The 226,125-nt window shown below is 61.7% G+C and carries 214 protein-coding genes, 1 tRNA gene and 4 pseudogenes (2 of these 219 running past the window's edge); 117 read left to right on the forward strand and 102 right to left on the reverse strand.

Annotated elements, in window-relative coordinates; translation table 11 throughout:
* Positions 1-2,128, reverse strand: the 5' portion of a protein-coding gene (locus tag ACZK2R_RS10450; protein WP_180837720.1) for an AsmA family protein. 68 nt of this gene lie to the left of the window's left edge; only the first 2,128 of its 2,196 coding nucleotides appear in the window; the start codon lies at positions 2,126-2,128; the stop codon falls past the left edge of the window.
* Positions 2,129-2,260: 132 nt separating this feature from the next.
* Between ACZK2R_RS10450 and ACZK2R_RS10455 the strand changes: the two genes are divergently transcribed.
* Positions 2,261-2,515, forward strand: a complete 255-nt coding sequence (locus ACZK2R_RS10455; RefSeq protein ID WP_258015775.1) for a GNAT family N-acetyltransferase — start codon at positions 2,261-2,263, stop codon at positions 2,513-2,515.
* On the opposite strand, the gene ACZK2R_RS10460 is transcribed toward ACZK2R_RS10455, so the two are convergent.
* From ACZK2R_RS10460 to ACZK2R_RS10505, 10 genes and pseudogenes are all read right to left on the reverse strand, one after another.
* Positions 2,509-3,333 (reverse strand): hypothetical protein, encoded by an 825-nt coding sequence (locus ACZK2R_RS10460; protein ID WP_180837719.1) that lies wholly within the window; start codon positions 3,331-3,333, stop codon positions 2,509-2,511. The genes ACZK2R_RS10455 and ACZK2R_RS10460 overlap by 7 nt on opposite strands.
* Before the next feature lie 660 nt (positions 3,334-3,993).
* A complete protein-coding gene (locus ACZK2R_RS10465) occupies positions 3,994-4,719 on the reverse strand; it encodes a DUF6602 domain-containing protein (protein ID WP_026070607.1) in 726 nt (241 codons plus the stop codon).
* A 135-nt stretch (positions 4,720-4,854) separates the two neighbouring features.
* Positions 4,855-5,787 carry an AAA family ATPase gene (locus ACZK2R_RS10470; RefSeq protein ID WP_017355006.1) on the reverse strand — a complete coding sequence of 311 codons (933 nt, stop codon included), beginning with the start codon at positions 5,785-5,787 and terminating at the stop codon, positions 4,855-4,857.
* Entirely contained in the window at positions 5,787-6,302 is a 516-nt protein-coding gene (locus ACZK2R_RS10475) for an HORMA-1 domain-containing protein (RefSeq protein WP_026070608.1), read from the reverse strand. The genes ACZK2R_RS10470 and ACZK2R_RS10475 overlap by 1 nt, the downstream gene beginning before the upstream one ends.
* Positions 6,303-6,309: 7 nt before the next feature.
* A complete protein-coding gene (locus tag ACZK2R_RS10480; RefSeq protein ID WP_026070609.1) occupies positions 6,310-7,275 on the reverse strand; it encodes a CBASS oligonucleotide cyclase in 966 nt (321 codons plus the stop codon).
* 215 nt (positions 7,276-7,490) lie between these two features.
* A pseudogene (locus tag ACZK2R_RS10485) lies at positions 7,491-7,699 on the reverse strand (integrase); the annotation flags it as partial.
* A gap of 1,717 nt (positions 7,700-9,416) precedes the next feature.
* Positions 9,417-10,421 (reverse strand): ATP-binding protein, encoded by a 1,005-nt coding sequence (locus ACZK2R_RS10490; RefSeq protein WP_332840906.1) that lies wholly within the window; start codon positions 10,419-10,421, stop codon positions 9,417-9,419.
* A 414-nt stretch (positions 10,422-10,835) separates the two neighbouring features.
* Complete coding sequence (locus ACZK2R_RS10495; protein ID WP_478487987.1) at positions 10,836-12,272, reverse strand: hypothetical protein; 1,437 nt, start codon at positions 12,270-12,272, stop codon at positions 10,836-10,838.
* Positions 12,269-13,012, reverse strand: a complete 744-nt coding sequence (locus ACZK2R_RS10500) for a hypothetical protein (protein WP_017354507.1) — start codon at positions 13,010-13,012, stop codon at positions 12,269-12,271. The genes ACZK2R_RS10495 and ACZK2R_RS10500 overlap by 4 nt, the downstream gene beginning before the upstream one ends.
* 532 nt (positions 13,013-13,544) lie before the next feature.
* Positions 13,545-13,784, reverse strand: a complete 240-nt coding sequence (locus ACZK2R_RS10505) for a hypothetical protein (protein WP_049399270.1) — start codon at positions 13,782-13,784, stop codon at positions 13,545-13,547.
* Positions 13,785-14,113: 329 nt separating this feature from the next.
* Here ACZK2R_RS10505 and ACZK2R_RS10510 point away from each other — a divergent pair, with 329 nt between their 5' ends.
* Complete coding sequence (locus ACZK2R_RS10510; protein WP_146027644.1) at positions 14,114-15,091, forward strand: hypothetical protein; 978 nt, start codon at positions 14,114-14,116, stop codon at positions 15,089-15,091.
* Positions 15,092-15,523: 432 nt separating this feature from the next.
* Here ACZK2R_RS10510 and ACZK2R_RS10515 read toward each other — a convergent pair whose 3' ends face one another.
* On the reverse strand, positions 15,524-15,769 hold the full coding sequence (locus ACZK2R_RS10515) for a helix-turn-helix domain-containing protein (RefSeq protein ID WP_017354505.1): 246 nt from the start codon (positions 15,767-15,769) through the stop codon (positions 15,524-15,526).
* A gap of 95 nt (positions 15,770-15,864) precedes the next feature.
* Here ACZK2R_RS10515 and ACZK2R_RS10520 point away from each other — a divergent pair, with 95 nt between their 5' ends.
* From ACZK2R_RS10520 to ACZK2R_RS10530, 3 genes are all read left to right on the forward strand, one after another.
* Positions 15,865-16,665 carry a hypothetical protein gene (locus ACZK2R_RS10520; protein ID WP_017354504.1) on the forward strand — a complete coding sequence of 267 codons (801 nt, stop codon included), beginning with the start codon at positions 15,865-15,867 and terminating at the stop codon, positions 16,663-16,665.
* 95 nt (positions 16,666-16,760) lie between these two features.
* On the forward strand, positions 16,761-17,195 hold the full coding sequence (locus ACZK2R_RS10525) for an NIF family HAD-type phosphatase (RefSeq protein WP_017354503.1): 435 nt from the start codon (positions 16,761-16,763) through the stop codon (positions 17,193-17,195).
* A gap of 206 nt (positions 17,196-17,401) precedes the next feature.
* A complete protein-coding gene (locus ACZK2R_RS10530) occupies positions 17,402-17,851 on the forward strand; it encodes a phosphatase domain-containing protein (protein ID WP_017354502.1) in 450 nt (149 codons plus the stop codon).
* 2,286 nt (positions 17,852-20,137) lie between these two features.
* On the opposite strand, the gene cydB is transcribed toward ACZK2R_RS10530, so the two are convergent.
* The 3 genes from cydB to fdhD all read right to left on the reverse strand — a co-directional run bounded on the left by cydB (position 20,138) and on the right by fdhD (position 23,521).
* The gene (cydB, locus tag ACZK2R_RS10535) at positions 20,138-21,151 is read right to left on the reverse strand and encodes a cytochrome d ubiquinol oxidase subunit II (RefSeq protein ID WP_017354501.1); all 1,014 of its coding nucleotides are present in this window, start codon (positions 21,149-21,151) and stop codon (positions 20,138-20,140) included.
* 11 nt (positions 21,152-21,162) lie between these two features.
* Positions 21,163-22,551 (reverse strand): cytochrome ubiquinol oxidase subunit I, encoded by a 1,389-nt coding sequence (locus tag ACZK2R_RS10540; protein WP_017354500.1) that lies wholly within the window; start codon positions 22,549-22,551, stop codon positions 21,163-21,165.
* A gap of 109 nt (positions 22,552-22,660) precedes the next feature.
* A complete protein-coding gene (gene fdhD, locus ACZK2R_RS10545; RefSeq protein ID WP_026070516.1) occupies positions 22,661-23,521 on the reverse strand; it encodes a formate dehydrogenase accessory sulfurtransferase FdhD in 861 nt (286 codons plus the stop codon).
* A 477-nt stretch (positions 23,522-23,998) separates the two neighbouring features.
* Between fdhD and ACZK2R_RS10550 the strand changes: the two genes are divergently transcribed.
* The 21 genes and pseudogenes from ACZK2R_RS10550 to ACZK2R_RS10650 all read left to right on the forward strand — a co-directional run bounded on the left by ACZK2R_RS10550 (position 23,999) and on the right by ACZK2R_RS10650 (position 49,424).
* Positions 23,999-26,272: an FdhF/YdeP family oxidoreductase gene (locus ACZK2R_RS10550; protein WP_049399264.1), complete on the forward strand. Its 2,274-nt coding sequence runs from the start codon at positions 23,999-24,001 to the stop codon at positions 26,270-26,272.
* Between the two features lie 31 nt (positions 26,273-26,303).
* Entirely contained in the window at positions 26,304-27,344 is a 1,041-nt protein-coding gene (moaA, locus tag ACZK2R_RS10555; RefSeq protein ID WP_017354497.1) for a GTP 3',8-cyclase MoaA, read from the forward strand.
* Positions 27,345-27,352: 8 nt separating this feature from the next.
* Positions 27,353-28,351 (forward strand): bifunctional molybdenum cofactor biosynthesis protein MoaC/MoaB, encoded by a 999-nt coding sequence (moaCB, locus tag ACZK2R_RS10560; RefSeq protein ID WP_026070513.1) that lies wholly within the window; start codon positions 27,353-27,355, stop codon positions 28,349-28,351.
* Complete coding sequence (locus ACZK2R_RS10565; RefSeq protein ID WP_017354495.1) at positions 28,348-29,601, forward strand: molybdopterin molybdotransferase MoeA; 1,254 nt, start codon at positions 28,348-28,350, stop codon at positions 29,599-29,601. The genes moaCB and ACZK2R_RS10565 overlap by 4 nt, the downstream gene beginning before the upstream one ends.
* Complete coding sequence (locus tag ACZK2R_RS10570) at positions 29,601-29,861, forward strand: MoaD/ThiS family protein (protein ID WP_017354494.1); 261 nt, start codon at positions 29,601-29,603, stop codon at positions 29,859-29,861. The genes ACZK2R_RS10565 and ACZK2R_RS10570 overlap by 1 nt, the downstream gene beginning before the upstream one ends.
* A 3-nt stretch (positions 29,862-29,864) precedes the next feature.
* Positions 29,865-30,383: a molybdenum cofactor biosynthesis protein MoaE gene (locus tag ACZK2R_RS10575; protein WP_017354493.1), complete on the forward strand. Its 519-nt coding sequence runs from the start codon at positions 29,865-29,867 to the stop codon at positions 30,381-30,383.
* Positions 30,349-30,915 carry a molybdenum cofactor guanylyltransferase gene (gene mobA / locus ACZK2R_RS10580; RefSeq protein WP_026070512.1) on the forward strand — a complete coding sequence of 189 codons (567 nt, stop codon included), beginning with the start codon at positions 30,349-30,351 and terminating at the stop codon, positions 30,913-30,915. The genes ACZK2R_RS10575 and mobA overlap by 35 nt, the downstream gene beginning before the upstream one ends.
* Positions 30,912-31,271, forward strand: coding sequence for a hypothetical protein (locus ACZK2R_RS10585; protein WP_017354491.1), 360 nt, complete (start codon positions 30,912-30,914; stop codon positions 31,269-31,271). The genes mobA and ACZK2R_RS10585 overlap by 4 nt, the downstream gene beginning before the upstream one ends.
* A gap of 87 nt (positions 31,272-31,358) precedes the next feature.
* Entirely contained in the window at positions 31,359-32,102 is a 744-nt protein-coding gene (gene modA / locus ACZK2R_RS10590; RefSeq protein WP_026070511.1) for a molybdate ABC transporter substrate-binding protein, read from the forward strand.
* 3 nt (positions 32,103-32,105) lie between these two features.
* The gene (gene modB, locus ACZK2R_RS10595) at positions 32,106-32,789 is read left to right on the forward strand and encodes a molybdate ABC transporter permease subunit (RefSeq protein WP_005413347.1); all 684 of its coding nucleotides are present in this window, start codon (positions 32,106-32,108) and stop codon (positions 32,787-32,789) included.
* Positions 32,779-33,438: pseudogene (locus tag ACZK2R_RS10600) on the forward strand (ATP-binding cassette domain-containing protein); the annotation flags it as partial. The gene modB and the pseudogene ACZK2R_RS10600, both read left to right, overlap by 11 nt.
* A 685-nt stretch (positions 33,439-34,123) precedes the next feature.
* A complete protein-coding gene (locus ACZK2R_RS10605; protein ID WP_026070510.1) occupies positions 34,124-35,521 on the forward strand; it encodes a sigma-54-dependent transcriptional regulator in 1,398 nt (465 codons plus the stop codon).
* A gap of 9 nt (positions 35,522-35,530) precedes the next feature.
* Positions 35,531-37,552, forward strand: coding sequence for a cache domain-containing protein (locus ACZK2R_RS10610; protein ID WP_017354487.1), 2,022 nt, complete (start codon positions 35,531-35,533; stop codon positions 37,550-37,552).
* Between the two features lie 120 nt (positions 37,553-37,672).
* Positions 37,673-38,596, forward strand: a complete 924-nt coding sequence (locus tag ACZK2R_RS10615) for a bestrophin family protein (protein WP_227832955.1) — start codon at positions 37,673-37,675, stop codon at positions 38,594-38,596.
* A 233-nt stretch (positions 38,597-38,829) separates the two neighbouring features.
* A complete protein-coding gene (gene uvrB / locus ACZK2R_RS10620; protein WP_017354485.1) occupies positions 38,830-40,809 on the forward strand; it encodes an excinuclease ABC subunit UvrB in 1,980 nt (659 codons plus the stop codon).
* 212 nt (positions 40,810-41,021) lie between these two features.
* Entirely contained in the window at positions 41,022-41,297 is a 276-nt protein-coding gene (frmR, locus tag ACZK2R_RS10625) for a formaldehyde-responsive transcriptional repressor FrmR (RefSeq protein WP_017354484.1), read from the forward strand.
* A gap of 503 nt (positions 41,298-41,800) precedes the next feature.
* Positions 41,801-43,129: a DUF3422 family protein gene (locus ACZK2R_RS10630; protein WP_026070509.1), complete on the forward strand. Its 1,329-nt coding sequence runs from the start codon at positions 41,801-41,803 to the stop codon at positions 43,127-43,129.
* A gap of 68 nt (positions 43,130-43,197) precedes the next feature.
* The gene (gene fghA / locus ACZK2R_RS10635) at positions 43,198-44,028 is read left to right on the forward strand and encodes an S-formylglutathione hydrolase (RefSeq protein WP_017354482.1); all 831 of its coding nucleotides are present in this window, start codon (positions 43,198-43,200) and stop codon (positions 44,026-44,028) included.
* 15 nt (positions 44,029-44,043) lie between these two features.
* Positions 44,044-45,348 (forward strand): NAD(P)/FAD-dependent oxidoreductase, encoded by a 1,305-nt coding sequence (locus ACZK2R_RS10640; protein WP_026070508.1) that lies wholly within the window; start codon positions 44,044-44,046, stop codon positions 45,346-45,348.
* A 54-nt stretch (positions 45,349-45,402) separates the two neighbouring features.
* On the forward strand, positions 45,403-46,731 hold the full coding sequence (locus tag ACZK2R_RS10645; protein ID WP_005413341.1) for a replication-associated recombination protein A: 1,329 nt from the start codon (positions 45,403-45,405) through the stop codon (positions 46,729-46,731).
* A gap of 41 nt (positions 46,732-46,772) precedes the next feature.
* Positions 46,773-49,424 (forward strand): excinuclease ABC subunit UvrA, encoded by a 2,652-nt coding sequence (locus ACZK2R_RS10650; RefSeq protein WP_026070507.1) that lies wholly within the window; start codon positions 46,773-46,775, stop codon positions 49,422-49,424.
* 85 nt (positions 49,425-49,509) lie between these two features.
* Here the strand turns inward: ACZK2R_RS10650 and ACZK2R_RS10655 are convergent, their stop codons facing one another.
* Positions 49,510-50,469, reverse strand: a complete 960-nt coding sequence (locus ACZK2R_RS10655) for a LysR family transcriptional regulator (RefSeq protein WP_017354479.1) — start codon at positions 50,467-50,469, stop codon at positions 49,510-49,512.
* Between the two features lie 131 nt (positions 50,470-50,600).
* Between ACZK2R_RS10655 and ACZK2R_RS10660 the strand changes: the two genes are divergently transcribed.
* From ACZK2R_RS10660 to ACZK2R_RS10705, 10 genes are all read left to right on the forward strand, one after another.
* Complete coding sequence (locus ACZK2R_RS10660; protein ID WP_017354478.1) at positions 50,601-51,008, forward strand: ketosteroid isomerase-related protein; 408 nt, start codon at positions 50,601-50,603, stop codon at positions 51,006-51,008.
* 1 nt (position 51,009) lies between these two features.
* Positions 51,010-51,615 carry a GNAT family N-acetyltransferase gene (locus tag ACZK2R_RS10665; protein WP_017354477.1) on the forward strand — a complete coding sequence of 202 codons (606 nt, stop codon included), beginning with the start codon at positions 51,010-51,012 and terminating at the stop codon, positions 51,613-51,615.
* A complete protein-coding gene (locus ACZK2R_RS10670; RefSeq protein WP_017354476.1) occupies positions 51,612-52,484 on the forward strand; it encodes a carbon-nitrogen hydrolase family protein in 873 nt (290 codons plus the stop codon). The genes ACZK2R_RS10665 and ACZK2R_RS10670 overlap by 4 nt, the downstream gene beginning before the upstream one ends.
* A gap of 72 nt (positions 52,485-52,556) precedes the next feature.
* Entirely contained in the window at positions 52,557-52,901 is a 345-nt protein-coding gene (locus ACZK2R_RS10675; RefSeq protein ID WP_478487988.1) for an FAD-dependent oxidoreductase, read from the forward strand.
* A complete protein-coding gene (locus ACZK2R_RS10680) occupies positions 52,898-53,845 on the forward strand; it encodes an NAD(P)/FAD-dependent oxidoreductase (RefSeq protein WP_478487990.1) in 948 nt (315 codons plus the stop codon). Before ACZK2R_RS10675 ends, ACZK2R_RS10680 begins: the two co-directional genes overlap by 4 nt.
* Positions 53,846-54,110: 265 nt before the next feature.
* Positions 54,111-55,220, forward strand: a complete 1,110-nt coding sequence (locus ACZK2R_RS10685) for an S-(hydroxymethyl)glutathione dehydrogenase/class III alcohol dehydrogenase (RefSeq protein ID WP_005413335.1) — start codon at positions 54,111-54,113, stop codon at positions 55,218-55,220.
* Positions 55,221-55,276: 56 nt separating this feature from the next.
* The gene (gene gfa, locus ACZK2R_RS10690) at positions 55,277-55,852 is read left to right on the forward strand and encodes an S-(hydroxymethyl)glutathione synthase (protein WP_005413334.1); all 576 of its coding nucleotides are present in this window, start codon (positions 55,277-55,279) and stop codon (positions 55,850-55,852) included.
* A gap of 97 nt (positions 55,853-55,949) precedes the next feature.
* Complete coding sequence (locus ACZK2R_RS10695; protein WP_049400906.1) at positions 55,950-56,693, forward strand: cation diffusion facilitator family transporter; 744 nt, start codon at positions 55,950-55,952, stop codon at positions 56,691-56,693.
* Between the two features lie 543 nt (positions 56,694-57,236).
* Complete coding sequence (locus tag ACZK2R_RS10700; protein ID WP_017354473.1) at positions 57,237-58,277, forward strand: lipid A deacylase LpxR family protein; 1,041 nt, start codon at positions 57,237-57,239, stop codon at positions 58,275-58,277.
* Positions 58,278-58,385: 108 nt separating this feature from the next.
* On the forward strand, positions 58,386-59,000 hold the full coding sequence (locus ACZK2R_RS10705) for a flavodoxin family protein (RefSeq protein WP_157804745.1): 615 nt from the start codon (positions 58,386-58,388) through the stop codon (positions 58,998-59,000).
* 144 nt (positions 59,001-59,144) lie between these two features.
* Here the strand turns inward: ACZK2R_RS10705 and ACZK2R_RS10710 are convergent, their stop codons facing one another.
* From ACZK2R_RS10710 to ACZK2R_RS10725, 4 genes are all read right to left on the reverse strand, one after another.
* Positions 59,145-59,630, reverse strand: coding sequence for a hypothetical protein (locus tag ACZK2R_RS10710; protein ID WP_017354472.1), 486 nt, complete (start codon positions 59,628-59,630; stop codon positions 59,145-59,147).
* 273 nt (positions 59,631-59,903) lie between these two features.
* Positions 59,904-62,660, reverse strand: coding sequence for a caspase family protein (locus tag ACZK2R_RS10715; RefSeq protein WP_478487992.1), 2,757 nt, complete (start codon positions 62,658-62,660; stop codon positions 59,904-59,906).
* A 57-nt stretch (positions 62,661-62,717) separates the two neighbouring features.
* Positions 62,718-64,283: a hypothetical protein gene (locus ACZK2R_RS10720; protein WP_017354470.1), complete on the reverse strand. Its 1,566-nt coding sequence runs from the start codon at positions 64,281-64,283 to the stop codon at positions 62,718-62,720.
* 353 nt (positions 64,284-64,636) lie between these two features.
* A complete protein-coding gene (locus tag ACZK2R_RS10725; protein WP_146027645.1) occupies positions 64,637-65,494 on the reverse strand; it encodes a BrxR family helix-turn-helix transcriptional regulator in 858 nt (285 codons plus the stop codon).
* Between the two features lie 118 nt (positions 65,495-65,612).
* On the opposite strand from ACZK2R_RS10725, the gene ACZK2R_RS10730 reads away from it, so the two are divergent.
* The 5 genes from ACZK2R_RS10730 (at position 65,613) to ACZK2R_RS10750 (ending at position 74,898) form a co-directional block, all read left to right on the forward strand.
* Positions 65,613-67,034, forward strand: coding sequence for a Wadjet anti-phage system protein JetA family protein (locus ACZK2R_RS10730; protein WP_049400904.1), 1,422 nt, complete (start codon positions 65,613-65,615; stop codon positions 67,032-67,034).
* A 1-nt stretch (position 67,035) separates the two neighbouring features.
* Positions 67,036-67,692, forward strand: a complete 657-nt coding sequence (locus ACZK2R_RS10735) for a DUF4194 domain-containing protein (RefSeq protein ID WP_017354467.1) — start codon at positions 67,036-67,038, stop codon at positions 67,690-67,692.
* Positions 67,679-71,098, forward strand: a complete 3,420-nt coding sequence (locus ACZK2R_RS10740; RefSeq protein WP_158704768.1) for an SbcC/MukB-like Walker B domain-containing protein — start codon at positions 67,679-67,681, stop codon at positions 71,096-71,098. The genes ACZK2R_RS10735 and ACZK2R_RS10740 overlap by 14 nt, the downstream gene beginning before the upstream one ends.
* Positions 71,095-72,063: a hypothetical protein gene (locus tag ACZK2R_RS10745; protein ID WP_478433961.1), complete on the forward strand. Its 969-nt coding sequence runs from the start codon at positions 71,095-71,097 to the stop codon at positions 72,061-72,063. The genes ACZK2R_RS10740 and ACZK2R_RS10745 overlap by 4 nt, the downstream gene beginning before the upstream one ends.
* 333 nt (positions 72,064-72,396) lie before the next feature.
* Positions 72,397-74,898, forward strand: coding sequence for a hypothetical protein (locus ACZK2R_RS10750; protein ID WP_197577760.1), 2,502 nt, complete (start codon positions 72,397-72,399; stop codon positions 74,896-74,898).
* Between the two features lie 187 nt (positions 74,899-75,085).
* Here ACZK2R_RS10750 and ACZK2R_RS10755 read toward each other — a convergent pair whose 3' ends face one another.
* Entirely contained in the window at positions 75,086-78,079 is a 2,994-nt protein-coding gene (locus tag ACZK2R_RS10755) for a Tn3 family transposase (RefSeq protein WP_478487994.1), read from the reverse strand.
* Positions 78,080-78,103: 24 nt separating this feature from the next.
* Entirely contained in the window at positions 78,104-79,375 is a 1,272-nt protein-coding gene (locus ACZK2R_RS10760; RefSeq protein ID WP_032967196.1) for a site-specific integrase, read from the reverse strand.
* 257 nt (positions 79,376-79,632) lie between these two features.
* On the opposite strand from ACZK2R_RS10760, the gene ACZK2R_RS10765 reads away from it, so the two are divergent.
* The 7 genes from ACZK2R_RS10765 to nudE all read left to right on the forward strand — a co-directional run bounded on the left by ACZK2R_RS10765 (position 79,633) and on the right by nudE (position 88,309).
* Positions 79,633-81,117 carry a SulP family inorganic anion transporter gene (locus ACZK2R_RS10765; protein WP_086016262.1) on the forward strand — a complete coding sequence of 495 codons (1,485 nt, stop codon included), beginning with the start codon at positions 79,633-79,635 and terminating at the stop codon, positions 81,115-81,117.
* 10 nt (positions 81,118-81,127) lie between these two features.
* Positions 81,128-82,018, forward strand: a complete 891-nt coding sequence (locus ACZK2R_RS10770; protein WP_046272807.1) for a universal stress protein — start codon at positions 81,128-81,130, stop codon at positions 82,016-82,018.
* A 24-nt stretch (positions 82,019-82,042) separates the two neighbouring features.
* Positions 82,043-83,209: a cyclopropane fatty acyl phospholipid synthase gene (gene cfa, locus ACZK2R_RS10775; RefSeq protein WP_005413430.1), complete on the forward strand. Its 1,167-nt coding sequence runs from the start codon at positions 82,043-82,045 to the stop codon at positions 83,207-83,209.
* Between the two features lie 266 nt (positions 83,210-83,475).
* Positions 83,476-83,865, forward strand: coding sequence for a TraR/DksA family transcriptional regulator (locus tag ACZK2R_RS10780; protein WP_046272806.1), 390 nt, complete (start codon positions 83,476-83,478; stop codon positions 83,863-83,865).
* 69 nt (positions 83,866-83,934) lie between these two features.
* Entirely contained in the window at positions 83,935-86,139 is a 2,205-nt protein-coding gene (pnp, locus tag ACZK2R_RS10785) for a polyribonucleotide nucleotidyltransferase (RefSeq protein ID WP_005413428.1), read from the forward strand.
* Complete coding sequence (gene groL / locus ACZK2R_RS10790; RefSeq protein ID WP_005413427.1) at positions 86,136-87,743, forward strand: chaperonin GroEL; 1,608 nt, start codon at positions 86,136-86,138, stop codon at positions 87,741-87,743. The genes pnp and groL overlap by 4 nt, the downstream gene beginning before the upstream one ends.
* Positions 87,743-88,309 (forward strand): ADP compounds hydrolase NudE, encoded by a 567-nt coding sequence (gene nudE / locus ACZK2R_RS10795; protein WP_032966771.1) that lies wholly within the window; start codon positions 87,743-87,745, stop codon positions 88,307-88,309. Before groL ends, nudE begins: the two co-directional genes overlap by 1 nt.
* Before the next feature lie 134 nt (positions 88,310-88,443).
* Here the strand turns inward: nudE and ACZK2R_RS10800 are convergent.
* Both ACZK2R_RS10800 and ACZK2R_RS10805 read right to left on the reverse strand, forming a co-directional pair.
* Positions 88,444-88,584: pseudogene (locus ACZK2R_RS10800) on the reverse strand (ISL3 family transposase); the annotation flags it as partial.
* A 100-nt stretch (positions 88,585-88,684) separates the two neighbouring features.
* The gene (locus tag ACZK2R_RS10805) at positions 88,685-90,292 is read right to left on the reverse strand and encodes a peptide chain release factor 3 (RefSeq protein WP_005413425.1); all 1,608 of its coding nucleotides are present in this window, start codon (positions 90,290-90,292) and stop codon (positions 88,685-88,687) included.
* Between the two features lie 362 nt (positions 90,293-90,654).
* Between ACZK2R_RS10805 and ACZK2R_RS10810 the strand changes: the two genes are divergently transcribed.
* Positions 90,655-91,707 (forward strand): DNA-binding protein, encoded by a 1,053-nt coding sequence (locus ACZK2R_RS10810; protein WP_049432850.1) that lies wholly within the window; start codon positions 90,655-90,657, stop codon positions 91,705-91,707.
* Positions 91,708-91,727: 20 nt separating this feature from the next.
* On the opposite strand, the gene ACZK2R_RS10815 is transcribed toward ACZK2R_RS10810, so the two are convergent.
* Positions 91,728-92,486 (reverse strand): hypothetical protein, encoded by a 759-nt coding sequence (locus ACZK2R_RS10815; protein WP_234026164.1) that lies wholly within the window; start codon positions 92,484-92,486, stop codon positions 91,728-91,730.
* 125 nt (positions 92,487-92,611) lie between these two features.
* Between ACZK2R_RS10815 and ACZK2R_RS10820 the strand changes: the two genes are divergently transcribed.
* The 13 genes from ACZK2R_RS10820 (at position 92,612) to ACZK2R_RS10880 (ending at position 103,890) form a co-directional block, all read left to right on the forward strand.
* On the forward strand, positions 92,612-92,962 hold the full coding sequence (locus tag ACZK2R_RS10820) for a helix-turn-helix domain-containing protein (RefSeq protein ID WP_049432857.1): 351 nt from the start codon (positions 92,612-92,614) through the stop codon (positions 92,960-92,962).
* Between the two features lie 174 nt (positions 92,963-93,136).
* A complete protein-coding gene (gene copL, locus ACZK2R_RS10825; RefSeq protein ID WP_012480218.1) occupies positions 93,137-93,556 on the forward strand; it encodes a transcriptional regulator CopL in 420 nt (139 codons plus the stop codon).
* A 113-nt stretch (positions 93,557-93,669) separates the two neighbouring features.
* Entirely contained in the window at positions 93,670-95,538 is a 1,869-nt protein-coding gene (locus ACZK2R_RS10830; protein ID WP_012480217.1) for a copper resistance system multicopper oxidase, read from the forward strand.
* Positions 95,535-96,803, forward strand: a complete 1,269-nt coding sequence (locus tag ACZK2R_RS10835; RefSeq protein ID WP_005413421.1) for a copper-binding protein CopB — start codon at positions 95,535-95,537, stop codon at positions 96,801-96,803. Before ACZK2R_RS10830 ends, ACZK2R_RS10835 begins: the two co-directional genes overlap by 4 nt.
* A 12-nt stretch (positions 96,804-96,815) precedes the next feature.
* Positions 96,816-97,586, forward strand: a complete 771-nt coding sequence (locus ACZK2R_RS10840; protein WP_005413420.1) for a c-type cytochrome — start codon at positions 96,816-96,818, stop codon at positions 97,584-97,586.
* A complete protein-coding gene (locus ACZK2R_RS10845) occupies positions 97,570-98,115 on the forward strand; it encodes a nuclear transport factor 2 family protein (RefSeq protein WP_223224792.1) in 546 nt (181 codons plus the stop codon). The genes ACZK2R_RS10840 and ACZK2R_RS10845 overlap by 17 nt, the downstream gene beginning before the upstream one ends.
* Before the next feature lie 14 nt (positions 98,116-98,129).
* The gene (locus tag ACZK2R_RS10850; RefSeq protein ID WP_012480214.1) at positions 98,130-98,654 is read left to right on the forward strand and encodes a DUF411 domain-containing protein; all 525 of its coding nucleotides are present in this window, start codon (positions 98,130-98,132) and stop codon (positions 98,652-98,654) included.
* 70 nt (positions 98,655-98,724) lie between these two features.
* A complete protein-coding gene (locus ACZK2R_RS10855; RefSeq protein ID WP_012480213.1) occupies positions 98,725-99,075 on the forward strand; it encodes a four-helix bundle copper-binding protein in 351 nt (116 codons plus the stop codon).
* Between the two features lie 178 nt (positions 99,076-99,253).
* Positions 99,254-99,637, forward strand: a complete 384-nt coding sequence (gene copC / locus ACZK2R_RS10860; protein ID WP_005413416.1) for a copper homeostasis periplasmic binding protein CopC — start codon at positions 99,254-99,256, stop codon at positions 99,635-99,637.
* Positions 99,638-99,647: 10 nt separating this feature from the next.
* A complete protein-coding gene (copD, locus tag ACZK2R_RS10865) occupies positions 99,648-100,577 on the forward strand; it encodes a copper homeostasis membrane protein CopD (protein WP_017354978.1) in 930 nt (309 codons plus the stop codon).
* Positions 100,578-100,824: 247 nt separating this feature from the next.
* Complete coding sequence (locus ACZK2R_RS10870) at positions 100,825-102,960, forward strand: copper-transporting P-type ATPase (protein ID WP_024957401.1); 2,136 nt, start codon at positions 100,825-100,827, stop codon at positions 102,958-102,960.
* 28 nt (positions 102,961-102,988) lie between these two features.
* On the forward strand, positions 102,989-103,264 hold the full coding sequence (locus ACZK2R_RS10875; RefSeq protein ID WP_005413412.1) for a hypothetical protein: 276 nt from the start codon (positions 102,989-102,991) through the stop codon (positions 103,262-103,264).
* Positions 103,265-103,338: 74 nt separating this feature from the next.
* Positions 103,339-103,890: a DUF305 domain-containing protein gene (locus ACZK2R_RS10880; RefSeq protein ID WP_031269107.1), complete on the forward strand. Its 552-nt coding sequence runs from the start codon at positions 103,339-103,341 to the stop codon at positions 103,888-103,890.
* A 29-nt stretch (positions 103,891-103,919) separates the two neighbouring features.
* Here the strand turns inward: ACZK2R_RS10880 and ACZK2R_RS10885 are convergent, their stop codons facing one another.
* Positions 103,920-104,108 (reverse strand): arginase family protein, encoded by a 189-nt coding sequence (locus ACZK2R_RS10885; RefSeq protein ID WP_187756563.1) that lies wholly within the window; start codon positions 104,106-104,108, stop codon positions 103,920-103,922.
* Positions 104,109-104,154: 46 nt separating this feature from the next.
* Between ACZK2R_RS10885 and ACZK2R_RS10890 the strand changes: the two genes are divergently transcribed.
* A complete protein-coding gene (locus ACZK2R_RS10890; RefSeq protein WP_223025135.1) occupies positions 104,155-104,484 on the forward strand; it encodes a TonB-dependent receptor in 330 nt (109 codons plus the stop codon).
* 26 nt (positions 104,485-104,510) lie between these two features.
* Entirely contained in the window at positions 104,511-105,341 is an 831-nt protein-coding gene (locus ACZK2R_RS10895) for a DUF4198 domain-containing protein (protein WP_005413408.1), read from the forward strand.
* A 104-nt stretch (positions 105,342-105,445) separates the two neighbouring features.
* Here the strand turns inward: ACZK2R_RS10895 and ACZK2R_RS10900 are convergent, their stop codons facing one another.
* The 5 genes from ACZK2R_RS10900 to ACZK2R_RS10920 all read right to left on the reverse strand — a co-directional run bounded on the left by ACZK2R_RS10900 (position 105,446) and on the right by ACZK2R_RS10920 (position 112,268).
* On the reverse strand, positions 105,446-108,586 hold the full coding sequence (locus ACZK2R_RS10900; protein WP_005413407.1) for an efflux RND transporter permease subunit: 3,141 nt from the start codon (positions 108,584-108,586) through the stop codon (positions 105,446-105,448).
* Positions 108,583-110,097 carry an efflux RND transporter periplasmic adaptor subunit gene (locus tag ACZK2R_RS10905; RefSeq protein WP_005413406.1) on the reverse strand — a complete coding sequence of 505 codons (1,515 nt, stop codon included), beginning with the start codon at positions 110,095-110,097 and terminating at the stop codon, positions 108,583-108,585. Before ACZK2R_RS10905 ends, ACZK2R_RS10900 begins: the two co-directional genes overlap by 4 nt.
* Entirely contained in the window at positions 110,094-111,398 is a 1,305-nt protein-coding gene (locus tag ACZK2R_RS10910; protein ID WP_170935783.1) for a TolC family protein, read from the reverse strand. The genes ACZK2R_RS10905 and ACZK2R_RS10910 overlap by 4 nt, the downstream gene beginning before the upstream one ends.
* Before the next feature lie 73 nt (positions 111,399-111,471).
* A complete protein-coding gene (locus ACZK2R_RS10915) occupies positions 111,472-111,867 on the reverse strand; it encodes a hypothetical protein (protein ID WP_005413404.1) in 396 nt (131 codons plus the stop codon).
* A 137-nt stretch (positions 111,868-112,004) separates the two neighbouring features.
* On the reverse strand, positions 112,005-112,268 hold the full coding sequence (locus ACZK2R_RS10920; protein ID WP_021201833.1) for a heavy-metal-associated domain-containing protein: 264 nt from the start codon (positions 112,266-112,268) through the stop codon (positions 112,005-112,007).
* Between the two features lie 294 nt (positions 112,269-112,562).
* Here ACZK2R_RS10920 and ACZK2R_RS10925 point away from each other — a divergent pair, with 294 nt between their 5' ends.
* From ACZK2R_RS10925 to ACZK2R_RS10945, 5 genes are all read left to right on the forward strand, one after another.
* Entirely contained in the window at positions 112,563-112,856 is a 294-nt protein-coding gene (locus tag ACZK2R_RS10925) for a BPSL0761 family protein (RefSeq protein WP_223224794.1), read from the forward strand.
* A gap of 2 nt (positions 112,857-112,858) precedes the next feature.
* Entirely contained in the window at positions 112,859-113,800 is a 942-nt protein-coding gene (locus ACZK2R_RS10930) for an SseB family protein (RefSeq protein WP_049401588.1), read from the forward strand.
* Positions 113,801-113,975: 175 nt separating this feature from the next.
* Positions 113,976-114,605, forward strand: coding sequence for a hypothetical protein (locus ACZK2R_RS10935; protein WP_136191796.1), 630 nt, complete (start codon positions 113,976-113,978; stop codon positions 114,603-114,605).
* Entirely contained in the window at positions 114,598-115,125 is a 528-nt protein-coding gene (locus ACZK2R_RS10940) for an NIF family HAD-type phosphatase (protein ID WP_021201831.1), read from the forward strand. Before ACZK2R_RS10935 ends, ACZK2R_RS10940 begins: the two co-directional genes overlap by 8 nt.
* 1,269 nt (positions 115,126-116,394) lie before the next feature.
* Positions 116,395-116,853 carry a cyclin-dependent kinase inhibitor 3 family protein gene (locus ACZK2R_RS10945; RefSeq protein ID WP_021201830.1) on the forward strand — a complete coding sequence of 153 codons (459 nt, stop codon included), beginning with the start codon at positions 116,395-116,397 and terminating at the stop codon, positions 116,851-116,853.
* A gap of 314 nt (positions 116,854-117,167) precedes the next feature.
* Here ACZK2R_RS10945 and ACZK2R_RS10950 read toward each other — a convergent pair whose 3' ends face one another.
* From ACZK2R_RS10950 to ACZK2R_RS10960, 3 genes are all read right to left on the reverse strand, one after another.
* The gene (locus tag ACZK2R_RS10950) at positions 117,168-117,842 is read right to left on the reverse strand and encodes a helix-turn-helix domain-containing protein (protein ID WP_005413401.1); all 675 of its coding nucleotides are present in this window, start codon (positions 117,840-117,842) and stop codon (positions 117,168-117,170) included.
* Between the two features lie 242 nt (positions 117,843-118,084).
* Positions 118,085-118,669 carry a DUF6988 family protein gene (locus ACZK2R_RS10955; RefSeq protein ID WP_401750236.1) on the reverse strand — a complete coding sequence of 195 codons (585 nt, stop codon included), beginning with the start codon at positions 118,667-118,669 and terminating at the stop codon, positions 118,085-118,087.
* A gap of 379 nt (positions 118,670-119,048) precedes the next feature.
* A complete protein-coding gene (locus ACZK2R_RS10960) occupies positions 119,049-119,309 on the reverse strand; it encodes a hypothetical protein (RefSeq protein WP_049401600.1) in 261 nt (86 codons plus the stop codon).
* A gap of 61 nt (positions 119,310-119,370) precedes the next feature.
* Here ACZK2R_RS10960 and ACZK2R_RS10965 point away from each other — a divergent pair, with 61 nt between their 5' ends.
* Positions 119,371-119,571 (forward strand): hypothetical protein, encoded by a 201-nt coding sequence (locus ACZK2R_RS10965; protein ID WP_032966765.1) that lies wholly within the window; start codon positions 119,371-119,373, stop codon positions 119,569-119,571.
* On the opposite strand, the gene ACZK2R_RS10970 is transcribed toward ACZK2R_RS10965, so the two are convergent.
* The 3 genes from ACZK2R_RS10970 to merR (ACZK2R_RS10980) form a co-directional block, all read right to left on the reverse strand.
* Positions 119,568-122,534, reverse strand: coding sequence for a Tn3-like element TnAs1 family transposase (locus tag ACZK2R_RS10970; protein WP_005413400.1), 2,967 nt, complete (start codon positions 122,532-122,534; stop codon positions 119,568-119,570). The two genes, ACZK2R_RS10965 and ACZK2R_RS10970, sit on opposite strands and share 4 nt — an antisense overlap.
* Positions 122,535-122,537: 3 nt before the next feature.
* Positions 122,538-123,098, reverse strand: coding sequence for a recombinase family protein (locus ACZK2R_RS10975; protein ID WP_010921730.1), 561 nt, complete (start codon positions 123,096-123,098; stop codon positions 122,538-122,540).
* A gap of 237 nt (positions 123,099-123,335) precedes the next feature.
* Positions 123,336-123,770, reverse strand: coding sequence for an Hg(II)-responsive transcriptional regulator (merR, locus tag ACZK2R_RS10980; RefSeq protein WP_005413398.1), 435 nt, complete (start codon positions 123,768-123,770; stop codon positions 123,336-123,338).
* 71 nt (positions 123,771-123,841) lie between these two features.
* Here merR (ACZK2R_RS10980) and merT (ACZK2R_RS10985) point away from each other — a divergent pair, with 71 nt between their 5' ends.
* The 9 genes from merT (ACZK2R_RS10985) to ACZK2R_RS11025 all read left to right on the forward strand — a co-directional run bounded on the left by merT (ACZK2R_RS10985) (position 123,842) and on the right by ACZK2R_RS11025 (position 128,992).
* Positions 123,842-124,192, forward strand: a complete 351-nt coding sequence (merT, locus tag ACZK2R_RS10985) for a mercuric ion transporter MerT (protein WP_031623830.1) — start codon at positions 123,842-123,844, stop codon at positions 124,190-124,192.
* A gap of 15 nt (positions 124,193-124,207) precedes the next feature.
* Complete coding sequence (merP, locus tag ACZK2R_RS10990; RefSeq protein ID WP_005413396.1) at positions 124,208-124,483, forward strand: mercury resistance system periplasmic binding protein MerP; 276 nt, start codon at positions 124,208-124,210, stop codon at positions 124,481-124,483.
* A gap of 19 nt (positions 124,484-124,502) precedes the next feature.
* Positions 124,503-125,138 carry a tetratricopeptide repeat protein gene (locus ACZK2R_RS10995; RefSeq protein ID WP_020833620.1) on the forward strand — a complete coding sequence of 212 codons (636 nt, stop codon included), beginning with the start codon at positions 124,503-124,505 and terminating at the stop codon, positions 125,136-125,138.
* Positions 125,135-125,569 (forward strand): organomercurial transporter MerC, encoded by a 435-nt coding sequence (gene merC / locus ACZK2R_RS11000; RefSeq protein WP_425513007.1) that lies wholly within the window; start codon positions 125,135-125,137, stop codon positions 125,567-125,569. Before ACZK2R_RS10995 ends, merC begins: the two co-directional genes overlap by 4 nt.
* A 38-nt stretch (positions 125,570-125,607) precedes the next feature.
* Complete coding sequence (gene merA, locus ACZK2R_RS11005) at positions 125,608-127,293, forward strand: mercury(II) reductase (protein ID WP_005413393.1); 1,686 nt, start codon at positions 125,608-125,610, stop codon at positions 127,291-127,293.
* A gap of 14 nt (positions 127,294-127,307) precedes the next feature.
* The gene (gene merB, locus ACZK2R_RS11010) at positions 127,308-127,946 is read left to right on the forward strand and encodes an organomercurial lyase MerB (RefSeq protein ID WP_000761850.1); all 639 of its coding nucleotides are present in this window, start codon (positions 127,308-127,310) and stop codon (positions 127,944-127,946) included.
* A gap of 15 nt (positions 127,947-127,961) precedes the next feature.
* Positions 127,962-128,423, forward strand: a complete 462-nt coding sequence (gene merD / locus ACZK2R_RS11015; RefSeq protein WP_001326384.1) for a mercury resistance co-regulator MerD — start codon at positions 127,962-127,964, stop codon at positions 128,421-128,423.
* On the forward strand, positions 128,420-128,656 hold the full coding sequence (merE, locus tag ACZK2R_RS11020; RefSeq protein ID WP_005413392.1) for a broad-spectrum mercury transporter MerE: 237 nt from the start codon (positions 128,420-128,422) through the stop codon (positions 128,654-128,656). Before merD (ACZK2R_RS11015) ends, merE (ACZK2R_RS11020) begins: the two co-directional genes overlap by 4 nt.
* A 132-nt stretch (positions 128,657-128,788) precedes the next feature.
* Positions 128,789-128,992, forward strand: a complete 204-nt coding sequence (locus tag ACZK2R_RS11025) for a DUF3330 domain-containing protein (RefSeq protein ID WP_005413391.1) — start codon at positions 128,789-128,791, stop codon at positions 128,990-128,992.
* Positions 128,993-129,030: 38 nt separating this feature from the next.
* Here the strand turns inward: ACZK2R_RS11025 and ACZK2R_RS11030 are convergent, their stop codons facing one another.
* The 10 genes from ACZK2R_RS11030 to merT (ACZK2R_RS11075) form a co-directional block, all read right to left on the reverse strand.
* Positions 129,031-129,645: a recombinase family protein gene (locus tag ACZK2R_RS11030; RefSeq protein ID WP_010981357.1), complete on the reverse strand. Its 615-nt coding sequence runs from the start codon at positions 129,643-129,645 to the stop codon at positions 129,031-129,033.
* A 60-nt stretch (positions 129,646-129,705) separates the two neighbouring features.
* Entirely contained in the window at positions 129,706-130,869 is a 1,164-nt protein-coding gene (locus ACZK2R_RS11035) for a TniQ family protein (protein WP_242015004.1), read from the reverse strand.
* Positions 130,870-130,919: 50 nt separating this feature from the next.
* Entirely contained in the window at positions 130,920-131,828 is a 909-nt protein-coding gene (locus ACZK2R_RS11040; protein WP_003830789.1) for a TniB family NTP-binding protein, read from the reverse strand.
* A 2-nt stretch (positions 131,829-131,830) separates the two neighbouring features.
* Entirely contained in the window at positions 131,831-133,474 is a 1,644-nt protein-coding gene (locus ACZK2R_RS11045) for a transposase (protein WP_425513009.1), read from the reverse strand.
* A gap of 218 nt (positions 133,475-133,692) precedes the next feature.
* Positions 133,693-134,682 (reverse strand): DUF3330 domain-containing protein, encoded by a 990-nt coding sequence (locus ACZK2R_RS11050; RefSeq protein WP_003132006.1) that lies wholly within the window; start codon positions 134,680-134,682, stop codon positions 133,693-133,695.
* A complete protein-coding gene (gene merE / locus ACZK2R_RS11055) occupies positions 134,679-134,915 on the reverse strand; it encodes a broad-spectrum mercury transporter MerE (protein WP_003132004.1) in 237 nt (78 codons plus the stop codon). The genes ACZK2R_RS11050 and merE (ACZK2R_RS11055) overlap by 4 nt, the downstream gene beginning before the upstream one ends.
* The gene (gene merD / locus ACZK2R_RS11060; protein WP_000995360.1) at positions 134,912-135,277 is read right to left on the reverse strand and encodes a mercury resistance co-regulator MerD; all 366 of its coding nucleotides are present in this window, start codon (positions 135,275-135,277) and stop codon (positions 134,912-134,914) included. Before merD (ACZK2R_RS11060) ends, merE (ACZK2R_RS11055) begins: the two co-directional genes overlap by 4 nt.
* Positions 135,278-135,294: 17 nt before the next feature.
* Positions 135,295-136,980: a mercury(II) reductase gene (gene merA / locus ACZK2R_RS11065; protein WP_003156770.1), complete on the reverse strand. Its 1,686-nt coding sequence runs from the start codon at positions 136,978-136,980 to the stop codon at positions 135,295-135,297.
* Between the two features lie 71 nt (positions 136,981-137,051).
* Positions 137,052-137,327 carry a mercury resistance system periplasmic binding protein MerP gene (merP, locus tag ACZK2R_RS11070; protein ID WP_003131987.1) on the reverse strand — a complete coding sequence of 92 codons (276 nt, stop codon included), beginning with the start codon at positions 137,325-137,327 and terminating at the stop codon, positions 137,052-137,054.
* A 12-nt stretch (positions 137,328-137,339) separates the two neighbouring features.
* Positions 137,340-137,690, reverse strand: coding sequence for a mercuric ion transporter MerT (merT, locus tag ACZK2R_RS11075; protein WP_003131974.1), 351 nt, complete (start codon positions 137,688-137,690; stop codon positions 137,340-137,342).
* Positions 137,691-137,761: 71 nt separating this feature from the next.
* Between merT (ACZK2R_RS11075) and merR (ACZK2R_RS11080) the strand changes: the two genes are divergently transcribed.
* Together merR (ACZK2R_RS11080) and ACZK2R_RS11085 are read left to right on the forward strand one after the other, a co-directional pair.
* On the forward strand, positions 137,762-138,196 hold the full coding sequence (gene merR, locus ACZK2R_RS11080; protein WP_005413387.1) for an Hg(II)-responsive transcriptional regulator: 435 nt from the start codon (positions 137,762-137,764) through the stop codon (positions 138,194-138,196).
* 2,453 nt (positions 138,197-140,649) lie between these two features.
* The gene (locus tag ACZK2R_RS11085) at positions 140,650-141,426 is read left to right on the forward strand and encodes a hypothetical protein (protein WP_032966761.1); all 777 of its coding nucleotides are present in this window, start codon (positions 140,650-140,652) and stop codon (positions 141,424-141,426) included.
* On the opposite strand, the gene ACZK2R_RS11090 is transcribed toward ACZK2R_RS11085, so the two are convergent.
* Together ACZK2R_RS11090 and ACZK2R_RS11095 are read right to left on the reverse strand one after the other, a co-directional pair.
* Positions 141,423-141,830, reverse strand: a complete 408-nt coding sequence (locus ACZK2R_RS11090; RefSeq protein ID WP_349675278.1) for an HNH endonuclease — start codon at positions 141,828-141,830, stop codon at positions 141,423-141,425. The genes ACZK2R_RS11085 and ACZK2R_RS11090 overlap by 4 nt on opposite strands.
* A 172-nt stretch (positions 141,831-142,002) precedes the next feature.
* Entirely contained in the window at positions 142,003-142,152 is a 150-nt protein-coding gene (locus tag ACZK2R_RS11095) for a hypothetical protein (protein ID WP_324615445.1), read from the reverse strand.
* Positions 142,153-142,229: 77 nt separating this feature from the next.
* On the opposite strand from ACZK2R_RS11095, the gene ACZK2R_RS11100 reads away from it, so the two are divergent.
* Positions 142,230-143,054: a chromate transporter gene (locus ACZK2R_RS11100; RefSeq protein WP_234026165.1), complete on the forward strand. Its 825-nt coding sequence runs from the start codon at positions 142,230-142,232 to the stop codon at positions 143,052-143,054.
* Here the strand turns inward: ACZK2R_RS11100 and ACZK2R_RS11105 are convergent, their stop codons facing one another.
* From ACZK2R_RS11105 to ACZK2R_RS11125, 5 genes are read right to left on the reverse strand one after another with little or no spacing between them, the layout of a single operon-like run.
* Complete coding sequence (locus ACZK2R_RS11105; RefSeq protein ID WP_080341470.1) at positions 143,055-143,816, reverse strand: sulfite exporter TauE/SafE family protein; 762 nt, start codon at positions 143,814-143,816, stop codon at positions 143,055-143,057.
* A gap of 27 nt (positions 143,817-143,843) precedes the next feature.
* Positions 143,844-144,281, reverse strand: a complete 438-nt coding sequence (locus tag ACZK2R_RS11110; protein ID WP_049430400.1) for a protein tyrosine phosphatase family protein — start codon at positions 144,279-144,281, stop codon at positions 143,844-143,846.
* Complete coding sequence (locus ACZK2R_RS11115; RefSeq protein WP_046272483.1) at positions 144,278-144,709, reverse strand: YeeE/YedE family protein; 432 nt, start codon at positions 144,707-144,709, stop codon at positions 144,278-144,280. The genes ACZK2R_RS11110 and ACZK2R_RS11115 overlap by 4 nt, the downstream gene beginning before the upstream one ends.
* Positions 144,706-145,146 (reverse strand): YeeE/YedE family protein, encoded by a 441-nt coding sequence (locus ACZK2R_RS11120; RefSeq protein ID WP_005413386.1) that lies wholly within the window; start codon positions 145,144-145,146, stop codon positions 144,706-144,708. The genes ACZK2R_RS11115 and ACZK2R_RS11120 overlap by 4 nt, the downstream gene beginning before the upstream one ends.
* Positions 145,143-145,994, reverse strand: a complete 852-nt coding sequence (locus ACZK2R_RS11125; protein WP_005413385.1) for an MBL fold metallo-hydrolase — start codon at positions 145,992-145,994, stop codon at positions 145,143-145,145. The genes ACZK2R_RS11120 and ACZK2R_RS11125 overlap by 4 nt, the downstream gene beginning before the upstream one ends.
* Positions 145,995-146,260: 266 nt before the next feature.
* Between ACZK2R_RS11125 and ACZK2R_RS11130 the strand changes: the two genes are divergently transcribed.
* A complete protein-coding gene (locus ACZK2R_RS11130; protein ID WP_032967187.1) occupies positions 146,261-146,560 on the forward strand; it encodes an ArsR/SmtB family transcription factor in 300 nt (99 codons plus the stop codon).
* Here the strand turns inward: ACZK2R_RS11130 and ACZK2R_RS11135 are convergent.
* The 4 genes from ACZK2R_RS11135 to ACZK2R_RS11150 all read right to left on the reverse strand — a co-directional run bounded on the left by ACZK2R_RS11135 (position 146,539) and on the right by ACZK2R_RS11150 (position 150,337).
* On the reverse strand, positions 146,539-147,249 hold the full coding sequence (locus ACZK2R_RS11135; protein WP_049430396.1) for a DUF2238 domain-containing protein: 711 nt from the start codon (positions 147,247-147,249) through the stop codon (positions 146,539-146,541). The two genes, ACZK2R_RS11130 and ACZK2R_RS11135, sit on opposite strands and share 22 nt — an antisense overlap.
* Positions 147,239-148,078, reverse strand: a complete 840-nt coding sequence (locus tag ACZK2R_RS11140; RefSeq protein ID WP_049430394.1) for a universal stress protein — start codon at positions 148,076-148,078, stop codon at positions 147,239-147,241. Before ACZK2R_RS11140 ends, ACZK2R_RS11135 begins: the two co-directional genes overlap by 11 nt.
* A 20-nt stretch (positions 148,079-148,098) precedes the next feature.
* Positions 148,099-148,869: a universal stress protein gene (locus tag ACZK2R_RS11145; RefSeq protein WP_049447182.1), complete on the reverse strand. Its 771-nt coding sequence runs from the start codon at positions 148,867-148,869 to the stop codon at positions 148,099-148,101.
* An 88-nt stretch (positions 148,870-148,957) separates the two neighbouring features.
* Positions 148,958-150,337 carry an MgtC/SapB family protein gene (locus ACZK2R_RS11150; protein ID WP_080101814.1) on the reverse strand — a complete coding sequence of 460 codons (1,380 nt, stop codon included), beginning with the start codon at positions 150,335-150,337 and terminating at the stop codon, positions 148,958-148,960.
* A gap of 51 nt (positions 150,338-150,388) precedes the next feature.
* Here ACZK2R_RS11150 and ACZK2R_RS11155 point away from each other — a divergent pair, with 51 nt between their 5' ends.
* Both ACZK2R_RS11155 and ACZK2R_RS11160 read left to right on the forward strand, forming a co-directional pair.
* On the forward strand, positions 150,389-151,216 hold the full coding sequence (locus tag ACZK2R_RS11155; RefSeq protein WP_049430389.1) for a universal stress protein: 828 nt from the start codon (positions 150,389-150,391) through the stop codon (positions 151,214-151,216).
* 111 nt (positions 151,217-151,327) lie between these two features.
* A complete protein-coding gene (locus ACZK2R_RS11160; RefSeq protein ID WP_100443864.1) occupies positions 151,328-152,728 on the forward strand; it encodes an MBL fold metallo-hydrolase RNA specificity domain-containing protein in 1,401 nt (466 codons plus the stop codon).
* Between the two features lie 375 nt (positions 152,729-153,103).
* On the opposite strand, the gene ACZK2R_RS11165 is transcribed toward ACZK2R_RS11160, so the two are convergent.
* Genes ACZK2R_RS11165 through ACZK2R_RS11195 form a run of 7 tightly spaced genes read right to left on the reverse strand, consistent with a single transcriptional unit; the run spans position 153,104 to position 161,809 of the window.
* The gene (locus ACZK2R_RS11165) at positions 153,104-153,379 is read right to left on the reverse strand and encodes a hypothetical protein (protein ID WP_005413380.1); all 276 of its coding nucleotides are present in this window, start codon (positions 153,377-153,379) and stop codon (positions 153,104-153,106) included.
* Complete coding sequence (locus tag ACZK2R_RS11170) at positions 153,376-156,567, reverse strand: efflux RND transporter permease subunit (protein ID WP_005413379.1); 3,192 nt, start codon at positions 156,565-156,567, stop codon at positions 153,376-153,378. Before ACZK2R_RS11170 ends, ACZK2R_RS11165 begins: the two co-directional genes overlap by 4 nt.
* Before the next feature lie 8 nt (positions 156,568-156,575).
* Positions 156,576-157,526, reverse strand: coding sequence for an efflux RND transporter periplasmic adaptor subunit (locus tag ACZK2R_RS11175; protein ID WP_021201906.1), 951 nt, complete (start codon positions 157,524-157,526; stop codon positions 156,576-156,578).
* Positions 157,523-158,800: a TolC family protein gene (locus tag ACZK2R_RS11180; RefSeq protein WP_012480227.1), complete on the reverse strand. Its 1,278-nt coding sequence runs from the start codon at positions 158,798-158,800 to the stop codon at positions 157,523-157,525. The genes ACZK2R_RS11175 and ACZK2R_RS11180 overlap by 4 nt, the downstream gene beginning before the upstream one ends.
* 55 nt (positions 158,801-158,855) lie before the next feature.
* Positions 158,856-159,212 carry a hypothetical protein gene (locus tag ACZK2R_RS11185; RefSeq protein ID WP_012480228.1) on the reverse strand — a complete coding sequence of 119 codons (357 nt, stop codon included), beginning with the start codon at positions 159,210-159,212 and terminating at the stop codon, positions 158,856-158,858.
* Positions 159,209-159,826 (reverse strand): cation efflux transmembrane domain-containing protein, encoded by a 618-nt coding sequence (locus ACZK2R_RS11190; RefSeq protein ID WP_005413376.1) that lies wholly within the window; start codon positions 159,824-159,826, stop codon positions 159,209-159,211. Before ACZK2R_RS11190 ends, ACZK2R_RS11185 begins: the two co-directional genes overlap by 4 nt.
* Positions 159,827-159,850: 24 nt before the next feature.
* Positions 159,851-161,809: an FTR1 family protein gene (locus tag ACZK2R_RS11195; protein ID WP_049430610.1), complete on the reverse strand. Its 1,959-nt coding sequence runs from the start codon at positions 161,807-161,809 to the stop codon at positions 159,851-159,853.
* 90 nt (positions 161,810-161,899) lie between these two features.
* Between ACZK2R_RS11195 and ACZK2R_RS11200 the strand changes: the two genes are divergently transcribed.
* The 5 genes from ACZK2R_RS11200 to ACZK2R_RS11220 all read left to right on the forward strand — a co-directional run bounded on the left by ACZK2R_RS11200 (position 161,900) and on the right by ACZK2R_RS11220 (position 168,050).
* Complete coding sequence (locus ACZK2R_RS11200) at positions 161,900-162,313, forward strand: MerR family transcriptional regulator (RefSeq protein ID WP_012480230.1); 414 nt, start codon at positions 161,900-161,902, stop codon at positions 162,311-162,313.
* A complete protein-coding gene (locus ACZK2R_RS11205) occupies positions 162,310-163,581 on the forward strand; it encodes a site-specific integrase (protein WP_100451120.1) in 1,272 nt (423 codons plus the stop codon). The genes ACZK2R_RS11200 and ACZK2R_RS11205 overlap by 4 nt, the downstream gene beginning before the upstream one ends.
* 24 nt (positions 163,582-163,605) lie before the next feature.
* Positions 163,606-166,599 carry a Tn3 family transposase gene (locus ACZK2R_RS11210; RefSeq protein WP_431780150.1) on the forward strand — a complete coding sequence of 998 codons (2,994 nt, stop codon included), beginning with the start codon at positions 163,606-163,608 and terminating at the stop codon, positions 166,597-166,599.
* Between the two features lie 849 nt (positions 166,600-167,448).
* Positions 167,449-167,551: transfer RNA gene (locus tag ACZK2R_RS11215), tRNA-Ile, on the forward strand.
* 43 nt (positions 167,552-167,594) lie between these two features.
* On the forward strand, positions 167,595-168,050 hold the full coding sequence (locus ACZK2R_RS11220; protein WP_343205444.1) for a hypothetical protein: 456 nt from the start codon (positions 167,595-167,597) through the stop codon (positions 168,048-168,050).
* Between the two features lie 228 nt (positions 168,051-168,278).
* On the opposite strand, the gene ACZK2R_RS11225 is transcribed toward ACZK2R_RS11220, so the two are convergent.
* Positions 168,279-169,184: a DNA-binding protein gene (locus tag ACZK2R_RS11225; RefSeq protein ID WP_180837031.1), complete on the reverse strand. Its 906-nt coding sequence runs from the start codon at positions 169,182-169,184 to the stop codon at positions 168,279-168,281.
* A 103-nt stretch (positions 169,185-169,287) separates the two neighbouring features.
* Here ACZK2R_RS11225 and ACZK2R_RS11230 point away from each other — a divergent pair, with 103 nt between their 5' ends.
* The 5 genes from ACZK2R_RS11230 to dsr1 are packed head-to-tail and all read left to right on the forward strand — an operon-like array spanning position 169,288 to position 179,538.
* Positions 169,288-170,370 (forward strand): site-specific integrase, encoded by a 1,083-nt coding sequence (locus tag ACZK2R_RS11230; protein ID WP_180837033.1) that lies wholly within the window; start codon positions 169,288-169,290, stop codon positions 170,368-170,370.
* Positions 170,371-170,399: 29 nt separating this feature from the next.
* Complete coding sequence (hsdR, locus tag ACZK2R_RS11235) at positions 170,400-172,799, forward strand: EcoAI/FtnUII family type I restriction enzme subunit R (protein WP_180837035.1); 2,400 nt, start codon at positions 170,400-170,402, stop codon at positions 172,797-172,799.
* A 14-nt stretch (positions 172,800-172,813) separates the two neighbouring features.
* The gene (locus tag ACZK2R_RS11240; protein ID WP_180837037.1) at positions 172,814-174,610 is read left to right on the forward strand and encodes a class I SAM-dependent DNA methyltransferase; all 1,797 of its coding nucleotides are present in this window, start codon (positions 172,814-172,816) and stop codon (positions 174,608-174,610) included.
* Positions 174,607-175,755, forward strand: coding sequence for a restriction endonuclease subunit S (locus ACZK2R_RS11245; protein ID WP_180837039.1), 1,149 nt, complete (start codon positions 174,607-174,609; stop codon positions 175,753-175,755). The genes ACZK2R_RS11240 and ACZK2R_RS11245 overlap by 4 nt, the downstream gene beginning before the upstream one ends.
* Positions 175,756-179,538 (forward strand): anti-phage defense-associated sirtuin Dsr1, encoded by a 3,783-nt coding sequence (gene dsr1, locus ACZK2R_RS11250; RefSeq protein WP_180837041.1) that lies wholly within the window; start codon positions 175,756-175,758, stop codon positions 179,536-179,538.
* 432 nt (positions 179,539-179,970) lie between these two features.
* Here the strand turns inward: dsr1 and ACZK2R_RS11255 are convergent, their stop codons facing one another.
* The 5 genes from ACZK2R_RS11255 to ACZK2R_RS11275 form a co-directional block, all read right to left on the reverse strand.
* Positions 179,971-180,543 carry a hypothetical protein gene (locus tag ACZK2R_RS11255; RefSeq protein ID WP_180837043.1) on the reverse strand — a complete coding sequence of 191 codons (573 nt, stop codon included), beginning with the start codon at positions 180,541-180,543 and terminating at the stop codon, positions 179,971-179,973.
* A gap of 71 nt (positions 180,544-180,614) precedes the next feature.
* Positions 180,615-181,103 carry a hypothetical protein gene (locus ACZK2R_RS11260; protein WP_180837045.1) on the reverse strand — a complete coding sequence of 163 codons (489 nt, stop codon included), beginning with the start codon at positions 181,101-181,103 and terminating at the stop codon, positions 180,615-180,617.
* Positions 181,104-181,167: 64 nt separating this feature from the next.
* Entirely contained in the window at positions 181,168-181,569 is a 402-nt protein-coding gene (locus ACZK2R_RS11265; protein ID WP_478488000.1) for a hypothetical protein, read from the reverse strand.
* A gap of 186 nt (positions 181,570-181,755) precedes the next feature.
* Positions 181,756-182,028 carry a hypothetical protein gene (locus tag ACZK2R_RS11270; protein ID WP_180837049.1) on the reverse strand — a complete coding sequence of 91 codons (273 nt, stop codon included), beginning with the start codon at positions 182,026-182,028 and terminating at the stop codon, positions 181,756-181,758.
* 231 nt (positions 182,029-182,259) lie between these two features.
* Complete coding sequence (locus ACZK2R_RS11275; protein ID WP_180837051.1) at positions 182,260-182,979, reverse strand: hypothetical protein; 720 nt, start codon at positions 182,977-182,979, stop codon at positions 182,260-182,262.
* Between the two features lie 167 nt (positions 182,980-183,146).
* Between ACZK2R_RS11275 and ACZK2R_RS11280 the strand changes: the two genes are divergently transcribed.
* The 3 genes from ACZK2R_RS11280 (at position 183,147) to ACZK2R_RS11290 (ending at position 185,183) form a co-directional block, all read left to right on the forward strand.
* Positions 183,147-183,902, forward strand: a complete 756-nt coding sequence (locus ACZK2R_RS11280) for a tetratricopeptide repeat protein (protein ID WP_180837052.1) — start codon at positions 183,147-183,149, stop codon at positions 183,900-183,902.
* A gap of 454 nt (positions 183,903-184,356) precedes the next feature.
* Positions 184,357-184,713, forward strand: a complete 357-nt coding sequence (locus tag ACZK2R_RS11285) for a hypothetical protein (protein WP_049401575.1) — start codon at positions 184,357-184,359, stop codon at positions 184,711-184,713.
* Positions 184,710-185,183 (forward strand): hypothetical protein, encoded by a 474-nt coding sequence (locus ACZK2R_RS11290; protein ID WP_478488003.1) that lies wholly within the window; start codon positions 184,710-184,712, stop codon positions 185,181-185,183. The genes ACZK2R_RS11285 and ACZK2R_RS11290 overlap by 4 nt, the downstream gene beginning before the upstream one ends.
* A 17-nt stretch (positions 185,184-185,200) precedes the next feature.
* Here the strand turns inward: ACZK2R_RS11290 and ACZK2R_RS11295 are convergent, their stop codons facing one another.
* From ACZK2R_RS11295 to ACZK2R_RS11325, 7 genes are all read right to left on the reverse strand, one after another.
* Positions 185,201-185,932 carry a hypothetical protein gene (locus ACZK2R_RS11295; protein WP_180837056.1) on the reverse strand — a complete coding sequence of 244 codons (732 nt, stop codon included), beginning with the start codon at positions 185,930-185,932 and terminating at the stop codon, positions 185,201-185,203.
* Between the two features lie 321 nt (positions 185,933-186,253).
* Positions 186,254-186,877, reverse strand: a complete 624-nt coding sequence (locus ACZK2R_RS11300) for a nucleotidyltransferase family protein (RefSeq protein WP_180837058.1) — start codon at positions 186,875-186,877, stop codon at positions 186,254-186,256.
* Positions 186,853-187,914 (reverse strand): XdhC family protein, encoded by a 1,062-nt coding sequence (locus ACZK2R_RS11305; RefSeq protein WP_180837060.1) that lies wholly within the window; start codon positions 187,912-187,914, stop codon positions 186,853-186,855. The genes ACZK2R_RS11300 and ACZK2R_RS11305 overlap by 25 nt, the downstream gene beginning before the upstream one ends.
* A gap of 9 nt (positions 187,915-187,923) precedes the next feature.
* On the reverse strand, positions 187,924-190,128 hold the full coding sequence (gene paoC / locus ACZK2R_RS11310) for an aldehyde oxidoreductase molybdenum-binding subunit PaoC (RefSeq protein ID WP_478488006.1): 2,205 nt from the start codon (positions 190,126-190,128) through the stop codon (positions 187,924-187,926).
* Positions 190,128-191,078, reverse strand: coding sequence for an FAD binding domain-containing protein (locus ACZK2R_RS11315; protein WP_180837064.1), 951 nt, complete (start codon positions 191,076-191,078; stop codon positions 190,128-190,130). Before ACZK2R_RS11315 ends, paoC begins: the two co-directional genes overlap by 1 nt.
* Complete coding sequence (gene paoA, locus ACZK2R_RS11320; RefSeq protein ID WP_125893236.1) at positions 191,075-191,722, reverse strand: aldehyde dehydrogenase iron-sulfur subunit PaoA; 648 nt, start codon at positions 191,720-191,722, stop codon at positions 191,075-191,077. Before paoA ends, ACZK2R_RS11315 begins: the two co-directional genes overlap by 4 nt.
* 171 nt (positions 191,723-191,893) lie before the next feature.
* On the reverse strand, positions 191,894-192,370 hold the full coding sequence (locus ACZK2R_RS11325) for a hypothetical protein (protein ID WP_219630813.1): 477 nt from the start codon (positions 192,368-192,370) through the stop codon (positions 191,894-191,896).
* 149 nt (positions 192,371-192,519) lie between these two features.
* On the opposite strand from ACZK2R_RS11325, the gene ACZK2R_RS11330 reads away from it, so the two are divergent.
* Positions 192,520-193,653: a two-component system sensor histidine kinase NtrB gene (locus ACZK2R_RS11330; RefSeq protein ID WP_125893233.1), complete on the forward strand. Its 1,134-nt coding sequence runs from the start codon at positions 192,520-192,522 to the stop codon at positions 193,651-193,653.
* A 3-nt stretch (positions 193,654-193,656) separates the two neighbouring features.
* Positions 193,657-194,010, forward strand: coding sequence for a response regulator (locus ACZK2R_RS11335; RefSeq protein ID WP_087922597.1), 354 nt, complete (start codon positions 193,657-193,659; stop codon positions 194,008-194,010).
* A gap of 43 nt (positions 194,011-194,053) precedes the next feature.
* Here the strand turns inward: ACZK2R_RS11335 and ACZK2R_RS11340 are convergent, their stop codons facing one another.
* From ACZK2R_RS11340 to ACZK2R_RS11365, 6 genes are all read right to left on the reverse strand, one after another.
* Positions 194,054-194,503: a BLUF domain-containing protein gene (locus ACZK2R_RS11340; protein WP_125893231.1), complete on the reverse strand. Its 450-nt coding sequence runs from the start codon at positions 194,501-194,503 to the stop codon at positions 194,054-194,056.
* A 113-nt stretch (positions 194,504-194,616) separates the two neighbouring features.
* Positions 194,617-194,913, reverse strand: a complete 297-nt coding sequence (locus tag ACZK2R_RS11345) for a hypothetical protein (RefSeq protein WP_180837066.1) — start codon at positions 194,911-194,913, stop codon at positions 194,617-194,619.
* Positions 194,898-195,452 (reverse strand): Ohr family peroxiredoxin, encoded by a 555-nt coding sequence (locus tag ACZK2R_RS11350; protein WP_125893229.1) that lies wholly within the window; start codon positions 195,450-195,452, stop codon positions 194,898-194,900. Before ACZK2R_RS11350 ends, ACZK2R_RS11345 begins: the two co-directional genes overlap by 16 nt.
* A 21-nt stretch (positions 195,453-195,473) precedes the next feature.
* Positions 195,474-196,241 carry an SDR family oxidoreductase gene (locus ACZK2R_RS11355; protein WP_125893227.1) on the reverse strand — a complete coding sequence of 256 codons (768 nt, stop codon included), beginning with the start codon at positions 196,239-196,241 and terminating at the stop codon, positions 195,474-195,476.
* 128 nt (positions 196,242-196,369) lie between these two features.
* Complete coding sequence (locus tag ACZK2R_RS11360) at positions 196,370-197,401, reverse strand: LysR family transcriptional regulator (RefSeq protein WP_125893225.1); 1,032 nt, start codon at positions 197,399-197,401, stop codon at positions 196,370-196,372.
* Entirely contained in the window at positions 197,398-197,706 is a 309-nt protein-coding gene (locus ACZK2R_RS11365) for a sigma factor-like helix-turn-helix DNA-binding protein (RefSeq protein WP_071228235.1), read from the reverse strand. Before ACZK2R_RS11365 ends, ACZK2R_RS11360 begins: the two co-directional genes overlap by 4 nt.
* 89 nt (positions 197,707-197,795) lie before the next feature.
* On the opposite strand from ACZK2R_RS11365, the gene ACZK2R_RS11370 reads away from it, so the two are divergent.
* From ACZK2R_RS11370 to ACZK2R_RS11380, 3 genes are all read left to right on the forward strand, one after another.
* Positions 197,796-198,275 carry a carboxymuconolactone decarboxylase family protein gene (locus ACZK2R_RS11370; RefSeq protein ID WP_125893223.1) on the forward strand — a complete coding sequence of 160 codons (480 nt, stop codon included), beginning with the start codon at positions 197,796-197,798 and terminating at the stop codon, positions 198,273-198,275.
* Between the two features lie 55 nt (positions 198,276-198,330).
* On the forward strand, positions 198,331-198,735 hold the full coding sequence (locus ACZK2R_RS11375; protein ID WP_125893221.1) for a cupin domain-containing protein: 405 nt from the start codon (positions 198,331-198,333) through the stop codon (positions 198,733-198,735).
* A 75-nt stretch (positions 198,736-198,810) separates the two neighbouring features.
* Entirely contained in the window at positions 198,811-199,692 is an 882-nt protein-coding gene (locus tag ACZK2R_RS11380) for an RNA polymerase sigma-70 factor (protein WP_125893219.1), read from the forward strand.
* A gap of 116 nt (positions 199,693-199,808) precedes the next feature.
* On the opposite strand, the gene ACZK2R_RS11385 is transcribed toward ACZK2R_RS11380, so the two are convergent.
* The 3 genes from ACZK2R_RS11385 to ACZK2R_RS11395 all read right to left on the reverse strand — a co-directional run bounded on the left by ACZK2R_RS11385 (position 199,809) and on the right by ACZK2R_RS11395 (position 202,109).
* Positions 199,809-200,729, reverse strand: a complete 921-nt coding sequence (locus ACZK2R_RS11385) for an MBL fold metallo-hydrolase (protein WP_125893217.1) — start codon at positions 200,727-200,729, stop codon at positions 199,809-199,811.
* 272 nt (positions 200,730-201,001) lie between these two features.
* On the reverse strand, positions 201,002-201,478 hold the full coding sequence (locus ACZK2R_RS11390) for a nuclear transport factor 2 family protein (RefSeq protein ID WP_125893215.1): 477 nt from the start codon (positions 201,476-201,478) through the stop codon (positions 201,002-201,004).
* 61 nt (positions 201,479-201,539) lie between these two features.
* Complete coding sequence (locus ACZK2R_RS11395) at positions 201,540-202,109, reverse strand: TetR/AcrR family transcriptional regulator (RefSeq protein WP_125893213.1); 570 nt, start codon at positions 202,107-202,109, stop codon at positions 201,540-201,542.
* A gap of 169 nt (positions 202,110-202,278) precedes the next feature.
* Here ACZK2R_RS11395 and ACZK2R_RS11400 point away from each other — a divergent pair, with 169 nt between their 5' ends.
* Together ACZK2R_RS11400 and ACZK2R_RS11405 are read left to right on the forward strand one after the other, a co-directional pair.
* The gene (locus tag ACZK2R_RS11400) at positions 202,279-203,232 is read left to right on the forward strand and encodes an alpha/beta fold hydrolase (protein WP_125893211.1); all 954 of its coding nucleotides are present in this window, start codon (positions 202,279-202,281) and stop codon (positions 203,230-203,232) included.
* A gap of 826 nt (positions 203,233-204,058) precedes the next feature.
* A complete protein-coding gene (locus tag ACZK2R_RS11405; protein WP_125893209.1) occupies positions 204,059-205,567 on the forward strand; it encodes a S1 family peptidase in 1,509 nt (502 codons plus the stop codon).
* A gap of 72 nt (positions 205,568-205,639) precedes the next feature.
* Here the strand turns inward: ACZK2R_RS11405 and ACZK2R_RS11410 are convergent, their stop codons facing one another.
* Entirely contained in the window at positions 205,640-208,288 is a 2,649-nt protein-coding gene (locus tag ACZK2R_RS11410) for an excinuclease ABC subunit UvrA (RefSeq protein WP_180837068.1), read from the reverse strand.
* A gap of 180 nt (positions 208,289-208,468) precedes the next feature.
* Here ACZK2R_RS11410 and ACZK2R_RS11415 point away from each other — a divergent pair, with 180 nt between their 5' ends.
* The 4 genes from ACZK2R_RS11415 (at position 208,469) to ACZK2R_RS11430 (ending at position 210,355) form a co-directional block, all read left to right on the forward strand.
* Positions 208,469-208,747 carry a hypothetical protein gene (locus tag ACZK2R_RS11415; RefSeq protein ID WP_219630815.1) on the forward strand — a complete coding sequence of 93 codons (279 nt, stop codon included), beginning with the start codon at positions 208,469-208,471 and terminating at the stop codon, positions 208,745-208,747.
* Between the two features lie 123 nt (positions 208,748-208,870).
* Positions 208,871-209,125, forward strand: coding sequence for a hypothetical protein (locus ACZK2R_RS11420; RefSeq protein ID WP_180837070.1), 255 nt, complete (start codon positions 208,871-208,873; stop codon positions 209,123-209,125).
* Positions 209,122-209,544 (forward strand): low affinity iron permease family protein, encoded by a 423-nt coding sequence (locus tag ACZK2R_RS11425; RefSeq protein WP_071228246.1) that lies wholly within the window; start codon positions 209,122-209,124, stop codon positions 209,542-209,544. Before ACZK2R_RS11420 ends, ACZK2R_RS11425 begins: the two co-directional genes overlap by 4 nt.
* Positions 209,545-209,857: 313 nt before the next feature.
* A complete protein-coding gene (locus ACZK2R_RS11430) occupies positions 209,858-210,355 on the forward strand; it encodes a YciE/YciF ferroxidase family protein (RefSeq protein WP_180837072.1) in 498 nt (165 codons plus the stop codon).
* 39 nt (positions 210,356-210,394) lie between these two features.
* Here the strand turns inward: ACZK2R_RS11430 and ACZK2R_RS11435 are convergent, their stop codons facing one another.
* From ACZK2R_RS11435 to ACZK2R_RS11450, 4 genes are all read right to left on the reverse strand, one after another.
* Positions 210,395-211,129, reverse strand: coding sequence for a DNA-formamidopyrimidine glycosylase family protein (locus tag ACZK2R_RS11435; RefSeq protein WP_180837074.1), 735 nt, complete (start codon positions 211,127-211,129; stop codon positions 210,395-210,397).
* The gene (locus ACZK2R_RS11440; protein WP_180837076.1) at positions 211,122-211,883 is read right to left on the reverse strand and encodes a DUF72 domain-containing protein; all 762 of its coding nucleotides are present in this window, start codon (positions 211,881-211,883) and stop codon (positions 211,122-211,124) included. The genes ACZK2R_RS11435 and ACZK2R_RS11440 overlap by 8 nt, the downstream gene beginning before the upstream one ends.
* The gene (locus ACZK2R_RS11445) at positions 211,880-212,347 is read right to left on the reverse strand and encodes a BLUF domain-containing protein (RefSeq protein ID WP_180837253.1); all 468 of its coding nucleotides are present in this window, start codon (positions 212,345-212,347) and stop codon (positions 211,880-211,882) included. Before ACZK2R_RS11445 ends, ACZK2R_RS11440 begins: the two co-directional genes overlap by 4 nt.
* 237 nt (positions 212,348-212,584) lie before the next feature.
* Entirely contained in the window at positions 212,585-212,923 is a 339-nt protein-coding gene (locus tag ACZK2R_RS11450; protein WP_258015725.1) for a hypothetical protein, read from the reverse strand.
* A 205-nt stretch (positions 212,924-213,128) separates the two neighbouring features.
* Here ACZK2R_RS11450 and ACZK2R_RS11455 point away from each other — a divergent pair, with 205 nt between their 5' ends.
* Positions 213,129-213,521, forward strand: coding sequence for a response regulator (locus ACZK2R_RS11455; RefSeq protein ID WP_180837258.1), 393 nt, complete (start codon positions 213,129-213,131; stop codon positions 213,519-213,521).
* Between the two features lie 112 nt (positions 213,522-213,633).
* Here the strand turns inward: ACZK2R_RS11455 and ACZK2R_RS11460 are convergent, their stop codons facing one another.
* The 7 genes from ACZK2R_RS11460 to ACZK2R_RS11490 all read right to left on the reverse strand — a co-directional run bounded on the left by ACZK2R_RS11460 (position 213,634) and on the right by ACZK2R_RS11490 (position 218,963).
* Positions 213,634-214,062: a BLUF domain-containing protein gene (locus ACZK2R_RS11460; RefSeq protein ID WP_049463400.1), complete on the reverse strand. Its 429-nt coding sequence runs from the start codon at positions 214,060-214,062 to the stop codon at positions 213,634-213,636.
* A gap of 157 nt (positions 214,063-214,219) precedes the next feature.
* Positions 214,220-214,912, reverse strand: a complete 693-nt coding sequence (locus tag ACZK2R_RS11465) for a glycosyltransferase family 2 protein (RefSeq protein WP_125893190.1) — start codon at positions 214,910-214,912, stop codon at positions 214,220-214,222.
* Positions 214,909-215,496: a class I SAM-dependent DNA methyltransferase gene (locus ACZK2R_RS11470; protein ID WP_180837078.1), complete on the reverse strand. Its 588-nt coding sequence runs from the start codon at positions 215,494-215,496 to the stop codon at positions 214,909-214,911. Before ACZK2R_RS11470 ends, ACZK2R_RS11465 begins: the two co-directional genes overlap by 4 nt.
* Positions 215,493-216,251 (reverse strand): PIG-L deacetylase family protein, encoded by a 759-nt coding sequence (locus ACZK2R_RS11475; RefSeq protein WP_180837079.1) that lies wholly within the window; start codon positions 216,249-216,251, stop codon positions 215,493-215,495. The genes ACZK2R_RS11470 and ACZK2R_RS11475 overlap by 4 nt, the downstream gene beginning before the upstream one ends.
* Entirely contained in the window at positions 216,239-217,180 is a 942-nt protein-coding gene (locus tag ACZK2R_RS11480) for an acyl-CoA dehydrogenase middle domain-containing protein (RefSeq protein ID WP_180837081.1), read from the reverse strand. Before ACZK2R_RS11480 ends, ACZK2R_RS11475 begins: the two co-directional genes overlap by 13 nt.
* 102 nt (positions 217,181-217,282) lie before the next feature.
* Complete coding sequence (locus ACZK2R_RS11485; protein ID WP_125893182.1) at positions 217,283-217,789, reverse strand: hypothetical protein; 507 nt, start codon at positions 217,787-217,789, stop codon at positions 217,283-217,285.
* 10 nt (positions 217,790-217,799) lie between these two features.
* Complete coding sequence (locus ACZK2R_RS11490; RefSeq protein WP_180837082.1) at positions 217,800-218,963, reverse strand: zinc-dependent alcohol dehydrogenase; 1,164 nt, start codon at positions 218,961-218,963, stop codon at positions 217,800-217,802.
* 148 nt (positions 218,964-219,111) lie between these two features.
* Between ACZK2R_RS11490 and ACZK2R_RS11495 the strand changes: the two genes are divergently transcribed.
* The 3 genes from ACZK2R_RS11495 to ACZK2R_RS11505 all read left to right on the forward strand — a co-directional run bounded on the left by ACZK2R_RS11495 (position 219,112) and on the right by ACZK2R_RS11505 (position 220,594).
* Entirely contained in the window at positions 219,112-219,300 is a 189-nt protein-coding gene (locus ACZK2R_RS11495) for a hypothetical protein (protein WP_080355380.1), read from the forward strand.
* A 100-nt stretch (positions 219,301-219,400) separates the two neighbouring features.
* Positions 219,401-220,039, forward strand: coding sequence for a DUF6766 family protein (locus ACZK2R_RS11500; protein ID WP_180837084.1), 639 nt, complete (start codon positions 219,401-219,403; stop codon positions 220,037-220,039).
* A 3-nt stretch (positions 220,040-220,042) separates the two neighbouring features.
* Positions 220,043-220,594 (forward strand): cysteine hydrolase family protein, encoded by a 552-nt coding sequence (locus ACZK2R_RS11505; protein ID WP_180837086.1) that lies wholly within the window; start codon positions 220,043-220,045, stop codon positions 220,592-220,594.
* A 24-nt stretch (positions 220,595-220,618) separates the two neighbouring features.
* On the opposite strand, the gene ACZK2R_RS11510 is transcribed toward ACZK2R_RS11505, so the two are convergent.
* Together ACZK2R_RS11510 and ACZK2R_RS11515 are read right to left on the reverse strand one after the other, a co-directional pair.
* Entirely contained in the window at positions 220,619-220,852 is a 234-nt protein-coding gene (locus ACZK2R_RS11510; protein WP_049422290.1) for a hypothetical protein, read from the reverse strand.
* Positions 220,853-221,172: 320 nt separating this feature from the next.
* Positions 221,173-222,060, reverse strand: a complete 888-nt coding sequence (locus ACZK2R_RS11515; RefSeq protein WP_006367409.1) for a LysR family transcriptional regulator — start codon at positions 222,058-222,060, stop codon at positions 221,173-221,175.
* Positions 222,061-222,228: 168 nt separating this feature from the next.
* Between ACZK2R_RS11515 and ACZK2R_RS11520 the strand changes: the two are divergent.
* The 4 genes and pseudogenes from ACZK2R_RS11520 to ACZK2R_RS11535 all read left to right on the forward strand — a co-directional run bounded on the left by ACZK2R_RS11520 (position 222,229) and on the right by ACZK2R_RS11535 (position 225,993).
* Positions 222,229-223,459: pseudogene (locus ACZK2R_RS11520) on the forward strand (MFS transporter).
* Between the two features lie 11 nt (positions 223,460-223,470).
* Complete coding sequence (locus ACZK2R_RS11525) at positions 223,471-224,457, forward strand: aldo/keto reductase (RefSeq protein ID WP_180837090.1); 987 nt, start codon at positions 223,471-223,473, stop codon at positions 224,455-224,457.
* Between the two features lie 25 nt (positions 224,458-224,482).
* Entirely contained in the window at positions 224,483-224,959 is a 477-nt protein-coding gene (locus ACZK2R_RS11530) for a (R)-mandelonitrile lyase (protein WP_065723301.1), read from the forward strand.
* A complete protein-coding gene (locus ACZK2R_RS11535; RefSeq protein ID WP_180837092.1) occupies positions 224,956-225,993 on the forward strand; it encodes an alpha/beta hydrolase in 1,038 nt (345 codons plus the stop codon). Before ACZK2R_RS11530 ends, ACZK2R_RS11535 begins: the two co-directional genes overlap by 4 nt.
* Before the next feature lie 21 nt (positions 225,994-226,014).
* Here the strand turns inward: ACZK2R_RS11535 and ACZK2R_RS11540 are convergent, their stop codons facing one another.
* A protein-coding gene (locus tag ACZK2R_RS11540) for a PepSY-associated TM helix domain-containing protein (RefSeq protein WP_180837094.1) crosses the window boundary here: on the reverse strand, positions 226,015-226,125 show its 3' portion. The gene runs 1,773 nt beyond the window's last position; 111 of the gene's 1,884 nt are visible here — the last part of the coding sequence; its start codon lies off the right edge, out of view; the stop codon is at positions 226,015-226,017.

Here is a 226,125-nt window from a genome sequence, read left to right on the forward strand (position 1 = left end):
ATTCACGCGCCTTGGCCAGATGCCACTGGCGCTGTTCGCCATCAAGCTCGATGCCCGCGCCCAGCAGCCCCCAGCGGAGGTAGAGATCGCCACGCTTGCGCCGCTCCAGCAGATCCAGCCGCGCACGAACCGACAGGCGATCATTCTCGGCCTGCAGTCCGTCGATCAGCAGATGACCCGGGCGCCAGCGCAACGTGGCCTGTGCATCGACCTGGCCGGAATCCAGCAGGGACAGCGTCCAGCGCGGGTAGTCGGTGCGCTTGGCGAACACGGCCAGCAAGGGGCGTGCATCGCTCAGGGTCAGATCGGTGGTAGCGTCCACCTGGAACGGGGACTGCGCGTCGATGCGGCCCCGCTTGAACACAGCACGGCCTTTCCACGCGCTGTTGGAATCGGTGCCGGCCACCTGCACATTGCGCAGCTCCACGGTGGTGCCGGACAGATCGAAATGGCGCTGGCTGAAGTCCCCGCGGCGAAGCGTCGCGTTCACGTCGACATCGCCGCCCATGTCCAGGCCCGCCACCTTGGCGCTGGCATTGCGACCTAGCAGCCGCGCGGTGCCATGGCCGACGCGGCCATCGGTGTCGAGCGTGGCGTCGCCGCTGAGGCTGCCGGAGCCACGCAGCAGGCGCACCTGTTGAGAGCCAAGGTAGCGGTTGTAGGCGGCCAGGTCCGGGATGGTCGCTTGGCTGAAGCGCAACCGCGCACGAACGCCCTTGCGCAGTTCCTGCAGGCGGCCATCGCCGGTGAGGTCCACGGCCAGGTCGCGACCGTCGAACAGGCGTACATCCTTCGCATCGCTTGGGCGAGCGGTGAAGCGGGGCAGCCGGATCGCCAACTGTGCCTGAGTGGGGCTGCCGGCCTTCAGCTCGCCATGCGCACTGGCCGTGCCGGCCAGCCGCACGCCAGCGACCTCGGCCACGGCGGCAGCCGAAGGGATGTCCACGGTACTGCCTTCGATCAGTTCGCCATTGCGCAGGCGCAGATCTGCTTTCAGGGTGCCGCCGCCATCCAGCTGCAGCCACGGTTTGCGTACGAACAGGGCAGGGATCCAGTTGAGCGAGGTGAAGGTCCATTCGCCGCGCACAGTGCCGGAGCTGCGTTCCAGCAGCTGGGCAGGGTGCTGGAAGGGAATCTCGCGCCCGGTGATGTGCAGGTCGGCATCGATGCCAGCGGCCGAATCCGGGCGTGGCGGCAGGCGGGCCTGCAGGCGCAGGTCGTTGGCCACGTTGAGCTGCAGGGCCAGCACGCCGCGATCGGGTGCGCCGTCGCCGAGGTAGAGCGGAACCTGCCAGAGCGCGTGGTCACCAGGTTGCAACTGGCCGTCCAACAGGTGGACCGCCAGTTGCAGGCGACCGGGAACCGGCGAACTGGAGATGCGGGGCGTCTGCGCGTCCGTATCCATGCGCAGGCCCTGGCTGCGCGCATCCACTTCAAGTTGCGCATGCAGCAGCTTCAACTTGGCCAGGCCGGGCGCCTGGTCGCGATAGTGGCGCGGATAGCTGAAGCGCGCGGTCAGATCCATGTCGCCCAGCAGCTGCACGCCGTCATAGCTGGTGTCTCCCTTGCTGAACGAGACTTCGGAATCGAACAGTTCGGACGGGCCGCCGCGCAGCTGCTTGAGGAACCCGACCGTACCCTGGCCCTTGCCGATGATCAGCAGCTTGCCGAGCCGGGCACTGCGGATGCTGTCGCTGTGGATGGCGTCGAAACGCAGGGTCCAGCCTTGGTCGCTACGCGGCGGTGACGGAATGGCGTCCTCGACGCGACTGATCTCGGCCGACACGCCAGTGGCCTGCAATCGCGGAACCCGCACTTCGCGGCGGAACAGGGGCAGCACGGCCAGCCTGGCGCTGGCGCGCTCCGCATGCAGCACGTAGACGGTGTGATTCACGTGACCGCGCATGTGCACGTTCCAGGCAATAACGTGGCCAGGCAGCAGCGTGATGGCCGGGCCGGTGGTCATCACGAACTTCTGCGGCTTGCGGTTGGTGACCTGGTCGAACAGCGGGGTGTTGAGGAAGATGTTGCCGGCCAGCAGGTAGAGAACGTACGCGCCCAGCAGGAAGTAGCCAGCGACGCGCCATCGGCGGAACCGGTGTGGAGTGCGCGCGGGAGTAGGGGGCATGTACTGTTCTAAGGGCCGGAATTCCCTCAACTATTGCCGAAACGATGGCGGTGGCGCGTGAAGCAGGCACGGGCCGCAGCGCGGCTCTGCTAGTGTCCGACTTGATTCTCACGCCGGATCTGGAGGAATCGCATGGAGATTCGAGCCGCCACCGCGGATGACTTGGACGCCATGTGGGCGATCTTCAGAGCCGCTATTGCGACCGGAGACGCGCTGCCTTTTGCCGGCAGCTTCGAGGCCGTGACCTTTCGAAGCCATTGGTTCGGAGTGCATACAGCCTTCGCTGCCTATGTGGTGGATGCGCGGGCACAAGGGCAAGGCGTGGACCGGGCTCTGGTAGAGCACAACCTGGAGCGGGCGAGGGACGTTACTGCGGGACGCTACTGAAGGCGTGCCGCCTTGGGGAGCTGGGGTTGGTTGATGTGTAATTGATGCATAGATTCTTGCAGGACCCCGGCGTTACGTAACGCGGATGGCTTATCAGGGTGCTCAGCAGCAATTTGTGGAGCTGGAGCTGGGGTGACCAACTCCCAATTCTTGATCAAAAACGAAAGCAGCTCGACGACCTGTCTTGGCCTTTCGCGGGATGCAAGCAGCACAGTGGCCACAATGTAGAAGCAGCAAGCCATGGCTATTGGCGCCCATAGCAGCACGACTCCTTCTTGCTTAACTAGATTGGCCGCGGCCACGGCACTGGCCGCCAGTGCGGGGGCCAGGCCTAGCCGACGGAGATCACCCGAAAAAAGGCCAAGTCGTTGCTCTAGGATCTCCCAATGCCACCTGTACTGTGTCAGTGCGTATTCCGCGAGATGCCTTGGATAGGCCCGAAGCACCTGCACTTCTTTCCAATCCTGAATCATGTCGCGGCGCATTCTCCGAAGTACTGGAGGTATGGAGTCTTTGCGCTCTCTACGATGGGCGATCACCGCATTGAAAAGCGAGGATAGGACGTAGCCGATGACAAGCACGAAGCCTGTATAAAAGCCGCGCTTGATGAAGGGTTCCGCCGGCTCCTGCAAAGAATTGGCTGCAGTCACAACTGCACAAACGGAAGTGATCACGAGGACGCCCACATATGCGATCAAGAGGCCGCGCTCAACAACGTATGGCCAAGTAGCTGAAGCGCCGGGTGAAGCAAGCGGCTTCTCGACCGTCATTTCGTTGAGAAGCCCTACAATTTCTGCAAGCTGCTGCTCATCTGTCATGGCGAGTCTCATGCTGTTGCACGCGCAAAACTATGATTCTGTATCTCATTGATTAATCAATGGATCGATGCGGTGTTGCACCACAATCGCGCGCGCGCCAATGCTGTGTAGTTGGACATTGCACAACGCTAGTGCATGAATTTGGTGCGGCGCCAATGCACGGCTTCTAATTTGAGGCAAAGCCAATGGAGCGGCTGTGCCCGGCGGCGTAGTTCAAACGAGCGTAATCAATGCTGTGGGGACTGGAATGCTCTTGTCCGGCAGGCTATCGATGATTGTGGCCGAGCCGCTCTCGCAGCAGTCGAGGTGGCCATTGGAGGTTGCGAACCTCTTCCTTTAGGTCGGCCCCGCCACGTGGTCGAGGTGGGGCTCGGACTCGGACTCGGAGGAAGGGATAGTCGCGGCATCGCTAGAGATTCAGCCAGCCTCGCGCTGGCCCGCTGACGCTGATTGTGCACAAGCTAATCGCGCGACGCCCCAAGTTGAAACATCCGTGCTCCGGGCCGGAAGGCAGCGACCTCACTCGGTGCACCTCGAGCTGGGCACGAAGCGCGTGAAGCCTAGAGGCGTCTCCCTCAGGCAAGCTTCCTCGCTAAACAGCGCGGAGTACCCGGGCAGGCATGCCTCATGTCGCGCCCAACAGCTGCCATGACCAAGCCATCACTTCGTCAGCCACTGGCCGTAAGCCTCAACATCAATCATCGGTACGGTCCCACTGAACTGAAGTTGGGCGATGAGTTTGAAGAGGAACGCCGTCGCGGGCTTGTTCTCATTCACAAAGAGATAGCGATCCTTGGAATGGTCAAAGAAGAAGTGACCATGCGCAGCAACGCAGCCAAGGTCCAAGCGCCCGTCGCCGGGATTGGCGGTCAGTGCCCTTTCCAGGGAGGGCCCAAGCGCTGGACTCCAGTCACTTTCAAAGGTCAGCAGCCCGCCAAGAATTGGCATCAAGGCCTTTGGCGGATAGACCCCACCCGCGTGCGGGATTGGCAGGCTAGTGCGCTGCAACTGTCGAACGCTTGCCACCTTCTGCTGGGCGTACGCCACCAGCTCTGCATTCGCTGTCTGCTTGGCTTCGAACACCGCATAGACGCTCTCGGCAGGAACAATGATTTCACCCTCGTAGGTGAAAATAAACGGTGAATACTGCCGATCGAAAATCACCACATCAATCTGCTGGCTGAAATTTCCTTGACTATCCACCACGTGTGCCTTCGCAGCTTGATAGCGCTTTGGTAGGTAGGTATCCAGCAAGCTGATCCACACGTTCTCACTGGCATCCCCCTTGGACCCTGGGTGATTGAACGTCTTCCGGACAGTGGCAAGGCGCAGCTGAACATCCTCATGCAATGAAGAAAGCAGCTGTGAAAGTGACCATTGGGACATCTTGGGACCTCCATACACTCAGCAGCAGGCGCTTGCCTGGTCAACAATGTGAAATAGCAGCGACTGGGGTGGGGCAGCCAGCTGTGCCACACGAAACAGTGTCAGCGGCGCCCCGGCGCGTGCTGGGAAGGCATCTCAGCCATGATCCTGAAACGCCGGCGTTGGCTGCATTGGGCGAGCAATCTCAAGCGCGCGTTTGCTCTCAATCGATCGGTCTGGATAAGCATCTAGTACGATCGAGGGGATCAACCGCTGTGTGATGTCAGAGTAGGTGAAGCCGACCTCTTGTCCATCCTTCGCTCCAGTGGCCTCTACCAGCCCTTCGATCTGCACGGAGGATAGACCCAGCGGTCGCAACTGGTGTTCCAGGACGTAGCGTCGCTGAGCTGAATCAGGACGGTTGAAGGTCAAAATGTCAGCGGCGCGACGGCGTACGGCCGGATCCAGCGCGTTGAGGCGATTGGTGCACATGATCACGGCGGCGGGCACCTTCGTCTGCGCCAGACGATCGATACCCCTGATGAAGGCATTGACCCCTGCTCGATCCTCATGGTGCATCTGCGCCGATTCCCGAGACTGGGTCAGCGCATCGGCCTCATCCACCAGCAAGATGACCCCTCCGGTGCTTTTTCCGCGACCTTGCAATTTGGTCGCTTCTGCCAGCGCGTAGTCGAACGCTGTGGTGAGTAGCTGGGTCATCTCGCCAACCTGTCCCTTGCCTCGGGTGGCCAGGCTGAGCGGGAACAAGGTGATATCAATCTTCTCCTGTCGCGCCACGGCATCACCGATAGTCTCTGCCAATTCGGTTTTGCCAGAGCCGACGTCACCGGAAAGAATGACCAAAGGAGGTCGGCGCAGTACGGAATCAAGCAGCGTTGCGGCACCTGGGTGATGGCGCTTGGCCCACAATTCCAGGCCAGCTGGGTGGACTAGCAGGCCGAGAATCTTCGACAAGCGAGCCTTCTGATCGTCCACGCCAATCAGCCGATCCAATCGGGTGCGGGCGTCGATGTCCGGATAGATGCGACGTTGATCAAACAACTCGTCAAGGGTTGGCTTTGAGTGCATTAGTAGCTCCTGACACTGAGGCGGTCGAGTGCCTTGCCACCCGCAGAGTAGCTGCGGTCAGACACCAGGCTTCCGCTGATACCAGGCTCGGCTGCCCCGGTACGCTGAAATGGAAGCGACTTTTCAAATGACTCCCGCTGAGGAGCCGACAGCGTGAACCAGGCAGAGGAATACGTCAGGTAGTTGTAGAAGCTCGCCCCGGATACATCTGCGCCTGGGCGGAGCTTGCCGGGATCGTCATCGATTCCGGACATGCCTGCAAGATCTTTTGCGGTGTAGCGCAGTGTGGGCTCGATCCAGTTATCACCCCGCTTGAAACCGTAGGTGACTGTGTCCAGATAGCCGGCCTTCAACAATTCAACCACTTCGGTCTCATAAGCGGCGATTCTGTCATCGCTGGGCGCCCCATAGAAGCGCTGCATACGCTTGAGGTCGGCGGCCAATTTCGCTGCCATGTGGCGGGCATGAGTGATCGTAAAGGTGCTGGTGCTTGATTGTGTGTAGCTGCCAGTCATAGGGCCCTCACGCTTGGAAGGAAGAGCCGAAGACCTTTTGCCAGTAGCGCACGGTCTCCTGCTTGGTCGGTGCAGCCAGTGCCGCATCAATCGCGTCGCCGGCATCCAATGCCGCCTCGACAATGGCATCGACCTGCGCGTGACCGTACAATTTGGCCACGTTGTTCTTCTCGTTCACCGGATCAATGATCTGCATAGGCTCGGAGAAGGCGGCGATAATGGCGGTAGGGTAGTAATCCTGGAATGCGATTTGTTCGCGAAGGCCGCTCTGCGCCACGTAGGTGAAGAAGTGCTGGAGCGCTTCGGGGTAGTTGGAGAAATCACGCCCCTCATCGCACAGCTTTGCCAGGATCATCTCGATCATGAAGGACTTGAAACGAAAGCCGGGAACTTCCGTCTTCATGCGCCTTGCCCAGAACTTGACCAAGCGCACCACCTGCACAAAATCCGAAGGCTGCAATTGTTTACGCCGCTTGGCAAACTCTAGGTGCCGGGGAATGCTGGTTCTCAAGAACGAGCCATCATCCTGACTGACTAGGTTGCCATACCAGTCAGGATCGCCGTCATAGAGGATCGGCACCACGTCCACATCCAGCCCAGAACCTTGGAACGAGACTGTTACGGAGTAAGTCTGGGGCTTGACTTGTTCGGGCTTGAAATTTGGATAAGCCTTTCGAAGCCGCTCTGCCAAGTACTCCAGCAGCCTCCCAATGTCCTTGGGGGCGTCTGCCCCACTGATGTAACAGGCCACGTCAATGTCGTTGAGCGACCGCAATGCGGTGCCTTTTGCCAGACTTCCCGAAAGGATCATCTTTCGAAGGGTGAAATCCGGGTGCTGCCCTAGGTAGGTCTCCAGACGCTCTCTCAGTCCACGCGCCTGCGCGCGTAGCTCATTGGCTTTATCGCGTGGCAGATTGACCCGATCGTCGGCAAAATTGACAAGCTCCCTATGGCCTACGTGCTGCGTTCCCATGCATCGATCTCCAAGCCGGGCGCGTGCCGACCGGCGGATAGGTGAGGTGGTACTGCGACTTCCCCGCTGCCAACTTGCCGGCTCGTTGTCGCAGGAACTGCGACTCTTCCCCGATCACGGGCCGGAAAGCTGATAGCTCCCGATCAACATTGGGATGGCTTTCACAGTTTCAAGGGCGTGGGTGGGTGCCGGGACGCGGCGCGCCTGGGACGGGCTCAATCCGCGTCGAGCAGCCGTGCGGCCGGGTTGTGCTGGGCGCCGCCCTGCTGGAAGTAGCCAGCCGCGCTGGCCACCGAGCGGTGATCGGTATTCGCCATCAGGGCGGGCAGCGCCAAGCCTTGGTGCGCCCCTTCGGTGATGAAGCCCGAGCGCAGGTTGTGTCCGCCGAAGTCCCCTCCAGGCCGGCGAGTGCGGCGCGGTGCTGGATGACCACGGCGGTGGTGTGGGGCGCCTATCGCCAAGTCAACCCGGGTGCCCGCACGCGGCAGGACAGCGCGTCATCGGTGATCCTAGCGGTGGGCAGTATCCGCAACTGACTGGCGCACAACGGCAGATGGTGCGCGAGGAGTACATGCGGGGCACCTAAGGTCTTCGGTTTGGGGTGGAAGTCCCGCTGGTCCAGTACGTCATTCAGGCCTATCGCGCGGCGCCGAACCCTCAGCGTCATCTTGCTCCTGACTATCTACTGATGGTAGACCAGCCAGAGTCTCTGCCCGATGGCGCCATCTGGCATTGACTGGTGCATCAGCATCACGGATTGAAGGCGCCTGGCCCTGGCGTGGATTCGATTGCTGTTGTTGGCAAATGCTACGAATAAATGGGTGCCGCCCATTTCCAGGTGCAAACAGGCGGCTTCTCTATCTCGGCAGCTGAGTTGTGCGTCAGAAGTTTAGGGTGGGGCGATCGATGCCTTTGCTTAGGGTTGCGTTATCCGAACGCCACGCGCAATTCGTGTGGATGGCTCGTATCCAAAAGCGCAATGGGACTGGGCGATCTATAACGCTCCGGAAGCGCGCTCAAGTTGCCCTCATGCTCCGAGAGGAGGATGCCGTCCGCGTAGCCCTGGGCGAGCACCGCTAGTCTCACTCGTAGTCCCAATCCCGAGTTGCTCACCCGCTGCGGGCTGGAATGGCTGAATTTGCCCAGGAGCTCATCTACGAAGTTCAAATAGTTGGGGTGAATCACTCGATAGCGCCCGCCTGGCCTGGTCGCGGCGTAGCTGCTCCATCCATCCGGAGCCGGTTGATCCCGAGCTCCGGCGACTCGCTCGCCTTGAGGGCTAAAGGCCTGATCTGATCGACCTCGTCGGGAACCTCTGGCTGCATTCTGGTCAATGTAACGGAGGATTGGGCCTGAGTCGTCCTCAGAGCCCGTATGGTTTGCACGTAGTGCTGTATCTGCGCCTGCTGGTGGTGATTGTTGATCTGGGTGTGTCGTGAGCCTGTACCTTTTAGCGTTGCAGACCCTCCTGGCCTGGCGTAGCGCCAGGCCAGGAGGAAGGTCCACAAGGCTGGAAATCCTGCTGGGATCAACGTGTACCCCTGGAGTTACGATCAGCCGACTTGTACGCCTTTGCTCCGCACACCAGTTGAGGTAGGCCTGTAGATACGCCGTGGCATTGGGGTGGGGGTGTCTCTGCAAGGCGGAAGCCGACTCATTCATAAGGTCAAAGCCGCACGCACAGGTGAGCAACTTCGTGGGCGTGCCAGCGACTGTCACCGGAAATCCATTGCATCGTGGGCAACTCTGGCGCAGGCGAACGCCATGCCAGGGACACGTGGAAATCCAGGGCAGCTGATGCAGTGTGGTGTGATACCCGAGTCTGATGCAAGGAAGGCAGTACCTCAACCTGAGATGGGAGGGCAGTCTCGGGTCGTCCGTCATGAACGGATACCACGCCGCCAAGTCCCACTCGGGCGGAGTCTCGATCCCAAGGGTTGTAGAGAGTGCCTCTTGTTGTACTTGCGAGGTCGTCAGGCTCAAGAGCAGGTTGATGTTTCTGTTTGGCTTGATTCCGAGGAGTTGTGAGTACTCCGTGACCCGCCTGGCCTGGTTCAGTCGCGATAGCCTCGCGACGCAGCCAAAAGCCGATTGGTATGGAACAAGTCGGAGGTTGCCGCCGACCAGCTGAGCGCCGCTCCTCATTTGCCTACGGCCCTATTTCTTGAGCTTTCGAAGCCGGCGTATGCGCTGCGCAGGAGAGCTTCATCAATGTGCTGGGTAGTAAGCCCTTCGAAATCGTTGCGCCCAGCAGCGATCTTGGTGAGTAGGTGGTAGACAAACTGGTTGAAGGAGGCCATGAGCCAATCCTTGGGAACGGGATAGTTGCCTTGATTGGCAAGGTTCTCAATTCGTTCGCGTATCGCTTCGGTCTCCTTCTCAAGGCGCCAGCCAACGCTGTAAGCATAGGGTGCGAATGCTTCGGTGTAGGTCTTTCCTCCCTCGTCCGGCCACCTCATAACTTGGTCAAGCTGGCGAAATGCCAAGGCGACATCACATGCGTCCTGCACGTCAGCGTCCTCCGTCGGGATGTCCCAGAGAAGCCCGGTAAAAGGATGGCTGTCGACAAAGAATCGGCCATACAGATGTGGCGGCGCCAGCTGACTAAGATCGTCTGCGCCTCCAATCACGCTGTTGCTCTGGTGGATGAAGAGAAAGAACGGTTGCACTGATGATCCGAGGAAGTGGTTCTGAAGCTTTGCAAGGTGGGCGTAGTCCTTGAGCGTGAGCTGCTCAGCCGTATCGATCGCAATCACGACCACGTCGGCCGATGCTCTAGCGGCTTCCTGCTCAATTGCCCGGATGATCCTGAGGAGGAGATCCTGTGGGCTGGCTACGGTTGTTGCCCTCATGCCCAGTCCAAGGATGACCTCGCGGAAGAAGTTGCCTTCGCTAGGGGTAGTCGGTTTTCCGACGACCATCCGGAGGAATCCAATAGGAAATGGTCGCCAAGAAGTGGTGGTTTCAAGTATTCGCGTGGCAGTTGACTTCCCACACCGGCCATCGCCAATGATCCTCAGGCTCGGCCGCCCATACTCCAGGCACGTGGCGAATCCAGATGCCATTCGCAGTAAGGGGAGAGTCTGGATATTGGGGCGATGTCGCGCGTGCATTGGGTGGTTCTCAAGGCTCGCCGGGGCCTTCATCAGCGGAGCCTCGTGTTGAACGTGGCCCTGCGGATTCCCATCAGTGGAGAGCCTTGCCCCTGACTGTTGGTCGTGGAAGGTGGCTTGGGCACATCGCCAGCTGCCATGAGCGAGGCGCTGTCCCTGACGCCAGCGGCCGCCGATCGGACGGCTGCGTGATAGGCCTCAATGTTGTCGGCTAAACAGTAGTTACCGGGCTCCCGTGACGCGTCGCTCTTCGCCCAGCGTGCCGCGCGCTTCCTGATCGACAGCGTGTGGGCCACGCTCGCATATGGGGCGAGAGCGTGAAGTGTGAGTACACGCTTACCGCCTCTCCAGAGGGTCAGCTTGCGAATGTCTCGCCAGTCTTCGTAGGTTGCGTCAAATGACTGCCCAATCAGGTGCCACTGTCCAGACAGTGTTGGTGACCTGTACCTAGCGTGGTCGAGATAGACGAGGGGGAGGTACACCACTCCTTCTGGAGCCTCTGATGGTCACCTTCATCCGCCTAACGGTCATGTTTCTCACGTCATCTTCGGTGCCAGGTGCATGCCACACCCACTCCCCAGATGCCAGATGCTCATCAATGATTCGCTTGGGCGACCTGGGTTCGCGAGTGGACCGGCTCGTCACATTGTGCGAGGTAACATAGGTGTCAATGAGGTCTTTCAAGACCTCCAGGAGAATGGGGTGGTCTTTCCCGTCAAGCTTTGTAGTGACTTGACGCTCATTCACTTGCGTTGCGGGAGCAAAGCCGCCGGCGATGTGGCGCAGCAGGCCATTCTCAATCTTCTTGAATAGAGCCTCGATGTAGGGGCGACCTTCGCCCATCCCGGATCGTCCAAAGTGCAGGATTCCCTTGTGATGATCAATGAGATTTCGGACTGTCATCTTGGCGTGATGGGATGAGTCGTTGTCCATTGCGATCATTGCGCTTCTCATCACTACCTCATCCACTAGGTAGATCGACGGCATCCATGCACTAGTCGAGTAGCTCAAGTTCGACGTGCTCAGATCCCTTGGTTGCCAGGGGCTCATGATCTTCGCGAACAGGCTGACTACATCGTGTTGCTCGTACTTCCGGCCAAGCACCATTTCCCAACCAAGGATGGCGCCACTCCCGACATCAACAACTGCCAGTAGCCAGATCCGACTAATCTTCTCTAGCCGGAATGAGCCGTCCGCCATCGGCATGGCCAGCCATGCGTCGATGTCGACGGAATGCTCGTCGTACTCAACTCGATCAAATGGCCGAATGCTGAGTAGGTTCTCGATTCGGGTGGAAGTAGGCTCATCCGCAGCCAAGAGCATCTCATTTTCGCTCTTTGTGCCTCGGATGCGCTTTATGAGGGAGGTCAGTGCTCGTCTTCCCTTGTCACGGATGTTGAGCGGATACATGGCCTGAAAGCCCTTCCCAGTCAGCACCTTCACGAACTGGGAATGCAGCCTGTCGAACGCGGGGCTCCTTTTGGACTGTGTTGGCAAGGCGCCCTTGAATCTTGCGACTGCATCGCCGAGTTCGGGGATCGCTTGCAGGACAGCATCTATGGCGAACGGATGTGAACTATCGGGGACGACCGAGTTGTTGCGATCTGACACGCTGAATCGCGCATAGGGAATGCAGGCTCGGTATCCGACTCGATGACCGCTCTCGTCGAAGAGCAGTGCGGTCCGGATCATTCGAGAGAGGGTATTTCGCGGCACGCCCCATCGAAGGGCTGCGTCGACCAAGGTTGCCCCATCAAGGACGCTGGTGAGTGCTGACAGGCGGGCTTGAAATTCCGACTGTTGATCAGCTGGAAGTACGATCCCATTTGGCCTTGGAGTTGCCCGGATCGACTCGAGGTCGACGGCATTGAACTTGGAACTCATGGGTCGGCCCTCCAGATCCTTGATCGCCCCGTCATTCGAGGAAATGCATCGGTCGCCAGAAATCCGACGTGAAGCAACTCAGCCACGACCCCCTGAATGTGAGTTCGAGGGTGGTGCCTGAGCTCATGGATGAGTTCATCTGCACTGATGCTGCCGCTTCGCTCGATGGTCGCGGCGATTTCCTGTCGCAACGCCAGGCTGCTCCCCAGATCCTTGGCTGACTGGCAGAACCCGAGCAGTTGGTAGCAGAGCTCATTCCTGCCGCCGGGCGCCTTGAGTTCGTCCTCCGTGATTAGCCACAAAGAGATGCCTGCATCCTTGGCTGCTGAACGAAGCCGGTCCAGCTCGCGAGGACGACGCTTGCCATCCACGCCGGGTACTGTCTGCGAATTCGGAATGACGTTTGCATAGATCTCCTGGCCTCCGCGCCTCTGAAACCAGAAATGGAGTTCCATGCTGTCAAGTCCTACCGGGATGGACCGAGGCCTCTCGGTCACGGCCGCCACTGATGGATCAAACTCCAATTGCAGTCGAAGCGCGAGTTGCAGGGGGCCGTGTACGGTAACCGTCCGGTTCTCTTTCGGGCTAAAGAAGGTGAAGATGTCCCCCCTCTTGATCTGGCCAGCGGTTAGTTCACGGGGGGCCAGCGGTCGATCCTTCCCATTGTGGAGCGGGTCGGAGGCGCGTGCAGACGCTACGCCTTGGAACGGGCTCACGGGATTGGTCGCGTGGTTGCTCATGCTGCCTCCTTGTGGATGACTGCAGTTCGCATGGTCGAGGAGTGGCGCTGCGCAATCGCGATTGAGGGATGACTCAATGCATGGTCAGCTGAGTGTTGGATCTTCATCGATCGACTTCCCGGTTGGCCTCGGAGAATGAGGCTCGGTACTGGCGGCAATGGCCAGCAGGGTCATTGGGGATTTCGGGCATGGGGTGCCGTGCCGATTGCCATACGATGGCAGTCGGAGCGCGCAGATGCCCGCTCAAGCAGCTTTGCCGCTTGACACGAAGTCGGAATTGCGGGAGCCTACATACGTTATCGTAGAGCTTCACCCCCTCTCGCTCCGGCGAGAGGCTATCGCCCCCGTTGCTGCGGGGGCGATTTCATTTCCGGGGTCGGAGATTTGATGAACTGGGGGGCTAAATGCCTCCTTTGAAGCTGGAGTTTTGGCGTCAAGCCGTTCAGGGGCGCACTGTGCGCCTAGGTGAGTTTCAGCAGATCAGAAGTGGTGCGGGCCTTTTGGCTTCGGCCTCAGCTCGCGTGCTCAGGAATTACAGCGAGTTCAGCCACTCAGCGACATCTCGCGTTTTGGCGAACAACCCCCGCCGACCTGGCAGCGGAAAGGTGCGAACCGGCAAAAGTTCACGCTGGACGGCTCGGCCGAAGGTGCGGCCGTTTGGAAAGCCAAGGTTCCGCTGGAGGTCGCTGCCGCCCATGAGCTCCCCATGCCGCTCTAGCAGCTCGCGACTGAGTTCGGTGGAGACTGCTGCTTCTGGATTCTGGATAGGCATGACGCAACTCCTAGCTACCGTTGGACCCCATCATGCACAATTGCAGCCAGTTCTAGGGGATTCTTTAGTCCCGCTTCAGAAGATCCATAAGTATGCCTCGTGGCAAGATTCCAACAGACGTGGCGCTGGTCGTCCGCAATAGCGTGTGGGCCTGCGTTGTGCGAAGGCTGCATGGCGATCGACTGACCTGGGATGATCTTGATCAGTTGCTCTTGCCTAGAGTTGGGCTCGATATACACGCGCAAGCGGCCAACGGTCGTCCCCGATCCTTCTACCGGTTCTTCAGCAAGGGGCATCATCCAGGGAAGCTACGCGGTCCTGGTGGATACTTGATTGACTCGGTGCATGGGGATCCAGCGTTCGCGGCTGCAAAGGAGGCCTTCGAGCATCCGATCTGGATGATCTGCAGCACAGAGGCTCCCACTGCGGAGCAATTGCGGGGCGTACGTCGATCACTAATGGAGCGTCTTGGGCTACTGATGCCGTCCATCACCGAACGCCTGGTGGCTTCTCATCACAATCTCCCTGGCCTCAGCAGCTATGCGCCAAGTCGGGTAGATGCCTTGGAGTCCATGTTCAACGTGGCCGAAGGTGGCTCCTTGGACGCGATAGGCCTGTGTGCGTGTAACTATCTGTTAGCTATAGACAGCGGTAGGCTCGAGACTGCAGTAGATGTCCGGGATGCACTACGCTGGGCAATTATTCGTTTTTGTGCTGTTTGGGGATTGCGCCCCGACGCATGCACGGCAATCCAGCTGTTGATGGAGCAGCGGGTGGTCAGGCTTCGTAGGGGATCGCTGTTGCCAAAGGATGTTGGGTTTCCACTTGGCAATACGGATTCCAGCGCGTTTAGTAGCAATTCGGCGAAGGGGGTATTCTTCGCAGATGACTATCCGTGCATGCTTCCGGTGACTCCTCGCACAGGTGGGGTGGATACATTCTTCGCCCGGTTTCACTCGCACTATCTTGCTTTCGTGAATGATCTGACAAGGCAAGGAGCATTCGCGCAGCTGGCTGGGACTGAGCTCGGCGGATCTTTGCCGACTCAAGATGCAATTGACGACCTGTTTCTTGGGCTGCTGGACGTGCCGGAGGATGTTTGTCACGGCGAGGTTGCAACTCTCAAGCAGTTTGCGCCAATCAGTCCGGTAGCGGCATGCGTGGCGGAAGTCCTGCCCACTTCTAGCATCGGAAGCTCGCCTTACACCCGCATCAAGCCTCTGGGCGCAGTGCTTCTGAAGTTCATGCGTTCTGTCGACATGCTGGTTGACGTTGAGCATCCGCATCCCATGGTTGATGAGCCGTGAGATGCGCCTCCAGGATCTTTCGTTACCTTGAAGTGGCGTCAACAAGGGAGAGGTATCAACGCTAGCCGCGCGGTGGAGGTCACTGTTCTTGCGGGGAGATGCGCATGCTGGTTCTGCAATGCATGCCGAGCCTTTTAAGCTATGGTCAGTACGAAGAGGTCGCCCCAAAGGGATTTCCTTGAAGCGCTGAACCTCTTATTGCGAAGGAATCGTCAGTCAAGCGCGCCGACAGGGCTTATGAATGCTTTCCCTTCTAGCTCGGATGGTGCGCTGGAGGCCACCACTTGACCAGCCAGTCCTGTGTAGCCAGAACTGGCAAGAAGCCATTTGCTCAAAGTGGTCGCATGCTCGTTGAGCGGGATAGTGGGGTGGGCACTAGGCGTGAGCCTAGTGGTACGCATCTGAAGAAGACTGAGCCTTAGCTCAGTAAAGTCAGTCTTTGAGTCGCTTCTCAAAGTCGGCAATGAGCTTGCCCAGGGATAGGCCTGTCAGGCGCGCTATGTCCCTAAGCTCCACGACGTCAACCCTGCGCTTCCCTGTCTCAACATCGCTAATGAACGACTGGCTGCGCCCCAGCTTGCTGGACACTTGTACTTGGGTAAGGCCAGCAGCCAAGCGCGCGTCTCTGACGGTCTCAATCAGGGCGGCGTATTCCTTGCGATGGATTGTCTTGGCCACGGCCGCACCCTGGTTGAGCGGCTTCAGAAGCTATATCCAGTTCTCCGATATCTAAAAACCAGATATCCTGTGCTTCTCATTGACAGGGGAAGGGCATGATCAAAGAACAACGTCGACGCGACGCAGCTGGCTGGGGCAGGCAGGGCTTGCTGCTTGCTCTGACGGTCCTAGTTGCCGCCTGCAGCGGTCCAGTAGACAGGAAGTTGGTCACTGACGGCACGCAGGAGCAATACAGAGCGTCGATTGACGCAATTGACGCCGAGCTGAGTGCCCATGAGCGGGATGCCTTCAACTGGGCCGTTGCCGGCCTTGATCTGGCTGAGCTGAACAAGGCCTACCCGAATGCATCTATAAGACAGGTGGTTAGGGGGCACATCAAGCAGATTAGGGATGCCCATCCAAAAGAAATTCTTGCTCTGCAGGAGCAGGCCAACGCGCAGCGGCCGACGATCACCGAACTAGAAAGAGTGCGTGCGAGTGGCGCAACGTTACGGATCGAGGACAGCTTCTTTGGCCCGAAGCCGGTCATTGAGGCGCGAATTGCGAATAGCTCAACTTTGGCGCTCAGCCAGGCCAGCTGGGCGGCGACGCTCTACATCAATGGCGAAGCTCAGCCCACGGCAAAGTCGCGGGTGCACAGCGACTTCCGATCGATTGATGGCCTCAAGCCGAGCCGCGGCGTCACGGCGCGCTTCAATGTTGGCTTCGTAAAAGGTGATGATGCGTGGTCGACACTGGCAATTCGACAAGCGTCTTCAACGCGAGTCGAGCTCGAACTAATTCCTCAGACGGCTTTGGACTTCAATGACAAGCCCTACATAGCTGCCAACTATAGGGAAAAGATCCAGTCTCTGGAGAATCAGCTTAAGCAAGCCGAGAAGTTCTCAGATATCTGACTCATTGGCGTTCCGCAACTGCGTCCGATGACCAAGCGCAGCGCGGAACGCTCCAGATCCAAGTGTCCAACTGCTGATGAGGATCCTAGCGCTCAATGCGACCGACCATCCTTGCTCTCGATCTCGAGGGGACGCTGATCTCAAATGCTGTCAGCCAGATTCCACGCCCAGGGCTTTATCAGTTCCTTGAGGTCGCTCATGAACTCTTCGAGCATCTGGTCATCTACACCACGGTCCCTGAGGCAGCTTTCCGCAGGATTTCGCGGCTGCTGGTCGAGGAAGGGAGCGCGCCAGGCTGGTTCGCTGAGTTGCCATATACATTCTGGGGAGGGGCAACGAAGGACCTCCGGTATGTGTCTCCGATCCTGGGTGCAGCGCTGTTGCTGGACGATCACGCGGACTACATCCATCCGGGGCAGGAGCGCTATTGGATTGAGGTCTCTTTGTTCGGCGCTCCATATGACGCGGATGACGCCGGCCTGGAAGTGGCCCTTGAGATGCTGAAGGAACGATTGGTTGTTCCGTTGTAGTTGGTGTGCTTAGTGAGTGGGTTGGCGGGTGCAGCTCTTCCAGCCAGCAGCGCCGGTTGCTGCATAGGAATGGGCTGTCGTTCAGGAGATCCGACATGATTCGAACAAGTTTGACCCACCCTTTAGCTATCGCGGAACTCCCGGTTGGCGAAAGGGGAGGGGCAATTGGTGTGACCTTCGCGCCAGGTAAGTACCAAGAAGTTGCGATGACGGGGGCATGGGCGAGAGACATCGATGTGGATGTCTCTGTGATTCAGTGTTGGGGAGCCAGCCACCTGATCACGCTACTCGAGCCGTGGGAGTTCAGTGAGTTGCGGATCGAGTGCTTGCCTCAAGTGGTTGAAGGGCAGGGCATCTCATGGCATGGCCTTCCAATCACGGATGGCGCAGCACCTGACCAGAGGTTGCTCGAACGATGGCCAGTACTGGGGTCAATGCTCGTTCGGAGTTTGCATTCGGGCCTGCGCATTGTGGTCCACTGCAAGGGTGGGCTGGGGCGAGCCGGCACTGTCGCAGCGATGCTTCTACTGCAGTCAGGGGCTGAGCGAACAGCGCAGGCTGCCATTGGCTCGGTGCGACGTGTCAGGCCGGGTGCCATCGAGACCGCTGTCCAGGAGGATTTCCTGCAGCAATGGGCACAGGGACTGCGCTCGTAGTTGCCCTTCCAGATCAAACGCGTGGCGAGCTCATCAGTCGTTCAAGGCCAGCCCTGGCTATTGGCGCCACCGATACCTACGCGATCTAGTCGACCGCTGACACCGGATTCGCTGGGTCGCGCGCCCACTAGTGGACGCGGCGCGGAGAGTATCCGCTAAAGCCTCCAGTCGCTACTTGGCTGCAGCCAGTACTGTCTGCCCAGAGGGATAAACGTCTCCATTGCCACGTCCAAGATCAACGGCTGACGCCAGCCATGGCCTGGCACGAAGCAAAAGTCAGTCGGGCCAAGTGCTCCCGATTGAACTCGGCTAACGAGCCAAGTGCATCTCCTGCTGATCTCTCGATCAAGTACCCGACGGGCGGCCTCCTCGTCCAGATCAGCTTTCAGGAACTCCGACGCAACGTTGCGCATGCCGGCCCACAGTACATACCTCTTGCGTCCCAAGCTCAGTGCATTCCACTCCGGGAGCTGGGTCGATCTCAGGCCATTGCCCAGCGTGGGAGATAGCCGATACTTGCGTAGCAGGTTGGCCAGGTATGCACGGGCTTCGCTCTCTGCGAGCGAGGTTCCCAAGGTCCGTTTGGCAGTGGACGGGCATTCGGCAGCCCATCGGGTAAGCGTACTGGTCAACCTGGCCTCCAGACTCACGTCCTGACGTGACCAAGCGGCCTGATAGGTCCATGCCAGAGGCTCATACAAGGACCTCGCCCCGGAATTGGGGGCTGCGATGGGAATGCGCTGCAGTACGCGAAGTGAGGCAAGCGTATCGAGTGCGGCTGAGGCCAAGCCCTCGGCGGCAACAGGCCCGCTTACGGTCCTTGAGCGCTCCAGTGCGCACCAGGCGCAGGCTAAGAACGGGCCGATTGAACGAACGAAATCGTCCAACTCTGGCCAATGCGAAATGAGGGTCGGTTGGGTGACAACATAGGCCACTTGTCTCTCAGATCGCTCGCCTAGCTCACCAGCATAGCAGCGAGGCGAGTCCGCGTCTATCTGATCTTCAGATATCGCCACACTGCTGTCCGTGGCTGCGCTGGAGTTGTGAGTGAAAGTCCCGTCGCTTCCTCCAGCGGTGTTCTAGGTTCTTTGGGGAGCCGTGCTATGCCGAGGAGCGCGAGTAGGCCATTGAGCATGGACGAATCAGTGGTTCAAGTTCCATGTCGCGCGGCCGATACAGCCCTGTCCAGACTCCTGGCGGGTCGTCCCGGCCACGAATCCAGTCGATGGCATCCCGTTTGCCCAGGAGCTCCGGAGCGACGTTCTAAGTACCCTGCCATGTACTCAATTCAGAAGATCATCGACCTGCTGCTGCTATTGGGCGTTCCTTCGCTGCTCTTCATTGGCGCTTACGTTCTGCGCCGCCCCAAAAGAGAGCTCAGTTGGGAGCCGGTGCTGGATCAGCGAGTTCATTGCTGGAAATGGTGCGCCTATGGCTTCATTTTTCTCTTGTATGTTCCCGGGACGACGTTGTATCGAACGTTGATTCCTACGGGTTGTGATGGACTTGTTTGCGTCCAGTTCTTCACCGCGAGTGGATACCGTATCGCCCCGAGCGAACTTCATGTTGTTCTCGTCGCAACTGCCGTTTTCGCGGGGTACTTCTTTGCGCGTGTTCGAGCTTCGTACTCACCGATTCCTACCAGGGCCCGGGGCTACGTCCTGAAGGTTGCCTATCATGGCAAGGGGGAGTACTCGCCACACTTGGAGATAGCCCGCCAAGTTCGCCGGCGTCAGCTCAGAGCGGAGCTTGCTGAAAGGCGTAGGCTTGAGCGGGAGGGCTTCCACCTATGGTTAAGATCCGTACGGCCGTGGGTTTGCACGTTGGCCAGAGGCTCTACTGTTGAGCTACTTAGCCCCATGCTGTCGGGAAGGGACCCACTCACTCTTGTCAGGTGGCTATCTCGTAGCGGCCCCATACATGATGTAGTCCTTCTTTCTAGGCGACTTCGTTGGTGTGAGGCGTTCTTCTACCACCTCACCGTGAATCATCGACTTTCCTTCAAGTCAGTTCGATCCGAAGGCATACGATTCAGGGTCGGCTGAAGGCCCCACTCATCACATCCTGTGTGTCTTAGGGCGATACACGATTCTGGGAGGCCGGGCGTATTGGCTAACTGATTGAGTCAAGTCGAGGGCCAGAGGCGGTGGCATTTGACCTTCGGCTTAGCTGAAGATAGTCCAGTGACATTCAGTTCATGAGTCGGCCGCCACCGAACCCACTCGCCCTTTCCGGGCTTTAGTTGAGCCCATTCTCCACTTCAGGCGAATGGGCGGCATATCACGCTCAATGATAGCTCGTGCTCGCACTCACCTTGCCGCGGAAAACGCGGTATGACCAGGCGGTGTAGCCCAGGATGACAGGAAGCATGACCGCCAAGCCGACCAGGCTGAAGCCAAGCGACGACACTGGCGCTGCTGCATCCCAGATCGTCAATGCCGGGGGGAGCAGGTACGGCCACATGCCGAGTACGAGGCCTAGGTAACCCAGGACAAACAACGACAGGCTCAGTAGGAAAGGGGCAAGATCATGAGTGGGGCGTTTCTCCGCGCGCCACAGCGCCACTGCCACGGCGAGCGTAAGAAGGGGGACGGGGGACAGCCACCAGAAATTCCCGTCACTGAACCAGCGAGTCATTAGTCGCAGATCAAGGAACGGCAGCCAGCTGCTCACGAGCCCCATGGCCACGATCACGGCGACCACCAGGGGGCGGGTCAGGCGCCTGGCAAGTGCGTGGGTTCGCCCCTCGGTCTTCAAGATTAGCCAGGTGCCTCCAAGCAAGGCGTAGCCGGCAACCAAGGCTGCTCCGGTAAGCATGGCAAAGGGGCTGAACCATAGGAATGGCCCGCCAGCGTAGGTGTCACCAGTCATTGGCACGCCTTGCACCACCGTGCCAAGAATCACTCCTTGAGAGAACGCGGCCAGAAGCGAGCCAAGGCCGAAAGCCACGCTCCAAAGCCTCTTGGAGCGATGGGCTTTGAACCTGAACTCAAAGGCGACCCCCCGGAAAACCAATGATACAAGCAGCAGAAGTACTGGAAGGTACAGGGCCGAAAGAAGCGCTGCATAGGCTGTTGGAAACGCTGCTAGCAATCCGGCTCCGCCGAGCACCAGCCAGGTTTCGTTGCCATCCCATATTGGGGCAGCGGTGTTCATCATCACATCGAGCTGCTCTTCATCCTCGGCAAAGGGCGCGAGAATGCCAATACCGAGTACGAAGCCGTCGAGGACGACGTACATCAGGACGCCGAAGCTGATGACGGCGAACCAGGCGATGGGCAACCAGGTCATCGAGTCCATGTCAGCGTTCCTCAGAGAGATTGATCAGCGGCCGAGATAGGCCGTGCAGGTGTGCGATCACCACCCTCTAGCGACGGACTTCCGTCTTGGGCATGTGGGCCATGTCGGAGGATCTTGACCAGATACCAGATGCCCCAACCAAATACGAACGCATATCCAGCGACATAGACCGCGAGTGAGATCGCTGTCATCCAGGCCGTTTGCGGTCCCACGGCATCAGCCGTTCGCAAAACGCCATAGACAATCCAAGGCTGGCGCCCCATCTCGGTGACAAACCAGCCGGCCACCAAAGCAACGAACCCACTTGGAAGCATCCAGTTCCAAGCGCGCAGCAGGGCCCCGGAATCGAACAGCTTACGGCGGGCCAGGGTGAAAGCAGAAAGCCAGGCGAGCAGTAGCATGAGGGTGCCTATCCCAACCATGATCCGGAATGCGAAGAACACAGGCGTGACCGGAGGTCGTTCGCTCGCCGGTACGGATGTCAGCGGTGCGAAGGTTCCATCCATGGAGTGAGTCAGGATGAGGCTGCCAACACGCGGAATCGCGATCTCAAGATCGTTCCGCTCTTCCTTCTCATTTGGTACAGCGAAGACGACCAGCGGAACTCCTTCACCTTCTTGGCCCTGATGCCAGTGAGCCTCTACCGCTGCGATCTTCATCGGCTGGTGCTTGAGGGTGTTCAGACCATGCATGTCACCCACGAAAATCTGAACAGGAACGGTAATGGCCGCAAATATCACAGCCGCCCCAAGCATCTTGCGGCCGGCTTCGACGTGCTCCTTACGCCGCAGGTACCAGGCGCCAACACCACCCACCACGAAGCAGGTTGTTATGAATGACCCTATTGCCATATGGGCCAGTCGATAGGGGAACGATGGATTGAACACAACCTCGAACCAGTCAACCGGATGGACCACTCCGTTGATCATTTCGTAGCCCGCAGGCGTATGCAACCAGCTGTTGGAGGCAAGAATCCAGAACGTTGAAAAGAGCGTTCCAAGTGCGACCATGCATGTGGAAAAGAAGTGCAGGCGTGGTGATACTCGCCCCCAGCCGAACATCATCACTCCGAGGAAACTTGCCTCCAGGAAGAAGGCTGTCAGGACCTCGTAAGTCAGTAGGGGGCCGATTACGGTTCCGGCGATCTGGCTCAAACGAGGCCAGTTTGTGCCGAACTGGAACGCCATGACGATACCGCTTACCACGCCCATGCCGAAGGACACGGCAAAGATCTTCTGCCAGAAGAAGAACAGATCCCGCCACACCGGGTTGCGGGTTCGAAGCCAGCGCCATTCCACGAAACCAAGCCAACTGGCCAAGCCAATGGTGAAGGCAGGGAAGAGCACATGGAAGCTGATGAGAAAGCCGAACTGAATTCGGGAAAGGAGGAGGGCGTCCATAACGATCCCAATAGGGGGTGGGTGGTGGCTAGCGGCTCAAGTTCCGATGGTGCCTAGCAATTTCATCGGCGGAGATCCTTGCTCATTGCACGGCAGGCGTCATCTGGCGTCATACGGCTGCTAGGTGTGCAGCTTCCAAATCGAGTAGGCGCTGGGGGTGTGAATAGATGTTGAAGCCATCCGAGCGCGCGAAACCGACAAGACAGATCCCTGCGGCCTTTGCGAGATCTATGGCTAAGGCTGTGGGTGCCGATACCGCTGCAACGATCGCCATGCCTGCATAGGCGGCCTTACTCACCATTTCGTAGCTAGCACGGCTAGATAGAAGCACGAGACCTTCGTTGGTTGAAGTCGATGAGCGCCTCATTGCACCAATGAGCTTATCTAGTGCGTTGTGCCTGCCCACGTCTTCGCGTACCACTTCGATAGCTCCGTCCGGGAGAACCCATGCTGCTGCGTGGGTTGAGCCGGCAGCCTCGTTCATTGGCTGTAGCCCTTTTAGCGAGGACAGTGCTACGCGTAGCGCCAAGGCGGAGTAGGTGGTGGGTCGGTCGATTGGCAAAGGCATTCTGAGCACTTGCTCCAGTCGACTAGCTCCACATAGCCCGCAACCGCTACGCCCGGGTAGGTTGCGGGTGGCGTCGTTGGGCATTGACACGATGGGCGCACTATCTGTGACTTCCATCGCCAGCTCAATGCCTTCCAGCGATGGCCTCACTTCAATCCGGAGAAGTTGGGAGGGATCAGAAATTGTTCCCTCCGTCATGGAAAAGCCCAGCGCAAAGTCTTCCAGATCCGTTGGGCTGGCCATCATCACCGAGAAAGGACTGTCGTTGTAGAGCATCGCGACAGGCACTTCTTCGGCAACGCTGTCCATGATTGAGCCGCGCTCGCCACCACGCCACCGAAGGGTTCTTCGATATGCGATGCCGCAGGGCTCGTTGGCAGGTACTGGGCTGGGCGCTTGCATGGAGATGAGGCCTGGCGGGGAGGGAAGCCGGTAACGATGATCTGGGCGTGCAGGGTCCCTCGGGTCGGGGACTTCTTAGTGGTTTGACAGTGCGGAGAGTATCCCAAGGCGTACACCCCGCTGCGGTCAAAATTTACAAATGTTCGCAGATGGACAGTTTGGCTGAGTTGATCCGACATTCTGTTCGAGGGGCTGTGGCCCGCCTGTCCGCTACATGTGCCTGTAGCTAGAAAACGCCCGATAAATTAGATAGTTACAATCGATGGCGGGTGGCGTGAAGACCTGTTCGTGGTGAGGGCCAGGATGAGCGCTTCGGGTCCGTTGAGGCACTCGTATCGGACACCAGTGCCTCGATTCGATCCCCGGCGTGTACGCCGGACGTCTTGTCTGGGCAGGGTGGACATACTGTCCGTGGAAGGGGAGGCCGTCGCGTGCTTAACTTTTCCCACTCCCAATTGCATGCTGCGAGTGCCTGTCATGTCAGAGCAGAAGATCCCCCGTTACAAAGCCTACGACCATCCTGCCGGTGGTTGGGGTGCCACCGGTGCAACCGCCAAGGTTCTGATGCAGCAGAGCGTCATTGCCAAGGGATCTAAAGCGCTTTTGTCGATGAATCAGCCTGGGGGATTCAAGTGCCCCAGTTGCGCTTTCCCGGATGCAGATCACACCAAGAAGCTGGAGTTCTGCGAAAACGGTGCGAAGGCCTTGGCATGGGAGGCAACCAAGCATCGCGCCACGCGTGAGTTCTTCGCGGAGCACACTGTCCAGGAGCTGATGGCGCAGTCCGACTATTGGCTGGAGATGCAGGGTCGATTGACCGAGCCGATGCGATATGACCCGGTATCCGACCATTACGTTCCTTGTAGCTGGGATGAGGCCTTCGCGCTGATCGGGCGACACCTGCAGGCCCTGTCCAGCCCGCATGAGGCTGAGTTCTACACCTCGGGGAGGACGCCGAACGAAGCCGCGTTCCTGTACTCGATCTTCGTGCGCGAGTTCGGAACCAACAACTTCCCGGACTGCTCGAACATGTGCCACGAGCCGACCAGCCGGGGGTTGCCGCCGGCAATTGGTGTCGGCAAGGGCACTATCGTGCTCGATGACTTTGAGCATGCTGAGGCCATCTTCGTCATCGGCCAGAACACAGGCACCAACTCACCACGAATGATGTCCAACTTGGTGGAGGCGCGGAAGCGTAATGCTCCAATTGTCGCGGTCAATCCTATGCCGGAACGTGCGCTGATTCGCTTTGCCGAGCCCCAGGACGTCGTGCAGATGGCCACGTTTGGCTCCACCGAGATTTCCAGTGAATTTGTACACATTCGCATCGGCGGTGACCTGGCCCTGATCAAGGGCATCATGAAGGCTATGTTCGAGCGGGAAGCGGCCGGCGAGTCTGTTCTCGATCACGAATTCCTGACCGAGCACACCGTCGGGCTGGAGGCATTGCGTGAAGAAGTGATGTCCCTGGAGTGGAGCCAGATCGTCCAAGTGTCCGGGATCAAGAAGGAGCAGATTCTGCGTTGTGCAGAGATCTACATCCGTTCCCGTGCGACCATTATCTGCTATGGCATGGGCCTGACCCAGCACCAGCAAGGATCTCGCCTTTTGCAGCAGGTTGCCAATCTGCTGATGCTGCGCGGCAACTTCGGAAAGCCCGGGGCGGGCATTGCTCCTATTCGCGGCCATTCCAACGTGCAAGGCGACCGTACCGTCGGCATTGATGAGAAGCCGACGCAACGCTACCTGGACCAAGTTCGCGACGTGTTCGGGTTCGAACCGCCGCGCGAACATGGGCACCATGTGGTTGAGTCTATTGAGGCGATGCTGGCTGGAACCGCCAAGGTCTTCATCGGCATGGGCGGGAACTTCATCCATGCTGTTCCTGATACCGAAATTGCCTACAGGGCAATGCGTGGTCTTGAGCTTACGGTTGGCATCGCCACCAAACTCAACCGTGGCCACCTAGTGCATGGCAAGGAGGCGCTGATCCTACCGGTGGTGGCGCGCTCGGAGTGGATCCATACCCCGCTGGGTGAGCAGTTTGTCACCATTGAGGATGCCATGTCGAATGTCACCGCATCCCGTGGAGTACTGGAGCCTGTGAGTGAACATGTTCTTCCGGAAGTTGAGATCGTGTGCCGCATGGCAATGGCAACACTGCCGGACAGCAAGGTCGACTGGGCAGCTTGCATGCACGATTACAACCATGTTCGTGAGCTGATCGCGGCGGTCTATCCCAGCATCTACGCAGACTTCAATGAACGGATCCAGGCGCCGCGTGGCTTCCACTTGGACATTCCGCCGCGCCGCCGTGAGTGGCCGACACCTAACGGGAAGGCCAATATTCTGGTGTTGCCGGGTCTTGAAGTGAACGACCTGGTCGAGGATCCCACTATGCTTCGGCTGGCCACGGTTCGCTCCCATGACCAGTACAACACGACAATCTACAGCTACAACGATCGCTATCGCGGTGTGTATAACGATCGAATGATCCTCTTCATGAACCTGGAAGATCGAGTAGCACGAGGGATTGGGAAGGAGGAACAGGTGAGCCTCGAGACGATCTCCAGTGATGGCGTCTGCCGGCGGGTCGATGGGTTGACTGTGCTTGACTATCCGATGCCGCGTGGCGCGATTGCGGGCTACTACCCTGAACTCAATCCACTGCTACCTCTGGATTACTTCGATCGCATCAGTGGTACCCCCGCGGCGAAGTCGATCCCGGTCAGGGTGGTCATTTCACAGTGATTGCGCCGGCATGTCGTAGGGAGGACTAAGAATGTCAGCCGAGCTCATTCGGGCGCCAGAGCCGGTAGGTGAGGGCGCACTGGCAGATCATCCCCGCCAACTCACCGACGGTTTCGGACGCAGCTTTCCGTACCTGCGCCTTTCGTTGACCGAAGCCTGCAACTTCCGTTGCAGCTACTGCCTGCCCGACGGCTACCAGGCCGATGGCCGCCCGCGCTTCCTGCAGGTGGAAGAAATCGCGCGCCTGGTGCGTGCGTTTGCCGCGCTGGGCATGAGCAAGATCCGCCTGACCGGCGGCGAGCCCAGCCTGCGCAAGGACCTGGATGAGATCATCGCCACCGTGGCGGCGGTGCCGGGCATCCGCAAGGTGGCCATCACCACCAATGGCACGTTGCTACCGCGGCGCCTGCCGGGCTGGCACCGCGCCGGCCTGACCGCGCTGAACGTGAGCATGGACAGCCTGCAGCGCGAACGTTTCAAGACCATCACCGGGCATGACCGCCTGCCGGAGATCGAACAGGGCCTGGCCCTGGCGCAGGCGCTGGGCCTGCCGGCGATCAAGCTCAATGCGGTGCTGCTGCGTGGCCTGAACGACGACGAGCTGCCGCAGTGGATGGACTACCTGCGTGACCGCCCCTTCAGCGTGCGCTTCATCGAACTGATGCGCACCGGCGACAACGAAGCCTATTTCCAGCGCCACCACCTGCGCGCCGACGTGGTGATCGAGCAGCTGCTGGCGGCTGGCTGGCACGAACGGCCGCGCGCCGCCGATGCCGGCCCGGCGCGTGAGTACAGCCACCCGGACCATCGCGGCACGGTGGGCATCATCGCCCCGTATTCGCGTGACTTCTGCAAGGGCTGCAACCGCCTGCGGGTGACCGCCAAGGGTGACCTGCGGCTGTGCCTGTTCGGCGAGTTCGGCGTGCCGCTGCGCCCGCTGCTGCAGAGCGACGATGACCATGACGCGCTGCTGGCACGCATTACCACGCAGCTTGGCCTGAAAGCGGCCGGGCATGGACTGCACCAGGGCCAGACCGGGCTGACCCCGCACCTGGCCTCCATCGGAGGATGAGCAACACGATGAGTGGGGAATTGAATGCGGCCTTCCATATGGCCGATGTCCGCGACAAGCGCATCACCCGCCGACGTGCGGTGGCGGTGGGCGAGCTGCATGCCGGTCCAGTGGCCTATCCGCTGATCGTCGAGCGCCGCCTGCCCAAGGGCGATGCGCTGGTGATGGCCGAGATTGCCGGCCTGCAGGGCGCCAAGATGGCCTCGATGCTGATGCCACTGTGCCACCCGCTGCCGCTGGAACTGGTGCAGGTGTTCTGCGCGCCGGTACCGGAACGGCAGGCGATCCGCGTGTGGTGCGAGTGCGCCAGCGAGGCGCGCACCGGCGTGGAGATGGAGGCACTGGCCGGCGTCAACGCGGCGCTGCTTACCCTGTACGACCTGAGCAAGCCGGTGGAACCGGCCCTGCGCATCGAAGGTATCCGCCTGCTGTTCAAGGAAGGCGGCAAGCGCGGTGTCTGGCTGCACCCCGACGGCATGGACGATGCCGAGCGCACGCGTTTCAAGCCGCGTGCGCCGAAGGGCCTGGAGGGCGCGGCCTGCGCGGTGATCACGCTGAGCGATCGCGCCAGCGACGGCACCTATGAGGATATCTCTGGCCCGACCCTGGTGACCGGCCTGAAAAAGCTGGGCGGCGAGGTGGTGGCCGCTGAGGTGTTGCCCGATGGCATCGAGCCATTGGCGGGTCGCCTGCAGGCCTTGGCCGCCGAGGGCGTGCGCCTGTGCCTGTGTACCGGTGGTACCGGACTGGGCCCGCGTGACCTGACCCCGGAGGCGCTCCGTTCCCTGAACGCGCGGCCGGTACATGGCCTGGCGCAGATGGTGCGCGCGCTGAGTGCACAGCACACGCCGATGGCCTGGCTGAGCCGCGCCGAGGTGGTGCAGCTGGGCAACATGCTGGTGTTCGCGCTGCCCGGCAGCCCGAAGGCGGCGGCGCAGTGCCTGGATATCCTGGCGCCGGTACTGGGCCACGCCCTGGCGATGGTCGAGGGGGATGGCCACTCATGATTCCCTATTGCGAAGCCTTGCAGCACCTGCTGGACGCGGCCACGCCGCTGCCGGCCGAGCGCGTGCCGCTGCATGAAGCCGGCGGCCGTACCCTGGCCAGTGACATCCACAGCGGGCAGTCGTTGCCGCCGTTCGACAATTCGGCGATGGACGGCTTTGCGCTGCGCGCCAACGGCGCGACGTTCGAGGCCGGTACCGAATTCGCGGTGCAGGGCTGGCAGGCAGCCGGCGATGCCGGCGCCGAAGGCGGCGAGGGTGCCTGGGAAATCATGACCGGAGCGCGCATGCCGGTTGGCCTGGATACGGTGGTGCCGGTCGAGAACGTGGAGATCCTCGCCAGCGAGGACGGCCGCCCGACCCGCATCGCGCTGACCGCGACGGTGAAGCCGGGCCAGAACGTGCGCCTGCGCGGCCAGGACGTGCGCGAGGGTGAGCGCGTGCTGTGCGCCGGCCAGGTGCTGGATATCAATGCCCGCACCCTGCTGCACGCCCTGGGCGTGGGTGAGGTGGCGGTGGTGGCGCGGCCGAGGGCGGCGGTGATCGCCACCGGCAAGGAACTGGTGACCGAGGCGGCGCAGGCGCTGGAATCGGGCCAGATCCGTGACAGCAATCGCCCCTACCTGGTGGGCCGCCTGCAGGCGGCCGGTGCCGAGGTGGTCTGGCAGGGCACGGTGGGCGACGACGTGGCCGCGTTCAATGCGGTGCTGGATGAAGCGCTGGCCGCTGGCGCGCAGCTGCTGATCAGTACCGGCGCGGTGTCGGCCGGCCGCTACGACTTCGTTCCCGATGCGCTGCGTGGCCGTGGTGCGCGCATCGTCTTCCATAAGGTGGCGATCCGCCCCGGCAAGCCGTTGTTGTTCGCGGTGTTGCCCAATGGCGCGCTGTACTTCGGCCTGCCCGGCAACCCGGTTTCGGCTGCCGTGGGCCAGCGCTTCTTCGTCGAGCCGGTACTGCGCCGCCTGCTGGGGCTTGCACCGGAACCGGTGTTGCGGCTGCCGCTGCAGGCCGACGTGCGCAAGCCGCCCGGTCTGCGCTTCCACGCGCGGGCGCGGGTGGAAATGGACGGGCAGGGGCGCCTGAGTGCGCGCGTACTGTCCGGGCAGGAGTCGTTCCGTTTGATGTCCATGCTGCAGGCCAACGCCTGGGTGGTGCTGGAGGCCGAGGGAGACCTGGCCAGCGCTGGCACCTTCGTGCGCGTGCAGGGCTGGGGTCACCACGAACCGGTGCAGCTGGTGAGCCAGGAGTCATGATGAAACAGGTGAATCTGCAGTTGTTCGGTGCGTTTTCCGATCTGGATGCCAGCCGCGAAATCGCCGTCGATGTGGCCGGTGGCACCGTGGCCGATCTGCGCCAGGCGCTGCGCGAGCTGCTGCCGGTGCGTTGGCCGGGTTTCCGCGCGGGCCTGCTGGACTACTCGGCGTTTGCCGACCAGCAACGCGTGCTGCGCGACCACGAGGCGCTGCCCGACGATGGCCGCGTGGCGATCCTGCCACCAGTGAGCGGGGGCTGAGCGATGAGCGAGAAGATCATCGCGACGGTGGTGGACCGCGCGCAGGCGGCGATCGATCCGGCCGAAGGCATCGCGGCGGTATCTGATCCGGGCTTCGGCGGCATCGACGTGTTCATCGGCAAGGTGCGCGACGTCAACATCGGCCGGCCGGTGACCGGGATCACGTACGACCTGTTCGAACCTTTGGTGCTGAACGAGTTCAAGCGCCTGGCGGCAGAGGTCGAGGCGACGTTCGGTCCGAAGCTGAAGCTGTATGTGGCCCACGCCAAGGGCCGGTTGGGCATTGGCGATGTGGCGGTGGTGGTGGCCGCCGGCAGCCCGCATCGAGACGAGGCATTCCGGGCCTGCCGGCAGTTGATCGAGGTGGTCAAGCACCAGTGCCCGATCTGGAAGCAGGAGCATTACGAGGACGGCGACAGCGAGTGGACCGAAGGCTGCAGTCTCTGCCATGCGGATAACGAACCCACGCAAGCTCATGACAATGCCCATGAATGTGCACACGATCACGAACATTCCCACTGACGGCATCGTGCTGGCCGGTGGTCTTTCCAGCCGGATGGGCCGTGACAAGGCGCTGCTACCGTGGCACGGGCGAACCCTGCTAGAGCACATGCGTGGCCTGCTGCGACAGGCAGGTGCGGAAAGGGTATGGGTGAGTGGCAACTACCCGGCCTTCGGTGGCATTCCTGATCGCGTGGCACGCTGCGGCCCGTTGGGCGGGCTCTACAGTGTGGCCATGTGCATGCCGGACGCTGCCGCTCTGGTGCTTCCGGTGGATACGCCCAATGTGACCCCGGCGTTACTACAACGGTTACGTGATGCGCCTTCGGCTGCCTGTGTGCTGTTTGCGGAAGAACCCCTGCCGATGCGGTTGCAGATTGATGACCATTGCCGGCATGTGTTGCGGGAATTGATCGAGAATCCGGCGGCGCACCGCTCGCTACACGCCCTGCGAGAACGCTTGGGCGCAATCGAGCTGCCACTGGCGGATAGCGAATACGACCAGCTACTCAACTGCAACACCTCAACCGAGCTCGAGTTCATTGCATCATGAAAGTCCAGCTACAGCGGCAGGCAGTTCGTCTGCGCGTTGATGAAGAGGAGCTAGCGCAGTTGCTGGCCGGCGAATCGGTGGAGAACCTGACGCGGTTCGGCGGCGATCGCGGCTGGGGCATGGTGCTATCACTGCATGCAGGGCAACAGGCGGTGCTTCTGGAGGGGAGCGAGTACTGCCGGTTGATGCTTCCTCGCGAAGCGGTTCAGTCCTTGGCATTACGTTTGCCCTGTCGTGATGGTCTGGGTTTTGGCATTGCGCTGGATGATGACATCTCGCTGCAGCTTCAATTCGATGTGGATGTACGAGACAGCCTGCGCCAACGAGGTCCGCACCGTCGTGCACCCTCTACCTAGCTCTGGGCGGGCCAGCTATGTAGCGCCTGCGATGCCAAGGATAGGCGGTGAAACCGATCTAAACCCAACCAAACGGGGAAACCAATGATGAAACGAGTTGGACTGTTGTTGCTGGGACTGCTGGCCACGGTGCCGGCCTTGGCGGCCGACCTGACGGTGTCGGCGGCATCGAGCTTGACCGAGAGCTTCCGCGAACTGGGCACCGCCTATGAGAAGGCACACCCGGGAACCAAGGTCGATTTCAACTTCGCCGCGTCCGGCGTGCTGCTGCAGCAGATCAGCCGCGGCGCGCCGGTGGATGTGTTCGCGTCGGCCGATGAAACCACGATGGACCAGGCCCAGCAGCAGGACCTGCTGGCGGCCGGCACCCGCGAGGTGTTCGCGGTGAACGCGCTGTGGGTGGTGGTGCCGCCGCAGGCCAAGGCTGCGCCGCGTACCTTGAAGGACCTGGCCGGTGCCGGTGTGCAGCGCATCGCACTGGGCAACCCGGACAGCGTGCCGGTCGGCCGCTATGCCAAGGGCGCGCTGGAAGCGGCGGGCCTGTGGCCGTCGGTGCAGGGCAAGACCATCACCACGCAGAACGTTCGCCAGTCGCTGGACTACGTGGCGCGCGGTGAAGTGGATGCCGGCTTCGTCTATGCCACCGATGCGCAGGCGATGCCTGATCGGGTGCGCCGTGCCTTCGCGGTGCCGGTGGCGGGGCGCATTGCCTATCCGTTGGCGGTGACCAAGGCCAGTGCGCAACCGGTTGAAGCCAAGCGCTTCACCACCTTCGTGCGTTCGGCACAGGGCCAGGCGATCCTGGCCAAGCATGGGTTCGGCAAGCCCTGAGGCATGGATCTCGACTGGAGCGCACTGTGGTTGTCGCTGAAGGTGGCCGGCTGGGCCACCGCGATCAATCTGGTGCTGGGCGTGGCACTGGGCGCGCTGCTGGCACGTCGGCGATTTCCTGGCCGTGAGCTGCTGGATTCGCTGCTGACCCTGCCGATGGTGCTGCCGCCGACCGTGCTGGGGTATTACCTGCTGGTGCTGATCGGCCGCAACGGCCCGATCGGCGCGTGGCTGCAGTCGTGGTTCGGCATCAACCTGGTGTTCACCTGGCAGGCGGCGGTGATCGCTGCGGCGGTGGCCTCGCTGCCGCTGGTGTTCAAGCCGGCACGCGCGGCGTTCGAGGAAGTGGATGGACAGTTGGAGCAGGCCGCACGCACGCTCGGTGTGTCCGAAGCAGCGGTGTTCTTCCGCATCACGCTGCCGCTGGCGTGGCGCGGCATCCTCGCCGGCCTGCTGCTGGCGTTTGCACGCGCGATGGGCGAGTTCGGCGCGACGCTGATGGTGGCGGGCAGCATTCCCGGCCGCACGCAGACGCTGTCGATCGCCATCTACGAAGCGGTGCAGGCCGGCCAGGACGGCAAGGCCAATGCGCTGGTGATCCTGACCTCGGTGGTGTGCATCGTGATCCTGCTGCTGGCCGCGCGGCTGGTGGGCGGACGTCGCCGGGAGCTGCGTGATGTGGCTTGACCTGCAGGTGCAGCGTCGCCTGCAGGCGGCCGGCCAGGATTTCGTATTGGACGTGTCGCTGCAGTGCACGCAGCGGCAGGTGGTGCTGTTCGGGCCCTCGGGCGCGGGCAAGAGCCTGACCCTGAAGGCGGTGGCCGGGCTGCTGAGGCCGGGCCAGGGTCATGTGCGCCTACAGGGGCAGACCCTGTTCGATGCGGCCACCGGTGTGGATCTGCCGCCGCAGCACCGCCGGCTGGGCTACGTGTTCCAGGATTACGCGCTGTTCCCACACCTGAGCGTGCGCCAGAACGTGGCGTTCGGTCTGCAGAAGGGCTGGTTGAATCCGCGGGTCGGCCAGCGCTTCGATGCGGTGGAGCAGTGGTTGCACGCATTCCGCATCGATACGGTGGGTGATCTGCTGCCCTCGCAGGTGTCCGGCGGCCAGCGCCAGCGTACCGCCTTGGCACGCGCCTTGGTGACGCAGCCGCAGGCGCTGCTGCTGGATGAACCGTTCTCCGCGCTGGACCAGGATCTTCGCCAGCACTTGCGGCAGGAGCTGGAGGCCGTGCTGGACGGGGCCGGTATTCCACTGCTGCTGATCAGCCATGATCCCAACGACATTGAGATATTTGGGGGCCAGATCGCCTGCATCGAAAATGGGCGACTGATCTCTCCTCCCGGCTCGCGTCAGAGGCCGACCCGTCAGCCCCGCCTTCTACCATCCTTAGTCGGCTCCCCAACAAGCCCGGGTCTTGAGGGGAAGAGCAACCATCAGTCAGTCGGAGACTCAGAGAGTCCAAAGCCACGATACATCTGCCCGCGAGCCGCGCAAATGGGAGACGACCCTGGTGCATAGGCATCTCTATGCCGGTAGGCGAGCGGTAGGGCCTGGACCTTCTTGCAAGGCGGATCGACTCGCCCGCGCTTGGCCGCGCTGCGTGGCTCCGGCCGAGGCGGGGACAACGCGCACCCAGCGCTTCCCATATGGCCGAATTGGCGTAATGATCCGCTCGAAGGGAGCGAGACTTCTCCAGCCTCCCGTGGCGACCGACCGCCGAGGGGCTTGGAGGGGCACGGAGGCCATTGGCGCTCTGGGCAATATGGCGAGGAGCCCCCGGTCCGTTTGGCCACCAAGAGGTCGATACTAGGCTCGTAGGGCAAGAGTTCCGGATTGGCATATGACTGAGGTCGACAGCATTGAACGTCTCAGACTGGCCTTTGGTGCACAACGTCCTACGTCGTGAGAGGGGGTGTTTTGTTCGATATGTCACCCGTCATCTAGCGGTCGAAAGATCGAAATGAACTCGAACACGAATCGACGGAACTAGCCACGCTTCAATTGTACTGAGGGAAACATGACGCCAAAGAGCGCCAACCAATCTTCCGAAGAGCGCGCAAACGGCGATCTTGCATGGCCGGACCTTGCGCGCTCATCGATACTGATCGTTGACGACGAACCTGGCATGCGTAGCTTCTTGGTTCGTGCCTTGCGACCGCGATGCAAAGTTGTGGAAGCTGCAGCTGACACCATTGAAGCGGAGCAGCATCTGACGGAGCGCCACTTTGACATCGTGATTGTGGACAACGTGTTGCCAGGGAAGAGTGGCATCGCGTGGCTGGAGGACCAGCGCAGGGGAGGGGTCTTGGCCGACTTCATTCTGATTACTGCGTACGCAGACTTGGATTCCGCTATCGGCGCTATCCGCGCGGGAGCGGCTGATTTTCTTCTCAAGCCTTTCAGAACCAATCAGTTGCTGGCCGCTATATCGCGCTGCCTGGAACGCGGTCGCCTACGGCGGGAGAATGCCATTCTCCGTCACGAGCTACATGGCTCCGGTGCACCAGCTGCGCTTCGAGACAGGCTCACAGGTAGCTCGCGTGCGATTCAGGCCACCAAGGATCTGATCGCGAAGGTCGCACCACTGCCCAGTAGCGTGCTGTTCACTGGAGAATCCGGCTCTGGAAAGGAGGTTGCCGCAAGATCGCTGCACGCGTTGTCCGCACGGGCATCTCATCCTTTCATTCCAATAAATTGTGCAGCTGTTCCCAGCGAGTTGATTGACGTTGAACTGTTCGGGAGTCTCAAAGGAACGTTCAGTGGAGCGAACTCGTCTCGCCAAGGACTGGTCGCCTATGCAGAAGGCGGAACATTGCTGTTTGACGAAGTCGCTGATCTTCCCTTGGCTCTCCAAGGAAAGCTGCTAAGGATGCTTGAAGATAGACGGATACGACCAGTTGGCGCAGATCGGGAGATTCCGATCGATGTCAGATTCATCTTCTCAACCAACAAGAATTTGGTTGCGGAAGTGAAGAATGGAACATTCCGGTCGGATCTCTACTATCGCATCAACGTTCTCGAGGTGTCGCTTCCTCGCCTTCATGACCGCGGCGCTGATGTGTTGGAGCTGGCGGCGGGCTTCATGCGTGAGCTGGGGCTGCAGCTTGGCCTTCAACCGATTCCGATCGACGAAAGGATCCGGGCATATCTTCAGAGCTACTCGTGGCCCGGGAACGTCCGCGAGCTTCACAACTACGTTGAGCGTAGCCTGATACTCGGACACTTTCCGACTCAGCTTGAGCGGTTGGAGTCACTCTCTGACCCACGAAGCCGGCTGCTCTCGGAGGTCGAGCGCAGGCACATCCTTGCAGTGCTTCGTGAGACTGGCGGAGATCGCGAAAGAGCGGCCACGATCTTGGGCATATCGCGAAAGACGATTGATCGTAAGTGCTCCAGTTGGAATGTATCAGCCTAGGAATCTGCAATGAACCGAGCGCGCTCAGTTCGCTTCCGCCTGCTTCTAATCGCGATCCTTCCAATGTTTGTGATCCTGCCGGCTATCGTCGGCGGACTCATCTACCAATGGGATTTGCGCTTCGACCGACTGCTCGCCTCGAAGGTTGGCGGGGACCTGAAAGTTGCGGGACAGTACATGAACCAGCTGCTCGTCAACGACCGCGCGACGCTGGCTGCGATTGCTGATTCGCAGAGCTTCCATGGCGTCATTAGCCAGGGGGTCAACAAGAATGCAGAGCTTGGCAGCCTACTAGCGTCGAAAGCCCAAGGTGGTTCACTAGACTTCATCGCACTGTTGGATTCAAACGGTCGCTTGTTGGCTAGTAGTGAGCCGGCCTCGCCAGCTGAGCTTGACTTGGACTGGTCAGTCATCGAAAAGGCCCTGAAGGGAGCGTCCAGCGTGGAGGTGGGGGTGGTAAGCCGGGACGATCTGATGGAGATCTCCCCAAAGCTCGCCGCACGGGCCGAGGTCATTCGTCCGCATAACGCAAGGAATCCTGTCGATTCGGCCCAGAGTGAGAAGCGGGGCCTAATGATTCAAGCTGCAACGCCGGTTGCACTTCCAAACAATCAGGTTGGCGTCTTGATTGCGGGTACTCTGCTGAACCACAACACCGAGTTCATCAAGCAGATCACTGATCTTGTCTACCGAGATAAGGCCCTGCGTACTGGCGCAACAGGGATAGCCTCCATCTTCCTTGGTGATACCCGCATCAGCACCAACGCGTTGTTGGCGGGAGGGAACCCAGCGTCGGGGACACGGGTGTCTTCTGAAGTGGCCGAGGCCGTGCTGGGCCAGGGAAAGACCTGGCAGGCGAGAGCCTACGTAGTCAATGATTGGTACATTGCCGGCTATATGCCCATTCTCAATGGCCGGGGCGTACCTATTGGTATGCTCTTCGTGGGCTTTCTGGAGGAGCCATTCACCACCGCCCGTCGAAATTCCATCGGAGCGATCGTGTTCGGTTGCCTCCTTGTTGCAGTCATCACCGTACCCCTTTTTCTGTACATCGCTCGCGGCGTGTTCAAGCCACTTGAGCGGATGGATCAGGCAATTGGACGGGTCAAGGCGGGCGACCGCAGTGCTCGCTCCGGAGCAGGGGCATCCAATGATGAAATCGGACGTGTCGCTTCGCACTTGGACCAGCTGCTCTGTCAGCTGGAAGAGAAGGAACGGCAGCTGGTCGCCTGGAACGAGGAGCTCAATTCCAGGGTAGAGGAGCGAACTGCTGGTCTCGCACTAGCCAATAGACGGTTGGAAGAGACGACCCAGCACCTGATTGTCACTGAGAAGCTGGCAACAATTGGCGAGATCGCAGCAGGAATAGCGCACGAGATCAACAATCCGCTTGCCGTCATGCAGGGGAACCTCGAGCTTCTGCGTGACTCGATCAGGGAGCCCGAGGGTCAAGGGTTTGGAGAAGAGATTGACCTCATTGAGGATCAAATTGGGCGTATCAGCACCATTGTTTCCAAGTTGCTGCAGTTCTCCAAGCCCAGTGAGTACTCCGGTCATAGTGAGCTGTTAGAGCCTGCCACGCTGATGTTGGAGACGCTGCCCCTGATTCAACACCTCATCAAGCGCCATCCCGTGAAGATAGAGAAGAACTTCCTGTCCACACGGCTCGTAACGGGCAATCGGGGCGAGCTGCAGCAAATTCTTGTGAACCTCCTGATCAATGCAATCTATGTCATGCAGAAGGGCGGAACGCTGGGATTGGCGACGTTGGACGTTGACGACGTTCATGGTCACCCTGGCGTCGCTTTGCGAGTCTCAGATACTGGAAGCGGCATTCCTCAGGACATTCTGGTCCGAATTTTTGAGCCATTCTTTACGACCAAACATCGTCAAGGTACTGGGCTGGGTCTTTCCATCAGTCAGATGCTTGCCAACCGCCACGGTGGCAGCCTGTCGGTAGTGAGAACCGGCCTGACAGGGACGGTCATTGAACTATGGATGCCCGAGGCTGCCGACGATGAACTGCTTTAGACCTGCTGTAGCAGTGTCATGCGAACGGCGTGATGTCATTCGCATTTCGAACTCAAGTGGAAGGAATTTGTTGCCTAGGCGTATCGACGCCAGCAGTCGATCAATGAATCAGAGGTTGGCATGACACACCGTCTCCCAGATGTTGAAACGAGAATGCGAAGGCAGCCGACGTTGTGGGACGTTGCGTTTGCCGTCAGGGGTACCATCCTGCCCAGGATCGCATTGCATCTACTACTGATTAGCATTGTGACCGCAGGAGCGGTGCTCGCATCAACGGAGCATCCAGGAATCTTTGCTCGCTTCAGTGCCGTTCCGTTCACGCTCATTGGTATCGCACTTTCCGTATTCATGAGCTTTCGAAACAACGCTTGCTACTCCAGATGGTGGGAGGCGAGGCACCTTTGGGGTGACCTGGTCATAGCGTGTCGCTCAATAGCCAGGCAGACGTCCCTGCTGGATCCAAACAGCCGAGCACAGATCCTGCGAGGCCTGTGTGGCTTCAGTGCTGGCCTCTATTCTCGACTGCGCCGGGCCGACGAAGCCCATGCGATCGCACCTTGGTGGGATATTGGCAAGGCATCACAAGGCCCGAATCCGACGGACGCTGTGCTCCAGGGCATTGGCTTGAAGCTTGCCCATCTGGCTCATGAGGGAAGGATCGACTCGATTCAGTACTCGGTGATGGATAAGCAGCTTGCCAACTTGGCTCGTATCCAGGGGGGGTGCGAGAGGATACTCAATACTCCGATTCCATTCTCGTATTCGCTGCTGCTTCACCGGACTGCGATCGTATTCTGCACAACACTTCCTTTTGCGCTGGCAGGAACATTGGGGTGGTGGACCTTTTTACCGGTGCTCATTGTGGCGTACACGTTTTTTGGTCTCGATGCGCTGGGCCGTCAGCTGGAGGAGCCATTCAGTTCCGCGCCGAACGCGCTCCCGATCTACTCAATGCAGAGGACGATCGAGACAGAGCTAATGTCAACGCTGGCTCTGACTGCGGTCGATCAGGAGTCGGTACAGCAGCCAGGTAGGGAGGAGTGAGGCGTGAGCGGAGGGCGGCGGGTGCACTTCTGAGGCCGCTCCGGCATGTAACGACATGCCAGCTCACGCCCTAGCGCTAGTCAGGCATGGGTTGCCAGGCTCACCTGAAAGGAACTCGCCCAAAGATAGCATTCGTACAGCCCCCTTGGTTCCGCTCGCACATATGGGATGGAGTCTGTGAGACGGGAATAGTTCCTCTAACGATCAAGAATGAGCCAGTAGGAGCGTAAGTGATGTCAACAGATATGTTCGTAATGCATTCGGATCATACGCCGGCCGGGGATCAACCCGAAGCGATTGCCAGGCTAATTGCTGGCATCGAGGAGGGAGCAACACATCAGACCTTGAAGGGAATTACAGGGTCAGGGAAGACCTTCACGATGGCCAATGTGATCCATCGGCTGAAGCGACCCACGCTCATTCTTGCGCCAAACAAGACGTTGACTGCTCAGCTCTACGGGGAGATGAAGGCGCTGTTCCCCGAGAACGCCGTGGAGTATTTCGTTTCCTACTACGACTTCTTCCAGCCAGAGGTCTATATCCCAGGTAGCGATCGTTACATCCAGAAAGACTCAGCCATCAATGATCACCTTGAGAGGCTTCGACTATCGACTACGAAGTCTCTGATTGAGCGTAGAGACGTGATTGTTGTCGCTTCGGTGTCCTCAATCTATGGACTGGGAGACCCACAGAGCTACCGGGATCTGCAGGTTGAGCTTGCGCTTGGAATCGAACTGGATCAGAGGGACTTCCTGCGTCGGCTTGCATCGCTTCAGTACGACAGGACTGAGCGGACCCTGAAGCGTGGCACGTTCCGTGTGTCTGGCGATGTGGTCGATATTTTTCCCGCCGACTCTGAGTACAAGGCAATTAGAGTAGAGCTCACGGACGAGGGGAGAGTGCAGTCGCTCACCTGGATTGATGCGGTTACAGGGAAGAAGCTTGGCGATGAGACGCGCTACCTCGTTTCTCCAAAGACACTCTTCGCAAGCCCCAAAACAGAAATCAATGAGGCTACGAAGGCCATCCTCAAGGATTTGGAGGCCAGGGTGACGGAGCTCAACGCATCTGGTCGAATCGTTGAGGCAAATAGGCTTTACGAGAAGATCACGAACGACGTGGAGATGATGAGGGAGCTGGGATATTGCTCTGGCATGGAGAACTACTCCAGTTACCTGAACTCGAAGCCTTCAGGAGCTAGGCCGACGACACTCATGGACTACCTCCCGAAGGATGGCCTGCTATTTGTTGATGAGTCGCACGTCATGGTTCCTCAGATCGAGGCGATGTTCAGGAGCGATCAGAGCAGGAAGGATACTCTAATCGAGTACGGGTTCCGTCTACCTTCGGCGATGAACAACAGACCGCTTAGCTTCTCTGAGTTTGAAGCCATCAAGCCCCAGACGATCTTCGTTTCGGCTACGCCTGGCGCCTATGAGATTGGGAGATCCAAGGGAAGATTGATTGACCAGCTCATCAGGCCCACTGGCTTGCTCGATCCGCTGGTAGAGGTGAGGCCGAGGGAGGGCTACAGGCACGATCTTCTGTCAGAGATCGCCCGTTGTGTACGAGAGGGCGACAGGGTCTTGGTGACCACGCTGACAAAGGTGTCTGCTGAGGAGCTGTGCGAGTTCCTCGAGGATCAAGGGGTGCGTGCGAAGTACATGCACTCGGATATCAAGGCAGAGGATCGAGTTGAGATCATCAATGGGCTGAGGGCCGGCGAGTTCGATGTGCTAGTGGGTATCAGCCTGCTGAGAGAGGGGCTCGATATTCCTGAGGCCTCTCTGGTCGCTATCGTTGATGCGGACCAGGCGGGCTTCCTTCGGTCGAGCCAGGCCCTCATTCAGATGATTGGACGAGCCGCAAGAAACTCGCGCGGTAAGGCGATCATGTATGCCGATACGATCACTAGTGCGATGCGGCAGGCCATTTCTGAGACTGATGACAGGCGACAGCATCAGATCGCGTTCAATGAGGAGTTCGGCATCACCCCGTCAACGTCTCGCGGAATGTTGGGATCAACAGAGGCTCGACCTGACCGGTCGCAAGCCCATTCAGCGGAGTTCTGCGCCAACCTAAAAGACCTCTGTGATCGAATTACATCAAAGGAGCGACAGCTTCTGGAGCTCTCTGATGCCGGGGACGAGGAGGAGATCGAGTTCGTCAGGCTGGAGCTAGACAAGCTATACCGCCAATTCATCTACATGTAACCACTCTTTCGAGTGGTGGGGCGTGGCTCCTACAGGAGCCCGCCTTTTGTGGTGTGGGGGTGGGGCGGGAGGGGTCTGTCACTGGCCTCTGGCGGCGGCTCGAAATCAGGCGCAGACTCAGTTGACGGAGTTAAAGACCCTCGCAGATTGCTAGCTTGCATACTATCGGGGAGTATAGTATCGTTCCCTCATGTGATACGGACAGGTGCGCAATGCCTCACAGCCCTCGGGAGAAAAAGCAGGCCCTTACCCGCGTACGTCGGATCAGCGGACAGGTGGCTGCATTGGAGCAGGCTCTGGAGAGCGGGGCGGAATGTGCTGCAGTACTTCAGCAGCTTGCTGCTGTGCGCGGGGCGGTCAATGGTTTGATGGCGACGGTTCTGGAGAGCTATCTGCGTGAAGAGTTCCCGCATAGCGACACCCACACCGACTCTCAAAGGAAGTCGATTGACGAGACCATCTCTATTGTCCGCTCCTATCTCCGTTAGTCAGTTCGCGACATTGCTTGATGGCGCTAGTACTAAGTAGAGGAGGCAATCTATGGGTGTCCGAACTACTTCATTTCCAAGTAGAACCCGCCATTCCTAACCCCTTCGTGGGTTAGGGCGTCACGACTAGGACGTTGAGGCCTTTCCAGGAGGCTCCAAGGCATGCTGGATGATGTCAGTCGAGTTGCGCCTGTCTGTATTTCTTGGAGCGGGCAATCTCTGTCGGCATCGTTGCCTTCGGCATCTGACTGAGTCATGGGAGGCCCTTTGAAGTGAGCTTCCAGCCTCGTTGCGACTCCCATGCGGTCCGCGCCTGGCTGGAAGGTGGGAGAGCAAGGGCCTGCGATCTATGCGGTGCTGTCCTCCCAGCTTGTTGTGGTTCCCACTACCGCCCTACACCAGAGCCGGCTCCACCACACGACCTTTCGCTGAGCTATCGCACAAGCAAGTGATAGACCTCCCGTGAGCGGTGTTTAGAAGATCATCCATTCTTGAGGCTATGTATGAATGACCCATCCGGCCTGAGCCAAGCTGCAGGCACGCCAGCAGAAGGCTACGTATATGGGATGCCGGCGCACGCGGACCGCCGCGCCGCCGTTGAGGAAGTCCATGCGCGACCGCACCTTCTCACCCAGTCTCCGCGAAGCCTTCTCCAGCTCTCCTTCATGACAGAAGGGGACATGAGTCGAGATCGTGCCGCGATCGACGATCTTTCAGGTCGTATGGGGGCTGCAGTCGAGGATCACACCACACCTCATCACGCGCTTACGTGGAATGAGGGTGATCTGCACTGCGAGAAGCACACTGAGTTCTCTTCCTACCTCTGGAGCGCACCACTGAGCTCAGAAACAGGTGAGCCTTGTGGGGACAACCCGTTTAGACAGGGATTCAAGCCGCCAGGACCCGTGATCTCGGCTGTTAGCGTCAGGCTTTTGCCTTGGACCGCGGAGGCGGAGAAGGAAATAGATTGCTTTGATCCCGTCAGCCGCTGCTACTCGCTGGTTGAGAACGGTGCCGCGGCCATTGTGACCGACTTCCGTCAAGACGAGGAAGGGCTAACCCACATGCTCATCCTTGATCGCGACCTGACTCCGGCGCGGGCAGGAGCGCTGGCGCAACGACTGCTCGAGGTCGAGACATACCGAACGCTTGCCCTCCTAGCGCTACCGCTGACTCGTTCCATGACGTCGAATCTTCGTCGCATGGAGGCGCGTCTGGCTGCAATTACTGAAGAGATGCGCAGGGCCTCCGGCGGACGTCGTGACAGTGACGTGCTCCTCTCGGATTTGACCAGCCTGGCTGCAGAGTTGGAGGCGGACGCCGCGGCAAATCTCTATAGGTTTGGTGCAAGTCGGGCTTACTACGAAATTGTTGAAGAGCGACTGGATGCGTTGGCGGAGGATCAAGTTGCCGGCTATAGCACCTGGGCGGACTTCTTGTATCGAAGGATTGCACCGGCCATGCGAACTTGCCAGTCAGTGAAGGAGCGACAGGGGAAGCTCTCAGACAAGTTGACGCGCTCGATCTCGCTCCTCCGGTCGTGGATTGATGTTGAGCTCGAGCGGCAGAACCGCGACCTACTGGCGTCCATGAATGAACGGGCGAAGGTTCAGCTGCGCCTGCAGCAGACGGTGGAAGGTTTGTCGGTGGCCGCCATCTCGTACTACGTCGTGAGTCTTCTCGCATACCTGCTCAAGGGTTTGCCTGGGACGCATGACATCGCAGCAACCGTCACTGCGATCTTGGTTCCCGCTGTATTGCTGCTGATTTGGTGGATTGTCCGAAGGATCAGGCATGCACACGGTGACTCGGCAGTCGAGGACAAGGCCTAAAGCCTCGCTTAAGGCCACATTCGATTCGCGATAGATGGCCTATCAAATTCAACTCAGAGGAAAGAACAATGGAACGCATTGAGCGTCACGCAAGCTTCGGTGGATGGCAGGACGTCTACCAGCATGAATCATCCAGCCTTGGTTGCACCATGAAGTTTGGAGTCTATCTCCCTCCGCAGGCGTCCAGCGGCCCGGTACCTGTTCTCTACTGGCTCTCTGGCCTGACGTGCACAGAGCAGAACTTCATCACCAAGTCTGCAGTGCAGCAGCTCGCTGCTGAGCATGGCATTGCCATCGTTGCTCCGGATACAAGTCCGCGCGGAGAGTCCGTCGCGGATGATCCAGCTTACGATCTCGGCCAAGGTGCGGGGTTCTACGTCAATGCCACCGAGGCACCGTGGTCCGACCACTACCGCATGTATGACTACGTTGTAAGTGAGCTGCCTGCTCTCGTTGAGAAGAACTTCCCTGTTAGCCAGGCTCGCTCAATTAGCGGCCACTCAATGGGCGGCCACGGTGCCTTGGTCATCGCTTTGCGAAATCCAGGTCGCTATCGCAGCGTATCCGCCTTCTCTCCGATCGTGGCACCCACCCAGGCTCCTTGGGGCCAGAAGGCGTTTTCGGCCTACTTGGGGGGAGATCAGGAGCAGTGGCGGCAGTATGACGCCGTGGAGCTGATTGCAGATGCAAAGGAGCGCCTGCCCCTGCTCGTGGATCAAGGGCTCAGCGATGATTTCTTGCAGAATCAGCTCCGCCCCGAACTGCTTCAAGATGCATGCGCCAAGGTGAATCATCCGCTTTCGCTGAACCTTCGCGATGGTTACGACCATAGCTACTACTTCATCTCCAGCTTCATTGCCGATCATCTCAAGCACCACGCATCGGCGCTGAACACCTAACCAAGGAGTGCTGCCGTGATCAAGACCTCCAGAAATCGTCATCAAGTTGTGATCGTTGGGGCGGGCTTCGGCGGACTGGAGGCCGCCACGCACCTTGAAGGAGTGGATGTCGATGTAACAATCATTGACCGGCGGAACTATCACTTGTTCCAGCCGCTGCTCTACCAGGTGGCTGGTGCGTCACTGTCACCGTCGGAGATCGCATGGCCGATCCGCTATCTGTTCCGTGACCGCCCGGAGGTCAGAACCCTCATGGCGGAGGTCGAGGGTGTGGATAAAGCTGCCCGCCAAGTGATCCTTCAGGACGGCACTCGATACCCTTACGACACCCTTGTGCTCGCTACGGGAGCAACACATGCCTACTTTGGGCATGACGAATGGTCGAAGTACGCTCCAGGCCTGAAGAGCCTGGAGGATGCAACAACCATTCGAGGCAGGATCTTGAGCGCGTTCGAGCAAGCGGAGCTCTGCAATGATCCCGAGGTTCGAGAGGCCCTTCAAACCTTTGTGATCATTGGTGGTGGGCCTACAGGTGTCGAGCTTGCCGGAACCATCGCGGAGCTGGCGCGTGGCACGCTGCAGGATGACTTTCGGTCAGTTGATCCCAGCAAAACCCGGGTATTTCTCATTGAGGCGGGTCCGCGGCTGCTCCCCGTCTTTCCTGAAAAGCTCTCCGAGTACACGAGGCGCGCCCTCGAGAAGCTTGGGGTATCCGTTTTGTTGGGGGCCCCTGTCACCGAGTGCGCCTCTGATGGGGTGATGCTCAATGGCAAGAAGCTGGCGGCATCCACAATCGTCTGGGCAGCGGGAGTTCAGGCGTCTCCAGCCGCACGTTGGCTCGACACCGAATCAGATCGGGCGGGGCGCGCAATCGTCGGCCCTGATCTAACGGTGCCTGGTTCCCCCAACATTTTCGTGATCGGGGACACTGCTTCATCAGCCACTGCGGACGGAAAGACCGTTCCTGGAATCGCGCCGGCGGCCAAGCAGCAAGGCAAGTACGTCGCGGGCCAGATTGAAGGGCTGATAACAGGGGCGCGGAGGACCGCTGCATTCAAGTACCGGCACCAGGGCAACCTCGCCACGATTGGACGCAGCCTTGCAGTAATCGATATGGGGAAGCTAAAGCTGAGCGGAGGAATCGCATGGTGGATCTGGAAGCTCGCTCACATCTACTTCCTTATCGGAGTGCGAAATCGCCTGAGCGTCGCAATGAGCTGGGTATGGAATCACAGCGTTGGATACAGAGGGGCTCGCATCATCCTCCGTGAAAAAGCAAGCAATGCCACAAGCGGCTCATTGGATGGGAAGCTGAAATAGGGGCCAAGACGCTCTGAATGCACACTCGCAACTGACTTCCCGAAGGAGAACACCTTGGCAGATCTATTCACAGCGAAACCAAGGGCACCACTGGCCGAACTGCTACGACCGAAGTCTCTCGACGAGTTCGTTGGGCAGCAACACCTGCTGGGGCCGGGGAAGCCTTTGCGTCTTGCCTTTGAAGCAAGAAGTCTGCACTCCTTCATCATGTGGGGGCCCCCGGGCGTCGGTAAGACCACCCTGGGGCGCCTCGCAGCGATGGTGACTGACAGTCACTTCATTGCGATCTCCGCCGTACTCGCCGGGGTAAAGGACATCAGGCAGGCCATTGATGATGCGCGGGCCGAACTCGACGTCCGCGGTCGCTCCACGGTACTTTTCGTCGACGAAATTCACCGGTTCAACAAGGCCCAGCAGGATGCGCTGCTACCTCACGTTGAATCAGGGCTACTCACGCTGGTGGGCGGCACCACAGAGCATCCAGGACTGGCCGTTAACTCGGCGCTGCTTTCGCGCGCGCAGGTGTACACACTTGAGCCTCTGTCTGACGCAGATCTTGAGAAGCTCTACGAACGCGCCAGACCTCACTTGCGAGGCGTTGACCTCTCCGATCCCGCATTGCAGCTGCTGAAGGGCTTCGCTGATGGTGATGGCCGCAGATTCCTGAATCTTCTCGAGCAGGTCTCAACTGCGGCCTCTGAGAAGCGGGTGGAAGAGGTGGATCTTGAGTTTGCCAAGCGCTCCACCAGCCCGTCACTGCGTCGATTCGATAAGGGCGGGGACGAGTTCTATTGGCAGCTCTCCGCGTTTCACAAATCACTGCGTGGCTCTGATCCCGACGCCTCCCTCTACTGGCTAGCGCGCATTCTGGATGGGGGCGGGGACGTGAGCCAGGTCACACGTCGAATGATTGTTATGGCAAGCGAAGATATCGGAAATGCTGATCCGGGCGCTCTGCACTTGGCCATCCACGCTGCGCAGGCGTATGAGCGACTTGGCTCTCCTGAAGGTGAAATTGTCTTGGCCCAGGCTGCGACCTATCTGGCGCTCTCCCCCAAGTCGAATGCGTCCTATGCGGCTTGGGATCTAGCAAGGGCCTTCGTCAAGGAGCACGGATCATTACCAGTTCCCATGCATCTTCGGAATGCTCCAGCGAAGCTTATGAGGCAGATGGGGTATCGACAAGCATATCGCTACGCGCATCATGAGCCAGACGGCTACGCAGCTGGACAGACGTACCTGCCGGAGGGTGTGGAGAGGCCGAACTGGTATCGGCCCACTGATCGGGGAGCTGAGCGCGCCTTGGCTGAGAGACAGGCATGGCAGCGAGCCTTGGATGAAGAGGCATCGCAAACCGAAGCCGATCCCTCTTCGGGCCAGTGATCCAGCTGAACTTAACGTCTACAACCTACAGAGACATGCACATGCCAAACGCCACATTCGGTGAAGCTTCCTGCAGTGTCGCAGCAAGCGGCCTTGTAGAGGTGCGCGGTGCGCGTGAGAACAACCTTAGAGACGTTGATGTCTCAATTCCTCGCAACGCACTGGTCGTCTTTTCCGGTGTATCCGGTTCCGGGAAGTCATCTCTTGCATTCGGGACAATCTATGCGGAAGCTCAAAGGAGGTACTTTGAGTCCGTTGCTCCCTATGCTCGACGCCTAATCGATCAGGCAGGCGTCCCTGATGTTGACTCCATCGATGGACTCCCGCCGGCAGTAGCGCTGCAGCAGCAGCGTGGTGCCAGCAATGCGCGATCTTCGGTGGGTAGCGTCACCACGCTATCCAGCCTCATTCGTATGATGTATTCCCGCGCGGGAGCATATCCGGCTGATCAGCCTATGCTTTATGCCGAGGACTTCTCACCCAATACTCCCCAGGGCGCATGCGCGACCTGCCATGGCCTTGGCCATGTGTACGAGGTGACAGAGGCCCTCATGGTGCCGGATCCAAAGCTGAGCATCCGTGAGCGTGCCATTGCTTCGTGGCCACCTGCATGGCACGGGCAGAACCTTCGCGACATTCTGGTGACGCTGGGCTACGACATTGATAGGCCTTGGAAGGACCTTCCCAAGAAAGACCGCGATTGGATTCTGTTTACCGAGGAGTCGCCCACTGTGCCGGTCTATGCTGGGTTCACGCCGGCGGAGACGCGTGCGGCCCTGAAGCGTAAAACTGAGCCGAGCTACATGGGAACCTTCACTGGCGCCCGTAGGTATGTCCTGCACACGTTTGCTAACACGCAAAGTGCCCTGATGAGGCGCCGCGTATCGCGATACATGGAGGGTAAGCTTTGTCCCACCTGCCATGGCAAGCGCCTTAAGGCAGAGTCGCTGTCAGTGACATTTGCGGGTGTGGACATTGGTCAATTCATGCAGATGCCTCTTGACCAACTGGCTTCCCTGCTCGAGCCCATTTCTCAAGGAGACTTCAGTGCTCATGCTGGCGGGGGCAAGGCGAACAAGGAAGCCACCCGTCGTGATCGCGCCGATAGGGCGGCCAGTGGGCGGGCGGTCCACGCGGTGTCTCCTGACGTCCGCCGCACCTCAGCGCTGTCGGAGGAGAAGCGCCTGGCCGCGCAGCGCCTCGCTAGTGGAGTGATGAGCCGAATCAGTCAGTTGCGTGGCCTTGGGCTTGGCTATCTAACTTTGGATCGCGCTACGCCGACATTGTCCGCTGGCGAGCTGCAGCGATTGAGACTCGCCACGCAGTTGAGCTCGCTGCTCTTTGGCGTGGTGTACGTGTTGGACGAGCCGTCGGCAGGTCTTCATCCCTCCGACAGCCAGGCTCTCTATGACGCCTTGGACCGCCTCCGCGACGGTGGTAATTCCGTATTTGTTGTGGAGCACGATCTGGAGCTGATGCGCCGTGCCCAGTGGTTGGTGGATGTTGGGCCTGAGGCGGGAGAGCGGGGCGGCAAAGTGCTCTACAGCGGAGAGCCGGATGGTCTTCGTGACATCGACGAGTCACGTACCGCGTTGTACCTCTTTGACAAGGTCCCGCCCCCTAGTGGCCAAGAGCGTCAAGCGAGTGGTTGGCTGGAACTTCAGGGCATCCAGCGTCACAACCTGAAGCGCATTGATGCGAAGATACCTCTGGGCATCCTCACCGCGGTGACCGGGATTTCGGGATCGGGCAAGTCCAGCCTCGTCGCCCAAGCGTTGCCGGAGCTGATGATGCTTCAACTTGGACACGAGCCTGAAGACGACGCGGTGGAAACGGGGGCAGCAGACGGGCCAACCGTCATCGAGACGACAGGGGGACACCTCGGCGGAGATGTCGATGCTATTCAGCGTCTCGTCCAGGTTGATCAGAAGCCAATCGGACGGACGCCGCGATCGAATCTCGCGACTTACACCGGCCTTTTCGATCATGTTCGAAAGCTGTTTGCCGCAACACCAGATGCGCGGCGTCGACGTTACGACGCAGGTCGATTCTCCTTCAACGTGGCCAAGGGACGTTGTGAGACGTGCGAAGGGGAGGGGTTCGTGAGCGTCGAGCTGCTGTTTATGCCTAGCGTCTATGCACCGTGCCCAACGTGCCACGGTGCGCGATACAACGAAGCTACGCTGAAGGTGCTTTGGAACGGTAAGAACATTGCAGACGTTCTGCGGATGACTGTCGAGGATGCACGTGAATTCTTTGGCGATGAGGACGCGATCGCTCGCCCACTTCAGTTGCTGAAGGAGATTGGCCTTGGATACCTTCGACTGGGCCAGCCGGCTACCGAGCTATCGGGTGGTGAAGCGCAGCGCATCAAGCTGGCCACAGAGCTTCAACGAAGCCAGCGCGGGCGGACACTGTATGTCCTGGATGAACCCACTACGGGCCTCCATGCCTCGGACGCGGATAGGCTGCTTGTGCAGCTCCAGCGGCTCGTTGATGCCGGCAATACGGTGGTCATGATTGAGCACGACATGCGTGCCGTTGCTCAGGCGGATTGGGTAATCGACGTGGGTCCAGGTGCCGGTGATGCGGGCGGGCAGATCGTGGCGGCAGGAACTCCAAAACAGGTCGCTCGCGTGAAGAGAAGCCGTACCGCCCCCTTCTTGGCTGAGGAACTCGCCCGCGCGGGTTGACCCGACGCTCTTTTGGCCACCATGAGCGTCCCTGGCGCTCATGGCGGCCAGATCCCGTATCAGAGAGCGGCCAAGCGACTCGGCATTAGCGCTTCCCTGCTTTGGATGGCGTTAGGGCCGAGGTGGGGGAGGGCGCCATCTGCGTAAGGCTTGGTAGTGCTCCGACGGCGGAATGGAGTGCATCGAAAACTACTCTGACGCGAGGTGAGACTGGGCCGCGTTGAGGCCGATAGACGTACAAGCCCCACGGCGCAGGATCGAATTCTTCCATCACACGCTGCAGAACACCTGACTGAATGAGTGGGGCAGCCATGTAATCAGCAAGTTGGGCAAACCCCAAGCCCGCAATGACCCCTGCCATCTCCATGTCGGCATTGTCTGCAATGAAGACCGGTGCTGTCGGCGCCACCTGTACGCCTCCAGCCAGGTACCAGGGCCAGGGCCTGCCTGTATTGATGTCCACCGATGCAACCAGTGGAAACCGCGAGAGCTCGCTAGTCTCCGCTGGTGCTCCGATTCTCTCTACAAGTGCGGGGGAGCCAACGATGTGCAGTCGCATCTCTCCTGCCTTCTTCGCAATGAATCTGCTATCACGCATGAAGCCGACGCGGATTCCGACATCGATCCCTTCATCGACAGCGTCTGCAACCCGATCGCTTAAGCGAACGTCCAAGACAATTCCCGGGTGACTTTGGGTCACTGTATCCAAGGCGGCAAGAACTGCCCTGGAGCCCATGCTGTGAGGGGCACTAATTCGGACTGTGCCCACAATCTGTGAGGCCGTCGCCTTGGTTCGCGGGCGCCACAGCTTGTCTAAGCCCTCAAGCGCCGGCCGCAGCTGATGTAAGAGATCCTCCCCAAAGGCCGTGATGCGAACCTGGCGTGTGCTTCGGTGGAACAACAGCTCCCCGTAATGACTTTCAAGGGCCTGTATCGCTCGGGTGATGGCCTGAGGAGAGCTTCCCAGTCGAACAGCGGCCTCACGAAAGCTCGGCGCCTCAGCCGCGGCCCTAAACGTCTTTAGAAGATCCAGCTCGCTGTTCATCTCAAGGCCCCCATGGTCGTTGGGCTCATATTATTCCATTTCAGGGAATTATGAAATCCTATCAATTCCATATACAACAATTCTTCAGGTCTCCAGAATTCCTCCACACCCTCACCTGACCGGAGAACCTGATGAGCAAGTTCAACTACATCGAAGAGTACTACCAGGCATTCAACCGCGGTGATCGCGACGCGATGCTCTCGATGCTCACTGATGACGTTGTGCACGATCTAAATCAGGGGAGTCGCGAAGTAGGGATCGACGCATTCCGCGCGTTCCTGAGCCGCATGGATTCCTGCTACAGCGAGCAGCTTCACGACATCGTGGTGATGTACAGCAGCGATGGTGCGCGTGCCGGCGCGGAGTACGTGGTGCACGGACTCTACCACCACACGGACGAAGGTCTCCCTGCAGCGGCAGGGCAGATCTATGTTCTTCCCGGTGGCGCGTTCTTTGACATCCGTGATGGAAAGATTGCGCGCGTCACCAACTACTACAACCTGGAGGACTGGATTTCCCAGGTCCACAAGGCGCCCTGAAATGGCTACCAACGTGCGAGTAGAGGTACTGGTCGGCACCGAAATCGAGGACTGGCTCGATCGCGTCGCTCAGTTGCGGATCGAGATATTCAGTAGCTATCCCTACCTGTACGAAGGAGACATGGACTATGAGCGTCACTACCTCCGCAATTATGCGACGTCTGACGGGGGCATCGTTGTCCTGGCCAGGGATGGAAGGGACGTTGTAGGTGCATCGACTGGCCTTCCTTTGTTGAGCGCCGATGCCGCTTTCATTCGTCCCTTCCAGGAGCACGGTCCCCGGCCAGAAGAAGTCTTCTACTGCGGGGAGTCCGTACTGAGGCCGGAGTACAGAGGAGCTGGCTTGGGCCACGTCTTCTTTGATCGAAGAGAGGAGCAAGCCCGACGAAAGGGCTTCAAGTGGTCTTCTTTCGCGTCGGTGGTTCGGTCGGAGACTGATCCGCTTAGGCCACCTGGATATCGAAGCAATGAAGGCTTCTGGACTCGCCGTGGGTATGCACAACAGAGCGCGATGAAGGTCGCTCTTCCTTGGCGGCAGCATGGGGCCACGCACGAAACCGAGCAGACACTTTCACTTTGGCTCCGTTCCTTGGAGGACGTTACATGAAGATTGCAGCAGCTAAGTACGTGATCGGTCGTCCGAAGACCTTTGCCGAGTTCGCTGCGCGCCAGCGCCGAATTCTGAATGACGCACGGGAACAAGGAGTTGAGCTTGCAGTACTTCCGGAATACCTGTCGCTGGAACTGGGTTCGACTCTTCCAGAAGCTCTTCAGCTTAGCCTGAGGTCCACCCTGGAGTCGCTCCAGATCTATCAGAGCGCATGGTGTGAGCTCTATAGCACCTTGGCTGTCGAACTGGGAATGACCATCCAGGCAGGAACGTTCCTCACCGCAACATCCCATGGGATGTATCGCAACCGTGCCTGGTGGTTCACAGCTGATGGTCGCAGCGGATGGCAGGACAAGCTTCAGCTTACTGGCTTCGAGAAGCAGGCAGTTGTCATCGAGCCTGGCGATCGCATCGCGGCGTTTGAGCAGGACGGAAAGCGTGTCGGGATTGCGGTTTGCTATGACAGCGAATTTCCGCTTCCTGTTCGCCTCCAGCAGGAGGCAGGGGTGCGCTTGCTGTTGGTGCCAAGTTGCACCGACACCGACGCCGGTGCCACCCGTGTCGATGTTGGGTGCCGAGCGCGAGCGCTTGAGAATCGGATGTTCGTGGCAAAGGCGGTCACCGCTGGCGTCGCCGACTGGAGTGAAGCGCTTGATGTCAACACCGGTGAGGCAATGATCCTCTCACCGATGGACCATGGCTTCCCCAGTGACGGCGTGCTCGCAGCGACCTCCGACGATCAGGAGTGGGCGATTGCTGACATTGACTTCGCAGCGCTCGAAGCAAGCCGTGCACGAGCGCAGGTAGCCGTCGACAAGGATTGGGATGGTCAGCTCCGCTTCCATTCCGTTGAGGTCCTGAACTAACCAACGTCTAGATGCCTGGGCCATGAAGTGCTCGTGGGCGTCGCTGGCAACTCAAATACCTGGGGAATCAAAATGCATCGTATTGTCATTGTTGGTGGTGGGGCCGGAGGGCTGGAGCTGGCTACGCAGCTGGGCCGGAAGCTCGGGCGCTCAGGGCGAGCAAAAGTCACTCTTGTCGATGCTCGGATGACGCATCTGTGGAAGCCACTTCTTCACGAGGTTGCCTCAGGCGCGTTGGATGCCGCAGAAAGTGAGCTCAACTATCTCGCCCAGGCTAGCTGGAATCACTTCCAGTTTCAGTTGGGGCGGATGACGGGTTTGGATCAGAAGTCCAGAAAGATCGAGCTTGCCCACTGTACGATGAGGAGGGCAACGTTATTGCGCCCCGTCGCTCGATCTCCTACGACACCCTGGTGATCAGCGTGGGTAGCGGAACGAACGACTTTGGAACTCCCGGTGCAGCGGATCATTGCCTGTTCCTGGACGATCCCGATGCCGCCATTGCTTTCCAGAAGCGGCTGCTGAGCGAGTACATGGGCGCGCAAGCGCGCGGCAAGTCAGAAACACTGGAGGTTGCGATCGTCGGCGCCGGCGCCACCGGTGTCGAGCTGGCGGCCGAGCTGCGTGATGCTGCAAGGCAATTTAGCGCTTATGGGCTGGACAAGATCTCTCCCGAGAATCTGAAAATCACGCTTATCGAGGCTGGTCCGCGAGTGCTGCCAGCTCTGCCAGAGCGCGTGAGCCTGCCGGTCGCCGAGCGACTTGTACATGAAGGCGTTCGTGTCATGTGTGGCTCGGCTGTGACCCTAGTGGATGAAGAGGGCCTGCAACTCGCCAATGGCATCAAGGTTGCTGCGAGGCTGAAGGTATGGGCGGCGGGCATCCGTGCTCCCGTCTTCCTTGCATCCCTCGGGAACCTAAAGACCAATCGCATCAACCAGCTCGAGGTATCTGAAACGCTGCAGACAACGCAGGATCCGAACATCTTCGCATTCGGGGATTGTGCAGCCTGCCCGAATGGACACAGCGGTACAAACGTTCCCCCCAGGGCACAGGCCGCTCATCAGCAGGCTCACTTCCTTGCGCAGGCGATTACCCGCCGTATCGAGGGACGCCCGCTGCCCAGCTTCACCTATCGAGACTATGGATCGCTGGTGTCCCTGTCGAGGGAGGGCGCCGTTGGCACGCTGATGGGTAACCTCATGGGGTCATTCAAGGTCGAGGGCTGGCTGGCCAGGATGTTCTACATCTCACTGTATCGCATGCACCAGAGGAGCCTGTTCGGTACACGCCGGGTGGTTGCGCGCATGCTGGCAGACGCATTGGGACGGAGTACGGAGCCTCGCCTCAAGTTGCATTGATGCGGGCGAGCTGAGGGGCGGAGCTGCGAGTCAACAATTCCAACGCAAGGAATTATGAAATCCAATCTGTTCCATATACAGCAATCCATCGAAGTCCAATACTTGGTCCCAACAGCTCGCCAAGAAGAATGCTGTAGGCGCATTCGACCTGATTGAAACGCGTTCTAGAGCCGGCGCCAGGGGCGGCGCGCCCGATGTACCACTGATCAAGCTCGCCCCAAAGACCGTTGTCGCACTTATCTCGTTACACCCAAGGAGAACTCACATGAAATCCCGTGCAGCCGTTGCATTCGGTCCCGGTCAACCGCTCGAGATCGTCGAAATCGATGTTGCTCCGCCGAAGAAGGGCGAAGTACTGGTGAAGATCACCAGCACTGGTGTCTGCCATACCGACGCATTCACCCTGTCGGGCAATGACCCTGAAGGCCTGTTCCCGGTGGTGCTGGGCCATGAAGGCGCCGGCATCGTTGTCGAAGTGGGCGAGGGCGTGACCAGTGTGAAGCCCGGCGATCACGTCATCCCGCTGTACACCGCAGAATGCGGTGAGTGTCTGTTCTGCAAGAGCGGCAAGACCAACCTGTGCGTTGCCGTACGCGCCACCCAGGGTAAGGGTGTGATGCCTGATGGCACCAGCCGCTTCAGCTACAACGGCCAGCCGCTGTATCACTACATGGGCTGCTCGACCTTCAGCGAGTACACCGTCGTGGCCGAAGTCTCTCTGGCCAAGATCAATCCGGAAGCGAATCCGGAGCACGTCTGCCTGCTCGGTTGCGGTGTCACCACTGGCATTGGTGCGGTGCACAACACGGCCAAGGTGCAGGAAGGTGACAGCGTGGCCGTGTTCGGCCTCGGTGGCATCGGCCTGGCGGTGATCCAGGGTGCTCGTCAGGCGAAGGCTGGTCGCATCATCGCAGTGGACACCAACCCGTCCAAGTTCGAGTTGGCCAAGCAGTTCGGCGCAACCGAATTCGTGAACCCGAAGGATTACGACCGTCCGGTTCAAGAAGTCATCGTTGAGATGACCGGCTGGGGCGTCGATCACAGCTTCGAGTGCATCGGCAACGTCAATGTGATGCGTTCGGCGCTGGAGTGTGCACACCGCGGCTGGGGCCAGAGCGTTGTCATCGGTGTGGCCGGTGCTGGTCAGGAGATCTCCACCCGTCCGTTCCAGCTCGTGACCGGTCGTCGCTGGATTGGCAGCGCCTTCGGTGGTGTGAAGGGCCGTAGCCAGCTGCCTGGCATGGTCGAAGACGCCATGCGGGGTGAGATCGATCTGGCTCCGTTCGTGACCCATACGATGGGCCTGGAAGCAATCAACGAAGCCTTCGAACTCATGCACGAAGGCAAGTCCATTCGTACTGTCATCAACTACTGATGCACCGCAGCACCGGGCAACCGGTGCTGCACTTCCAACAATAGGAGTTTAAGTCCATGCAACACCAAACTATCCATCCCTCGGTCGATTCCGGCGTCGTTGCCGGAACCGCCGGCTTCAAGGGCGGCACGCTGAAGTGCCTGTGCTCTGACAAGCCGGTTGAGATCTCCGTCGCAAGCAATGTGGCCCACAACCATGCCTGTGGTTGCACCAAGTGCTGGAAGCCGGAAGGCGCCATCTTCTCCGTGGTCGGTGTCGTTCCCCGCGATACCGTTTCGATCACGGCGAATGCCGACAAGCTGGCGATTGTCGATCCGGCTGCGACCATCCAGCGCCACGCGTGCAAGGACTGCGGTGTCCACATGTTTGGCCGCATCGAGAACAAGTCCCATGCCTTCTACGGCCTGGACTTCATTCACGTTGAACTGTCCGAACAGAAGGGCTGGGAAGAACCGCGCTTCGCCGCATTCGTGTCTTCGATCATCGAAGGCGGCGGCGCAAGGCCGGAACAGATGGACGGCGTCCGTAGCCGCCTGAAGGCTCTGTCCCTGGAGCCGTACGACGTGTTGAACCCGCCGCTCATGGATGCGCTGTCCGCGCATGCTGCACGACTCAGCGGCGTTCTCTCCTAAGCAGTGTAAATGCCGCCCCTTGCATGCAAGGGGCGGTACTTCCTGACAGTACGCCACCGGCGTATACATTTTCGCTCAGAGCCTGGAGTCTTCGACCATGTCCTTGCTTCCCCCCAACGCAATGCACGAGCGGACTCTGCAGGGCGTACAGAGCACCGGCAACGCACGGGCAATTACGAAGGCCGCGACTCTCACTGCGGTCATGATGTCCGTCGAAATTGCTGGAGGATGGGCCTTCAACTCGATGGCTCTTCTCGCAGATGGCTGGCACATGAGCTCTCACGTGCTGGTACTCCTGTTCGCACTTTCTATCGCTTGGTACGCTGAGCGGAATCAGAGCCGCCCAGAGCGCGCGGCTCGGGTGCTAGCGGTTGAGCTCATCGCGGCGAGCGTAAGCGCGATGATCATGCTTTGGATTGCCGCTTCGATGGCCTATGAATCGACGGAGCGTCTCCATGCGCCAGAGGCTGTTCAGTACTCAGAAGCGCTTGCCATCGCCGTTGCGGGTTTGATTACAAATATATTCTCAGCGCGGTGGCTACATTCTGCCTACCATCGCGAAGGTGCTGCGGTTGATCACTGCCACGTTCCGCATGAGCGCCATGCTGACGAGAAGGGGGCCGATGCGCGCAGGAGTCCCAATCTTCGTGCGGCCTATCTTCACGTCGCTACGGACACCGCTGTAACGGCACTCGCAATTACTGCACTTGTCGTGGGGATGATCTGGGACGTGACGTGGCTGGACTCAGTCACAGGCCTCATCGGAGCGTCGGTTGTCGCAGTCTGGGCCATTAGATTGCTTCGTAGCTCCATTTCGGCGTGGATAGGTCGGCGTAAGTAGCTAGTGCGGTGGTGCCTCCGTGCTCAGCACGGAGGCTAGCCCTGCGATTGGGAGCCTTCCACAAAACTCGCTGCGACCGGAGTCATTCCTGGACGCATCTGGCGAGCCCGCTGAGCGCATATGCCCCACCTCACATGATGCGGAGTTGCTGGCGGGGTGGCCATTCTCTCAGTCAGAGATCAACAAACTGACTGTGATTCTGAAACGTCCATCTTGAGCGGCTGACGTTGCTTCGCAGCGAGGTGACGTGCCCTTCAGTCTAGGTCAGTACCTGGGGCGCCGGCTGTTGCGGCACTAGGGGAGGGCCTGGACGATCTCTTGCTCAGGCGAACGTCTTGGCGAGCCCAAGAGCGCTAGATACTGCTGCAGGGATGCGCCGCCTTTGAAAGCAATTGGCGTGCGGCCGGCTGATGGCCTGGTGTATGGCTCAAACCCCTTCCTCCGGGTCTACTGCGACAGCGCATTAGATCTTCAATTGAACCTCACATTGAGTCAAATGGCAGCAAGCCCATGAAAAGACTGGCGCTTAGTCGGTTGTCTGTGATGGCGGCACTCGTGTTCCTGGCCGCTGCCCGAGCCCCGGTGGCCCAGGCGGCCGAACAATGTGGCCCGGACGCGATGCGCGATCACCCGCCGCAGATCAGCTTCCGCGTCGACAACGACCTGTTCGGTGGCCGCCACCAAGACCAGGGCTATACCAACGGCGCGCAGCTGACCCTGGTCTCGCCGAACCTGGTCGACTACACCGCCGACCCGTGCCTGCCGCGCATGGCGCGCTGGGTGAACCAGTACCTGGAAGGCCTGCACCCCGGCAGGTTCGAGCAGCAGAACATGATCTTCAGCATCGGCCAGGCCATCTTCACCCCCACCGACCCGACCCGCCGCGACCTGATCGAGGATGACCGGCCGTATGCCGGCGTGCTGCTGGCCAGCTTCGGCTTCAACGCACGCAGCGGCGACCGCCTGCAGACCACCCAGCTGGCCGTGGGCGTGGTCGGGCCCTGGGCCCAGGGCAGGCAGGTGCAGAACGCCGTGCACGACGCGCTAGGGGACGAGAAGTTCAAGGGTTGGGACAACCAGCTGCACAACGAGCCGGTGTTCATGCTGACCCACGAGCGCATGCGCCGCTGGCCGGCCGATGCCAGTGTCAATGCCGGCGGCTGGGGCTGGGATGCGATCAGTCACTATGGCGGTGCGATCGGCAACCTGGAAACCAAGGCCAACGCCGGTGGCGAAGTGCGCTTCGGCTGGAAGCTGCCCGACGACTTCGGCAGCACGCCGCTGCGCCCGGCCGGCGAGAACACCGCGCCGACCCGTGGTGGCCGCCTCAGCGGCTGGTCCTGGCACTTGTTTGCGACCACCGACGCGGCATGGGTAATCCGCGACATCACTCTGGACGGCAATACCTTCCGCAACAGCCACAGCGTGGACAAGCGCCACGTGGTCGCCCAAGGCGGCTACGGCATCGCGGTGATGCGCGGGCGCTGGAGATTCGCAATGGCGCGTTACCACAGCACCCGGGAGTTCTATGGCCAGCGCCAGTCGCCGGTGTTCGGAAGCTTCACTATTAGCCGCTCGCTATAGTAGGTGGCGACGATCGCGGGTGTTCGACCATGCAATGTCCTTGAGTGCAGTACCTCGCAGAGCGACTACAGAAGTAACGCGGGAGTGCATGATGGAGAGTACTGAATGATGCTAATCACCAAGCTCGTCGTAGTCATCGTCGCGCTTGCCGCTGGGATCAAGGTGATTGATTGCTGTGTCGTGTGGGCAGCGCGACGAAGGCTGGAGAAACTTCAGAAGCTAAAGGCGCCGGCCCCATCGAGATCTCCTTTACCCGATGCCCTGGTGGTCTACTACTCTCGCTCTGGGCACACCGCCTTAGCCTCTAGTTATCTGGCGAACCAGTTACACGCCGATCTGCGTGCTGTCGAAGCATTTGACTACTCATTGGGCTTGGCCGGGTGGGTGAATGCTATGGCTGATGGGGGTCTTGATGACGCGTGGATAAATCCCGCGTGGATGGATCTAGCTCCCTATGACGCTATCTATTTGGGAACACCCATCTGGCGTGGTTGCCCAGCGCCGCCGGCTTGGGAGTTTGTTAGGAGCAACATGTTCCCTGGGAAAAAGGTCGTACTAGTCACTACATCCAGAGGATCATGGAAGCAGTCAGCTATTGAGCTCCTTGGGCGAGAGATAGTTCGACGAGGTGCGCGATCATTCGAGCATCGGCCTTTGGCGCGCAAGCGTGCCTGGTTCAGAAGATCGGACCCAGATGATCTCAGAATTACGGATCTGATGTGACCGACCTACCATGAATGCCCCCGGCCAATGCTGCGTTTAGTCGGCACCCCTCGCCTTAGCTAGCGCTATGCCAATCGCCGCGTCGCCCCTTGCTGCACGCTCGTCAACGGCCTAGGGCCGTCCCGAGAGTTTCGTGAGGTGGTTTCATTCGCGATTGTCGAGCCGTCCGTTAGACAACGCATGCTGGAGAGCAATCGCAACCTGCGTCGCGGCGTAGACCCAATCGTTGTCTTCTTCGTACGGATCCACTTCCGAATCTTCTTTGCCACCATGGAAGAGGTTGTTGCGGACTTGCCGCATGGCTTCCACCAGCGCGACCGCATCCGATTCGGCATCCAATGGGCAGGGGCAAAAGCGGGCCACCAAGTTCCCGTTCTCTTCAATAATCATCTGCTTCATGGGGCGCTCATCGCGTTGACAGAGAAGGCGCGCACGCGCCGACTCAGGAACCTCTGACGCGAAATCGTCGCCCAACTTTCGGACGCGCTCTTGCACCTTGCGCCAAGCCACGTCGGACGTCGGTTGCCCCGTCCGGTCTTTCCGGAAGAAGTCCCCGTGCCGTCGGAGCTGGAATTCCAGTTTGCTCACGGTCTTGAGAAGGTCGTAGGCGAGATTGGCGCTTACCGGCATTTCAGCATTCTATGTGAGTAGTGTGAGGTCCGAATCGCAAACTGCCACAGCGAAGGCACAAGGACCACCAAGAAATGGCGCTACTTGAGAGCCGCCTAACACGCGGGAGGATGTCATCCTGTAGGCCGGGCGTCGCACCTCATCTAGATTCTTGACCTATAACCGCTTCGGGCTGGCAACGCAGGTCGGCAGTGACTTGGGACAACTTTGCCTAGACACCGCTAAGAATACTTGGATGGGGTTCGCGTGAAGGCCGCGCTTACGATTCGCCTCTCAGTAGTCGTCCATTGATTGCAGGTGAGTGCTGCGCTTCGACTTGGTGGCTGTCGAGTCTGGGTCGGGTTCATCTCCGTTCACCGTTACCCACTCGATGAGAGGGCCCAGGTCGGATTGGCGGCGGGCTTCCGCATACAGCTTGCTATAGGCGGCCATGGCGTATATCGGCGACAGCATGAGCTCCGCTGCCAAGGCGAAGACATCGGACTCGGGTGGCAGCGACACAGTGGTGAAGGCGCCGCTGTCGGCATCGGTGTGGCGCTCAGCCAGCGCATCCAGAAGACGCCGACGGAGTGCTTGCTGGAAGGGGCTATGGGTGGGATTAGGACACCTCAGGCCGTCTTCGACCGGAACCCAGGTGTCCAGTGACCAGGCGGGGGCGAGCACTTGCGGGGTTGCCGCGTCGTCAATCCCCTGTGCATTACCCTTCAGAGTGCCCATAGCCTGGTCAGAAAGCCGATTTCGCAACAACCAGCGGTCATCAACTGAACGCTGCCAGAGAGTCCATAGACTCCCACCGGACCGCCATTGGCCGATCTCCTCGAACAGTTCGGAGGCCAGTCCGCCTCGCGCCTCCAGCTTTGAGGCAAGGCTCCATGAGGCCGCCAGCGCGGGTGGGTTACGGAGCGGATGGGCCACGTTCGATAGGCCTAGCCATTGCGCGAGCACCGCAAAATCGGATAGACCCTCCCTGATTTCCTTAGGAACGGCTGCAACGCATTGTCCAACGGTATCGATGTGCTGCCCGCCCCGCTGGAAGGCAGCGAGGGCCGCGTACAAGGCCCACATCGGGCTGGCCATTGCTTGCTCGGTTGATGGCACCGCCACCTCCCGGCCGACTGTAAGCTGCGCTCGCGCCGCCTCCGTCGCAAGCCCGATCGGATCGAACAGCAGTGACGCACTTCCCATCCGGACCAGATGGATGGAGGCAGTCGCCAAGTCGAGCATTCGTGCGCCCTGAGTGTCCACCATCGGAGGGGTTGGCGGAGCTGAGGTACAGTCAAGGTAGATCTCGGTACGCCACCCCTTAATCACCGGGACGACCAGTCCGTCTTCATTCGACTCGTCCCAAGGGCTGGCCGTTCGCAGTGCGAGGCTGCCAGCTGTTGCTGCTAATTTGAGGTAGGCGTAGCCGAGCCTGTCGTCCGTACCACTGTGGATGAGGCGCTCCTCCAAGGTTGCCCCTACAAGGGAACTGAGGTGCCACTGCCGCCACGGTGGCGCGGGGTTTAGAGAGCCGTCGGGACTGAAACTGGAGTCGCGCGCGAAGACAAAGACCTCACCGATTTCGCTGAGATCGCGGCTTGGCTCCGTCGGAATCATCGAGTATTCAGCGGCATGAAGGGACTGATTTTGGTGCGTGGTTGACGTGCCGATGACGGGCGCAGCCGCGGAAAATTCGGGCCCGGGCAACCGCTGGTCGAGGGGCGCATCCGCAACAACGAACAGCGATTGCGCCGATTCGGCCCCGACGTGCACCAGGGCTTTGTAGAGTCCCGGAGCTAAGGACAGCGAGACCACTCCCGTACCGATGCTGACACGAGCGTAGCTAGCATCGAGCACCGTGATCTGCGCGTTGGGATTGTCCGTCCTCAACACCACCGGCTGCGCTGCAACCTCGTCGGTTCGCAAAGCGGGCATGTCGATAGGTGCAGCAACGGGAGGGGTGTTGCCTGCAGCTGGCAGCACCGGGTAGGGAACCTCGAAGGCGACGTCGGGTAGATTCCCTGGTGTAACGACGAGATGCAGACCCGGGGTCAGCTCCACGATGGGATGCTCGAGCTGGCGAAGCTGGCTACTGCGTAGCTGCCCATTTGGCGTCATGTCGGTGGGCGGCGCGGGTGGGTAAGGTGAGATGTCAGGATCCGGTTGCCGGTCGATGGCCGCGAATTTAGCAATGATGCGGCTCAGGTCGACGGCAACCCGGCGTGGGAGCGCGGAAGCTGGCGCCGACGCCGGGCGCTGATATATTCGAATCCGCTTCGTTGCGGGAGTCAGTGGTGGCGTGTATCCGGTTTCCTGTTCGTAGCGATCGGCCCATAGCACCTGGAAGTAGTCCGCGACGGCGCGATCCGTCACCCATCCGTCGGCGTCAGGCGGTGCGCTGCGCAGCGCGTCCAGTAGGACGCTAGTGAACAGGCCGCGAGACTGCCCGGCCGGGCCAATGTTGCGCTCAAAGGACTGACGTCCCCGCGGCGCTCCATACGCCTGGAACAATCGGACGTGTGCCGTTCGTTGCCGGTCCGGCGGGGTCCAAGTCGGCTCGAGCACCTGGCTCGCCTTGAGTACGTCCTGGCAGCAGTCCGTTACCAGGATGATTTCATCAAAGAAACCCGCGTTGGCGATTTTCGACGCATAACGCAGGACGGCGATATGCGCCGTGTCGCCGTTTTGCGCGACGGCCGAGAATAGTGCCGGGTCGTGAATCGCCGAACCGGCTGTGAACCCGTGTCCGGCGAAGAACAGATACAAGCGCTGTCCAATGCGGTCATGCCATCCGTTCGGGGTGCGCAGCCATAGATTAAGCGCCTTCTTGAGCTCCTTCTCGGTCGGGTTTGCGTCGTCCGGGGTCGCTGCCACGCCACAATCCTGCGACCGTATGACTTGGATACGTCGGGTGTCCAGGTCGCCGTACTCCGGATCGAGGAGCCATTGCCGGAACTCTTCGCCATCGTTCTCAGGTCCATGGAGGTCACTCAGGCCGGGATAACGGTTAATTGTCAGCACGATCGCGTAGTGATCATCTCGCGGCATGTCCACATCTCTCCCTGTTGCGTACACAAGGGCACCTTTGGCGTGCTCTCGAAGATGTCACCATCCGCCGAGGAGGCTCTCAACGCTGAGCAGCGTATCTTCGTCGTCGTCGAAAGCTCCGTGATCAATGCTTGTGCTGTTCAAGCCTGCTGTCTGTCCTTGGGACTTGGACCAGATCGTACGGTTCGGTGCAGCTCCGAGCCACGCGCGGACTGCACCTATTTCGGGAAACTTGCTATCTGAGTAGATGTGGTGCCAAGCGAAGAAGCGTTCCATGCCCAGCAGCGGCATGTCCGGTTCGTCGACGAGCGTTCCGTCGGAATTTGGGCGCGATTCGAGGACACCCGACACCAGATAGAGGAGGGAGCTGGGATAGATGAAGCGCTTCCAGTCCTGCCCATTGGGAAATTTAGAGTCGTCTCCGACGACCTGATCGTCCCGTTCGAATTCATCGCGCATGCCAAACAAGCGGAAGTGACGGATGCGATCGCCATGTTGGGTGATCGTGGCGGCAAAGCGCTCGTAGGTGATGGCGGGCGCCAGGAACACGACGTCGAATGCAATCTCGGCCGGCAGAAGCTCTGATGCCTTGTCAAGCCAATTGGCGATGTAGACGGCGCCAGTGCTGTGGCCGACTAGAGTGATCCTCGATAGCAGCCCTTCAGAGGCATGGGCGGCACGCAGCCGCTCCAGCAGCGCAGTTCCGGCATACAGGTCGGAGCCGTCGCCGAACGCATCGAGTGAGTCCTGCTTCATGCGGTTCCACTGGAGTGCCTTGCCCCATTCATTGAGTCCACTGCCACCAAAATGAACACCACGCAACACTTCCTCTACGACCGTTGCATACAGGCCGTGATCGCGTTGATCCGCGTACCGACGCAGAACACCCTGCAGGATGCGCTTCACCAGAAGGGAAACTTTGAACCAGACGATCAACCCGCGGCCTCCCTCGACCCCGGCGACCTGCGTTGATACCGCCTGCGAGAACGGGGTATCTCGAACGCTCGCTCCGCCCCCGATGAATGCATCGCGTGCTTCGTCTAACGCGGTTGGCAGGGTTTGCATGGCGACCACAAACTCGCTGTCGGTTTGCAAGTCGGCTTCGATCTCGGCGTCGTCGATCAGCGCACTCGCCGCACGCGCACCTGAGGGCCCCACTACAGGTTTGAAATCACGGTAGGGCACGTGATTGCGACTGGGATCGCTCCAATATGTATCAACTGCCTGGCGGACCTTCCCTGCATCGACGTTGCCCGGCGTGATGGTCCGGGCGCCGTTGCTACCTCCCAAGCGGCGGAGCGCGTACTCTAGCGCCTTGCGCACCAGATTCTTGAATACCGGCTCATCCGGCAGCTCGCGCAGGTTGTTGCGGATCGTTTCAACGAAACCCGACTCCCACACGGAAAAAACCGGATAGGCCGATTGAGAAAAGCGCCCCTCAAGTCGCTGGGCAATACCGATACCCGCGGCCTTGTCGACCAGGCCCCCGTGAAAGTAAAGCAGCAAATGACCACGCCCGTCCTTACGAAGCGCCGTGACGATAGCGTCGATATCCTCTGGCTTCGTATCGGTTCCGGCACCGATACGGCCGTTGCGACTGTGGATTTGATGCAGACTGCCCATACCTGGCCCCCTGTGACCAGAATGATGCCAACCCAGAGTGCCATGAGTTTATGAAGTGGGCAATCAGTAATCGCCTAGGTAGGGATTGGTCACCTCAATGCCGAGTAAGCGAAGGGCTAGAGTTGAATGCCCCGGACCATGCCGCAGCTGGGGCGGTAGTTTGCATTTGGCGCTCGATCGATAGGGACACGAGGGCACGGCTCATCGACCTGATCATTGAGGTACAGACGGAGAATTGGCTTTGAATGCCAATGGCGTCCATCTGATACGGTTCCTATGTAGGGTAGCTACCCAGGCAGGGGTAGCGCGGTATCCGTGCCGGGCCTCAAGTTTGGCTACGATCATGCCATCCGCTAATTCAGCTCGCCAAATAGCCACGGTTGGATCGCGGTTGGATCGTCGACGCAGAGGTGAAATTCGTTCGGCGGCTCCTTCTCTGCATCGGTGGCGCAGCGCAGTTCATGTAGTCGGTATTGGAGTAGTGCGGCACGGGTTCTTAACCTGTAGGCTGCCTTACCTCCGAAATACTCGATACGCACCATATCCTTCTGATCTGGTGTCAGATGCGGATGGGGGACGATCGACAGCTCTACCTGTGTCTGCCAGGCGGCGTCCTGGCTAGGCTCGGCCCGCTCTGGCCGAGGATCAGCCAGCTGTTTCAAGCCGCTCAGCCGATTTATAGACAGGTCCAGGAAGCGTCCGGCTTCCGCCTCGTCCTCGGCGATGACAAATGCGCGAACATGCCAGCGCCTGCCTGCCTGCACCAGCGCATGAGGGAACAGTCGTTTGGTGCGAGGTGCTGGGTTGCGCATGGACCGGTGCTCGCCAACGAGCCCCTTGCCCTCTCTGCAGGCACGATTAAGCAGTGCGAAGTGGCGTCGTTCAACGCCGCCGAGGATAAGCTGGGAGCTCTCGATAAAGCCTGTAGCTTCCTGGGGGCGCTCAAACGCAAGGTACTCTTCGATCAGCCCTTCGGTTAGGAGGGGTCTGAAGCCAGACATCGCCACGTATCCGCGCACATGGCTTCGGTACTCAAGGCCGCCTCCATTGAGTTCAGCATATTGGGTTAGCAATCGACTTACCGTGGTGATATGCAGATCAAACACTTGGCGTACTCGCTCATTGGTGACTTGCCCCTCCCAGAGGAGCAGCGTTTCGATGGCTCGAAGTGTTTCCGGACTTTTGTTTGGATTGGGGCGGGGGCGGGGCATGGGGCTGGGCCGGGGTCAGATGACACGCAGCTTAGCATTGATGCTAAGTTAGCGTTTATGATATGTTAGCGTTTATGCTAATGTGAAGTAGATAGCCCAACTTCTGTGGAGTTGCACAGTGTCCAGCTCTCTGTTTGAGGTACTGCCATCGCAACTCTTTCGCCCATTGGCCTCGGCAAATCGGGAGAACTACTGGCGGCTGCTCTTGGGTCTGTACGAAGAATTCTTCGGGCCAGAGGCTGAGGTTCCCCCGGCGACCGGCTGGGAACGGCGGCAGTTGACGCAGTTCATCGAGAACTACCTCGAACACGATGACGCTTGGCAGGCAGAAGAGGGGGTAGGCCAGCTCACTCCGCTCAACATTCGCGCCAACATGTACTTGAGCCATCTCACGGAGAATGGCTGGTTCGAAGAAGAGCAGGTGGGACTCACGCGCACTCTGTCCATGACTGCTGTGGTAAGCCGTTTCCTTGCCACCTTGCAGGTCTTCACAGAAGACACGCCGGCGATGGTGGGCGCGAAGATGCGTTCCATTGAAGACACATTACGTCGGGTGCTTGATCCTGCAAGCAATGTCTACGGTGACGACTTCGTAAACGCCGGCGACAGCGCCCATGCGCTTCTGTCCGGGATTGCCGCCATGAGTCTGAACGTGCGTACCCTGCAGCGCGAGATATTCAAGTCCGCGACCCCCGGGGCGGCTATCCGTCGGTTGTTTGAAGACTACATTTCCAAGCACGTCATGGCTGACTATGCGGACTTGGCTGGCGCCGATCACCCCCTCGCACGAAAGGCGCAGGTGTTGAGCCTAACTCAGGAAATCCATTACGGGGATCATCGGGAACGGATCATCGTGTGGTTGGCCGAGCGACGCTACAAAGGTGATAAAGGCACGGCTGAGGCTGTCTATGAGAAGGCGATCAGGCGATTGAGCAATGTCTATCGTCTGCAAGACTACTTCGATCGCTTGGGCCAGGATCAGCGCCATATCGAGCGTCGCATGCTGGCCATGATCGAGTACCAGCTTCGCGCGCCGGGCCAGCTCGAGAGACGGATCAAAAAGGCTATCGCCGGAGTCAATGCTGCGGAGAACTTCGACGCCTCCATGCCCGTTGGGCCCGGAGCATTGCTTTCCGGTGAACTCCTGTTTCAACCACGCATCGCCCGTCCGCCCATTCCCAGGACCGCGGATTCTCCGCGGCAGATGACAGCCGAGCAGGAGGCGCGGATGAACCTGCACAGGCGTGCGCGTGATGCGCGTACCGCCATGCCAACAGAGGTGAGGGTGTACTTGCAGGGTGTCATGGGAGGAGGTAGGCAGATCCGGGCGTCTCAGCTTCCCATCACCGGTATCAAGCAATTTCGAATGGTGCAGACGCTGTCCACCTACGCACAGGAAGCAATGACAGGCCTCGGAAAGAAGCACCATGAAGGAATTTCAAAGCGACTACCTGGATATCGCTTCCAAAGCGCCGGTGATGAACGAATTGCCGGGCCGTATTTGGACATGCCGGACTTCTACATCACCAAGGTGAAATGACATGGCACGCCACTGGGAAAAGGCGCTTAGCCGCGACACTATGTACGAAGAGCAGGACTACGAGCAGGCGGCCTATCGGCTAGTAACCCATCAGGTCTTGTCCGCCTCTGACCGGGCGACCCGGAAGGATTACGGCATTGTCAGCCGAAATATCAATGACTTTGAGCAGGCAGTTCGTCCCCTTGGCATCGAGCTGTTGCACGACACCAACTACCAGTACATCGTGGCGCGGCCCGTGCACGTACTGACCCAACAGCGAGCCAGCAAGGACGAAACCCTGCTGCTGTTGGTGCTCGCCGGCGTTCATCATCGCGTCCGTTTCGAGGGGCGCGAAGAGCCAAATGGCGAAACTTTCGTCGATTTGCCTGACTTGCAAGAGCACTACGAGAAGGAAACGGGCAGGGACTTTCCCTCGCCTGGGGACTTCCGCTCTTTGATGACCAAGTTCAAGCGCTGGGGGATTGCTGCCTTTGAGGACAAGGACGATGTACGGAATCAGCTCGCGAAGGTTCGCATCCATCCCGCGATCGGAGATCTGCTGCGGAAGGAATACTTGAGCCATCTGGAATCCTTCCGTAAGGAAGTGGCAGGTGAGGGGGATGCGGCTACTTTCGACGCAATGAATGAAGTCACGGAGGATGGCGATGTATCTGCTTGAGAAATTTCACTTGGTACAGTTTTTCCTATTCCGTGCCGAAACCCTGAGCTTTAGCCCTGCAACAGGCATTGTGGCGCCTAACGGATCTGGAAAATCTGCGATTCTGGATGCGATGCAGATCGTCTTGTACGGAGGGGATCAGAATCAAATCGATCTCAATGCGCAGTCAGGGGGGGTATCAGGCACTCGAGGGCGTTCAGTGCGCGAATACTGCCTCGGCTACTATCGCGGTGACGAGCATATTCGTGAGAATGCGACGTCCTATTTGACCATGGTGTTTCGCGACACTGAGGGCGAATTGCCGCCGGTTTCGGTTGGCCTGGCCCTGGGCGCGTCAGTGGGCGACCCAAAGCTGCACGTCTACGGGCGCTATGTGGTCCAAGGGGTTGCGCTCGCGTTAGATGATCATCTTGAAGCGAACGCCGAGGCGGAACTTTTGCCGTTGGCCTGGGGAACGTTCAATAAGCTGATGGAGGACGCAGTCAGTCGCGTGAATGGTAGGCTCGCAGTGCCTCCGTCGGCGGAGAAGCAGGTTGAAGCAATGTTGTTCGCCTTGCGCCCCAAAGGAGGGGGCAGCATCGACCCGAGAGCTTTTCGGCGAGCGATGAAGAATGCGCTTAATCTGCAGAAAGTTCCTGACACCAGCAGCTTTGTTCGAAATTACATTGTCGATGCCTATCCTATCGAGCTCAAGAACTTCCGCTCCCAGCTCGACAATCTGCGCTCGCTTCAAGCCAAGGTTCTGGAAACACTGGACAGGCTTGAGAACGTCAAAAGCTTGATCGCAGCCGGTCATAAGGCTACTCAGACTCGGATGCACGCAGCGACCTATAGGGCGCTGTTGGATGACTATGAGCGTGAACAACACATGGATGCTGTTGATGCGGCACAAACTACGCTGCATGAAGCGCGGGACAGGCATCAGGCAGCGCAGAATGCAGTCGACAGCGCCAAGGCGGAGCATGATCGACTCAACGGCGTGTACATCGAACTAGAGCTTCAATCAGCAGCAGATCCGGCGATCAGTGCCGCCCGTGACCTGGCCAGCGAACGAGAGAGATCACTTAGACCTATCAAAACCAACGTGGCCCAGGCCATTCGCGAGGTGGTGGCGGGCTTCGAGAAGGCCAACCGCGTGAAACCCGATCTCGGAGGCTGGCAGCATCTGGCGATGCCGTGGGTTGAGCTTCTTGATGCGGTTTCCAGTACATCCGTATCCGATGCGCTTGTGCTTGACGTTTCGCAGGCCTCGGCAGCATTGCGCGAGTCCAGCATGCGGGTTGCTCCGATCATCCAGTCGGCACGGCGTCAGCTAGACCATGACGAGCAGAGGCTGTCCAAGCTTGGAAATGAACTTAGGATCGCTAACGAGCAGATCAAACGCATCCAGGAAGGCAAAGCGGAACTCCCGCCGGCCGTCCAAGCAGTTGTGAACATACTTGGAGACAAAGGACTTCTGTGCACGCCCGTCTGCGATTTGGTTACAGTCACAGATGCCGACTGGGCACCCGTAATCGAGGGATTCCTTGGTCGTTCGCGCACTGCCCTGGTTGTCCGTAGCGGCAAGTTTGAGGATGCCTTGTCCGTTTTCAACAAGATTCCGTGGGATACAAAGCCGGATTCAGTACTGTTGGTGAACCCGGTGAAGTCGAAGGCGGATATGGGTGTGGTTCCGCCAATGGGTCTCGCGCACCTGATCGCGGGTGACAATCAAGTGGCGGTGGACTATATCCGTCTTCGACTCGGCCGGCTGGAGCGATTGGAGCGCGTCACCACGGATAGCCCAGAGGGCTTCACCCGTACTGGCGAGCAGGCTGGACGTGCTGATTTCGGCCGTCGACGCCCCTTGTCTGCAACGGAACTGGTGTTGGGACGCCAAGATGCGAGCCATCGCCTGGCGGTGCTTCGGCAGCAGCGCAGCACTTTGGGGCAGAACGCAGCCGAATGCGAGCAGGAGGCGAACCGGTCGCGCCAGTTGGTTGAAGCCCTTGAGAAGTTGGTGGGACTTGAAGGACGTATCCAGGACATTGAAAGATGGCTGAACTCGCACATTCAGGAGCAATCCGCGCTTGATGCAAAGGCGGCGATGCAAGAGATCGCAAGCGCACCTGATCTCCTTGCTCGTCAGCTGCTCATCACAGAGGCAAGGCGAGCTGCCCTGGCAGCACAGTCGAAGCTGGAAGAAAGCAGCAGAGACGTCGGAACTCATGGTGAGGCTTTCCGGCAAGCACAGAGACGGCTAGACGAGCTTGCGGATAGAACCAACGGAATCTGCTCAAAGGCGGCTCTCAGTCGCCGCAATGAATACGTGGGTGATGAGTGGTTCGAAACAAAACGCGATGAGTTTGATGGTTCCGGCCTATCGCTGCATACGATTGTGGCGAAGATTAGTGACGCTACGGTTAGAAGTGGCAATCAGCTGTCTTCCCAGGTGCAGGCCTTGGCAAGTGACATGTCTACATACGCAAACCAATTCGATCCGCAGATGGATATCGCGGTGGGCGACTTGGGTGCCATGTGCGAGACGATGGCTCAGGAGAAGCAACGGCTAGAGGAATCCGAGCTCCATCACTACCAAGTGCTTTCCGCGGAAGCTGCAGAAGCGGCAGAGCAAACGTTCAAGGTGCAGATCGCCGCCCGCCTGAGCGACCACTTCGCCAGCATGCGCAGCACGCTCAATGAGCTGAACAGTACGATGGAGCGCTTGCCGCCATTCTCGAACAACGAGAAGTATCACTTCGTCACCAATCTCAATAAAGATCATGAGTCGCTGTACAAATTCATACTGAAGGTGGCTGGTGCGGGACCGGAGGGGGATATCTTCTCTGGACAGGTGGATGCTCCTCCTGAGTTCAGGGCGATGCTTGAGGGAAAGGATGCAGAGGCCAACAGGCTTCTGGAGGACTATCGCAATTTCTTCAACTTCGAGATTGACGTTCGCAGCAATGGTGTGACGGTGACCGACTTCTCAAAGCGCATGGACAAGGGTTCCGGGGGCGAGCACCGCGCGCCTCTTTTCATCGTTGCTGCAGCGTCGATGGCGCGCGCATTGGGAAAGTTGCGCGGTGATCAAGGCGGCATGTCGCTGATAATTTTCGATGAGTTGGGTGACAAGATTGACTCAGTGAATACCCGTGCCGTCTTTGAGTACCTGAAGGCATTGGGCCTTCAGCCCATCGTCGCGGCACCGGACGATGCCTTGGGTAAGATCAACGAATCGGTGGATACCTACATCGAGATGTACCGTGACGACGATCTTATCTCCATCAAACACGTACGCATTGATGACGATGGTCATGTAATTCTGGATTCCGATAACTGGCGCAAGCATCCCGAGCTTTTCGAGGAGGAGCTCAAGCGTGTTGAAGCAAGTCGAATGCCCCATGGGGAAGGGGTCGTTGCATGACTATAGCCCGGGCCTTCCTTACGTCAATTTTCAATCGCTCCCAGAATGCAGTGAGTCGTGGCAAGGATGAGCGAATAGCTCTCAGGCTGACGGAGTCATCATGCCCAGAGTTCTTCAGCCTGCGCAGCATCGAGGATGCAAGAGCGTTTCGTTCCGAACTTGAACTGGCTGAGCGCTCTGGAGCCATCGAAATCAAGGCCAAGGTGATGGTGCAGCCGCCTCTAGATGTTGCGGGCGTTGCCGTACTGAACCTCGCAAAGCTGGCGAACTTCTTGGGCGCACGACTTCGTCGTGATTCCGTATCAGAGGCCCGTTCCATGCTGGACACTCACACCGGCCTTTTCCCCGTACTGACCGAGGTCATTGAGCGCTGGTCGCTGGGCCATAAGGTTCGCGGGCAAGAGGCTACCGATGCTTCTGTAGCGCAAATACTGGATGCAATCAGACTCATTTCAGCAAGGCGAGGTGTCGTCAGGGACGAACTGTTGCGCCGGGTTTCGGCCATGATGTTTGGTGACAGCAAGCGAGTGGAGGGCATCGTGAAATGGATCGATTTGCTTTGGTTCAACTCTATTGCACCATCTGGACTTGATAGTAGCGAGGTCTTCTCGGCCATAGGCCTGCACAAGGAACCATTGCCCGTACTGATCTCAGGTCCGCTTACGGTTGTTACGTCGACTACGGTGGTGGGAGTGGTTCATCCATATCTCGGCTTCGCTCCTGCCCACATCACTGGATTCGTGCCGAATCCAGCCGTGTTGAGTTGGCGTGTTCTCACCATAGAGAATCGACAGACATTCCATGAGTTTGCTGAAGCTGCATCTGATCAAGTCGGCCTCGTGCTGCTCTATACCGGTGGTATGCCGTCCCCATCCTGGAGACAGGTCTACATGCTGATCTTGAAATCACTTCCTTGCCAGACAACTCAGGCGTTTCATTTCGGCGACTTGGATGAGGGGGGATGAGAATTGGCGCCGTCATCGCAGGATCTGCCGCCGAGGCGGGGTTCACCCTGAAGCCGTGGTTGATGGATCCCAGGGAGCTCATTGGTCTCGGTTACGCTCTCAAGCCAACGGCTGAATCGGTGTCTAGCGCAATATCTCGAACTTGTCGATCCATCGGGTGGAATGACTTGGCCATTCATGTGGAAACGCATCCGGGGACGCTGGAGCAGGAGGTTCTCCTTCCACAGTTTCCAGGCTCCTAGAATTCTGGGCAGTCTGACCTAGGCGACAAATTGCTTTGCGCCGTCTTTAATGCCTTGATGCGCGTGCCCCGATCATTGCGGGAAGGGAATCATGAGATTTTTTGAACTTGATGCTGTAGATATCACAGCGCTCAGTGCTGGCGATCTGCGTGAATTGGTTGCCCGTCTTTGCGAAGCGGAGGTAATCCAGCAGGGGCGTCGGCCGAAGAGCGTTATGTGGGGAGGTGCGCAGGAGGCACCTGATGGCGGTTTGGATGTCCGTATTGAGGCTATGGACTTGCCGTCCAACGACGGCTTTGTTCCTCGTGGGATCTGCGGTTTCCAGGTCAAGAAGCATGCTATGGGTGCGGCGGCATGCAGGGACGAGATGTTGGAGGGTGGCACCCCAAAGCTCGTACTTGCAGATCTTGCCGATCGAAATGGTGCCTACATTATCGTTAGTGGCAAGGACGATTGTTCAGACAGCATGTTGGCGAGTCGAGTGCGGGCGATGGAGGCGGTCGCGGAGACCCTTCCTGGAAAAGCGTCTCTGCGCGTTGACTTTTATGGTCGAGATCGATTGGCGACTTGGCTACGGCGGCATCCAAGCGTTGCGCTGTGGGTTCGTGCGCGCCTCGGCCGCCCCTTGTCCGGCTGGAGGCCTTTCGGGAGGTGGGCAGCTACTCCCCCAGCCCAGAACGACGCATTCCTTGTTGATGACCACCCCTGCGTGATTGACGCGAACTCGAGCGCAAAGACTCCTATGCCTGTTTCTGAGGGTATACATCTAGCTCGAGAACGGTTGCGCCGCCGCGGTAGTGCGGTGCGCATCACCGGCCTCTCCGGAGTGGGGAAGACGCGATTCGCGCAGGCCCTGTTTGAGGCGAACGTTGGTGAGGAGGCCTTGTCACCAGCTAGCGCAATCTACGCCGACCTGGGTGAGAACTTGACACCGACGGCATCCGAGCTAGTTTCATACATCGTTGCTAACGATCATGCGGTTCAATTGGTGCTGGACAACTGCCCGCCAGACGTGCATCGGCAGTTGCAGAAGCAGGTCTCCGCAAGTAGCGCGATGCTCAGCCTTCTGACAATCGAGTACGACATCTCGGACGATCGTCCTGAGGAAACCGAAGTGATCCACCTCGAGCCGTGCAGCGAGGAGACGGTCTCGATGCTGATCCAGCGGCGGCACCCAGACATCGGGAAGTTGAACGCGGGCAAAATCGCCGAATTTTCCGGCGGCAATTCGCGCATCGCGATCGCGCTGGCCAGCCGGGTAGATGCAGATGAGACGTTGACAAACTTCTCCGACGAGGACCTTTTCCATAGGTTGTTCAGTCAACGAAAAGGAGCGTCCAATGAACTTCTGGAATGCGCTGAAGCGCTATCGCTCGTCTATTCCTTCAATGTCTCCTCGTCCGAGTTCAATGATGAGCTTGGCGTCCTAAGTGCCATCGTTGGCCTCGATCGTCGTGGTCTGCATCGGGCTCAGGCTGAGTTGATGCGTCGTCAGCTCGCGCAGAGTCGTGGTGAGTGGAGAGCAGTTCTTCCTCATGCACTTGCCAATCGTTTGGCGAAGCGTGCGCTGGAGAACATCCCTGTCGATGCAATCAATGCCGAGCTGCTAAAGCCAGAGAACCTCCGACTTTTCGTCTCATGTGCGCATCGACTGGGATACCTGCACGATTTCGAGCCTGCGGTTCGGATGGCAAATAGTTGGGTGAGCCCCGGCGGACCGCTGCATGATATTGGATCGTGTAACGAAGGCACGCTGTCTGCATTGCTATACATAGCGCCGGTATTCCCGGAGACCGTGCTGCAGCTGATCGAGAACGCCGCAACCAAGCCAGGCTTTGCCTCGCGCGAGAACCGAAACTTCAGGTTGTTCGTGCGCCTGCTGCACCAGCTAGCTTACGACGACGATAAGTTTGATCGTGCTGCGACGGTCATGCTGAAGTTCTCCGAGGGCGAGAAGTCAGGTGAGAACAGGGACAGCATAGTTGGACAGATGCGGCATCTGTTCTCGTTGCACCTGTCAGGTACGCTGGCGCGACCAGAACGGCGGTGTGCGTTTGTCAGCAAGCTACTCGAGTCGGGCACCGAGAGGCATCGCGAGATCGCAGCCGAGCTGTTCCATGCTGCGTTCGAAGCGACGCACTGGACGTCTTTCTCTGCGTTCGACTTCGGTGCACGTAGACGTGATGCTGGCTGGCAGCCGCGAACGCGTGCCGAAGAGCTCGAGTGGTATATCGGCTTCTTGAACTTGCTGCGACCGGTGCTGACATGTGATGACTTGACTCTTCGCGACTGGGCGCGCTCACTTCTGGCAGGTCATTTCCGGGAACTATGGACGTTTGCGGGCTGTTTTGATGATCTCGAGGAGATAGTCAGAAGTCATGCTTCGAAAGGGGAATGGCCGCAGATGTGGGTCTCGGTAAAGAAGACGCTTGGCTTCGATGGCGACTCAGCTCATCCTGATCTACTGGCTCGGCTGGAGTCACTTTCGCGCGTTGCGGCACCATCCGACCTCTATTCTGAGATCGAGGCCTATGTGCTGTCCAATACTTGGGATCACATCGAGAGTAGGGGGGGGGCAAGTAGCCTTCAGTGACGAGATGATCAAAGAGAAGGTCATCTCTCTTGGTGAGATGGCCGCAGCAGAGCTAGGTTGCTTAGAGCGATTGGGTCCAGGGCTTTGGTCGATGGTCGGCAGGGAATCATTACGTACAGGGCCAAAAGCTGCCTAAGCGACTGAATTTCAAGGTTGATTGCTCGTCTCTCGGGCAGGCTCTCCCCATCTATGGGGTCTGTTCAAGCACCTTGGCTGTGTAGCTCAGCGGCGCCACTTCCCTTTCAAGATCCAGGTGGTAATCGCCGAAGCGATTGATGTGGCTGGTCCGATAAGGCGACAGGCCGGCCAGGATCTCGGGCGTCAGTTCAATCCCCTCCTTCCTCATCTCGGCCAAGGTCCGGCTCATGCCTTCCACGTTGTGGAGGATGATCATGTTGGCCACCAGCTGGCTGTACTTGATGATCTTGCGCTGCTCGTGTTGGACGTTCTCAGCAATGATCCCCTGGCTGCCAAAGAACACCCATTTCACGAAGCCGTTGTATTCCTCGCTCTTGTTGGTCGCAGCATGGATCGTTTTGCGGATCTCGTTGTCATCAATGTAGCGCAGCAAGAACAGCGTTCGGACGGCCTTGCCAAGTTCTCGGAATGCGAAGTACAGCTTGTTCTTCCGGCTGTAGGTGCCCAGCCGGCGCAGGATCGAGGACGCGGTGATCTTGCCCAATCGGATTGAGATCACCACCCGCAGCATGTCGTGGAGATGGGTGGCGATCAGTTGCCAGTCGATGCTGTCCCCGAACAGTGCCTGGATGTTCTTATAAGCCCTACCCGGTTCGGGCCGAAAGAATGTCAGGTCCTTGATGTTCCGGATCCGGGGCATCAGCTGGATGCCCAGCATGTGGGCCAGGCCGAAGACCGGGTAGCTTTGGGCCTGCGTGTCGCCATGGACGATCTCAGGCTGGATGTCGGAAGTGTTGGCCAACAGACCGTCGAGGATGTAGATGCCCTCGTGCACGCCACAGGGAATGAAGTGGCTGAAGAGCGCCACGTATTTATCGGACACATGGTAGTAGCCGATGCCACCGTAGCCGCCGTAGCGGATGTGATACTCCGACAGCAGGTTGTCCTCGTAGACGCTCCACTTCGTGCCATCAGCTGATGCGCTCTTGCCGCTGCCCCAATAGCCAGGCAGGTCGAATTTGTTGTAGGTATTGATGACCTCCACGATGGCCTTCTCAAGCACATCCTCGGTCACGTATTTCAGGTTTAGCCAAGCGACTTGGCGCCGGCTGAAGCCCTTGATCGACCGCGCCGTCTGCGTCGGCCCCAGGTTGCAGCCATAGCAAAATAGCGTGGTGATCACACGTCGGGGCAGATCTTCGACCTGGCTCTCGGTGCCGGCGATCGGGCGGAAGAAACGGTGCAGATCCAGCCATTGGCTGGCATCGATCAGGACATCGACGATGCTGGATTCTGGAAGCCGTTCGGCGATGAGGCGATCCACGGTGGTAATCGCGCTGGAGACTTCGGCGCGTTGCCCCCTCCGCAGCACCAGGCGCCCATCCAGGATGTCCGCATGTACGTTCTCCGGGAAACGCGCGTCGACCTCATCGGCCAGGGAGGTCAGTTGTGCACGTAATCCCGCCACGAAAGACTCGGCGTCGGTGGGCAGGCCTGACACCTGGCCGTAGGCTTCCAGTTCCTGGGCCAAGGTGGCTTCATCGACCAGCTGCTCACGGTAGTCATCAAACCGTTCGCTGCTGGGAATGAAGAGATCTCCGGACTTCAGTTCGTCCTTGACCTGCACCAGCACGGCCAGCTCGAAGTACTTACGGTGCATCCAGCCGGCGCCGGCTGCACTGGCCCGCTTGCCGAACACGTGCTGACGCCAGAGCTTGGACATCCAGTCAAAGTCCTTTTCCGGGTCCAAACCGAGGGAGGCGACCTCGATCAGCTCACGGCGCTGGTTGCGCAGCGAGAGCACCGCTGCGATCAGCGGCTCCATGCCGGCGTCGTGGCTGGTCGCCCGAAGTTTCATCAGCTCCAGCCCATTGAACAGCAGCGGCCTGACCGCGCCATAGGGCTGCAGCATGAATGGCAGGTAGTTCTTCCCGGCGTAGGCCATATGTTCTTCGCATTCGGCCAGCAAGGTCGACACTTCCGCTTCCAGGCTGTTGTCGATGGCATCCACGCGCTGACTATCGCTGCCGTCGAGCTGATAGGCCTGTAGGATTTCCTTGAGCTGGCCGATGAGGAAGTCGGCCCGTTTGGCATGTTCGAGCTGGTAGGCCAGCAATTTCTGCTGGGCCGTGTTCTCCAGCCCGCGCACCTGCTTGATGAACAACTCGGCTGCATCATCCAGTGTCTTGGCATGCTGGGCGCGAATGAAGATGGTGGCCAGCGCATAGCGCTTGTCCGGAGCCAGTTCGGCCAGCTCGCTGGCGTCATAGGCCCGAGCCATCGCACGGAACTGCTTGAGCTTGGGCACCGGCACATCAATGGGAGGCAGCTGGTCGGCCAACTGCTGCAGCATGCGGATGTGCTGCAGATAGAACCGAACTTCCTTGTTGGTGGGCCGGCCGGGCTCGCGCTTGAGTGATTGCCAGCCGGTGAACCTGGACCCTTCCGGTGCGCGCAGCAGTTCGTCGATGAGCGTGCGCGTGGCAGGCGTCAGTGCGTGGCTGATGCTGCGGTAGTAGCCCAGATTGACCCGCTCACGGGCGCCGATGGCGGCCAGCTCCAGAGTGCGGAAACCGGGCAGTTCGTAGCGATGGTGCACCAGCTCTTCGAGCAGGACGTTCACGATGTCCGGGATGGTGTGCTTGGTCTGGGCTGCTCCGGTGGCCACGGTGTCCAGCCAAGCCAAGCCCGATTTATCCAGGGGACGTACCCCGATGAATTGCCGAAGCTGCGGCATATGCCGGCGCTGGCTGCCGGAAGCGTCGTAGCGTTCGAGCTGGTCGGTGTCCAATACGCGCCCGAGTCGGGCGGCCTTGGCGATGTGCTTCCGGATCCGCTCGGGTACGTCGGCCAACACCGTGAAGTAGCCCAAGCGTTGGAAGAGCTTGAGATGAATCAGTACCGCCAGCTGCGGACCCGGCTGGGTGGTCAGCTGCTTGGCGAATGCAATCTCAGCGGCGGTCGGGGTATAGATCTCCTCCAGTTCCTTGGCGGTGGGATCAGGCTTCAGTCGCGGGTAGGCGGTCTCGTGAAGGGTAGCCATTGGATCCGGAGGGTGTGAGGGGGATCAGTCCCAGTGCCGGCCGTCGTCTGTACTGAGCGACGCTTCCAGGAAGCACTGGTGCGTATCGGCCATGCGGTGCATGTCATCGAGCAACGTGGCCAGGATTTCATCCAGATCCCGGTCGGGATCGGTGGGAACAGTCAACCGGTACTCGCTGCTGGCGGTGTTCAGCCGCACCGCTTGGAACGGGGCCAAGCAGATCTCTTCGATTCTGCCCCGGGCCTTGGCCGCGCCGCGGCCGGCGCGGGCAAACGGGGTCAGCACCATGCGTAGGAGCAGCTGCAGGGCAGATTTGACCTCGGGCGCCGGCAGCGCCATCGCCGGAGCTGGCGCGGTTGGGCTGGGCAGGCTCGCTTCAATGCGATCCCGGGCGAACGGGTCACGCCCGTCCAGGTAACGCATGGCCGACTGAACATCGCGCCAGCCCACGTACTCCATCAACGCCTTCATGTCCCAGCCCTGATCGTTGGCCCAACTAGCAAAGCCGCGGCGCAGCGAATGGCTGCTGTGGAGCCCCGCATCGGCAAAGCCGGCACTGGCCAGCAACTCGCGCAGCAGGCGCACCAAACTGTTGGGATGGAGCCCTTCGGCACTTACGTGGCCCCACTGGTTGATTGCCCGAAACACCGGCCCGTCTTGCACGTTTGCCGCCTGCAGCCACACTTGGGTCGCCTCTACCGGACACAGCCGCGACAACGCCGGCACCTTATGGGTAACGCCGGCCGCTTGGCGATCGCCCTTGCTGCGCGGCAGGAAGCAGGTCATCCCCTGTCCCGGCACCAGCGTGAGATGGGCCACTTCCAGACGCAGCAGTTCATCGCCACGGAAGCCACGCCAGAATCCGAGCAGCACCAACGCGCGATCCCGCTGATGGCGAAGCGCCGCCGCCCCGTCGCCCCGGGCATGGGCCGCAGCAATCGCTGCGGCCAGCCAGTCATCGAGCTCGACCAGCCGCCGGATCTGCAGTGGCGCAGCCTGCTTGACCCGGGTCGGGTGGAGGGTCTGAATCCCTTTAAGTACCTTGCGCACCAGTGGCGAGCGGGTGGGATCCACAAATCCGTGATCCCGATGCCAAAAAGCGATCGCCGCCAGGCGATGCCGCAGCGTGCTGGTGGCCAGGGTCTGCGCGTAGGTGGCCAAGTACCGCGCCACACTGTCTGGGGTGGCCGGAAGGTGTCCTTGCCACTCGACCTCAAAGTGCCGTAACGCCGAAGCGTAGCTGCGCACAGTGTTCTCGCGGGTGGCGGCATCAATGTACTGATCGAGGATAGTCACCTGGCCCAGAACACGCACGTTTCAAAGGTGGCCGGCCAATCGTCCATCATTCGACGCAACTATGCAGATTGTGCTAGGCTCTCCAGCCAGCGGCCGCAAACAACAGCGGACCCAACTCTACTCCCGAGCCAGTGCCCATAGTGATTACGCCGCCCTAAATCCTGTCATCGGATCAAGCCCGCAAGCGGGCTTAGGGTTGTTATTTCGTAAATCACACTGTTGGCCCGACGACCAGTCGGGACTAGGGATATTCTGTTTTGACTACGCTTACTCGACTGCGCCAGGACTGGCTCGGCAATATTCGTGGCGACTTGCTTGCCGGCATAGTTGTTGCGCTCGCTCTAATTCCTGAGGCCATTGCGTTCTCAATTATTGCCGGGCTTGATCCCCAGGTGGGCCTCTACGCCTCATTCTGCATTGCAGTGGTTATCGCCTTTACCGGCGGTCGTCCGGGAATGATCTCGGCAGCTACCGGGGCCATGGCGCTGCTGATGGTTGGCTTGGTGAAGGAGCACGGACTGCAGTATTTGTTGGCAGCGACGCTCCTAACCGGGATGCTGCAGATCTTGGCTGGCACGTTTAGGCTCGGGGCGTTGATGCGTTTCGTCTCGCGCTCGGTCATCACCGGTTTTGTCAATGCGCTGGCGATCCTGATTTTCCTGGCGCAGCTCCCCGAGCTAACCAACGTCCCTTGGACCGTTTATGCGATGGTCGCCGCAGGGTTGGCCATCATCTATCTGTTGCCACGCGTGACCAAGGTCATTCCCTCGCCGCTGGTGGCCATCGTGGTCCTGACGATAGTCGCGCTCCTGCTCAAGCTTGATATCCGCACCGTGGGGGACATGGGCGAACTACCCGACAGCTTGCCGGTGTTCTTGTTGCCTGATGTTCCCTTGAATCTAGAGACACTGAAGATCATTTTCCCGGTTTCCGCCACATTGGCGGTCGTGGGCCTGCTGGAATCGATGATGACTGCAAAGATCGTCGATGATCTGACCGATACGCCGAGCAACAAAAACCGCGAAGCGGTCGGTCAGGGCATAGCCAACATCGCATCCGGCTTTGTTGGCGGCATGGCCGGTTGCGCCATGATTGGCCAGTCTGTCATCAACGTTAAGTCCGGCGGTCGTGGTCGCCTCTCATCACTGGCCGCGGGCGTATTCCTATTGTTGATGGTGGTATTTGCAGGCCCTTGGGTAAAGCTGATTCCCATGGCGGCGCTGGTCGCTGTAATGATCATGGTCTCCATTGGCACTTTCAACTGGGGTTCACTGGCGGCACTTAAGGCAAATCCCAAGACTTCTAGTGTGGTGATGATCGCCACAGTTATCGTGACGGTGTCCACCCATGATCTGGCAAAGGGCGTTTTGATCGGCGTACTGCTCTCGGGGCTGTTCTTTGCTCGCAAGGTAGGCCAGGTGCTTCATATCGGCTCCACTTCTGAAGAAGGTGGGCGTCTGCGGTGCTACACCGTGACCGGGCAGGTTTTCTTTGCCTCGGCTGACCAGTTCATTGCTAGCTTCGATTTCCGCGAGGCTTTGGAGCGCGTTCAAATTGACGTGGGCCGTGCCCACTTCTGGGATCTCAGCGCGGTGGGCGCACTGGACACGGTTGTGGTGAAGTTCAGGCGTGAAGGTACTGAGGTCGAAATCCTAGGAATGAACGAAGCCAGTGCGACGCTGGTGGATCGCTTGGGCGTCCACGACAAGCCCGACGCCGTCGAGCGGCTGATGGGCCACTGAGGAAGCAACCATGACAGACAAGATTGGACACTCCCATATAGATCACAGCGGCAGTGTATTGGCCGCCACCGACGCATCCGCTTACAGCGAGAGCGTGGCGCATTACGCCGCTTGGGCAGCGCACAGACTGGAAGCCCCGCTGGAATACCTTCATGTGCTTGACCGCCATCCGGAAGCGGCCAGTACCGCGGACTTCAGTGGGAACCTCGGAGCGGATGCCCAGCCCAGGTTGCTGGAAGGGCTCGCCTTGCTGGACGAGACCCGCAGCAAGCTGGGCCAAGAACGAGGCCGCCTAGTGCTGCAACAGGCCAAGGGGATTGCGGCCGCTTTCCATGGCATCGAGGCGGAGACGCGGATGCGGCATGGGTCCTTGGTGGACACCCTCATCGAGTTGGAAGGCGATGCACGCCTGTTTGTCCTTGGCAAGCGTGGCGAGCATGCGGATTTCGCCAAGGGACACCTGGGCAGCCAACTGGAACGCGTGGTACGTGCAGTCCATCGCCCATTGCTGGTGGCGTCGCGCAGCTACACGGAAATCGAACGCGTGCTGATCGCGTTCGATGGGAGCGCCACGACCCGCAAGGGCGTGGAAATGGTGGCGGCCAGCCCGTTGTTCAGTGGACTCGATATCCGTGTGCTCACCGTCGGAGCGACCAATGCCACAAACGAAGCCGCATTGCGCTGGGCGCTGGACACGCTGGCCGCGGCCGGATTGTCTGCGGCCGGCGCGGTGCGACCGGGCGAAGCGGAAGAGGTGATCGGCCATTACATCCGTGACGAGCATGTGGATCTGCTGGTCATGGGGGCCTATGGCCACTCGCGTATCCGCCAGCTGATTGTCGGCAGCACCACCACCACGATGCTGCGCACCTGCCGCGTCCCGGTGCTCCTTCTCCGTTGACGCCAACCACCGGCAGTAAGTCAAATGACCGAAGCATCAACCAAGCATAAATCCACTGAAACAATCAATCGAAACCACCTCCATCGAATGATGGACGAACTGCTGGAGATCGCTGATGTTCGACTGGGCGGTGATCGCCCATGGGATATCCGGTTGCTGGTCGATGGCGTCCCGGAGCGCGTATTTGCACAGGGCAATCTCGGCCTTGGGGAAAGTTACATGAACGGCGCATGGGAGTGCGATCGGCTGGACGAACTGTTCGATCGCATCCTGCGTGCGCGGCTCGATCGCCACGTCAAACCGTTGCGGCTCATGTTTCATTCGCTACGGGCCAAGCTGCTGAATCGGCAGACATCGCGACAGGCCTGGGAAGTCGGCGAGGCCCATTACGACCTCGGGAATGATTTCTACACGGCAATGCTGGACCCGCGCATGACCTACACCTGCGGCTACTGGGCCGATGCGAAGAACCTGGCGGAGGCGCAGGAAGCCAAGCTCGACATGATCTGCCACAAGTTGCGCCTGGAGCCCGGCATGCGGGTGCTCGACATCGGTTGTGGCTGGGGCAGCTTCATGGCGTACGCCGCCGAGCACTACGGCGTTGAGTGCGTGGGGGTGACGGTTTCGAAGGAGCAGACCGCATGGGCGACGGAGCGTTATGCCGACCTGCCACTGGAGTTCCGGCTGCAGGACTACCGCTCCATCAACGAGCGCTTCGATCGCATCGCCAGCGTCGGCATGTTCGAGCATGTGGGTCGCAAGAACCATCGCAGCTACATGGAAGTAGCTCATCGCTGCCTGGCCGATGACGGCCTGTTCCTGCTTCACACCATCGGCAAGAACCGGCGCAAGTCCACTACCGACCCGTGGATCGATCGCTACATTTTCCCGAACGGCGAGTTGCCGTCGATTGGCCAGATCGGTGATGCTTGCGACGAGCTCTTCGTCGTCGAGGATCTGCACAACTTCGGCGCCGACTACGACAACACATTGATGGCGTGGCATGCCAACTTCGAGCAGGCATGGCCTCATTTCGAGGACGAACTGGGGCAACGGTTCCATCGGATGTGGCGCTACTACCTGTTGTCCTGCGCCGGTGCATTCCGCGCCCGCGACCTGCAACTGTGGCAGTGGGTGCTGTCCAAGGATGGGGTTCGTGGCGGCTATCAGCGCCCAGAAGGCCCGAGGTAATCCCCCGTCGTTTGACGGGGGACTTGACATGCTATGATTTAGTGAAATTCACGATACAACACCCCTCCGCCTGTCTCGTCGATCTTGAGGATGGCCTCAAGCTCTACTAGGTGATGTGGTTTCCGCACAATGGGGTGCGGTTCAGAGGGTCAAGACGAGGCTCTCTCATGACCACTCCAATCTAACGCTCACTTCTTGGCCGCGGGCGCAATGCCCGCTTCCGGATGCCGCTCCCGGCATACCGCCTACCAAGATGAGGAGTCACCATGTCCGTACACGTTCAAAGTCTGGACGAATTCTTCAGCATGCTCGTAGAGGAGCAGCGGGACATTCGCATCACCCTCGCCGGTTTGGAAGACGCGGGCCAACCCGTCGCCCTCGATCAGACCACGCAAGGCCGCGTCAGCAGGATCGACGCCATCTCCCAGCAGCACATGGCCAAGGCGGGCAGCAGTCGCCTGATGATCCAGTTGGATCGGATCAAGGCGGCGCTGGATCGCTACGAATCGGGGCGCTACGGCATTTGCTGCCGATGTGAACTCGAAATCGGGCATGGCCGTTTGATGGCCGATCCCGCCGCGCCTTTTTGCCTGGAGTGCACCGAGGAACTGGCCGAGGCGAAACAGCACAACATGCGCCGAAACGCCGGTCGCTGAGTCCGCGCGGCACCCATTGGGCCGCCTCTGCGGTGGTCGGCATATCCTTGTTGATGAAAGGAAAACATAATGAATCTGATGACGAATGCACCGGCTAAATTACCGGTCGTGAAGCGCTGCGCCTTCGGGGCGCATGAACTCACCCTCGAAACCGGCGAGATCGCCAAGCAGGCGTCCGGCGCGGTCATAGTCCGCATGGGCGATACGGTGGTGCTGGTAACCGCGGTCGGCAGCAAGCGCGCGAAAGATGGACTCGACTTCTTCCCGCTCACCGTCGAGTACCGGGAGCGCTTCTACGCAGGCGGTCGTATCCCCGGTGGTTTCTTCAAGCGCGAGGGTCGCCCGACCGAAAAGGAAATCCTGACCTCGCGCCTGATCGACCGGCCGGTAAGACCACTGTTTCCCGATCAGTTCCGCCACGAGGTCCAGGTCATTGCGACCGTGCTGTCCGTCGATCCGTTGATCGATCCCGATATTCCAGCCATGGTCGGCGCCTCCGCCGCGCTGCGCTTGTCGGGGTTGCCGTTCAAGGGGCCGATTGGAGCGGTCCGCATCGGCCGCCACGGCGACAGTTTTCTGGTCAACCCGACCACCGAAGAGCTCAAGGCCTCCGACCTCAATCTGGTCGTCGCCGGCACCCGGCACGGCGTGTTGATGGTCGAGTCCGAAGCCAACGTGCTCTCGGAGGAGATCATGCTGGCGGCGGTGTCGCTTGGCCACCACGCCATGCAGCCCGTGATCGAAGCGATCGAGGAACTCGCCCAAGAAGCGAAGGTGACCAAGTGGGAGTGGAGCCATCCACCACGCGACCTGGCCCTGGCCGATACGGTGCGCACACAGATTGGAAACAACCTCAACAGCGCCTTGCTGATCACCGACCGGATCGCACGCAAGAAACGAGTGCAGGCGATCAGAAATGAAGTGTTGATTGCGCTAGCTGCACCGACGACCTCGGCAACGGGTTGGGAGGTCGCCCAAGTCCGCGCGGAGCTGGACGACCTCGAGTACACCGCTGTGCGCCGCATGGTGCTGCAGGATCGGCGTCGGCTGGACGGTCGCGGTCTCGAAGACGTACGTCCGATCTCGATCCAACTCGGCGTGCTGCCGCGCACTCATGGCTCGGCGGTGTTCACACGCGGCGAAACCCAAGCCATCGTGACCACCACGCTCGGCACTACGCGTGACGGCCAGGTCATCGATGCCGTCACCGGCGAGTACAAGGAACACTTCCTTTTCCACTACAACTTCCCGCCTTACTGCGTCGGCGAGACGGGTCCGATGATCGGCCCAAAGCGACGCGAAATCGGCCACGGCCGTCTGGCCAAGCGTGGCGTCGCCGCGATCATGCCGTCGATGGAAGCATTCCCTTACACCATTCGAATAGTGTCGGAGATCACCGAGTCCAATGGTTCTTCCTCGATGGCTTCAGTGTGCGGCAGCTCGCTGGCCCTGATGGCTGCGGGCGTTCCGGTCAAGGGGCCTGTGACAGGCATCGCCATGGGCCTGGTCAAGGAAGGCGATCGGTTCGCGGTGCTGTCCGACATCCTGGGTGACGAGGACCACCTGGGCGATATGGATTTCAAGGTCGCCGGCACTATCGACGGTATCTCGGCCCTGCAGATGGACATCAAGATCGACGGCGTGACCGCCGAGATCATGGAGGTGGCATTGGCGCAGGCGCGAGAAGGGCGACTGCACATCCTTCGGGAGATGGCCAAGGCCATCCAGGCCCCGCGCGAGCAGATGTCGGAGTTCGCACCGCGCCTGCTGACGATCAAGATCCATCCGGACAAGATCCGCGAGGTGATCGGCAAGGGCGGGGCCACCATCCAGGCGCTCACCAAGGAAACTGGCACGCAGATCGATATCCGGGACGACGGCACGATCGTGATCGCTTCGACCAGCGGCGGAGCCGCCGACACGGCGCGCAGGCGTATCGAACAGATCACGGCCGAAATCGAACCGGGTCGGGTCTACGAAGGTAAGGTGGCAAAGGTGCTTGACTTCGGCGCGTTCGTCACCATCGCGCCGGGCAAGGTCGGACTGGTGCACGTCTCGCAGATTTCTGACGAGCGAGTGGAAAACCCGAATTCCGTTCTGTCGGAAGGGGATGTGGTGAAGGTCAAGGTCCTGGAAGTGGACATGCAGGGTCGGGTTCGGCTTTCGATGAAGGCGGTGGACGGAACGAAAGTGTTGCTGCCGGAGTCGGCGTATGCCGGGGGTTCTGGCGGCTCCCCTCCGGCATGCGTTTTTATTGCGGAGGAACGGTCATGACGCACAGAGAGATCCTTTTCGATAATGATGCGCGGCTGCGCCTGCTGCGCGGCGTCAACATTCTCGCCAATGCCGTCAAGGCCACCCTGGGCCCGAAGGGCCGCAACGTCGTGCTCGAAAAGAGCTTCGGCGCCCCGACCATCACCAAGGACGGCGTGTCTGTCGCCAAGGAAATCGAACTGGCTGACAAGTTCGAGAACATGGGCGCGCAGATGGTGAAGGAAGTTGCTTCCCGCACCAACGATGACGCCGGCGACGGCACCACCACCGCCACCGTGCTGGCCCAGGCCCTGATCCGCGAAGGCGCCAAGGCCGTTGCTGCCGGCATGAACCCGATGGACCTCAAGCGCGGTATCGACAAGGCCGTGATCGCCGCCGTCGCCGAGCTGAAGAACATCTCCAAGCCGACCACCGACGACAAGGCGATCGCCCAGGTCGGTACGATCTCGGCCAACTCCGACGAATCGATCGGCAACATCATCGCCGAAGCGATGCGCCGCGTGACCAAGGAAGGCGTGATCACCGTTGAAGAAGGCTCGGGCCTGGAAAACGAGCTGGACGTCGTCGAAGGCATGCAGTTCGACCGCGGCTACCTGTCCCCGTACTTCATCAACAACCAGCAGTCGCAGACCGCTGACCTGGACGATCCGTACGTGCTGCTGCACGACAAGAAGATCTCCAACGTGCGCGACCTGCTGCCCGTGCTGGAAGGCGTGGCCAAGTCCGGCAAGCCGCTGCTGATCATCGCCGAAGACATCGAAGGCGAAGCGCTGGCGACTCTGGTGGTCAACACCATCCGTGGCATCGTCAAGGTCGTGGCCGTCAAGGCACCGGGCTTCGGCGACCGTCGCAAGGCGATGCTGGAAGACATGGCCGTGCTGACCGGCGGCACCGTGATCTCCGAGGAAATCGGTCTGTCGCTCGAAAAGGCGACGATCAAGGACCTGGGCCGCGCCAAGAAGGTGCAGGTCTCCAAGGAAAACACCACGATCATCGATGGCGCCGGCGAGAAGGCCAACATCGAATCGCGTGTCACCCAGATCAAGACCCAGATCGAAGACACCTCGTCGGATTACGACCGCGAGAAGCTGCAGGAGCGCGTTGCCAAGCTGGCCGGCGGCGTGGCGGTGATCAAGGTCGGTGCGTCGACCGAGATCGAGATGAAGGCAAAGAAGGCCCGCGTCGAAGACGCCCTGCACGCCACGCGTGCGGCGGTGGAAGAAGGCATCGTCCCGGGCGGCGGCGTCGCGCTGCTGCGCGCCAAGGCCGCGATTGCAGGCCTGAAGGGCGCCAACGAAGACCAGAACCACGGCATCCAGATCGCCCTGCGCGCGATGGAAGCACCGCTGCGCGAGATCGTCGCCAACGCCGGTGAAGAGCCATCGGTCGTGGTCAACAAAGTCAAGGAAGGCAGCGGCAATTTCGGCTACAACGCCCAGACCGGCGAATACGGCGACATGGTCGCGTTCGGCATCCTCGATCCGACCAAGGTCACCCGCTTGGCCTTGGAGAATGCGGCCGCTGCTGCCCGCATGTTCCTCAGCAGCGGCGTCGCGATTGCCGAAGCAGAACCGCCGGGCGCGGTGCAATCGGAAGACGGCTGATGTCCCGCCTCAACACGATCCTGCGCCTACCGGTCATCCATCGGGCTGATGCGACCGAGCTCGGCCCGTATTGCCTGGAACAGGTGCATCTCGAATTCGCGAACGGGGAGCGACGGCTCTACGAGCGGCTCCACACCCGCTCACCTGGAAGCGTCATCATCGCCGCGATGCCCGATCCGCACACGGTACTTTTGATTCGCGAGTACGCGGTGGGCACCCATCGATACGAACTTGGCCTGCCCAAGGGACGTATGGACCCCGGCGAGTCGATTCTCGAGGCCGCCAATCGCGAGCTGAAGGAAGAGGTCGGAATGGGCGCCAAGGTTATGCGCTATCTGCGGCCACTGACCTTGGCCCCCACCTACATGAGCAACGCCATCCATCTGGTACTGGCGGAGGACCTGTACCCGGAGCGCTTGCCGGGGGACGAACCCGAAGAGCTCGAGGTGGTCCCTTGGCAGCTCGATCGCCTCCACGAATTGGCCCTGCGCGAGGACTGCTCTGAAGCGTGCTCGATCGCGTCGCTGTTCATCGTGCGCGAGGTGATGCGGGAGCGTGGGGGTTAGACGTCCGGCATCAATGCCTATCGAGCACGCGGTCGACGTCCGCGCCGATCAATTGCCGATTCGACCGGAGGTGAGGGGTTCATGAACGTGATGGTTTCCCCTGCGCTGCACGCGACCCACGGCTTGGGAGTGTCGCAGTGCTCGCAGTACATCGTCCGCGCCGATGGCTTGAGGTAGATCGTGACGGTCCGGCTGTCATCCTCAGGCCACGCCACGCGCTCTACCCGATAGCCTTCCCGGCCATCCAGCTTTTCGATCGTCTTCCGGTCCAGCATGGCTGCATCCTCGAATCTAGGAAATCAGGCCTCAAGGGCACCGTTGGTCAGCCGAGGCTCCACGGTAATCCGCAAAGAACCATTTTTACACGGACAACCCCTAGTCCGCGCGACCCACGGCTTGGGAGTGCTCGCGTGTGGCTGTGAAGCAAATCTTCGGTGCACGTTCCTGCGCCATCTGCAGGTTGACGCGACTGGGTGCCAGGTAGACCAGGGCTCCGGAAGCATCGAGCGCAAGATGGGTTGCCGCCTTCTCACGGAACTCTTCGAGATCGGAATCGCTCTCAGCCTGGATCCAGCGCGCAGTGTGGATCTGGACCGGTTCGAAACTCGCTTCCACGCCGTACTCGTCCTTTAACCGATAGGCCACCACCTCGAACTGCAGGGTTCCGATTGCCCCGAGGATCAGGTCGTTGGACAACAGTGGCCGGAAAAACTGCGTGGCTCCCTCTTCAGACAACTGGGTCAGACCCTTTTGCAAATGCTTGAGACGCAACGGGTCCCGCAGGCGGATGCGCCGGAACAGCTCGGGGGCAAAGCTCGGTATGCCGGTGAACTGCAACGGATCGCCGACGGTGAACGTGTCGGCGATGGCGATCGTGCCGTGGTTATGAATGCCAATGACGTCGCCCGGGTAGGCGTGCTCGGCCAACTCACGCTCGGACGCCATGAACGTCAAGGCATCGCCAAGCCGCATCTCCTTGCCCGTGCGGACATGGAGTGCCTTGATGCCGTGCTGATAGCTGCCGGAGCACACGCGCAGGAAGGCGACGCGGTCGCGATGCAATGGATCCATATTGGCCTGGATCTTGAACACGAAGCCACTGAAAGCCGGCTCCTCTGGCGAAACCTTCCTCAGGGATGCGTCGCGTGGCTTGGGTGCCGGCGCATGCGTGACGAAGAAGTCGAGCAGCAACTGGACACCAAAGTTGTTCACCGCCGAGCCGAAGAATACCGGAGTCTGCAGACCTGCCAAATACAGTTCGCGATCGAAGGGATGAGACGCGCCCTGAACCAGGGCCAGCTCCTCCCGGACCTCATCGAGGAGCTGCGCTCCGACGCGCTTGACCAGTGCAGGATCCTCTATGGATGGGAAGATCGTCGAATCCTGTCGCGTGAAGTTCTTGCCAGTTTCGAACAGGTGGACCTCGCCGGTCATCAGATGGATCACGCCCTTGAGCCTCGATCCCATGCCGATCGGCCAGGTGATCGGTGCGCAGGGGATGTCGAGGACGCGCTCGACCTCGTCCAGCAGTTCGACCGGCGACTTGCCTTCGCGGTCGAGCTTGTTGATGAAGGTCATGATCGGCGTGTCCCGCAGCCGACAGACCTCCATCAGCTTGATCGTGCGCTCTTCCACGCCCTTGGCGCAGTCGATGACCATCAGCGCCGAATCGACCGCGGTCAGCACACGGTAGGTGTCCTCGGAGAAGTCGGCATGCCCCGGCGTATCGAGCAGGTTGACGATGCGGCCATCGTAGGGGAACTGCATCACCGACGAGGTGACCGAAATGCCGCGTTCCTTCTCCAGCGTCATCCAGTCGGACGTGGCGTGCTTGGCTGACTTCCGGGACTTGACGCTACCGGCCTGGCGAATGGCGCCGCCAAACAACAGAAACTTCTCGGTCAGGGTGGTTTTCCCGGCATCCGGGTGCGAAATGATGGCAAACGTGCGGCGGCGCGCGGCCTCCGCGGTATGGGTCGGCATAAGACTCCCTCAAGCGCTGTGCGCTGTAACCACGTCTTGACGATCTAGGCCCAGGCTGGGTCTAGGGCGGCATTGGCGTGGTCGTGGGAGAAGAATGGGCCATTCGCGCTCAATTTTAACCCAGCACGAGGCCCCTCTGGATGGCCTGGTCGATAGAGGTGCCATAGGCGTCTGCAGGGGCGTCTCCTCTCGGACCGTTTCGTACGTGCCACCGGTGAAATCTGGAGCAAAAAGACGATCAGGCGGGATAATTCAATATTATCCCGTATAACTATTTTCGCCGACGAGCGGTCGTCTACCTGCTTTAATAGTATGTAATTACATGGTATGTAATACATTACGAAATAAAGTGAGGTGGCACGATGGCGCGCGCAGGACTCTATAAGAGTGACGTCCAGAAGGCGCGCGACGCGCTGCTGGCCCAACGCAAGAAGCCGTCAGTCGACGCGGTGCGAGTGGCCTTGGGCAACACGGGCTCCAAGACCACGATCCACCGCTACTTGCGTGAACTGGAAGGAGAGGAAGGCGGCGGTCCGGCGAGGACGGTAGCCGTTAGTGATGCTTTGCAGGACTTGGTTGCGCGCTTGGCCTCGCGGCTCCAGGAGGAAGCAGAGTCCATCCTCACCCAGGAGCGTGAGCGCCATCAGGCTGAGCTCCACAGTCGGCAACAGGCGCTTTCCGGTGCCCAAGAGGAGGCTGCCGCCTTGAGCAGTCGGCTGCAGCGCACCGAAGCAAGCCTGCACCAAGAGCAAGCTGCTCACGCCCTCCTTCAACAGAATCTAGGTGACAGGATCGCGGAAATCGCCCAGTTGAACGAGCGCATCGCTGGCATGACGGTGCGGCTGGCTGATCATGAGGCGCATACGCGTTCTCTGGAGGACAAGCATGCCCATGCCCGGGAAGCGCTTGAGCACTACCGCACTTCAACCAAAGAGCAGCGTGAGCAAGAGCTTCGCCGTCACGAGCATCAGGTCCAAGAGCTGCAAGTAGCCTTACGTCAGGCCAATGAAGCCTTGGGCGCGAAGAATCAGGAGCTGTTGGTGCTGAACCGCGACAATGGTCAATGGCTGGAGCGCCACGGGCGGATTGAGCGTGAGCTTGCCCAGCTACGACAGGCCCACGAAGGCCAACACAGCGAGGTCGTGGCGTTGCGCCAGACCGCGACGGACTATTTGGCACTGCAGGAGCGCTGGAAGACTGACGCCAAGACCTTGGATACCATGCGCAACGAGCTAGCTCAAGTTCAAGACACCCTTGCGCGGGAGCGTGAGCGCCGCGAGAGCGCTGAAGCCGATGCGTTGCGTGCCAATGCACGTCTTGAAGCGCTAGAGCCTCTACTGAATCAACTGACGCCAGCACAAAATGCGGTGAAGAAAACTAGGCGCGGCCATGCGCAAGATGGGGGAGCCGACTGACGAGGCTGCTCGTTTGTCTGCTAGCGGCTGGGGTGGCGCTCACCTGTCCAGTACGCCCATTCCATAGGGACGACCCAATCTACAAACAGTTTGGCTACTGAGGACTCCGGTGCCAAATGATAGGGATTGAACATGCCTTGCTCGGGCGAACTGGTCATCAGGTAGCGCAGGCGCTTCTGGACCTCCTGAAAGATGGCTTCCCGCACATGGGCGCTGTCGTGCACGCCAAGACGCATCGCCACCGAGGCACCTTGGCGTACCGCCGCCCAGCAGCAGTAACGCCACCGCGCGATCGGCAAGCCCCGCGGTCCGGATTGAAAGACGAACCCCACATCACGTGCCCAGCCTGGGTCGAAGTGATGTTTGAGCAATTGCTGCTCCAGAAACTGCTCGGTCTCCCAGAGTGCAAGTTCATCCCACAGCTCCAGTTTCGCGTCCGCCAAGTCTACATCGTGTGCCATATCGCCGAGTTGGTCTTCCAGCACCGGGAGCAGGTGCCTGCGCTCGTGGGTAGACCAGGCGAAAGCCCATTGCAGATCTTCGATGGGCGTGACCTCGGCATCGGGGCGGATCTGCCATCGATCGGCTGGCCAGGGAACTTGGATCAAGGCCAAGTCTCGCAGCGTGTCCAGCACCAGCAAGGTGGAGCGGCGTGTGGGCGCCACCGGTAGGCGTCGTAGCTGCGCGGCTAACAGTGCGGCTAGGAAAAGGGTGCCACGAAGGCCCAACTCCTCGATGCTGGCGACCCCAGATGGCGTCATTGACGAGGTTCCGGGCATGCGGTTTCCGGGGATGAGGGAGCGGCGTGGCTCCTGGGGGGGGGGGGGCGGCGCTACCGGTGTCGCCGGTTGCCTCAAAGCTAAGAATATCTTAGTATGCAAGGCTGGGTACATCCGCCATCCTTATGGGGTCTCCATGGGGTGCGCGCGTGACTTTGTCCGTCGACTCAACACCGACCTTCGCTCGACGCCTCAAACAAGCCCGCCTGCACACGGGTTTGTCGCAGAAGGAGTTGGGCATCCGGGCCGGTCTGGATCCTCACGTGGCCAGCCCCCGAATCAACCAGTACGAGCGTGGCAAGCACGAGCCCATGCTGGAGATTGCTGAGTGGTTGGCCCAAGCGTTGGGGATCCCCGCCGCCTTCCTTTACACCGACGATGATCTGCTGGCCAAGCTGCTCCTGCGCTGGGGCTCGCTAAGCAAGCAGCAGAAGCGCGAGTTGGTGAAGCTGATCGAGGCCACGCCCGAGAAGTAAACCGAACAAGCGCTCGCCCTATGGGCAACTCTTCGCCTCAACCCGCCCTTTGGGCGCTTCTGGAGGGAGCTGCAGTGTCCGCGGCTAGTGCGACTGACAAGTCGCGACATCTCAGGCTTACTTGAGATTTTGTTCACGACCGATACACACGCGCCTTGTCTAAAGTGATATACCATGTCGCCCGTGTCAGCCTCCTCACTTCTACTGCGACTGTTCCTGATCGCCATGCTCGTGCTTAACGGCGCGTGGTCGGCGTTTGCGTCCGTCAGTATGAACCCGGTCATGGAAGAGCAGGCCAGCGAAGTGGCTGCCGCGGTGCAAGTCGACGAAGACTGCTTCGCCCATCACAGTGCTGAGCATCATCCCGATGCCACATCGATTGAAAAGGCTGGCACTGGGCATGGCGACCATGCCGGTCCCGACTGTTGCAAGTCTTCTGCGTGCCGGTGCGCCTGCGTACACGCTTGCGCGAGCGCACTTCCTGCGCGCCTGCATGTTTCGGTGCAACTGGCCTTGGGCCTGGATGTCATGCCGCTGCCCCTAGGGCATGCGGCACCTGCCTTGCCTCATCTGATCCGACCACCGATCGGCTAAGCGTCCCTAGGCGCCGCAATGGCGCCGTTGGTGTGGCTTGCATGCCTGTTTAGGCCAGCCGCCCGCTCTGTACCACCGCCCGCCGGTGGCAACACGACGCTTGGAGCATTTTCATGTCGCATGATGATTTTCGTGGTCCACGCGGTGGACCGCTGCTGCCTTCGCGGCGGCGATTTGTCCAAGGCTTGGCCTTGGGAGGCGCAGTCGCAGGATTAGGTTTCTGGCCCAAAGCCAGTTGGGCGCTCAAGGGGCCGGGACAACCCAACGTACTATCGGGCACTGAGTTTGACCTGACCATTGGCGAGACGCCGATGAACTTCACCGGCAAGACCCGCACCGCGATCACGGTCAACGGGTCCGTTCCGGCGCCGTTGCTGCGGTGGCGGGAAGGCACCACGGTCAACTTGCGCGTCTCTAATGCATTGCCCGCTAACTCCATCCATGGCGCGGACACCTCCATCCATTGGCACGGCATCATTTTGCCGGCCAACATGGACGGCGTGCCGGGTCTGAGCTTTGACGGTATCGGACGTGGTGAGACCTACCACTACCGGTTCACCCTGCATCAGGGCGGAACCTACTGGTACCACAGCCACTCAGGGTTCCAGGAACAAGCCGGGCTCTATGGCCCGATCGTCATCGACCCATTGGAGCCGGAGCCCTTCAGTTTCGATCGCGACTACGTCGTGATGCTGAGCGATTGGACAGACCTGGACCCGACGGCCCTGTTCGATCGTTTGAAGAAGATGCCGGGCCATGACAATTACTACAAGCGCACGGTCGGCGATTTTGCGCGCGATGTGAAGCGCAACGGCCTGTCGGCCACGTTGGAAGATCGCAAGATGTGGGGCGTGATGCGGATGACGCCCACGGACCTGTCCGACGTCAACGCCAACACCTACACCTACCTGATGAACGGCACGACCTCACTGGGCAACTGGACCGGTTTGTTCCGCAGTGGCGAGAAGGTGCGCCTGCGTTTCATCAATGGCTCTGCCATGACGTACTTCGATGTGCGTATTCCGGGGCTGAAGATGACCGTGGTGGCGGCAGATGGCTTGTATGTCCATCCGGTTTCCGTCGACGAGTTCCGCATCGCGGTAGCAGAAACCTTCGATGTGATCGTGGAGCCCTCCGGGCAGGACGCATTCACCATCTTTGCCCAAGACTCCGGTCGCACCGGCTACATCAGCGGCACGCTCGCTGTGCGCGAAGGATTACGCGCGCCCGTTCCGTCTGTGGATCCCCGGCCGCTGCTGACGATGGCAGACATGGGCATGGATCATGGGTCGATGGATATGTCTGGCGGCAGCAAGGGCATGGAAGGCGGCTGTGGTGCGGCCATGGGCATGCCTGGCATGACCCCACCTGTCAGCGGTAACGCGACCTCGGCCCATGCAGGCCATGCGATGCCCGCCGCCGGCGATGGTGCCATGGCAGGCATGCAGCACGGGGGCATGCAATCACACCCTGCTAGCGAGACCAACAATCCCCTGTTGGACAACCAAGCCATGAGTGTGAGTTCGCGCTTGGATGATCCGGGCAATGGCCTGCGCGATAACGGCCGTCATGTGCTGACGTATTCCATGCTCAAGAGCACCTTTGAAGACCCTGACGGACGCGACCCCGGTCGCGAGATCGAGCTGCATCTGACCGGACACATGGAGAAATTCTCCTGGGGCTTCAACGGTCAGAAGTTTTCCGATGTCGAGCCGCTGCGGCTGAACTACGGCGAGCGTATGCGCATCGTATTGGTTAACGACACGATGATGACCCATCCCATCCATTTGCACGGCATGTGGAGTGACGTGGAGGACGACAACGGCAACTTCATGGTGCGCAAGCACACGGTGGATATGCCGCCAGGTAGCCGACGCACGTATCGCGTGCGTGCCGATGCGTTGGGCAGCTGGGCGTTCCATTGCCACCTGCTTTATCACATGGAAGCCGGAATGATGCGCACGGTGAGGGTCGACGAATGAACATCAATAGACGCGATACCACCCTGACTGCGCTGACGGCTATCTCGCTGGCCCTGGCCAATGCGGCCAGCGCCCAATCTATGCAGCACGGCTCCATGCAGATGGAGCAGGGCGCGCAGACCCAGACTCAGGATCACTCTGCACATCAGGCACCGACATCAAAACCTGCGCCAGCCCAAAAGCCTGCAACACCGGCCAAGACGAGCGAAGCGACGATCGATCATGCGGCGATGGGCCACGCCGAGCCGCAGGCTAACGCAGCCGAGCCTGCCATGCAGGGCATGGACCATTCGCAGATGGGGCACGGCTCGCCCGCGAGCACACCTGCGGCGCCCACAGCGCAGGCGCAGTCGATGCAGGGCATGGATCACAGTCAGATGGCACAGCCCGCTGCAGCCGACACCTCCGGCACGGCCACGCCTGCGATGCAGGGGATGGACCATTCGCAGATGGGCCATGATTCGCCCGCGCCCGCTACACCAGAAGCGGGAATGCAATCGATGGAGGGCATGGACCACAGTCAGATGGGACACGGGCCTGCAGCGCCAACGCAGCCGCGCACCCCGATTCCCGCGGTGACGGACGCGGATCGCAAGGCGGCCATCGCGCCGGAACACGCGCATCCGGTGCATGACAACTCGATCAAGAGCTACGTGCTGCTCAATCGCCTGGAAACCTGGGATGCCGATCCGGGCACCGGGCTGGGCTGGGAGGGCCAGGGCTGGATCGGTACGGACCTCAATCGCGTCTGGCTCCGCAGTGAAGGCGAACGCACGGATGGTCAGACCGAGTCGGCTGATCTGGAAGTGCTTTACGGCCGCAGTATCTCCACGTGGTGGGATGTGGTGGCCGGTGTGCGTCATGACTTCAAGCCTGGGGCATCGCAGAACTTCGCCGCTATCGGTGTACAGGGCTTGGCGCCGATGAAGTTCGAAGTGTCCGCCACAGCCTATCTCGGCGAAGGGGGCCAGACTGCCGCCAATGTCGAGGCCGAGTACGAATTGCTGCTAACCAACCGGCTGATCTTGCAGCCGCTGGTGGAAGTCACCGCCTATGGCAAGAACGATCCATTGCGCGGGATAGGTTCGGGTCTGAGTGCCGCTGAGGCGGGGCTACGACTTCGCTATGAGTTCACCCGAAAGTTCGCTCCCTACATCGGCGTGGTGTACGAGCGCGCGTTTGGCAATACCGCAGACATGCGACGCGAGCATGGCGAGTCCTTTGAAGACACGCGCTTGGTCATCGGCCTTCGTACCTGGTTCTAAGGGGAACTGACAATGAAATCCAACAAAAAGATGTGGGTATGGCTCGGTGCCGGCGTGGCATTGGTTGCGGTGGTCGCAACCGCCACGCTCTCTCTGGGCGTGTACAACGTGGCCGCCGACGATCCGCATAGTCGCCCGGTGTATGCGCTACTTGAAACGGCGCGCGAGCGTTCCATTGAGGTGCGCGCCGCCAAGCTTCAGCTACCCACGAACCTTGATGATCCTGAGCGTATCCGCCAGGGTGCGGGCAACTACAACGCCATGTGCGTGACCTGCCATCTTTCACCAGACGCGGCGGCCACCGAGATGAGCAAGGGCCTGTACCCCGCGCCACCGAACCTAAGCAAACAGCCGGTCGCTCCAGCTGAGGCGTTCTGGGTGATCAAGCACGGCATCAAGGCCAGCGGCATGCCCGCTTGGGGCGGCAGCATGGACGATGAGTTCATATGGAACATGTCGGCCTTCCTGCAGAAGTTGCCCACGCTGGACGCGACTGCGTACAAGGAACTTGTCGACAGCAGCGAGGGCCATTCGCATGGCGGCGGCGAGACGCAAGGCCACCATGACGACGAAAAGGCCGAGGATCACCCTGCCTTATTCGAGCCGGGCAACAACTCCATGCCGCATGCGCACCCGCCGGGCGTGGACGACGATCACCACGGCCCGACACCCAGCGACACGGAAGTCGGGTTGGTGAGCCACGGCCATCCCGACGGCAAGGTGGAGTCGCACCCTGCACCACACACGCCCGTGGCCGATGACGGCCATGCGCACCCCCATTGATCTTCTTGGAGCCCACGCAATGAACGCAACAGCAATCTCGTTCACCCTCGCACTGGCACTGGCCGTCGTGTCCCCCGCAATGGCGCAGGCGACACAGCCGCACGCACATCACCCCGCTGCCGCGGCATCTGCGGACGTCGACGTCCCAGTCACTGCAGAGGCCGCGGTCGCCGTAGCGGAGCGTTTCAACAGGGCCCTGTCTAGCGGCGATCTGGCCACGGTCGAAGCCCTGCTCGCTGCCGACGTTCTCATCCTCGAGTCCGGGGGCGCCGAACGCAGCCGCGAGGAATACATGGGCCATCACGCAGTCAGCGATGCGGCGTTCCTCAAGGGCGCCCATCGCCAGCTGCTCCGTCAGCGCGCACGAGCCGCTGGCGAGTTCGCGTGGGTCGGAACCGAAAGCGAGTTGCATGCCCAGAAGGACGGCCAGCCACTGACCGTCCAGAGCGACGAGACGATGGTGCTGAAGGAGACCGCGGACGGCTGGCGGATCGTCCACATCCACTGGTCCTCGCGGACCAAGCGCTGAGTCGAGAGATTGAAATGACTACGCTCACATTGCACCGTCTGACTTTTGTGGTCCTTGCCGTGGCTGGTCTGGGTGCTTGCACCCAGGATGCTTCATCCGCGCAACCCACAACCTCGCCCTCCGCACAGGTTGTCGTCCAATCAGCCGACGCGACTCCAGCAGCCCTGCCACGCATGACCGTCCACAAGACCCCGACCTGCGGGTGCTGCGGTGTCTGGATCGACCACGTGCAGAAGGCGGGATTCACCGTGGATGTGCACGACATGGATGACCTGGGTCTGGTCAAGGAGCGGTTGGGTGTCCCCTATGCAAAGGGCTCCTGCCACACGGCCGAGATCGGCGGATACGTCATCGAAGGCCACGTTCCGGCCGCGGACATCAAGCGTCTCCTCGAAGAAAAGCCGAACGCACGCGGCCTGGTCCTCCCAGGGATGCCGCTTGGTTCTCCGGGCATGGAGGTCCCGGAGGGACGCCAGCAGCCGTTCACGGTCGAGCTGATACATCGCGACGGAACCACTGAACCGTTCGCACAGCACTGATCCGTCGCAGCAACAGGGGACGGTGTTGCGGGCGCGCCGATTCTCGCCCGCGAGGAAGAAGGAGAACTACATGACTCACCATTCCGCAGCACACCGGCCCCAGGCCATGAACGAGTGCATCGACAACTGCACGCAATGCCATGCGATCTGCCTGGAGACCATCAACTACTGCCTGACCAAAGGAGGTGTTCACGCGGCCCCGGAGCACATCGCCCTGTTGGCGACGTGTGCCGATACCTGCGCAACCAGTGCCGACGCGATGCTGCGCGGTGCCAGCGTTCACGACGTGGTTTGCGGTGCCTGCGCGGAGATCTGCCGCCAGTGCGCCGATGCATGCGACGCCATGAACGACCCTGAGATGACGCGCTGCGCCGAAGTTTGTCGCCGCTGCGCGGAAAGCTGCAGCGCCATGGCAGCGTAATGCGTCGAGGATCCCGCCTGAGCCGGTGGGATCCTCGTCTCGCGAAAGCGGAAGTATCAAGAAAATCCGACAAATCGTGGTTTCAGTGACAGTCCGACATCTAACGCTTGTCGCATCGAACACAGCGCGGCCCCTCCCGAACGGGCTTTGCATCACATTCCAATGAGGATTTATCCATATGAAGTCGTCCAACGTCATTCGCTCCTTCGCGCTCGTCCTCGCAATCGCGGCCGGGCAGTTTTCGCTGCAGGTCGCGCACGCCCACGCCGCGCTGCAGCAGTCCACACCGGCGGCAAATGCGGTGGTGGCCTCGCCAGGCCAGATCGATCTCGTGTTCAACGAGACATTGATTCCGCGGGCGTCGCGTCTCAAGTTGCTCATGAAGCACGGCAGTTCCACCATGCCGATCGAGAATTTCACGACCGAGATCGTCAACAACGGCAAGACCCTGCGTGCCAAGTTGCCTGGACCGCTGGCTCCGGGCGTCTATACCGTGGAATACCGCGCCGTCGGTGGTGACAACCACCCCATGCCGGGCAGCTTCAGCTTCACGGTGCGCTGAGGAGTCGCGAATGTTCGACCTGTCGGCTTATGCACTGAGATTCTTGGAATACCTTGTCATCATGGTTCTTTTCGGGGTTCCACTCTTCGGTTGGTACGGGTCGCGTCGATCGGCACTCGCCGACGCCTTGGCCGGGTGGTCACTCATGGGCGTTCTATTGGCGGGTGCCGTAGCCGGTCTCGTGCTCACCGGGCTCGATGTCGTCTTCAAGACCGCGGGCATCATGGGAATGCCGCTTGCCGAGGTTGATCGCGCATCGCTTGGCTGGTATCTGCTCGAGACGTCCGCGGGCCGGGCAGCCATGGCGAGAGGCGCGCTGCTGGTCGCCCTGATGTTCGTGCTCGGATGGCATCGTCGCCGCGGGAAGGTGGAGACCGCCTTCCCGCTGGGGGCGATGCTGGCGGGCGGCGCACTCGCTTCGCTGGCATGGAACGGCCACGCCGCCGCTGGCGAGGGCTTGGCAGGCGCGGTCCGGCTTGCTGCAGGCATCGTCCATCTTCTCGCGGCAGGCGGCTGGATCGCAGCGGTCCTGATGTTCCTTGCCATGCTGCTGCGCGGCAAAGAGACGAACGGCAGCGGGCGTCTGCGATCAACGCATGACTTTCTGCATGGTTTTTCGACGCTGGGAACGATCTTCGTTGGTGCGCTCATCGTGTCCGGCATCGCGCACTACGGGGATCTCACCGCGTGGTCGTTTTCGGCCCTGTTCCAGAGCACCTACGGGAAGTTGCTGCTTTTCAAACTGGCCCTGTTCGCTGGAATGCTGGGTTTGGGAGCGCTGCACCGATGGACGCTGGTGCCGCGCTTGGAACGAGCGCTGACCAGCGGAGATCCCGCGCAGGAGGTGCGGGCTTTGCGGCAGAGTGTTACGGCTGAGGCCGCGCTGGCCATCTTGATCCTGATTGTTGTTTCAGTGCTCGGGACGCTCAGCCCCGAATAGCTGTGTAACCCGCAATGGCACACTGCCTTGGCAGTCCATCCCCACTAAAGCGAGCATCGGCATGAACTCACCGTCGTCCCATGACCATCACCATTCTGCAGGCGCAGCCCCTGTCGAGGCTGCGGATGGACGGGTCATCACCAATCCCGTCCGCTATACGGACGATGCTCCCCAGCAAGTTGAAGTGACCGCCCCAGCAGCGGTGGCCCAACCCAGCGGTACCCACGCCACGGTCTACACCTGCCCGATGCATCCGCAGATTCGTCAGCCAGGTCCCGGCACCTGTCCGATCTGCGGCATGGCGCTGGAGCCGGAGATGCCCTCGCTGGAGGAGGACGACAATCCAGAGTTACGCGATTTCACCCGAAGGTTCTGGTGGACGTTGCCTTTGACGTTGATCGTCCTGGTCTTGGCCATGCTGGGACACCGTCTGCCCGGCTTGTCCACGCAGGCGCGCACCTGGATTGAGCTCGTGCTGAGCGCCCCGGTGGTGCTCTGGGCGGGGTGGCCTTTCTTTGAGCGCTGCCTACAGTCCATCGGCAATCGCAGCCCCAACATGTGGACGCTGATCGGCATCGGCGTGGCCGCCGCGTTTGGCTACAGCGTGGTGGCCACCGTGGCACCGGACCTGTTTCCGGACTCTTTCCGCGAGCATGGACGGGTAGGGGTCTACTTCGAGGCGGCAGCGGTCATCGTCTCGCTCACCCTGCTCGGACAGCTGCTGGAACTGCGGGCGCGTTCCAAAACCTCGGCGGCCATCAAGTCCCTGCTGGGATTGGCGCCCAAGACGGCTCGCCGCGTCAAACCCGATGGGGGCGAAGAGGACGTTGCGCTGGATCACGTGCACGTGGGTGATCTGCTTCGCGTACGACCGGGCGAGAAGGTGCCGGTCGATGGGGAAGTCATCGAAGGCCGCGCCAGTGTCGATGAGTCGATGCTGACCGGTGAACCCATTCCGGTGGAGAAGGCTGTCGGTGATCACGTTATAGGCGCCACGCTCAACGGGACGGGCGCCTTAGTCATCCGGGCGGACAAAGTCGGATCCGGGACGGTACTGGCGCAGATTGTGCAGTTGGTAGCCCAAGCCCAGCGCTCCCGCGCGCCGATGCAGCGTATGGCGGACAAGGTGGCGTACTGGTTTGTCCTGGCCGTGCTGGCCACGGCGGTGCTCACGTTCTTCGGATGGGGTCTGTTTGGACCCGAACCGTCCTGGACCTTTGCCGTCCTCAATGCCGTATCGGTTCTGATCATTGCTTGCCCGTGTGCCTTGGGTTTGGCTACCCCCATGTCGATCATGGTCGCCACTGGCCGCGCTGCGCAGGTCGGGGTCCTGTTCCGCGATGCTCAGGCGATCGAGCAGCTACGTCTGATCGACACGTTGATCGTGGACAAGACCGGTACGTTGACCGAGGGGCGTCCAGCCTTTCGCGACACGCTCTCCAACGCCGGCTTCGACGCCGATCAGATCCTTTGTTTGGCCGGCAGCTTGGAGCAGGGCAGTGAGCACCCCTTGGCCGAGGCCATCGTGGCTGAAGCCCAGCGACGTGGCTTGAACCTGGTGGCCGCCCAAGATTTTGATTCGCTCACCGGCCAAGGCGTCCGCGGGCGCGTGTCCGATCAGGATGTCGTGCTCGGCAACCAAAGCCTGATGGCGTCGGTTGGCGCCGATGTAGCACCTTTGCAAAGCAGCGCCGAGCGTCTTCGGAAAGAAGGCGCTAGCGTGATGTTCCTGGCGGTCAATGGTCGGTTGGCCGGCGCCATTGCGGTGGCTGATCCCATCAAAGCCACGACCTTGCCTGCCTTGAACCTGCTACGTGCCGATGGCCTGCACGTGGTGATGGCCTCCGGTGACGCACAGGCGACGGCCGAGGCCGTGGGGCGCACGCTGGGCATCGAGGATGTGCGTGGTGGCGTCAAGCCGCAGGACAAGGCCGACCTGGTCCAGCAACTCAAAGCCCAGGGTCGTCGCGTGGCCATGGCTGGCGATGGCATCAACGATGCGCCGGCCCTGGCGGCAGCCGATGTGGGCATCGCGATGGGGACGGGCACGGATGTGGCCATGTCCAGCGCCCAGCTCACCCTGGTCAAGGGTGATTTGAGGCGCATCGTGCAAGCCCGTGCCATCTCGTCTTTGACGGTGGCCAATATGAAGCAGAACCTGGGCTTCGCCTTCGTCTACAACGCCATCGGCGTGCCTATCGCCGCCGGCTTGCTGTATCCCAGCTTCGGCCTTTTGCTCAGTCCGATGATGGCGGCCCTGGCCATGAGCCTGAGCTCGGTTTCGGTGGTCACCAATGCCCTGCGTTTGTCCGGCTCCACCGTTGTTGCCACCCCCCACCCTGACCGCGCCGATGAGCCTGCGCGCGGCCATTCCTGTCACTGATGGCTCATATCCCACAAGGAGTACTGCAATGAAGCGTTATGCCTCCCTCTCGATGATGGCCTTATTCCTGATGGCGGGCGCGGCCTTCGCCGGCGGCCAGACCACCACGCCCACCACCGACCACGGTCAGCACAAGCCGGCGGCGGCCGATGCCGATTTCACCAAGCTCGATGCCAACAAGGACGGCTCGCTGTCCAAGGAAGAACTGGCCAAGCACAAGCTGGCGCCGCACTTTGGCATGCTCGATAGCAACAAAGATGGCAAGCTGAGCCCGCAGGAATTCGCTGCCGGCAAGGGTATGTAAGTGTTCTCAGCCCGGGAGCTGTTCCAACAGTTCGCGGGTTCTTCCGCCGTTCTGCCATTCCCACGGAGATTGTTATGTCCTCTTCGCACGGTACGCACGAAAACGCGCAAGACCCGCAGTCCCAGCACGCAAAACCGCACGCCTCACACCAACCTGCCCACCAGGCACAACAAGGGCATCAAGGCCATTACGGCCGCCTGTTGTTGATGATGGGCCTGTCTTTCGTGGCCATGTACGCATTGATGTACGCAATGGTCGATCAGTGGGCTAACGTCTATAACAACGTGAACCAGTTCTACATGGCGGGCCTGATGGCCGCTCCCATGCTGCTGATCGAGCTGTGGCTAATGTCCAGCATGTACCCCGATCGCCGACGCAATCTGATTCTGGCTGGTCTGACGGTGGCGTTCATGCTGTTCTGCTGGTGGGGCATTCGCACTCAAGCAGCGGTCACTGACAAACAGTTCATCCGTTCGATGATTCCCCACCACGCTGGCGCCATCCTGATGTGTGAGGAGAATCGTCTGAAGGATCCTGAGTTGGTGAAGCTCTGCCAGGACATTATTACCTCGCAGACACAGGAGATCGCGCAAATGAAGCAGTTGCTGGCTGAGCGTTCCCATTAGCTCACTGCCTTTTGCCAGCCGATATCACTTCACTGAGCCTGCGCACTGACCATTCGGTGGATCAAACGCGCGGCCACACGTGCGGTGGCTTGATCCGGATCCAGGGGCGGACACAGTTCCGCCACGTCGACCACACGTACCTTGCCCGAGGCCATGACCAGATCCAGCAGGGCTTCCAGGACCTCCAGACTCACCCCGCGTGGGTTGGGGGCGCTCACGCCCGGGGCCACCACCATTGAGTACGCCGGCAAGATCACCAGCGGCTTGGGTAGCTACACCCAGTGGCGTGGCTTGGGCTCACTGCGTATGGGCAAGAACCGTTGGACCGGCGTCTATTCGGCGCAGTACATCGGCAGCGCGGACGACATCATCGCCGTGCCCGACACGATCGGCTCGCATGTGTCCAGCGTGGTGTACCACAGCCTGCAACTGAGCTACGGCATCAAGAAGAAGTGGGATATCTCCGCCGGCGTTGAAAAAGTGCTCGATAAGAAGGCGCCGTTCGTGAAGAACAACCCCAACACCGACACCGACACCATGACGTACGACTTGCTGGGTCGTCGCTGGAATGTCCGCTTTGGTTACCACTGGTAAGCCACGATCACGAGGAGCTACACATCATGAGAAACACGCAACTATCCGCCACACTACTGCTGTTCGCTGTGGCCGGCAGTGCCGGTGCGCACGACCTGTTTGTCGCTTTCTCCAAGCCTGGCACCGCAGCGGGCGAGGCGAACACAGCGTTGGTGAACAATGGCACCTTCGATGAAAGTGCAGGTGCAGTCACCCGAGCGCGTCTACAGGACGTTTCGCTGAGTCAGGGCGGCGCTAAGGCTGCACCGGACTTGGCCAGTTGGAAAGAGGTCGGCAAGCAGAGCCAGCTCACCGTGCATCCGGCGGGCGAGGGCACCTATCTGCTGGGGGTCTCGACGATGGCCTCCACCAGCACGCGTACGGCCAGCGAGTTCGGCAAGTACCTGGAGTTGGAAGACTTGCCCGATACCCTGGCCACCTATGATGCGAGCAAGTTTCCCAAAGGGGTCACCTATAGCTATACCAAGCATGCTCGTACCATTGGACAGGTGGGCACAAAACTGACCGACGATTTCGCTGCCTCGCTGGGCTATCCGCTGGAGATCCGCTTGGCCCGCAATCCTGGAAGCGTGAAGGTCGGCGAACAGCTGTCGTTCCAGGTGCTGCAGCAGGGCACGCCAGTGCCCAACCTACGCGTGTACGTCGGTCATCGTGCTGACGCACCGGTCAAGGGTGGGCACGGTAGCGCTACGCTCCTGCGCACCGATGCCCAAGGCCAAGCCAGTTTCCAGGTGACCACCGCCAAGACCTGGTACATCCACACCAATCACATTGTGCCCTCTACACAAAAGGGTTTGGATTTTGTGTCGGATCGGGCGTCGCTGAGCTTTGAGATTTCCCCGCACGCCGGGCACTGATAAGTAAGCATGTAGGCGGTACTCTCCCCTTTGACGCCAGTCATGACTTCTTCCATGACTGGCGTCTTTTTGTGGGGACTTACCTCAAGTGCTCAGTCTGTCTCTCATTGGTCGCCCCGCGCCGCGCGCAATCCACGTCGCCGCACTAGATAGAACGCTGCGGGAATCACCACCATAGAGAGCACCGGTGCGGTGAGCATGCCACCCAGCATCGGCGCGGCGATACGTTGCATGACCTCCGAGCCGGCACCGGCACCGACGAAAAGCGGAAACAACCCGGCTAGGATGACGGCTACCGTCATCGCCTTCGGGCGCACCCGTTGCACGGCGCCTTCGTAGATAGCCTCTTGCAGGGTAGACACATCTTCCGGCGCACCGCTGGCCAAGCGCTGCTCCCAGGCATGACGCAGGTACAGCAGCATGATGACGCCGAACTCAGCCGCAACGCCGCCCAGGGCGATGAATCCGATCATGCTGGCCACCGAAATCGCATGGCCCAGCCCCCAGATCAACCAGAAACCGCCCACCAACGCCAAGGGCAAGCTGAGCAGGATGATGGATACATCGCTAAGCCGGCGAAACACCATCCAGATGACCAGGAAGATGATCGCCAACGCCGCGGGCACCACCCATTGCAGGCGTGCCAAAGCCCGTTGCAGATACTCGTACTGCCCCGACCACGCCAGACCATAGCCGGCAGGCAAACTCACCTGGGTCTGCACCGCGGCTTGCAGGTCCTGGACCACCGATCCCAAGTCGCGATCGGCCACATCCACGTAGATGTAGCCCACCAACCGGCCGTTATCGCTCTTGAGCATCGGCGGGCCTGGGCTGATTGACAGCTCCGCCACCTGGCTCAAGGTCAGTTGCACACCGCCTGGCGCGATCAGCGGCAGATCCTGCAAGGCCTGCAACGAGTCACGCTGGCCACGGGGGTAGCGCAAGACGATGGGATAGCGTTCGCGCCCCTCGATCGTTTCCCCGATTGGATCACCGCCAACGACCGTGGCAATCAGTTGCTGGAGTTGGCCTTGAGTGAATCCGTAACGTGCAGCGATTTCCGGGCGCACCTGTACATCGACATAGCGCCCACCCGTGACGCGTTCGGCCAGTGCCGAACTCACGCCGGGCACAGTCTTGGCCACCTGCTCGATCTGCTGGCTCAGGCGCTCGATCTGCTCCACATCGGGTCCGGAGACCTTGATCCCAATCGGGCTCTTGATGCCGGTGGCCAACATATCGATGCGATTGCGAATGGGCGGGACCCATAGGTTGGTCAGACCGGGAATCTTGACCGCTGCGTCCAACTCCTGGCGTAGCTTCTGGGGGGTCATGCCCGGGCGCCATTGATCCCGCGGCTTGAAGGTCACGGTGGTCTCAAACATTTCGATCGGTGCCGGATCGGTCGCACTTTCGGCACGGCCCGCCTTGCCGAACACGTGCTCAACCTCCGGTACGGTCTTGATCATCCGGCCCGAGAGCTGGAGCAACTGACGGGCCTTGTCGGCGGACAGGCCGGGCAGGGCCGTGGGCATGTACAACAGGCTGCCTTCTTCCAAGGGCGGCATGAACTCACTGCCCAACCGGCTAAAGGGGATCAAGGTGAGCACTAGCAGCAGGCCGCTGAGCAGCAAGGTGACACCGGGATGTTTGAGGACCCACAGCAGGATGGGCCGATAGCCAGCGATCAGGATGCGATTGATGGGGTTCTGCTGTTCCGGGCGGATGCGGCCGCGGATCAGGTAGCCCATCAAGACGGGGATCAAGGTCACCGACAACCCTGCTGCGGCGGCCATCGCGTAGGTCTTGGTGTAGGCCAGAGGCGAGAACAATCGCCCTTCCTGCGCCTGCAGGGCAAAAACCGGCACGAAAGACAGGGTGATGACCAGCAAGCTGGCGAACAGGGCCGGTCCGACCTCGGCCGCCGAGCGGGCCATCAGCTGCCAGCGCTCCTCACCCTGAGGTTCCCGGCCGTGCGCCTCCCGCCAGTGCTCCAGATGCTTGTGTGCATTTTCGATCATCACCACCGCTGCATCGACCATCGCACCAATGGCGATGGCGATGCCGCCTAATGACAGCAAGTTGGCGGAGATCCCCTGGGCGTGCATCACGATGAAGGCCGCCAGGATACCCAAAGGCAGGGTGATGACGGCCACCAACGCCGAGCGTAGGTGCCACAGGAACAGCAGGCATACCAGCGCTACGACCAGAAACTCTTCGCCAAGCTTGTGGGTGAGGTTGCGTACCGCATCCTGGATCAGCTCGGAGCGGTCGTACACCGGCACCACTTCCACGCCCTCGGGCAAGCTGGATTGCAACGCCTGCAGTCGCGCTTTGACGTTCCGAATGGCCCCCAAGGCATCCTTGCCGGTCCGCAGGACGATCACGCCGCCGGCCACCTCACCTTGACCATCCAACTCTGCGATACCACGACGGAAGACCGGCCCGCGACTGATCGTGGCCACCTCGCCGAGCAGGACGGGGATGCCGTCGTTGCCGGTTACCGGCACCTGTTCGAACGCCTCCTGTGTGCGCAGGTAGCCTTCGCTGCGCACCATCAGTTCGGCTTCGCCTTGTTCGATCACCGAGCCCCCGGTAGCGCCGTTGGCCGCATCCACCGCCTCGATGAGCTCGGCCACCGTCAGTCCACGGGCCGCCAACGCCTGCGGATCGGGCTGGATCTGCCAGGCGCGCACCGCACCGCCCACACTGGCTACTTCAGCCACGTCCGGCACGGTTTTTAGCTCATAACGAAGAAACCAGTCCTGCAACGCACGCAGCTGCCCCACATCACGTTGACCTGTTCGATCCACCAAGGCGTACTGGTAGATCCAGCCCAGTCCTGTCGCATCAGGACCCAGCGCCGGATTCACATTCGGCGGAAGTCGATCGCGTACCTGGCTCAAGTACTCGAGCACTCGAGAGCGCGCCCAGTAAAGATCAGTGGCATCGTCAAACAGGATGTAGACGAATGAATCACCGAAGAAGGAGAAGCCGCGTACCGCCTTCACGCCCGGCACGGACAACATCGTGGTGGCCAACGGGTAGGTGACCTGGTCTTCGATGATGCGCGGGGTTTGCCCCGCCCATTGCGTGCGGATGATGACCTGGGTATCGGACAGGTCCGGCAGCGCATCCAGCGGCGTGTTCTTTACCGACCAGATACCGACCACCGCCAGCAGCGCGGCGGCAACCAGCACCAGCACGCGATTGGCGATGCAAGCATGGATCAGGCGCGCGATCATGGTGTGCCCTCCATCGCTTCGGACATGACCTCGCTTGCCTGGCAATCAGCGGCTGCGGCGGGGCCGAACTTGGGTACCAACTGCATATCCATGAACGGTGACTTGCCCGGCTTGTCGAAATGCTTCTCCGGCACCATCGGGTCATACCAGTACTGCACCGGGCAGCGCGGCGGCGTAGAGGTGGAGGTGTCTGGCGCGACAGGCGCCGGCTGTCTGGACGGTGACGGCACGACAGTGCGTGGTTCGTGCCCGGCGTCATGGCGCTCGTGCACACCTGATGCGCTGGCAGGGCGTGTCGGTTGTGCAGCACCCAGGCGCTCCAACGCACCGGAGAGACTGGCTTCGGAGTCGAGCAAGAACTGACCCGAGACGACCACGCGTTCACCACCGGCCAAGCCTGCCACGATCTGCGTGCGCCCTTGCACGCTACGTCCCACACTCACCCGCACTGGCCGGAAGCTCCCGTCCGGATCCTGCACGATGACCCGGCTGTCCCGCCCGGTGGCGATCAGCGCCTCCGTGGGAACGACTGGCAGGGCCTGCTCGGCGTCGGGCTGCACCAGAACCTCGGCGAACATGCCCGGCACCAGCCGACGCTGCGGGTTGCGCAGCACAATTCGCGCCCGCTGCGTGCGACTAGCCATGTCGACCTGGGGAAGCAACGCCTGGATCTGTCCGGCAAAGCGCTCTGCCGGCCAGGCACTGACCGTGGCCTGCACTGAGGTCCCCGGCCGCAAGGTGCCCAGCGCTGCCTGGGGTACCGAGGCCTCCAGCCACAACGTGTCCAGCCCATTGATCTTGAACAGTGGCGTACCGGGCATCACCGTCTGTCCCTCGCGTGCCAGGATCTCGGTCACGACACCACTGTGGTCTGCGCTAAGCACGACGCCACTTCTGGCCGAGGCGCCAGAAGGAACACCCAACGAACGCAACCGTTGTTGCGCCGCACCCTGCAGCTCACGCGCGCCCGCGGACTGAGCTTGGCTCAGGGCATGTGCTTCGGCGATGGCCGCGTTCCATGCCGGGGCCTGCACGGTGGCCAGCGTTTGACCACGACGAACCTCGGTAAACGGCGCCTTTACCTGCACGTGGGTGATCAAGCCTTCCATGCGCGCACTGATCACGCTTTCCTGGGTCAGATCCCACGTCAGTGTGCCCGGCACGCGTACGGCAGTCCCTAGTAACTCTACCGTCACTTCCTGAGTGCGTATGCCCACGTTCTGCTGCAGGCGCGGATCGATCTGCGTTCCGCCCCCTATGGCCTCATCTGCGTATTTGGGCAGCAACTCCATATCCATGAACGGAGATTTGCCCGGCTTGTCGAATCGCTGCTCCGGCGCCATGGGGTCGTACCAGTACAGCACCTTGCGTGCTTGATCTGCGACGCTCGTGCCGGGGGGCGGGGTGGTATCAGAGGTTCGAGTCATCCAGGCGTAGCCGCCGGCAAAGCCGAGCGCCAGCAACCCGAGGGCCACGGCGAGCTGTGTGAGACGCGTCTTGGTCGGGCTCATGGCGTGTTCTCCTCATGGGGTAGCAGATAGGCCAGTGCCGCCCAGGCACGGCCCTGTTCGCCCAGCAGACGGGCGTTCTCCAGGTGCAATTCGATCTCATCGCGCCGCGCTTCCAGCCACGGCTGCAGGTCGGCACCGGCGCCGTAGGCGGCCAACGCCGTGCGTGCACGATCGCGCGCCAAAGGCAGGCTCTGCGTGTTCTGGCGCTCCAACTGGCCGGTTAACCCGCGCCATCGCGCTATCGCGCGTTGCACCGACTCGGCTTGGATGCGCCGGGCCTCATCGCGCTCTGCGGACACCGCCTCCAGCTCGGCCCGCCGTGCCGCGATGCCTCGTGCTTGGCGGTTCTTCTGGAACAGCGGCAGGCCCACACCCACTTCCACCATGAGCATGTCGCTGCGCGCCATGCCGTCGGGTGCGCGCTCGCGACGTCCGTAGGTGAGCTCCACACTCCAATCCGGGCGGGTTTCGGCCACGGCCGCATCCACCTGGGCCTGGGCTAAGCTCTCGCGTGCCTCCCAGCCCAGTAGTGGCGTGTGTTGGTCCAGTTTGGCCAGCAGTTGGGTGGGCTCCAATGGCAACTGCGAAAAATCCGGTGCCGCACCACTGGCCAAGATCGCCTCTGGTGCAATACCCAACCACCGCGCCAGGCCGGCCTGCGCGGCGGCGTGCTCCGCATGTACCTGCTCCAGGCGATTGTCCAACTGCAGTAGGGCGGCCTGGGCGGCAAGCACATCACTGGCCCCGGCCGTGCCGCCTGCCAAGCGAGCACGCGCCGCACGCTCGGCTATACGGGCCGGCTCGCGCAGACCTTCCAACGCATCTACGGCTTGCTGCGTACTCCACAGCTCGATCCAGGCCAGCGCGGCCGCTTGGGCCACCATCTGCTGTTCGGCCATCGACAGTGAGCGCGCTTGCGCCAGCGTCGCTTGCGCCAAGGCGTGCTCGGCACGTCGTTTCGCACGCGCAGGAAACTCCTGCATCAGACCGATTTGCTGGGTGGTCATCTCATCGGCCCGCAAGCTGAAGGCATCGGGTCCGCTGACGGGCCAGTTCGCCAGCCCCACGATCAAACGTGGGTCGGGAAGCGCGCCAGCACGCGCGGCTTCTTCGGTACTGGCATCGATCTGCGATCGGCGCACCTGCAGGGTTGGGGCGTTAGCAAGCGCCCGTTGTAGGGCTTCTGTGTAGCTGATCGGGATAGCGGGCGATGCCGCCAGCACAGGACCACTGAGCGCCAGGGCAAACACGAACCCACACGCCATCTTGCGCCTTGCACGCAAGAAGAAAGACATCTCCATAAGACCTCCGGGAAACGACAACGAGCGCGCTGCAACGCATGCAGCACGAGCACGGGTCAATCCAGGAGGGGGCTTAAATCAGCAGGCTACAAAAGCGCTGCAGGGGAGGCGGATCGGACACGCACACCGGAACATCCCGATACAACTGCGCGTGTACCGGTGGCAACAGAGCCTGCACCAGCGCGAAGGCGGCCAGCGCGGGCTGGTAAGGCACTTGAGGGGCCTTCGCATCGGCCGTGGCGATGTGATCGCGCTGGCAATGCTGGTCGCACAACGCCGGAGCATCGGGATCCGGCGTGGACATCTCTTCGCAACCGACCATCAGGGTCGCTTGTCCAGCTTCCACCGATTCCAGCGGACAGGCGTAAGCCACCAGCGCGAGTTGCTGCAGCAGCAGCGCCCACAGTCCCAGCCATGCCAGTCGGGCACGAGAACGGGGTCGCCGCCATCGCCTCAGCAGCCTCACCATGACAGCTCCCGCACGCCCGAAGCAGCGCCTGCGGACGCTGGGCAGATCAGGGCAGGGGACGTGCGAGCTCTCATGATGGCCAGTCTAGCCCTCTTGGGGCCGACTGTCATTGATCAGGATCAAGCCCTCGCGCGGACTCAGCGGTGGCATCCGCCGCAGCAGGAGGATGCGACGGCCGGGGCGGCCGGCGTACCAGCCTCAGAAGGGAGCACCGCAGCGATCACATAGCCTTGCCGCTGGATAGCCTCAACCGCCTGTTCTACGGCAAGCAGGCCCTCGATCTTGACCACGCCACTGCCCAGATCGACGTCCACCTGGGCGTGGGGGTCAAGGGCCTGAATGGCTTGGGTGACCGTTCGGACACAGTGACCACAGGTCATACCTTCAACAACGAGATTCATGGACAACCCTCCAAAAGCATCGGCGGTTTGCCGACGGCGTGACGATGAGCCTTCCCACGGTGGGAAGGTCAAACGACAGGCAAGTTGAGTGGTAATCCGTCCCGCGTTGTTGACCTTCCCATCATGGGAAGGCTCAGGCTACCTGCTCGTTCCTATTGGCCCTCACTCCATGGACATAACGCTCACTTATGCGAATTAAGTTATTGATTATATTACATTAATACAGGAATCGCAAGGTCTGTAGTTGCACCGTGCCCTGGCCGGCCACAAACGCGATAAGCTAAGCATTCCTTAGTGCTAGTCATTCTTGATGTCATGACGATGCCATCTGAGCGCACCCGCAATGTGCTGCAGGCGGGCGCGTTCCTCAGGCAGCTAGCGGCCAGCCAAGCCGTGCCTAAAGAGGTGCGGCAAGAGGCATATCGACTGCTGCGGCACTATCCAACCGTCAGCGACATCGAGGCGATTGCTGAGCACGAAGAGCGGCTGCGAGCGCTGACCCAGTCGGCCTTCGTACGACCCTACCTGAGCAGCGAGATCGAGGCGGATTGGTTCTCCGGGTACCCGCTCGGCCCTCATCGCATCTGACCATGAAGCAACCGAGCAGGCCGCGTGGAAGAGGGACTACGTCTGCGGAGACAGCGCTGGAGGCTTCCTTTGAACGGGCCCGCGACAGTGCGGCCGAGGAACGCGCATTCTTCAAGCGACTGATGGATGCGATCGTGTACGTGCATGCGCCCATCTCGGACGACGCGCAGACACTGCGGCTGGTCCAGTTCCGCCATCCTGACGGTTTCGATGCGATCCCTTTCTTTACCTCGCTCGACAAGGCGCAGGCGGCCAGCTCGTCTGCTGTCAGAATTCTGGGAGTTTCAGGCCGTGAGCTGCTAACCGGTACTCGCGGCGCGACGTTGATGCTCAATCCCAACTACGGCGGCGTTGTCCTGTACCCGGAAGAGGTTGCGACATTGTTGGATACGGGCTTTCTGGCCAGGGTGGAACGTCTGGCGCCGGCGGAGTTCGCGGTGAGACCTGCCCAGGCCGCGCCGGCTTGGCTCGCTCCGGCCATCAGCGGCAGCCTTGAGCACGCCGACTTCGTCTCGTCGGCCTATCTCCTGGAAACTCACTCGTCAGGGGGCGTCGAACAGCCTCCCGGTCTGTTGATCTGGCTGGTGGTGGACCTGGCTTTCGCCGAGCGGGCGGCTCGTCTGGTGACCACCGCCATACAGCCCTTATGCTCAGATTTGGACGTCATCATCGACTTGGCGGTCCACGACGTATCGCTGCCTTTGCCGGCGGGCTTGGATGATCCCCAGATCCTGCCCATATTTTTTCACGAGAATCAAGCCAACTTGAGCACAGCTCATCGGCCTATGAGCCCTGAAGATAAGCTACTAGCACTCCTTCCGGGATTGACCGAGGAAGAGAAGGAACGGCGGACCCGCGAGGGTATGGCCGACGTCGACGCTGGACGTACGATCCCGCACGAGGAACTACTGCAATGGATCAGGCGACGGTCAGAGCCTTCTTGAAGGTTTCCGTTGGGTCAGGAGCGTGGAAACTCTTGAATCCAATATTCAAGAAGGGCACGCGTGCCTGAGCAGTACTCCAGGAATGCCTGTGTCACGCGGCTTCTGGTTCAATCAAGCCTAGGTCTGTAATCCACGAACTGCCTGACGTCGAGGGGTGTTTCCTCGTTGAATCATGGTGTTAGAGACGATTCGGCTGTTTTTCTCACGAATCCCTGCCGACCTTCTTGAAAAACTGAACCAGACCTACCCAAACGCTTCCGTAAGGCAGGTGGTGAGAGGGCAGGTTAAGCACATCAGGGATAGCAATCCCAAGGAGATAGAAGCGCTACGACAGGAGGCCAACGATCAACTTCCTACTATCGCCGAGCTAAAGAGGGTCAGTGCGGTTGATCCAGAGTTCCGGATGGAAAACAGCTTCTTTGGGCCCAAGCCAGTCATCACCGCCCGCATCATCAACCGCTCAACACTGCCATTGAGCGAAGCGAGCTGGAATGCGGCGCTGTACATCAATGGCGATGTACAGCCTGTAGCCACGTCGAAGGTGCGCAGCGATTTCCGTTCCATCGAAGGCCTCAAGCCCGAACACCATGTTACGGCTCGATTCACTGTCGGATTCGTCAAGGGCGATAAGGCCTGGACCACCTTGGCGATTCGTCAAGCTACATCCACACGCGTCGAGCTGGAGATGATCCCTGAGACAGCAATGGACTTTACGGACAAAGCCTATCTAAGTGCCGATCTTCAGAAGCGCATTGATTTCCTTGAGAACCAACTCAAGCAAGCGAGCGAGTTCGAAGATGTCTGATGCTACCAAGCCCCGCCGGCGGATCACCCTCCGGCGGGGCTTGGTAGCGGTACCGACGTTCACCCCCGCCAAAGAGGACCATTACACAATGCGCCCGTCCATCCTCGCCTTGGACTTAGAAGGAACGCTGATTTCCAACGCTGTAAGCCAGATCCCGCGCCCGGGCCTCTACGAATTTCTGGAGTCGGCAAAGTCGCTCTTTGAGGGTCTAGTCATCTTCACCACAGTTCCGGAGCCTAGATTTCGCGAGATTGCCGACCTATTGGCTTGCGAAGGAGCGGCCCCGGGTTGGTTTGCCCGCTTGCCATACATAGACTGGACTGGGCCGACGAAGGATCTTGCCAACGTTTCCCAGCCCATCGGCTCTGCATGGCTACTAGATGATTACGCCCCCTATGTACAACCGGGACAGGAACATTGCTGGGTCCCGGTTCAACTGTTTTGTTCTCCTTACCCCGAGGACGACGCGGGACTGGACGATGCCATCGAGGCAATCCGTAAGCGACTGAACGAGTACTAGAGGGCCATCTCTTGGCCAGCGTCCAATGGGCCACAGGCTCGCCGGTCAACCAAGGTCCAGCGCTTCGTTGGAGAACCGTCGATATAGACCTGGGGGGGCGTTTACCGCGATAGAGTCCTGAGCCCCCTCAAACCATCTCATGGACCCGTGGCAGCTGGTCGGTCTACTCAGACTAGAAGCTAAAGCTGCCAACTGCCGCTAGGTTCCAGCCAGTACGCCATGCCCAGCGGCAGGAAAGTCTCCATTGCAACGTCCAGGATCAACGGCTGACGCCAACCCTGACCAGGCAAGAAGCAAAAATCCTTCCGGGCGAGGGTTCCAGCTTGCTCGCGTCCAGCTAACCAGATGCATCTGCGTTTTATCTCGCGATCAAGTGCTCGCCTCGCGGCATGCTCATCCAAACCGCTTTGTATGAACTCCGAGGCAGAATTTCGCATGCTCGCCCACAGCACGTAGCGCTTACGCCCCAAGCTGAGCGCATTCCATTCAGGCGATCCAATCGACTGAAGCCCGTCGCCTAGCTTCGGGTCCAACCGATGCTTCCGCAGAAGGTTTGCCAAGTACGCTCGAGCTTCGGTGGATGCCAGTGAAATTCCGAGATTCCGCCTCGCACTGGGCGTGCACTCAGCCGCCCACTGGGTGAGCGACCGGGTCAATGCCGACTCAAGGTTCAAGTCACTGCGAGACCACGGAGATTTGTAGGACCAAGCCAGGGGCTCATACAGAGATCTTGCGGCAAGCCGAGAACATTCGACTGGTTCGCGATGGAGGACGCGCAGCGTCGCAAGCGTGTCAAGTGCCTGCGAGGCCAACCCCTCAGCAGCTACCGGCGAACTAGCCGTTCTTGAGCGCTCTAGCGCGCACCACGCGCACGCAAGAAAGGGACCTATTGAACGAACGAAATTGTCCAGTTCTGGCCAGGGCGCGATGAGGGTCGGTTGGCTAACGACATAGGCCACACAGCCCTCAAATCGCGATACCAGTTGTCAGGATATCAACCTGCCCACAGACTGTCTATCTGACTTTCCGATATTGACCCTTAGGTGTTCTCTCCAGTTCAACGATATCTGAACATCCGATATCCTAGCCGTGCAGCGAATGAGCGGGGAGCGCCCCGGCGCACGACGCAGAACGTTACCGCATGTTGGGAGAGCCGAAATGATGCGCACCAGCGCTAGCCACCCGTTACTGATTGCAGAGTTGCCTGTTGGAGCCCATGGAGGCGGCATAGGGGTGACATTTGCGCCAGGCAAGTACCAGGAAGTCGCCATGACTGGAGCATGGGCGAGAGACCTAGATGTGGACGTCTCGGCTATTCAGGACTGGGGTGCCACTCACCTAGTCACCTTGCTTGAGCCTTGGGAGCTCAAGGACCTTCGAATCGAGAGCTTACCGGCGATAGTGGCGGGGAAGGGCATCTCTTGGCATGGACTGCCAATCACTGATGGAGCCGCACCAGACGACAGACTCCTCAAAGATTGGCTACAGCTAAGTGCTGAGCTCGTCGCTGACATGCTGAGCGGTCAAAGGATCGTGGTCCACTGCAAGGGGGGGTTGGGACGCGCGGGAACGGTCGCTGCCATGCTTTTGCTGCAGTCTGGCGAGGCCAAGCGGGCATCGGATGCCATCCACATGGTGCGGCATGCCAGGCCAGGCGCAATCGAAACGATTGCTCAAGAGGAGTTCCTAGAGTACTGGGCGCAGAGCCTTCACCCGGGCGGAGCTTGACCACTCAGGTGCGCAGTCAGGAACTCAAGGACGAGTTGCCTGTGGATCCAGAACTCGAGGGCTTCTTAGGTCTGGATCCAGAAATCGACGGCGTCTCCATAGTGGATCTTCGCGAGGGTTCAGGGCACATCAAAAATTCGCTGCCTCGAAAGCTAAGAACCTTGCTGTCGCACGAATCAGGGTCTTGTGCTGGGGCCGGACCAGCGCTATCGCTGACTAAGGCAGGGCAACCTCCAGGGACTGTACTGCGACGGCGCGATCAATAGACATCTGTCAGATGTATCGCCACCACTATCGATCTAATGAATGCTGACTCAGCCGATGCGTGCTGCCTTAGGAGTTACGATCTGACTGCACTCGTGGCCGAGGCGAAACGCCACGACGTACAGGACCGTGGCATCCATCGGCATACCTGAGCCCATCCGAATGACGACCTTACGCTGACCGTGCGACAGTGATACTCCCAGTTCCCGCAGGACCTCAATGCGCTGCTGCAGCCCGTCGTAGATGTCTAGCTTGTCGACTTCTGAATACAGGTCTTGGCAGTCGCGATACTCACGGTAGTAGTCGACCAGTGCAGCAAACTCGCTCGCCGCCTCGCGCGACAGCTCGAAAGCCGGTTCGGACAGATCCATGTCGCACGAAACGATCAGGCTGGCCAGCTCGCGCCCAGCAGCAAGCGGGGACACCGCCAGGGTGATGTAGTCGCGCTCAAACTGCGCTTGCGCCGCCTGCAGTTCCTCGTCTGTCGGCAGCGAGAAAGGCTTGTTGAGTGCATCGATGTCATTGAAATCGAAGGCGCGCGCCAGTGCGCGACGGGTGTCGAAACTGGCCGAGTCACCCTGCTCAACCCGCTGAACTGTTCGCACGTTCAGGCCCGAGATCTCGGCCAATTGTTCTTGCGACCAATGACGCAACTGGCGGAACTGGCGAATGCAGGCGCCAACCTCAGCAGCGGTAAGCAGGCGAGGCGGGGTCTTGGTGGTCATAGAAGATAACTCCGGAGGGGTAGGGAGCCCAGATTAGGAGGGTGCCGAACTTGGAAACATGACAGTCGCCCGACAGGCCCCCGACACAGATCAACTGCCAGGACTTGCCCCAACGAGAAATCCGGGGCAACTGCTTATGCGCCCGTGATGTTCTCCCCGTGCCCCCAGAGGGGGGCGAGGCCCAACTGCCTAGTCACTCACCACAGACCCCACCCTAGACGCGCAGGCGATCCGGGACAGCTCTATGGCGAGGGCTGATGGGGGGTCAATGGCTCCAACTCTGGCAAAACACCCCCAAATTGATGATGCAGTGCATTCATCCATGCCAGAACTGGTTCGCCTGGCCACAGGTGCGCCAGATTCAGAAGGGTTAGCATGGCAAGCGCATTGCTGTTCATGGCCACCCCCGCCAGAAGCGCGCCCGGGTAGCCATTTAACTGCCTTGCCAAGGGGTGAATCCCGGCATGGAGATAGGAGTTCAAGCCGACATAAAGGCATTGTCTGGCTCTGCCCAACAACTGTGATGCTCCTCGGGGCCCAGAGGACTCAAGCTTTACGAGCATGTCCTGAACGCCAGGGAGCCTCTTTGCCGCTTGCTGACTCTCCAGAGTCAGGGGCGCAAGAAGCTTCTCGATGTCGGTGTCGGTAGCTGCATAACATGCCCAGGTTGCACGCACGAGGGCCTCATACTGGGGCCGGACCAGCGAGATTGCTGACTGGGGCAGAGTAGCGATCAGGGACTGTACTGCCACGGCGTGATCAAGGGACATCTGGCAAAGTGCCGCCACCGCCGTCGATCTTCGGTCACGTCCATGCTCTATCTCCATCCAAGCGGCTCGAATTTCACCCAAGAGCTCTAAGGAGCCCTCCAGCACAGACGCCCGATCCTGGTCAGCCGATTGAGGCACAAGTCATCCTAGAATCGTGATCTGCAGGCAAGAGTAACGGCTCGTCCATCGGGCAAAGCCCTCAGTTGGCCGGCTGGGCTGCAGCATCTGTTAGCCGGTAATCTCTGCATTGCATCATCCGTGCATCAGCAATTTCTGCGTTGCGTCAGTCGCAAGTCAAATTTTTCTGCAATGGACCGTCTTGCACTGAAATTTTATTCCTCAAAAGCTGAAATCTCTGCAATGGCACCCTAAGAATGTCTGCGATGAACAGCGTTCTGGTCCGCGCGCGATTGCTTCCTATATTGCAACCATACGCTCAGCCAGCCAACCGCCGGGATCCATGATCGCGCGAGCGGACGATCCCGGTCGCAAATGGCTGGCTGCCGTCACTCTCGTGGCTTTGAGCGATCAAGGGGAGCAGTCTGGCCCACGTGTCGAACAGAAGCCTTGGATCTTGGTGGATCAGAAGCGAAACCCGCAGCGCATCTTCCATCGCCTTGAGGTAGCCGCGGCGTATCTCAAGTGCGTTCTCGCAAGCATTGGGGCGACCAAGAATTTGTGTGATCGCGGAGGCCATAGCAGTCTGGACAGGAGGGGAGGGGAAGGCGATAGTCTGCAAACGTCTAGACGATCCCGCAATGAGCATCCTCAACGTTCTCCTCACTCGTGACCACCTCGTCGTCGCAGCGGATACCCTGGCAGAGGATGCTCTCACAGGGGCGTATTCCGCGGGGGCAAAGCTGCTGCTGATCCCTCAGCACAACGTAGTGCTTGCTGCGCGCGGGTCTACGCAATTCTTCCTGGGGGGCTCGCAGAATTCGGAAAAAATCGTACGCTAAGGTTTTCCGGGCATCCGTAGGGGCCGAAACTTCCCGTCTTCCAGTCTGCGGCTCTGCCGCCAGACGTAATCGCCGGTGAGGTTGATGTGCTCCCAGCCCAGCGGCGACAGGAATTGCAGCAGCTCGCCGTCCACCGGCTTGCCGGCCTCGACCAACCCCTGGGTGGCGCGCTCCAGGTACACCGTGTTCCACAGCACGATAGCCGCCGTCACCAGGTTGAGGCCGCTGGCCCGGTAGCGCTGCTGCTCGAAGCTCCGATCCCTGATTTCCCCAAGGCGGTTGAAGAACACCGCCCTGGCCAGCGAGTTGCGCGCCTCACCTTTGTTCAGGCCGGCATGCACGCGGCGGCGCAGCTCAACACTTTGCAGCCAGTCTAGGATGAACAGCGTGCGTTCGATCCGGCCCAGCTCGCGCAGGGCCACGGCCAGGCCGTTCTGGCGCGGATAGCTGCCGAGCTTGCGCAGCATCAGCGAGGCAGTGACGGTGCCCTGTTTGATCGAGCTGGCCAGGCGCAGGATGTCGTCCCAATGGGCGCGGACGTGCTTGATGTTCAGGGTGCCGCCGATCAGCGGCCGCAGCGTCGGGTAGGTCTGCACGCCCTGCGGCACGTACAGCTTGGTTTCGCCGAGGTCGCGGATGCGCGGCGCGAAACGGAAGCCCAGCAGGTGCATCAGGGCGAAGACGTGATCGGTGAAGCCGGCCGTGTCGGTGTAGTGCTCCTCGATCCGCAGGTCGGACTCGTGGTACAGCAGGCCGTCGAGCACATAGGTGGAATCGCGCACGCCGACATTCACCACGCGGGTGCTGAACGGCGCGTACTGGTCGGAGATATGGGTGTAGAACAGCCGTCCCGGCTCACTGCCGTACTTCGGGTTGACGTGTCTGGTGCTCTCGCCCCGGCCGCCAGCCCGGAAACGCTGGCCATCGGAGGATGAGGTGGTGCCGTCGCCCCAGTGGGCGGCGAAGGCATGCTGGTACTGGTGGTTGACCAGCTCGGCCAGGGCCGCCGAATAGGTCTCGTCGCGGATGTGCCAGGCTTGCAGCCAGGACAGCTTGGCGTAGGTCAGACCGGGGCTCGACTCGGCCATCTTGGTCAGCCCGAGGTTGATCGCATCACCGAGGATCGCGGACAGCAGCAACGTCCGGTCTTTGGCCTCGGCCCCGTCCTTCAGGTGGGTGAAGTGGCGGCTGAAGCCCGTCCAGTCGTCCACGTCCATCAGCAGTTCGGTGATCTTGATGCGCGGCAGTAACTGACTGGTCTGGTCGATCAGCGCCTGCGCCCGATCCGGCACCGCCGCATCCAGCGGGGTGATCTTCAACCCGGACTCGGTGAGGATGGCATCGGGCAGCTCGTTGTCCTTGGCCAGGCGGGCGACAGTGGCCAACTGCTCGTCCAGCAGCTGCAAGCGCTCTTCCAGATACTGGTCGCTGTTCGGGTTGATCGCCAGCGGCAGGGCCTGTTCCCGCTTGAGCGCGGCGAACTTCTCGGCCGGCAGCAGGTAGTCGTCGAAGTCGCGGAACTGCCGCGAGCCCTTGACCCAGATGTCGCCGGAGCGCAGGGCGTTCTTCAGCTCGGACAGGGCGCAGATTTCGTAGAAGCGCCGGTCGAGGCCTTCCGGGGTGATCACCAGTGGCTTCCAGCGCGGCTTGATGAAGGCGGTGGGAGCATCGGCCGGCACCTTGCGCAGGTTGTCGGCGTTCATCTCGCGCAGCGTCTGCACGGCTGCCAGCACGCCCTGCGCGGCCGGGGCGGCGCGCAGCTCCAATACCTCCAGCAGAGCCGGCGTGTAGCGGCGCAGGGTGGCGAAGTTCTCGCCGACCAGGTGCAGGTGGTCGAAGCCCTCCGGCCGGGCCAGCAGCTCGGCTTCGCTGACGCTCTCGGTGAACTCGTCCCAGGGGATCACCGCCTCGATGGCGGCATAGGGGTCGCTGCCGGCTTCCTTGGCCTCCAGCAGCGCCTGGCCGATCTTGGAGTACAGGCGCACCTTGTCGTTGATCGCCTTGCCCTGCTTCTGGAACTGCTGCTGATGCTTGTGCTTCGCGCCGCTGAACAGCTTGACTAGGATGCGGTCGTGCAGATCCACCAGCTCATCAATCACGGTTGCAGTGCTCTCCAGCACCACGGCGGCCAGGGTCGCATAGCGCCGCTGCGGCTCGAACTTGCCGAGGTCTTTGGGCGTCATCTGCCCACCCTCGCGGGCCAGCTTGAGCAGGCGGTTCTGGTGGATGTGCCGGCCCAGGACTTCGGGCAAGTCCACCAGCTGAAATGTCTTCAGCCGCTCGATGTGCTCAAGCATATGCCGAGAGTTGGGTTTCAGCGGTGCCTGGCGCAGCCAGGTCAACCAGGTGATGCTGCTGCCGGCCTTGAGCTTCAACAGCTCGTCCAGCTTGGCCCGATGCGAGTCCGTGAGCGGTTCAACCAGGGCGCGGTAGACCCGCCGATTGGCCCGTGCAATGGCCTCCGAGCAAGCCCGGTCGATCACGCTCAACGCCGGCAGGATGCGTCGCTTCTGCCGCAGGCTCTCCAGCGCCTGGCCGGCCAGCAGCAAGCCCTTGTCGGTCTGCTGGGCCAGTTCGGTCAGCTCGCGCACCAGGGCGCGGAAGTCGGACAGGCCGAACGGGGCCAGTTGAAGGTAGGTGCGCAGTTCCTGGGCGTGCTCGCGACGGGTCACATCGCGCTCGCCGTACTTCGTCCAACTCGCCGGATCGGTCTGGACTTGCTTGGCCACCCACAGGATGACCGGTTCGGGCAGCTCGCTGTCAGTGCCCAACGCATAGCCGGGGTAGCGCAGCAGGCAGAGTTGCACGGCGAAGCCGAGGCGGTTGGCGTCGCCGCGCCGCTGACGGATCAGCGACAGGTCGGAGTCGTTGAAGGTGTAGTAGCGGATCAGGTCATCCTGGCTTTCTGGCAACGCGAGCAGGGTGCCCCGCTCCGTGGCCGAGAGGATCAAGCGACGCGGCATGTGTCAGTCGTCCGTGCGGAGGTACTGGTAGAGGGTTTCCCGGCTGATGTTGAACTCGCGGGCAAGCTGCGCCTTGGGCTCGCCGGCCGTCGCTCGCTGCCGCAGGGTAGCAGCCTGCTCATCGGACAGGGCTTTCTTGCGGCCCCGGTACGCGCCACGCTGCTTGGCCAAGGTGATGCCCTCACGCTGCCGCTCGCGGATCAGGGCGCGCTCGAACTCAGCGAAGGCCCCCATCACCGACAGCATCAGGTTGGCCATCGGCGAGTCCTCGCCAGTGAACACCAGGCCCTCCTTCAGGAACTCGATGCGCACGCCGCGTTGAGTCAGCTTCTGTACCAAGCGACGCAGGTCATCGAGGTTGCGGGCCAGCCGGTCCATGCTGTGCACCACCACTGTATCGCCTTCGCGGACGAAGCTCAGCAGCGCTTCGAGCTGGGGGCGCTGGGTGTCCTTGCCCGATGCCTTGTCGGTGAACACCTTGCTCACCTGTGTCTGTTCCAGCTGGCGTTCCGGGTTCTGGTCGAAGCTGCTGACCCGGACGTAGCCGATGCGGTGCCCCTGCACGATGTCTCCTTGGTTGAAGGCGGCTTAAGTGCTCCTTCTGTTCCGTTGTGCCTCAAACCCCGTTTCTGTCAGGCTGAAATCTATGCCCTTCGCAGGCATGTGTCAAAAAATGCGAAAGATGACTCTATTCTGACTAAGCGGTGTCATTTTCAGAAGGTGACTGCACGGAATATCAAGAGTCGGCTGCACAGTCTTTTCTGATCTGTGGTCGTCTCAGAAAACGGAAAATAAAGCACGCTAAGCTGTGGAAGCCCCTGCCAAGCTCGTTCCACCTTGCAACGACGCAATCAGCGGACACGAAACATTCCCCTGCCGCGAATGGCAGGCGCACACCAGGTCAGACAGCACAGCCTCCATGCGCGCCAAATCGGCCATCTTCTCGCGCACGTCTTGGAGCTTGTGCTCGGCCAGGCTGCTGGCCTCCTCGCAGTGGGTGCCATCGTCGAGCCGCAGCAACTCGGCGATTTCATCCAGGCTGAAGCCCAACCGCTGGGCCGATTTCACGAATCGCACCCGTGTCACGTCCGCCGCGCCATAGCGGCGAATGCTGCCATAGGGCTTGTCCGGCTCGGGCAACAAGCCCTTGCGCTGATAGAACCGGATGGTCTCCACATTGACCCCGGCCGCCTTGGCAAAAACGCCAATGGTCAGATTCTCAAAATTAATTTGCATATCGCTTGACTCCGTACATAACTACGGAAGTAAGCTTAAGCTATCCAAACCAAATTTGAAAGGACAAGCGTATGTCTGAACCACAAAACGGGCGCGGCGCGCTCTTCGCCGGTGGGCTGGCCGCCATTCTTGCGTCGGCCTGCTGCCTGGGGCCGCTGGTTTTGATCGCCTTGGGGTTCAGCGGGGCATGGATCGGCAACCTGACGGTGCTGGAACCCTATCGCCCGATCTTCATCGGCGCAGCGCTGGTCGCGCTGTTTTTCGCCTGGCGGCGCATCTACCGCCCGGCGCAAGCCTGCAAACCGGGTGAGGTCTGCGCGATTCCCCAAGTGCGAGCTACTTACAAGCTCATTTTCTGGATCGTGGCCGCGCTGGTCCTGGTCTCGCTCGGATTTCCCTACGTCATGCCATTTTTCTATTAATCACAGGAGTTCATCATGAAAAAACTGTTTGCCGCCCTCGCCCTCGCTGCCGTTGTTGCCCCCGTGTGGGCCGCCACCCAGACCGTCACGCTGTCCGTACCGGGCATGACCTGCTCCACCTGCCCGATCATCGTCAAGAAGGCGATTTCCAAGGTCGAAGGCGTCAGCAAAATTGACGTGACCTTCGAGACACGCGAAGCGGTTGTCACGTTCGATGATGCCAAGACCAGCGTGCAGAAGCTGATCAAGGCAACCGGAGACGCGGGCTTTCCGTCCAGCGTCAAGCAGTAAATCTACCCGGAAAGCGATGATGAGTAACTTGTTTAGATACGGACGTTCGTCCGTCGTAAGCGGCCTTCTGATGCTCATGAGCGTCGGTGCGTTGGCCTATGACTTCAAAAGGATGGAGGCGGCCATCGAGTCGCTCTCGCCTACCACGCAAAGCGAATGGGAGCGCAAGGCCACAGCGGGTGAACCCATTGCGCAGAACGTCACCGGCATGGCGTACAAGTACGGCATCGGCGTCGCGCAGGATCAGGCAGTCTCGTGGAAGTGGTTCCGCTCAGCGGCAGAGCAGGGCGAGGCGGACGCCCAGTTCAACCTCGCGCGCATCTACGAAGGGCATGCCAACGACACCTTCTATCGTCGCCACGCACGGCCTGTGCCCGCTGACGACAGCGAGGCCGTGAATTGGTACCGCCGCTCCGCTGAGCAGAACCACACACAGGCGCAAGTTAAGCTGGCACAGCTGTACGCGAAGGGCGTCGCTCCGGCCGCGTCCGATCTGGTCCAGGCGTACAAGTGGTTCGGCATCGCCGCCGCCCGCGGCGACGAGACCGCGGTCAAGCTGCGCGCCGAGCTTGCGGCCAGATTGACACGTGAGCAGATCGCGGACGGCGATGCTCAGGCTATGGAATGGACAAGAAGTTCCAGTGTTAAGCAGTGAGCGACATCATGGGCTTGATTACACGCATCGCCGATAAAACCGGAGCGCTCGGCAGCGTCGTTTCCGCGATGGGCTGCGCGGCTTGTTTCCCAGCCATCGCCAGTTTCGGCGCGGCCATAGGGCTGGGCTTCCTGAGTGAATACGAGGGCCTGTTTATCTCCAGGCTATTGCCGCTGTTTGCCGCCATCGCCCTGTTAGCAAACGCGCTGGGCTGGCTGAGTCATCGTCAATGGCACCGCAGCCTGCTCGGCATGATCAGGCCGGCCATCGTATTCGCGGCCACGGTTTGGCTTCTCGGCAACTGGTGGACGGCGAACCTGATGTACGTCGGTCTGGCCTTGATGGTCGGGGTGTCGATCTGGGATTTCGTCTCGCCGGCACATCGCCGCTGCGGCCCGGACGGCTGCGAACTGCCACCACAACATGGCTGACGGAAACGACCGTCGCCGACAACAGAGAAGGAACAAACATGACCACCCTTAAGATCACCGGCATGACCTGCGATTCGTGCGCTACGCACGTCAAGGAAGCCTTGGAGAAAGTGCCCGGCGTACAGTCGGCCGTCGTGTCCTACGCCAAGGGCGCGGCCCAACTCGACCTTGACCCCGGCACCGCATCGGACGCACTGACTGCCGCCGTGGCCGGACTCGGCTACAAGGCAACGTTCGCTGATACCTTATCGACGGACAACCGCGCCGGGCTACTCGACAAGGTACGCGGCTGGATGGGGACCGCCGACAAGGGCAGCGACGGTGAACGCCAGTTGCAGGTCGCCGTGATCGGTAGCGGCGGCGCTGCAATGGCGGCGGCGCTGAAGGCCGTCGAGCAAGGCGCGAAAGTCACGCTGATCGAGCGCGGTACTATCGGCGGCACCTGCGTCAACATCGGCTGCGTACCGTCCAAGATCATGATCCGTGCCGCCCACATTGCGCATCTGCGCCGTGAAAGTCCGTTCGACGATGGCATCGCGGCTACTGTGCCGGCGATTAACCGCAGCAAACTACTGGCCCAGCAGCAGGCGCGCGTCGATGAGCTGCGCCACGCCAAGTATGAAGGCATCCTGGATGGCAACCCGGCCATCACCGTTCTGCATGGTGAAGCGCGTTTCAAGGATGACCAAAGCCTTACCGTCCGTTTGAACGATGGCGGCGAGCGCGTCGTGGTGTTCGATCGCTGCCTGGTCGCCACTGGTGCCAGTCCGGCCATTCCGCCCATCACTGGTTTGAAAGGCACGCCGTACTGGACATCTACCGAGGCCCTAGTGAGTGACACCATTCCCGAACGCCTAGCCGTGATCGGATCGTCGGTGGTGGCGCTGGAACTGGCGCAAGCCTTCGCCCGGCTGGGCAGCCAGGTCACGATCCTGGCGCGCAGCACACTGTTCTTCCGCGAAGACCCGGCCATCGGTGAGGCCGTCACAGCCGCCTTTCGTGCCGAAGGAATCAAGGTTCTGGAACACACGCAAGCCAGCCAGGTCGCCTATGCGGACGGCGAATTCGTGCTGACCACAGGGCACGGCGAAGTGCGCGCCGACAAGTTGCTGGTCGCTACCGGCCGCACGCCGAACACGCGCAGCTTGGCGCTGGAAGCGGCGGGTGTCGCCGTCAATGCGCAGGGAGCCATCGTCATTGACAAGGGCATGCGCACCAGTACGCCACACATTTATGCCGCAGGAGACTGCACTGACCAGCCGCAATTCGTCTATGTGGCAGCGGCCGCCGGCACCCGTGCGGCCATCAACATGACCGGCGGAGACGCTACGCTCAATCTGACCGCGATGCCGGCGGTGGTGTTCACCGATCCGCAGGTCGCCACTGTGGGCTACAGCGAGGCGGAAGCGCACCACGACGGGATCGAGACCGACAGCCGCCTGCTAACACTGGATAACGTGCCGCGTGCGCTCGCCAACTTCGACACACGCGGCTTTATCAAGCTGGTAATCGAGGAAGGTAGCGGACGACTCATTGGGGTACAGGCAGTGGCCCCGGAAGCGGGCGAGCTGATCCAGACGGCGGTGCTCGCGATCCGTAACCGCATGACCGTACAGGAACTGGCTGACCAGTTGTTCCCCTACCTGACGATGGTCGAGGGGCTGAAGCTCGCGGCGCAGACCTTCACCAAGGATGTCAAACAATTGTCCTGCTGCGCAGGATGAAAGGAGATGGAACCATGAAGCTCGCCCCATATATTTTAGAACGTCTCACTTCGGTCAATCGTACCAATGGTACTGCGGATCTCTTGGTCCCGCTACTGCGGGAACTCGCCAAGGGGCGTCCGGTTTCACGAACGACACTTGCCGGGATTCTCGACTGGCCCGCTGAGCGAGTGGCCGCCGTACTCGAACAGGCCACCAGTACCGAATATGACAAAGATGGGAACATCATCGGCTACGGCCTCACCTTGCGCGAGACTTCGTATGTCTTTGAAATTGACGACCGCCGTCTGTATGCCTGGTGCGCGCTGGACACCTTGATATTTCCGGCGCTGATCGGCCGTACAGCTCGCGTCTCATCGCATTGCGCTGCAACCGGAGCACCCGTTTCACTCACGGTTTCACCCAGCGAGATACAGGCTGTCGAACCTGCCGGCATGGCGGTGTCCTTGGTATTGCCGCAGGAAGCAGCCGACGTTCGTCAGTCCTTCTGTTGCCATGTACATTTCTTTGCATCTGTCCCGACGGCGGAAGACTGGGCCTCCAAGCATCAAGGATTGGAAGGATTGGCGATCGTCAGTGTCCACGAGGCTTTCGGCTTGGGCCAGGAGTTTAATCGACATCTGTTGCAGACCATGTCATCTAGGACACCGTGATCGGATATCGACCCAATGTTCTACGGCACCGGCATCGGATTCGCAGCGCGCGGATTGAACTCGGCGAAACGGTATATGCATTGCCGTGAACCGACCAAAAGGAGGTGTTCGATGAACGCCTACACGGTGTCCCGGCTGGCCCTTGATGCCGGGGTGAGCGTGCATATCGTGCGCGACTACCTGCTGCGCGGATTGCTGCGGCCAGTCGCCTGCACCACGGGTGGCTACGGCCTGTTCGATGACGCCGCCTTGCAGCGACTGTGCTTCGTGCGGGCCGCCTTCGAGGCGGGCATCGGCCTCGGCGCATTGGCGCGGCTGTGCCGGGCGCTGGATGCGGCGAACTGCGATGAAACTGCCGCGCAGCTTGCTGTGCTGCGTCAGTTCGTCGAACGCCGGCGCGAAGCGTTGGCCAATCTGGAAGTGCAGTTGGCCGCCATGCCGACCGCGCCGGCACAGCATGCGGAGAGTTTGCCATGAACAGCCCCGAGCGCATGCCGGCCGAGACGCACAAACCGTTCACCGGCTACCTGTGGGGCACGCTGGCCGTGCTGACTTGCCCCTGCCACCTGTCCATCCTCGCTGCCGTGCTGGCCGGCACAACCGCCGGTGCATTCCTTGTCGAGTATTGGGTCATCACGGCGCTCGGTTTGACCGGCCTGTTTCTTCTGTCACTGGCGCGGGCGTTGCGGGCATTCAGGGAAAGATCATGAGCGCTTCCCGGCCGGATGGATGGACTACGGCGGAGGGCCCAAGCGTTCGAGCGCGGGCAAGGCTTTCTGTTCGCAAAGCCGATGCCGGCGGCGGCATTCGCCGTCTTCGTCAGTCAATGGAGGGGTGCCACCATGAATGCAAATGATCCGACCGCCACCAGTTGCTGCGTGTGCTGCAAGGAAATTCCGCTCGATGCCGCCTTCACACCGGAAGGCGCGGAGTACGTCGAGCACTTCTGCGGGCTGGAGTGTTATCAACGTTTCCAGGCGCGGGCCAGCACTGCGACCGAAACGAGCGGCGAACCGAACGCTTGCGGTTCGCCGCCGTCAAATTGAGACAAACCACGCTTTCGCTACGTCGCCTCATGTCGGCATCAAATTCGGCTGAGTAGCTTCTCGCCATCTGGACGTAGCTCGCCCTTGGGTGAAATATGCCGATACAGGGTCTGCCGCGTGATGCCAAGTTCCTGGCACAGGTCGCCGACCTTGGTCTCTGACTGCCCCATTGCCGCCATCGCCAGCCGCAGCTTGGCGGCGGTCATCTTGAACGGCCGGCCGCCTTTCCGGCCGCGTGCCCGTGCTGAGGCCAGGCCCGCCACGGTGCGCTCGGCGATCAACTCGCGCTCGAACTCGGCCAGCGCGGCGAAGATACCGAAGACCAGCTTGCCGGCGGCGGTCGTGGTGTCAATGGCCGCGCCGTGCCCGGTCAGCACCTTGAGGCCGATGCCGCGTCCGGTCAGGTCATGGACGGTATTGATCAGATGGCGCAGGTCGCGCCCGAGCCGATCCAGTTTCCAAACGACCAACGTGTCGCCTGGCCGTAGTGCCTTCAGACAGCTCGCCAGACCGGGACGATCCTCGCGTTTTCCGGACGCTTGGTCTTCATAGAGATGCGCCGGATCAACACCGGCCGCGACCAGCGCATCGCGCTGCAAGTCCGTCGCCTGGGAGCCATCCGCCTTCGATACTCGCATGTAGCCAATCAGCATCTTGTACCTGTCACATATACGTTCTATTATGTGACAGTTTGCATCGGGAAGCTCTGCACGTCAAAATTTGTCACTTAACCCGTCATTCTGCCTAAGGCATGCAAAGGGTAGGCTAGGCTCATAATGTGACAGAAATTCCGGGGGGATGCCTTCCTTCGCGAAGGTGGCGCGCAACTGTTCCAAGGAAGCGGGGTCGCGCCGACCATAGGAAGCCAACGCGAACAGCGAGCGTGCCGTCTCGGGGTTGTGTCGTGCTTCAATGATGGCCTCATCAATGGCCTGGATTGCACGCTGCCAGTGATCGACGGGTTCGGGCTTCGGCGCTTTCGCCGGCAGGCCACTGGTGAACCCGGTTTGGGGCTCGGACCAGAATAGCTTTGCGTGCTCGCCTGGCGGGCTTATATCCCTCACCTCAATCAAGCTGATTGCCGTTGCCGCCGCCTCCAGCATCTGCAACCGTACTGCCGGGTTCAGGGTTTCATACGGTCGCCACAGACTTTGCCCAGCACGCAGCGGATGCCCGCAGCATTCCCAGATTTGGCGGAGATACCCCGCGTAGGTGCCGCACGTCGAAAGCGGGGTGTTCAGCTCATCGAGCAGCGTGCGTAGCAGCCTAAACCACAATCCGGCGTGGATGCGTCGGCGCGGCAACTCCACGTGGCCGGTCGTCAGTGCCTGCCAGGTACGCTGGTCCATCGCCGCAATCGCGTCGCTGGCAGTGCGCGGTTCGGCGTCGGCGTTCTCCCAGCCGAGAAACCGCCCTGGCACGCCCCAATAGGATTCCAGCCAGCAGCCATGCAGTGGGCAGCTCAGCATCAGGGGCAGCTTCCACGCGAGCAGTACGGCTTGGTTCTCCGGATCGTTCAGGCAGAGCGGACAGGCGCGGTGTATCGGTTGGGTGGGCAGCCAGGCACGCCAGCTCGTGATGGATCGCGTCTTACGGCGGAGTCTCGGCAGCAGTACCGAGAGCTGGAACGCATAGGTTTCCAATGCGGCTGGAATCTGATCATCAAGGCTGTCCAGTAGCCAAGGCACCCAGCCGGCGAAACTCATGCAGCGCAGCCGATCCAGCTCGATACCGCTCCGCTGGAAGAGCATCATCAGCAGCGACAGTGGTGGCGCGGTATCCAGGTCATCAACCTGGCCGTGACCAAGATCGTGCTCCAGCAGGTCGGACACCTCCATGTGATAGCAAAGGGCCACGCGGTTGAGCCATGAAGACAAGGCTTCGCCTTCCTTGGGAGCCGGATGCAGCGGCCAGCGTGGCGCTGGCTTCACATCAGTTCCCGCTCGAATTGCCGACGCCGCTCGCTTGGGCCGGTGTAATCGGCCATGCTGAGCGTGCGGTGGTTGATCGCTTCCTCGCCGCTCTCCACGGCGACGAGGGCCGCCGCCATCAGCAAGTGCGCCAGTTCGCCGATGGTGCCCTCGCTGCGTGTGAGCAGGTAGCGGGCCATGTCCAGCGTGGCAATCGACGAGGGTCGCCGCAATGGAAGCGAAGCGGCGAAGCTGGCCAGCAGTGAGCAGCAATCGTCGTTGGCCTCCCACACCGGCAGCATCATGGGCTCGAAGCGGTTTTCCAATTGGTCATCCGAGCGGATGGCCAGGTAGGCGTCGCGCGTGCCGACCCCGACCAATGGGATGCGCAGCTCATTGCCGAGGAAGCGCAGCAGGTTGAGAAATTCCCGCCGGTTGACGCTGTTGCCGGCCAAGACGTTGTGCAGCTCGTCGATCACCAGCATGCGCACGCCGACCTTGCGCAGCAGTGCCAGCGCCAGTTGCTCCATTTCCGGCAGCCGTGGGCGCGGGCGCAATGGTGCCCCCATCGCGGCAAGTAGCGCGACGTAGAAGCGGATCACCGACGGTTCGGACGGCATCTGCACGACCAGCACCGGCATGTGTTCCTGGTCCGCGTCGGAGCTGGCCGGATGCGTGCGCCGGAATTTCTCGATGATCATCGACTTGCCGTTGTTGGTCGGGCCAACCAGCAGCAGGTTGGGCATGCGTTGCTTGTTTGGCCACGCATACAGGGTTTCCAGCCGGTTCAGCGCCTCGACCGCGCGCGGGTAGCCGATCCAGCGGTCGGCGCGAAGGCGCTGGATGCGCTCGTCCGCCGGCAGCCGAGCCAGCCCCTGTGCCGCTGGCAGCAGGTGTGACAAGTCGATGATGGGATATTCGTCCACGGCTACCACTCCTCGATCTGGTCGAACGGTTTGGCCGGAGGCAGGTTGTCTGCCTGCGGATCAGCAACGTCCGTTTTCGGCGGAATCGGCTTGTCCGGCGGAGGCGATGCCTTGAGGTGCTGGCGTCGATCCGCGTCGCGCCGCGCCTTGCGCGTGGCCTTCTGTGCGGTGGTCACGATCTCGCGCATCTGCCCGATCATGCGGAACAGCGCCGACTCATCCACCTGTTCGCGTCCCTGCTGCCGCAATTTCGTCAGCGCCTGCCGTTGTTCCCAGAGGGTGACAGCCGGGTGCGACAAGGTACGGTAGGGGATTTCCAGGTAATGCTGCCCCTCCGGTTCCAGCACCCAGATACGGCTGATGTCACGCGGGTCGCGCCGGATCAGGAAAGCGGGCAAGCGGTCGCGTCGTGCGATCCACGGTTTGAGCGCATCGGCGTAGTAGTGAATGTGGTCGATGACAAAGCCGGTGCGAGTCAGAGTACGGCGAATGATGGGCAGGAAATCGACCAAAAAAGCCAAGGCGCGGGTGACGACAGCCGGTACACCGACACGCGCCACGGCTTCTGACCAGCGCGCCGCCGGCGGCTGAAGCAGGCCGTTGTGCACAGAGCCGTGATAGGTGCCCACCGCCAACGTGAGCCAGCGCTCCAGCTCACGCAATGTCAGGGCGGCCTTGTTTTCGGAATCGTAGTCCCCGCGCTGGTCAGGGTTGGAGAAGGTCGTCCCTGGCAATTCATCGTGGATCATCTGCATCGCCGTACCGATGATCCGTTCCACGATGCCGCCGTAGTGCGGCTGCCCTGGCGGACGATAGTCCAACCGGATGCCGTGCTGCTCGCAGCCACGGCGCAGCGCCTCGCTCTTGAACTCGGCCGCGTTGTCCAAGTAGAGCAGCCTGGGCTTGCCGCTCATCGGCCAATCCATTTCTATATTCAGACCCTCCAGCCAGGGACGCTTGTCGCAGGCGACATGCACAAGGCACAGGCCGACCGAAACAGATGACGGCGCTTCCAGCGTGACGACCATGCCGAGCACGCAGCGGGTAAACACGTCGATGGCGATGGTCAGATACGGACGGCCAATCGGTTGCCGGTCGCGCTCGTCCACCACGATCAGGTCGATGACCGTGTGATCAATCTGCACTTGTTCCAGTGGCGCGGTCACGGCGGGAGGCTCACCACCGACACCTTGCAGGCTGCGGGACGCATCCTGACCTTCCCGGCGGCGAGTGGCCTTGAGCGGGTCGAGGCCGGCGATCCGCAGGGCCAAAGTGTTGCGCGCCGGCACCCGTAGCTTTTGCGCTTTGCAAGCCTGCGCGACCTCGCGGTGGAACGCCGCCAGGCTACGCTTCTGCTTGGTCAGGAAGCGCTTTTGCAGCAACTCGCGGATGATGCGCTCAACTGATTCCGGCAAGCGTCCCTTGCCTTTTCCGCCGCCGGACTGGCCGGGAACCAGGTCCGTCACAAACCCAGCACCTTGCCGGGCACGCCGGATCAGGACATACACCTGTCGCCTGGATAGGCCCAGCGCTTGAGCAGCGGCATCGGCGGCTTCATGCCCAACCACTTCAAGCGCTGCCAGCGGCCCGATGATTTCGGTCCGGTGCCGGGCCTGTGCCCATGCCGCATCGGGCAGGGTGGCCACGCCCTGCTCGGCAATTGGTAATGTGTCTGACGCCATGCTCACACCTCGCTTTGGTGCACACGAGTATTGAGCATAGTCGAGATTGGTGCAGATGACTTCTGATATTGCGTGGTCAGGAGCCGACTGCACACCTGGCGTTACGCCCCGTCAATTGGTGCAGTCGTCTTCTGAAAATGACAAGCGGCGCGGCCCTGCCTGACATCCAGTTAGGGTATGCCTCAATCTGACGGTAGCGAGTCGCAGGCGTTCGGATCGGCATCGGTTTCGTTCCCTGTCTTGGCACGCGCTTCGAAGCGTTGATAACACTCCAACCCGCAGAAGTGCTCGACGTATTCCGCGCCTTCCGGGGTGAAGGCGGCATCGAGCGGGATTTCCTTGCAGCACACGCAGCAACTGGTGGTGGTCGAGTCACTTGCATTCATGGTGGCACCCCTCCATTGACTGACGAAGACGGCGAATGCCGCCGCCGGCATTGGCTTCGCGAACAGGAAGCCTTGTCCTGTGTCGCAGTCCGCTTGTCGCAATAGATCAAGACTCGCCGATGTTTCCACGCCTTCAGCCACCACATCCATGCCCAGCCCGTGCGCAAGCTGAATCACGGTGTGCACGATGGTTTGGTCGCGGCGGTCGTTGGCGAGCCCGGCGACAAACGATTGGTCGATCTTGAGCGTGCTGATTGGGCAGCACTTCAGATGTTGCAGACAGGAATACCCCGTCCCGAAGTCATCGGCGGCGAAGCGCACACCGATCTGCCGCAAGGCGTCCAGGGCGGGGAAGATCGCCGGATCACCAAACGCGACCGATTCGGTCAGCTCGATTTCGAGATACTCGGCGGGCAACTCGGCATCAGCCAGCACGCCCTTTACCCACCCGTCGAAGTCCGGTCCCACTTGGCTCGCCGAAACATTGACGGCCAGCCGGAACGGTCGCCATGCCAGCATTCGCCAGTCACGCATCTGGCGGCAGGCTTCACCCAGCACCCAAGCGCCGATTTCAGGCATCAGGCCGGACGATTCGACCACGGGCAGGAACTGGCCCGGTGGCAATAGTCCAAGCGTCGGATGACGCCAGCGCAACAGGGCTTCCGCGCCGACAATCCCACCACTGCGCAGATCGACGACGGGCTGGTAGTGCAGTTCAAGCTGCCCGCGCTCGACCGCTTGGGCCAGTTCCGGCGTCGTCCATCCATCCGGCCGGAAAGCGCTCATTCTCTTTCCCTGAATGCCCGCAACGCCCGCGACAGGGACAGAAGGAACAGGCCGGTCAAACCGAGCGCCGCGATGACCCAATGCTCGCCGAGGAAAGCACCGGCGGTTGTGCCGGCCAGCACGACAGCGAGGATGGGCAGGTGGCAGGGGCAAGTCAGCACAGCCAGTCCGCCCCACAGGTAGCCGGTGATCGGTTTGTGCGTCTCGGACGGCAAGCGCTCGGGGTTGTTCATGGCAGACTCTCCGCGTGCTGTGCCGGCTCGGTCGGCAGGGTGGCCAACTGCACTTCCAGATCGGCCAACGCTTCGCGCCGACGCTCGACGAACTGACGCAGCAGGGCAAGCTGCGCGGCCGCTTCGTCGCCGTCCGCCGCATCCAGCGCCCGGCACAGCCGCGCCAGCGCGTCGAGGCCGATGCCCGCCTCGAAGGCCGCCCGCACGAAGCACAGCCGTTGCAAGGCGGCGTCATCGAACAAGCCGTAGCCGCCTGGTGTGCACGCCACCGGGCGCAGCAATCCGCGCAGCAGGTAGTCGCGCACGATATGCACGCTCACCCCGGCATCAAGAGCCAGCCGGGACACCGTGTAGGCGTTCATTGAACACCTCCTTTTTCTCACCCGGCGCAGCAGGAAAGCTGCTTCACATCCTTGTTGAAGGTCTGCGCCGCGAGCTTCAACCCCTCGACCATCGTCAGGTAGGGGAACAACTGGTCGGCCAGTTCCTGCACCGTCATGCGGTTGCGAATGGCCAGAGCCGCCGTCTGGATCAGTTCACCCGCTTCCGGCGCGACCGCCTGTACGCCGATCAGCCGATGGCTGCCTTCCTCGATAACCAACTTGATGAAGCCGCGTGTGTCGAAGTTGGCGAGCGCACGCGGCACGTTGTCCAAGGTCAAGGTGCGGCTGTCGGTCTCGATCCCGTCGTGGTGGGCTTCCGCCTCGCTGTAGCCCACGGTCGCCACTTGCGGATCGGTGAACACCACGGCCGGCATTGCGGTCAGGTCGAGCGCCGCATCGCCGCCGGTCATGTTGATCGCGGCACGGGTGCCGGCCGCTGCCGCCACATAGACGAACTGCGGCTGGTCGGTGCAGTCGCCGGCCGCGTAGATGTTCGGGTTGCTCGTGCGCATGCCTTGGTCGATGACGATGGCACCTTGCGCATTGACAGTGACCCCCGCTGCGTCCAGCGCGAGGCTGCGCGTGTTCGGTGTCCGACCGGTGGCAACCAGCAGTTTGTCGGCGCGCAATTCACCGTGCGTGGTGGTCAGCACGAATTCACCGTCCATATGGGCGACCTGGCTGGCTTGCGTGTGCTCCAGCACCTCGATGCCCTCGGCACGGAAAGCGGCTGTCACCGCCTCGCCGATGGCCGGGTCTTCACGGAAGAACAAGGTATTGCGCGCCAGGACCGTGACCTTGCTGCCCAGCCGGGCAAAGGCTTGCGCCAGCTCCAGCGCCACCACCGACGAGCCGATTACGGCAAGGCGTTCGGGAATGGTGTCGCTCGCCAGGGCCTCGGTGGAAGTCCAGTAGGGTGACTCTTTCAAGCCCGGAATCGGCGGGACCGCCGGGCTGGCACCCGTGGCGACCAGGCAGCGGTCGAACATCACGACGCGCTCGCCACCCTCGTTCAAACGGACGGTAAGGCTCTGGTCGTCCTTGAAGCGCGCCTCACCGTGCACAACGGTGATGGCCGGATTACCGCCCAGGATGCCTTCGTACTTGGCGTGCCGCAGTTCGTCGACGCGGGCCTGCTGCTGGGCCAGCAGCTTACTGCGGTCAATCGTAGGCACAGTTGCCGCAATACCGCCATCGAACGGGCTTTCCCGGCGCAGATGGGCGATGTGGGCGGCGCGGATCATGATCTTGGACGGCACACAGCCGACATTGACGCAGGTGCCGCCGATGGTGCCGCGCTCGATCAGCGTGACCTGCGCGCCTTGCTCGACGGCCTTCAGCGCCGCCGCCATCGCGGCTCCACCGCTGCCAATGACCGCTACCTGCACCGGGGGCTCGTTGCCACTGTGCTTTTCGGCGGCGGCCATCCATCCCCGCACCTTGTCGAGCAGTCCGACGCGGTTGTCCGCCAGTGGCGCATCGGCTAGCGTTGCCTTGTAGCCCAGTCCGGCCACGGCGGCAGTCAGCGCGTCCGGCGATGTGCCCGGCACGATGGCGAGTTGCGCTGTGCCCTTCGGATAGGACACCAGCGCCGACTGCACGCCTGGCACTTTTTCCAGCGCTTCCTTGACGTGCGCCGCGCACGAGTCGCAAGTCATGCCGGTGATTTTTAGATGGGTCATGCAACAGATCCTTTATCGTTTGTGGCGCCAGACAATGACGTCCGTTGTGCTGCGGTGCCGTTTTCAGTGACTCACTGCTTGACGCTGGACGGATAGCCCGCGTCTGCGGTTGCCTTGGTCAGCTTCTGCACGCTGGTCTTGGCATCGTCGAAGGTGACGACCGCTTGGCGTGTCTCGAAAGTCACGTCAACTTTGCTGACGCCTTCGACCTTGGAAATCGCCTTCTTGACAGTGATCGGGCAGGCGGAGCAGGTCATGCCCGGTACGGACAGCGTGACGGTCTGGGTGGCGGCCCAGACGGGGGCAACAACGGCGGCGAGGGCGAGGGAGGCAAACAGTTTCTTCATGGTGAACTCCGATCAGTAGAAAAATGGCATGACGTAGGGAAATCCGAGCGCGACCAGAACCAGCGCGGCCACGATCCAGAAAATGAGCTTGTAAGTAGCTCGCACTTGGGGAATCGCGCAGACCTCACCCGGTTTGCAGGCCGCTGCCTGCCGGTAGATGCGCCGCCAGGCGAAGAACAACGCCACCAGCGCCACGCCGATAAAGATGGGGCGATAGGGTTCCAACACCGCCAAGTTGCCGATCCAAGCGCCGCTGAACCCCAAGGCGATCAGAACCAACGGCCCGAGGCAGCAAGCCGAGGCGAGGATGGCGGCAAGCCCTCCAGTGAAGAGCGCGCCGCGCCCGGTTTTTGGTTCAGACATGCGCTTGTCCTTTCGAATTGAAATTGGATAGCGTAACCTTACTTCCGTACTCATGTACGGAGTCAAGCGATATGGAAAACAATTTGGAGAACCTGACCATTGGCGTTTTCGCCAAGGCGGCCGGGGTCAATGTGGAGACCATCCGTTTCTATCAGCGCAAGGGCTTGTTGCTGGAGCCTGACAAGCCCTATGGCAGCATCCGCCGCTATGGCGAGGCGAATGTAACGCGGGTGCGCTTCGTGAAATCAGCCCAGCGGCTGGGCTTCAGCCTGGATGAGATCGCCGAGCTGCTGCGGCTGGAGGATGGCACCCATTGCGAGGAAGCCAGCAGTCTGGCCGAGCACAAGCTCAAGGACGTGCGCGAGAAAATGGCTGACCTGGCGCGCATGGAGGCCGTGCTGTCTGAGTTGGTGCGCGCCTGCCATGCGCGAAGGGGGAACGTTTCCTGCCCGCTGATCGCGTCACTACAGGGTGGAGCAAGCTTGGCAGGTTCGGCTATGCCTTAGCGTGCTTTATTTTCCGTTTTCTGAGACGACCCCTTAGAAAGCCTAGTCAAAGAGCTGTCACGAGAACACCGTTAGCTTAGCGTACGATTTTTTCCGAATTCTGCGGTTCCCCCTTCCTCCGCATCTACGAGCTTGCACTGCAGGCCAGCTTCCGCGCAGATTTCACAATAGAACAGCTATCTGCCGAGCTAGGGCTGGTGGTGGACCAACTCTGGCCGAACTTTGAGAAAGCGGTTAGCGAAGCGGGATTGCCGATCGAGCAACTCGGGACCGAGTTGGTGCTTGGTGGATGGTCGTTGAAGAACGGCCGGATGATGGCCACGGCGTATGCGAAGAGTGACAGCCGGCGCCCTTGCGTTGTCCAGCCGATCGGGGGGCAGATGGCGTCGCCGGGCGAACCGCTCCAGGCCGCGACCCCTAGCATGGCCCAGGTGGATCTGCTGGCCCATGCGCGTCTCCAGGTCAGCTACCTCAATGGGCAATTGGGCCGGAAAGTAGCAGGAGGTCGACTGCTAGTTGGGTTTCTGCAGAAGGGGCAAGCCCTGCTCAAGGATCTAGGAGAGATCTAGGTCGCGGGAGTCAAATACGCTAGGGGCTGAAATCGAAGTTCAGGTCTGGCCCTAAGGCAGAAGGCCAAAGCAGACCAAGGTCGTCCGTGGATTTGGGATGTTTATCGAGGGCAGGGTGGATGTCCGCTTCTGGCCGGAAGCGGACATTGGGCGGCGACCGGCCGGGTGATGGCATCCGCCTTCGACCCAAAGCGGGCATCGTTCTCGACACACCTGAGTTGATCCGTACTCCAAAGCCTGTTTCCGCTACCCCTTGTAGTGCTCGACGTAGAGCCCCAAAGCTGCCAACGACGCATACACGGCGGACCCAGCGTTGGTCGCGTACAAGGCAAAGGGAACCGGAGGATCGCAGGGAACTGTTGCGATGAACCACGGAGCTGAGCTCGTCAAGCTCGTCCTAGGTGATGTGAGGAATCCTAGCTCCCTACGCATACCTAGCGCCTCGCGGACGTACGCCTTGTTCCAGCCGCCAGTCTTGCACGAGACCCCAAGAAGTAACTCCGTAAATGCGGGATAGCGACGGGTCTTAATCGGACGATATACACCGACGTCAATCTCGTGACGGTCAGCCGCTTTGACCACCGTCGTGCCTTTCCAGCTATGGCTTAGTGTGGTGACCTGCACTGAAATCCTAATCTCGAGCTTCTCAGTAGACGTAGATCCACTGATGTAATCGTGATCCGGATGGTTTGCTTTGCATGGAGATCCTCCAAACGTCAGGACGCCTGCCATCTTGGGGGTACACGTGAGCTTGTAGCCCGCACTATCGATGATTCGCAGAAGCCTAAGCAGCACCCGAAGTTCGTAAGCCTTTCCTTGCGCGTAGGGAGACCCGCTCGCCTTAGCACGCGAAATGGCTGCTTTCACAGCGTTGAGGATTGCTAACTTACTGATCGTCACAGTCGCGGTCCTCGTGGCGCGTGTTCCTCGCGAGGGTCGTCCGGTGGCAGATATCGAGCGATATAGGCCTCAAGATCTGCCTGCTCGTGATCCGTCAAACGCTGGGGTGATACAGTTGGTAGATGTGACCGGATTGAGCGAACTCGGCGACCTTCTGGTGTCTCAACAGTGTAATGAACGTCCTCCAGTCCGGTGAGACCTTGGACCAGCTTCCCGATCTCACCCAAGGTTTGCGAGAGGGCGTCTTGGGTCGTCACAGGTCTAAAATCGAGAACCGCCGCAAGTGCGGCTGCAGCTTGTGCATTCGTGTCGTCCTCGTAATCAGACATCGCCTGAACAATCGCGGAGCGAAGCGATCTAACAATTTGTGGATCAAGCTCAGACGCAAGGGCTAGCGCCTTCCCTATCTCCCTAATTACCTCTTCACCACCTTGATCTTCTGCCATTCACAACTCCACAGCTGTAGACATTAACGGGCCGCGCGGGATGAACCGCCCGGATTCTCTAAATTCAATTGCCGAAGGTTGCCGTTGGCAATGTTCCTTAAGAGTAAGGCACAGTGCGGTTTGGTTCCATAAGCGGATCGCGCTGGCTGTATCCCGAAGTGTGCGATGACGCCGAAGCTGGATAGTGTCGCTGAATTGGACCATCAGGCACTTAGGTCTGAGCCCTGATACAGATTGATGATATGACTCCAAGTCGCGTACGGGCTGCGAAGAGCACCGGCTACTTTGGTCCGCTTCTGACCGAAAGCGGACATTCGTTTAACCAAGGGTGAAGGAAACTTTTAGGGCCAGGATGGACTTCAACTCTCTCGTTCGCTCGCTTCTATCCGATGCGAAGATGCGCCGTAACAAGCCTCTGCGAGACTAGTGCGCGAGCCAGGTCGCTGACATTGCTCCATGGCCTATGACGTGCCCCGCACCCGCTGGTCAAATGGAACCGCCCTCGGCACCATGGGCACGACCATCTAAGGAGTTCTTCATGCTCTACCAAGATAAGTACGTCGCCTTCATCGACATGCTCGGGTTCTCCGCACTTGTCCAAGAGTCGGCAGCCGACATGAGCAAGCTTGATGAAATAGCAGAGGCCATCGACAGACTAAAGAACACAGCGTGCTGCAACCCAGCAACAGGACTTTTGTTCACTTACTTCAGCGACTGCATCGTCATATCAAGCAGCCGCTCTCCTGCTGGCCTTGCCGACATCCTGAGCTGCATCAGAATGTTGGCCGAGAACCTGCTAGTGGTTGATATATTGATACGTGGAGGGCTCACAGTTGGAAGCATTCATCATGATTCTCAGATGATCTTCGGACCGGCGATGCTGGACGCCTATCGCATGGAATGTAAGGAAGCACGCAATCCCATGGTGCTCGTGAGCGAAGAGGTGCGATCGGATGCTCGCGCTGCGGGGTTAAGCAACCTGTTGACGTGGGATGACGAAGAGCCAGACCGCCACTATGTCCACTATCTGATCTCGTACAGCGCTTATGACTCTAATCCAAGGGCGGGCGTCGTGATTCTCGATAGCCAGGCCGCTCTCATCCGGCATTTCATCGCCAAGAGGCTGCTAGGCGCTCCGGGTAAGATCCTGGATAAAGCCGAGTGGATGGAACGATATTGGAACGAGAAGGTGGCGACAGGTGGAATTCTCGGACGTGTTGACAGGGTCGCAGACCTTGTTAGGCCCAATGCGCGACCATTTCGCAGCAGACTCGCCGTTCTAGCACCGCAACCGGGCGCCACTAGTGTGGACTAGCGAATCAGGCAAGCAGCTGCCGATTCCTTGCAAAGATTCAATTCAATTGGCCATACGGAAGCACGTGCAATCCCTGATGGCAGTCGGGACCACCATCTCCCCATTGCCAGCCGCGTCTGAACCAGCGCCCGGAACGCTTCAGCGGAAGGGGCTGGTCCCTTCCGCTGGTGCCTGCCCTGGTTGCACCGGCTATGCGCGGCCACCACGTTCCCGGACACGTCTCTGCCCCCGTCCTGTTGGGCCACCAGGTGCTCGGCGGTGCATTGAAAGGCTCGGGCCTTACTGGCCTTCAGCCCGAGCTCTGAGGGTGCAGTGAGCCACATCGGCAGGCCGCAATAGAAGCAACGGCCCGATTGGGCGTAGAAGGCAGAAGTGCGAAGGGATCTGCGGCGTTTGGCGGTCATGGATGGCTCCGGAATCGAAGGATTCCCGTGCCCCCATTGGGTGGACCTCGGGCACCCGGAGCCTATTGGCTATGCGGGCACAACACCGGCGCTTTATAGCGACTGGCTAAGGCGTTATAGCTCAGCGCTTGAGCCGCTACAAGGCCCAGATGCCGACCAGAACGGGAGGGAGTCACCGACGCCCAGTTAAGGTCAAAGCTTGGTCAGGGGGCGAGCGACGCGCTTGAGCAGGTGGAGCGGGGCGTGGCGCGTCACCCAGGGAAGTCGCGGTGTTGTAGTCCTGCTCAACCCGCTGAACTGTTCGCACGTTCAGGCCCGAGATCTCGTCTAATTGTTCTTGCGACCAATGTCGCGACTGGCGGAACTGGGAAGTGCAGGCGACAAGCTCTGACCGATCAGGTGCGCAGTTGGGAACTCAAGGGCGAGCTGGATGTGGAGCCAGAAATCGAGGGCGTCTTAGGTGCGGATCCAGGAATCAAGGGCATCTTTGGGGGAGATCTGGAAATCGCGGGCGTCCTTGTGGGGAAATACGGGCGGACAGCTGTGGGATCTGGGGCGTTTCCGTTGTGGCAGTCACCAGTTTCCGGCCAATCAGACGGCGGCTATCCCGTCTCGCGAAGAACCGGCACGGTGGCACTGGTGCTACTGGTGCTGCCACTTGTTCTGCTGCCGGTGTGGGCCGCGGCGAGCGGATCCCCCCTGGCCATGCTGTTGGAGGGGGTCTACCGCGCCGGCGCCCTGGTCTTTGGCGGCGGCCACGTCGTGCTGCCATTGCTGCAGACCGCGGTTGTCCAGAGCGGCACCGTGAGCACGGCAGATCTGCTCGCCGGGTACGGTGCGGCGCAGGCGGTGCCGGGCCCTCTTTTCACATTCGCAGCGTACCTGGGGGCCATGGCCGCGGGTCCGTTGAGTGGCTGGGCGGGAGGTCTTACGCTGTTGGCGGTCATTTTCATGCCTGCCGTTCTCGTGCTCGTAGGAGTGCTGCCCTTCTGGGAGTCGCTAAGCCACCGCAAGGATCTGCAGGCTTCAATTGCAGGCGTCAACGCCGGGGTCGTCGGGATCCTGCTGGCAGCGTTGTACGACCCGGTGTGGACGAGTGCGATCCATGACCGATGGGATGTCACGATGGCGCTGGTTGCGTTCGGGCTACTGGTCGTCGCGCGTGCACCGCCGATCGTGGTGGTGTTGCTGGCTGCCATGGCGGGTTGGGCGATGGCGCGGTAGTCAGGGCATCTGCCAGAGCATATAAGCCGCCGTCATGAAAATGAGTAGCGCGAATGCAACATTCAACACTCCACGGTGCTCTGCCAACGCTGCTGATGCGCGCGCTCCGGCGATTCCGCCCGCACTTCCAGCAACGACGAATGCGGCAGCAAGTGGCCAGTTGACCAGGCCGGATTGAGCATAGTTGATGGCAGTCGTCAGACCGAAAGCGGAGACAGCTACGAGGGAGCTGCCTATTGCGGCCAGCATCGGCATGCCCGTGGCGGCCATCAGCCCAGGGACAACCAGGAAGCCGCCGCCAATACCGAAGAATCCGGAGAGTGCCCCGGAGAACGCCCCTAATCCGAGCAGTGCCGGCATGTTCCCTTTGCTGAGGCGGACGCTTGCATCACCTTCCGCATTGCGTTTGCGCAGCATAAGAATGCCTATCACGACCATCAGCAGGGCAAACATGAACAATAGTCGCTGCCCATCCACGGCCTTACCTAAGCTGGAGCCCAGATAGGCGCCAGCGATGCCTGCCAACGCGAAGACCGACGCGCACGGCCATCTCACGTTTCCCCGGCGGGCATGAACGAAAAGGTTGGAAAGTGCATTGGCAGCAACCGCCAATGCACTGGTACCGATGGCGACGTGTGGACTGTCGATGCCCACCAGGTAAAGCATGAGCGGGACAGCCAGAATAGAGCCGCCTCCGCCGACCAGCCCGAGTACGAAGCCCACCAGAATGCCGGAGAGTCCACCCAGCGCGAGCTGCAACAGGGAAAGGGTTTCCATGTCAGTTGGCCGTTAGGCAGCGGAAGAGGGGGCGCCTCGCAGGCGCGAAGCAAGAGAGGACAGGTCGTAACCAGCCTCACCGGCAATGGACAGCACCTGTTCGGGCGTAGCTCCGCCGTTACGAACCTGGGATAGGGCCCATAGCGACGTCGAGCGGGTGCCGGTCCTGCAGTAAGCGACGATGGGTGCAGGCAGTTGTTCCAGCAGCACGCCAAACTGCTGCACATGTCCATCGGTGATGCCGCCAGGCACGACGGGCAGATAGGCAAAGCCCAGGCCCGCCCTGGAGCAGGCCGCCTGCAGTGCAAGGTGATCGGGCTGGTCCGGCTGCTCGCCGTCGGGTCTATTACAGATGACACTCGAGATGCCCGCCTTTTTCAAGGCAGGTATGTCGGTGGGAACCAGTTGGTCGGTCACATGCAAGCTCGGCGCAAGTGAGTGCAGATTCATGGCGAATTCTCTGTTGAGCGGGGACGGTGGAGGAGCCAGTGGAGGAGCATGCCGACGACCATGGCGGCCGCGAAAACGAGTGCAAAGGGTTGACCCGTTGGCAACAGTGCAATGGCCGGGCCCGGGCATACGCCTGCCAGCCCCCACCCAACGCCAAACACTGCCGCGCCAATGACCAGGTTCCGGTCGATCTGACGCTGATTGGGAATGTGCAGCGCCGCAGCGAGCACAGGAGCATTGCGTGCGCGGACCCATCGATAGGCGATCGCTGACGGAATCAGCGCCCCGGCCATGACAAGTGCCAGTGATGGATCCCACCTGCCTGTGACGTCAAGAAAGGCGAGTACGCGCGTGGGATTGGCCATGTCCGAGACGACCAGGCCCAGGCCAAACAAGGCGCCACACAGAACTGCCGCCAGCCGGATCATGTTCCGCCTCCGATCATCATGCGGACAACCGCCACGGTCGCCATGCCCATGAGCATGAAAACGCCCGTGGCAACCATGGAGCGTGGTGACAGCCTGGCCAGGCCGCAAACGCCGTGACCGCTCGTGCAGCCAGATCCGAGGCGGGTTCCAAAGCCGACCAGCAGCCCGGCCAACACCAACAACGGCGTAGCGGAGATTGAAAGCGACGGCAGCGAAATGGGCTTGACCGCGAGCGCCAGCCCGGACGCCACCAGCAGCCCTGCCAGGAACAGGGCCGACAAGGAGCGGTCGCCAGCGGACGACAGGCCAAGAGTGTTTGCAAGCAAGCCGGAGACGCCGGCAATGCGACCGGTCAGCAGCAGAAATCCACCCGCTGCCGTACCGATCATCAGGCCGCCGATGACGGGCCAGTACCACGCCAAAGAGGGGAGGGTCATAGCAGGTCCACCGGCAGTTTGAGGTAGCGCACCCCGTTGTCATCCGGGTCGGGCAGATGGCCCGCGCGCATGTTGACCTGCACTGAGGGCAGGATCAGGCGCGGCATGGGGAGCGTCGCGTCGCGGCTCTCACGCATCTCCACGAACATGTCCTCCGTCACACCTTGATGCACATGGATATTCGCGGTTCGTTCCGCGCCCATGGTGGTTTCCCATGCGAACCGATCCCGGCCCGTGGCCTTGTAGTCGTGGCAGAGGAACACCCGGGCGTCATCCGGCAGGGCCAGTAGACGTTGGATGGAGCGATAGAGCTGGCGGGCCGAGCCACCGGGGAAGTCGCAGCGGGCCGTGCCGTAGTCCGGCATGAACAGAGTGTCGCCCGGAAAGACCGCATCCCCGATGACGTAGGCCATGCACGCAGGGGTGTGGCCTGGCACGTGCAAGGCAGTTGCCTGGAGATTCCCAACGGTGAACTCCGCGCCATCGGCAAACAGATGGTCGAATTGGCTCCCGTCGCGCTTGAACTCCTTGCCAGCGTTGAAAACCTTGCCGAAGGTGTCCTGCACGCCGGTGATGTGCTCGCCAATGGCAAGCGTTCCGCCGACCCGCCGCTGCAACCACGGTGCAGCGGAAAGGTGATCGGCGTGGGCATGCGTTTCCAGCAGCCACTGAACCTGCAGCCCTTCGTCATGAATGTACTGGACCAGCGCCGCGGCGGAGTCGGTCGAGGTGCGTCCAGAGGGCATATCGAAATCAAGAACGCTGTCGATGATGGCGCACGCCGAAGACCGGGGGTCGCGTACCACGTGGCTGGCCGTAAAGGTGGCGGGGTCGAAGAACGTCTTCACGCAAGGCGAAGGCGTGTGGCCACTCGCGCTTCACGCACGATGTTTTGAGCTCTCTCCAATGAAGAATCGACGACGACAGGCCTGTTCACGACTCGCTCCCGGTGGTTGTATGATGGATATTAATACATACTTACGTAAACTATGTAAGTGCCGCTTCGTGTCCTTTGTCCGGTTCAGCTGGCGTGCGGATTAACAGGTACGCTCTAGCTCTCCTTTCTGGTGAACCGCTCTTGACCAACCGCCTCACCGCCAACAACCTGGCCGACATGAAGGAACGGGCGCCTGAAGTGGCCGAGTTGCTGCGCTTCATGGCCACGCCGTCGCGTCTGCTGTTGCTTTGTCAGCTGTCCCAAGGGGAGTCGACCGTCGGCGCCCTCGAGGAGGCCACCGGCATCCGACAGCCGGCCCTTTCCCAGCAGCTCGCCGAACTGCGTCAACGGCATCTGGTGACGACCCGGCGAGAGTCACGTTCAGTCTTCTATCGCATCAATGACAGCCGCGTTGAGGCGATGCTGGTTGCCATGCACAGGATCTTCTGCGTGGATCAGTCCGACGACCGGGAGTGAGCAGACGTGGCGTGCCGTACGCTGGCACCCACCGCGCTGATGATCGCTCCAGCCGACGCCAACAGCACATCCTTGTGCGCATCCCACACGTCGCCCTGGATGCCGAGATAAGCCATTCCAAGGTCCTGGTCGACCACCAGAACCGCGCCCCATTCGATCAGTTCATAGGCAGCGGACGTGGCGACGATGAACTGAGTGGCAATCAGGGTCAGCGTCAGCTCGCTGGCCACAGCACGCCTTGCGTAGAGCTCTCTCGCCGCGGGAAAGACCAATACGCCGTAGGCGAGGTGAACGAGTCTGTCGAAATGGTTGCGATCCCAGCCGAACAGGTCGGTGATCCTGTAGCCCGCAAGTTTCTGCGCCCAAGCGTCGTAAGGGACTTCCGAGTACGTAAAATGAGCGCCCACGGCATGCAGGCACAGAAAAAGCAGAAGCGAGACATTGGTTGCGGGCCGGAACGGGCGCTTCCACTGCTGGAAGACAACGTAGGGAATGGCGATGAATACCAGCAGATTCTCCAGCAACCAGTCGCGCCGGTGGTAGGGTTCGACTGCGGCAAGCAGCCAGCACCCTATGTAGATTCCAAGGCAGAACAGCGCGAAGCGCCAGGAGTCCGACTGCGTGCTCCCCAATCTGCCTTTCGCCGCTGCCGAGGCACGATCCTGGCGTTGGGGGTACTCAATGGGCATAAAGGACCGGAATGGTCGCCCCCTGCAATAGCTCCATCGTCATCCCTCCGATGGTCCGCTCGCGCAGGCGGGAGTGTCCGTATCCGCCAACCACGATCAACGTCGCCTTGGTCGCGCGGGCGTGATCGAGCAGGACCTCGCTGGAACGGCGGTGTCTGGCAAGCAGCCGGGTGGCCGATGCGGCGATGCCCCAGCTCCGGAGGTGTTCAATGAGGGAAGCTGTGACAGTGCCAGCAGCACCCTCCATCTCGTCCGAATGGCTGCATATCTCCACCAGAAGGACAGTCTGCACCTGCTGTAGCAATGGGATCGCGCTGTGCAGGGCGCGGCATGCGTTTGGGGTGTCTTTCCAACCCACAATCGCACACGAGTGGTCGCTTGCCCGCCAATGCGGCGGCACCACCACAACGGGCCTTCCCGCGTCAAAAAGCAGCGCATTGAACAGGGCCACGCCCGCTGGGTCGGCCTTGGCGAATCCTGACCAGCCCCCGACAATGGCCAGATCCGCAGAGAAGGCCAGTCGAGCGGCGAGCTCTGCAGGAGATTCAATGCCCGCTTCGTGAACTTCTACGGAAACACCAGGGTGCTCTGCGATTCTGGCCCTGATCCTTGAGGCTCTTTCCGAGGCCTCCCGCCGACATGCGTCCTGGGCAGCCAGGAACGATGCGCGGGGCGTCGGATCAGCAGTCCCGATCGCCGGCGGAGGCAGGTCGACCGTTTCGATGATGCGCACCCGCGCGTCCTGCGACCTGCCGATCTCGACGGCGAAGCGGATGGCCGCGTCATCTGCTGATGAGTCTGACAAAGGCACAAGAATATCCTTCAACATGGCTCTGGCATCCTGGTGCGTCAACGTGACAGGAACAGGGGCGTGAGGGTGCGCTCGAAGAGCTCCCTCGTCGTTCCCCCCAGCAGCCATTCGCGCGCGCGCGAATGGCCATAGGCGCCGCAGACGAGTAGATCCGCCTGGCTATCAAATGCGTGGCCCAGTAGCGCTTCAGCCACGCTCCCCCCATCTGACGACACGGGAGTAAATATCGCTTCTCGCCCCTGCCGCATCAGACTGTTGATGAACGCCTGAGCATGTTCATTGACCCGGTCACTTCCGTCCACGGTGGTAACCACAAGGGCACACGCGAAATCCAATCTCAGGAAATCATGTGCCGCGCGAGCGGATTCGGGGGTTGCACTCCAGCCGATGACGGCCCGCTTGAAGATTCCGTCGAAACGGGTTCTCCCTGGCAATGCCAGGATGGGGCGTCCGGATCGGCTAACCAGTGAAGAGAACTGAGCATGTTGCAGCCTGCGCTCGGCGTGGTCATGTCCGGCGCACGCCATTATCACCTGGTCGAAACCCTGTGCGCGCAGGGCAATCGCGTCCACAGGACGTTCCGCGCGCCCGTCCTCGATCTGGATGTCATGCGGAACGCTCCACTGCGCAACCCGGCGCAAGAGCGTGGCGACTCTGGGCGGGACTTCGGCGCGTGCAACGTCGGGCAAGGGAGATTCCACTGGCTGCACCAGCGTGATGTGCCCGCCACGGGCGCCGACAAGCGCTGCTGCCAGCTGCATGGCAGAAGCATCAGCGGGCGTATCCGTCAAAGGGACAAGAATATCCATCTTGGCTGTTGGACACAGAGGCCGGCGTTGCCCCGCATTCTCCGCCAGTCCTGCACGGAGATATTGACGTGGGTCAAGGTGTTGACGATCACCCGCTACGCCCGGCGGCCACAGCGAACGTTCCGACGATCAGGCTGGTCCCGATCAACAACGGAGCAGAGAAGCGCCATCCGCCCCTTGCCGCGGCGATCAAGCATTTCAGCAATGAGTTGGTCGCGAGTGCGATGGTGATCGCCTGTATCGCGATACCGTTGCTGATCCGCTCCGCACCAACCATCTGGGCGGCAGAGGCGGTGGCGGCATGTACGTCGGCAATGCCGGAGATGCCCAGAGTCCAGGGCAGGCTCTCGTCACCCAGCCAGTCTCGCAGCAGACTTGCTGCCAGAAGCAGAATGACGATCAGCCCAACAAAAACCACGATCGCCAACGGTTTGAATGGCCGCACGATGGCCAGCCCGGACACCGCTGAGGTACTGAGCAAGGACCGCCATCCGAATGCCAATGCTATCCCCATGGCCACGATTGCCGAGCAGACCAGCGGGACCATGCTGTAGGCGAGTAATGCAGGTGCCAGCGTGCCCATTACCAGGCCCAACTGCAGAATCATGGCCACGTTGGAAAGCAAGGCTGCTCCTGCGAATGCAGGCGCCAGCCGGGGCGACGACCGCGCCCCGTCCGCCATTGCCGCGATGGTGGCGGTACTGGAGACAAACCCACCGGCGAAGCCGGTCAAGGCCAAGGCCGACCGGGGCCCCAGATGGCGTAGCGCCAGGTGCGCTCCGACGCTGACTGCCATCAGCGCCACGATGAGTGTGCCGAGCCGACTCGGGTTGATGACTTCCCAAGGGTCGACGGTGCGGTCTGGAAGCAAGGGAAGAATCAGAAAGCCAGCAACCAGCACCGTTGCGACGTCCCGAAGCTCACGGCTGGAAACCTTCGCATTCACCTTCCGTATCAGGGCAGGGCCCCCAACCAGTATCACCAGGATGGCACTGCCGGCGAGGATCGCCGTTGCAGGTGCGCTTACCGCAATGGCGCCTACCAGATACAGGGCAGGCAGCACAATCAGACTGGCCGCGGCTGCCTGGGAGTGTCGTGGGCGAGGGCAGACTGCCAGGCCCAGCAGCACTGCGCCAGCTACCAGCGCCGCGCCTCCCAGCAGCGCTCCCAACCCGCCTGAGATCGCGACCAGCGCAAGCACAACACTGCCCCCAAAGCGCGTGTGGGCCGCCGCCATCCTCCCGCCTGCTCGCTGCCAGGCCAGTCCAACAAGGGCGCCCACGACAGAGGCGGTAATCAGCCCCGCGGCGGTGCCTGCCGGATCCTGGACGATGCTCAGCATTTTTGGTTGCCCACTGGAATCGGTCAATGGCGATTCTGCTCGGGCATTTGTCCAGAACGAATCCCGGGATGACTTGATCCAAGTCAACGATCCAGGGGAACTTTCGTTGACTTCGATCAAGTTCATTCGTCGCGCGGGGCTCAAGCTAACGACTCCTTCACCCCGGGGAGACCGATCATGTACTGCGACATTCTGCTGCCCTTCGTCTTGGGGCGCCTGCACGAGCAGGCGTTGGGTCTGGCCACGGCGCTTTCGCGTGAGCAGGGGAGCCGTCTGGTAGCTCTGGCTGGGGCCAGTGTAGTTGTGCCGGTAGCGACGGGTTGGATGTACTACCCTGCCGTCTACACCGCTCTGCACGAGCCGGCCAAGGAAACGGTCAGGATGCTTGCCACGTCGCTGGAGGAGCGGCTGGCGGGCGCAGGGGTAGATTGGCTCGTGTCCGCGAACGAGAGGGTGTGGGAGGGGCCTGTGGATCAGGTGATGCCTCAGTCACGATGCGTTGACCTGACCATCTTGGGGTTGCATCGCGATGACCCCGGCATTGAGGACACGCTTGTCTCCTCGTTGCTGGTGGAATCGGGCGTGCCGCTGCTGCTCGTGCCACCGGAAGCACGCGATGCGGTGCCGCGTGACGTTGTAATTGCATGGAAAAGCACGAGGGAATCCATTCGCGCGGTCCATGATGCCTTGCCGTTGCTTGTCGCTGCACAGCGTGTACACCTGTTGTCTATCGATGCCGGTCCCGGCGAACCCAGCAGGGAGAAAGACGCGACTCTGCGCCTGGTGACTCATCTACAGCGCCACGGCGTCTCAGCCTCGCCTGTGCACCGCGGCTATGAGGAAGGTGGAGCAGGACCGGCCATACTGAACTTCGTGAAGGAGAGCGGCGCCGATTGCATTGTCGCCGGCGGCTACGGCAGATCCCGTGCCTCGGAATTCCTGTTTGGCGGCGTTACCCGCACACTGATCCGGCACAGTCCGATACCAGTATTTCTCGCCCACTGAGATCGGCGTGAAGCCCGCTGGCCACCCAGTTCTCCCGTACCGGGCATCGGCTGCCGAGCAACGCCGGCTTGGCCTGCCGCACGGCTGATCCAACGCCCTCCCAGGTGATCCATGTACGTGAACAATCCGCCTCACGATGCAACCCGCCTCAGTGTCTCGTTCCTGGGCGGCACGGATACTGTCACCGGCTCACGCTACCTGATAGAGGCCGGTGGCGCCCGCGTCATGGTGGATTGCGGGCTCTTCCAGGGATACAAACCGCTGCGATTGCGGAACTGGCTACCGTTTCCGGTGGATCCCGCATCCATTGATGCGGTGGTGCTCACCCACGCGCACCTGGATCACAGCGGATATCTGCCACGACTGATGAAGCAGGGATTCCATGGATCCGTGTGGTGCACACCGGCCACCCGGGATCTATGCAGGACACTTCTCCCCGACGCCGCGCGCCTGCTGGAGGAGGAGGCGCGCCACGCCAATCAGCGTGGCAGCTCGAAACACCATCCGGCCGAGCCGCTCTACACCGAGGAGGATGCGCAACGGTGCCTGGATCTAATGCGCGTCGTCTACTTTTCCGATCCCTTTGAACCGGTGCCTGGCGTAACGGCTACGTTTCGCAAACAGGGACACATCCTTGGCGCCGCATCGGTATCGCTGATCCATCGGGGCAGGCGCATCACGTTCAGTGGTGATGTCGGTCGTTCGAACGATCCGGTGATGCGCCCTCCCTGGGCGCTGCCGGCATCGGATTGGGTCGTGGTCGAATCGACATACGGCAATCGGCGCCATCCGACGACGTCTTTGACGGACCTGCTTATCGAGCCGATCCGGCGCACCCTCGGGCGGGGTGGAGTGGTGATGATACCGGCGTTCGCGGTGGGGCGCGCCCAGCTCTTGTTGCACGTGATCGCCACCCTGCAGGCGGAAGGGCGGATTCCGCGCGCCCCGATCTACTTGAACAGCCCCATGGCAAAGGACGTCACCTTGCTCTATGGGAAATACAGAAACGAACATCTGCTGGATGACGCCGCACTGGAGCGGTTGCACGCGGCAACCCGGCTCGTCAATAGCATCGAGGAATCCAAGGCTCTCAACCTTCGGCAAGGCCCTATGATCATCGTCGCGGGTAGTGGAATGCTGACCGGGGGACGCATTCTTCATCATCTCATCGCCTTTGGCCCGGATTGTCGCAACATGATCCTTTTGCCAGGCTTCCAGGCAGGGGGAACGCGCGGGGCGGCATTGGTGCGCGGTGACAAGTTACTGCGAATCTATGGTCAGGACGTGCCGATACGTGCCGAGGTGGTACAGGTGGAAGCAGCTTCTGCCCACGCCGACGCCGATGAACTTCTAAGCTGGCTGCGCACGGCACAGACGACTCCGCGGCGGGTTTTCATCACACACGGAGAGCCAGACGCTGCCGACGCTCAGAGGTTAGCCATTGAGCGGCAGCTGCATTGGTCTGCATGCATCCCCGAGTACTTACAGCACATTGATCTCGACCCGGGCTGAGTAAGGTCCGGCATGGCTGCAGACGCCGTAGTTCGTTGGCGCCCGTCGGCATGGGCGGAGAGTGCGAATCTTCTGAAAAACGGGATACTTTCGTGACACACCTTGTTTTCCGCGATTGGGTTGAAGCAGCTCTCGGGCTCGCAGACGCGTTGAGTGCGTACAAGCGAACCCGAGCATCGCTACTTGCTGTTTCGTGTACCGTGCTGCCCATGGGACGCCTCATCGCAGATTCGCTTGGGGCGCAGCTTAGGCTCGCGGTAATAGCTGACGTGCGTGCGGCAAAGCGTGGCCTTTGTGTATGCCGGCGCGTGCGCGTTGCCGGGTCATCAGCTCTATGCGCCTGCCAGCGCAGACGCATAGAGCCAGGGGCTGCGATCACATCTTCTTTAACGGCACCGCGGTGGGCGGCGGCGGTACCGGGCCCGGGTCGTTGAAACACAGCATGATCTGATCGATGCCGAATTGATCGGCCAGGACCTGGGCAATCACAGCATGCACCAGGTCCAGGTCGACCGAGGGCGCAGCGACGGTGATGGTGGCCGCGATCGCACGGCCATGCTCACCGGCGACCAGGCGCAGGTCGTCCACCGCTTTCACGCCCGGGTCGGTAAACATCGCCGCACGGACCTGTTCCAGGTTGAGCTCGTTCATGGGGACTCCAAAGCAGTGCTACCGGCGCGGGGAGCTCGGTCGCGATGCAGCCAACGATAGAGCACCGGCAGCACCAACAAGGTCAATGCGGTGGATGAGACGATGCCGCCGATGACGACAGTGGCCAGCGGCCGCTGCACTTCCGAGCCAGCACCGACATTCAAGGCCATGGGTAGGAAGCCCAGCGAGGCTACCAGGGCGGTCATCAACACCGGTCGCAGGCGTCCAAGGGCGCCGTCGCGCACAGCGTCGTCTAGCGGATCGCCCTGTTCGCGCAGACGGCGGATGAAGGCGATCATGACCAGCCCGTTGAGTACGGCCACGCCCGACAGCGCGATGAAGCCCACGCCGGCAGAGATCGACAACGGAATCCCGCGCAGAGCCAGTGCCAGCACACCGCCGGTCAGCGCCAGCGGCACGCCACTGAACACAATGGCCGCATCCTTGGCCGAGCCGAAGGCCATGAATAGCAGAGCGAAGATCAACGCCAGTGTCACCGGAACGACCACGCCCAGGCGTTGGGTGGCCGAGATCAGCTGCTCGAAGGTGCCGCCGTAATCGATCCAGTAGCCCTCTGGAAGCGCGACATCCTGGCCGATGCGTGTGCGCAACTCGCCGACGAACCCGCCCAGATCGCGCTCGCGCACGTTGGCGGTGATCACCACGCGGCGCTTGCCGTTCTCGCGGTTGATCTGATTGGGCCCGCGCTCTACCTGGATCTTCGCCACTTCCCGCAGCGGCACCGTGCGAGGCCCCCCATTGGCGCCGGCGGCCAGACGGCTGGACTCATCGACACTGGTGCTTGCCGGCAGCGGAATGGGCAGATCTGCCAGCACAGCGGGGTCTTGGCGCTGCGCTTCGGGCAGGCGCACGACCAGGTCGAAGCGGCGGTCGCCCTCGATCAACTGGCCGGCAACACTGCCCCCAATGGCGGTGGCCACCGTTTCCTGCACATCGCCCGGGTTCAGGCCATACCGTGCCAATGCCGCCGGATCTGGCGTGATGGTCAGCAGCGGCAGGCCGGAGACCTGCTCGGCCTTGACGTCTTCGGCGCCGGGGACGCTACGCATGACCCGCTCGACCCGGCTGGCCAGGCGCGTCAACTGGTCAAGGTTGTCGCCGTAGACCTTGACCGCCACGTCCGAACGGACGCCGGAGATCAACTCGTTGGTGCGCATCTGGATGGGCTGGGTGAACTCGTAGTTGCTGCCCGGGATTTCCTTGGCCGCCGCCTCCAGCTCTTCCACCAGCTCGGCCTTGGGCTTGCGCGGGTCGGGCCACTGGTCGCGGGGCTTGAGCATCAGGAAGGTGTCGGCCATCGACGGCGGCATAGGATCGGTGGCCACCTCGGCGGTGCCGATCTTGGAGAAGATGTTGGCCACCTCCGGGAACTGGGCCAGGCGCTTCTCCAGCGTTTCCTGCATGGCCACCGACTGCTCCAAGCTGGTGCCGGGAATACGCATGGGCTGCAAGGTGATGTCGCCCTCATCCAGGCTCGGCACGAACTCCGAACCCAAGCGGGTGGCCAGCACGCCACAGCCCACCACCAGCACGGCCGCGCCGGCCAGCACCACCACGCGCCGACGCAGGGCCCAATCCAGCAGCGGCGTATAACGGGCGCGCGACCAGCGCATCAGGCGGTTGTCGTGCTCAGCCACACGGCCGCGCAGGAAGCTGGCGATCGCTGCCGGCACAAAGGTCAGCGACAACACCATGGCACCGGTCAGGGCCAGCACCACCGTGATCGCCATCGGGTGGAACATTTTTCCTTCCACCCCGGACAGCGCGAAGATCGGCAGGTAGACCGCGGCGATGATGCCCAGGCCAAACAGGCTGGGACGGATCACCTCGGCGGTGGCCGAGGCGGTCAGGTCATAGCGCTCTTCATCATTGAGCTGGCGGCCCAGCGCGTGCTGCGCCTCCCCGAACCGGCGTAGGCAGTTCTCGATGATGATCACCGCACCGTCCACGATCAGGCCGAAGTCCAGCGCGCCCAGGCTCATCAGGTTGCCCGACACGCCGCCACGCACCATGCCGATGATGGTGAACAGCATCGCCAGCGGAATCACCGCCGCAGTGATCAACGAGGCGCGCACATTGCCCAGCAGCAGGAACAGCACCACCACCACCAGCAGCGCGCCCTCGATCAGGTTCTTGGACACCGTGCCGATGGTGCGGTCCACCAGCGCCGTGCGGTCATAGACGGCCTTGGCATGGACGCCGGCAGGCAAGCTGGCGTTGGCAGCGTCCAGCTTGGCCGCGGCCGCCTGGGAGACTTCCCGGCTGTTGGCGCCAAACAGCATGAAGGCGGTACCGACCACGACCTCGTGGCCATTCTGGGTGGCCGCGCCCGTGCGCAGCTCCTTGCCTTCGCCCACGCTAGCGACGTCGCGCACCCGGATGGGCACACCATCGCGGCGATCCAGCACGATGTTGCCGATCGCATCCAGATTCGCCAGCTGGCCAGGCACGCGCACCAGGAACTGCTGTCCATTGCGCTCGATGTAGCCGGCACCGATGTTCTGGTTGTTGCGCATGACCGCGGCGACCACGTCGTTCAACGTAAAGCCCAGCGCCACCAACTGGGCCGGATCCGGGGTGATGTGGATCTGCCGCTCGAAGCCGCCGATGGTGTTGACCTCGGTGACGCCGGGCGTGGTGCGCAGCTGCGGCCGGATCACCCAGTCCTGCAGGGTGCGCAGGTCCGTGGCGGTGTACGGGGTGCCGTCGGGCTTGCGAGCGTTGGGCTCGGCCTCCACGGTGTACATGAAGATCTCGCCCAACCCGGTGGAGATCGGCCCCATTTCCGGGTCCAATCCGTCGGGCAGCTGGGAAGCGATCTGCTGCAGGCGCTCGGCGACCTGCTGGCGGGCAAAGTACAGGTCGGTGCCGTCCTTGAACACCACGGTGACCTGCGAAAGCCCGTAGCGCGACAGCGAGCGGCTGTAGTCCAGCTTGGGCAGACCGGCCATGGCCGTTTCGATGGCAAAGGTGACCCGTTGTTCGGCCTCCAGCGGCGAGTAACCCGGGGCCTGGGTGTTGATCTGGACCTGGACGTTGGTGATGTCGGGTGTGGCGTCAATGGAAAGGTGACGGTAGCTCCACACGCCCAGCGCAACCAGCGCAGCGGTGAGCACTAGCGTCAGCCAGCGATGGCGGATGGACAGCCCAATGAGGCGTTCGAGCATGGCGGGCCTCATTCTTCTTCCACGGTGGACTTTTCGATGTCGGCCTTGATCAGGAAGCTTTGGGCCACCACCACCTGTTCACCGGCCTTGAGGCCTTCCAGCACTTCGGCGCGTTCGGCGTCGCGGCGCCCCAGCTTCACCGGCCGGGTGTGGTAGGTTTCGCCCTGCTGCACGTAGACCACGTCCTGGTCTTCTGCGGTCTGCAGCGCCGTGATCGGCACCACCAACGCTGCCGATTGGCGATCCACGGTGACCCGCGCCTTGACCGCCGACCCCGGCCGCCACAGGCCATCGGTGTTGGCCACCGTGCCGCGCGCAATGGTGCTTTGGCTGGCGGTGGCGGTGCCGGGCAGGACGCGCTCCAAGGTGGTCTGTGCGGTGACGCCATCGCTCAAGCGGGTAACCGTCACCGGCACGCCAGCACCGATGTGCTGGGCGTCGGCGCCGAAGATGTGCAGGTCCACCCACAGCGTGGACAGGTCGGCGACCTCAAACAGCGGCGCGCCCTCAGCGGCGGCCATGCCTACGGCGGCCGTGCGCGCCATGACCACGCCACTGATCGGCGCGGTGACGGTATAGGTGGTCAGGCTCAGGTTGCTCTCTACCGTGGCCAGTGCCTGGCCGGCCCGTACCTGATCACCCACGCCCGCACGCACGGAGCGGACCGGTCCGGGGAAGCGTGCCGTGACCTGCGCGATGCGACCGTCAATCGGGGTCAACAGCCCTTGCACCTCATGCTCGTCAGCAATCTCACCGGGGCCTGCCGGTGCGACCTGGATACCCGCTGCCTGCGCAGCTTTGGCGGCAATCTTGGTTTCCAGCGGCGCTTCCTCGTGCTCGCCGTGCTCTTCGCCCTCAGCGGCGGCGCCGCCTTCGGACGCTTCGTTGGGGGCCGACGCGTTGCAGGCGGCCAGCATCATCAGGGCCATGCCCAGTGCGGTCCAGGAAAAGCGATTCATGGGGTCTCTCCGGTGGAAGCAGCCGCCGGCGGCGCGACAAGCGCCTGGCCGGTCAGGCGTTGAATTTCGATCAGGGCGCGCTGCGCATCGAGCGCCACGTCCAGCTGCTGCTGGGCCATGGCCGTGCGTTCGGACTGCAGCTGTGCCCATTCCAGGTAGCTGATCGCGCCGGCGCGATAGGCGCGCTCGGCGGCCTGCTCAGCCCGGGCCAACTTCGGCAGCACCTCGCCTTGCAGCCGTGCCACCTCGGCCTGCGCCACGGTGTAGCGACCATGGGCTTCGACCAGCGTGGAATACAGCGACAGGCCCTTGGCCTCGCGCTCGATCGTCAGAACCTCCAGCTCGGCTTCGCCGGCGCGGATCTCCGGCTGCGCGCGGCTGCGGCTGCCCAGTGGCATGGACAGGCTGGCCACCAGCGCGGTGTCGTCAGTCTCCTGCAGGCGGCGCACGCCCAGCTGCCACGACAAGTCCGGCGAGGCCGCCGAACGCGCCAGCTGCAGTCGTGCCTGCGCGATCCGGCGGGCATCGGCAAACTGCGCCAACTCGGGAGTGCGCTCCAATTCCTCGGCCAGCGACTGCATGGACGCGATCGCCGGCAGGGTCATGGGATCCGCCGCGGCCACCTCGAAGCTCGGAGCACGTTCGCCCCAGAGGGCAGCAAGGTGCTGCCGGGCGGCAATGCGCTGCTGCTCGGCCCGATCACGGGTCAATTCTGCTCTCGCCAGTGCTGCTTGTGCGGTGAGCATCACCGATTCGGGAGACGCGCCAGCCTGCAGGCGCTGCCGGGCAGCGGCGACGGTCCGCTGGCGCTGGCCGACATCCATGTTCGCCAGGCTGCGTTGCCGGTCGGCACCGACAACGGCCAAATAGCGCTGCGCCGTCTCGGCGAGCAGGTCCAGCCGCCCGGTCTCGCGCTGCACGGCCAGTGCATCAATCCGGCTTTGGGCCAAGGTGCGGCGGGCGTCGAGCTTGCCGCCGCGCTCCAGGACCGAGCTCAGGCTCAAGGTCAACTCCGCGCTGTCCAGGCCACGGGCCGCGCCCGTGCCCAGCGCATTTTCAACCTCCGCCCCCAACGTCCACGGTGGCCGCTGCACGGCCTGGTCGCGCTCGGCAGCGAGCACCGTGGCTCGCGCATCGACCAGGCGCAGCTCGGGGTGGGTTTGGGCCACGCGTGCAAACGCGTCGTCCAAGGTCATCAGCTCTTCTGCTGTCGCCGGCGTTGCCGCCGCGCTCAACAGTAGCCACGCGGCCAGGGCCGCCAATCGCACATGCATGAAGTACTCCAGAATTTTCGATAGCCAACAGGGATCCGGCGCACGCCGGCGCGCATCACCCTGCGATCGGCGGCCGGAACGGCGCGAGCAGGTGCTCATGCCGATATCTGTCCGCATGGGCTGTCGCCGACGGCCAATGCCGGCCGATATGAGCAATGGCCAACACTATTTCTGGAGCCGGCGCGGCCTGGCTACAGCACAGCACCAGCTGCTGTAGCCGGTGCAGCGCGGCGTCTACGCCACGCTCGGAAGCTGGTGATGCCACTGCCGGGTCATGGTCGGCCGCGGCCAGATGGGTTTGAGCATGGAGCTCGCCAACCACTGCCAGCACCGGCTGCGTCACAAGGCCCACGGCCAAGTGCGCCAGCAGCAGCCAGCGCAGGCCACAGCTCAGCCGGCCAAGCGCTGTCATGCAGGCGTTTTGCGCGCGTCGGCACGCGCCCGGCGAGCATCACCCAAGATCTCGAAAGCCTCCTTGATCACATACAGGCCGATCAGGGCGCCGATCACGAAATCCGGGTAGGGGCTGGCCAGCCACCACACCAACAGGCCGGCCAGAATCACCCCAACGTTGGCCACCACATCGGCGCGGGTAAACAGCCAGGTCGCTCGCAGATGCACTTCGCCAGACTTCAAGGGGGCGAGCATACGGAGCACCTTCAGGTTCACGGCCAGCGAGACCAGAGCGGTACCGATCATCCAACCGCTGACCGGCTCGGCGCCGTACATCACCCGGCGGCCGACTTCGACCAGCACGCCTACGCCCAGCACCAGCAGCACGCTGCCACTGACCCACGCGGCGTTGGCCTTGAAGCGCGCCGTGCGCCCGATAGCGACCAGGCCAATGGCATAGGCGGTGGCGTCAGACAGCATGTCCAGCGCGTCAGCCAGCAGCCCGGTGGAATGGGCAATCCAGCCGGCAATGCCGCCGATCACGGCCATCGCTGCATTCAGGACCAAGGCGATCCAGAGGATGCGTCGCTCCTCCTTGTTCTTGGCTTCGTGGTGGCACCCGCAATCACTCATGTCTTGGTCCTCTGCTGTGTTGTTTCATTGCTTGTTTGCGCCTGGCTGTCTACGCACACCGGAACGGGCATTGGCGAGGAACCCCACGATGGCGGCGGTGCCTACCAATACCTGCGCCAGCAGCGACTGCCAGGTGGGATACAGGCCGATCCACTCGATGCGCGGCAACGCGAGCGGTGTTTGAGAGATCCAGCCCGCTTCCTGCAACGCGGCCACGCCTTTACCGATCAGGATGACCGCCATCACCGCGATGAGAATCGAGCTGATCGAAAAGAACCGGCCAATCGGCAGCCGCCTGCTCATGCGCAGCATCCAGTACGCCACCGCAGCCAACACCGCGATTCCCGCCACCAGGCCTGCGAGGATGGCGGTGGACGCCTGATCGCTCCACATCGCGATGTAGAACAAGATCGTCTCAAACACCTCGCGGTACACCGCGACAAAGGCCAGCATGAACAGGAAAACAGCCGAGCGCCGTGTCAGCGCAGTCGTCAGCTTGGCGTGCAGGTACTCCTGCCACCGCCCTGCAAGGCTCTTTTGGTGCATCCAGATGCCTACGCTGAGCAGGACAGCGGCAGCGAACGAGGCCGAGACGCCCTCAGTGACTTCCCGGTTCGCACCGCTGATATCAACAAAGTAAGTGGCCACTGCCCAGGTAGCTGCGCCTGCCAACAACGCGCAGATCCAACCCGCATGCACATACGGCAACACATCAGACCGCTCGGCTTTACGCAAGAACGCCACGATACCAATCACGATCAGCAGCGCTTCCAGTCCTTCGCGTACCAAGATGGTAAAGCTGCCTAGAAACGCGGTGCTGGCGCCTATTCGGGTGTCCTGCAGCGCCACGTCCGCGCGATCAAACAGCTGGGCAATTTGCGCTGCCTGCCCGGCAACGTCAGCCGCGGGCGCATGCTGATCCAGCTGCGCGCGGTAGCCTGCCATGGCCGTCTCGATCTCTCGCAGCAATGACGGATTGCGCGTGGCCAGCGTGGGTTCAAGCGGCTCTACACCATCCAGATAGGACGAGAGCGCAAGCTTTTTGGCTTGAGCCAGGTCCTCATCAGCGTAAGCGCGCTGGCTGGCGGCCAGTCGCTGCCGCGCCACCGCAAAGCGATCGGCTCCTGGTACCGCTTCGTTTACTGCCTGTGGCTGCGAACGCAGGTAGGCGATGATCGCGTTTGCCTGATCGGCGGGCATCGTGGTGGCAAGATCGGCCTCTCGCGTGCGTGTCAGCGCTTCGAGCGAGGGAATGTGCGTATGGGCCTCGGCACTGGTGCGCCATAACGCCTCACCTTGAGCCTTGGCTTGCGAGGAGTACCCCAAGCTGCCCACATAGAATGCCAACGCCCAGCGATCACTTTCTGACAGCCCAGAGAAGCTGACCATGCCGGTACCCGGCACACCCTGGGAAATGACCTCGTACAACGACAGCGGCGTTCGCTGCGCGGCGCGAGTGGCATCGGTGAACGCGATCGGCGGCGGACTTAACGCTTGCGCGGCGGGGCCATCACCGTGACCTGTGGGGCCGTGACAGGCCGCGCACTGCTGGCTGTAGATGGACGCGGCCTGGGAGGTCTTCGGCGCGCTCGCCGGAACAGCGCCGATCGGGTAGCGGGCCAACAGCGTCGTGCCGAGCCCGCGCGCCAACGTTGCCACTTGCGCCGGGTCGGCCTTCTCTGCCACCGCCTGGACCAGGCGGTCGGCCTGGGCCGTCAGCTCCTGCTGGTTCTGGCCACCGGGCAATGCTGCCAGCTGACTGCGCACGGCGCCGGCAAACTCGCTCATTTCGGCGTATTCGTTGGGGGCAATTACGCGACCGGCCTGGACCGCGCCGGGGTAGTCGACCGCGATGTAATCGAGCATCTGCCAGGTTTGGCGCAGGTCTGCTGCGGCAGGCTCCGCCTGAGCAGAAGCGGGCAGAACCCAGCCGATCAGCAAGGCAATCAAGCAGTAGCGAATCAAGGCGATGGGCAGTGGCATGGTCGTCACATGCAGCGCCGCGGCCGGAGTGGCGGCGGATACGGGTTCAGCGTAAAGTCCGTAGCTACTACGGAGTCAAGCGTACTACGAATGAAAATCAGTGAGGCTGCCGACGCCAGCGGATGCCACTTGGAGACGATTCGCTATTACGAGCGGATCGGGTTGCTGCCGCGCCCGGGGCGCACGGGCAACGGCTACCGGGTCTATGGCCCGGCCGACATCGAGCGGCTGCGCTTCATTGCGCGTGGCCGGGACCTGGGCTTCAGCCTGGAGGAGGTCCGCAGCCTGCTGCAGCTGGCCGGCGATGAGGAGCTTTCGTGCGGGGACGTGGACCGGTTGGCCCGCAGCCATCTGGCCGACGTGCGCGCCCGCATGGCCGACCTGCAGCGCATGGCCAGCGAGCTGGAACGGGTGATTGCCAGTTGCCATGGCGGGCAGCGGGCGGAATGCACCATCCTGTCGACGCTGCGCCAGACGACCTCGGTGGAGGCCACGCGCCAGTGACCGAACTGGACCGCTACCTCGATGCGGCCACGCGCCAGAACACGGTGCGCAGCTATGCGTCGGCGCTGCGGCACTTCGAGGTTGAATGGCAAGGCCACCTCCCAGCGACACCTGACAGCGTGGCCCGGTACCTGGCCGCTTATGCGCAGACCTTGGCGACCAGCACCCTCCGCCAACGTCTGGCGGCCATCGCCTCTTGGCACCGCGACCACGGCTTTGTCGACCCGACCCGATCGCCGCTGGTGCGCAAGGTGCTCAAAGGCATCCAGACCCTGCACCCGGGCCAGGTCAAGCAAGCCGCGCCGCTCCAGATTCGGCGGCTGGTCGAGCTCGATGACTGGCTGGCCGCGGCGATCGCTGCGGCACATGCCCGGGGCGATGGGCCGGCGGCGCTGCGCCATCAACGAGACCGAGCGCTGGTGCTGCTCGGGTTCTGGCGGGGATTCCGTGGCGATGAACTGCTGCGTCTGGACGTGGCCCATCTCACGCTGGTGCCGGGACAGGGGATGACCTGCTTCTTGCCACGCAGCAAGGGTGATCGCCAGGCAGCCGGCGTCACCTACAAGGTGCCGGCGCTGTCGCGGTTATGTCCGGTGGAGGCGACCCAGGCGTGGCTGCAGGCGGCCGACCTGCACGAAGGGCCGGTGTTTCGGGCGGTTAACCAATGGGGCCAGGTGAGCGCCGAGGGCCTGCATCCCAACAGCTTGGTGCGCCTGCTACGCGAGTTGCTGACCAGTGCCGGCTTTGCCGATGCGGGGCTCCACAGCAGCCATTCGTTGCGCCGCGGCTTTGCCAGCTGGGCCAACGACCAAGGCTGGGACATGAAGGCCTTGATGGAGTACGTGGGCTGGCGCGATGTGCAGTCGGCCATGCGTTACCTGGACGGGCGTGACCCGTTTGCCCGGGACCGCATTGAAGCAAGCCTGCCCAGTCCAACCGTGCCGGTACCGGCGATGGCACTGCCGGCGCCGGAGGGCAAATCGGCCCTGCAGCTGCGCCTGCGCATGGTGCTGACCCCGTTTGCCCGCACGGGCCGCGGCGCGGCCAAGGCCCGAGGCCGAATTGAAGAGATCTGCTTGGCCCCGTTCCAGGCTGTGCGCCTGAACACCGCCAGCAGCGAGTACCAGTTGACTGCTCCCACCGATCCCGAAAGGGATCTGGATGAAATCCTGGCCACGTTGCTCGATGACATGCACCGCATGGCCGATACGCACCAGTGCTTCCTGGAAGCGTCGCTCAGTACAGACGACGGCCGGCACTGGGACTGATCCCCCTCACACCCTCCGGATCCAATGGCTACCCTTCACGAGACCGCCTACCCGCGACTGAAGCCTGATCCCACCGCCAAGGAACTGGAGGAGATCTATACCCCCACCGCCGCTGAGATTGCATTCGCCAAGCAGCTGACCACCCAGCCGGGTCCTCAGCTGGCGGTACTGATTCACCTCAAGCTCTTCCAGCGCTTGGGTTACTTCACGGTGTTGGCCGACGTGCCCGAGCGGATCCGGAAGCACATCGCCAAAGCCGCCCGACTCGGGCGAGTATTGGACACCGACCAGCTTGACCGCTATGACGCCTCCGGCAGCCAGCGCCGGCATATGCCGCAGCTGCGGCAGTTCATTGGGGTGCGTCCCTTGGACAAAGCTGGGTTGTCTTGGCTGGACACGGTGGCCACCGGAGCAGCCCAGACCAAGCACACTATCCCGGACATCGTGAACGTCCTGCTTGAAGAGCTGGTGCACCATCGCTACGAACTTCCTGGCTTCCGCACCTTGGAACTGGCCGCCATCGGTGCCCGCGAGCGGGTCAACCTGGGCTACTACCGCAGTATCAGCCACGCGCTGACGCCCGCCACGCGCACGCTCATCGACGAACTGCTGCGCGCACCGGAAGGGTCCAGGTTCACCGGCTGGCAATCACTCAAGCGCGAGCCCGGCCGGCCCACCAACAAGGAAGTTCGGTTCTATCTGCAGCACATCCGCATGCTGCAGCAGTTGGCCGACCAGCTGCCTCCCATTGATGTGCCGGTGCCCAAGCTCAAGCAGTTCCGTGCGATGGCTCGGGCCTATGACGCCAGCGAGCTGGCCGAACTGGCTCCGGACAAGCGCTATGCGCTGGCCACCATCTTCATTCGCGCCCAGCATGCCAAGACACTGGATGATGCAGCCGAGTTGTTCATCAAGCAGGTGCGCGGGCTGGAGAACACGGCCCAGCAGAAATTGCTGGCCTACCAGCTCGAACATGCCAAACGGGCCGACTTCCTCATCGGCCAGCTCAAGGAAATCCTACAGGCCTATCAGCTCGACGGCAGCGATAGTCAGCGCGTGGATGCCATCGACAACAGCCTGGAAGCGGAAGTGTCGACCTTGCTGGCCGAATGCGAAGAACATATGGCCTACGCCGGGAAGAACTACCTGCCATTCATGCTGCAGCCCTATGGCGCGGTCAGGCCGCTGCTGTTCAATGGGCTGGAGCTGATGAAACTTCGGGCGACCAGCCACGACGCCGGCATGGAGCCGCTGATCGCAGCGGTGCTCTCGCTGCGCAACCAGCGCCGTGAGCTGATCGAGGTCGCCTCCCTCGGTTTGGACCCGGAAAAGGACTTTGACTGGATGTCCAAGCTCTGGCGTCAGCACGTGTTCGGCAAGCGGGCCAGTGCAGCCGGCGCCGGCTGGATGCACCGTAAGTACTTCGAGCTGGCCGTGCTGGTGCAGGTCAAGGACGAACTGAAGTCCGGAGATCTCTTCATTCCCAGCAGCGAACGGTTTGATGACTACCGTGAGCAGCTGGTCGATGAAGCCACCTTGGCCCAGGAACTGGAAGCCTACGGCCAGGTGTCAGGCCTGCCCACCGACGCCGAGTCTTTCGTGGCGGGATTACGTGCACAACTGACCTCCCTGGCCGATGAGGTCGACGCGCGTTTCCCGGAGAACGTACATGCGGACATCCTGGATGGGCGCCTGGTGCTGCGGAAGGGGCAACGCGCCGAAGTCTCCAGCGCGATTACCACCGTGGATCGCCTCATCGCCGAACGGCTTCCAGAATCCAGCATCGTCGATGTCCTGATCGATGCCAGCCAATGGCTGGATCTGCACCGTTTCTTCCGCCCGATCGCCGGCACCGAGAGCCAGGTCGAAGATCTGCCCCGACGTGTGATCACCACGCTATTTTGCTATGGCTGCAACCTGGGGCCGACGCAGACGGCGCGGTCGATCAAGGGCTTCAGCCGGCGCCAAGTCGCTTGGCTAAACCTGAAATACGTGACCGAGGATGTGCTTGAGAAGGCCATCGTGGAGGTCATCAATACCTACAACAAATTCGACCTGCCTGGCTATTGGGGCAGCGGCAAGAGCGCATCAGCTGATGGCACGAAGTGGAGCGTCTACGAGGACAACCTGCTGTCGGAGTATCACATCCGCTACGGCGGCTACGGTGGCATCGGCTACTACCATGTGTCCGATAAATACGTGGCGCTCTTCAGCCACTTCATTCCCTGTGGCGTGCACGAGGGCATCTACATCCTCGACGGTCTGTTGGCCAACACTTCCGACATCCAGCCTGAGATCGTCCATGGCGACACGCAGGCCCAAAGCTACCCGGTCTTCGGCCTGGCCCACATGCTGGGCATCCAGCTGATGCCCCGGATCCGGAACATCAAGGACCTGACATTCTTTCGGCCCGAACCGGGTAGGGCTTATAAGAACATCCAGGCACTGTTCGGGGACAGCATCGACTGGCAACTGATCGCCACCCATCTCCACGACATGCTGCGGGTGGTGATCTCAATCCGATTGGGCAAGATCACCGCGTCCTCGATCCTGCGCCGGCTGGGCACCTACAGCCGGAAGAACAAGCTGTACTTCGCATTCCGAGAACTTGGCAAGGCCGTCCGAACGCTGTTCTTGCTGCGCTACATTGATGACAACGAGATCCGCAAAACGATCCATGCTGCGACCAACAAGAGCGAGGAATACAACGGCTTCGTGAAATGGGTGTTCTTTGGCAGCCAGGGGATCATTGCTGAGAACGTCCAACACGAGCAGCGCAAGATCATCAAGTACAGCCAGCTGGTGGCCAACATGATCATCCTCCACAACGTGGAAGGCATGAGCCGGACCTTGGCCGAGATGAGGAAGGAGGGGATTGAACTGACGCCCGAGATCCTGGCCGGCCTGTCGCCTTATCGGACCAGCCACATCAATCGCTTCGGCGATTACCACCTGGATCTTGAAAGGGAAGTGGCGCCGCTGAGCTACACAGCCAAGGTGCTTGAACAGACCCCATAGATGGGGAGAGCCTGCCCGAGAGACGAGCAATCAACCTTGAAATTCAGTCGCTTAGGCAGCTTTTGGCCCTGTACGTAATGATTCCCTGCCGACCCTCAGGATGACGCATCCACCGGATTGAACATAATATACATTATGCGAAATCACTTATGCACCGGATCTGGGCCTTTGTTGGCTCCGCGTGGCAATGGCTGGGCCTCTGGTGACGAAGCAGGTAAATCTGTTACCTCGCGCCATGTAAAGGTCGCCCGACTGCTAAATTGAGCTGAAGCGCCAGCGCAGGTCCCTGTTCATGGATGGCGGACTTGGCGGCGGCATAGGGATCTTGGGTGCATCCGTTGAGGGCGCGCAAGGCCCGAGTCGGAATGGTCTGCTGGGAGAGCCACTTGGGCGGCCCCACTTCGGCAACAACTTGGGCACGCTCTGCATCCGCCACCGTCATTTTCGGTGCTGTCCCTGTCGCTGGCGAGATTCCCGAAGATTCGGACATCTTCTCGGAAAAGCAAGGATCGCTCGTCAACGGCGCTTTGGCGACCGCGGATGTATGACGACAAAGAAGTGCCCTCCCTCAAGCCAACAGACGCCCTTTTTCTGACCAACAATCGCCCCTGACCCGACGGGCGACCGAAAAGACGCCCTCTGGAACCACGAACTGACTAAAAGCTGCCCCGAAATGGAAGGCGGAGGTACTCGCTCGCTTTATGGCACACCGGCGTTCGCGTGTCTGCGCGCTGCAAACGACCAACCACCTTTGATGGCAGCCTGGTGTCGATCCCGGTATGCTTGTCCTATGACCTGCCTGGCCTCGCTCGACCCTCGAATACCGGCGTGATCGCTTAGATCGATCACGCCCCTGTTGCTCATGTTGGTCAGAGCGCCGGCCTTATACCCCGGTGAGAGCACGCGCCAGATAAGCGCGTACACGTCGGTTCGATTCCGACCAGGGGCACCACCACCAAGCAGGACTTCTTGTCCTAGAGCGCAGGTGCAAGATGGTGAGTTCCCGTTCCGAAAGCCTCCACCCAATCTTGGTCGCCGCTGCCCGCAAGCGCGCGAGGTTGGCGGAGCACTGGTTGACGGCCGCGGAAGTATCTAGGATCGTCGATCCTGCACATAAGAACTCGCTGCCGACAGCAGCAACGAAGCTCCGCCGGCAGTGGCGGCTTCTCGCAGCATACATGGATCCGCCGTCGTCCCATTACCGCTACCCCGCATGGCAGCTTGGGGAAGATGGCCAGCCCGTCAGTCAGTTGTACGACATTCTGACGGTCTTGCGAGAAAAAGGGCCGTTTACGCCGGACGATCAGGGTCGCACGACCGGCTGGGGTGAGGTGGAGTGGTTTATGAGTTGCAACGCTTTACTGGACGGCGCGACCCCTGAGGAGGTTCTCAGGACCGATCCTGCCGCGGTCTTGCGTGCGGCGCTCATCGAATTCAATGAGGAAGAATAACCGCTATCTATTCGGTGCCTGAGCGTGAGTGACTCCTGATTACCGCGGACAAGCCACCTTAGTAGCCGAAGAGACTTGCCCGCCTTGCCGGTGAAATTCGCCCGTAGATCTGAGAACCCTCGGACAAGATGCCCTGGATTCGCTCGAGCTACTGAAAAGACGCCCTGCATTGACGTGAAATCCTTAGAGCTGATACCTCTACCAGCCTTTGGGGTCGCAGCGTGCGCCCTATTGCTTGGGGCGCTTCCGAGTCGTAGGCGAAGGAACCCTTTTGGACCGCTTTAGTGCCACTTCAAGCTGAGCCGGCAAGTTTTGAAGCGCTGAAAGTTGTCCCTCGAGAGCGTCACACTTCCCGCGCAGGATATCCGCAGACCGGCTGGCGGTTGCTGCCGCCGATTGGGCGGCCTGGATATCCTGACGCAGCTGCTTCTCAAGGGCCCTGTGTTCTTCGGATGTCTTGCTTAGCTGCGTCTGGAGTTCCTTCACCTCCTGGCGTGCTCGATCAACATCGTTTAGCGCCCGATTCTCGACAGATCTGACGTACTCGGTCCAGTCTTCCCGCTCAGATTTCGCCGTCTCCAGGGCGTCATGAAGCCGGACATCGAGTTGCTGTCTCGCTGTCTCGGTTCGGTCGGCTCTTCGACGCTCGAGGTCGCGCTGCTCTGCAAGTTCAGAGATCTGTAGCTGAAGCTGGTCGACCAGGTGCTGTAGCTCTGAAGCTTGGGCCGTTGCAATTCTCTCCCCGGTGATTGCAACGTCACGCTCTGCCCGCATTTGCGCCAGCTCTTCAGCCGCAAGTCGGGAACTGGCCGCCAGCGCATCACGCTCGGCAGCCAGGGCCTGCTCGGACGATGCAAGCTCTTGACGGGCGGCCTCCTGGGCATGCTTCAGCGCCAACTCCCACCATTGCCCGGCGAGTTCTGCCAACACCGCTGGCGCATCTTCCAGGTCCGGACGCGCTGGCTGCAGGCGCGTGCCAAGTCGGTTCCACCATGTCTCCAGCCAGCGGGTCACCGTGTTCGGTGAGCCTGTTCCCAGGTGAGCCCGGATACGCTCTACGGTTGGGCGTTCGCCCTTGGCGACCAACTCGTCGGCGGCGGTATGGACGTCAGTTTCGGTGATGCCGCGGGCCATGCGAAGTCTCCTGTACTGGCACCCTACTCTACTGATAACGTACTCGCGATAAGTGATGATTATCGCGAGTATAAGCTCTAATGCGTAGTATACATTACATAGTATGAAACATAATTCCGTGATTCCCGTCCTCGCCGCGACCGCTTCCGGCCTACTGCTGCCGGAACAGCTGGCCCACCAAGCCGCCGACGCGGTGCGCGAGTTGCTGGCCGAAGCCGCGGCCGGCAACACCACCCGCAGCTACACCAGTGCCCTACGCTACTGGGCTGGCTGGCATGCCGCGCGTTACGGCATCGAGCTGACCTTGCCGGTCCCCGAGGCCACCGTGCTGCAGTTCGTGGTCGACCATGTGCAGCGCCGTTCGGCCGACGGCCAACTGGCGTGGGAGCTGCCGCCGGCCGTCGACCAAGCGCTGGTGGCCGCTGGCCTGAAGGCCAAGCTCGGCCCGTGGACCTTGGCCACCGTGCGCCATCGGGTCGCCGTGCTGTCCACCGCGCACCGACTCAAGCAAGCCCCCAACCCCTGCGAGCAACCGGCGATCCGCACCGTGCTCAGTCGCGCCGCCCGGGCGGCGGTCAAACGGGGCGAACGACCCCGCAAGAAGACCGCCATCACCCTGCCCGAGCTGGAAGCGCTGCTGGCCACTTGTGACGACAGCCTGGAAGGGATCCGTGACCGCGCCCTGCTCTGCTTCGGGTTTGCCAGTGGCGGGCGCCGGCGCAGCGAGATTGCTGCCGCCGACCTGCGCGACCTGTGCCGCATCGGCGAGGCGGGCTACATCTACCGGCTGGAGCACAGCAAGACCCAGCAGGCCGGCGTCACCGCCACATCGACCCCGGACAAGCCGGTACTGGACCGGGCTGCTCTCGCCTTGCAGGATTGGTTGGAAGCATCCGGGGTCACCGAGGGGGCGATTTTCCGGCGGCTGTGGAAGCAGCGGGTCGGCCCTGCCCTGTCCCCGGCCGCCGTCGGCGAGATCGTGCAGCGGCGGGCACGCCTGGCGGGCCTCGAGGGGGATTTTGGCGGACACAGCCTGCGATCAGGGTTTGTGACCGAGGCCAGCCGTCAGGGTGTGGCGCTGCCGGCGATCATGCAGCTGACTGAGCACCGGTCGGTGTCGAGTGTATTGGGCTACTTCCAATCGGGTGCATGCGACCAGAATCCAGCAGCCAGGTTGCTCGAGTAGAATTGCATGGGTACTAGGGGGGGGCACTGATGACAATTGGCGAAATCGTGAGCGAGGCCGACACCTGCCGGGAACTGGTCACACCCAAGCTTGTCGAGGCCGGATGGGGCAATACGCCGCACGTGATCGGCGAGCAGCGCACCTTCACCAATGGCCGCATCATCGTCACTGGTGGCCGTGTGCGCCGTGGCAAGCAGAAGCGTGCTGACTACCTGCTGTACTACCGGCGCGACTATCCGTTGGCCGTCGTCGAAGCGAAAGAACTGGGGCTGCCGGCGGAAACCGGGGTGCAGCAGGCCAAAGAGTACGCCGAGATTCTCGGCCTGAAGTTCGCCTATGCCACCAACGGCCATCGCATCATCGAGATCGACTACACCACCGGCACCGAACGTGAGGTGGATCGCTTCGCCACGCCCGCCGAACTCTGGCAGCGCCTGACCGCCGCCACCGCGCTGCCCGATCCGGCCACACCCCACCTGCTCGAACCCTTCAACCTGGTGTCGGGCAAGGTGCCGCGCTACTACCAGCAGATCGCGGTCAACCGCGTGATCGAGGCCATCCTGCTTGGCCAGAAGCGCGTGCTCGCCACCCTGGCCACCGGCACCGGCAAGACCTGCGTGGCGTTTCAGCTGTGCTGGAAGTTGTGGAACAGCCGCTGGAACCGCACCGGGGAATACCGGAGACCGAAGATCCTGTTCTTGGCCGATCGCAACATCCTGGTCGATGACCCGATGGCCAAGATGTTCGCACCCTTTGGCGATGCCCGCCACAAGATCGCCGGGGGCGACGTGAGCCAGAGCCGGGACATGTACTTCGGCATCTATCAGGCGCTGTCCACCGCCAACGAAGACGTGTTCCGCCAGTACCGGCCGGACTTCTTCGATCTGATCATCATCGACGAATGCCATCGCGGCTCCAGCCGCAACGACAGCAACTGGCGCGCGGTACTCGATTACTTCGCGCCCGCCGTGCAGTTCGGCATGACGGCCACGCCGCTGCGTGAGGAGTCGCGCGACAGCTACGAATACTTCGGCAACCCGGTCTACACCTACAGCCTGCGCCAGGGCATCGAGGATGGCTTCCTCGCGCCTTATCGGGTGCATCGCGTGATCACCACGGTGGATGCCGCCGGCTGGCGGCCGTCCAAGGACGAGCTCGACCGCTTCGGCCGCCCGGTGCCGGACGACGAGTACCAGACCAAGGATTTCGAGCGCGTCATCGCGCTGCGTGCGCGCACCAAGGCGATCGCCAAGCACCTTGCCGACTTCCTCAAGGGCACCGACCGCTTCGCCAAGACCATAGTGTTCTGCGTCGACCAGGAGCACGCGGCCGAAATGCGCCAGGAGCTGGTCAACCTCAACAGCGATCTGGTCAAGCAATACCCCGACTACGTCTGCCGCGTCACCGCCGACGAAGGCGCCATTGGCCTCACCCACCTCGCGCATTTTCAGGACGTGGACAAACCCACGCCGGTGATCCTGACCACTTCCCAGTTGCTGACCACCGGCGTCGACGCCGAAATGGTCAAGAACGTGGTGTTGGCGCGCGTGGTTGGCTCCCGCTCCGAGTTCAAGCAGATCATCGGGCGCGGCACACGGCTGAAGGTCGACTACGGCAAGGAATACTTCAACATCATCGACTTCACCGGCACCGCCACCCGGCACTTTGCTGATCCGGATTTCGATGGCGACCCCGCGCGCATAGAGGAAGTGACCATTGATGACGCCGGCGAAACCATCGAGTCGGTCATCGAAGCGCCACCCGGCGTCGAAGAGCCGCCGGCCGACTACACCTTAGACTCCACGGAAGCCGACGCAGGCCAGGGTGAGATCATCGCCGAGCCGCTGGAGGAGCCGCGCAAGTTCTACGTGGATGGGGGCGACGTCGAGGTCATCGGCCATCTGGTCTACGACCTCGACACCGACGGCAAGAAACTTCAAGTGGTCAAGTACACCGAATACTCGGGCCGCACCGTTCGGACCCTGTACCCGACCCGCGATGCGCTGCAATCGGCCTGGGCCAACCCCGACACCCGCGCCGAGGTGCTGCGCGAGCTGACCGAGCGCGGCATCAGCTTCGAGGAACTGGCGGCCAGCGCCAACCAGCCTGAAGCCGACCCCTTCGATCTGCTGTGTCATCTGGCCTGGAACGCGCCGCTGCTCACCCGCCGCCACCGCGCGGAACAGGCCAGAAAGGCAGCGCAGGATCTGTTCGGCCAGTACGGCGATTCAGCCCGCGAAATCCTCACGCTGCTGCTCGACAAGTACATCGAGCGCGGCATCGTCCAGTTCAACGCCCTGTCCGAGCTGATGAAGGTGCAACCCTTCGACCGCTTCGGCAGCCCCTCCGAAATCGCCACCCGGCATTTCGGCGGCATCAAACCTTTCAAGGAAGCCGTCTCGCGCCTGCAGACGGCCCTTTACCAATGACGAGAAGTTCCTGAATGGCCGCAACCGAAAAGAAGACCCGAACCAAACGTGCCAAGGCACCGCTGACCACGCGCGACAACCTGTCGGCGCTGATCGGCAGCGCGCGCAAGATCCTGCGCAAGGACAAGGGCCTGAATGGCGACGTCGACCGCCTGCCACTGCTTACCTGGGTGATGTTTCTCAAATTCCTCGACGACCTCGAAGTCGTGCATGAGGAAGAAGCGGAGCTCGACGGCAAGCCCTACCACCCCATCATCGAACCCCCTTACCGCTGGCGCGACTGGGCTGCGCGCGAGGATGGTCTCACTGGCGACGAACTGCTGGCCTTCATCAACCAGGACGAATGCCACCGCGCCGACGGCTCACGCGGCGCGGGCCTGTTCGCCCACCTGCGCGGCCTGGCTGGCAGCGGCGAGAAAGGCAGCCAGCGCGAGGTCATCGCCAACGTGTTTCGTGGCGTGCAGAACCGCATGGTCAGCGGCTACCTGCTGCGCGACATCATCAACAAGATCAACGGCATTCACTTCAGCAGCAGCGAGGAGATCCACACCCTCTCGCACCTGTACGAATCCATGCTGCGCGAGATGCGCGACGCCGCCGGCGACTCGGGCGAGTTCTACACCCCGCGCCCGGTGGTGCGCTTCATGGTGCAGGTCACCGACCTGCGCATTGGCGAGACCATGCTCGACCCGGCCTGCGGCACCGGCGGATTTCTGGTGGAAGCCTACGACCATATTGCCCAGCAGGTGAACAATCCGGACCAGCGCCGCACCCTGCAGCGCGACACGCTGTTCGGGCAGGAGGCCAAGCCGCTGCCCTACATGCTGGCGCAGATGAACCTGCTGCTGCACGGGCTGGAAGCGCCGCAGATCGCCTACGGCAACACACTGGAGCGGCGCATCACCGAGATCGGCCACAGCGAGCGGGTGGACGTAATCCTCACCAACCCGCCCTTCGGCGGCGAGGAAGAAGCCGGCATCAAGGCCAACTTCCCGGCCAACATGCAGACGGCCGAAACCGCACTGCTATTCCTTCAGTACATCATGCGCAAGCTGCGCTATGCCGGGCATGGCGCAGAGCAGGGAGGCCGCGCCGCCGTGGTGGTGCCCAACGGCACCCTGTTTGGAGATGGTGTCTGCGCGGTCATCAAGGAGGAGATGCTCAAGGAGTTCAATCTCCACACCATCGTGCGCCTGCCACAAGGTGTGTTCGCGCCCTATACCGACATTCCGGCCAACCTGCTGTTCTTTGAACGCGGTGGCCCCACCGACACCATCTGGTACTACGAACTGCCGCTGCCCGAAGGTCGCAAGAAATACAGCAAGACCGCACCGCTGCCCTTCGAGGCCTTTGCAGCAGTGCTCGACTGGTGGAGCGCCCGCGAGGAAGGCCCGCAGGCCTGGCGCGTGGACTTCGCAGCCAAACGCGCCGCCGCCATCGACGCCGCTACACCGCACTGGCAACGAGCCGACACCGAGCGCGCCAGTGCCTTCTCCTCAAGCAAGCCGATCCGTGAACTGGATCAGGCCATCAACAATGCCGCCAATGGCGACAAGGCCGCGCTGCAAGCGCAGCTGCGCGAGCTGAGAACCCGCCAGCAGGCCCATGAGGCTGCCGCCAAGGCCGCGCAGGCCGAGGGCGACGCGCTCTACTGGCCGATCTACAACCTGGACCTGAAGAACCCGCATGCCGCCGAAGGACTGGAGCACGCCGATCCGAAGGACCTGGTGGCCGCCATGCGCGCGGGTGAGGAAGATGTGCTGCGCCTGCTCGAGGAGATCGAGGCTCTGGTAGTCGAGGTGCAGGGATGAGCCAGTGGCCGAAGATCGCACTGGGCGATGTGCTCTGTCGTTCCAGCGAGCCTGCCGTGTGCGTGCCGGACGTCGAGTACGACGAAGTCACCATCCGTCTTTGGGGAAAAGGCGTTATCAGCCGTGGCAAAGTTCGCGGTGCTGATGTCACGACTCCGCGACGTGTAGTGCGTGCCAACCAGCTGATCCTCTCCAAGATCGACGCCCGCAACGGCGCAATCGGACTGGTTCCGCAAGAGCTTGATGGTGCGATCGTCAGCAACGACTTTCCCTCCTTCGAGTTTGCCAACAGCAGACAACTCGCTCCGGCATTCATGGGATGGATGGTGCGCTCACGTCACTTCGTCGATCTGTGCAAGGCAGCCAGCGAAGGCACGACCAACCGCGTTCGCATCAAAGAAGATCGATTTCTTGCACAGCAAATCGTGCTGCCGCCGCTTGCCGAACAACAAGCCATCGTCAGCCGCCTCGACACACTGGCCGACAAGGTTCGGCAGGTCAACGAACGGCTCGATGCCATCGAGCTCGACGCCGACCGATTGCTCGCCGTGCGCTTTCGTGACGCGATTGCCGGTGCGCCCTTGCGACCAATGTCGGAGGTGACGCCTGCTGTTCGCCGCTCGGTGACGATAGACATCGACAAAAGGTATCGGGAGGTGGGTGCACGGTCCTTCGGAAGGGGACTATTCGTGAAACCTGATTTCGACGGTGCTGATGCCACATGGCAGAAGCCTGTGTGGATCAAATCAGGGGATGTCGTTCTCAGCAACATCAAGGCATGGGAGGGCGCAATCGCTGTTGCAAGCCCTGAACATGATGGTTGCATAGCGTCGCATCGATACATCACCTGTGTTCCTGACTCGACCGTGCTCACTGCCGGGTTTCTCACGTACTTCCTACTCAGCCCTGACGGGTTAGAGAAGATCGGGTTCGCGTCACCGGGAACAGCAGATCGAAACCGCACGCTGAGCCTGACAAATCTCGGCAAGATTGAAGTGCCGCTTCCGCCGATTGTCACTCAGCGCACCTTCGACGCCCTGCAAACCAAGGTGGCGGAACTGAAAGCCCGCCACGCCTCCATCCGCCAGGCCAACGACGCGCTGATCCCGGCGACGCTGGAACGCGTGTTCTCCGAGGCCTACTGAATGCAGTTTGTCCGCCACGGCCCCGACATCCCCGAGCGCCTGCTACAGGCGCACGAGGACGGACGCGTGGTGTTCTTCTGCGGCGCGGGCATTTCCTACCCGGCGCGCCTGCCGGGCTTCGCCGGGCTGGTGGCGAAGGTGTATGAAGCGCTGGCCGCCATACCCAACGCGGTACAGCAGGCAGCGATCAAGGCCGGGCAGTTCGATACAGCCATCGGCCTGCAGGAAGCGGCCATCGTCGGCGGCCGAGAGACGGTGCGTCGGACACTGGCGGGTATCCTGACACCCGATCTCAGCGCCCCGAACGCGACCGCCACCCATGAAGCCTTGCTGACACTGGGCAAGTGCCGCAGCGGCCAGACCCGCCTCATCACCACCAACTTCGATCGCCTGTTCGAGGAGGTGATTGCGGCGAAGCGCCTGACCATCGAGAGGTTTCAGGCGCCACTGCTGCCGGTGCCGAAGAACCGCTGGGATGGCCTGGTGTATCTGCATGGTCTGCTCAGTGCCACACCGACCGCGAGCGAGCTGGATCGCCTGGTCGTCTCCAGTGGTGATTTCGGCCTGGCCTATCTCACCGAACGCTGGGCGGCGCGTTTCGTCAGCGAGCTGTTCCGCAATTACACCGTGTGCTTCGTCGGCTACAGCATCAACGACCCGGTGCTGCGCTACATGATGGATGCGCTGGCAGCCGACCGTCTGCTGGGTGAGTCGCCACCGGAGATGTTCGCGTTCGGCAGTTTCTCCAAAGGCAAGGAAGAGGAACGGGCCAACGAATGGCGAGCCAAGAACGTCACGCCCATCCTCTACCGCGAGCACAACCGGCATGCGTACCTGCACAAAACCCTTCGCGCCTGGGCCGAAACCTATCGCGACGGCGTGCGCGGCAAGGAGCGCATCATGGTCGAATGCGCCATGGCCCGCCCCATGGCCAGTACCCGGCAGGACGACTTCGTCGGCCGCCTGCTGTGGGCGCTGAGCGATCCGGGCGGCCTGCCCGCCAGACGCTTTGCCGATCTGGACCCGGTGCCGTCACTGGATTGGCTGGAGCCGCTGAGCGAGGAACGCTACGAGCATGCCGACCTGGGGCGCTTTGGTGTGCCGCCCAGAACGACCGTAGATGACAAGCTCACCTTCAGCCTGACCCGCCGACCTTCGCCGTATCCGCTCGCACCGTCGATGTGTATCGTCGATGCCGGTGCGCGCGGCAGCCGCTGGGACGAGGTGATGCGGCAACTGGCGCGTTGGCTGATCCGTCATCTGGATGACCCGGCGCTGCTGCTATGGTTGGTCAAGCGCGGCGGGAAGCTGCATGACGATCTGGTCTGGTGGATCGAACACCGTCTGGACGAGCTGGCCAAACTGGAACGCGACGGCAACACAGCCGAGTTCGCGCGCATTCGTGAGGGCGCACCCAACGCGATCCCCGGCCCGCTGATGCGCACCCTTTGGCGGCTGCTGCTGACCGGGCGCGTGAAATCGTGGCTGCGCGACTTCGACCTGTACCGCTGGCGCGACCGCTTCAAGCGCGATGGACTCACAGCTACCCTGCGCCTGGAACTGCGCGAGATGCTGACACCACGCGTATCGTTGCGCGAGCCGTTCCGCTGGCCCGCAGAGGACGGCGAAGCCCGCGAGCCGGAGCACATCAAGGAGCTGGTGGAATGGGAGATCGTGCTGTCGACGGATCACGTCCATTCCAGCCTGCGTGATCTGCCCAGGGATGAGCGCTGGGACGCCGCATTGCCGGAGCTGCTCTCCGATGTCAGCGCCCTATTGCGCGATGCGCTTGATCTGATGCGCGAGCTTGGCAGCGCAGAGGACAGGAGCGACCTGTCCTACATGCATCAACCCTCGATCAGTGAACACCCACAGAACCGAGACTTCCACGACTGGACCGCATTGATCGACCTGACCCGGGATGCGTGGCTCGCCACTGTTGCGCAATCGCCGGCGCGGGCGGCGCTCGTGGCGCATGCGTGGTGGCAGGCGCCCTATCCGCTATTCCGGCGCCTCACCTTCTTTGCCGCCGCACAGGACGCCGTGATCCCCCATCGCCAAGCGCTCGACTGGCTGCTGGCGGACGATCACTGGTGGCTGTGGTCGGTGGAAACCGAACGGGAGGCCATGCGCCTGCTGGTGGCCCTGGCGCCGCACCTTGATCAGGTGATGCTGCGCGAACTGGAACAGGCCGTGCTCGTCGGTCCTCCGCGCGACATGTTCAAGGACGACATCGAGCCGGAGCGCTGGACCGGGATCGTTGACCGCAAAATCTGGCTGCGGCTGGCAAAAATGGCTGAGGCCGGCGCGGTCTTGGGTACTGAAAGCAGCGTCCGGCTAAGTGGGCTTTCGGCACGGTATCCGGAGTGGACCCTGGCGGCGGATCAGCGCGATGAATTTCCTTACTGGATGGGCGATGGCGACGAGTGGCGCAAGTTCGTCGCCACGCCGCGTCGTCGCCGTGAATTGATCGAGTGGCTCAGGCAGCAACCGGGCACAGATCATTGGCAGGAAGATGACTGGCGGCAGCGCTGTCGCGAGAACTTTGCTACGACCGCTTGTGCCTTGTGCGCTTTGGCCAAGGAAGGTGTTTGGCCGACAGAGCGCTGGCGCGAGGCCTTGCAGGCCTGGTCAGAAGAAAAACTCCTGAAGCGTTCCTGGCGCTACATGGCGCCGATCCTGGCCGCCGCGCCTGCCGAGGTACTGCAGACGCTCGCCCATGGTATCAGCTGGTGGCTACAGTCCATTGCCAAGACCTTCGAAGGCCACGAAGCACTCTTCTTCCTGCTCGCTCGCCGTATCCTGGCCATGGATCATCAGGACGGTGTCGATACCGACGACCCCGTCGGGCGAGCCATCAATCATCCCGTGGGCCACGTCACCGAGGCACTGCTGCGCTGGTGGTATCGACGCTCGCTGGAGGATGGACAAGGCCTGCCGGAAGAGATCAAGCCCACGTTCACCGAGCTTTGCGATCCTCGGATCGACAAATTTCGGCATGGCCGCGTGTTGTTGGCGGCCCATGTCATCGCGTTGTTCCGCGTCGACGGGGTTTGGGCGACGCAACACCTGTTGCCGCTTTTCGTCTGGCAGTGCTCGGAAGCCGAAGCACGTGCAGCGTGGGAAGGCTTCCTGTGGTCACCGCGCCTGTACCGCCCGCTGATGGAAATGCTCAAGCCGGCCTTCCTCGACACCGCGCGCCACTATGCGGCATTGGGCAAGCACGACGGGCAATACGCATCGCTGCTGACATTCGCCGCCCTCGATCCGGGTGACACGTTCACCACTGCCGAGCTGGCGACCGCTACACGCTCATTACCTCCGGACGGTTTGCACGATGCAGCACATGCATTGGTCCGAGCACTGGAGGGAGCGGGTGATCAAAGGGCCGACTACTGGAGCCACCGGGTCGCCCCGTATCTGCATGCCATCTGGCCCAAGACGCGAGACAACGTTTCACCTGCTATCGCCGAAAGCCTCGGCCGCCTTTGCGTAGCGGCACACGATGCGTTCCCCGAAGCCTTGACGCTGCTTCGCGCTTGGCTGCAACCACCGGCCCATCCGGACTACTTGGTGCATCGGCTATACGAGGCAGGTCTCTGCGACAGGTTTCCGGAACAGGCACTGGACTTCCTGAGTCTGGTGATAGGGGATCAAACCCAATGGCCGCCCAGTGACCTCGGCGACTGCCTCGAGGAGATAAGCTCGGTCGCGCCTGACCTCGATGCGGATCCACGTTTTCAACAGCTGGTCGTGTACTTAAGACAGAGCGGGCGCAGATAGGATCTGAGCTCGTAGCCACGATAAATCTTCCTAATCCCCCGCCCCAGTGCCGTCCGCTTCCGGCCAGAAGTGGACATCAACCACGTCTGATTTCAGCGACTGTCGACGGCCGTCTGCTGGAAAGACTCGCTAGGCCGATGGATCCTGGCCTCATAAGACGCCCATCCATCCGTCGGCTTTGATGTGATTGATGAACCCATCCAAGGCTCCCGTTTCGAAGTCCATCAATGCGATGAAGCCGCCTTTGCGATGTAGCTCGACGGATGTAACAGCCGTGACTCCTGGCGCTCGCAACAGCAATTCCCTGAGGGCTACAGCCTCGTCCGCAGGCTGTCCTAACGGCGGATGCCTTCGCATGAGGCGTGGTCCGAATTGCAAGCCTAACGCCTGACTTAAGCCAAACCGCAAAGCGGCGTCGGCTCGAATGAATTGTTAAAAGCCATCGCTACAGACCTTGTGAAGGCCATTTTGCCGCAAGGTGTGGACGGAACATCCAGGAAATGCATCAAGTACGGACTGCAAAGTGATGCTAATACAGCCAATCTCGTCGATTGATGTGCCGTTGAAGTGCAGCTGTTGCTTCTTCTTGGCGAAAATGTTGGACACGTCCGCCACAAAGATGCCCGTTGGCTTTGCACCACGCACTCTCCACTCGTTGTAGCGTCCCGATGGAACTTCGAGACTTGCTAAGAGGGTCTCGCGGGTTGGAACTTCACCCGCTGATCTCTCTTTACCCTCGAAGTCGGACGATCCAGAGTCATCTGCCAAGACCGATACAACTTGATCAATCGTCGGCTGGAAGATCAATCCGACAGAGCCCGGCAGTTCCATCTCATGCCCAGGCCAGAGGGCACAGCACGACCGTGTCTCCTTGTCATGATGACAGATCGCATGGAATAGATCGTCTGGGAACTCAACCGAGTGACCCATCACAGCGAAGTGAGAAAAATGCACGATCACGACATTGTGATCCGAGAGAAGCTTCTGAAAATCCGGATCGTTCACGTGCGACCGTCCATGGCGTCTAAAGGCTGAATTAAGCCGAGCCGCGAAGCGGCATCAGCTTGAATGGATTGTTAGAAGGCACCTACTTCGTAGGAAATACGCACCTCATCATTGATCCTAATGCAGTGATCCAAGACAAGAATCCCTGCTCTAACAAGATCTATGTCCCGGTCGCGGTTCATGTACTCAGGTGACCAGACCTTTGCGCCGTGGAAGAGGTTATTTCGAACCCTGCGAATCATTAGCAATGTCTGCTGTGCTTTCGGCAGATTGGGGTCTGGAGGTGAATCCTTCCAGCCCACTCGCCCATCTTTAAGAACCTGCTTCCTCGGTGGTTCGGCCAGGAGATAGGCGACAGCCTCTTTGAATGCAGGGTCTTTCACTCGACGAAAGTGCCAGTCGATGCTTGCAGCGAAAGAATCCCAGTTGGCTTCTACTGAGTTACTTCCGCCCCGGACGAATCCTGAGCCTTTGAGGGCGTATTCGCACCGCGCGAAAGTGCCAAGGAACTCGTACGTAAGGTCCGGGGGAAGCAGCATGTTCGGGAATGGAGCGTGCATCCATCTGTGCCTTCTAACGCCTGAAGTAATCCGCGTTGCGAAGCAACGTCGGCTTGAATGAGTATTAGGCACTCCGCAGAGTACGCCGGAACCACTCATACATGACCTCCATGGCAAGCTTCGCATCCGCTTCCAGTATCGTAGCGGGATGCGCTTTGGTTGCCAGGAATCGCGTGCCGAAAGCCTCGGGGTGATCAGGCGCCTTGCGATGAGTGAAAGGATTCCGTAGTAGGCGAAGCCTGTCTGTGCGATCAAATAGATCGTTAGGCAGTGGCAGGATTTTCCGACCAGACTTAATCATAAGCTCGAATGTGCGCCGCTCTTGCGGAGACATCACGTTCTCAAGTTCTTCGCTAAGGGTCTGCTCTACGAAAGAAGTTGCGAGGAGCAATGCGCCGACGAAGTGGCCGGAGATGAAACAGAGCCGAGCCTCTTCCAGCATGTGGAGCACAGCCAGCTCACCCATCACGGCCCCCGGATGGAAGTAGTGCTGAGCTAGCCACTCGATCCGCTCCACACGAGCGCCCCGCGACGATGCGTCGGCTAGTTCAAGAGCGGCAGTAAGGTTTTCACTAGTGGCTTGAACGGGCATCGGAGTGCCTAACGCTTGAATTAGGCCTTGCCGCGAAGCGGCGTCGGCTTGAATGAATTGTTAGCGCTTCAGGTTGAATGTTGCAGCACCGGCCATCATGTTTGCCCCGATTGCCGCAGCCAACAAGAAGCTATTGGTGACAAAACTGATCTGAAGCGCATCGGTGCCTTTCGGAAGAAGAGCTGGAACTATTAGCGATGCTGCGAGGTTTACGCCAGCAATGACTGCGCCCCATCTAAATGCGACAACATGTGAACGCGCCTTCCATGTATGGAACAAGCCAAGCCCAACCAGAAGGATGAGCCAACCGCCAGCAAGTAGGGAAATGAGCATCGACTTTCCTTAGCGCTAACTAATCAATAGCCGGACACCTGAGTCCAGTTATACGACTTATCTACAGCTCAACGTATGGTGGGCTATCCCCTTGATACGTCTCTATCTTAGGTCGACTGGATCCGGCTAACAAGCCGACGTATAGCCGGATCGACGAGGCAGGCACTAGCGACGTCGAAGGCCCGCTTTGCGTCGAAAGGTGCCATGCCCCCTACCGCCGATAAACATCCCTTATCGCGACTGGACTGACTTTGAAGGCAAAACGGCCTTTCGCACGATCTCCAGCCTGCTCACGTCGCTCACAGGCACAAGAATTGCAGCCTTCCGCGACGGGTCCCAAAGCACATAGCTATCACCCAAGCGCCCCACTAGGCTTAGGCTGCCCTGCGCCCTCTCATCAATAATAGTCACATTGATCGTGTACTTGCTGCCGCCAGAAGTGATCGCCCTTGCGCGCTCGAAGCCAAGCCAGCTTGACGAGATCGGGACATAGACAAGCATCACTAGGGCATAGACCAGCCATGGCGAGTCCTTTACGGCAGTTGGCAGTACTGGTGACAGTCTCACTGCGATTGCGCATATGCCAGTCAGCGCTACACCTATCAGAACGGGCCACCCATTGGACCACCAAAGCAGGACGCCCATTCCAACAAGACAAAGGGCCATGATCAGCCACATCAGCAGACTGGCTTGAGACGTGCTCGCCGTCACCTTCCCCTCAACCCATCCGCCAAACAGCAGCGCAACCAGCATGAAGAACAGCACCAAGCCGATCCCTGCAAGCCCTGCCAGCGCAAGCTCGCTCACCGCAACAAACTGAAATGGGTCCAGGCCGAAGTGGCCCCAATACGCCTTCAGATAGAAGGCCCCTTGAATCAATCCGAACGTGATGAGCGCCGAACCCCATCCAGCAACATCAGCCATCGTTAGCGTCTTCTGCGTACGTTCCATGTATCCCCTTCCATCAATGCAGCCCCGCTGCATAGTGACATGGAGCGCTCCACCTCGCAGGATCCAACCCTATTAACGTGACGCGTCACGCCCAACTACCCCAGCCCATTGGCGCCCCATCCCTCCCCTACTATAGTTCCACCCCTCACAAGGACGAGGCGGCACACATGCCCTATATCGGAATCGGACTCCACGTACTGGCGGCCATCTACTTCGCGGTGCATGCCATCCGCTCGGGCCAGAGCCTCTATTGGCTCATCCTGCTCTTCTCGTTCCCGCTGCTCGGCAGCGTCGTCTACTTCCTGGCGATCTACTTCCCGGAAGTCCGCCACTCGCGCGGCGCCCGGCAGGCCATCCGCTCCGCCAAGCAGCTCATGGATCCGGGCCAGGACCTGCGTAACGCTCGCGCCGAGCTGGCGCGCACGCCCACCGTGCAGAATCGGGTTCGTCTTGGCATGACGCTACTGGATGCAGGCCAGGCCGAGGAAGCCAGAACCCTGCTCGAGCAGGCGGCCAGCTCGCCGCTGGGTGACGATCCCTACATCCTGACCGGCCTCGCCCGAGCCCGCCTTGAGTCCGGGCACGCCGCGCTGGCGGTGGAGACGCTGGACGGCCTGTTCGCCCGCCATCCGGATGTGCGCCGCAAGCCGGAACAGACCCTGCTTTACGCGCAGGCACTGGCAGTTACCCAGGCGCCCGGCACCCGCGCCGCATTCGAGCGCGCCTTGGAATGCGGAAACGATGCGGCCGCTCGCTGCCTCTACGCCGAATGGCTGATAGCGCAGCCGCAACCCGACGATCGCGAGCAGGCCCGCAGCCTGTTCGCAAGCATCATCGACGATGCGCAGCATTGGTCGCGCCATGCGCGCAGCCACAATGCCGCCTGGCTGGAGCGGACCAAGGCCGCGATGAAGGGCTACTGACGCCTGTCGGGCTTTGGCAATCCTGTCGCATCCGCCTCGCTCACGGCTCCGCCGGGCGGATACCGACAGTTCGCAGGCCTGCACCACCGACATCGCCGATAGCATTGCAGCGCAAGGCTCCAGTCTCATTGCGCGGTATGCAACGATTCTGAAAATGTTGAAAGTGGTGTCGGCATCGGCCTTACTGCATTGGCATCACGCATAGGTCCGCGTATTCCTTGCCGTGCCACCGTGCATCGGTGGCCGGGATTCGAAACCCCGGTTCTACGCTGAAGTAAACGCTTGCCAGCCGGCATCACCCATCAGGTGGTGCCGGCTGGCAATCCGTCGGCCGGCTATGGCGGGCGGTGCGCGGAGGCCTTGTGCCTGCCGGTTTTAGCGTAGACCGGGTTTCGAACCTCGCACCGTCCGCCACCTTTATCGGTGGCGGCTTCTGCATGCAAGGAGCCCAGCCATGACCCAGCCCCACTCCCCTGCCCCGCACGCGATCCACGACGCGCCCGCCAACGGCCCCGTGCTGGATCCGAACACGCTCGTCGCCCTGCTACACAGCATCGGTTCGGGTGCCGCCTCCGATGGTCAGCCCTGGCCAGAGCGCCACCAAATGCCGGGCCGACGCATCGCCCTGGCCGACACCGACTGCTCGCTGGCGGGTCTTCGCGTGGTGCTGGAAATCCTGCTGGCCGCACAGCGCGCCCGCGAGAACGGTGAGTTGGAGCAATACGTTGGCCCGCGCGTCATGGAGGGCCTGATCATGGCCGGGTTGGGACTCACGGCGCATGCCATCGATCGAGTGCGCCCGGAGGGTTGAGTGGCCTGCTGCCGCTGGGCGGCCATGGCGCTGTCCATGGTTGCAGTGGTTACGGCGCAGTGCCAGTGGCCTGTGCCCCCCTACCTTCGCCTCTCGCGTTCGAGACGATCCCTGGCTATCGCTTCTCAAATCTGCGCCGCCAGACGATCCAGTTCGTGGACGCTCGGCAATGGCAGGGATTCCACTTCGTGGAACGTAAAGAACACGGCAGCTTTCAGGTTCACTGCAGAGGCGTTCCGGTGCTGTGGCTGGAGAATCGCCCAGAGCACGTGCTGATGCAGACGTCGCTGGATGCGGAGCAGCGGGCGCCCGAAGTTCTGCAGTTGCGGGGGTTTCTTCAATGGCAGCTGCAGCCAATGGACTATCTGGAACAGGTGCTGATTGGCGTGCCGGAGCCTGTTCTGATGGATCGGGTGCTGGGGAAGCTCTCTGGTGTAGTGCCCGATGGGGCGCGATGTGCGGCGGAGTAGCCGAGCATGGCTCGGCTTTACAGGTGCGCGGTCTCGGCCGGTTCGGGCTCTTGTATGGAGCCTTCGAGAAGTGCGACGTAGGTGTCCAGGCGCGTGCGCAGGCCGGTCAACAGCCATCCTGTGAGGTAGAGCAGTACGAGCGCATAGATGAGGAATGCGCCCAGCTGGCCGACGTCAAAGGCGCTGCTCCAGTCGCCCCATTTCCACTGCCGGAACTGCAGGTAGAGAGCGATCAGCAGCGGAAATGGACCGAGGCGTTGCAGGCCTCCGTAGATCAGCCCCATGCGCTCGATCATGCTTGTGCGCAGGTGGGTGACGTACTTGAGGCGGCGCTCACGCTCGACCCTGGGGAATCCTCGAAGCTCGGCGATCACCGCTTGCCACTGGGCAAACTCGCCGTCCATTTCCTGCGCGTGCGACAGCCGTGGCTGCACGAACTGGCGGATTCCGCGGCGGGCCGCGAGAAATCCGCCGATGACAAAGCCTCCGATCTCCACCGCCAGGCACACCCTGACCAGAAGCAGCGCGGCCGTAAGCGGAAGCCATCGATCAGGCAGCTGGCTGCCGAGAATGCCGATGGCGGCCGCCAGGGCGCCCACGCGCAACGACCACCTCTCCAGCCGGCCGGCCTTGGGGTAGATGCTGTGCTCAGCCAGCCCTTGTACCCGCTGGTAAAGCCAATGGAAGGTCAGTTCCTGCTGCTTCGTCTGGTCCGGCGAATCGACTCCGCCCCCTGCCTGCATGTCCATTGCGTCCCCTGCCCCGCCGGCGCGGATGCCGGCGGCATCATCCTAGCCGAGCCAGAGCTATCTGAGCAGGTCCGGAAGCGGGTATTGGAAAGGTAGGCGGCGTTCCACCTGTACCCCGCTCGCCTGACGGCTTCACCGTTGCACACCACGCCGGCCACGCCTGGCCCATTACCTTCAGCGCAGATCGGAGGAACCACAGCGCACTCACTGCACCCGCTGCGATGTCCGGTCAGCCGCTCCCGGTCAGTGCAACACCACCGGCAGCCGCCAGCACGCCGAGGTTGGCGGCAACGTCATTACGCAAGCACTCGAGGGTGCGACTCACTCAGCATCGATCCAGCCCGCAAGGCGCGCACGCGCGAGATCTTCTGGCGTGTCGATATCCAGGCCCAGCTCCGGCGCTTGAAGGGCATGCACGGCATCGATGGGAAGCTGCCTCAAGCGCGCTCCGAAGCCGCGGTCACCGCTTGCACCCACCTGATTGAACCATGCGCGCGGCACGACTGCAGGAACGCCAAGCGCGTCTCCATGACGGGTGCCAGCGCACCCTGACGCCGAGGCGCGGGCACCCAAAAGCAACGCCTGCAGATGGGAGTGCTCGATCGCGGGCTGGTCGCATGCCACGACCATCACGGCGGCCACCGCGGGCAGCAGGTGTGTGCCTGCAACCTGCAGGCTGCTGGCCAGGCCGCGTTCCCAGTGGTGGTTGGTTACCGGAGTGGCATCCAGCCCGGCAATGCTGGATGTCATGGCCTGTGCGTTCCCGCCCACCACCACCAACACCTGCGCTGGCGCGAGCTCCAGCGCCAACCGCACTACGCGATGTACAAGGGTCTCGCCCTGCCGGGTCAGAAGCTGCTTGGGCTGGCCAAGCCGGGTGCTCCCGCCCGCAGCAAGCACGACGACCGCATGTGTGGCCGTCACGTGCCAGCGGTGCTTCGCCATTGCTGCAGCTGCGCGGCGATGCTGAGCGAAATTGCCTCCGGCCCCCGACCTCCGATGTTCAGGCCGATCGGCGACCGAAGTCTGGAAGACAGGCGGTTGCGCTGATCCGGTGTCAGCAGCTTGAACAGATCCTCACGCCTTCGCCGCGGACCCAGAAGTCCAATAAAGGCAACCTCGGTATCGGCCAGGGCCACCAGCGCCTCGCGGTCCAGCTCGAAATCGTGGTGCATCACCAGTACCGCGTCGCACGCGTCGGCATGGAGGGCCTCGACCGGGCTCACCTGGAGCTGTGCATCCGCGCCCTGCCCCGCTGAGGTCCAGCGCGCTCGTCGTTCGGCCACGCTGACCCGCCATCCCAGGCCCCGCAGCAACGGAACCAGGAAGGGCGTTTCGGGACCGCCTCCCAACACCAGGGCCCGCGGAAGCCGGGGCAACGGCAAACACCACGCTGCTTCTCCAAAGGACTGCGCCCCGTCCATCGGATTCAGCTGCCATGCCTGCTCGCGATTGCCGGCGCGGAAAACGATCTGCCCCGACGTGCGAAGGTCGCGCTGGAGTGACACCCCCTCGCGCAGCCAAGCCTCGATCACGGTGTCGATGCCGGTCATGACCCGCAACGGCAGAAGCGCAATCCGAAGCCGTCCGCGGCAACCTAGCGCGGACCCACTCAACAGGTCGTCGTCACTGCGGGTGTCGATCTCGATCCAGTCGACCTGCCCTGCCGCGCTCACCTGCTCCGCGCGTCGCGCGAGCTCGGGCTCCAGGCATCCGCCGCTGAGCCAGCCGACCTGGCTGCCGTTGCAGAACAGCACCATGTCGCCGGCACCGGCGTAGGTAGAGCCATCGGTTTCCAGCACCAGCGCGAGCACGGCGTGCTCCCCTGCGCGCACGCGCGTCAAGGCCGCCTCGAGCACGCTACGCGGGCTGCCTTCGGCGAGGAAGCCCTGCGCTGCGGACAGGTGCACGGCAGGATCCCTGGGCTCCACTCCCTCTGCCGCAGAGGCCTCCAGGGCGGGTGAGGCCACGGGTCGGTCCATGCGCAAGGGTCAGCCCACGTCGGGCAAGCCGGGCAACAGCTTGTCCAGGGTGATGGGATAGTTGCGCACGCGCACGCCGGTGGCGTTGTAGACCGCATTGGCGATCGCAGCGCCGACCCCACAGATGCCCAGCTCACCCACGCCCTTGGCCTTCATCGGCGAGATCACCGGGTCCAGCGTGTCGAGGAAGACCACGTCCTGGTGCGGAATGTCGGCGTGTACGGGAACCTCGTAGCCCGCAAGGTCGTGGTTGACGAACAAACCAAGCCGTTTGTCGACCACCAGTTCCTCCATCAGGGTCGCGCCTGCGCCCATCACCATCCCGCCAATGACCTGGCTGCGTGCGGACAGCGGATTGAGGATCCGGCCGCCATCGCATACGGCAAGCATCCTGCGGATGCGCGTCTCTCCGGTGTAGGCATGCACGGCGACCTCGCAGAAATGCGCTGCATAGGTGCCAACGTCGTACCCCTGCTTGAACTTGCCAAAGGCAATGCCGTCCTCTGCCGACAGTGTGCCCGCTTCGGCCAGGTCGATGGTTCGCCCGCCCGCTTGGATACGGCCATTGGCGAAGTTTGCGGTGTCGCCGTCGAAGCCCAGTTTCTCGCCCACCTTGCGGCGCAGGCTGACGCACGCCGCGTACACGCCTGCGGTGGAGCTTGCCGCGCCCCACTGGCCGCCGGAACCGGCGGAGGCGGGATGACGGGAATCGCCGAGGGTCACCTGGACCCGGTCCAGCGGCACGCCCATGGTCTCGGCTGCCGTCTGCGCGATGATCGTGTAGGAGCCGGTGCCGATGTCGGTCATGTCGGTTTCCACGATCACCCCACCCTGGCCGTCAAGCCGCACCCGCGCCGCCGACTTCATCGTCGGCGCGCCCCGATAGCCCGCGGACACGCCCATGCCGACCAGCCAGTGCCCTTCCCTTACCTGCGCCGGCTTGGCGTTGCGCTTGTTCCAGTTGAAGCGCTCCGCGCCCTCGCGCAGGCAGCGCACCAGGTTGCGGTCGGAGAACTTCTTGGACGGATCGCCGGGCACGACCTCGGGTTCGTTGAGGATGCGGAACGCGATCGGGTCGAGGCCCAGCTTCTCGGCCATTTCGTCCATCGCCACTTCCAGCGCCATGTGGCCCGGCGCCTCGCCCGGCGCGCGCATTGCATTGCCTTCGGGCATGTCGAGCGTGGCGATGTAGTTGGCCACCAGGCGGTTGGCGCCTGCATAGAGCTTGGGCGTCTGCAGGGTGCCGTTCTCGCCGTCCTCGCCGTTGATGTTGCCCGACCAGTTCTCATGGGCGATGGCGGAGATCCTGCCGTCTTTCGCGCAACCGATCCGGACGCGTTGGATGGTCGCGTGCCGGTGCGTGGTGTTGTTGGGCATCAACGGGCGTTGCAGCGCGATCTTCACCGGCCGCCCGACCTGCTTGGCGGCCAGTGCGGCCAGCACTGCATCGGCGCGGATGAACAGCTTACCGCCGAAGCCGCCGCCGATATAGGGCGAGTCCAGACGCACCTTGTCGGGATCGATGCCGAGGATCGCGGCCATGCCCTGTTTGGCCCAGTCGATCATCTGGTTCGAGGTCCACAGGGTGAGGGTGTCGCCTTCCCAGGCGGCGATGGTGGCGTGCGGCTCCATCATCGAATGACTTTCGTCGGCTGTGTGGTAAGTCTCGTCCAGCTTGACCGTCGCGCTCGCGTAGGCGCTGTCGAAATCGCCGAGCGTCTGCCGGTCGGGCTTGCCACCGCGCCCCTTTGCCAGGGGCGCGGACGGCGCCAGCGCTGGGAAATCGAAGCGCCCCTTGCCGCGCTCGTAACGGGTGCGGATCAACGCCGCAGCGGCGCGGGCCTGCTCGAAGGTCTCTGCTACCACGCAGGCAATGGCCTGGTGGTAATGGGCGACCTCGGGCCCGCCGAACAGTGGCGCATTGTTCCAGTTGGATGTGCCGACCGGTTTGGTCTCCGGTGCGGTGATCACCGCCAGTACGCCGGGGGCGGCACGTGCACGGGAGGCATCCATCGAAATGATGCGCCCCTTGCCGATGCCCGCGCCGACGATGTAGCCGTAGGCCTGGTTTGGCGCGACGTCATGGCGCTCGTAGGCATACGGGGCGGTGCCGGTGGTCTTGCGTGGGCCATCAATGCGGGGCGTCGACTTGCCGACAACCTTGGCCTTGTCGAACAGGTTGTCACCGGCGGGGGCGTTGAATTCGAGGGGCATCAGCGCTCTCCTTCGGCCAGAACGGCTGCGAGGGTGCGCTCGGCAAGCGCGATCTTGAACGCGTTCTCCTGCGTTGGACGGGCACCGGCGAACACCTGCCGGGTCGCGGCCTTGACGCTGTCGCGCAGCAGCGGTTCGGCTGCTTCGATGCGCCACGGCTTCGGCGCGACCCCGCCGAACGCGAATCGCGCCGAGCCGTCACGCTGCACGACCGCGGCGACCGACACCAGTGCGAACGCATAGGACGCGCGGTCACGTACCTTGTGGTACGCGTGCCGGCCGCCCAGCGGTTCCGGCAGCGTGACGTGGGTGATCAGCTCACCGCGCTGCAGCACGTTGTCCTGTTGTGGCGTGTCGCCCGGGGAACGATGGAACTCGGCAATCGGAATGCTGCGCGTGCTGCCATCGCCCTTGACGGTCTGGATCGAGGCGTCCAGCACGCGCAAGGCCACCGCCATGTCGCCCGGATAGGTCGCGATGCAGCTGTCCGAGGTACCGATCACGCCCATCTGCCGGGAGAACCCCTCAAGCGCGCCGCAGCCTGATCCCGGCAGGCGCTTGTTGCAGGGCAGATGGGGGTCGTAGAAGTACGGGCAGCGCGTGCGCTGCAGCAGGTTGCCGCCGGTGGTGGCTTTGTTGCGCAGCTGCCCGGACGCGCCTGCCATGATCGCGCGGGTCAGCACACTGTAGTCGCGGCGCACGCGCTCATGCGAGGCCAGCGCGGTATTGGTGACCAGCGTGCCGATGCGCAGGCCGCCCTCGTCGGTGGGTTCGATCCTGTCCAGGCCGATGTCCTGCACGTCGACCAGGTGCGCGGGCGTCTCGACCTCCAGCTTCATCAGGTCGAGCAGGTTGGTTCCTCCCGCCAGGAACTTCGCGCCCTCGGTGCCTGCGACGGCCTTGGCGGCCTCGGCAGGAGACTTCGCGCGCTCGTAACTGAAGACTTTCATGAGCGCTCCCTTCCAGAGGTAACGCCAGCGACCTCTTGCATCGCCTCGGCAATGTTGGAATACGCGCCGCAGCGGCAGAGGTTGCCGCTCATGCGTTCGCGCATCTCCATGTTGGTGGCCTGGGGCCGTGCGCTGACATCGGCCTGCGCATGGCTGGGGACGCCGCGCTTGATCTCGTCCAGTACCGCCACCGCCGAACAGATCTGCCCCGGCGTGCAGTACCCGCACTGGTAGCCGTCATGCTTGATGAAGGCGGCCTGCATCGGATGCAGGTCATCAGGGGTTCCGAGGCCTTCGATGGTAGTGATGGTATCGCCCTGGTGCTGCACCGCCAGGCTGAGGCAGGCATTGATGCGCTCGCCGTTGACCAGCACGGTACAGGCACCGCATTGACCGTGGTCGCAGCCCTTCTTGGTGCCGGTCAGTTTCAGATGTTCGCGCAGGGCGTCGAGCAGCGTGGTCCGCGTGTCCAGCTCGAGCTCACGATGCGTGCCGTTGACGGTCAACGCCACCGTGCTGATGACCGGCGGCCTGGGCGGTGGGGACGCCGCCAGTTCGGCGGCAAACGATGATGCCCCCGGTGCGGCGGACATCGCCATGGTCGTGGCGCCGCCGGCGATCACCTGGCGACGCGTCAACTTCACTCCTTCGTCCCAACTTGGCACAGTGACCTCCTGGCGTTCGGGGAAACCCCGTGGCTGGATGGACGCGCTCAGACTACCCAAAGGGCACTATGCCCGCTTGGGCAGTACAGATCTGTGAAGCCTGTCCAGGGTGTGCCGGCATCGTCGGCCGAGCCTACTGGCAGGTCATCTTCAACGCCGCCTCTGGCAAACGTGCGCCACTGACACTGATCTTCGCCACCCGCTCACTGATGCGTGCCAGTTCGGCTCCATCCAACACCAAATCCACCGCGCCCAGATTCGCATCCAGTACTCATAGCCCTGCCGATACAGGTCGAACGGAAGCTTGGCGATCTGCTCGTCGCTGAGGTTGGCACCGCCGGAGTACAACACTTCGCCGCCGGCGGATTCCTGCGCATGGGCCTGTGAAGCCTGCTGCAGCCGCTGCTGGAGAGTATCCAGCTGCGAGTCGGCATAGCCATTGCGGCGCACGCGACCGGAGTTGAACAGGCTGATCGTGGCGGCCTTGAAGCCTGTCTGCGCGGCCGCCAACGAATAGCCGCCACCGCCACAGATGCCCAGCCGGCCCAGGCGCGTAGTGTCCACCCACGGGAACCGGCTGATGAAGTCCGCCATGCCGTGAATGTCTTCAATGCGGTGCGACGGCATGTCGACGCTGTGGGGCTGACCGCCGCTGCCGCCCTGGTGCGTGGCAGGCGGCTTGAATGACCATCCGTCGACATGGGAGGCCCACCTTCACTTTCACAAACAGCTAACAAACAGAAGCATAGCTTGATCGGCCCGAAGGAAGGCGCTCCATGACTCCACATCCCACGGGCGATCTGGGCGACGAGTCGCAGCAATTTGGACTTCTGGTCAATTCCGTCACTGATTACGCGATCTACATGCTCGACCCTCGCGGGGTCATCCGCACCTGGAACCCCGGCGGAGAGCGCATCAAGGGCTATCGAAAGGATGAGGTGGTCGGCACCAACTACGCCAGGTTCTATACGCCCGAAGATATTGCGACCGACGTTCCCGCACGCAACCTGGCCATCGCCGCGAATGAAGGCCGCTACGCGGGCGAAGGCTGGCGGCTTCGAAAGGACGGCTCACGCTTTCATGCCAGCGTAGTCATCGACCCGGTAAGGGTGGATGGCGTACTCGTCGGCTTCGCGAAGATCACGCGGGATGTAACCGAGCGCTACCTTGCCCAGGAGCAGCTGAGAAGTGCACAACATGAGCTGTTGCAGGCGCAGAAGATGGAGGCCATCGGCAAGCTGACACTGGGCCTTGCCCATGACTTCAACAACCTGCTCAGCGTCGTCACCAACTGCCTGGATCTGATCTCCGCGCAGCCTCATGGCGAGGTGTCTGACAAGTACATCCGCACGGCCCTGAGATCGGTAGAGCGAGGCGCCCTGCTGACTCGGCAGTTGCTGACGTTTGGGCGTGGCCATGAACTGGCACCGGAACGTTTCGATGCCGGCAAGGCGATACGTGACATGCACGACATGCTGCAACGTTCCGCCGGCGATGCGGTTGCAGTCGAGCTCGACGTTGCGGGCGATCTTCCGTCCGTCAACCTCGACCGTGGCCAGCTGGACTCCGCCATCCTCAATCTGGTGTGCAATAGCCGTGACGCAATGCCGAGCGGCGGATGCATCAAGATTACAGTGCGTTTACAGACAGAACGTCATCCTGATGACCCACACCAGGAACCGGGCAGGTTCCTCTGCATAACCGTGGTAGACAACGGCGAAGGGATTGCGCCGGACGATCAGGCACGAGTATTCGAGCCTTTCTTCACCACGAAAACCGTCGGACGCGGCAGCGGGTTGGGACTCAGCCAGGTCTTCGGCTTCACCAGCCAATCGGGCGGTTTCATCCGCGTAGACAGCACGCCTGGCTCAGGAACCTCTGTCGCCCTCTACTACCCTGTCGCCGAGTAGCCAATGCCTCTTTCAGTACTATTTGTCGACGACGAGGATGATCTTCGCGAGATCGTTGTGGATGCACTTGCCGCCCAGGGCTTCGCGGTGACCACCGCCCGCAATGGCGTTGAAGCGATCCAATGCCTGCGCGGCAGCGCTCGGTTCTCTATTGTCGTGACTGATTACAGCATGCCAGAAGGCGTGTCTGGCCTGGATGTGGCCTCGGAAGCCGCCGCCGTCCAGCCCGACGCCCGCATCCTGCTGGCATCGGGCTACAGCCGCTCGCAGTTGCCTGTGTTGCCGGACAACGTCCAGTTCCTTTCCAAGCCCTATCGCTTCACGCAGCTGATTGCTGCAATCAAGAGCCAGTTCTGAGCTGCACTCCCGTACGTTCGAGCAGGAGCAGCGAAGGCGCGCCTCAAGCAGCGATGGCGTAAGGCTCTACAAGCCCCACCAGGCGATCCATGGCGGTTGCGTTGGCATTGCCCGCGTCGCCTCGCTGATTGAAGCGGGTCCAGTCGGCGTGTGCCAGCCGCCGCAGTTCCTGCGGCTCAACAGGCAGCCACTTCATCGGCCAGAAAGGCAAGCGGCGTTGTCCCACCCTGCCCCGTTGCAGCTCAACGATGCCATTGTGGCTGCTGGCGCCCAGCACACGTGAGTACGCTACCGACAGTCCGTCCTCCGGCCCCTCCAGATACTGCAGGAAGCGCTCGCCATCGAACAGGAGCACGCCGGTAACCCCGGCATTACGATTGAAGCGGGCTGCGTCGTCCACGATCCAGTCCAGCTTGCCGCTGGGCAAGCCCAGCCTGTCGCCCGCGATGCCCTTGCCGGCACCGCTTGCATATACCACCGCCCTGATGGGCATTGTGCACCTCCTTGATGAGACACGACCCTAGCAGCAAGGGGCGTGTGTCAATGTGAGGTGTCGAAGAAATACACAACAGTTCAGTTTCGCATGACGCTGAATATGGGCCGTCATCACAAGATGGAGGCGATGCGCAGTGCACCATGCGCGAAATCTCCAGGTATGCCGCAATGCCCGATACAGGCTTCTTCTACGTTCTCGACCTCGACGCTGCCCGCGACGAGCAGGGCCATCTGGAACATGTGAATGCGATCAGCATTCGATGCAACCGGTGCCGGCACATCACCCATCTGAAGGTGCCTCAACTGGAAGGCATGCCTGGAGGGACGCTCCTTGCCTGCGCAGGCTGTGGTGAGCGGCAGGCTGTCAGCAACGCGCGCCTGGTCGAATGCGATCACGTGCTGGGACATGCGCCACCCGCGTCGCTGCAGGCCTGAGCTGCGCCACGTTCTGCGGCCACCCGGACACGCACGGCATCGCTGATGCCACGATGGAACATCTTGGCGTAGGGGCAGACGCGTTCGGTGTTGCGCACCAGTTCGCAGGCCAGGTTCGCATCCATGCCGGGAAGATGGACCACGACCTCGGCAGACAGCAGGTACAGCCCATCTGCCGGATCACGGGCGAAGGTCACCGCCACTTCGACGCTGGGGTTGTGCAGCAGCAGGCCGGCACGCGCGGCCACCAGTACCATGGCGCCGTGGAAGCAACCGGCGTAGCTTGCGGCCAATAGCTGCTCGGGATTGGAGCCACCGCCGGGCCCGCCGAATTCCGGCGGCAGGCGCAGGTCCACCGCCAGTGCACCGTCGTCCGATCGCACCACGCCGGACGCGCGCCCGTGCTGGGCCTGGCCACCGCTCACCCGCACGCGGCCGGTGTACAGCGGCTGCACGTCGACGCCCTGGTAGCGGTCCAGCATGGCGGGCGAAGGTGGCTTCAGCTCGGTCATTGGCAAGTGATCGATGGCTGCTCAGGCGGGCTGCCGCTGCAACAGGCCGGACTGCTGCAGCCAGGCGTCGAAGCCGACCTGCCCCAGCCACGCCTGCCCCACCGGCACCAGCGTATCGATCTGCAGCGGCGCACCGAAGTACAGGGCCTCGGCGTCTGCCACGACCTGCCGCGGGTCGCCGGTCCGCTGCAGATACTGCCTGGCCAGATCCGCCATCGCGGCGCGCTGGGGGCCCGCAATTTCCACGACGCCATTGCGGGGTGGCTGCTGCGCGATGCGTGCCACCGCTTCGGCAACATCCTCGGCGGCAATCGGCTGAACGTCGGCGGCCGGCAGGTGCAGGGTCTCCCCGTTGCCGGCGGACTGGATGATGCCTGGCAGGAACTCGAAGAACTGCGTGGAATGGATGATGGTGTGTGGCAGGCCCGAATCGCGGATCAGGCGCTCCTGGGCGATCTTGCCGCGGAAGTAGCCGCTGGCCGCAAGCTTGTCGGTGCCTACGACGGAAAGCGCAACGTGGTGGCGTACGCCGGCACGGGCGGCGGCGGTCAGGATGTTGTGGCCAGCGGTCACGAAGAACGAAAGCACTGCCGCGTCTTCGAACGAGGGCGAGTTGGCGAGGTCCACCACCACGTCGACGCCTTCCATGGCGGCGTCCAGGCCTTCGCCGGTCAGCACATCCACGCCGGTGGAGGGCGCTGCCACCACGATGTCATGCCCGGCGGTACGCAGGCGCTCCACCACCTTGCTGCCGATGCGGCCGGTACCACCGATGACGAGGAATTTCATGACGTGTCTCCTGGAATGTAGAAGGGGCGACCGGCTGTGGCCGGGCATGCTGGAATCGTAGACAGCGTGGGTGCGGGGCAGTAGATCCGCGCTGGGGCGCGCACTGTTGCCCGGCACGCACCAATGCTTCAGGCCCAGGCGGGCTGTGCGCCTGGTTTCATGGGCGTGGCCTGTTGGCGCGCCTCCCAGTGCGAGATCACATCCAGTTCGAGCGCGCGCACCCGCTGCGTGCTGAAGTCGATGAAGGCCCGCACGCGCTTGGGAAGCTGGCGGCGGCTGAGGTAGCACAGGTAGTGGCCGCGATCGAGCGGCGCATGCCGATCCAGGCAGGTCACCACCCTGCCCGCCCACAGCGCTTCACGTATCTGATAGCTGGGCAGCTGGGCGATGCCCAGCCCGTCGATGACGGCCTGCAGGGCCAGGTCGGCATCGTTGAACACCAGTGCGGCCGGCGGCTGCAGGTGCACATCGGTGCCGTCGACCCGGAATTCCCAGGGCTGCATGCGCCCACCCGGCAGGCGCCGCCCGATGCAGGCATGCGTGGACAGCGCATCCACCGACGACGGTAGACCATGCGCCCGCACGTACGCCGGTGACGCGCACACCACCAGCTGCATCGGCACCAGCTGCTTGGCGATCACCTGGCTGTCTTCCAGCAGGCCGTCGCGGAACGCCACATCGATGCGGTCACCAGCCAGGTCGGGGGCCTGCTCGTCCAGCAGCAGTTCTACCGAGACCTGCGGGTACTCGGCGCGGAAGGCGGCCAGCAAGGGGGCGATCACCCGCCGGCCGAAGCCGTGGCTGGCACTGATGCGCAGGTGCCCGCGCGGCGGGCCCTCGCGCAGGTCGCGCATTTCCTCCAGCGCCTGCAGGATGCAGTTCACGCCCGGGTTGCAGCCCTCCAGGAACAGCTCGCCTTCACGGGTCAGCGTGGTCGAGCGCGTGGTGCGCAGGAACAACCGCACGCCCAGCTGGCTTTCCAGCTTCTGCACGCTGCGGCTGACGGCCGAACGGCCGATGCCAAGGCGGTCGGCCGCGCGCGCGAAACTGCCCTCGGCCGCCACTGCGATGAAGGCCAGCACGCCGGCGTAGCTGGTGGAGAAGGATGCATTGAGCGCATCGTGGCCGTCGCTGGCCGGGCTGGGCTGTGCGGTGTTCATGGGCGGCCTGGCTCCAGGCGGGCACGGTGCGCGTGCAGGTGGTTCCGCGCCAGCGCGAGGCGTTGCCTGCACGCGGAAAGGTCGAGCCCCAGCAGGGGCACGATGTCCTCGAACCCGGCGCCCAGTACGTCGTGCAGCAACAGCACCGCACGTGCATCGGGCGGCAATTCGCGCAGTGCGGCCAGGAAGGTCTGCCAGACCTGTTCGCTGGCAGGGCGGAATGCGGTGCGCAGGTGCGATGCGGTGTCCATGCCCGGCAGACGGCCGAGCATCGGCCGCTGTGACAGGCCATTGGTGTTTTTCATGCAACAGCATGCGGCCCGGCCCCGGCCTACCGGTAGTGCGGGCGCAGGCCTAGCCTCGCTGTGTCCTTCACTCGCTACAGGAACACGCCATGACCGCACGTCTGGATTACGCCGCGCAATCCCCCGAACTGTTCAAGAAGCTCGGCCTGTACTCGCATGCCGCCCATACCGCCTCGATCGAAGCGGCCATCATCGATCTGGTCAACATCCGTGCATCGCAGCTCAACGGCTGCGGCTTCTGCCTGGACATGCACGTGAAGGAGGCCACCCTGCGCGGCGAGCGCCCACTGCGCCTGCATCACCTGGCGGCATGGCGTGAATCGACGCTGTTCAGCCCGCGCGAGCGCGCCTGCCTGGCCTGGACCGAGGTGCTGACCCAGCTGCCGGCGCAGGGTGTGCCCGACGAACTGTACACGCGCGTGCGCGGCCAGCTGTCCGAGCAGGAGATCGTCGACCTGACCCATGCGGTGATGGCGATCAACGCCTGGAACCGCGCCAACGTCGCCTTCCGTACTACGCCCGGCACCCTGGACGCGGCCTTTGGCCTGGACAAGGCCGACCTGGCCTGATCGTTCCGCCGCTGCCCCATGCAGCGACCCTCCCCTACCGCACTGGAGACCTGCCATGCGTCGTTCTGTTCTGGCCCTGCTTGCGCTGCTGCCACTGTGCAGCGCTGCCGCCACCCCGCCCCCTGCTGCGCCCGAGCCCCTGGTGCACGAGGTGATGACCCGGGCCCTGCCGGAGCAGCCCGGCAAGGAAGCGCTGATCCTTACCGTGGAATACCCGCCGGGTGGCGCCGATCCGGTGCACCGCCACGATGCCCATGGCTTCGTCTACGTCCTGGAAGGACGGATCGTGATGGGCGTGGCCGGCGGCAAGGAAGTCACCCTCGGCCCGGGCGAGGCCTTCCATGAAGGCCCGGCCGATCTGCACACCGTAGGTCGCAACGCCAGCGCTACCGAGCCGGCGAAGTTCGTGGTGTTCCTGATCAAGGACATCGGCAAGCCGGCGGTTCTGCCGCCGCACTGATCGCACGTCCGGCGCTGGCACCAACGACAGGTCCCCGGGTGTCACAATCCGGGGACCTGTCCCGTCTACGCTGGCATGGACGATTCCACTGCGCTGTTTTCCCGCCTCCGCCCGCGCCTGTTCGGCGTGGCCTACCGCATGCTCGGGTCTTCGCACGAAGCCGAGGACGTGGTGCAGGACGTCTGGCTGCGCTGGCATGGCGCCGACCAGTCACGGATCGAGAATCCCGAAGCCTGGCTGGTCGCCACCACCACCCGTCGCGCCATTGATGGCCTGCGCCTGGCACGGCATACGCGCGAACACTATGTCGGCATGTGGTTGCCCGAGCCGCTGCTGACCGATGACACCAGCACCCCTGAATATGTACTGGAAACCGCCAGCGATCTGTCGCTCGCCTTCCTCAGCGTGCTGGAACGGTTGGCACCGGATGCGCGTGCGGCCTTCCTGCTGCACGATGTGTTCGATCAGGACTACGCGGTGGTCGCGCGCACCCTGGACAAGACAGAAGCCGCCTGCCGGCAGATCGTGCATCGCGCACGCCTGCAGCTCAGGCAGGAGCGCCCGCGCTACAACGTCCCGCAGGACGTGCACCAGAAACTGCTGCGCCGCTTCGCCGAGGCCGCATCCAGTGGCGACTTCCGCACGATGAAGGCGCTGATGGCCGAGTCGGCCGAGCTGGTGGGTGACGGCGGCGGCATCGTCACCAGCTTCCCCAAACCGATGGTCGGGGGCGCACGCATTGCCCAACTGCTGTATGCCCCGCACCTGCGGCGCAGCGCGCAACTGCGGATGGTGCCGGCCATGCTCAACGGACGGCTGGGACTGCTGCGCTATTTCGATGGCGAGCTGGAAGCGGCGATGGCCTTCGAGACCGATGGCGAACGGATCACGCAGATCCTGGTGCAGCGCAACCCGCACAAGCTGCAGCGGCTGGCACTGCCCACCTCCATCCAGTAGATCCCGCGCCCCGCGTGGACGGCATCCATTGTCGACCTCATCCTTGCGGGATTCGACCGGGGCGCCGATGCGCCCCGATCGTGAACGTCTGCCTGCGCAGCGGCGGCAGGATCCGATCAGAAGTCCCAGAACACCGGCACCCAGCGGAAGGTCTCGCCCTCCAGCGACACCCGGCCCACTGACGGGAACGGAAGATGCGTGGCCACCAGCATTTCACCGGTGCCTGCCAGTTCCTTCAGCAGGGCGATGCGGACGCGCGCGGATTCCTCCGGGTCATGCTCGAAGCCGTTGTGCCAGTTCGGCTGGTCGAAGCCGACCGCGAACACCGCGTCACCGGCAAAGGTCAGGGCCTGCCCGGCAGACGCCACGCGCACCACGCAGTGGCCTGGGGTATGCCCTCCGGTTCGGCGGGCCGTCACGCCCGGTGCGATCTGCTGTTCATCCTGGAAGGTGTGCACGTAGCTGCTGTACTCGGCCCAGAAGTGCTTGGCCGTGGCGCGCAGCGCATCGGGGAACCCCTGCGGCATGTTGGTGCGGCTGAAGTCCGGCGACTTCCAGAACTCCACCTCTGCCGCGGCCACGTGGATCTTCAGGTCCGGGCGCAGCTGTTTCTTCACGCCTTCAACCAGCAGCCCGCCGACGTGGTCCATGTGCATGTGGGTGATCACCACATCGGTGATTTCGCCCAGGTTGATGCCGGCGGCACCGAGGCGGCGGATCAACTGGCCGGCGCGCGGCAGCTGCAGGTCCGGGTCCATGCCCAGGCCGGCATCGATGAGGATGGTGCGATCACCGCTGTGCACCACCATCACGTTTAATGCCCAGTCGAAGGCATCCTGCGGCAGGTACATCTCTTCGAACCATTCGGCACGGTCGGCGGCTGGTACGTTGTGGCCGAGCATCTGGGTGGGCAACGGCAGGACGCCATCGCTGATCACCAGCACTTCGACGTCGCCCACCTTGAGGGCGTAGCGCGAGGGCACCAGTTCATCGAGGGCGGGGGCAATGGGCGCGGCGGTGTTTTCCAGACTGAACATGAGGGATCTCCACGTAGGGGCATTGGGCGGGCAGCGATGCAAGGCTGGCGCGAACGATTCCGGGCGCTTTCCCACGGCGCAGGGCGTGGCGTTGCCAGGGCACGGATGCCTGGCAGGCCAACGCTGCAGGGTTCATGGGAAGACGGGCCACTGCGCAAGCGGTGGGCCCGGAACACGGCTTTTGCCGTGTGCGATCAGGCTAGGCAGCACACCGTTGCTGCGGTAGGCCCGTGGAGGGGGACGTGATGTTGCATTCCGGGAAGCAATGCGAATCACATACCCAGATCAGACAGCCCCGGATGATCATCGGGGCGGCGCCCCAGCGGCCAGTGGAACTTGCGGTCGCTTTCCTTGATCGGCATGTCGTTGATGCTCGAGAACCGGCGTTGCATCAGGCCATCCGCACCGAATTCCCAGTTCTCGTTTCCATAGGAACGGAACCAGTTGCCGGAGTCGTCATGCCACTCATAGGCGTAGCGCACGGCAATACGATTGTCGGTGAAGGCCCATAGCTCCTTGATCAGCCGGTACTCAAGCTCCTTGTTCCACTTGCGGGCCAGGAACTGCCGCGCTTCCTCGCGGCCATGGGTGAACTCGGCACGATTGCGCCACTCGGTGTCCAGCGAATAGGCCAGCGAAACCTTGTCGGCATCGAGGGTGTTCCAGCCGTCTTCGGCAAGACGAACCTTCTCGATGGCCGATTCACGGGTGAACGGGGGAAGTGGCGGACGGGGTGCTTCAATGGACACGGTGGGACCTCCAATCAAGTGGATGAACGGGGTGCTTCGACGGGTTTTGATGGCTCGGGCGTCAGCGCCTGGCCTGCTCCAACAACACTGCTGCAACATTCCTTGCAGTGTCTGCGGCGGTGTAGTCGCCCATCACGCGCGAGACGGTGATGGCGCCTTCCATGAGAACCAGCAGCTGCCGCGCCAGTGCTTCCGGCTGCTGGATATGCAGTTGCGTGGTGAGTTCCAGCGTGTAATCCAGCAACTTCTGCTTGTGATGTTTGGCGATGTGGCGAATCGGATCGTCGGGGTCGCCGACCTCGCCTGCGGTGTTGATGAAGGCACAGCCGCGATAGCCGTCGGACTGGAACCAGCCCTTGAGCACGGTGAACATGCTCAGGATGCGTGCTTCCGGGGTGTCGGCCTTGTTGCACTCCTGCTGGAACCAGGTGAGCCAGCGCACGTCACGCGCATTCAATGCCGCAGCAGCAACCTGGTCCTTGTTTTCGAAGTGGCGGTAGATGCTCTTCCGGGCAACGCCGGAGGTCTTCACCAGCAGGTCCATGCCGGTGGCGTGGATCCCGTTCTGGTAGATCAGCGCCTCGGCCGTGGCCAGGATCTTCTGCTGGGTTTCGGTGGTGGTTGTGTTCACGGCGCCAAGGTAGAACGATCGTTCTACCCTGTCAACAGGCGGCACGACGGCCTTTCGCGTGGGCACGCTTGCTCAGGACGATCTATCAAGAAATTCGTACATGTCATCATCCAGACGCCCGATTTCGGTCGCAAAGTACATCTCACCAACCACCCATGAGACGCCCCGCATGAACACCTTTGCCCGTTCCCTGGCCGTTGCCGCCCTCGCCCTCTCGGTCCAGGCCGGCCTGTCCGCGCAGGCCGCCGAACCGGCCAAGCCGGCGGCAGTCACCAGCATCGCGCGCACCGCCAGCTACATCACCACCGCCGATGGCGTGCAGCTCTACTACAAGGACTGGGGCCCGAAGGACGGCCCGGTGGTTACCTTCAGCCACGGCTGGCCGCTGAACTCGGACAGCTGGGAATCGCAGATGATCTTCCTCGCCAACCACGGCTACCGCGTCATCGCGCATGATCGTCGTGGCCATGGCCGTTCCAGCCAGCCTTGGGATGGCAACGACATGGATCACTACGCCGATGACCTGGCCACGGTGATCAACACGCTCGGCCTGCACGATGTCACCCTGGTGGGCTTCTCCACCGGCGGCGGCGAGGTGGCGCGCTACATCGGCCGGCATGGCACCGGGCGAGTGAAGAAGGCCGTGCTGATCAGCTCGGTGCCGCCGTTCATGCTGAAGACCGCCGACAACCCGAACGGGCTGCCGATCGAAGTGTTCGATGGCATCCGCAAGGCACAGATGGACAACCGCGCCCAGCTGTACAAGGACATCCCGTCGGGCCCGTTCTATGGCTTCAACCGCCCGGGCGCGAAGGTGTCGCAGGCGCTGATCGATGCGTGGTGGGCGCAGGGCATGCAGGGCGGCCACAAGAACACGTACGATTCGATCACCGCGTTCTCGGCCACCGACTTCCGCGCCGATCTGAAGAAGTTCGATGTGCCGACGCTGGTCATCCACGGTGATGACGACCAGATCGTGCCGATCGACATCTCCGGCCGCCAGTCGGCGAAGCTGATCAAGGGCGCCAGGCTGATTGTTTACCCGGGCGCGCCGCACGGCCTGACCGACACCCACAAGGACAAGGTCAACCAGGACCTGCTGAGCTTCCTGCAGGAAAAGTAAGCAACAGGGGCTCCGGCAATGCGCCGGAGCCCGTCCCACATAAGCGTGTTTCTGCCCTGCCGCGTGTCCGTTCCCGGTCAGAGCCGTCGCCGCGTGGATTCGGGCGGTGCAGAATTTCATCCGGGCCCGGCTGCAAGGGCGTGGAAATGGCCATGCCAGAACCTCGGCCCCCGACAATAATCCTCCCCCTCCTTCACACAATAACTCTGCTTTACAGGGAGGGAGCGGGTAAGCTGAAAATACGCGTTCGTGAAAGTGGTCACAGTTAACGGCGGGGAAAGTCAATACCTTCAAGTCCGCTGCAACCTAATTGCTGATAATGCGATTGATTTCCAGGCGGACCATCAATCGGTTGTGACATGGAGGTGGGGATGTGCATGGTCTCTGGCAGCTCTTCAGCAACGCTTGCGGCTCTACTTTTTCTGATGACCACCTGCGGCGCATCCGCGACCCCGTCGGCGAGCGCCAGGGAGGCCCGATCACTGGTACTTGTCACGCTCTCGCCTGCGCAAAGTGCGGTCCTTGCAACTGGACTGCTCAGGGGGGTACTGAGGCCAATCAATGGCTGTGTCTACTTCGTGGACCCAGGTGGCACGGCATATCTTGCAGCATGGCCTCACGATTACTCGCTGGCCATGAAGGGCGGCGTTCCCGTAGGCGTGCAGAGCATCCGATCGGGGAAAATAATGGAATTCGGAACCGCCGCATCATTCGGAGGGGGGCATGGAAGTGAACTGCTCCGTTCGAGTCTTGCTGCGTCTATTCCGGCTGCCTGTACGGGCCCACTCATGACGATTCATTTGATGCGTCAGGCAAAGGAGCAGCCATGATTAGTCTGCGCACGAAGCTATCCATGCGTGCCCTGACATTGTCCGCCCTCGGTGCGTTCGCATTCTCCCTGCACGGCCAGCCGATAACTGGCAACCCCACGGCACACACCTACTCGCGAACGTTCAATGTATCTGAGGCCGAAGCAAAATACAGGTCGATGAAATCGATCTCTGCGGCAGGTCTGGAAGCCAGGATTCAGGCATCTGAGCCGGATACGTTTGGTGGCTTGTACGTTGAGCATGAGCCAGAATTCAAGATCGTAGTGCTGTTCACGAATAGGCCGAAAGAGACCTTGGCAAAGTACACGCAGGATCCTGTATTTACCGGCCGCACTTCCGCTCAATCGCTCGAGATGCTCTTGGCGACCCAAGCCGAGGCAGAGGCCCAGCTTCTCGCAAAGAAGGTTGGGTTCGAGTCGGGCGTTGATATCAAGCGGTCCATTGTGACCTTTTACGTGAAGGATGAAGCGGCCGCTAGACGCGCACTCCGACCATTGCTGGGCGCTATCGATTTCATGGCGATCAAGCAAGTGAAAGGCTTTACTGTCACTACCGCAATCTCCGGCGGCCATAAGTTGACCGGTACTGCCTTCAGTTGCACTACTGGCTTCAACGTCTTCGACGCAGATCGTGAGCTTGGCGTCCTCACGGCCGGTCACTGTGACAATACGCTGACCTATCAGGGCATTGCCGCGCCTCTCGTTTTCCAGAGCGAGCAGAACGTAGGCGACTACGATGTCCAGTGGCATAAAGAGCCGCCCAGGGGCCCGCGCCACGCGCAGACAAATGAAATCTCCCTGATCAATGGTCCGTCGCAGACGCTCGAAATAACCAGCACGCTCCCCTCCAGTTCGACGCATGTGGGGGATGTGATCTGCAAGAGTGGAATTCATGGCCACTACGCATGCGGGACCATTGAGGATATGAATTCAAGGTCCAATCATAATGGGGCCATAGGCAGGTACATCCGTGCACGCAACCTTTCTCCAGGTCCTCTCAGCGTCGAAGGTGACAGCGGTGGGCCGGTCTTTTCGAACAATGCGGCCCTCGGCGTCATTCACGGCCGGGGCGGTGAAGACACGGGATTTGAGAACGACCTGTTCTACATGCCCATCGAGCGGGTTTCAGCACTTGGTGTTTCCGTATTGACGGAGGCCTTTGAAGTTACCGATATCGCAGATCGCACTGAAAATTATTTCAGGCCATTTTCCGTTCCGGTTGCGTACAAGGGAGTTCCGAAGTTCCCGATAGAGTTGACGCTGGAGCGCCCCGTGTGCCCGAGCGGGCCCTGCGAACCCGCCACGGAAACGTTGCCGGACAAGATGCCCTCCCCGCTCAACTACACATGGGCCTGCTTCTACCCCATCGTGCTCTACCCGCCTCCCGTCATTCCCCCTCCCCCGTTGACCTGGAGGGAGCGGATTACCTTGAAGGATGCGTCTGGAATCACCGCCGAGCCCGTTGAGTACAACCTGCACTGCAGTGGATGCCCTGATTGTCCATAGCCCGCATCTGTTGATGAGTGCAGTGCTGGAACCACGTGCGTGGATTCTTCGTCAGCCGAGCATGGCTCGGCTCTACATAAGCGCCAGCTCCCTGGCAAGGAACGGCGCCGTCCTGCTGCCTTTGGCGCGAGCCACCTGTTGCGGCGTTCCTTTCGCGACGATGGTGCCCCCTGCCCCGCCAGCTCCGGGGCCTACGTCAATCACCCAGTCCGCCTGTGCAACCGCCCGCATATCGTGCTCGATCATCACCACGGTATTGCCCGCGTCCACCAGCCGCTGCAGCTGCACCAGCAGCCTGTCCGCATCCGATGCATGCAGGCCGGTAGTGGGTTCGTCCAATACGTACAGCGTGCGCCCGCGCTGGCTGCGCTGCAGCTCGGTGGCCAGCTTGATGCGTTGCGCCTCACCCCCGGAAAGCTCCGTGGCTGGCTGGCCCAGCCGCAGGTAGCCCAGGCCGATCTCCTGCAGCAACTGCAACGGGCGGGAAATGGCCTCTTCCTCGCTGAAGAACGCATGCGCCTGGTCCACCGTCATCTGCAGGACCTCGGCGATGTTGCGGTCATTCCACTGCACCTTCAGCGTGGCGTCGTTGTAACGCGCACCGTGGCAGGTGGGGCACGGCGCATAGACGCTGGGCATGAACAGCAGCTCGACGCTGACGAAACCCTCGCCCTCGCAGGTCTCGCACCGGCCCTTGGCCACGTTGAACGAGAAGCGGCCGGCATCGAAACGGCGGCGGCGCGCGGCCGGCGTTGCGGCGAACAGCTTGCGCACGTGATCGAACAGCCCGGTATAGGTGGCCAGGTTGGAGCGCGGCGTGCGGCCGATGGGCTTCTGGTCGACCTGCACCACCCGCTGGATCGCGTCCATATCGCCTGCCAATGTGCCCCGCGTCGTTTCGATCACGGTCGGTCCGTCGGTGGGCGCGCTATCGGCGCGGTCGTCGGCAGGCTCATGCCCGAGGTGCAGCAGCAACAGCTCGGGCAGCGCCTGCGCCATCAGGCTGGACTTGCCGGAGCCGGAAATGCCGGTCACGGCTGTCAGCAGTCCCAGCGGCACCTGTGCGTCCACGCCCTGCAGGTTGTGGCGGTGGATGCCCTTCAGTTCCAGCCAGCGGTTGGCGCTACGCTGTTGGCTGGCAGGCGCCGGCACCTGGTCGAACAGATACAGGGCCGTGCGTGAATCCTGGATCTGGCGCAGGCCGTCGGGCTCGCCACTGTAGAGAACGCGCCCGCCGTGTTCCCCCGCCTGCGGACCCACATCCACCAGCCACTGCGCGCGGCGCATCAGCTCCAGATCGTGTTCAACAACGAACACCGAGTTGCCGCCGTCGCGCAGCCGTTCCAGTGCGTCGTACAGCGCCTGGCTGTCGGCCGGATGCAGGCCGGCCGAGGGTTCATCAAGCACGTACAGCACGCCAAACAGCAGCGAGCTGAGCTGCGTGGCCAGCCGTAGGCGCTGCAGCTCGCCGGCTGACAGGGTTGGCGTCGCACGGTCCAGCGAGAGATAGCCCAGGCCCAGGTCACGCAGCTGGCGTACACGCGCCATGACTCCGCCTGCCAATCGTTGTGCGGCGAGGCGCTTCTCTTCGGACAAGGCCGAGGTCAGGCGCACGTCCGGAGCGCCCTCGTGGGTCGCCTGGCCACTCGCGGCCCTCCGGGCGCGATCGCGGGGTGTCGCGCTCCTGTTGGTGCGAGCGCCCTTGCTGTGCGCGCCGAAATCACCTTGTGCGATGGGCTCCAGCAGCGCCGCCAGCTGGTCCAGCGGCAGCCGCATGAACTCACCGATATCCACCCCGGCAAAGGTGACCGAGAGCGCCTCCGGCTTCAGGCGCTTTCCGTGGCAGGCCGGGCACAACCGGCCTTCCATGTAGCGCGACACGCGCTTGCGCATCAGCGCGCTCTGGGTATTGGCAAAGGTGTGCAGCACGTAGCGGCGCGCGCCGGTATAGGTGCCCATGTAGCTGGGCTCCTGCTTGCGCTTCAGTGCGGCGCGGGTCTCGGCGGGCGTGAACCCGGCATAGACCGGCACGGTGGGGGCCTGCTCGGTGAACAGGATCCAGTCCCGGTCCTTCTTCGGCAGCTTCTTCCACGGTATGTCGATGTCGTAGCCGAGCGTGACCAGGATGTCGCGCAGGTTCTGGCCATGCCATGCCGGCGGCCAGGAAGCGATGGCGCGCTCACGGATGCTCAGCGACGGGTCCGGAACCATCAGCGCTTCGGTTACTTCGTAGACATGCCCCAGGCCATGGCAGGTGCTGCAGGCGCCCTGTGGCGTATTGGGCGAAAAGTCCTCGGCGTACAGCATGGGCTGGTTGGCCGGGTACGCACCGGCACGCGAGTACATCATGCGCACCAGGCTGGATAGCGTGGTCACGCTGCCCACCGATGAACGCGCATTGCTGGCGCCGCGCTGCTGCTGCAGGGCCACTGCCGGCGGCAGCCCGTCCATGGCATCCACATCGGGCACGCCCGCCTGGTCGATCAGGCGCCTTGCATAGGGCGCGACGGATTCGAAGTAGCGCCGCTGCGCTTCGGCGAACACGGTACCGAAGGCCAACGATGACTTGCCGGAACCTGATACGCCGGAGAAAACCACCAGTGCGTTACGCGGAATGGAAACGTCGACATTCTTGAGGTTGTGCTCGCGGGCACCACGCACCTTGACGCAACCGCTGGCGGCGGCAGCGCATGACGATTCACCAAAGGGGGTGTTGGACATTTCAGCGTTCCTGCATTCGGCGGGCGGGCCGCGCAATGGGCGCGCCCGGTAGGCCATTCTCGCTGCTGCGGAGTGAATGGTGTGAGGGCGCAGGAGGTGGAATGCCACTTTCACCTCCCCTTGCTACGCCGTTGCGCGGCCAAGGGCTAGCGTGAGTCATCTGCACGATAGGAGGCGATCATGCATCCCGATGTACTTGGCTGGATCGCCACGGCGGTCCTGATGGCGACGTTGATCCGGCAGATGGTGAAGCAGTGGCAGTCGCCAAACCCCGAAGCGGTATCGAAGTGGCTGTTCGTGGGCCAGATGACCGCGTCCGCGCTGTTTACGGTGTACAGCGCGATGCTGGGCAGCACCGTCTTCGTGGTCACCAATGCGATGCTGCTGTTGACGGCCGTGGTGGGCCAGGTGATGGCCTGGCGCCGTCGCGGCCGGTGCAACGCTCCCCCGCCCTGCTGATTGTTAACGCGTATTGCCTGAAGGATTGACATCACGTTGCCCCACTCTTGATGGGGCCGCTCACAGTGCACTCCTATGCTGGGCCCGCCACCTGACTGGTGGTGATCAACCTGGAGATTCACCATGCAACGTGATCAGAAAGACCTTCCCCACCCGGACCCGGAAGCGCAGAATCCCAATCCTGTCAGTCCACTGCAGGCGAAGCTGCACAACCGCCGCAACCATGACGAAGCGCTGCAGGAAACCTTCCCCGCCAGTGACCCGATCTCTCCCTTTGTTGCTGCACCAACCCCGGAAGAGCAGGCCAAGCGCCTTGGGGAGCGGGTCACGCTGCCAGACCGCCGCACGGATAAGGAGGCCGCGGGAGGTGACGCGTGATCCGGCGCGGTTTTGCCCGTGTGGCGGCCGCAACGGCACGATTGTCCGGCAGCCTGGGCGCATTCGTCGCCGCGCTGGGGGTGATCATCACCTGGGCCGCCAGCGGGCCGGCCTTCCACTTCAATGATACGTGGCAGCTGGTGGTGAATACGGGGACGACCATCGTGACCTTCCTGATGGTGTTCCTGATCCAGCATACGCAGAACGCCGATACGGCCGCGCTGCACATCAAGCTGGATGAGCTGATCCGGGTCAGCAAGGATGCCAACCAGGAGCTGTTGAACCTGGAATCGATGGAGCCCGCTCACCTTGAAGAGATTCGCCAGCGTTACGAGGCGCTGGCGAAGACCGCGGCAGACATCAAGTTCAAGAAAGAGCGTTGCATGCCCTGCGAGGTGGACGCGGCCGCCGAGGCCTGAAAGGCGCCGCGACGACGGCAGACCCGCGTGTGGATGTCCTGGTGCAAGGCACTGCCTGGCAGGGCCTTGCAGGGCTGTTCCGACGGAGGCCATCGACCGGGGACGCAAGCAGTCCCAAGCTGCGATGCCATCCTGAAGCCATGCCGAAGGCCTGCCGGCATTGAAATGCAGCCACACACAGTGACAGGCGCCGCTTCGTGAAGACGGCGCGCAGGCTTTCTGCTGGCGTTCCCATGCAGCCTTCACCTGGCCCCTGCTTTGGCGCAACCGGGCGACGCCTACGCTGAGCGCTCCACTCAACGCGGAGCCCACTATGGCTATCAAGACGGCGGAAGACCTGTTCATCCACGAACTCTCGGACATCTACAGCGCCGAGAAGCAGCTGACCAAGGCCCTCCCTCGCCTGGCCCGTGCGGCCGAGAATCCGGATCTGGCGGCGGCGTTCGAAACGCATCTGGAAGAAACCCAGGGCCAGATCGAGCGCATCGACCAGGTAGTGGAGGTGCTTGGGATCCGCCTGAAGCGCATCAAGTGCGCGGCAATGGAAGGTCTGGTAGAGGAAGGTAAGGAAGTGATCGACAGCATCGACAAGGGCCCTGTGCGCGATGCCGCCCTGATCGGTGGCGCACAGAAGGTCGAGCATTACGAAATTGCGTCCTACGGCACCATCGCCGCGCTTGCCAAACAGCTGGGCTACAAGGATGCCCTTCCCTTGCTGCTGGAGACGCTGGAGGAAGAGAAGGCGACCGATGAAAAGCTGACCCTGCTGGCCAAGGGCGGCGGCAATGCCAAGGCCGCGCAGGCTACCTGAGCCGCGTCGAATGCAGCCCGGCCGCCATGGAAGGCGGCCTCAGGGTTCGTACAGCACCTGGTCGTTCGGGCAGAAGAATGTGCGCCGCCGGGTGGTACCCATGTACAGCTTGCTGATCGGGCCACCGCAGACCGGGCAGATCCTGCGCGTGTGTACCTGCCAGTGCTTCTTCAGCTCGAAGCGGCGCTTCCACTCCAGGAAATCGAAGCTGTAGGTGCGTGCCTGCGTGATCAAGGCGGTGAGCTTGCGCGGCGGCAGGTTACCCAGGCGAGTGGTCGGGTGCACGCCTATGCGGAACAGCACCTCGTTCTTGATGATGTTACCGACGCCGGCGAAGATTGTCTGGTCCAGAAGCGCGTCACAGACCAGGACGCCTGGCATTGCCTTCAGCTTGCGCCGGGCCAGCTTCGGATCCCAGGCATCGTTCATCACATCCGCGCGCCAGTCGTAGACGTCGTCCAATGGCTCGCCAATGAGCTTTACGGAACAGGCATAGAAGTTCAGCTCGCCATTGTCGAACGCCAGGGACACTCGCGCCGGGGTTGGCTTCCGTTCGTCGATGCGCCAGCTGCCGAACATCATCAGATGGATGCGCAGGGTCTGATGGCTGAATTCCAACAGAAAGTGCTTGCCCCAGCTGCGAACCGCTTTCACCCTGCGCCTTTGAAGTGGCGACAGATCGATCCGGCTGTTCCCTGAAACGGTGTGGACGACGTGCCCTTTGAAATGCCTCGCAGCCTCGCACAGCAGGACGATGGATGGTCCCTCAGGCATGCTCTCCCTCCTGCAGCAGGGCCTGCAGGCGCAGGGCGTTGCTGGTGGCGTGGCCCAGCGCGGTATTGTCCAGTACGAACCAGACTGATCGTTGCGTATCCGATTCGAGCTCTAGCTCCCGCGCCAGGCCCGCCAAGGTCTGTTCGCTGTAGGCGCTTCGATAGATCTGCGGCTGGCCGTGCCAGCGCCAATAGCTCCACGTGCGGTCCCCGCCGGGAATCGCAGCTGAGGGTGCCCGTGCCGGGTCCGCTGCAACCCGGGCAACACCATGGTCGCTCAGCAGGGCGTCCGCTTCCATAGTGAACCAACTGGGATGGCGCGGCTCGCAGGCCACATCGACCTGGGTACGTGCGCGCAGACCCTGCAGAAATCCCTCCGCCGTCGCCGGTTCGTATGCCAGACTGGGTGGCAACTGGAGCAGCAGCGGACCCAACCTGTCACCCAGTGCCAGCACGCCATCGAGGAACCGCTGCAGCGGTGGCATTGCATCGCGAAGCCGGTGTTCATGGCTGATCGAGCGCGGCATCTTCACTGCGAAGCGGAAATAGTCCGGCACGCTCGCAGCCCACCGTGCATAGGTGCTGGGCAGGTGCGGACGGTAGAACGAGGAGTTGATCTCGACCATGGGCAGGCGGGTGGCGTAGCGCTGAAGAACGCTATTGCCCTGCCCAAAGGCTCCCTGCGCCGACCGCGACAGCGACCAGCCAGCGCAACCGATGCGTAGCGGACCGGGCGGCGACGGAGCTGTGTTCATCGCGCCACCCAGCCGACAGGTTCCAGAGCGCTGCTGGCAACGCCTTCCACATTTGACTGCGTCACCGACAGGAGGCGATCGAGCGCGCTGCTACTTGATGCCAGCGCCGATGCGCTGCGCACGAAGCCTGTCCAGTCGGAGATGGCGATCTTTCCCAGGGCCAGCTCATCCACCCGTACGCAGCACATCCGCCAGTGCGGGAACTGCCGCCGGCCCACCCTCCCCCGGTTGAGTTCGACCATGCCGCTGTGGCTGGTAGATGCCAGGATCCGCTTGTAAGCGCCGTTGACCCCAGCCTCGGGACCTTCGATGTACTGCAGGAAACGGGTGCCATCAAACAACAGCGTCCCGGTGACATCGGCGGATTCATTGAACAGCACCGCGTGCATCACAAGCTGCTGCAGCCGTTCCGCAGTCAGGCTGTTGGACGCTTCACTTACGTAGGCAATTGCGCGAAGAGGCATGACACCACCGGTTGTTGCAGACAGCTCTACCTTAGCGACGCGCCTCGTACGCGCAGTGATACCGGTGTGGAGGTTGCGTTGAGTTGTGGCGTGGCCGCTGCGCATCGCGTCTACATGCAACGTGCGCTTCGGATGTGCGCACGCGTGCCAGCGCATGGCGGGCTTCAGCCGCGAGGGCGGCCGGCATGGGCTGACGGTGGCAATCAAGGCGGAATGCCGTATCGGCCCAGGTCGCACTCAGACGGTCATCGAGCTGGAGAGTGCCGCGCCCGGGAAACCCTTGAGCCTGGCCGGGTCCCGGCCCGGTTCCGCCGAAATCAGCGCCTGCATCACGTGATGCTGGACGCGATGCCCACTCTCCTCCATGCCCACGAAATACACAAAACGGCCATCAAACTTGGCCTGCGCCCCCTCCAGGGCGGTGTCGGCCTGAAGGGCTCGCTTCAGCGACTTCATCCACGCCCGCTCAAGTGTGCGATCAAGCTCCATAACAACGGCGGTGCCACCGCAGTCCAGGGACGTGCTCTCGACACGCAGCACGCGGGGCGAAGCAGGATCGGTTACAGGTCGATGCATGGTGAGAGCTCCAGTGTCGAAGATGGCGGCAGTAATCCACGGCCGCTGCCAAAATGCCGTCAACAAACATCGGGCTCTTTCCACGCCACTTCGACAGTATTGGCAACACCTGCCCCAGCTTCGCACCGGGCTGACATTCCACACGCGCAGCGTTGATGCAGCACAGCACACACTGCAGTTCCCGAGGCAATACAGGCATGCGCGCATGCAACCCGATATGAGCCGGCGCAGGTGCAACCTGCTGCTGGTGGAGGATCAGTTCGATCTGGCCGCACTGATGGAGCAGGCGCTCGAAGACGGGGGGGGCCAGGTAACCCATGCGTATAGCGTGTTTGATGCGATGGGGCTGTTGGAGAAGCAGACGTTCGATGGCGCCGTGCTGGATGTGGAGCTTCGTGACGGCGTGGTCTTTCCGGTTGCCGATCGCTTGGCCGAGCTTGGCATCCCGTTCCTGTTTGTGTCTGCGGTCTATGACCAACTGGTGCCGCAGCGCCACCGAAGCGCGGCCTTCGTGGCCAAACCTTTCCACATCGCCCAGTTGCAGCAGGCCGTCCAACGCGTGATGGGCGATGCCTGCACGCCCTTGACCACGCACTGATCCTGCGTCGCAGTCAACTCAGTGGGGTGTCAGCAAGGGAAAACCCGTTTCACTTGTCCTGCGCCGCCCTGCGAAATTCGGGAGGGTCGGCCTACAGCAACGCGTCGACCAGTCAGGCCGCTTTAGCATAGGGTTCGACGATCGAGAGGAGCTTTTCCATCGCGGTAGCTCCCGCCTGGTTCGTCGCCGCCCGCTGGATGAAACTGGTCCAGTCAGCAAGGGCGATCATCCGCAGCTCATCCGCACTGACTGGCAGGCAGCGCATTGGCCAGAACGGCAACCGCCGTTGCCCGACACGCCCGCGAGCAAGCTCCATCAGGTCGGTGTGACTGCCGGCGCCGCTGACGCGGGAGAAGGCCACATCCAGCCCATCGGCGGGGCCCTCCATGTATTGCAGGAAGTGCCGGCCGTCGAATAGAAGGACGCCGGTCACACCCGCTGATCGGTTGAAGCGGGCCGCATCTTCCATCAGTGCTTCCAAGCGCGCGGACGTGAATCCAGCGACGGCTTCGCTGACATAGACAATCGCTCTGTTCGGCATGGTGGCGCTCCTGCTCTCCCGGTCGCTCAATCTAAGGCCGGTGTCGTTGAGAGACCGTAAACGCCAAACGTGAATTGGTCACATATTGCCCGGCGAACCGGGGTTTTTAACAGCATTTCCGTTGCATTCCGCCATGGCGCGCCGAAATGCCTGATTTTCAAGTCAACAGGATTGGCTGGCCCGCCGCCGAAGCGGCGCCCGCCGCTCCCATCTCCGCCAGATAGGCTGAAAATCCCCCTGTCGCGCGTCCTGCCAGGCGGGCACTGGTCATGACGAGCGGCGCACCCGCCCACCGCACATCAGCGCCGAGGCGCTGCAATGTCCTCACCAGCTGGACGTCCTCCCCGCAGTGCAGCGGCGAAAAGCCGCCTGCCGCACGATAGGCCTGGGCGGAAACACCCAGGTTCGCACCGTGGATACGCCCATGATCGTCCCCCCATTGCTGCCGCCTCCGGAACGCCTTGCGCAGGCGCTCCTCGGCGCTGCAGTTCGTTGCGATGTCCACCAGCCCGCAGAAGACGTCCGGGCGTGCCTCAAGCTGTGCGACCAGCCACTCAGGAGGTACCTCGCTGTCCGCGTCCGTGCTCGCCAGCCATCTTGCACCCCGACCCAGCAGCTCGGCGGCGGCGGCGGCCCGGGCGATGCCCACGCAGCGTGCATCCAACCGCAGCGTATCAACCCGTTGCTGGGCGCAGATGGATTCCGTGGCGTCCGAACAATCGTCCAGCGCAACAATCACCTCCACCGCTTCGCCACCCAGCCCGGGATTCAGGGCCGCCCTCCTGATCGACTGCAGGCACCGCTCCATGCTGGCGGCCTCGTTGTGGGCCGGAACCAGCACGCCTATCACCGCAGGCCCTCCAGTCGGGCCAACGACATCGCGCCGCGCGTCCAGCCCTGCAGTACGAAGTCCGCGTCGCGATAGTGGAAGGCCTCCTGCAGGCCTTCACCGAGGCATCGATGCACGACCTCGGTGCGGCTCGCGCGCCCCGGGAACGAGGGCAGCCAATGGCAGGCCACCAGCAGTCCATCATCACGAAGCGCTTCCCCGATACCGGTGCGCAGCTCGCGCAGCGCGCCGGCTCCCAGGTAGTAGCCCATTTCGCCGCAGACGATCAGATCGAAGCGGCCCGGCGGCCATTGCTCGGGATGGCTGGCGCAGTGGACCTGCACGTGCGGCAGGTGGGCCAGGTTGCGGCGCGCCTGGAACGCAGCACGCGGGCTGATGTCGGTTGCCAGAAGGCGCTCGCAGCGGGCGGCCAGGGCCTCGGTCAGCACGCCATTGGAACAACCCAGCTCCCACCCGCGAATGAAATGGCGCTGGCTCAGGCTTGCCAGCAGCAGTGCACGCTTGCGTTCTTCATACCATCGGCTTCGGTAGCCGAACGGGTCCTCCTGCTCATGCAGGTCATCGAAGTACGGTTGCGCGCTCATGCCAGGAATACCTCGTAGTTTCGGAAGAATCGGGTCAGTACATGCGCGGGCAGCACCGGAGGGCTGTTCAAGCCCGGCACGTCGCCCGTCTGCGTCCGGAAATGCGCGATCGCGTTTCGTTTCGCGGCCGCCACTGCTGAAATGTCGACCAGTCTGGGCACCTCCCACGCCATATGTGCACAGGCCGGATCCAACCAGTGCCATCCCCAGACCGGGTACTCCAAGCGGCGGCACCTCACCGCCCGGGCGGCGCGGCAGGCAGCACGCCCTGCCGCTTCATGGTCGGGGTGGCCATCAAACCGCCATGGCGCCAGGACCAGGTCACGCGGCTGCAGATGCTGTTGCAGCCAGCCTTCCAGGCCCTGTTCGTGCGTGCTGACCGCGCCGTCGGCGATACCCAGGTGAAATATGGAACCGGCCGGGATGCCGAGTTCGCCAAGGGCCGCGGCAAGCTCCGCCCGCCGTGCCGACCGCAAGCGCCCTGGCGTCCACCACGGCTCGCCCGGATAGCATGCTTCGCCGTCCGTCACGGCAACGACGCTCACCTCCATGCCCTGCCCCACTGCGTGATGGAGCAGTCCGCCACAGCCGAGGATTTCGTCATCCGGGTGCGGCGCGACCACCACCAGGCGGTCATGCCCGGTGCACAGCCCGCTTGCCGGTGTGATCGGCTGCTGCCAGAGCCAATGGCAGCGCAGCCATGCCTGCTCCTGGGTTCCTTCGCCTTGCAGCGGTGCTTTGGCTACAGCGCCCATGTCGCCTCCTGGGCCGCCCGCTGCCCACCCAGCCACTCCCAATCGCGGTCGGCGTGGTTCTGGCGAAGGAACACGGTCAGGTCCGCGCAGCGGTGGGCATGGGCGTCTTCCAGGCACATGGGCGCCGGGCCCAGGGCCCGACCCGCCAGATCCAGCACGCGCGTGGCCGCACGCTCGATCACGCAACGTACCCGCACCACGTCCTCGCGATGCGCCGATTCGGGCTCGGCATCGATGCGTGCCGCCAGTTCGCGAAGCAGCGCCGCGGCCGGCGCCAGCGCGAGGTCCACTTCGCCCAGTAGACGTGCGCGATTTCCCTCGGTGCAGGCGGATCGCATGCGCTCTGCCAGCGCGACCGCTGCGCCAAACCAGACCGCCGCAATACCCGCGCCTCCATGCCAGAAGCCCGGTCGCTGCAGATAGTCATCGCGCGCGCCCAGTATCACCATCGGCGCGGCATCAAAGCGCACGGTGGTGGACGGAATCCCGGCCATGCCGACGGCGGGCCAAGGCTCACCCGACAGCGTCGTCCAGTGCTCCGCCGCGACCTGGCATAGCCACACCCCCTGAGCGCTGCGAACCGTGACCAATGCGGCATCCACCCAGGCGCTGCCCGAACACCAGGGCTTGTCCCCGCGCAGCCTGCCCTCGGCGTCGATGCGGAGTGTGCTCGCCGGGCCCTCTGCCGCCCACACCGCCCACAGTTGGCCTTCAGCAGCCGACGGGGCCTTCAACTCGGCCATGATCGCCTGCGCGTCGTAGTGTGCCTCCAGCACCTTGGCCAGGCAGAGATCTTCGCCCCCCAACGCCGCAAGCGCCCTCCAACGATCCAGTGTCTGCCCGCATCCCGGTAATGGCAGTTCAGGCTGCTGGACGAGTAGCTGGCGGGCGCGGTTGATCAATGATGATGGCGGCGTCACATCCTGCATGAGGGCTTCTGCAATGAAGACATGTCATGAACGTAGGCGGCAGGCGGTCACATCACTGTCTTGGAGGTGTGGCGGGCACATGAATGCCCTGCGCAGTGATCCTCACGCACCTGTCCCACGCCGTTGCTGCCTCACGCGCAGGCACTGCTGCAATTCCCACAGCCATGGCAGCACCACCAGCACCAGCGCAGGCAGCAGAACGAGCCACCAGGTCTCAAGCGCCGCAGGATCCATGCTCAGCGACCAACGCGGCTGCGCGTGCCAGCCGACCCAGCCCAGCAGAACCCAGGGCGCGGCATCGAGCACGCTGTGTACGTGCTGCTCCGCTGGACTGATACGCCGGCGACCGTCCGCGCTGACGGTGTCGAAATAGCCGGTGATCGCGTGTGCGGTGACCAGAAGCGCCAGGAGCGCGACGAGTGACCGGGTATTCTCCAGCAGGAGCCATGCCAGAACGCCACTGCCAATCAGCAGTAGCTGCAGCCCGTGCAATGCGCTTTCCCGCAACGCAGAGGTGTGCGGCAGGTCGGTACGCCGGTGGAAATGGAAGTCGAGCCAACCGGCGGCCAACCAGAGCGCATAGACGCACGTCATGATGATCGCGCTCATGTCGGCACGCTCAAGGTGTCAATACGATCTTGCGGCAGTCGTCGTCCTTGGCATCAAACATTGCATAGCCTTGCGCTGCATCGGCCAGGCGCATCCGGTGCGAGATGATGTCACCCGGGTCCAGCTTTCCTTCCATGATTGCGTCGAGCAGTTCCGGCATCAGTCCCTGCACATGGGTCTGCCCCATCTTGAACGTCAGCCCCTTGTCGAACGCGTCACCCAGCAGGAAGCCATGGATGAAGCCGGCGTAGACGCCTGGGATGCTGACCACCCCGCCGCGGCGTGCTGCCGCGATGCACTGCCGGATCGCCACGCCGCTGCTGCCTTCCAGTTTCACGGCGGTCAATGCTGACTCCAGCGCACTGCCCTCGGCCTCGAAGCCTACCGCCTCGATGCAGGCATCCACGCCCCGCCCACTGGTGTGGGCAAGAATGAAATCGGCCGGGTCTTCGATCTCGTTGAAATCGATGGGGGTCACCCCGTAGGCCCGGCGCGCATAGTCCAGGCGGTAACGAAGATGGTCGACCATGAAGATGGTCTCCGCCCCCAGCAGCCGGCAGCAGGCCGCGCTCATCAGCCCTACCGGGCCCGCACCGAAGATGGCCACCGTTGAGCCCGGCTTCACCCCTGCGTTCAGCGCGGCCTGGTAGCCGGTGGGGGGGATGTCAGACAGGAACAGGACCTGCTCGTCGGCTACGCCTTCCGGAATACGTAGCGGGCCCACATTCGCCTTGGGCACGCGCACGAACTCCGCTTGGCCACCGGCAACCCCGCCATACAGATGGCTGTATCCGAACAGCGCGGCCGGCGGCAGAAGGCCCTTCTGATTCAGCGCGGCGCCCTTGCCGGTATTGGTGGTTTCGCAGGCGGCATACTCGGCCAGCCGACAGTGGAAGCACTCACCACAGGCGATCACGAAGGGAATCACCACCCGATCCCCCGGGTTGACCTGGGTGACGCCGCTGCCGACCTCTTCCACGACGCCCATGAATTCGTGGCCCAGCACATCGCCGTCGTGCAGATCGGGAATCTTGCCCCTATACAGATGCAGGTCCGAGCCGCAGATGGCGGTAGCGGTAACACGCAGGATCAGATCGTCGTCAGCCGCCAGTACCGGGTCCGGCACGGTCTCGACACGTACATCCTTGCGGCCGTGGTAGGTCAATGCCTGCATCGCGCTTCTCCAGCAAGAGGGGGTTCCAGCATCGCAACACCCCCCTCCCCCTGCGGTGACATCCCGGTGTGCATGGTGTTCATTTCGCGACGTCACCGCGTTAACCGGATTGATTGCACGCTTCAACCTCCTGCTGCAGGAGCAACCCATGACCGACAAACTCCCCTTCAATCCGACCACGGACGTGGATGATCAGTCGAAGGCACATACGCCGGACAAGCGGCGCAATGATCGAGCCAGATGGAAGGAGCACGACATGCCCGACGATGGCGATGGGCCCAAGGCTGTACCCGAGGACTACGAGCGTCCTGATCCCGATCCAACAGGGAAACGTTGAGACCACATCACATTCTGGATGCGCAGCAATCACAAGTCATGGCGCTGCGACCGCGCAAGCTTCATGCATGGTCTCTGGAACAGCCTGAACGAGGTGTTGCATGTGGAAGCGCAACGGTCTCTCGCTGGTGCTGCTTGTGCTCACCGTCGTATTCATTGGTGGGCAGGCAATTGCGGGACATCACGTGCACAACCAGGAGCTGGTGCAGCACGGACGCACGCCGATCGATCTCTGGCACTACTTGGCAACCGGGCATTTCGTCAGCGCCACATTTGAGAACTGGGAGAGCGAATTCCTGCAGATGGGGATGTATGTCCTTCTGACAGTGAGCCTTCGCCAGCGCGGTTCGGCCGAATCGCGGCCCTTGGACCCTGCGCAGGAACAGAATCGCGTCGAGCCGGGGGCCACGCCCTGGCCCGTGAGGCTTGGTGGCGCATGGAAGATCATCTATGGCCATTCGCTTGCGATCGCCTTCGGCCTGTTGTTCCTGACCAGCTTTACGCTGCACGCATTGGGAAGCTGGCGAGCCGAACAAGCCGAGCAGCAGCTGCAGGGCCTGCCAGTGCCGGGCTTTCTCGAGCACCTGGCCAGCAGCACGTTCTGGTTCGAATCCATGCAGAACTGGCAAAGTGAGTTTCTGGCCGTGCTGTCTCTGGTTGTGCTGACCATCTTCCTGCGCCAGAAGGATTCGCCACAGTCCAAGCCGGTCGAAGCGCCCCATGCCCAGACAGGAGATTGAGGCATGGCACGTGCCCCTTCTACCGCCCTGCTGATCATCGACATGTTCAGTCGTTTCGACTTCCCAGGTGCAGATGCGCTGGCGCCAGCGGCAGAGAAGGCGGCCCGGCAGATCCGCCGCCTGAGAGACCACTTCGATGACCAAGGGTGGCCAGTCATCTATGCCAATGACAACTTCTCTGATTGGAAGCGGGACTTCCGCCAGCAAGTGGAGCAGTGCCAGCGGGACGGGGGGACGGCTGCCCGAATTGCCACAACCCTCTCCCCCCTGCCCGGCCACTATTTCGTGCTCAAGCCCAAGCACTCGGCGTTCCTCGCCAGTCCCTTGCCGATTCTGCTGGCCAAGCTGGGAGTACGCCGTCTTTGCCTCACTGGCATGACGGCCGACTCGTGTGTCCTGGCCACGGCGCTGGACGCCAACGCCAGGGAGTTCGAGGTCGTGGTGGCATTGGAAGCTGTGGCGGCGATGCCCTCCCAGAAACGGCGTGCACTGGCAGTGCTGGTGAACTCGGGTGCAGCCCGGGTCGCTCGACTTTCGTCGCTGGTCTCTGCGTAATCGGCAGGGTCAAACCGAGGCAGCTCAGGCCCGGTCCGCTACACCTTGTACACCGGCATGACCGGCGCAATGTGCACAGCAGAAGATCTGGCCCTTTCCTTCAACGCCATGTCCGATAACCGCGCAGTCGCAATGTGCACAGCGCGGTGCGAATGCATGGATGGCGCACTCGAACGAATCGAAGGTTCCGCTGCGTCCGCCCTGCTGCAGGGTGAAACTCTTGTCGTAGTTGTTGCCGCAGACATCACAGGTGGCCATGTCGCACCTCTTTGTGCGTAAGGGAGGTGCAGTGTGGTGAGCGCGGGTGTCGGTGGCCGTGAACGCAGCGTGTCCAGGAGGTCCAGAATACGCATTGCAAGGTACTCGTAGAACGTGCCCCGCCCAGTAGACGGGTGGGCTGTCCAAGCGTGCGTTCTGCCTGGTCAAACTCTTGCCGCGTTCTGCATCGGTTGGGATGCGGCACGTTTCCGGATCGGTAGCGAAGAACCCGCACGCGAGGGCCGGCTGCAGGGCGGCGATCCAGTTCCAGTGAGCCCATCGCGGCTGTGATGCCGGACGGTCATCGAGGCAACATCGACCTAGACCCGCAATGCCTCCAGCACCAGGCTGAACGCCGGGGAAGGCTGCCGCCTGCTCGGGTAATACAGATGATAGCCGGGGAACAGCGGGCACCAGTCCTCCAGTACCCGCACCAGGCGGCCGCTTTCCAGATGGGGTGCCAGCTCATCAACGGGCAGATGCACCAGGCCCAGGCCATCAAGCGCGGCATCGACCATGTGCGGTGACGTGCTGAACACCAGCGGGCCATCCACGCGCACATTGATCTCGCGACCCTTCTTCTCGTACTCCCACACATACAGTCCACCGCTGGTGGGAAGACGGATGTTGATGCACCGGTGACCAGTCAGATCGCCCGGCACCTTCGGCATTCCGTGCGCAGCGAAGTAGCCCGGCGTCCCTGCGGTGGCCATGCGCAGGCGTGGGCCGATGGGCAGGGCGACCATGTCCTTGTCGATGGATTCGCCAAGGCGAACACCGGCGTCGAAGCGGTCGGCAACGATGTCACGCAGTGCATAGCTGACATCGAACTCGATGCGGATGTCCGGATAGCGGTGCAGCAGCGGCATCAGCTTGGGCAGCAGCACCGTGCGCAGTACGTGGTCGCCGCTGGTGATCCTGACCTGCCCGGCCGGTGTGTCCCTCAATGCAGTAAGAGCTTCGAGCTCCATTTCGATGTCGTCGAAGTGGTTGCCGATCGACTGCAGCAGGCGCTCGCCGGCCGTGGTCGGCGAAACGCTGCGCGTCGTGCGCGTCAGCAGCCGAATACCGAGACTCTCTTCCAGGGTCTTGATGGCCTGACTCAGTGCGGACTGGGTAACCCCCAGCACGCCCGCCGCGCGGGTAAAGCTGCCCTCCCGCGCTACGGTCACGAAAGCCAGCAGGTCATTGAAGTTGCGTCGTGCCATGCGTGCAGTGTGTCACAGGAATTAATTAGCACAACTAATTGAGCCATTCGCAATTGATTATCTAATCAAACACCCGCGCGTGGTCCAGACTGGCCCCCTCCCCCACCACGGGAGCTCCGGCAGCCGGAGCTTTCCGCCGTCATCGCGCTTCTGGGCCTGGAAACCTTCATGAGTTCACTCAATCTCCCCCCGACCGGGGCGAGCACGGCCGCGCCTGTTCGCTCGGCATCCCCCAGGGAATGGGGTGCCGTGCTGGCCCTGTCACTCGGCGCCTTCGCGCTGGTCGCTTCCGAATTCATGCCGGTCAGCCTGCTGACGCCCATCGCCACGGACCTGCGGGTCGAGTGAAGGCCAGGCCGGACAGGCCATCGCGGTGTCCGGCGGGTTCGCCCTGGTCACCAGCCTGCTGGTCTCGCCACTGGCCGGGCAGCTGGACCGCAAATGGCTGCTGCTGGGCCTCACTACCGCAATGATCCTCTCGGGAACGCTGGCGGCACTGGCGCCCAGCTTCCCGGTGTTCATGCTGGGCCGTGCGCTGATCGGCGTGGCCATCGGTGGCTTCTGGGCCATGTCGGCGGCCACCGCCATGCGCCTGGTTCCTTCGCACCAGGTGCCCCGTGCACTGGCCATCGTCAACGGCGGCAACGCGCTTGCCACGGTCATTGCAGCGCCGATGGGCAGCTACTTCGGCGCCATCATCGGTTGGCGCGGTGCGTTCTTCTCGCTGGTGCCGGTGGCTGTGGTGGCCCTGCTGTGGAAGATCGCCGCGCTGCCATCGATGAAGGCGACCGCCGGGCGCGCTTCGTGGAATGTGTTCGCGCTGTTGAAGCGCCCGCCGGTGGCGTGGGGCATGGCGGGCGTGAGCCTGTTCTTCATGGGCCAGTTCTCGCTGTTCACCTACCTGCGCCCGTTCGTGGAAGCCACGCTGCACGTATCACCTTCGACGTTGTCGCTGTTGCTGCTGTTGATGGGTGCTGCGGGCCTGGCCGGCACGTTGTTGATCGAGCCCTTCATGCACAAGGCACTCTTCCGCACACTGGTGCTGCTGCCCGCACTGATGGCCGTGGTGGCGGTGTGCATGATCCTGCTCGGCAACACGCTGCCGAGGGTGGCGGTGTTGTTCGCCCTGTGGGGCCTGCTTGGCACGTCGGCGCCCGTGGCCTGGTGGTCGTGGCTGGCCCGCACCCTGCCCGATGACGGCGAGGCCGGTGGCGGCCTGATGGTAGCCGTGGTGCAGATGGCCATCGCCATCGGTGCGACCGTGGGCGGCCTGCTGCTGGACCACCAGGGCTACCGCGCCACGTTCTGGTTCAGCGCTGTCCTGCTGTTGGGCTCGGTGGTCACGTCCTGCATCGCTGCGCGCTCGGCGCAGCACCATCGCCTGCCTGTCCATACCTGAAGGAGTCCCCCATGCACTACACCTGTCTGGGCCGATCGGGCCTGAAGATCAGCCGGCTGGGTCTTGGCACCATGAACTTCGGCGAGCTTGCCGACGAGTTAACCAGCTTCGCCATCATGGATGCCGCCGTGGACGCCAGCATCAACTTCTTCGACAGCGCAGACGTCTACGGCGGGCCGCAGTCGCCGGACATGGCGCAGGGCTTCGGCCTCTCCGAAGAGATCATCGGGCGCTGGCTCAAGCGCGGTGGCAAGCGTGACGGCCTGGTACTGGCGACCAAGGTGTACCAGCCGATGGGGCTGGGCCCGAATGATCGCCGGCTGTCGGCGTACCACATCCGCCGCGCCTGCGAGGCCAGCCTGCGCCGGCTGCAGACCGACCACATCGATCTGTACCAGATGCACCACGTGGACCGGGCCACGCCATGGGAAGAAATCTGGCAGGCCATGGAACAGCTGATCCGCGAAGGCAAGATCACCTACGTGGGCAGCAGCAACTTTGCCGGCTGGGACATCGCCACCGCACAGGGCGTGGCTACTGCGCGGCACACCTTCGGCCTGGTGGCCGAGCAGAGCCTGTACAACCTGACCCAGCGCACGGTGGAGCTGGAAGTGATCCCGGCACTGCGCTACCACGGGCTGGGCCTGATTCCCTGGAGCCCGATCGGCATGGGCCTGCTGGGAGGCATGCTGAAGAAGGTCGCCAATGGCCGACGCGCTACCCCGCAGCTCCTGCAGCGTATCGAACAGCTGCGCCCGCAGCTGGAAGCGTATGAAACGTTCTGCGATGAGCTGGGCGAGGTGCCCGCCGACGTGGCGCTGGCCTGGCTGCTGCACAACCCGGTGGTGACCACCGCGCTGAGCGGTCCCCGCACGGTGGACCAGCTTTTGCAGAACCTGAAGGCCCCTGCCCTGAAGCTCTCAGATGCCTCACTGGCTCGACTGGATGCGATCTGGCCTGGCCCCGGTGGCGAGGCGCCCAATGCCTACGCCTGGTAATCCCCCAACTCCTGGAGTACTCCCCATGTCCATGCTTCTCGGCACGTTGATATCCATGGCTGCGCCTGCCACCGGCGGCGGCCCGGCCAGTGACGATCTGAGCATAACGCCTGCTGGCAGCGCATCGTCCGTGGCGGGCCCCGCTGACTACTTCACCGGCAACGTGCGCATCGACGGCGGCTTCCAACGCCCTGCGCCGGCACGCGTAGGCGGTGCGACGGTCACCTTTGAGCCCGGCGCACGCACGGCCTGGCACACCCACCCGCTGGGCCAGACCCTCATCGTGACAGCGGGCGTGGGCTGGGTGCAGCAGTGGGGTCAGCCACGCCAGCAGATCCGTCCGGGTGACACCGTGTGGATCGCCCCGGGCGTGAAGCACTGGCATGGCGCAAGTGCCGCAGTGGCGATGACCCACATCGCGATTGCCGAGGCGGTGGATGGCAGCCCGGTGACGTGGCTGGAGAAAGTAAGCGACGAACAGTATTCGGAGATGCGCGAATGAAGACGCTGCTGCTTTCTCTGGTCCTCGCGGCCATCCCCCTCACTGCAGTTGGACAGGACATGGCCCACGGCGCGGACAACTTCTATCACAGCACTCAGCTCACCAGCGAGAAGGTGCGCTTCAACAACCAGTACCACATGCAGATCGTCGGCAATCTTTACGTGCCGAAGAACCGCAGGCCTGGGCAAGCATTACCCGCCATCATCGTGGGCCATCCCATGGGCGCGGTGAAGGAGCAGAGTGCGGATCTCTACGCACAGAAGCTGGCTGAACAAGGTTTCGTGACCCTGGCTATCGACCAGTCATTCTGGGGTGAAAGTGCGGGCGAGCCCCGCAATGCAGTTGCGCCGGACATCTATGCCGAGGCCTTCAGTGCAGCCGTCGATTACCTGGGCACGCAGCCACAGGTGGATCGCGAACGGATCGGCGTGCTTGGCATCTGCGGCAGTGGCAGTTTCGTGATCAGTGCGGCCAAGATCGACCCGCGCATGAAAGCCATTGCTACCGTCAGCATGTACGACATGGGCGCTGCGAACCGCAGTGCCCTCAACCGCTCGCAGAGCGTTGAGCAGCGCAAGGCCGTGATTGCTGCTGCCGCGCGCCAGCGTTGGGTCGAAGCCGAGGGCGGCGCCGCACAGTACACCTCCGGCACGGTGCATAGGCTTGAGGCAGAAACTCATCCGATCCAGCGCGAGTTCTACGACTTCTACCGAACGCCGCGTGGCGAATTCACGCCGGCCGGCTCATCACCGCAGCTCACCACCCACCCGACGCTGACCAGCAACGTGAAGTTCATGAACTTCTATCCGTTCAACGACATCGAGACCATTTCGCCGCGTCCGATGTTGTTCATTTCGGGTGATCAGGCGCATTCAAAGGAATTCAGCGAGGAGGCCTACCGACTGGCGGGACAGCCGAAGGAACTGTTGTGGGTGAAGGGTGCAGGCCACGTGGATCTGTATGACCGGACCGATCTGATTCCGTTTGCAGCGCTGGGGGCGTTCTTCCGGAAGAGCCTGGACGGAAGCATGTGACAGGCCAACGCCCGCCTGGCCTCACCCCGTCCGCAGCACTGCCACCAGCACCCCCATCAGGGCACTCCCCGCCGCCAGACTCAGCCACACCCTCCCCACCCTGCGGGTACTGAAGACGCCCACAGCAACGGC

This window comes from Stenotrophomonas sp. 96582_Sma, from assembly GCF_056480905.1.

Excerpts from the sequence above, each read along its gene's own strand:
- merE (WP_003132004.1), bottom strand. The coding sequence starts at position 134,915 with ATGAACAACCCCGAGCGCTTGCCGTCCGAGACGCACAAACCGATCACC.
- ACZK2R_RS10695 (WP_049400906.1), top strand. The coding sequence starts at position 55,950 with ATGTCCTTGCTTCCCCCCAACGCAATGCACGAGCGGACTCTGCAGGGC.
- ACZK2R_RS10915 (WP_005413404.1), bottom strand. The coding sequence starts at position 111,867 with ATGGTGAGGCTGCTGAGGCGATGGCGGCGACCCCGTTCTCGTGCCCGA.
- ACZK2R_RS11175 (WP_021201906.1), bottom strand. The coding sequence starts at position 157,526 with ATGAATCGCTTTTCCTGGACCGCACTGGGCATGGCCCTGATGATGCTG.
- cydB (WP_017354501.1), bottom strand. The coding sequence starts at position 21,151 with ATGGACTCGATGACCTGGTTGCCCATCGCCTGGTTCGCCGTCATCAGC.
- ACZK2R_RS10815 (WP_234026164.1), bottom strand. The coding sequence starts at position 92,486 with ATGCCCGGAACCTCGTCAATGACGCCATCTGGGGTCGCCAGCATCGAG.
- ACZK2R_RS11195 (WP_049430610.1), bottom strand. The coding sequence starts at position 161,809 with ATGCCACTGCCCATCGCCTTGATTCGCTACTGCTTGATTGCCTTGCTG.
- ACZK2R_RS11360 (WP_125893225.1), bottom strand. The coding sequence starts at position 197,401 with ATGAACACCGCACAGCCCAGCCCGGCCAGCGACGGCCACGATGCGCTC.
- ACZK2R_RS10940 (WP_021201831.1), top strand. The coding sequence starts at position 114,598 with ATGTCTGATGCTACCAAGCCCCGCCGGCGGATCACCCTCCGGCGGGGC.
- ACZK2R_RS11430 (WP_180837072.1), top strand. The coding sequence starts at position 209,858 with ATGGCTATCAAGACGGCGGAAGACCTGTTCATCCACGAACTCTCGGAC.
- ACZK2R_RS10845 (WP_223224792.1), top strand. The coding sequence starts at position 97,570 with ATGCGCACCCCCATTGATCTTCTTGGAGCCCACGCAATGAACGCAACA.
- ACZK2R_RS11355 (WP_125893227.1), bottom strand. The coding sequence starts at position 196,241 with ATGAAATTCCTCGTCATCGGTGGTACCGGCCGCATCGGCAGCAAGGTG.
- ACZK2R_RS10675 (WP_478487988.1), top strand. The coding sequence starts at position 52,557 with ATGCATCGTATTGTCATTGTTGGTGGTGGGGCCGGAGGGCTGGAGCTG.
- ACZK2R_RS10665 (WP_017354477.1), top strand. The coding sequence starts at position 51,010 with ATGGCTACCAACGTGCGAGTAGAGGTACTGGTCGGCACCGAAATCGAG.
- ACZK2R_RS11490 (WP_180837082.1), bottom strand. The coding sequence starts at position 218,963 with ATGCAGGCATTGACCTACCACGGCCGCAAGGATGTACGTGTCGAGACC.
- ACZK2R_RS11325 (WP_219630813.1), bottom strand. The coding sequence starts at position 192,370 with ATGCCGTCGCACCGCATTGAAGACATTCACGGCATGGCGGACTTCATC.
- ACZK2R_RS10950 (WP_005413401.1), bottom strand. The coding sequence starts at position 117,842 with ATGACCACCAAGACCCCGCCTCGCCTGCTTACCGCTGCTGAGGTTGGC.
- ACZK2R_RS10735 (WP_017354467.1), top strand. The coding sequence starts at position 67,036 with ATGGCACGCCACTGGGAAAAGGCGCTTAGCCGCGACACTATGTACGAA.
- ACZK2R_RS11285 (WP_049401575.1), top strand. The coding sequence starts at position 184,357 with ATGACCCAGCCCCACTCCCCTGCCCCGCACGCGATCCACGACGCGCCC.
- ACZK2R_RS10630 (WP_026070509.1), top strand. The coding sequence starts at position 41,801 with ATGAATGACCCATCCGGCCTGAGCCAAGCTGCAGGCACGCCAGCAGAA.
- ACZK2R_RS11110 (WP_049430400.1), bottom strand. The coding sequence starts at position 144,281 with ATGAATCTGCACTCACTTGCGCCGAGCTTGCATGTGACCGACCAACTG.
- ACZK2R_RS11510 (WP_049422290.1), bottom strand. The coding sequence starts at position 220,852 with ATGGCCACCTGTGATGTCTGCGGCAACAACTACGACAAGAGTTTCACC.
- ACZK2R_RS11240 (WP_180837037.1), top strand. The coding sequence starts at position 172,814 with ATGGCCGCAACCGAAAAGAAGACCCGAACCAAACGTGCCAAGGCACCG.
- ACZK2R_RS11375 (WP_125893221.1), top strand. The coding sequence starts at position 198,331 with ATGCGTCGTTCTGTTCTGGCCCTGCTTGCGCTGCTGCCACTGTGCAGC.
- ACZK2R_RS11350 (WP_125893229.1), bottom strand. The coding sequence starts at position 195,452 with ATGACCGAGCTGAAGCCACCTTCGCCCGCCATGCTGGACCGCTACCAG.
- ACZK2R_RS10575 (WP_017354493.1), top strand. The coding sequence starts at position 29,865 with ATGAGCGAGAAGATCATCGCGACGGTGGTGGACCGCGCGCAGGCGGCG.
- ACZK2R_RS11365 (WP_071228235.1), bottom strand. The coding sequence starts at position 197,706 with ATGAAAAACACCAATGGCCTGTCACAGCGGCCGATGCTCGGCCGTCTG.
- ACZK2R_RS11230 (WP_180837033.1), top strand. The coding sequence starts at position 169,288 with ATGAAACATAATTCCGTGATTCCCGTCCTCGCCGCGACCGCTTCCGGC.
- ACZK2R_RS10550 (WP_049399264.1), top strand. The coding sequence starts at position 23,999 with ATGTCAGAGCAGAAGATCCCCCGTTACAAAGCCTACGACCATCCTGCC.
- ACZK2R_RS11435 (WP_180837074.1), bottom strand. The coding sequence starts at position 211,129 with ATGCCTGAGGGACCATCCATCGTCCTGCTGTGCGAGGCTGCGAGGCAT.
- ACZK2R_RS10830 (WP_012480217.1), top strand. The coding sequence starts at position 93,670 with ATGTCGCATGATGATTTTCGTGGTCCACGCGGTGGACCGCTGCTGCCT.
- ACZK2R_RS10490 (WP_332840906.1), bottom strand. The coding sequence starts at position 10,421 with ATGAAGGCCCCGGCGAGCCTTGAGAACCACCCAATGCACGCGCGACAT.
- ACZK2R_RS10835 (WP_005413421.1), top strand. The coding sequence starts at position 95,535 with ATGAACATCAATAGACGCGATACCACCCTGACTGCGCTGACGGCTATC.
- hsdR (WP_180837035.1), top strand. The coding sequence starts at position 170,400 with ATGACAATTGGCGAAATCGTGAGCGAGGCCGACACCTGCCGGGAACTG.
- ACZK2R_RS11275 (WP_180837051.1), bottom strand. The coding sequence starts at position 182,979 with ATGGAACGTACGCAGAAGACGCTAACGATGGCTGATGTTGCTGGATGG.
- ACZK2R_RS11130 (WP_032967187.1), top strand. The coding sequence starts at position 146,261 with ATGAAGGAACGGGCGCCTGAAGTGGCCGAGTTGCTGCGCTTCATGGCC.
- ACZK2R_RS10905 (WP_005413406.1), bottom strand. The coding sequence starts at position 110,097 with ATGAGCCCGACCAAGACGCGTCTCACACAGCTCGCCGTGGCCCTCGGG.
- ACZK2R_RS11200 (WP_012480230.1), top strand. The coding sequence starts at position 161,900 with ATGAAAATCAGTGAGGCTGCCGACGCCAGCGGATGCCACTTGGAGACG.
- dsr1 (WP_180837041.1), top strand. The coding sequence starts at position 175,756 with ATGCAGTTTGTCCGCCACGGCCCCGACATCCCCGAGCGCCTGCTACAG.
- ACZK2R_RS11315 (WP_180837064.1), bottom strand. The coding sequence starts at position 191,078 with ATGAAAGTCTTCAGTTACGAGCGCGCGAAGTCTCCTGCCGAGGCCGCC.
- merP (WP_003131987.1), bottom strand. The coding sequence starts at position 137,327 with ATGAAGAAACTGTTTGCCTCCCTCGCCCTCGCCGCCGTTGTTGCCCCC.
- modB (WP_005413347.1), top strand. The coding sequence starts at position 32,106 with ATGGATCTCGACTGGAGCGCACTGTGGTTGTCGCTGAAGGTGGCCGGC.
- ACZK2R_RS11245 (WP_180837039.1), top strand. The coding sequence starts at position 174,607 with ATGAGCCAGTGGCCGAAGATCGCACTGGGCGATGTGCTCTGTCGTTCC.
- ACZK2R_RS11150 (WP_080101814.1), bottom strand. The coding sequence starts at position 150,337 with ATGAACTTGATCGAAGTCAACGAAAGTTCCCCTGGATCGTTGACTTGG.
- ACZK2R_RS11260 (WP_180837045.1), bottom strand. The coding sequence starts at position 181,103 with ATGCACGCTCCATTCCCGAACATGCTGCTTCCCCCGGACCTTACGTAC.
- fdhD (WP_026070516.1), bottom strand. The coding sequence starts at position 23,521 with ATGCAAGCGCCCAGCCCAGTACCTGCCAACGAGCCCTGCGGCATCGCA.
- ACZK2R_RS11225 (WP_180837031.1), bottom strand. The coding sequence starts at position 169,184 with ATGGCCCGCGGCATCACCGAAACTGACGTCCATACCGCCGCCGACGAG.
- ACZK2R_RS11345 (WP_180837066.1), bottom strand. The coding sequence starts at position 194,913 with ATGTCCCAGCACGTGATCGCATTCGACCAGGCGCGCGTTGCTGACAGC.
- ACZK2R_RS10995 (WP_020833620.1), top strand. The coding sequence starts at position 124,503 with ATGAGTAACTTGTTTAGATACGGACGTTCGTCCGTCGTAAGCGGCCTT.
- frmR (WP_017354484.1), top strand. The coding sequence starts at position 41,022 with ATGCCTCACAGCCCTCGGGAGAAAAAGCAGGCCCTTACCCGCGTACGT.
- uvrB (WP_017354485.1), top strand. The coding sequence starts at position 38,830 with ATGTCAACAGATATGTTCGTAATGCATTCGGATCATACGCCGGCCGGG.
- ACZK2R_RS11515 (WP_006367409.1), bottom strand. The coding sequence starts at position 222,060 with ATGGCACGACGCAACTTCAATGACCTGCTGGCTTTCGTGACCGTAGCG.
- ACZK2R_RS11305 (WP_180837060.1), bottom strand. The coding sequence starts at position 187,914 with ATGGACCGACCCGTGGCCTCACCCGCCCTGGAGGCCTCTGCGGCAGAG.
- ACZK2R_RS10470 (WP_017355006.1), bottom strand. The coding sequence starts at position 5,787 with ATGCACTCAAAGCCAACCCTTGACGAGTTGTTTGATCAACGTCGCATC.
- ACZK2R_RS10745 (WP_478433961.1), top strand. The coding sequence starts at position 71,095 with ATGACTATAGCCCGGGCCTTCCTTACGTCAATTTTCAATCGCTCCCAG.
- merB (WP_000761850.1), top strand. The coding sequence starts at position 127,308 with ATGAAGCTCGCCCCATATATTTTAGAACGTCTCACTTCGGTCAATCGT.
- ACZK2R_RS11210 (WP_431780150.1), top strand. The coding sequence starts at position 163,606 with ATGGCTACCCTTCACGAGACCGCCTACCCGCGACTGAAGCCTGATCCC.
- ACZK2R_RS11420 (WP_180837070.1), top strand. The coding sequence starts at position 208,871 with ATGCAACGTGATCAGAAAGACCTTCCCCACCCGGACCCGGAAGCGCAG.
- ACZK2R_RS10670 (WP_017354476.1), top strand. The coding sequence starts at position 51,612 with ATGAAGATTGCAGCAGCTAAGTACGTGATCGGTCGTCCGAAGACCTTT.
- ACZK2R_RS10660 (WP_017354478.1), top strand. The coding sequence starts at position 50,601 with ATGAGCAAGTTCAACTACATCGAAGAGTACTACCAGGCATTCAACCGC.
- ACZK2R_RS11115 (WP_046272483.1), bottom strand. The coding sequence starts at position 144,709 with ATGATCCGGCTGGCGGCAGTTCTGTGTGGCGCCTTGTTTGGCCTGGGC.
- ACZK2R_RS10970 (WP_005413400.1), bottom strand. The coding sequence starts at position 122,534 with ATGCCGCGTCGCTTGATCCTCTCGGCCACGGAGCGGGGCACCCTGCTC.
- ACZK2R_RS10875 (WP_005413412.1), top strand. The coding sequence starts at position 102,989 with ATGAAGCGTTATGCCTCCCTCTCGATGATGGCCTTATTCCTGATGGCG.
- ACZK2R_RS11190 (WP_005413376.1), bottom strand. The coding sequence starts at position 159,826 with ATGAGTGATTGCGGGTGCCACCACGAAGCCAAGAACAAGGAGGAGCGA.
- ACZK2R_RS10870 (WP_024957401.1), top strand. The coding sequence starts at position 100,825 with ATGCATCCGCAGATTCGTCAGCCAGGTCCCGGCACCTGTCCGATCTGC.
- ACZK2R_RS10500 (WP_017354507.1), bottom strand. The coding sequence starts at position 13,012 with ATGAGCAACCACGCGACCAATCCCGTGAGCCCGTTCCAAGGCGTAGCG.
- moaCB (WP_026070513.1), top strand. The coding sequence starts at position 27,353 with ATGAGTGGGGAATTGAATGCGGCCTTCCATATGGCCGATGTCCGCGAC.
- ACZK2R_RS10520 (WP_017354504.1), top strand. The coding sequence starts at position 15,865 with ATGATCAAAGAACAACGTCGACGCGACGCAGCTGGCTGGGGCAGGCAG.
- moaA (WP_017354497.1), top strand. The coding sequence starts at position 26,304 with ATGTCAGCCGAGCTCATTCGGGCGCCAGAGCCGGTAGGTGAGGGCGCA.
- ACZK2R_RS10920 (WP_021201833.1), bottom strand. The coding sequence starts at position 112,268 with ATGAATCTCGTTGTTGAAGGTATGACCTGTGGTCACTGTGTCCGAACG.
- ACZK2R_RS10880 (WP_031269107.1), top strand. The coding sequence starts at position 103,339 with ATGTCCTCTTCGCACGGTACGCACGAAAACGCGCAAGACCCGCAGTCC.
- merD (WP_001326384.1), top strand. The coding sequence starts at position 127,962 with ATGTTCTACGGCACCGGCATCGGATTCGCAGCGCGCGGATTGAACTCG.
- ACZK2R_RS11180 (WP_012480227.1), bottom strand. The coding sequence starts at position 158,800 with ATGCATGTGCGATTGGCGGCCCTGGCCGCGTGGCTACTGTTGAGCGCG.
- ACZK2R_RS10945 (WP_021201830.1), top strand. The coding sequence starts at position 116,395 with ATGACTGGAGCATGGGCGAGAGACCTAGATGTGGACGTCTCGGCTATT.
- ACZK2R_RS11495 (WP_080355380.1), top strand. The coding sequence starts at position 219,112 with ATGACCGACAAACTCCCCTTCAATCCGACCACGGACGTGGATGATCAG.
- ACZK2R_RS10465 (WP_026070607.1), bottom strand. The coding sequence starts at position 4,719 with ATGTCCCAATGGTCACTTTCACAGCTGCTTTCTTCATTGCATGAGGAT.
- merT (WP_031623830.1), top strand. The coding sequence starts at position 123,842 with ATGTCTGAACCACAAAACGGGCGCGGCGCGCTCTTCGCCGGTGGGCTG.
- fghA (WP_017354482.1), top strand. The coding sequence starts at position 43,198 with ATGGAACGCATTGAGCGTCACGCAAGCTTCGGTGGATGGCAGGACGTC.
- ACZK2R_RS11460 (WP_049463400.1), bottom strand. The coding sequence starts at position 214,062 with ATGCCGAACAGAGCGATTGTCTATGTCAGCGAAGCCGTCGCTGGATTC.
- cfa (WP_005413430.1), top strand. The coding sequence starts at position 82,043 with ATGACCGAAGCATCAACCAAGCATAAATCCACTGAAACAATCAATCGA.
- ACZK2R_RS11535 (WP_180837092.1), top strand. The coding sequence starts at position 224,956 with ATGAAGACGCTGCTGCTTTCTCTGGTCCTCGCGGCCATCCCCCTCACT.
- ACZK2R_RS10955 (WP_401750236.1), bottom strand. The coding sequence starts at position 118,669 with ATGGAGATAGAGCATGGACGTGACCGAAGATCGACGGCGGTGGCGGCA.
- merR (WP_005413398.1), bottom strand. The coding sequence starts at position 123,770 with ATGCAAATTAATTTTGAGAATCTGACCATTGGCGTTTTTGCCAAGGCG.
- ACZK2R_RS11030 (WP_010981357.1), bottom strand. The coding sequence starts at position 129,645 with ATGCTGATTGGCTACATGCGAGTATCGAAGGCGGATGGCTCCCAGGCG.
- ACZK2R_RS10460 (WP_180837719.1), bottom strand. The coding sequence starts at position 3,333 with ATGACAGATGAGCAGCAGCTTGCAGAAATTGTAGGGCTTCTCAACGAA.
- merA (WP_003156770.1), bottom strand. The coding sequence starts at position 136,980 with ATGACCCATCTAAAAATCACCGGCATGACTTGCGACTCGTGCGCGGCG.
- copC (WP_005413416.1), top strand. The coding sequence starts at position 99,254 with ATGAAGTCGTCCAACGTCATTCGCTCCTTCGCGCTCGTCCTCGCAATC.
- paoC (WP_478488006.1), bottom strand. The coding sequence starts at position 190,128 with ATGCCCCTCGAATTCAACGCCCCCGCCGGTGACAACCTGTTCGACAAG.
- ACZK2R_RS11410 (WP_180837068.1), bottom strand. The coding sequence starts at position 208,288 with ATGTCCAACACCCCCTTTGGTGAATCGTCATGCGCTGCCGCCGCCAGC.
- ACZK2R_RS10530 (WP_017354502.1), top strand. The coding sequence starts at position 17,402 with ATGACGGGGGCATGGGCGAGAGACATCGATGTGGATGTCTCTGTGATT.
- ACZK2R_RS10820 (WP_049432857.1), top strand. The coding sequence starts at position 92,612 with ATGGGGTCTCCATGGGGTGCGCGCGTGACTTTGTCCGTCGACTCAACA.
- ACZK2R_RS10705 (WP_157804745.1), top strand. The coding sequence starts at position 58,386 with ATGCTAATCACCAAGCTCGTCGTAGTCATCGTCGCGCTTGCCGCTGGG.
- ACZK2R_RS11145 (WP_049447182.1), bottom strand. The coding sequence starts at position 148,869 with ATGGATATTCTTGTCCCTTTGACGGATACGCCCGCTGATGCTTCTGCC.
- ACZK2R_RS11370 (WP_125893223.1), top strand. The coding sequence starts at position 197,796 with ATGACCGCACGTCTGGATTACGCCGCGCAATCCCCCGAACTGTTCAAG.
- ACZK2R_RS10715 (WP_478487992.1), bottom strand. The coding sequence starts at position 62,660 with ATGCCGCGAGATGATCACTACGCGATCGTGCTGACAATTAACCGTTAT.
- ACZK2R_RS11295 (WP_180837056.1), bottom strand. The coding sequence starts at position 185,932 with ATGGACATGCAGGCAGGGGGCGGAGTCGATTCGCCGGACCAGACGAAG.
- ACZK2R_RS10740 (WP_158704768.1), top strand. The coding sequence starts at position 67,679 with ATGTATCTGCTTGAGAAATTTCACTTGGTACAGTTTTTCCTATTCCGT.
- ACZK2R_RS10725 (WP_146027645.1), bottom strand. The coding sequence starts at position 65,494 with ATGCCCCGCCCCCGCCCCAATCCAAACAAAAGTCCGGAAACACTTCGA.
- ACZK2R_RS10710 (WP_017354472.1), bottom strand. The coding sequence starts at position 59,630 with ATGCCGGTAAGCGCCAATCTCGCCTACGACCTTCTCAAGACCGTGAGC.
- nudE (WP_032966771.1), top strand. The coding sequence starts at position 87,743 with ATGTCCCGCCTCAACACGATCCTGCGCCTACCGGTCATCCATCGGGCT.
- ACZK2R_RS10685 (WP_005413335.1), top strand. The coding sequence starts at position 54,111 with ATGAAATCCCGTGCAGCCGTTGCATTCGGTCCCGGTCAACCGCTCGAG.
- ACZK2R_RS10900 (WP_005413407.1), bottom strand. The coding sequence starts at position 108,586 with ATGATCGCGCGCCTGATCCATGCTTGCATCGCCAATCGCGTGCTGGTG.
- ACZK2R_RS10770 (WP_046272807.1), top strand. The coding sequence starts at position 81,128 with ATGACAGACAAGATTGGACACTCCCATATAGATCACAGCGGCAGTGTA.
- ACZK2R_RS11265 (WP_478488000.1), bottom strand. The coding sequence starts at position 181,569 with ATGGGTGAGCTGGCTGTGCTCCACATGCTGGAAGAGGCTCGGCTCTGT.
- modA (WP_026070511.1), top strand. The coding sequence starts at position 31,359 with ATGAAACGAGTTGGACTGTTGTTGCTGGGACTGCTGGCCACGGTGCCG.
- ACZK2R_RS11500 (WP_180837084.1), top strand. The coding sequence starts at position 219,401 with ATGTGGAAGCGCAACGGTCTCTCGCTGGTGCTGCTTGTGCTCACCGTC.
- ACZK2R_RS11335 (WP_087922597.1), top strand. The coding sequence starts at position 193,657 with ATGCCTCTTTCAGTACTATTTGTCGACGACGAGGATGATCTTCGCGAG.
- ACZK2R_RS11160 (WP_100443864.1), top strand. The coding sequence starts at position 151,328 with ATGTACGTGAACAATCCGCCTCACGATGCAACCCGCCTCAGTGTCTCG.
- merD (WP_000995360.1), bottom strand. The coding sequence starts at position 135,277 with ATGAACGCCTACACGGTGTCCCGGCTGGCTCTTGATGCCGGGGTGAGC.
- ACZK2R_RS11380 (WP_125893219.1), top strand. The coding sequence starts at position 198,811 with ATGGACGATTCCACTGCGCTGTTTTCCCGCCTCCGCCCGCGCCTGTTC.
- ACZK2R_RS10505 (WP_049399270.1), bottom strand. The coding sequence starts at position 13,784 with ATGCCTATCCAGAATCCAGAAGCAGCAGTCTCCACCGAACTCAGTCGC.
- ACZK2R_RS10850 (WP_012480214.1), top strand. The coding sequence starts at position 98,130 with ATGACTACGCTCACATTGCACCGTCTGACTTTTGTGGTCCTTGCCGTG.
- ACZK2R_RS11470 (WP_180837078.1), bottom strand. The coding sequence starts at position 215,496 with ATGAGCGCGCAACCGTACTTCGATGACCTGCATGAGCAGGAGGACCCG.
- ACZK2R_RS10910 (WP_170935783.1), bottom strand. The coding sequence starts at position 111,398 with ATGGAGATGTCTTTCTTCTTGCGTGCAAGGCGCAAGATGGCGTGTGGG.
- ACZK2R_RS10495 (WP_478487987.1), bottom strand. The coding sequence starts at position 12,272 with ATGAGTTCCAAGTTCAATGCCGTCGACCTCGAGTCGATCCGGGCAACT.
- groL (WP_005413427.1), top strand. The coding sequence starts at position 86,136 with ATGACGCACAGAGAGATCCTTTTCGATAATGATGCGCGGCTGCGCCTG.
- ACZK2R_RS11530 (WP_065723301.1), top strand. The coding sequence starts at position 224,483 with ATGTCCATGCTTCTCGGCACGTTGATATCCATGGCTGCGCCTGCCACC.
- ACZK2R_RS10780 (WP_046272806.1), top strand. The coding sequence starts at position 83,476 with ATGTCCGTACACGTTCAAAGTCTGGACGAATTCTTCAGCATGCTCGTA.
- ACZK2R_RS11280 (WP_180837052.1), top strand. The coding sequence starts at position 183,147 with ATGCCCTATATCGGAATCGGACTCCACGTACTGGCGGCCATCTACTTC.
- ACZK2R_RS11340 (WP_125893231.1), bottom strand. The coding sequence starts at position 194,503 with ATGCCCATCAGGGCGGTGGTATATGCAAGCGGTGCCGGCAAGGGCATC.
- ACZK2R_RS11525 (WP_180837090.1), top strand. The coding sequence starts at position 223,471 with ATGCACTACACCTGTCTGGGCCGATCGGGCCTGAAGATCAGCCGGCTG.
- ACZK2R_RS10655 (WP_017354479.1), bottom strand. The coding sequence starts at position 50,469 with ATGAACAGCGAGCTGGATCTTCTAAAGACGTTTAGGGCCGCGGCTGAG.
- ACZK2R_RS11405 (WP_125893209.1), top strand. The coding sequence starts at position 204,059 with ATGATTAGTCTGCGCACGAAGCTATCCATGCGTGCCCTGACATTGTCC.
- ACZK2R_RS11385 (WP_125893217.1), bottom strand. The coding sequence starts at position 200,729 with ATGTTCAGTCTGGAAAACACCGCCGCGCCCATTGCCCCCGCCCTCGAT.
- ACZK2R_RS11440 (WP_180837076.1), bottom strand. The coding sequence starts at position 211,883 with ATGAACACAGCTCCGTCGCCGCCCGGTCCGCTACGCATCGGTTGCGCT.
- ACZK2R_RS11270 (WP_180837049.1), bottom strand. The coding sequence starts at position 182,028 with ATGCTCATTTCCCTACTTGCTGGCGGTTGGCTCATCCTTCTGGTTGGG.
- ACZK2R_RS11025 (WP_005413391.1), top strand. The coding sequence starts at position 128,789 with ATGAATGCAAATGATCCGACCGCCACCAGTTGCTGCGTGTGCTGCAAG.
- ACZK2R_RS10475 (WP_026070608.1), bottom strand. The coding sequence starts at position 6,302 with ATGACTGGCAGCTACACACAATCAAGCACCAGCACCTTTACGATCACT.
- ACZK2R_RS11485 (WP_125893182.1), bottom strand. The coding sequence starts at position 217,789 with ATGAGCGCGATCATCATGACGTGCGTCTATGCGCTCTGGTTGGCCGCC.
- ACZK2R_RS10455 (WP_258015775.1), top strand. The coding sequence starts at position 2,261 with ATGGAGATTCGAGCCGCCACCGCGGATGACTTGGACGCCATGTGGGCG.
- ACZK2R_RS10805 (WP_005413425.1), bottom strand. The coding sequence starts at position 90,292 with ATGCCGACCCATACCGCGGAGGCCGCGCGCCGCCGCACGTTTGCCATC.
- ACZK2R_RS10615 (WP_227832955.1), top strand. The coding sequence starts at position 37,673 with ATGACACACCGTCTCCCAGATGTTGAAACGAGAATGCGAAGGCAGCCG.
- merP (WP_005413396.1), top strand. The coding sequence starts at position 124,208 with ATGAAAAAACTGTTTGCCGCCCTCGCCCTCGCTGCCGTTGTTGCCCCC.
- mobA (WP_026070512.1), top strand. The coding sequence starts at position 30,349 with ATGAATGTGCACACGATCACGAACATTCCCACTGACGGCATCGTGCTG.
- ACZK2R_RS10930 (WP_049401588.1), top strand. The coding sequence starts at position 112,859 with ATGAAGCAACCGAGCAGGCCGCGTGGAAGAGGGACTACGTCTGCGGAG.
- merT (WP_003131974.1), bottom strand. The coding sequence starts at position 137,690 with ATGTCTGAACCAAAAACCGGGCGCGGCGCGCTCTTCACTGGAGGGCTT.
- ACZK2R_RS11300 (WP_180837058.1), bottom strand. The coding sequence starts at position 186,877 with ATGGCGAAGCACCGCTGGCACGTGACGGCCACACATGCGGTCGTCGTG.
- ACZK2R_RS10700 (WP_017354473.1), top strand. The coding sequence starts at position 57,237 with ATGGCGGCACTCGTGTTCCTGGCCGCTGCCCGAGCCCCGGTGGCCCAG.
- ACZK2R_RS10750 (WP_197577760.1), top strand. The coding sequence starts at position 72,397 with ATGAGATTTTTTGAACTTGATGCTGTAGATATCACAGCGCTCAGTGCT.
- ACZK2R_RS11050 (WP_003132006.1), bottom strand. The coding sequence starts at position 134,682 with ATGAGCGCTTTCCGGCCGGATGGATGGACGACGCCGGAACTGGCCCAA.
- ACZK2R_RS10585 (WP_017354491.1), top strand. The coding sequence starts at position 30,912 with ATGAAAGTCCAGCTACAGCGGCAGGCAGTTCGTCTGCGCGTTGATGAA.
- ACZK2R_RS10965 (WP_032966765.1), top strand. The coding sequence starts at position 119,371 with ATGAGCATCCTCAACGTTCTCCTCACTCGTGACCACCTCGTCGTCGCA.
- ACZK2R_RS11135 (WP_049430396.1), bottom strand. The coding sequence starts at position 147,249 with ATGCCCATTGAGTACCCCCAACGCCAGGATCGTGCCTCGGCAGCGGCG.
- ACZK2R_RS10650 (WP_026070507.1), top strand. The coding sequence starts at position 46,773 with ATGCCAAACGCCACATTCGGTGAAGCTTCCTGCAGTGTCGCAGCAAGC.
- ACZK2R_RS10720 (WP_017354470.1), bottom strand. The coding sequence starts at position 64,283 with ATGGGCAGTCTGCATCAAATCCACAGTCGCAACGGCCGTATCGGTGCC.
- ACZK2R_RS11170 (WP_005413379.1), bottom strand. The coding sequence starts at position 156,567 with ATGCTCGAACGCCTCATTGGGCTGTCCATCCGCCATCGCTGGCTGACG.
- ACZK2R_RS11400 (WP_125893211.1), top strand. The coding sequence starts at position 202,279 with ATGAACACCTTTGCCCGTTCCCTGGCCGTTGCCGCCCTCGCCCTCTCG.
- copD (WP_017354978.1), top strand. The coding sequence starts at position 99,648 with ATGTTCGACCTGTCGGCTTATGCACTGAGATTCTTGGAATACCTTGTC.
- merR (WP_005413387.1), top strand. The coding sequence starts at position 137,762 with ATGGAAAACAATTTGGAGAACCTGACCATTGGCGTTTTCGCCAAGGCG.
- ACZK2R_RS10755 (WP_478487994.1), bottom strand. The coding sequence starts at position 78,079 with ATGGCTACCCTTCACGAGACCGCCTACCCGCGACTGAAGCCTGATCCC.
- ACZK2R_RS11120 (WP_005413386.1), bottom strand. The coding sequence starts at position 145,146 with ATGACCCTCCCCTCTTTGGCGTGGTACTGGCCCGTCATCGGCGGCCTG.
- ACZK2R_RS11185 (WP_012480228.1), bottom strand. The coding sequence starts at position 159,212 with ATGACAGCGCTTGGCCGGCTGAGCTGTGGCCTGCGCTGGCTGCTGCTG.
- copL (WP_012480218.1), top strand. The coding sequence starts at position 93,137 with ATGTCGCCCGTGTCAGCCTCCTCACTTCTACTGCGACTGTTCCTGATC.
- ACZK2R_RS10960 (WP_049401600.1), bottom strand. The coding sequence starts at position 119,309 with ATGGCCTCCGCGATCACACAAATTCTTGGTCGCCCCAATGCTTGCGAG.
- ACZK2R_RS10480 (WP_026070609.1), bottom strand. The coding sequence starts at position 7,275 with ATGGGAACGCAGCACGTAGGCCATAGGGAGCTTGTCAATTTTGCCGAC.
- ACZK2R_RS11455 (WP_180837258.1), top strand. The coding sequence starts at position 213,129 with ATGCAACCCGATATGAGCCGGCGCAGGTGCAACCTGCTGCTGGTGGAG.
- ACZK2R_RS10525 (WP_017354503.1), top strand. The coding sequence starts at position 16,761 with ATGCGACCGACCATCCTTGCTCTCGATCTCGAGGGGACGCTGATCTCA.
- merE (WP_005413392.1), top strand. The coding sequence starts at position 128,420 with ATGAACAGCCCCGAGCGCATGCCGGCCGAGACGCACAAACCGTTCACC.
- merA (WP_005413393.1), top strand. The coding sequence starts at position 125,608 with ATGACCACCCTTAAGATCACCGGCATGACCTGCGATTCGTGCGCTACG.
- ACZK2R_RS10565 (WP_017354495.1), top strand. The coding sequence starts at position 28,348 with ATGATTCCCTATTGCGAAGCCTTGCAGCACCTGCTGGACGCGGCCACG.
- ACZK2R_RS10840 (WP_005413420.1), top strand. The coding sequence starts at position 96,816 with ATGAAATCCAACAAAAAGATGTGGGTATGGCTCGGTGCCGGCGTGGCA.
- ACZK2R_RS11140 (WP_049430394.1), bottom strand. The coding sequence starts at position 148,078 with ATGTTGAAGGATATTCTTGTGCCTTTGTCAGACTCATCAGCAGATGAC.
- ACZK2R_RS10855 (WP_012480213.1), top strand. The coding sequence starts at position 98,725 with ATGACTCACCATTCCGCAGCACACCGGCCCCAGGCCATGAACGAGTGC.
- ACZK2R_RS10570 (WP_017354494.1), top strand. The coding sequence starts at position 29,601 with ATGAAACAGGTGAATCTGCAGTTGTTCGGTGCGTTTTCCGATCTGGAT.
- ACZK2R_RS11450 (WP_258015725.1), bottom strand. The coding sequence starts at position 212,923 with ATGCATCGACCTGTAACCGATCCTGCTTCGCCCCGCGTGCTGCGTGTC.
- ACZK2R_RS11090 (WP_349675278.1), bottom strand. The coding sequence starts at position 141,830 with ATGACCGCCAAACGCCGCAGATCCCTTCGCACTTCTGCCTTCTACGCC.
- ACZK2R_RS10895 (WP_005413408.1), top strand. The coding sequence starts at position 104,511 with ATGAGAAACACGCAACTATCCGCCACACTACTGCTGTTCGCTGTGGCC.
- ACZK2R_RS11505 (WP_180837086.1), top strand. The coding sequence starts at position 220,043 with ATGGCACGTGCCCCTTCTACCGCCCTGCTGATCATCGACATGTTCAGT.
- ACZK2R_RS10610 (WP_017354487.1), top strand. The coding sequence starts at position 35,531 with ATGAACCGAGCGCGCTCAGTTCGCTTCCGCCTGCTTCTAATCGCGATC.
- pnp (WP_005413428.1), top strand. The coding sequence starts at position 83,935 with ATGAATCTGATGACGAATGCACCGGCTAAATTACCGGTCGTGAAGCGC.
- gfa (WP_005413334.1), top strand. The coding sequence starts at position 55,277 with ATGCAACACCAAACTATCCATCCCTCGGTCGATTCCGGCGTCGTTGCC.
- ACZK2R_RS11415 (WP_219630815.1), top strand. The coding sequence starts at position 208,469 with ATGCATCCCGATGTACTTGGCTGGATCGCCACGGCGGTCCTGATGGCG.
- ACZK2R_RS11330 (WP_125893233.1), top strand. The coding sequence starts at position 192,520 with ATGACTCCACATCCCACGGGCGATCTGGGCGACGAGTCGCAGCAATTT.
- ACZK2R_RS11165 (WP_005413380.1), bottom strand. The coding sequence starts at position 153,379 with ATGAACGAGCTCAACCTGGAACAGGTCCGTGCGGCGATGTTTACCGAC.
- ACZK2R_RS10810 (WP_049432850.1), top strand. The coding sequence starts at position 90,655 with ATGGCGCGCGCAGGACTCTATAAGAGTGACGTCCAGAAGGCGCGCGAC.
- ACZK2R_RS11480 (WP_180837081.1), bottom strand. The coding sequence starts at position 217,180 with ATGCAGGATGTGACGCCGCCATCATCATTGATCAACCGCGCCCGCCAG.
- ACZK2R_RS10540 (WP_017354500.1), bottom strand. The coding sequence starts at position 22,551 with ATGGACGCCCTCCTCCTTTCCCGAATTCAGTTCGGCTTTCTCATCAGC.
- ACZK2R_RS11475 (WP_180837079.1), bottom strand. The coding sequence starts at position 216,251 with ATGGGCGCTGTAGCCAAAGCACCGCTGCAAGGCGAAGGAACCCAGGAG.
- ACZK2R_RS11445 (WP_180837253.1), bottom strand. The coding sequence starts at position 212,347 with ATGCCTCTTCGCGCAATTGCCTACGTAAGTGAAGCGTCCAACAGCCTG.
- ACZK2R_RS11085 (WP_032966761.1), top strand. The coding sequence starts at position 140,650 with ATGCTCTACCAAGATAAGTACGTCGCCTTCATCGACATGCTCGGGTTC.
- ACZK2R_RS11155 (WP_049430389.1), top strand. The coding sequence starts at position 150,389 with ATGTACTGCGACATTCTGCTGCCCTTCGTCTTGGGGCGCCTGCACGAG.
- ACZK2R_RS10605 (WP_026070510.1), top strand. The coding sequence starts at position 34,124 with ATGACGCCAAAGAGCGCCAACCAATCTTCCGAAGAGCGCGCAAACGGC.